Here is a 230,686-nt window from a genome sequence, read left to right as displayed (position 1 = left end):
GCATATTATCTCTGTCGAAAAGGAAAGCCTGCCCCGTCAGGAACGACGGCTCGCAGAGTTTATTTTGACAGCTCCATCCGAGATTGTGCATATGGGCATTAAAGATCTTGCAGATCAGTGCGAGGTCAGCGCTGCCACAGTCACCCGCTTTTGCAAGAACTTTCAGTGCAAGGGATATCCTGATTTCAAGCTCAAGCTTGCCGCAGAGATCGCCCATGCCGAGTTGGCTTCACGCACAGGAAGCACCCGTTATCAGGACATCGTTGCAGGCAATCCGCTTGCCGGAATCGTAGAGGCGATTGAATCCAATCACCTGACGTCGATTCGGGATACGACAGAGCTTCTGGATTTGGGGCAGCTGGAGCGCGCAGTGGATGCCCTATGCCGGGCAAAACGCATTGACCTGTATGGTGTGGCAACGTCCTCTATTGTGGCACAGGACTTTTACCAGAAGCTGATCCGGATCGGGAAAAACTGCACCGCTTTTGCAGACTCCCACATGCAGATCACCTCAGCCTCCACGCTGACTTCAAGTGATGTTGCCGTGGCCGTTTCATACTCCGGCGAAACGCCGGAAACCATCGATGCGTTGGCGTGTGCCAAAGACACAGGCGCATTTACGATCAGCGTTACTTCCTACCGAAGCAGTGCCATCTCATCCATGGCGGACATTACACTGTATTCGTCCTCGCTGGAGGAAGGAATGCGCCGAGGTGACATGGCCTCTCGCATTGCCCAGCTTCACATTATAGACATTCTGTTCATGGGTATGGCCAGTCGGGACTTCTCCACGTATGTTCCCCGTCTGGAGCAGTCATATCTTAATGTTCAAAACTATCGCAAAAGCCGAGGAGGACAATAACTAATGAATATTTACACATTCCGCGATGAAGAACAATTCGTGCAAACGGGCGCAAACCTGATCACCAGTTTACTGCACACCAATCCGCGCGCTACACTGGGACTGGCTACAGGCAGCACACCCGTTGGGCTCTATGCCAAGTTGATTGAGATGCACCGTCAAGGGCTTGTCAGCTTCGCGCAGACCACAACATATAATCTGGACGAATATGTGGGCCTGCCTGAGAATCATCCGGAGAGCTACCGCACCTTCATGAATGAAAAATTCTTCAACCATGTAGATATCCAGATCGAACGGACTCATGTGCCGAATGGCAATGCGGCCAATCCGGAAGAGGAATGCCTGAATTACGATAAAATGCTTGAAGAATTCGGACCTGTTGATCTCCAACTCCTCGGCATTGGACATAACGGACATATCGGTTTTAACGAGCCGGGTGAAAGCCTCAGCGGCGGGACTCATCTGGTAGAGCTTCAAGAGAAAACTCGAAACGCCAATGCTAGATTCTTCCCAACGCTTGCGGATGTTCCGACCCACGCCATCACGATGGGGGTTGCTACCATCCTCAAAGCCCGCCAAATCCTCCTTCTCGTCCGGGGAGAAGATAAAGCCGAGATTGTACATCGTGCGTTGAAAGGGCCTATCACGACCGAGTGTCCGGCATCACTTCTTCAGTGCCATCCGAACGTTGTTGTGCTGTTGGATCAAGGCGCAGGGAGATTGCTGGTATGAGCAGCGAAGCCAAGAATGCTGTCCAATTGTTGTATGGTCAAGTACTGACGCCCAGGGGCATCCGTACAGACGGTGTGCTGGCCATTCAAGGCGAGAACATCGCATACGCTGGTGATGTTTCCGAGCTCCCTGCAAGCCTTAAACAGGCAGCCGCAGAGGTTATCCATCAGTCCGATGGCTATATCGTGCCTGGCTTTATTGACATCCATGTTCACGGCGGTAACGGTGAGGATTTTATGGACGCAACGAAGGATGTTTTGGATCAAATTACATCCTTCCACAGCTCTCAGGGCACCACGGCGATGCTTGCTACCACGATGACTGCGCCTAAAGAAGCAATCGATCGGGTACTGAAGGAAGTAAGCGACTACCGTAATCAGGGCATGTCTTATACCAGACTGGAAGGCGTCCATCTCGAAGGCCCGTTTATCAGCCCAAAATGGCCAGGTGCGCAAAATCCGGAGCATATCGTCCACGCGAATATTAGCTGGCTGGAAGAATGGGTATCTCAATATCCGGGGCTGGTTCGTCAGGTCACCCTTGCACCCGAGCGTGAAGGGGCACTAGAGGCAATCTCGTGGCTGGATCAACACGAAATCGTGGCTGCCCTGGGTCATACGGATGCAACCTATGAGGAAGTAGAAGCCGCTGTCGAGGCCGGCCTTAGTCATGGCGTGCACACGTTTAATGCGATGACAGGGCTTCACCACCGCAAGCCAGGCGTGGTTGGTGCGATGCTTAGCGATGATCGGTTAAGCTGCGAAATCATTGCAGACGGCATCCACGTCCACCCCGCGGCAATTCGGATACTGGCCCGCATGAAGCAGGATGGGAATCTGATTCTCATCACGGATGCCATGTCGGCTACCGGCATGCCTGACGGCGAATATACGCTGGGTGATTTGCCCGTTGTTGTTGAGAAGGGCATTGCCACGCTCAAGCATAACAGAGACAGTCTCGCGGGCAGCACATTAACGATGATTAAAGGGTTCCAGCTGCTGGTTCGGGAGGTTGGACTCAGCATTGAGCAGGCCTCCACCATCGGAAGTATGAATCCAGCCAGAAAAATTGGCATCGCCGATCGCACGGGATCGCTTGAAGCCGGCAAACTCGCCGACATCCTCGTTCTTTCCAGCGATCTTGAGCTGCAAGGAGTATGGATTCAAGGACAACGCAAACATTAAGGTATAGCATTCATTATAAATAGCAAAGGAGCCGCCTAGGATAGGATGATTTCAATCCTACAGGGCAGCTCCTTTTTGTATAGAAATTTTACCGGCTGTTTCGATTGCCGCCAAACCAACCGTCGTCCGTATCATTTTTAGTCATGTTGCCGCGTGTATCATTCATACCATCACGAGTTCCTACATTAAGCGGGAACACACGGTTAATCCATGACCCAAAATCACGGGAAAGTGTTCCAACCGTATTCTTGGCGTTACCCCCCGTTACAAAACCTTTGGCATGCTGATAAAATCCCTCATCTGTGGAAACATATACTTGACTGATATGTGGAGCGGTTTTACGAATCTTGTTCGTAATTTCATGACGCACATGCTGAGGAACCTCTTCACGAGCGCTCATCATGCCCATGTTGTTTCCGTAAGTTCCATAAGGCACTCCATTGATGCCAGTTCCCATATGAGTATTGTTTACCGTCCCGTCGGTACCGGTAAGACTGTTGGTACGCGTGCCGTACCCCATATAATCATTGGTACGAGTTCCGTTAGTACCCATAAGTCCGTTATTGCGCGTTCCGTTTAACGTATTATAGTTGCTGCCGCCAAAACCGCCATTCGTCGTCGTTCCGTTAACGCCAAAGCCGCGGTTATCGGCGGTTCGGCCAAGACCTGTTGTGTTTTCTACAGCACGAGTGGTATTCTCCACGACACGCTCTGTGCCTCTAGCCATATTGCTCAGAAGCCCCACACTGCCTGTACCCGAAGTGTTGAACGTACGGTTCCTCACATTCGTTTTGTTCATGCCTGTCATTGAACGGCCGTCAGAACGGTTTGCCGTGCTCATACCCGTAACATGTCCATCAATGCTGTTGGTGTTCGCGCCCTCTTTGGGCAGCGAAACATACGCGCTGTGATTGGTTACGAATACATGTGCAGGACCCATGCCACTAATATCCGACACTTTTTGGGACAGCGTCTTGCTGTACTTCAGGTTTGTCAGGTCATGCTGCTGGGTGCTGCGAACGTGCTGGTTGTTGTTCCGCACGGAGTTCACACCAACACGACCCTTGTCCACGTTGTTTGTACGTGTCGTGTTGCCGTCTGTGGTGTTGCCGCATCCTGCTACCGCAGCCATACTGAGGAGCAATGCTGTGGAGACGGTCAGGTTGAGGGCTTTGGATTTAATCATGATTCATCCTCCATCTCTATAATAGGTGTATTAACATCGTTTAGGATGACCTTGCGCCGGAATCGGTATGCTGAAAGGTTTTAACATGGAAGATTACTGCTTATCATGCCTAATTTTATGTACAAAAAAACACCGATCAGATCATGATCGATCCATCGGCGTTTGATTGTTCTATTATGAAGAGGACTGCTGTGCCTGTATTCTGGCATAATCCATAATATCGGCTAGCGACCGCTCCAGAGGGTACTGTGAATTCCAGCCCAGCGCTTTAAGAAGCTCGGTACCCTGCTGCCCCCCGGTTCCTTTATTTAATGAATCTAATGAGAGGGGAGCGGATTCGGGACCCCAATCCATCGGCACGGCTGCCTGTGTATGCAGGAGCAGTGCCTCAGCGAGCTCTCCAAGGGTATGTTCCGTACCGGAACTGATCGGATAGGTCATCCCGGGAGTGCCCTCTTGAAGCAATATGCTGTAAGCTGCTACCGCATCCCGAACGTCCAGGAAATCCCTTGATTCGTAGCGAGAGCTTATACGGAACAACGGAAAATTTCGACCTGTTTCATAACCCGCAATATAGCGGGCAAGCAGCGTACAGAAGCCTGTTGATTCGCCGGGGCCAATCAGATTGGACGGCTCAGCCAGAACGATATGCTGGTTGTACATACCATGCCAGGCAGCTGCGGACCAGCTGGCAAAGGTTTTACTGAGGCTGTAAGGATGAGGAACGGCAGCCGCGCCTTTTGCAGGGTCCACACTTAACCTGGAGCCTACCATAACCAAACGGCTATCGGGGCAGTGCTGCCGCAGCGCTTCAAGAAGGTATATGGTGGCCATCACGTTGCTCTCCATGTAAGAAGCCGGTTGTTTCCAGGACTCTGAAGCTGAATTTTTTCCGGCTAAATGCAAAATATAATCAGGAAGGCTCTCTTGAATCAGAATATCCACCTGTTCACGGTTCTCGAGATGGCACACGGCCGGAATGACGCCTTGTATGGACTCCAGCGCCTGCTTGTTCCGCCCGGCAGCAATAACGGTACATCCCTGCCGGACGAAATAGTCGCAAGCATGCAAGCCGGTAAAACCTGCTGCCCCTGTTATGAGAATTTTTTGATCCTTTAATGATCCTGCTGCCATGCGTACATCTCCTTTAACATTTGAACATAATCCGGGAATGGATATAACGCATCCAGCCGCGTGCTTCGCAGAGTCCGATCCTGAACCATATCGTCGGTTGGCACTACAACAACATCATGTTTTCCCCATATGTCCTTGAACAGCAGCAGCAGATCGTATTTGCTTACCGGATTCGGATGTCCGAGATGTATCAGACCCCCGACGTCCTTATTCATGAAGAACTCGATCGCTTTAGCAAGCTCAAGCGTGGTTACCCCGTTCCACTGCACGGCGCGATAACCGGAAACTTGACCTCGCTGCTTCATAAACCAGTTGAACAAACCGATTCCACTCTGCCGGATTTCGGGTCCTATAATGGAGGTGCGAATCGTTAGGTGATCCGGGTCCTGCACTTCGCCCAGTGCTTTCGTTAACGCATAGGAAGTCACGCCATCGGGAAGATCGTCTTCCCGATAACCCCCTTTGTCTCCGAGAAACACGCAATCCGTGCTGATATGAATAAGTCGGGCCGATATGGCGTCCGCTAAATACCGCAGACGATGAGGCAAAAATCCGTTGATATGATATGCATTAATTTTGTCATCACTCTGCCCGTTGATTCAAAACACCTACAGCGTTGATGATCATATGCGGCCGAACCGCTTTGATTATATGCTCCACGGCACTCATATCGGTTACATCCAGCACAAGGCCTTGTGAATCATGTCTGTCCCGGGTCGTGTAAAAGACATGATGCTTGCCGAACGACTGAAAGTACTGAACAAGCATATGTCCCGCCATACCGTTGCCCCCGAGAATGAGCATCTTCATGGCAAGAATCCTCCGCGTTGAAGGATTTCGCGTATCTCGGTCTTGGTCATTAATTGATGCTCCGAGCTGAAGCTGTTGAAGGATACTTTGGATAAGCCCTGATACCGCTCCTTCAGATCGGGAATTTCGAGTGTCGGCAATATGACCAGGTATTCATCATCATAAACCACCGTAGTCAAGCTTTCAAAATCACTCATAAGAATTTCATGAATCTTCTCACCCGGCCGAATACCCGTTTCGACCAGTGTAACGTCGCTTCTGCCAGAAGCATCTATCAGTACTTCTGCCAAATCCACAATGCGGCAGGTCGGCATCATCATAACAAAAATTTCGCCGCCTACACTTTCAATCGATGCCTTGAACAGCAGGGATATCGCATCCTTCAAGGTCAGGAAAAATCGGGTCATGTTATGGTCCGTGATGCTGATCTGACCCTTCTGCCGGATCTGATTCTTGAATACATGAACGACGCTTCCGTTCGTTCCAAGAACATTTCCACCCCGCACACAGACAAATTTGGTGTGCCTACTCAACAGATTAGCATACACGATTAGTTTCTCGCCAATCGCTTTGGTCATGCCGTAAAAGTTGGATGGATTCGCTGCCTTATCCGTTGAAATATAGATCACTTTTTTCACTTGATTTTCAATAGCAGCCTCAATGACATGCTGTGTGCCGACCACATTGGTTTTCAGAGCTTCATAGGGATGCTCTTCGCACACAGGAACGTGCTTCAGTGCCGCCAGATGGAATACATAATCCACATCCTGACAGGCTGCTGTTAGAGCTTCCTTGTCGCGAATATCTCCGATTCGGAAAGTGAGTCTTGGATCTTCAAACTCACGGTCCATAGCCACCTGCGTAGCCTCGCTTCTGGAATAAACGATGACCTGCTTAGGATTTAGCGGCAGAAGCTGCGTGATCAGTTCATGTCCCCAAGAGCCTGTGCCGCCAGTCACCAAAATCCGTTGATTAGTGAACATTCACTTTCCCTCCAAGCACATATTTTACGACGGTACGCGACACATTGTCCGCTAAATACCCCTCAGGGCACACCCAGTCACGACCCAGCTGCGTCATCAGTTTGACCGCTCCATGGATACGCTCAGCATTCAAACCGGAGACGATGTTGCTTCCGCAGTCCACAGTTTCCGGCCGCTCCGTCGTCCGGCGAACCGTTACCGTAGGAACGTGCATGATGCAGCACTCCTCCTGCACCGTACCGCTGTCCGTGATCGCGCAGAGTGCCTCTTTCTCGAGTCGTACAAAATCAAAAAAGCCGAATGGCTCATGAAATTCAATAAGCGGATGAAGTTGAACATCCTTGGCCCCTTCAAGACGCGAGGCCGTCCGGGGATGCAAACTGCATATGAGTCGCTTTCCGAACGTTTCAGCGACCGCATTTAACCCATTTAATATTTCCGTCAAATTCTCAGGTCGATCCACATTCTCTGAACGGTGTATCGTAATCAGAAAATATTGCTGGGGGGAGAGCGACAGCTTCTCCATAATCCGGCTCTGATTGACCTGAGCTTCGTAATGCTTCATCACTTCATAGATCGGGTTCCCTGTCAGGACAATTCGTTGACTAGGCACTCCCTCTCGAAGCAGATGATTCTTGCTGTAGTTTGTATAGGGCATATTGATGGAGGACACCGCATCTATGACTTTGCGGTTCTTCTCTTCAGGCACATCCAGATCAAAGCAGCGGTTGCCGGCTTCCATATGCACCACCGGGTATCCCAGACGCTCTGCCAGCACAGCACATAACGCACTGTTTGTATCACCCAGCAGCAGAACCGTGTCCGGCTGCTCCTGTTCCAATATTTCCTCCATTCGGCTGAACATAACGGACAACTGGCCTCCCAGCGTGGCCTGGCGGTCCTGAAGCACATAGTCCGGACTGCGGAGCCCCATCTCCGAGAAGAAGACCCCGCTTAAGGTATTGGTGAAATTTTGTCCCGTATGCACAAGCACATGCCGCGTTGCATACTGGTCTAGAAGAGGAATGATCAAGCTTAATCGGATAATTTCGGGCCTCGTACCCAAGATCGTCATGACTTTCATATCGGATTCTCCCTTGCCAACTTAATCACAGATCCGAAGGCGATAACTCCGTAGCACGACCATTCTTCTCGCTTTCGTGAGACAGCAGAACGGAAGCGGACTTTTTGAAGTAAGCCTAGACCGTTCACCGCTCTGCTGTTGACCTCGTCTCATGCCTTTCGTCGCCTTGCGGACGTTCTGCGTAGTCTAAGCCTTGATGCCCGTCGCCTGGTCGCCCTGCCTTCCGGTCTCTTGGTTCGTCTACGAACGAATAACCGACGCGCAACAGCAGCACTTCGTTTCTTCCTGCGGCTATTCTGCTTACGTCGTCTCGCCGGAACAACCCGGCGCTTCACCCGTCTTGCCGTCACCTGAAACCATGCAGGATATTCATTCATCCAGCGTGAAACCATGCCGTTCAATCGCATTCCGTACACCTCTGGACCAAATACAGCCTGGATCTGAAGGCGGTTCTGCATACCCAGAGCCTCGCCCCGATCCGGCTGATCCAGGATGAACCTCACCTTCTCTGCCAGTGAGGCCGGGCTCCCGGGAATCGCGAGCAGATGCGGGCATCCGGCAGCCGTCAGGACCTCCTGAAGTCCTCCTGATGCGTAGGCTACAACCGGCTTCCCGTGCAGCAGCCCCTCCAGAGCCGTTAATCCGAATCCCTCCGGTATCAGACTCGGTACCACCACGACATCAAGGGCACAATATACTTGAGTGATATACGTCTTGAGATCCGGCAAATACTGAAACGATGTCTGAGCTCCCGCCGAAGCAATGCGATCGCGGCACAATATGTCATAATCCGGATTCAGCGCACTCCCAACGATGAGAAAGGCTGCGTCGGGGTAAGCATCCTTGAGCGAGAGCGCCATGTCTATGAAGTGATGCACCCCTTTGCTCTCGATCAGAAATGAAGAAATCATACCAATTAACGGTTGATTTGCAGTGATGCCGAGACTGCCGCGAAAGGAAGCTCTCGTTGTCGCCCATGCGGCTGGCTGAATATCAGACTCAATCCAGGATGGAGGGAGTACCGTCATTTTGGACTGCCTGACTTCCACCGGGAAACTCTCGGCTACGGATTCGGAAATGCTGACCAGCCAGTTGCTGTACTGATGGATTAACGAAGTGGCCAAATGGGCGTTCCCGTTTTCCGTAATTTTTTCGGTCAATTGCCATACTACGGGAATTCCAAGTCTCTTGCCCGCTGCTGCCGGCATAAAGTGCACACACGTATTTGTCAGAATTACCTGCGGGGCCTCACCTGCAATCCATTTCATCAATCCACGGAAAACCGATGTTGCCATCAGCTTATTGGCTTCGGCCAAAAGATTGGAACCCGGTGTATACACGCTGTGAAACAATGGAATTCTGTGGATTTTGACCGTAATCCCGGATTGTCTCGCCAATATAGTCAGCCGGCCTTCGTTCGGTGCAACCAGAACGCAATCAAAATAAGGAGTCATCTGTCCGCAGAAGAACAGAAGCAGCTTCTCCGCTCCCGTAATGCTGGATGGATTGGATACGTGTGAAAAAATCAACATTTTCGGTTTAAAGGCCATCGGTATTATCCGCATCTACAGTAACCGTGATTGTGGCAGTACCGGATGCGATCCACCTCCTTTTCACCCAGTTGGTACAATATATTAGAAAAACAAAGACACCGTAACGACGCTTGTTCCCCCATCATTGAACTATTTCTGAGCCAGGATCAAGGAAAGATAACCGAGAAGAGCGTATTCAGGCGGTGTGCATAGGTATGCTCCTGATAGGTTCTCTCCAGGGCACGATGTGCGATCTCTTTTCTCAGGTGGTCGTTAGCAAGATAGTACTCTACCTTCTCCAGCAGCTCACCCTGAGACCGGTAGGTGTCAATCTCCACACCTGGTGTATAGAACCGCGCCAGATCTGACCGCTCATCGCAGAGCTGAAGCGTGCCGCAAGCACTAATCTCAAACGTACGCGGATTCGGGGAAGCCGCCGGTATATGTCCGCTGTTCTGATTGATTTCATCGTCATCCACCGCACGGTGCAAATTGATAACAATCTTGGCGCTGTTATATACGTCCGCAGTCTCCGCCGGACCCATCCACTTGTTGATCTCAATCTGGTTGTTAAATCGGCCGTAACCCGGGAATTTCTCCCACCAGTTACCGTTAATAAAGGTCCGGTGTGCCATCAATTGGTCCATAATGGGCTCAAAAAACTGAATTCGCTTCGGATACGCTGTACCAACAAAACCGATATCCCGCTTAGCTGCTCCCGGCATGGCAATCGGACGATAGTGTACGGGAAACGCGGCAAACGGCAAATAGTGAACCTGGGAGCAGCCTAAGTTCTGATAATGGGCCACGCAGTTCAGTTCCAGTGTAAATACATAATCGTAGTGGTGGATCCAGTCTACGGTCATATCCGTATAATACGGATCGTCCGTCATCCAGACGGCCGTCCGAATATCCATGGCCCGAACCGCATCCATCTGTTCCACAGGCAAATACATGCCGTCAAGCACCAGTACAAGATCCGGCCGCGTACGGCTTGCTTCTGCAGCTACGTCCTGCTTGGCATCCGTCAATGAAACCTGGCGTACCATGCCGTGCAGTGTACCAATAATCGCCTCGTCAATCGGCGAGTAAGGAAATCCTTTTCCCGAGCTGACAAACAACACATGGATATCCCTCACAGGCGGCGTATAGACAACCCGGTTAACGATACCCTGTGATTTCCCTCGAAAATACCCCTCATCATATCCGGCGTGCATACCTGCATTCCTGCCTCGTCCATATGCATCGGATACGGCGGACCGACGGGGTCCGGCAGCTAAACTTTTAGGCATCCGCTTCGCTCCTCCCTGATATTTGCTCGGACAACTTGCTAATTCAAACGTTGGGCCTCGATCAATGTCAGAAGTTCAGGCAGTCGGTGAACATACGTATGTCTCGTCATGGTCGTCTGCAGCGCTCGCTGCGCTATACTTCTGCGCTGATCCTCCTGAGAAAGATAATAGGAAATCTTATGTTTCAATTCTTGGACAGAACCAAAGGTCTCGATGTCGATCCCAGGCGTGTAATAATGGCTCAGATCCTCCCGGATATCCGTAATTTGCAGTGTTCCGCAAGCATTGATCTCAAATGTCCGCGGATTGATCGAACGGCCCGGTAAATTCAGGCTGTTGCGGTTGTCATCACCGCTCTGGGTTGGCCTGTGCAGGTTGATTACAATTTTGGCGCCGTTGTAGAATTTCACGGTTTCCGCAGGCGGTATGAAACCGCTGTGTATGAAGGGGGAGAGCTCTTTATAGCGGGCAAGCCGCTCCCAGTAGCCTCCGATGATGCGAACCTGCTTTCCCTTCAAGAACGGTGCCAATTCATCAAACAAGGCCGCACGGTTTCGAAACGCATTCCCGATGAAGCAAATGTCCGAACGATAAGCCGGCCCTGCCATCAACGGGGTAAACAGCTCCGGATGAACCCCCAAAGGAAGATAATAAACCTCCCTCACCCCGACACTTTGATATAATGGAACACAGCTCAGCTCATGCGTGAACACAACATCAAAGTGTTGTGCCAGCCCCGGTGTTTCCTCTGTGAAATACGGATCATCCACAAACCAGATGGCCGTTCGGAAGCCTGCTTCGCGGAGCTGAGTCATCGAATGCTGAAAATCATCCGGAAAAACATGCAGACCGTTCATGACCAGAATGATATCCGGTCTCTGCTGCAAGGCTGCTTCCAGCACCTGTTCCGGACGTACGACGATGCATTCCCTGACGATTTTGCCAAGTCCGCTGGATACTCCTTCATCAATGGATTCAAAGCCTTGGGGGACATACATGACCTTCACATTGAAATATGGCGGGGGCTCGGTTGGAATACGATCGATCAGCGCACGGCACCCACCCAAACGGTAACCTTCACTGTAACCTGCCCGGTAGCCCTCCTTCTGACCTGTACGCTTCGATAAACTCACCATTTCCACCCTGTCTCTTATGGGATTTACAAAGGTTCATATAACTATATGCCAAGAGGACGAATGCATCATGGACGACTGTCCCTGAGACGGGGAATTTGGCGGATGCCCTTACGTCTAGCCTGGTCATGACAGGATTGGCAAAAAAATAAAAAAGAGCGGTCTCCCACGGATTCAAGCCTTCCGTGAGAGCCGCCCTGCCTGCCGTCATACCGGCGCAGGTGGGATTTGACCGTCTTCATATCCTTGTGCAAAACCCGATTTAAACCCTTCATCATAGGCCTGATTGTAGCCCTGATTATACGCTTGGGAAGAGGCCGGAAAGAACACGCGTCCGCTTCTTCTTAAACGGTAGCGCCCCCGGATTCCGCGACGTTTACGTAAGCTGGAGCTGACGCCACGACGCCGTCTCACGCCCTTTACGACCTTCAAACGTCTTACAGCTGAGGATATTTTTCTGCTGCCGATAGGACGTGTACGTCTTCGCGTTCGTAAAACCGTTGATTTCACTTTCATCCTTTAACCTCCTGAGTCCTTTGATTCTTCCTGTGCTGCTGTACTAGAGTTGGCTATGCGTCCAACCGCAAGCCATGGGGATGAAGGAGATCCCCATTGGGTCCGGTTCAAGGGAATTCCTGTCAGCATTTCAGTCATGACCGACTGGTAGCCGGTCAATAATCGAATATTCTCTGCAAGCTTTCGCGCGGTCACATCAGAATGAGCAGAAACCTCTGCAATGTTCTGAAGTATGTCTGCCAGCGCCTCCTGACTTCTGGCAATGGATGAGATCATGGCCACTCTTGCTGTATGTTCCCGGTGGGTACGTGTAATCATCAGTCCGATTCTCCAAAATCAAACTCGTCAAAACCTCCGCTGGCAGCCTGATCCTCGGTACCTAAAGCCACTCGCAGATTTCGGCATAGACCTGATCCGATACGCGTCAGTCCCTCGATCTGCTCCACAATCTGCTCATGAATGACCAGCGAATCCTTCAATCCGCCCATTGAGGGCTCTTGGGACAACACCCATTGACGAACCTTCTCCGCTTCGACGGCCTTGCCCTCCAGGATCAGAGAGGTCTCGCGCTGAATGGCGACGGCCGCTTCCAGCATACGCATCAAAGACTCTTCTTTGCTCAACTGCACTCCCGCCTCTGTCATCCGGTAATGATACCGGGTTATTCTTCATCCTGCTCTCTCAGTTCCTTTAATACAATCTCCAAGCTGTCCGCCGCCGTTTGCTGCAGGTCCGCCATCGCATTCAGATAAGACACGATACTGCGATTAACTTGTACCGTATGCCCTCCAGATGATCTTGATCCTTCAGCAAGCTGAAGTTCATAATCAGGAAGAGAATGTATAATTTGAGCCATGCGAACAGCAGCATGGCGCTGAGCTTCCAATATCCGGGCCAGCTGCTGCTGAGAATGTGAAAGATGCGCAATCATATCATCAATTTTGCTTTCCACGTCGGTACTCCCCTTCACTCTTCTATCTGTTCAGCATATGCGGAGAACGGATTCTCCGTGCAAAACACCCGCCTATAACTTTCCTCCTGCAAATACGGTGGATGCCTCAATTCTGGACCTCTGCTCCACCGGTATCCGTTCCAGCCATTTGAGCATGCTATCCTCTGCAGAACCGATATCCTCCATCCACAATCCGATCTCTTCCGGAAGTTTACGCCTGAACAGCAAGCAGCTTAATTTCTGTCCGGAAAGCGGGACTTGCTGTGCCGCCTCTTGTGTCGTCGTTAAGCCCCCGGAACTGGCATAGACCATTCGGATAGCAGGCTCGCGCTCAAGCTCCCTTATCAGTACCCCCAGCCAGTTGTCCAGATTCGGAGCATCATAAGCCAATACGGCGATATATTCACCAAGCGATGTGGAGATGGCCCTGTTTATGACAACAGCAAGATTGTCGCCGCTCTTCCCCTTAATATGCCGTATGGCTCCGCTCCGTCCATGAATATACCGTCTTGTGGCCGGTGTGGCCCCAGCATCTGCAACAAGCACTTCATACAGGTGGGGGGTCATGGTCTCCACATGCTGAATGACTTGAACGGCTGAATCATGATGCGGATGGGCAGGAATTATAATGCTCGTTCCATCAAATACACTGCCTCGATCCTCCTGTCCAAGCCTCAGTCCCAGTGCATAGCCTGCCTGGTAACCGGCTCGATAACTCTCCCCGGATCCCCCTTCCCGTTTCTCTGTGGTATTGAGCGTGGCTCTCGCTGCACGTCGTCTTTTCATGGCAATGCATCCTTCATGTGTACAGCCGCCTCCTGCAGCGATTCAAAAGTACCGGCATCACACCACCATTGCTGCAGAATGTCATACACCAGTGTCCCAGCAGCTGCGTACAGATTATTGACATCGGTAATCTCCAATTCCCCTCGGTCCGACGGACTGATTCGGCTGATGATTTCAAACACACTATGGTCATACATATATATTCCGGTCACCGCATGACGGCTCCGGGGATTTACGGGTTTCTCCTCAATGAAGAGCAGTTTCCCGCTGCCATCCTCCGCAAAAACAGGCACACCGTACCGATGAGGATTATCCGTAGGGCTGAGCAGCACCATTGCAGTACCAGGCGGCTGCTGTGTATAACACTGGATGAAGGGCTTTAAATCATCCTGAAACAAGTTATCCCCCAGGAGAACAACAAATTTCTCGTCTGGCGGGATGAATCCCTTGGCAAGCTCCAGCGCTTCCGCGATACCCCCCGCTTGTTCCTGCACCCTGTAGGTTAGATTGACACCGAAATTCCGTCCGTTCTCCAAATACTCCGCATACAGACCAACCGATTTGGAGCCGGTAATTAACAAAATGTCATCAATGCCAGCCTGCTGGAGCTTGTGTATTCCATATGCAATCATCGGATACTTTCCTACCGGAAGCAGGTGCTTATTCATATATTTCGTTAGCGGAAGGAGCCGGGTGCCGTTTCCTCCCGCCAATAATACGCCCTTCATGATGCGTCACCTCTCTCCTCGATGAATTGTAATGGGTCCACGTTCCATTTTTCCACAAACCGTTTCCGATTTCGTTCAATCAGGTCCTGGAACCCGCCCGGAAACCGATTCCGGAAGCTCGCGCTGCCCTCATGATGTACCAGAACGTTGCCTGCGACCAATAGCTTGAACCCGCCAAGACGGGCACGATAACAGTAATCATCATCCTCGTAATGACCGGGCGAGAACATTTCATCCAGCAGTCCAACCCGGTTCATGACCGTGCGCTTAAACAGATAACATAGTCCGACAATGCGGTTCACTTCCTGCCAGCGCCCCGGATTCGTCACATTCCAGCGCTCCGCTTCATGGATGTAACCCGTGATGTCCGTATACCCTGCCTCCACCTGCTGAATTCCGCTTGCGTAATTCGTTACAGGTCCAACGATCCCGATCTCCTCCCGGCTGTACAGCGCCTCCAGCAATAACGTCAGCCAGCGAGGCGAGACAAAGACATCGTTGTTCAGCAGCAGTAATTGGTCACCCGAAGCCATCCGAAGACCGCGGTTGCACGCAACGGGAAATCCGGTGTTCTCCGGCAGGGAAATCAGCAGCAGCTTCTCACGAAGACAATATTCGCCGGTGCCGTCCCGGGATCCGTTATCTACCACGATAATCTCGTAGGGTACATCAGTATAAGCACGAATATGATCCACGCAAGTTCGCAGCAGATGCAGTCCATTAAACGTGGGGATAATAATGCTTGTAAGTCCGCTCATAGGCTGTTCCTCCGTAAGGCTAGTTCCGTTCGTGACACCTGTCCCCATTGAAGACGTGCGCCAAGGTCTTTCATCGTTTCTCCAAGCGCTTCAACATGATCGCCAATGATCAGCCTTGCTACCGGATTGTCCTTGCCCCGGTTCGTTTTTCTTCTCCGGTTCATACTGAGAACATCCACCGTCTGCACCGCTTCAATCCGAAGTCCCTGTCTTATAGCCAGGGACTGGGCCATGGGCGGAACCGCAAGGTTCCCATACCCAATGCGCTCCATGGCATGCCTTGTCATGGCGTGCGGCACAGCCGTTAGAGAATTAGCCTCGAGATCATCGCGCCCCATCATTCGATTGAGAAAGGTTTTACAGCGGGTAACCTCATCTTGTCGTTCAAAAGCCGGCAGAAGCGGCATAATATCGTTTAAAGCTACATCCACTCCCCGATCTGCCGCCACCAGATACGAGCTCAGTTTCTCGGCAGATACCGGCATATCCCCGTCCATGAACAGGATGATGTCGCCAGTGCTCATCTTGGCCCCCATGGCACGGGCCACGTCATGCCCCAGACGATCCGGAATATGCGCAACAATGACCCCTTCAAATGAACGTGCTGCAGCGTACGTGTGGTCCTGACTTCCATTCTCGACCACAATGATCTCATGGAATGGAAGTCGCTTCAGCTCCCGCAGCACCATCGGGATCGAGCTTGCCTCATTGCAGGCAGACACGATAACGGAAACGCGCCCGTTCAGAGGCGGCAGCAGTGGCGCGGGGACAGGCTCCCTGGAGCTTCTGGCGTACCCGCGCCGGAAAGCTTCAGCTGCACTCGGCATTACATGGTAGAATTGGTGCCGGGGAATTCCACTGGAATACAACCACAGTCCAAAGGCAGCCGAGGCCGCACTGCTGGAAACAGTCCTGTTCCTTTTGCCAGCCATGCCTCCCGCACTCCATGCCAGCCGTTGCCACCGACTGCTCAGCGAGGATCGGAAGGCTGTGGAGGCTCGGGGGGAGCCCTTTGCTTTTCTTGAACGCCTTTGGCTGTAACGGCCTAATCGGAATGATTTTTTATAAATTACCTTCTGCACGTGCTCACCTCACCAAGCTCCGTCTTCGTCCTCCATCGTGATATCCGCCGCGGACGCCCCTCTCCGCAATCACGGCTTCCAGTGCTTCCAGATGATCGCCCAGCACCAGCATTTCGAGCGGATCCCCGCCCGTTGTCCGTCCCGGGTTCAAGCGTCCGACCTCAACGCGATAAACCGCCTCCACCCGCAGCCCCCGGCTCATCGCAGCTGCCTGCGCTTTGGGAGGAATCGACAGTTCCCTTGCACCCATGACATCGAGCGCCCGGCGGCTTAATGCATGCGGCACGGCTGTCATGGACGCTCCCCGCAAATCAGACCTGCCCAGAATCGAATTTAATGTATATTTCGCAAGAATAACCCGGTGAACCGGCGACCGATCGACAGGGCCGGTGTAATCGTTCAGGGCCACATCCACACCAGACAGCACCGCCTGTACGAATGGCCTTAATTCACCAGAAGGAATAACCATATCGCTGTCTGTAAAAAGAAGAATTCGTCCTTTAGCTGCTTGTGCGCCTACACTTCGTCCAACATCGTTACCGAGCGGCTCCGCAAAAGATAATACCTTAGCTCCCATTCGCTCTGCGACCGATGCCGTTTGATCCTTGCATCCATTCGCAACCACAATAACCTCCGTTTCGGGGTGAACCGCCCGGGCCTCTGCTATCACCGCACCGATTTTGCCTGCTTCATTCATAGCCGGAATAATGACGGATACCAACGGATTGGGATGATTATCTCTTGGGATCTGTGGTTCCGAAGGACGGTAGGTTATACGGTTAGCCGGATCTGCCGGCTGCACTCCTCTTCTGGAGGCTCGCCGTGCAACCGATCTTCGTGGTCTTAACCGCTGCACATTACGCATATTCGTACTCCTCCTCCCATGTAACGTCACTTGCTCCTTGGCAATCTATGCTATTGTATGTTTGCTCTCACTCACCGTAACGGCATATGTACGGTTATGCGCCATGCTCATCCCCCATCTGCTACCTGTACACACAAAAAGGGCGGGGAGTTTCCTCCCCGCCTTTTTTTCACTCCTAATGTCCGCCTACCGCTATCCACGACACCCACCCGGCAGCTAGCTGACTGCCTTCGTTTCTTGTAATGCCAACTACCGCCTGAAGTTCGTTCCGTGACCTAACCCCCGCCTGAAATGCCGGATCGCTGCACGAACTACCACCATCGCATAGTTTGCGTCGGCATACGGGAGACGTGAAGCGATACGGCAACATCGATGTCGTCCACGTCTTCCGGAAACACGAACGGTATATTGCCGAACTGCTGCATTAACGGTCTGTCAGTTGTCCCTTGCACCGGATTAAAGTTCAAATGATCCACATCCACCGAATGGATTGCAATTTTAGAAGAAGTAATCGATTCAGGGGACAGATGAATGCTGTACACGGAATAGTCTTCAATCGCCTCACTCCTTACGCTGCGATGCCGAAGATGAGCGGCGCCGATCGTATCATCGGCCAGGGCATATTCGCTTCCACCATGATCCGCGCTCGTTCTGAACGTGGATGTTTTGAGACGGCCAGGATATCGCCGGTACGATCTCTTCCCTCTTCCCCTGGTGATCCTTCTGGCTTTGTTCACTGTCGGCTCTCTCCTCTGCTTCTAATCGTTACTTCATCCTATTCGGCAAGGGGGGCTCCTGCCACAGTCCCCTCGGTTTCCATCAGATGGTCTGCATCAGATGGACCCAGCGCTCTGCTGTGTGGTTCCATCTGAACCGCTGCCGCACCGTTTCACGGCCAGCCATTCCGATCTGTCTGCGAAGATTTTCGTCCTGAAGCAGATTGTTGATCTGCTCTGCAAGCCCGGTAGGAAAATCATCGCTTTGAACCAAGTAACCCGTCACCCCATTCTCTACAATTTCCGGAATGCCTCCTGCGCTTGATGCGATAACCGGTACGCCTGCCGCCATTGCCTCAACGTTGACCAGTCCAAAGGCCTCTCTGGGCGCAGATGGAACAGCCACGATATCCGCCAGCGTGTACCAGTCGGCTATAGCCGGATAAGGCACAAAGGGGCGGAAGCACACCCACTGCTGATACGGCCTGGCAGCCCTTTTTAATTCCCTTACATAAGCGGTTTCCCGGTCCGAGCCGTAAGCTGCGCTCCCGATAATGAGCAGCAGCACGTCCGGATGCTTGTCAATGATCTGTGGCAGTGTTTCAATTAAGTGGTGGACGCCTTTATCGGGTATGAGCCGTCCGGCAAACAGGAGAATGCGCCGCCCGCTCCATCCGTGCTGAGCAAGCCTTGCTTCCTTCAATGCCTTGGCAGCCGGGCTGAAGGGCGGGGTAAAATGCTCAAGGCTAACCCCGAGGTGATTAATCGTGATTTTATCCGACAGCCACGGATGCCTGGTCGTAATATCCTCCAGTAGAAAACGGCTGTTGACTACAATCCCGTCCATCCAGCGAGCAATGTTCCCAAACCGCTGTTCACTCATGTACGGAGGCGTGACGAAGGTATTGGAATGGAGATTGAGTACTGTCTTCACATCAGGAAGATGCATCTTCAGGCGCTGGGCTAGCAGCGGCCGATTGTGCACTTCGATAATATCCGGTCTCCATTTTTGAAGCCTGCGCAGCAAGGAAGGATAGTAGTTCGCTCCAGATGGAAGTCGATAACACGGTACACCGTTGATCGCGTCCTTGGACGGAAGCCCTTTTCCCAACACTCCGAATATGCGCACATCCATGACTTCCTGTGCCAAGGGAATGGTCTGCTCCACCACACGCTCCACGGAGCTGCTCCTCCCCGATGGAATAACAAACGACCCCGGCGTCACAACCGCCACCTTCCGCAAACTCATAACTCCACACCCTTCTCACAACTTAGCTATATGAAAAAACCTCTGCTGATTGATTTCAAAGGAGACCCTGGCTCTATAGCCGTCGTGTTTGCATGCTGTCTCCAAAAAGGCGCACTCCCGTCATTTGTATGGCCTAATACCTTAACATATACCGGATAAGGGGCTGTTGGTGACTAATATTAATAATAAAGAATAGGCCAACCACGGGCGACACCCGTCCATCCGGGACAATCTTCCTTATGCATACGATGTGGTACAAAGACTACATGATCTATGGTAACAAGGAGGATGACCATGCATCCGGAATTTGTCGGCATTCTGCTCAACAACAACACGTATCGCAGAATTTCCAGCGGGAGAATCGGCACTGAATCACTGGCTAACTATGAAGAAGCCGCTGCCATGTACGGGCTGGTTCCTTGTTTTTTTACCATTCATCATATTTCACGGGATACCGGAAAGGTGACAGGATACATCCCGATTTCATCCGGATACACCAAAGTGCATATTCCCATTCCCCGTGTGATCCATATGCGAGCCATATACAACAGACGTGAACTCAAGCTGATCGATCACCTGATTCAACAAGGAATCTATGTGTTTAACGGGCGCACCCGCTATGGTAAAGACAAGATTCACCATATGCTGGAGCAGGACCCTGAATTGGCCCACGCCTTGCCCCATACGGTAAAAGCTACTCCTCTCTCGATTCGGTCCATGCTGAGTCAGCACGGTGACCTCGTCTTAAAGCCGTGCAGCGGAAGTGTCGGAGTTGGGATTATGCGGTTAAAAAGGAGCCCTGGACGCACCCATCTGACCTATTCCCGTTCCTTGCCTTCTGCAAGAGGCTGGAGAACGGTAGCGTTGGCTGAAGGGAGACTTCATCCTCTGATATACCAGAGGATCAGGCGCGCGCCCTTTCTAGCGCAGCAGCGAATCCCCCTGGCAGAATACACGGGGACGTCCTTTTGACATCAGGGTCACTGTGCAGCGGGGAGGCAGCGGCGGCTGGGAGATTGCTGGCATGTTCGCCAAAACCTCACCGCCCCAAACCTTTGTCTCCAACATTGCTCAAGGAGGCTCTGCCTATCAGGTGCCTGATATACTGACCCGCTGTATGCCTCATGCACCTGTAGGAGCTACCCTTGAGCGTATCTCCGAATTTTCTCTGCATATCGCCCGCATCCTGTCCTTGTTTATTCCGTATGCAGCCGATTTTGGACTGGACATTGGCATCACGGAAGATGAAAGACTCTATTTCATTGAATGCAACGGCTGCGATCAACGGTATGGCTTCCTGGAGGCAGGTATGGGAGAGGCGTGGAAAAACTCATACCGCAATCCGATGGCTTTTGTCCGCTATCTGTATGACAATGCGGGATGGCCCCCGTATTGAAAAAGGGACTGAATGCGATGCCTGTTATGGTCCATTCGCTTCCTATAGGAGGGGGAAATCCTGCAAATTGGAAGAGAGCATACAGCCATGCTTCACAGGTCGTTCACCTCAATGCAGCGGTAACCTGTGAAGGGAATGAATTTTCATCAGTGGAACAGCATAAAAAACCAGCCGCTGCCCAGAGAAATCGGGCAATGGCTGGTTTTTAGATGTTATTGAAGTGTGGGTTGGATCAGTGAGGAACCTGAGATTTGAAATCTCCTTTACTGGACTGATCCGCATGATAGAATACAACATCCCCGTCTGTCAGGTTGAATCTCTTCCCGTAGGGATCCGTATGTGTATTGCTATACCCTTCGAGCTGCCACTGATTCATGAGTGGGCCATGAATGTATTGCAAATGCGGCTTGGCCGTATTGCCGTTTCGGATCGTCTCCAGGTTGAAATTCACCACAATATACCCTTTTTTCAGGAATATCGCCGATTTCTCATCCAGACGATTCGCCCGTCCGTACGCCGCCAAATCGGTTCCCTTCTTCACGACATATACGTCGGCAGGCAGACTGTATTCACCGTACCAGCGCTGAATGGCAGCGTTGGCACGCTCGGTGTCAACGGAGGCAGGTAAACCTGCCTTGGGCCCGATCAGTGTTCGTATGCCGGAAGGAAGCAGCATCCAATCCAGCCTTCCCACCCAGGTTTTGCTCTTGCTGATTTTCTCCATATACTGCTTCGCATAGGTCGCTGCACTCATCCCCGCCGGGGCACCGCCATGGTTATACAGATAAGCGGCGGTATCCTGCAGTTCGTCTTGCGGAACATGGCGCAGCCTTTCATTCAAAACAACGTACCGTTTCTCCGTATCCTGCGGCGAACCGATGCGTATGAACTTCCGGTTCCCGCTGTGATAATACAAGTCAACCTCCTGGCGTCCGCTGCCATCTTTATTTACATAATAAAAACTCGGTGTGATCGAAATGCCATCTTGGGTGCCAAACATATTGCCCTTGGTCTTCAAATCGAATTATTGGAATAGGTAAGGGTTTGATATTATCTCCACCTTTTCCCCTCCTCCACACCGTGCATGCAATTTTCACCGCACACGGCGTTCCACCTTATATGCTAAAGTTATATGCTCACAAGTTTACATGCTTTGCGATAGAGATTGATTTTATCAATCATAGCGTCGGTAAGTTGTAGGATACTTTTGTAATGTTCAATCGTTTTATCTTCTGTGGCATGTACTAACCTGTGTACATCGCTGTGAATAATGCATAGGTTATTGTACTTATCTGTGCCACCCAGGGATAGAGGTTCGTAGTGATGACAATGAACCTCTTCTGCCTGTAAGAATAAACCCGTGACTTCGCATAATCCCTGAACTCCTGAGTACCTTGAAAGCCGATTGTCGGAATATTCAAGAGTCCTATCCCAGACGTCCGATCGAATTAGTTTCGATAACTCTACTTGGACGTGAAACTTGAGATTTACGTGAATGCTTTCTCTGGCTTCAGCATTATACGGGGTTGATTCCTGGCTGAAGTTTAGTGGTTTACTTTTAGAAATGTCCTGTAAAGGGAAGAGTAGCGTTCCTGCAACCTCCCAAGTTTTATTATTATTTTTATAAAACTTAGAGTATGTTGGAGGCGGCCGTTTTGGTCTTCCGTATCTACTGATGGATTTGAGACGATTGAACATAAATCGACTTTTGCGAAAGGCAATTTCCTGAAAGTCCATGCTTACATGTGATGCGAATTTGAAATAGTTATGTAGGCCAAGGACAAAGCTATTCCATTGTGAGATCGTTTTTGGAGTAGGAGATAGCTTAATTTCAGTGATCAATTTATTTATTCGTTTCTTGATCTGATCCTTCTTCTTATCAGAGATGAAACTATGAGCAACATGCTTTTTGCCTTTAGGAACGGCCTTAAACTTAAAGCCCAAGAAATTGGATGATTTCTTGCGCAGATTTATGACCATTGATTTCTCTGGAGAGACATCTAGTTTAAGTCGTTCTTTAAGGTATTGTTTTACTGCATGGTACCATTTATAGGCGTCTTGTGAGGTTCTGGCAAAGATCTTAAAGTCATCAGCATACCTTACGATAAAGCCCTCTTTGAGTTTTGTCCTCTTCAGGGCGGCATATTTATTTCTTTGTGTGTAAGGATGTTTGGTTTTAAAATTTTCCCATTGCCCTGCAACCCAGTGATCCAAGTCATTAAGTACTATGTTGGATAATAAGGGAGAGAGAATTCCACCTTGCGGTGTACCTTTACGAGGTATTCCTTCCTTTTCAATGGGTGCCTTCAACATTTTTCCTATAATGGCCAGTACTCTCCGGTCTTTAATCCCTATATTCCAAAGTTGTTTAAGAAGCAGTGTATGGTTTACGTTATCAAAGAAGCCTTTTATATCGATATCAACAACAAAGTGGAGTTGGGCGTTGTTAATTAATGTATCGCATCTTGACTTTGCATGATGCGTGCTTCTTAGAGGCCTGAATCCATAACTATGCTTATAAAACTTTGCTTCACAGATAGGTTCTAAAACTTGCTTGACCATTTGCTGTATTAATCTGTCCAGCATACTAGGAATACCTAATGGTCGTTTATCGCCATTGGGTTTCGGGATGAAGACACGTCTGACTAGTTTCGGTTTATAGTGATCAAGTGTTTTACGAATCGTATTGATGAATTCATCCTGACTGTAGCTATTGAAATCATCAATGCTAAATTGATCAGTGCCTTGAGTCTTTGATCCTTTGTTGCTTTTAATCATTCGATAGGCTAGAAGTATATTATTATCAGAAGTAATCAGTTCATATAGCCTGTTAAACGAGCAACCTTCTTTACTTTTAAGGTAAAGAGTATCAAAGATCGATTGCATCCCGTAGTATTCAGCGTATCGCAAATATGTGATGATTGTGGACAACTCCTTGAAAAGTTGTTTCCCACTTTCTTACCTGACCGATCATCTGCAACTTGAGTAATTTAACTTAAATTTATAAGGCTTGGGGCTATCCCTCCGGAATGTTTCCATTCTTTCATAGGTACTGTGCCCCTACTCTCACAAGAGTAAATCATGTTGCCATGAACCATTCCCTTGATAGAGGTTTAACAACGGAGTTGTATAAATGTCTCTTGCTTTCCACGTTCCGATTATTCTAGCTATCCATGCGCGTTTTAGGTGGCGACTATAAGCCTGTAAACCTTATACCCTCTTTGTTAGGTATCCCGAATTTCATAACTTCAAATCTTACTTTTCGGTAGTTTACGCTGCTAGTGCAGCACAATTCTTTCGAATTGTTATACCTCTAGACCCGTACATTCATCGCTTGGTCAGTTACTTGTGTAACATTCTCACCATGACGCGCTTTTCAGCACCCCGACCTATTTCAGACCATATTTCTCAAAGAGAAACTTAGGCCCGATTCAGCCGACTTCACCTAGCTTCAAACAGAGACAAGCTATCTCTTGTTTCTGCTTGTAGGAGTATTAGGTAGGAAGTTTAAGCTCAACATGAAGGCTTTCATTCCTTCCTTCGAATAATCAGTTGTTATTCTTTTTATTTGATAAGAACCCACTCTTTTCATACCATTAGGCACTTATAGAGTAACGTGTCGCACTGAAATGGTAGCCTGTCTTCACTGCTGCATTCTTATATCCCTGCACTGGATGCTTACCCGGTGCGATGGGAAGTGTGTAGGGCAACACATTCCCGCGTACTCCGCCGTCAATGTCGCGCAGTCCTGTCCAGTAGGATACGCCGCTTGGTGCGGCATTCCCCTTTTGCTTGCGGAAGACAGTCTCCCAGTTATAGTCGGCAACATCTGTGATGTGAAAATCATATACGCGCCCGATCACATCAACCGGCTCCATATCGGTAGCCACATGGTGGGCCAGATCAAGGTTTGCACCGGGCTGTGTCGTAAAATCGGTCGGGGCGTTCTCCGCAATCGTACGGAAGTATACCTCATAATTCCCTTCATCCACCCAGACCGGCAGGAAAAATTCCGTATCCAACTGCGGTGTCGGGATTGTGATCCAGGTGCCCTTTGGATAAAAGATGCTCTTGTCACTGCTGTAAACATCGAACGGAAAATATACCTGCTTCGATCTTACATACTTGGCATAGTCACGGTCTCCGTATCCGTGAATGTTCCGGTGCTGGCCCGAAGTCGGAATGCGGACCGTAAATGGCCGATCCAGGATGAAGGCCGAGCGGTTCGGATTCGGCGTTGTCTTCTGGTTATGCGCCTGATCATCCGTCACGGAGGCGTAGTTGACGACAGGGGTATGCACGGTGACCGTATTGATGGCGTTGACAGGATATGTTTTATTGGAGCCGCCATTGATATTTCCAGGTATGAGTTCATAATCAATCGTGCCTGTACTCGTGGTATTTGCCTTGTTCAACAGCGTACTGCTGATGAGATAATTTTTGCCGTACAGGACATCCCTTTGGATCGTTGTTGCCGGAGGTATTATTCCTGGTGTCGGTGCGGTTCCCTGAGCCCAGCTGTCACTCATGACAGTAGACCCGTTAAACAGGACACGGTCGTTCTTGACCTGATTTTGGCCAACTGCCGATTCGGCTGCCGAAGTAAAATCCGGGGTTGGTACAGAAGGTCTGCTCGAGCCGCCGGAAACGGTCTCCGTACCCAAGTCAACTTCTTCACAGGAAGCAGGCTCCACATGATCGTCCACACTCGCGTTGTGTTCAGATGTAAGAACAGGGGGTGTGTAGCCGGCAGGAGTCAGATTAACCGTACCTCCAGGTAATGCGTAATTGCTGACGGATGATCTGGCTAGCCTGTAGACTTCCAGATTATCGATTTGCCAATATGAATACGGCCGGGTTATCGTGACTTGTTCTTCTACCGGGACTTCTTCTTCCATCGGTTCGTCCGGCGTACCGGGGTCATTCGGACCTGTGCTGGGCGTTCCCGGTATGGTCCAGGTTAGAATATAGGTCTTCTTCACGGGAACCGTATAGGTGATTTCCCCGGTCATGTTGGCCCATTGATTCTGGTATAAATAATTGAGTCCAAATACGTTCACGTACAAGGATTCAGAAGTAGGTATCCCGTCCAGCACATCAAACTTCTCGGAGTCCCGATCGTCAGCTTTCACTACCCCGGTTGCCACAGGGTCCATAACCGTATGTGATGATACGGTCCCTTTACTCGCCGTACCAATTTGAATCCCGCAAGTATTAGGTGGACCACCTGGATCTACCCCTCCGTTATTCCCGCAAGAGGAGCCTGTCCCAACCTGAATCGTGGCATCGTCCGATTCATCCAAAGCCTGAGCCGCATCCTTAAAGTGCGCTGTAATCGTAGCTTGTCCTGTTGCTGCCACGGCTGTAACTGCACCTGAAGCACTGACGGACATGACGCTGCTATCCGAACTTCGCCATGTCAGCTTGTCGTGCCTTTGCAGATTGTATGTACTGCCATCTATCTTCGTTAATTTCGCGGTAAGCTGGATCGTACCGGCTGGTGCTACACATGTCGGTCCAGTGATCTCTAAGCTTGATGTTCCATCAGCGAAGGTAGCTCGAAGGAGTTTGTCTTTGTACATATAAGTGTAGGAATCAAAGTCTACGAAAAATTTCGAGAAATACCAAACTTGTTTGGCTCCAGGATTAGCCCAATATCGATTATAGGTGTCGTTGTTGAAAGTCTGAGTGAATTTAATTGTTATAGAATTAAGTTCGTTGTCATTGACACTTATTACTTCTCCACCAACTGTACTTGGATCCGATGTTCCAAATGTACCATGTACATCCGGAATCCTAGTTGTATCATCAATTTGAATATTTTTAGCAGTAACCTCATCAGAAATCGCGCCACTTCGTATCCAAGTTCCAAACAATGTATGCCCTATCTCCGAAATAAGGAAAGCTTCTTGGCGATTAATAGGCGCCTTCATTTCTTTATCAGTACATCCGGGGTACTTCGGCAATTGATGCCCTTGAATATTTTCTCTTTCAACATTTCTACAATTTCTGTTATCCATAATTGTTCCAAAGGTACTCGATGCCTTCCACAATTGTCCGTACTCATTTCCAGCATCTGAGACCGACCATCTATCCCAATAATACACCCCGCCATAATTTGTGTTATTGGTAGATGATACTTTTATTTTTGTACCACTTATTGTGTCTTTACCGCTCCATGATGTTACCCCTGGACTAAATCCATTTATTGATCTTATTGGTGAGTTTGTTTTCTTATTTATCCATTCAATCTTTTTAATCACTTTCCCGGGTGGAGCATTCACAGTAATTCTTTTTGTTTCTAAATCCTTCTTAGAAGAAAATAAATAGCCGCTATATTCGTAGTCTCTTGAATCTATAACAAAATCGAAATCAACGTCTTGTGTAGTATCATTAGCTGCTTCAACTGATTGAACGAAGGGAAGTACGATTAATGTCAACAAAATAAAAATTAATGTTATTGAACCTATGATAGGAGTCCTTTGTCTGTTCATAATACTAATCCCTTACTTAATCAAGATAGATCTTGATAACTTATTAAGGTATACAGGAGCCCCAGCACTAATAGTTTCAACCATGACTTCAATTATACCTCCAGTACTAAATCCTTGTTTGGGAATAACCAAACCGTTAAATTGCTTTTTAGGATCGGTAGATTCAATGATGCGTGGCATATTTAACACTGTACCGTTTGCTTTCCCGTTAAAGCCTCGGATATTGAGTGCTAGTTCTTTCGCGGGATATAACTTTGGTTTTTCATTAACTACGTAGTGTGATTTCAAGAGAATTACATAAGCCTGTAAATCATTTGTAAAAACATTCCTATTAGAACCCTGTATCCACACTAGTTTCTCTTTACTAGGAAGAAGCTTGCGGTTCGGATCTTTAGGATCATTCCAGTCAATTGCAATAAGCTCATCTACTTGAGCAACAACGGAACCATCCGTTGCACCGAACTGCAACTTAGACATCTTCCATGAATCAATACCAACATTTTTATTGTTATTATCCGGCCCATTAAAAATCTCCGGTGCCACCGAGAAAATATTTGTCTTATGCCAATAAACTTCTGCTGCGGCTACGGCATATTTATCAACGGGAAGTTCCTTGCCGTTCTTGACTTGAAGCAATCTCTCAATGACCGCAATGGCCTGAGCTCTTGTTGTAGTCCCCTGTGGCGAGATTACCCCTGGAGCAGTGCCCGATATGATGCCATCTTTGGATGCAAGGTACATCCACTGCTTGTCTTCCACATCCTTGTATCCCAAAGCCTTTACCGCAAGCTTGGACATCTCTTCGCGCGTCATACGCTGCGTGAGCTGATTGTTGGCAAAATCCCCAGCCTTATATATACCTGCCGACTCGGCCGCTTTAACATACGGAGTATACCAAGAGCCTGAACTTGAGGAACCCAGCTCGATGTCCATGGCTGACACAGCCATTTTTATAAATTCTGCTCTGGAGACCTGATGATTCGGCAGAAACCTTCCGTCCGGATAACCATCAACATAACCGCGTTGGATCGCATCATTAATCGCTGCTTGAGCCCAGTGTCCTTGAATATCCCTGAAATTTTTATTAACAGTCTCTCGGGTTTCCGCTTTCTCTTCAACACTGGCATCTGCTTGCGCAGCCTCCACCGGGTTCAAGGCCAAACTTGCTAGTAAGACAGAAATTGCCGTTAATACACTAATCGAGATTTTCTTCATAACGATCCTCCTAAATACAAGTAGTAGAATAAAACCTATGAAATTGCTTCATATCTCCTTCCTACGCCCTTGCTTAGGGACATCAGCCGTCATCTCTCACAATTACACAATAATTACATTTTTGTATTGAGAAGAGAAATTGTAGTTAGTTTATCATAAATCCTGATGTATTGGTATAATATTCCTATCCTGATTCTGTTCTACTAGATACATTCGCATCTTCGCACGTGACGGCTGATTCGTGTCTCTGGTCATGCCTAGATATGATAAAACCTCGAACGACAGCCACATAAAAAATATGTGCTCTCGATCGAGGTTTAATGGTTACACCTAGCGGTGTCGTTACAGATTCGGGGAGGACTCATCCCGGTCCCCTGCCTGAAATTCGGCTTTTTCTGCAGTTTGCTTATATACAGCCGCCAACACTTTCTCATAAGCGCTTTCAAATTCCTCAGGCAGCATTGGCTTGATATCCTCCAATACGGACAGCAGTTTAAATAATGCTTGCACCTCGTCTTCCGTCAATCCAAGCGGGTACATGGCAAAGTGTCCAATAAATGTGTAGCCGCGTCCTCGGCCTTGATGAGTAATGGGAATATGCATGGCACTAAGGGCATCCATATCCCGATAAATGGTTCTCTCACTCGTTCCACAACGTTCGGCAAGCTCTCTAGCCAGGATCCCAGGTCTTGCTTGTACAAGGGTAATGATTCTCATTAGTCGGATCAGTCGGTCTGTCATATGGCATTCTCCCTATCTTTCTAGTAAATTAGACATATATTTCTTGACTGCTAAGTAGTACATTCGACCCTGAAATCATTTTTCCTTTTTTATATAAAGATTCTCAATTACCGGTTAATTTTTAAGTCTAAAGTCCCTTTTGCTGTTCGCATTTCCAGACTAGGATTGCCGATATGTATCCATATACAAACTACTTAGTTTATAAAGGGCCTCTGCCTCCTTCAAATAATCCGCATCCCGAAATCGGGTTGCATATACAAGCATCTCATCTGCCTGTCTACGAATCAGATCTTCCCCTTCAGCCAAATTGCCCTGTTCCAGCTCGCCTCTTGCTTGCTCCAGTATCGATGCATTCTGGTATAACTTCAGGACCTTCTCAACACGATAATCTGGATTTCGATATTTCAATGCCGTATGATTGCTGAATTGAAGCGGGATCGTGCGGGAAGGCTGCAATACGACCTTCTGCTTCAGAACATCTACATAAGTCCATAAAGCGGTAATAATGGGATACACACCGGATGACCGGGAGCCCACGCTTAGTTCTAGAAGCAATTGTTTGGATTTTCCTTCGAATAAAGAGCCTAAAGACAACGAAATATTACGATCATTTAATACCTCACCTTGACACCCATACATATGTACCAATTGGACGCGCTCACCCAACTGAAGATGCAGCTGGACTTCTTCAGCAATATGCTGATTAAAGCCTTTGGACTGCGTTTTTGGCCTTAGGACACCAGCCCTCCACTCGATCAGCAGAAAGACTTGACTAGTGCCGCCAGCTGATACATGGCTGTGGCTCCATGTAAAATCCGAATACAAGCCTGACTGCAACACATCCACCTCTTTCCTCTTCTTCTAATAATGTACCAATACAGATGGACATCTTACTGTCACGGAACATATGTTCTGATTGTGTTTACGACAAAAAAAGACCACAGCCCTATTCGCTGCGGTCTTTTGGATATTTTTTTATTTGTCACTTTTTTGACAAGGAAATCTTTTACTCTTCGTGAAATGGAGATTCTATCACCCTATTGCTGCTGCTCTGGAGAGGGAAACCGACTTGATGTCCCCCATATCGCCTCCCGCACGTTGAATCGGGGCATAGGTTACTTTATCGATTAACAAACCGTTGCCTACCGGCTTTCCGTTCACTGTAATCATAATTTTTTTCACGTTATTGTCATTCATCATGATCGTCTTCTCCTTTTTATCTGTTCATTCATTTATGAAAAATCTCGTATGGGATCACTTCATTGCGCTTGCCTGAATTCATTACCCTCCATAAGAACAAGTTAAACAGCTCAGCCGGCGGATAGATTCACATCTGCCACGAAAGTGGGTAATATATTAATAGAAACCTGTCGGAATCTGATTCGTATTTACTATAATTAATCGAATGGTGGTGATCCCTCATGCGCAAGCCGACAAAATCCAAGCTGATCCGACTTTCACTCTTGCTGCTGGTGGCAGGGATCTCGTTGCCAGCCGGAGGCAAAACAGTCAGCGCCAATTATTTCAACAATCTGTATGATAATATCCAGCAATTCTCCGGACTGCCTGAAGAAATCAATCAGCTCAAGAACAACTATAACCAGGCTTTGCAAGAACTTGATAAAGCAAGAATCGCGTCCGAGCAGCTGCAGCAGCAAAATGTAAATCTGGCAGAACAGAACTCCAATCTTTCGGAGCAGAATCAGCAATTGACCCAAATGGTAGGTCAGCTGCAAGAGGCGGAAGCCGCGCGCAAAAGGGGAGCCGAACGCTTGAAGACGGTAGCCATAACCGCCGTGGCCTTAGCTGCCGGATACTTTGTTATCATACGTGTCCTTCGATTCGGTATGCGCCGGACAAACCGCTTGAAATAGGACAAGCTCCATATCTCTTACACCATCCATATCCTATAGACCATACAGAACAAAGGAGGCGCGGCCTTGATTATCCGAATGGAAGATGCAGCGGGCAGCGGAGCCGGACAAGCGGTGACCTTCTCCCTGACTGACGGAGACACAGTCCATGTTCTGCATCCTGAGCAGATCGTTGCCTATCGTGGTCCCTCCTCCGGGCGCAGCGATCGTCTGATGAATGTGAAGGGTATCTATCGCAAGAAAAAATGGATTCGTGCCGACATTGCCGGTCCAAGCCAATTCACGGCAGCACTTCCCCCTGGCTTTAACATGCATGAGATTCAGCTGGAAGGTGAACAGGACATGCTCTATGATTTTCGGCATGTTTTCTTTTATACCAAACAGGTTACGATGCAGACACGGATACTAAAGATCAAGAACATGCTGGTAACGCGGGATGCCATTAAGATGAAGTTTTCCGGAAATGGCAGCATCGGCATCTTGACCCAGGGTCCTGTCTGCAAAGTCAAGCTGCATCCCACCGAGCCGTTGTACGTTGACGCCGGGAGCATCATCGCATATCCCGAAGCAGCTAAGCTGGACCTGACCGTTTACGGCAATCATCTGGCAAGCCAGCATATGAACTACCATTGGAAGCTGACCGGTGACGGGTATGTCTTGTTTCAGGCGGGACGCCAAAATCAGCGGCTCGTTAACGAACTTAACGACGAAGGAATAATTAAGCGGTTTTTACGGGAAGCAATTCCCTTCGGCGGAGTGTTTATCAAATAATCAGGCCGTGCTATAATGGAAGGCGTAGTTAGAGCCGCAGGATATTCAACCAGAAGCGGTCGCAAGAACAACAGAAGACAATCCATGCCCCGTTAACGGTGTATGGGAGAGGTTCGTGAACTCCCTCTATAAAAAACTATCGTGTCTTATTCGGTGTAAACCCTAAGAATAAGGCTTGTTTTTTTACGGATTCAGTTCAATGAACTTCTCTTTCTTCTACGGGATCAGCCTTCGGCTGCTCTTAATTTATGAAGGATGAGAGGTTTTTTTATGCTTAAAAATGAAAAAGCGGTTGTTGTTTTCAGCGGTGGCCAAGACAGCACCACCTGCCTGTTCTGGACGAAGGAACGCTTTGCCGAAGTCGAGACTGTAACCTTTGATTATGGCCAACGCCATAAACTCGAAATAGAATGTGCTGCACAGATTGCCAAGGAGCAAGGCGTGAAGCAGACGGTGCTCGATATGAGCCTGCTTAATCAGCTGGCACCCAACGCGCTGACACGGAGCGATATTGAAATCGCAGAAGGTGATGGCTTGCCGACCACTTTTGTGGATGGACGGAACCTGTTGTTCCTCAGCTTTGCCGCTGTGCTTGCCAAGGGCGCCGGAGCCAAACATCTGATCACAGGCGTGTGTGAGACGGATTTCAGCGGTTATCCCGATTGCCGGGACAGCTTTATTAAATCACTCAACGTTACACTGAACTTAGCCATGGACTACCCGTTTGTCATTCATACGCCGCTGATGTGGCTCGACAAATCGGAAACCTGGGAGCTTGCCGACCAGATGAACGCACTGGAATACGTTCGTGACCACACGTTAACCTGCTACAACGGCATCAAAGGAGACGGCTGCGGGGAATGCCCTGCATGCAAATTAAGAAAAGCCGGTCTCGACAACTATATGTTGCGCCGTAACCGTGTATCTGAAGGGGGGCGCCTGGTATGAGCCGCGAGCCCGGGACTTTCCGCATTGTAGAGCACCTGCAGAAGCTTGGAGAAGACATCGATGCCGGAAGCCTGCGTTACCACCGGAAGCGGGTGCTTGTCTCGAAAGAGTTTACATTTGATGCTGCCCATCATCTGCATTGTTATGAAGGAAAGTGCAAGAACCTGCACGGCCACACGTACAAAGTGGTCTTTGGTATCAGCGGTATTCCCAATGAAGTCGGTATTACCGTGGACTTTGGCGACATTAAAGATTGCTGGAAAACGGATATCGAACCTTATCTGGATCACCGTTACTTAAACGAGACCCTACCGCCAATGAACACAACAGCGGAAAACATGGTGGTCTGGCTGTTTGAAAAAATGGAGGACGCCCTCCGCAGCAAAGAGTCGCACGAGCAACAAGGGCACACGAACCGAATTCGTTCGCCTGTTCGAGACGCCGACCAGCTACGCCGAGGTCAGACGGGAGTGGATGATCCAGTGAATGATCAGCATGTTACAACCGCGAACGATACCGGGCCGACGGCCTCCTCCGCCGCCGCAAACGGTGGACCCGGCCGATTCCCGTCATGGAAATCTTCGGTCCCACCGTTCAAGGTGAAGGCATGGTCGTAGGCCGCAAGACGATGTTCGTACGTACGGCAGGCTGCGACTATCGCTGCTCCTGGTGCGATTCCGCCTTTACGTGGGACGGGTCCGCCAAGGATTCCATTTCGCACATGAGTGCGGACGACATCTGGCAGGAGCTCTACCGCTTGGGCGGAGAACGCTTTGATCACGTCACGCTCTCCGGCGGGAATCCCGCTCTTCTCTCCCAGCTTGGCTCCCTTGTGAATGAATTGCATCGGCATGGAATTACCGTTGCCGTGGAGACACAGGGTTCACGCTGGCAGGATTGGCTGAACGAGGTTGACGAAGTCACCATTTCGCCGAAGCCGCCAAGCTCCGGAATGGCTACGGACTGGGGCAAGCTGGATGATATCATCTCCCGCTTGTCCGGACGTCCGCCCGGCAGATCCTTCAGCCTGAAGGTTGTGGTGTTTGACGATCACGATCTGGCTTACGCGGAGACGGTGCACGAACGTTATCCGAATGTGCCATTCTACCTGCAGACCGGCAACCCCGATGTAGGCACTGGCGATACAACCACGCTTGTCTCTCATCTGCTGGATCGGTATGAGCAGCTTGTTGAGGCAGTCATGTTATCCGACCGCTTGAACGATGTGCGTGTATTGCCGCAATTGCACACGCTCGTATGGGGGAATAAGCGCGGAGTATAACCGTCTGTAAGTATCCGCTTGATTAAGATGAAGAATACAAATAGTGATAAGGAGTTTTCGTTCATGGCTGGAAGACAAAAAGAAGAGATGCAAGACGTTACCCTGCTCGGCAACCAAGGCACTAAATATACATTTGAATATGATCCCAGCATTCTGGAGAGCTTTGACAACAAACATGCCTACCGGGATTACTTCGTCAAATTCAACTGCCCCGAATTTACCAGCCTGTGCCCGATTACAGGCCAGCCGGACTTTGCGACCATCTACATCAGCTATATTCCGGATATCAAAATGGTCGAGAGCAAGTCTCTGAAGCTGTATCTGTTCAGCTTCCGCAACCATGGCGATTTCCATGAGGACTGCATGAACATCATCATGAATGACCTCATCAAACTGATGGATCCGCGATACATCGAAGTGTGGGGCAAATTTACCCCGCGCGGCGGCATTTCCATCGATCCGTATTGCAATTACGGTCGTCCGGGAACCAAATACGAAGACATCGCTGCAAACCGCCTGATGAACCACGACTTATATCCGGAGACAGTGGATAATCGTTAGAATGCTGCTTGTGAAAATTCAATATGTACCAAAAAAAGGGCTGCCCAAGCACGATAAGCGGGCAACCCTTTTTGTCACAAGAATAATCGAATATATACCTACAAGGAAGATTCCATATTCCGCAGGCGGCAGCTAAGACGGCGCTTCTTGTAGAGCATTTTTCCGGCTTCGGCCACATCGCTGATGGTCCCCTTATTGCTGATCGATCCAAATACGATTCCGGCAATCGGAATCAGCTGAAACAGCTTTTTCATTCCGAAGTTGTCGGTATAGGACAGGACCACTTCACGCCAGCCCTGCAGTTGGGAGAATACCTGCTCCGTCGCCTGCTCCTCATCAAAACGGGCAAGCTCTTCAAGCACGGCCTTCTTCCCCACGATGTCTGCGGATGAGAATTGCAAGCATTTTACGATGAACACCCGCTCCCGCGGATCGTTCGGATCATAACCGTAGCAGAGTGCCATCTCCTGCAGCACCTTGAGCGACTGACCCAGCACCATCGGCAGATCTGCAGCGATCGTAAACACGCCGCCGATTCCCGTTGCTGCCCCTTGCGCTGCGGCGAATTTGACACGCTTGACTGTTAGCGTATCCGCAGCGGTATCCATCACGTGGAGTGGCAATGCTGCGGCAGATGCCAGAGTCAGCTCCTCTGTCCCCGTCCTTTTCTCATCCCCGTCCTCAAACTCGCTAGCCGATTTCCTGTGATCGGATTTCACGGATGAGCTGGAAGCTGCCTCCGAAACATCCAATCCCGCGGTTTGAGCCAGTACGTTCAACACCGTCTTCTCGCGAACAAGATGCTTTCCACCGTTCTGAATAAATCCGCCAACCTCATTCAGGGCACTGCCGATTTTCTCTTGAACTGCCTTGGGGGTGAGGCGATCCAGCAGCATAAAGGGAATTCTTCCGAGCTTCTCCCAGAACATAACATCCTTCTGCTCTTTCTCCCATTTCAATATCTCTTGAAGCTGCGACTCCAGCTGTTGCCGTGATTCCATCTCCGTCATTCTCACTATCTCCTCTACCCACTATTAAAAATAACTATAGGGTGTATACGCAGCAAAACGCCAAAAAGACGCAACAAATTGAAAATTCTCTTATCAGTCTTTTCCTCCATTCGCAAAAAAAGAGGCCAACCCCTTATTCAGGTTAACCTCTCTCCTCTATTCTTCAGTCTATGCCATGTTACACCTGGATCATTTTATTTCCCTAAGTATGCGTTCAGCATCCAGGTATGCTTCTGAACATCGCTCACCATACCAGTCAACAGATCAGCAGTAGCATCGTCACCCTCTTGATTGGCTGCTTCGATTCCGGCTTTCAGTTCCACGGCAAGCTGCTCGAAATCTGCAACCAGCTGACCCACCATCTGCTCGGCACTCTTCTCATTCGAAGCTTCCTGAAGCGTGGCGAGTTTCAAGTACTGTGACATCGTTGCTGCCGGTTTGGCGCCAATGGCCAGCATCCGTTCTGCCAGCTCATCTACATAACCTGCCGCTGCGTTGTACAACTCCTCAAACTTCTCATGCAGCACATAGAATTGGGGGCCTTTGACAAACCAGTGATGATGGTGCAGCTTAACGCCAAGCAGGCTCCAGTTGGCTACCTGTGTATTCAAAATCTGCTGAAGTTCATCCGTTGTAGTTCCTTGCGTATTATGGGTTAAGTTACTCATCTATATCGTCTCCTTTTATTGTATTTAGACTTATTCTAAATCCTTGTATTAATCATACCAGATTACTCTCTCATTTGCAAAGGATATCGAAACTTATCAGATGAAGATAGGATGAAGAAATCCCCAGCTATTTATACTCTATCCTAATTTATTTTTCCATCCGCCTGCAGTGACAGGCATCATATGGCCTAAGCTCACAACGCTTACGATAATCCCAGTATGGCCTTCATTTCCTTTCGCTTTTGTTTTGAATTCATCACATATAAAGTGTCCCCGGCCTCAATTACAGTATTGCCTTTGGGCGTAATAATACGCTTCTGCCGAATAATGGCCGTAAACAGGATGTCATCTGGCAGACCCAGCTCCTGAATCTCCTTACCGATAATGGGCATCTCCCCGTCCACAACGATGTGGTTAATCTCGGAATCTGCTTTGCCCAGCGCCATTAACTCCAATAAAGACGGAGCTTTGGCCTTGTCTCTCTCCACCAATGAAAGCTTCTGGGTTAGAGGGGAAATTGTCGTGCCCTGAATTACCGCGGAGGTCAGCACAACAAAGAAAACCACATTAAAAAACAGCTCCCCCTGCTGGACTCCCGCCAGAACAGGATATGTAGCCAGCACGATCGGCACAGCTCCGCGGAGTCCGGCCCATGATATCAATATCTTCTCACGCACGGCAAACTTGGTGAACAGCAAGCTGGCGAACACGCCAATCGGCCGGGCAATGAATATTAGAATCAGAGACAACAGCAGCCCTTCCCATACAATCCCCGACAGCTCATTCGGGAACACAAGAAGTCCCAGTAGCACAAACATCACGATCTGCATCATCCAGGCAAATCCCTGATTAAATGCTTGAATCGTCTTGCGGTAAGTCAACTCGGCATTGCCAAGCAGCAGCGCCATGACGTATACAGCCAGCAATCCGCTGGCTCCGAGCCAGGCGGCGGATGCATAAGTCATCACGGCAAACCCCAATGCCGTAACGGGGTACAAGCCGGAGGAATCAAAATTGATGCGGTTAATTACATATACAGCCAGCATTCCCAAGAGCACACCCACGACCAAACCGAGCCCCATCTCCATGACAAAAGAAAAAATCAGACCGAGCAAATTCATCTCCGGACGTTCTATCCATTCGATTAACGACACGGTTAAAAAAACCGCCATCGGATCATTGCTTCCGGATTCCGCTTCCAGTGTCATCCGAATCCGCCTCTTCAGATTCGTTCCGCCTAGAACCGAGAATACGGCAGCTGCATCCGTCGAGCCTACAATCGCTCCGATTAATAGTCCCTCTTTTAAGGATATATCCAGAATAAAGGCTGCGCATACTCCAACGACAACGGTGGTTAGTAAAACACCAATCGTTGCAAGGGAAACAGCGGGTCCAAGCACCGGTTTGATCTCTTTGAAATCGGTCTGCATCCCTCCTTGAAACAAAATAACGATCAGAGCAAATATTCCGACCAGCTGCGTAAGCTCCGCATTATCGTAATAGATGAATCGGCTGAGAATCATGCCAATTGCGATAAACAGCACCAGAGCAGGCATACCGAAACGGGAAGAGAACTTTGTGGTCAGGACGCTTGTCAGAAGCAAAGCGCCGCATAGCAGAATCATGGAATCAACAAAACTTGGCAAGCTCATCCCTCCGGTGTCAGCAGATCAAGTTAAACTATATTACCCTAATAACATGTTCTTTCCGCATCAAGGCAGTTGGAATGTGCCTTGGAAACCCATTTCTGACGGGAAGCAAACGTTTACTGGAAATTTCGCACCCAATGACTTTATACTGGTAATTAGCGACATGCATAGGGAGGTCTCAATCGAGTGAACATTTCTATTATGAAAGGCGATCAGTTACATCATGCAGTTGAACTGTCCGACCGTATTTTTCTTAAGCAGCCCGAACAGCCTTCTATGGGAGTATCTTTCCCTCCGATATTCTCGCCGGGCATCAGCCATTCTTACGGAGCCTGGGATCAAGACAAACTGGTTTCCTTTATGGGATTTGTACCTTTTTCCATACAAATTCGTGGTGCGAAGCTAAACATTTATTCCATCGGCTCCGTTTAGTACAGATCCCAACTATCGGGGTCAGCGACTTGCCGGCACACTTCTGGAACAATGCATCCACCATGCCGAAGCTTCAGCAGCATCCTTAATTCTGATCTCTGGCGGCCGATCCCTATATACCCGGGCAGGCAGCCGTTTGTTCGGCCGGGCATACCGGTTCCGTCTATCCCCGGCCGTCATAGAGCCATTACGCACGGCAACCGGTAAACAGGTGAACATCCGGGCTATGCAGCCACAGGATCTGTTCGATGTGCACCGACTAATGGAGCAGCGAGATGCTGGATATGTTACCACTGCCTCAGAGCTTAACAAACTGCTTGATGCAAGTGCATACTCCAACGTGATCCGCCTGGAACAGCAGGTGCTTGTGGCTGAAGAAGACGGCGTATTGACTGCATTTGCGATTATTGCCGTACCAGGAACCGTCATGACTCCTTCCAGAGAATCCACCCTTGTGGAATGGGGCGGAAGCCCTGAAGCAGCTGCACTGTTGATAGCAGGCGCTATCCAGTCCTTCAATCTCACAGAGCTGACCGTTCCTCTGCCATGGCAGGATAACGAGCTCGCTGCACTCATCCAATCTGCTGGTGTCACACCTGAAAATATACGAAATGACGGAACCGTGTATCTGGTCAGCGGCCCCCGATTGCTTCGCCAATTGGCGCCTCTGCTGCCCGATGGTTTAATTCAAGCAGAGGGCGAACATGGTCCGTACCGCCTGACGCTGAACAATGAAGCATTGGTGCTCGATGATGAGGGACTGCTCTCGCTCTTGTTTGATCCGGAGTCATCATATCGGACGAACGGCAGCGTAACCTTTGACCCTATACCTCTTCCGTATACAGCAGGTCTTCAATATATTTAGCGTTTTATATGAAGGTGCATATGTTCCTTCCTCTTATGGGGGGAAGAGCATATGTGCCTTTTTTTTCAATTAAGAGTCTTAGGTGCGCTACACACCTGTTATTAACAGGCCTCCACGTATAATGATTCACATGTGTACACCCCACCTGACGAATGGCCGTCCGCCTATTTTTGACTAGATAAGTGCCCTTCTTCTCCGCTTCTACATAGGATGAGGTAACCTACCTGATAGAAAGAGGTGCATGGCTTGAGTCACCATCATAAAAGAGGACTTCAAACCCAAACAAGCCTTGGTATCCCGGGTCTGATCCCCGGATATCCGTACTATCCTTATCCATACTATCCACCGTATTATCCAATCTATCCTTATCCACCATTCCCTCCAGGTTATCCGGGCGGCGGACCTGGATATCCTGGGCCGGGGCCGTGGCATCCGGGCGGACCTGGGCATGGACCTGGGCCGGGGCCTTGGCATCCGGGCGGACCTGGACATGGACCTGGACCCGGCCCGTGGCATCCGGGCGGACCTGGACATGGACCTGGTCCCGGTGGACCCGGACATGGACCTGGTCCCGGCGGACCGGGACATGGGCCGAGGGAAACGCGAGCACAACGCAGCAAGCGATAATCAATAACACGGAAGAAATATAACATGAATGCAGATTATCGCGCACAAGCAAACCGCCCGGGGAACCGGGCGGTTTTTGTTATCCTGTATCACATATACATAGAGATAGTACTTATCGTCTCTTTCTTGTTTCTTCCCGATCCGGACTTACAATATCAGGACTCACCGCACCGCCGTTGCCATCACCATAGCCTTGATACAGGTTAGGATCCGGAACGGCATCCTCGGTAGCAGCCGCTGCTTCGGAACGGGAATCCACCGGAGCGCCTGTTCCGCTGTATGTGCCTTCTTCACGGTAATGATGCTCATTCAGCGCGCTGTGACTCCGAAATATATCATATACCCGGCCGCCATTGGATTCATCCGCATCCACCATCACCAGAATATGGCCTTCGTTCACGTATCCTCCATACTCCTCTGCTTGCTCTTCCGGAATACCCAGACCAATCAAGCCGCCAACCAATCCACCCGCGCCGGCTCCTACGGCAGCTCCTGTAAGGGTTGCTGCGATAGGACCCGCGGCGATAATTGGCCCAATGCCCGGAATGGCCAATGCACCTAATCCAGCAAGCAATCCGGTTACACCGCCCAGCACACCACCCGTTGCTGCTCCGGAAGCCAGCCCTTCAGGTGCCTTGGTGCCTGTCTCCTCCTGAATATGGGAAGATTCACCTCGATCTTTAGCAATGACAGAGATTTCATCGGCTCCGAATCCTTGCCGCTTTAGCTCCTCAATAGCCCGGGTTGCTTCTTGTTCCGTCCTAAAGGCTCCAACAATTTTCTGAGTCATATGAATTACCTCCTGGTTTGTCATTTTCGGTTATCGCTGTACATTCCTAACTTAAACGCCAGCCGCCATAATCAAACATTGTAACCAAAATACATATTTGACCAAAACCCTATACTGGCGGGAAAGTTCCACATTTGTCCAAATTCCAGACTGGTAATATTTAACTAATGTTTCATTCATGCTAATATAGCAAGTAAGCACTTTGTACTTTAAAAATTGAATAGGTTGGTGATCCCATGAATTGGTTCAAACCATTCGAGGACGATCTTGCTGCAGCATTCTCAGCGTGCGAAGCAAGGCTAGGGGAGTTACCTGCTCCCCTGAACGAGATCGGACTATCGTATTTGAAGAAATTTGATGTATTCGAGCAGGATAGTTCCAAAAATTACATTTGTTATCTTCTTCCCTTCTGGATGAAAGAACTGACCGCACTCCCCGGCGATGTATATCGTCGTCTCTCAACCGCTAACATCATCGGCATGTTATACTACTTCATTCAAGATGACATAATGGATTCACCCCATGACAGTCAGTCTCCGATAGATCCAAAACACCATCTCGCCCTTGCCAACCTGTTGTATTATGAATTTCTAACATCCTATCAGCCATACTTCCCACCTGAATCCAGCTTTTGGTCCTATCTCAAAACATACACGCGAGAATGGTCGGAAGGTGTCATGCATGAGACTGGAGATGATTACTTTAAGGACAATCCGATCCTGGTTGCCAAAAAAGCGGCACCGGTCAAACTCGGCAGTACCGCCGCATTGCTGCTCTCTGATCAGGCCGATCTGATCCCCCGTACAAATGACGCCATGAATCATGTCTTGCTGACCTTGCAAATGATGGACGACTGGACCGATTGGAAGCAGGATCTTGCCGATGGCAGCTACAATTGCCTGTTGTCGCTCATTAAATCTGAACAAGGGATGCCAAGTGATGCGCCTCTGACGCTATCGGAAGTACAAGAAGCACTCTATATCCACAATATACTGAAGCCCTATGCAGAGATTGCTGCAGCAACTCACGCTCATCTCTTAACGATAGAGATCGACGCCCCTCATCTCATGTCGTTCCACCAAACGATTGTAGATGAACTTCATGTCGAGGCGGAAAATATCGAAAACAGTAAAAAAACACTTTCGTTTGGCGGGTTAAACTATTATTTGTCTATACTGAACAAAAAATAATAGATTTTATATTTATTCCATGGTATTCTTTAAGAGTAAAAAATAACCAATTTATTTGAAAGGGTGATTCTAATGACGACAGAAGCCATCTTTCAAACACAATTGATTCAAAAAGCTTGGGAGGATCCTAGCTTTAAGGCAAAATTGCTCAGCGATCCTAAATCCGCCATCAAGGAAGTCCTTGGCGTACGGATTCCAGACCACATCGAGATTCGAACTCTTGAAGAAAATCCCGGCGAGCTGTATCTGGTCATTCCTCCGAATCCAACGGGCGTGATCAAATCTGAAGCCAAAGAAAGAGCCATCTGGTAAAGACTACATAACAGCAGGGGAATTTCATAAATAGATTCACAAGAAAAACATCAATCAACGTGCTTCCTTAGAAGGACAAACCACGTTGAGAAGATGTTTTTCTTGCGATTATCGGTAAAAAGAGTGGGAACGACAGCCGTCCATCGCTACCGCAGCTCTGGCGAATCATTCGCAAGCTGCGGGAAGCGTAATGATGGCATCCGTCCCCACTCCTTTTCTGCTTGTAAAAAAGATATCTCCGTCCATCGCCTCGATAATTCGGAAGGTTACCATCAAACCAAGACCGGTTCCTTTGGTTTTGTTGGAGAAATAAGGTTCTCCAAGCCGAGCTATTACATCCGCCCCCATCCCCTCTCCATTATCAACAACATGGATAAACACTTGATTCTGCTGCCGGTAACAACGGATATGAACCACCCCTTCTTCTCCCAGTGCCTCAATGCTGTTCTTGATAATATTAATGAAAGCCTGCTTGAATTTGGAGGAGTTTCCCCGAATGGTAATATCCTCTGGAATATCCACAGTGATCCTGCCTCCCTGCAGATGGGCGAGAGGGGCAAGTATGCCTTCGATATGCTTGAATTCTTCGGAAATCTGAAGCAGCGTGTCTTTGCCGAATTCCGGTTTGGCAAAGGTTAAGAAATCCGTAATAATACCGGAAGCACGGTCCAGCTCCACCAGAGCCAAATCCAAATATTCGCGTTCGGCAGCCTCCGCCTTTCCAGTAAGCAGCTGCAGGAACCCCCGCGTAACCTGAAGCGGATTGCGAACCTCGTGTGCGACCGATGCTGCCAGCTCACTGATGATCTCCATCTTCTCCGAACGCTGCAGCTCATTGTTGAACATCTCAAGCTCTTTGGAGTATTGAAGAATCTGCTCATGATTTTTGGCAAAATGTCGCCCAAGGATAACAATCAATGCAATAATGAAGCTGACAATCCCCCACTTCCAGAGGAACAGATTGTAGCTGCCCCGGGTCATGAAAAATTGCAGCAGCTCTCCCAAACCTATAACGGCAAACACGGCAAAACCTGCATTGAAAATGACGGCATCCCTATTGCCCCTGAAGGCATAAAACATCGAGCTTCCAATCAGCAATATGAACTGAATGATCATCACAAACCCCATGACTTGCACGGAAAAGAAATAATACAAATCAAACCATTGATTGGAAGCCAATTGATTGACCACCAGAAACAGCCCGCAAAACAGCGAATAAACCACCTGAAATTTACGGAGTTTATGCAGCATATTTTTCCAACCGAGCCCGAATATTTTTTCAAAAAAGAGACTGAACGAAGGGAGTAGAATAAACAAAGAAATGTCGTATAAGTGAGTGTAGATATGTCCATATTCATCAAAAATCGTATAAAGAAACGGGGAGTATGTAAAAACAAGTATGCCTACAGATAAAACAATAAAGGACAGCGATAATACGGCAATCAAATATTTTCTGTTAAGGAAAATAGCGCAGATCAGCATAACAAAAGCAATAAAAACAAAGGCGCTTCCTAGAATGATATCCACCAAATTCGACTTAACAAACTGATTTAGCAGATCATGATATTCGCCGACAAGGATCTTGCCTTCAATCGTCACATGATCCCTCGCGGTTTCCAGCCAAATGTGAAGGTCCTTGCCAAGCAGCTCCTTATCCAAAGGAAGCAGGATGTGGTTCAACTCATAATTGTACGCTCTTGTAGATTCGTAAACCTTCACATGATCGGCATAAACTGCAACCTGCTGTCCATGCAGCTTTTCGATCAAAATCCCCGGAGACGCAGCTGTAATTTCAGGAATTTTCATATGAATCCATGCGGATGTCTTGGCATGCGGCTTCGATGGCTCTGAAGCACCAGCTGAAGTCTCCGTCCAGTCTTCCCTATGTGCGGGTACACTCTCCGGTATTCCTCCGGACTCGGACCAGAGGATTCTCCACTCTTTAATCGCTGCCCGTGCTGCCGTTTCTTCGGTGGCAAAGACAAGCCTGGGGTAGCCCTGGCTTAAAGCAATAACGATGATCAGGAACACAGCGATTCTCCATCCAGACCTCATTGACGCACCTCAAACATTATAATGAGTGAATACCTTTACTGAGTTATTCGATGCAGCAAAACCTTCCACCTTCTAAATTTCGGAAAAATGATAAAATTTCCTATTCATTATGTAAAAAAGCGGAAACAAACCGTAAAATAAGAATGGCGGTGCCAGGATATTATCCCTTTAGCACCGCCATGTCTCTGTAATTCATTTTAGATGGGTGAGGTAAGGCTGTTCGTCCAGTGAGCAAATCTGCTTTTGGGACATCTCCTCATGGTGCAGCTACTCTGGTTGCGATACATTCGCAGCCGGAAACCGGATAACAGCCTCGGTTCCACTCCCCTTTTCGCTCATAAAATGGATGGTCCCACGCATCGCTTCAATAATCCGGAAGGTAACCATCAATCCAAGCCCCGTCCCTTTGGACTTATTCGAGAAATAAGCCTCACCGAGTCTTTCCAGATCACGGGCGTCCATGCCAATGCCATTATCCTTAATGTGAATCACGACTTCTTCCGACTCGGCATACGCCCAGATGCGAATAATCCCCTCTTCATCCAATGCCTCTATGCTGTTCTTGACGATGTTAATCATCGCCTGCTTCAATTTGGAAGAGTTGCCGTTAATATATAAATCCTTGGTATCATCAAGCTTGATTGTCCCCCCGCTAAGATTCGCAAGCGGAAGCAGGATTCCTTTCACGTGCTTAAGCTCCTCATACACATTCAGCTTGACCTCATGCTCCAATTCAGGCTTGGCAAAGGTGAGGAAATCCGTGATGATGGCGGACGCCCGGTCCAGCTCCTTCAGCGCCAAGCCAAAGTACTCCTTCTCGGTCTCCTTGGAGTTTTGTGACAAAAGCTGCATGAAGCCGCGCGTCACTTGCAGCGGATTGCGAACCTCGTGTGCAACCGAGGCGGCCAGTTCACTGATGATCTCCATTTTCTCCGAACGCTGGAGCTCGTTATTAAACATCTCGAGCTTCCGGGAATATTGGACCACTTGCTCATGACTGCGGACAAATTTGCGGCCAAGCATAACGATCAGGGAAACAATCAGCGCGATAACGCCCCATTTCCATAGAAAAAAATCATATTTCTGGTCTTTATAATAGAAGGCCAGCAAATCTCCCAGCGTTGTTAACGCCATGATACCAAAGCCAAATGAAAAGATATAAGCATCCTTATTCCGCTTGGAAGCATAGAGAATCGTGGTTCCAACCAGCAGCAGGAGCTGCAGAATAATCAGGACGCCCAGAATTTGCACCGAGACGAGATAATAAATGTCATAGAACTGATTGCCGCTAAGCAAGTTCACGACAAGGAATATAACACAAGCCAGGGAATAGATCATCTGGAACCTTCGGCAATATCGAATCAAACGATAAGGACCGGAACCATATATTTTTTCGAAATAATAATACATCGCCGGCAGCACCGTTAAAAGCGCAACATCAAATGCCGTAACCCACACATTTCCGAGATCACCGTAGAAGGTATACAAGAAAGGGGAGTACGTAATAAGCAAGGCCCCGCTTGCCAGTATCACCACACTAAGTGCAAGCCAGCTGGATACCGTATGCTTCGGAAGAAACAGGCAGCAGCAGAACATCACCACGGCAATAAACAGAAATGAGCTCCCTAATATGAAATCTTCCAGGTCGTTCTTGATGAACGCTCCCCGCAGTTGGTCATATTCGCCAAGTCTGACGTTGCTGTCAATGCCCAGCGTTATATCACTGACGCCGCTCATCCATAGGTAAATGGTCTTTCCGGCGTCCTCCGGATGAATGGGGAGCAGCAGCGAATGGTTTGTATACATATAGTCTCGCTTGGCTTCGTATAACAGCTCATTCTCCAGAAAAACCATAACATTCTGTCCCTTAATGCGATCAATCATGATAGCGGACTGACTCCACGGAAACTTGGGCAAGGTAAAACGATTCCATGCCGAATATACCCCATCTGACTTTGGGGGCCCCGTTTCATCTGGTCTTCCCTCTACCCATCTCCCTGGATCCTGGATATTGGCTGGCGAAACGACGTCCTGTGGTTCCAGATCCCGCATATACTGCCAGTCGGGGATCAAGATTTGAGCATCGTATGCGTCCGCTTGTTCCGGTGACATCATGGATATAAACAGCAGCAGCGGCAGCACCAGCAGGAATATGTATTTGGGCATATCCTTCATCTAGTCAGCACCTCTAACCGTTATCATAGTCAATAAAAATGCGTTGCCTTCCTCGCTATGTCTAATTCGACAAACTTCGTGTCCATTTACAATCAATATAACATGAAACGGGTGTTGCGTTCGTAAAATTTTATTACCATATGGCAAAATAAAAAGGGACTGCCCGTAACCTAAAGGTTTAAGAGCAGTCCCTTGCATCATTAGTGCGCAGAGCTCGAGGCAAGACCAACTTTATCAACCATCCGCTGGCTTTCCTCATTAAGACCAACCAGGGTGGTTTCTTTTCCAGCTTCCTTGTATTTGTTCACTACCTTGGAAATGGCGTTCGTGGCTGACTGATCCCAGACATGGGACTTGGAGAAATCAATCACAACACATTCCGGATCCTCATTCACATCAAACAGGTCTACGAAATACATCATCGTTCCAAAAAATAGCTGCCCTCGGATCTCATATACCTTCGTTCCATTCGGCTGCGTGTGCGGAACCGCATGAATACGGGCCATCTTCCAGCCGAAATTCAGTGCGCTTAAAATAATGCCAATCATGACCCCGATTGCCAGGTTATGTGTTGCAACGACAATGATCACTGTTGCCAGCATGACAATGGCATCCCCTAAGGGCACCCGATGAAGCGTGCGGAGAGATCCCCATTCAAACGTACCGATCGAAACCATGAACATCACGCCCACAAGAGCGGCCATAGGAATCTGCTTCACAACATCCCCCAGTACAATGATGAGGAATAGCAGGAACACACCGGATACCAAAGTAGATAATCGGGTGCGCCCTCCCGATTTTACATTAATGACGGTCTGCCCAATCATGGCGCATCCTGCCATACCGCCGAAAAATCCAGTAATCACATTAGAGAGACCTTGACCACGAATTTCACGATTCTTATCACTGCCCGTCTCCGTCATCTCATCCACGAGTGAAGCCGTCAGAAGCGATTCCGTTATCCCGACTACCGCAAGTGCAAGAGAGATAGGCAGTATCGTCAGGATCATATCCAAACTGATGCTTACATTCGGTAAATGAAAGAACGGAAGGGTCTGCGTAATGTTGCCCATGTCCCCCACCGTTTGGACAGGCGCTCCGGACCAAACGGCGATGATCGTCATCACGATAATGGCAACAAGTGCGGATGGAACGGCTTTGGTCACCAGCGGCAGCAGATAAATAATGAGCAGCGTTCCGACCACCATCAAGTACATGGGCCACGATTCCCCTTTGAAATTCGGAAGCTGGGCCAGAAAAATAATGATTGCCAGCGAGTTCACAAATCCGGTAATGACCGGCTGGGGAACAAATGTGATAAAACGTCCGAATTTGAGCGCTCCCATCACCATCTGCAAGAGCCCAGTGAGAATGGTTGCCGCGTATAAATACTCAATCCCGTGTTGAACCACAAGCGGTCCCATCAACGATGCCATGGCCCCTGTCGCCGCAGAAATCATGCCTGGACGCCCGCCAAAAAACGAAATGCTGACAGCAATCACGAAGGAGGCATAGAGCCCCACCATAGGATCCACGCCCGCCATGATCGAGAACGCAATCGCTTCGGGTATGAGCGCAAATGCTACCGTCAATCCGGATAAAATATCTTTGCGCGAGTTGCCAAAGAAGCCTTGTTTAATCCATTGAAACAAAGTCATAATCACTTCCATTCTATTGTAATGGTTGACAATCCACTCTCAGAATTGTCGGGGCCGTTAATCACTTTTTTGATTATAGCGGGATCATTTATAAAATTCATTATGCAATTAAGCGCATATACCCCATAAAATCCTTTATTTCCTCCTGCTTAGCTACTCTTTCGTCCATTTTCCTATTCTGAGGATTTTCATAATACGCGGAATGACAGGGCATGCTAACACTTACTTGGTTCACCATAACCTGGACGTTTCGGGATTCATTCTTGTTTCAGCGGGTAAAGTCGAAGTATAGAAAAATTATTTCATATGGATTGAAGGAAGGAGCTGTGCAACATGCGAGATGAAAACAATCGTAATACGCTAGCGGATTTGACATATTTGGAATTTGAGGCCAGTCGAAGAGTAGAGGATGCGGACATGATTCCGAAGGATGATCTGAGGGATGTGAACACCTACACGGAGCAAAGTCTTAGCAGTGAGCATGCGGATCATATCGCATACGATCTGAATGAAGCAGCTCCTGCGGACGCGAAACCCGAGGAACGTTTGAATCCCGATCGCAGCGCCATCGATGCGTGGGAGGCTACCGGTGCTGAGCCCGATCAGCGGACGATTGCCGGCGAGAGGATCTCTTCGTCTGCGGGAATCAAAGAAACGGACCGACTGCAGGCGGATCGATCAGTCCACGAAACCGTCAACCGGGATGTCGCGGATGATGTGGCTGATCGGGAATGGCGGGCCATTGAGGCAGAGCCCCCTACTCGCCCCGGTGATGAAGTCATCGCGGAGTACGCTGGGGACAGGGAGCAGCGGGTTGCGGCCGACGCTGCATTAACCGGCAGCGGGACTGCATTTCTTAATCAGGACATATTTAAGGATTACCCCTCTGAAACGGATCAATATATGCCGCTCGAAGATATACCGGATGCGGACGCCATCTCGGCCAATAGCCCGGTGGACCCTGCAGCACCGCCAGATGAAGGCATGCACGGAATTGATCTTCTGAACGGCAGTCATGGCGAGGAGGATTAAGTAATAGCAGAAGACCCGCCTCTCCCATATGAGAAGGCGGGTCTTCTGCTATCCATCTATTTTCCGAATATGATATCCAGCCAGCCGAGAAAGGACATCCACAGCAAAATGCCGATCAGCGTGCCCCATATGAGTGCTGTTAATATATTTCCCTTTCTTTCCATGCCTATGCCTCCCATACATCCATCTTTATAGTAAACCAGTATGGGTCAAACTATCAGTTCTTATACCAGCCGCTACCTTTTTCAAAGACTTGATTTAATAGGAGGAACAGCCGATGAAGAAGCAACCTGACGAGAACAAACGTTTAGTGACCGAACGCGACATTGATGAGGAATTTGGTCTGTTTAAGGAAGATTCATACCCGGACAGCATTCCCATTCCTGACAGCATCAAACACGAGAAACCCGATGGCAGTGAAACCAGTAACCGCGGAAACGACTCCTCATCCTAAAACTTTATGATCAACATGATGGAAACGTGAATCTCTTCTTTCACCCCTGCCATACCTTCCAACATACACTACACCATACGACCCTGGAAGGATGATGATTAAGATGAAAGGATTGCCGCTCCATCACGGAGGACATAAAATCACGCTGCAGCAGCGACTGTCTTCCTTAACCGGACATCTGGTAGAGATCAACGCTCCCCATACCGGGTTAGAGCCCGGGCGATTGCAGCGGGTATTCCCGAAAAATTTTGTTAAGGTACAAGGTGAGCTCTTCGTGCCCTCCAGTCTCAATTCGATCCGGGTATTTGACGTCAAACCGCCAATGAGAACGGTACTTGTGGGGGTACGGACCACCTTCCCTACCCGCGGCGCCTTTAATCGGATCCGGCTTGTTAGAATCGGAGCCGATTTTATTGAGCTGCTCGCCAAGGACAAGAACCGTTCGCGAATTCTGCTTCCCTTAAACAAAGTGGAGGGCATATTCCCGGCAAAATAAGCGCTTAGCCCTTCCAGCTTCTCTTGCTAGAGCCTCCGGACTGATGCCAAGTCCCGAGGCTCTTATTTTAAGTTGCAGAAAACAAAGGGTCTGTGTTCCGTGAAGATTTGCCGATAAATGCTTCTCTAATGTATACTCTATGTTTTCGATTTTCAGTACTTGTCCAACCTGTGTTAAGATATGATTCAGATGAAATATTTAAGGCTTGATTAGGAATAGCACAGGAGGAGTCAAAGATGTTGAAACGTAGAACACGCTGGATGCCCGCTCTATTTGTAGTACTTGCATTACTGCTCATAATGACGGCATGCGGCCAGAATGACAAGGGTACCGAAGGTGGCGCTGCGGGCGGCACCGGCACCTCGAACGGGGCTGCTCCCGAAACGGAGCCGCCGAAGGAGACGGAAGTTAAGCAGAACGTTCCTGACCCGAACGCCAGTCATCCCATCGTCACAATTGAGATGGAGAACGGCAAAACGATAAAGCTGGAGCTTTATCCTGAAGTTGCACCGAATACGGTAAACAATTTCATCTCGCTGGTGGAACAAGGCTTCTATGACGGGACAGGCTTCCACCGCGTCATCCCCGGCTTTATGATTCAGGGGGGCGACCCGGATGGAAATGGAACAGGCGGACCCGATTACGAGATTGCAGGAGAATTCACATCCAACGGATTTCAGAATGACCTGAAGCATACAACAGGCGTCCTGTCCATGGCACGAGCACAGGATCCCAACTCCGCCGGCTCGCAATTCTTCATCATGGTGGCGGATGCGCCATCCCTGGATGCGGAGTACGCTTCCTTCGGAAAGGTTATTGAAGGAATGGAGGTTGCAGAGGAAATCGTGGGCTTGGAGCGGGATCAGATGGACAAACCGCTGGAGGTTCCCGTCATGAAAAAAGTGACGGTAGATACACTCGGCAAGGACTATCCGGAACCTAAGAAGCAGGAATAGAGATCTCCCTGCCAGTCCTGCCATAAACAAACGGAATAGGACCCGACGCATTCATTATGCGTACGGGTCCTGTTTTTTTAGGTCGCCACCCGTAATCAGCTGTTACGAATGGGCTGGTTTCTCTATGACATACAGGCAGGTGCTGTCGGGCAACTTCACCGGCTGACCTTCCTCGTCCATGAACACAATGCGATCGGCCAATGCTTCCGCATACCCTTCCTGCAGGTAATGCTGCTGGACCCGGATAATCGCTTCTTCTCCTAATGTCTTACGTATACATTCTTCGTACTGTGAAGGCGTGAAATAGCCAAACTGCTCCTGCACCTCATGAACATAAGCTTCGGCTCCCCAAGTATAGGTGTACAAAAATTCCATCGCATCGTTCACAGGCAAACGCACTTCATCCTGAGCCAGCTGCTCGTAAACAATCTCTCGTCCCTTGAAGTCGGACGCATACCGAAGCAGCCATTCCAGACCATCCGCTTCCCGGAAACGGATCCTTCTCATCGTATCCACCGGCTCGGTCATAATCCCGTCCCGAATAATGATGCGGCCGCCAGGTCTAAGCACCTCGTAGGCACTGAATAATGCCGCCTCTACCGTAGCCCTATTGAAACGGAAGCCGTCCATCTCAATGTAGGAGTACAGCTCATGAATGATCGAGGAGAAGATTACAGTGTCGACACTGCCCGGCTCCACATATTCCCTAAGACGAAGCGCATCTCCCTTCAGTACCTCCCATGGCTTATGCTCCAGACGTTTGCGTTTCTCCAAAGCTTCAATCACATTCGAGGATATGTCGATCCCGACCGGACGCACATGCGGCAGCTGTTCCTCCATCAGATCCAGCAGCACGCCGCCGCCAGGACCAATATCAAGCACAACCTCTCCCGTGATATAATCCAGAATCACTTTCTTGTAATCGCCTGTACTGTTCATATCGTTCAAGTAACTCTCTTCATTATGAAACCGGTCATACGCATCCCGGCGCAGCCCGAACAGGTCGAACAGCAGCAGCACCGCCTTCTCATAGAGTGGAGACTTCTCCGCTTCGATGCAGAACTCGATTAATTTCTCGGCCGCACGAGAGAATTCAAAGGTAAAGAATACCGTGTCCGGCAGCTCCGGCTTCCGTTCAATCCGGTGACTCAGATGAGGATTGACGGTAGCTGGCCCATGAAGGCAAGTATTCCAATCCATTTGGCGCAAATATTGCTCGATCATTCTTTTTTTGTATACGTTCAGCTTCTTAACGCCTTGATAATCGTAATACATATCGTTCATCAACGGTTCGAAGCTTAAGTGGCTCACAGAACCCGGATTCACCTCCTCCTGCTGCCTCTCCCTGTACAACTTCTTCGGGTGAAGGGCAAGCAGAAGAACCTTCATAAACTCTTCCAGTGAGTAATCCTGCAATGCGGCTTCGACATACCAGAGCGTCATATTCTGAAATCCGTGAAGCGCATGCGTCAAATCCGTCTGCTGACGGATCTGACTCAGCTGCCGGTCGAAGTCCTCGCCCCGGGCAATGGAGGCGGTTCGAAGACGGCGCAGACGGTCCTCATACGTCCACATATTCGGCTGCGTCCCAGTTGCGAGACGGCGAATGAGCGCCGTGACTTCTTCCTGAACGGAATGCCAAAGCTCTTCCGATACGGCACCGACGATGCAGTGGTTTAGGGGGATCAGCAGCCGGATCAGCTCATCTGCTGTCAGTTGTCCCTGTTCCACCAACTGAAGCAGGGGCAGGTTTTCCTCAAAAGGCACCTCTCCCCGAATGTGTTGACCCACCAGTCCGTGGGTAAGAATGAGTGTGTGGACCATCTCTTCATGCGGGGTCATGACGCCTCCGGTATCCCGGATATGTCTCTCATACAGCTGGGCAGACCCGATATTATGCAGGAACAAATTGACCCCTGACTGCTGCCAGCGAAGGCGATCCCGCATGGTTCCGCCCTTGGCGGTTTCAGCCCACATCAGCACTTCCTCCAGCAGTTCCTTGATCCAATAGGACACAGGCAGTGAATCCAGTATCTTTAACGTGCGTTCTACGTAATCCAGCACAGGGTTTGCCGCTGCCAATTGTCCGATGGATGTAATTCGTTCCAGGTTCACGATTCTTTCTTCAGCCGATACCAGCTTCATCAGCCACGAATGAGGCTTTGCAGCCGTCTCATCCCCCTGACGAATAGCGGTAATGGCATCCAGTGCGTGCAGCATAGTTGATCCTCCACTTCCTGTATTCCTGTAATCAAATGAACGGTTATGTATTTCATGCTGCTACGATTATAACAAATTCCCAGTCGATGGATCGCCACATTTGGTAGTTGGTATAGGATCAGGGTATACTGGTCAACGAAACCATATTTTTTATTTATGTGAAGGAGTGAAGGTCATGAGCCTAAAAAATAAAACAGCCCTGATAACGGGTGCAGGTAAAGGGATCGGACGCGCCCTAGCCATCGCTCTTGCCAAGGAAGGCGTGCATGTTGGGCTCGTTGCCCGCACTGCCTCGGACCTGGAGCCGCTTAGCGCCCTGATTGTAGAACAATATGGCGTCAGAGCGGTAGCTGCTGTTGCCGATGTTTCTGTGCAAAGTGAGGCAGAGGCAGCTTTTGCCGCGGTGAACATGGAGCTGGGCTCGGTGGACATTCTGATTAACAATGCGGGGATTGCCCAGTTTGGGAATCTGCTGGATATGGAGCCGGAAGCATGGAAACGCATCGTTGATGTCAATCTGATGGGCACTTATTATATGCTGCGCGCAGCGCTGCCTGGCATGATTGAGCATAACAAGGGAGATATCGTCAACATCTCCTCCACGGCCGGAGAGCGTGGTTTTGCCACGGGGTCTGCTTACAACGCTTCTAAATTTGCCGTTATGGGACTGACTGAAGCCGTACTGCAGGAGGTACGCAAACATAACATCCGTGTAACCGCCCTGACCCCAAGCACTGTCAACACGGATCTTGCCGTTAACGCCGGTCTTAAGATTGGGGACGAGGACCGGATGATGCAGCCGGAAGATGTGGCCGAGCTTGTGCTGGCGGCACTCAAGCTGCCGCAGCGGGTATTTGTCAAATCCGCCGGGATTTGGACAACAAACCCGCAATAAAGACGCGCTGAGGCTGGCGTTATATTGCTATATTGATTCAAGGGTGTTTCCTGGCCACTGGCCACGGGAGCACCCTTTTTGCGTAATGCGAACATAACTAGCGGTAATCATAGGTTGGTGGAATCCCGATTCTGTTTTCCATACGGAATCAAGTGTCAACACTGCAAGGTCATGATATAATGACATGGTCTAACACGAACAGCCGGATATTCACCTTAAGGTAACACTCATGGAAAGAAGATGACTACAGCATGATCGCCGACATTTTACTCGAAGTGGTTCTCCCCATCTTTGTCCTGATAGGCTTTGGCATCATTATGCAATATGCCTTTAAGCTCGATTTGTACACACTCGCGAAGATCAACTTTTATTACATTACGCCTGCAGCCGTATTTATGAGTATGTATAAATCCAAGATGTCGCCGCAGCTGCTGGGCATGGTGGCCTTGTTCTATGCGCTCTATATCGGTGTCCTCTACCTGATCAGCACGCTGGTTGCCAAACAGCGCAGGTTCAATCGGGGTATGAAGGCTGCGTTTACCAATAGCCTGCTGCTGGACAACTCGGGCAATTACGGCCTTCCGATCAATGATCTGGCCTTCAAGGGCGATCCGATGGCCGGCTCGGTTCAAGCGCTCATCATGTCCTTTCAGAGCCTCCTTACGTTCACGTACGGAGTTATTTCCATTCAAGGCGCCAAGACGGAAGGGTTATACAAACAAGCCATTATCGGCTTCTTGAAAATGCCCGTCCCCTATGCCCTTGTCATCGGAATTCTGCTGCATGCCCTGGCTCTGCCGCTCCCGGTCTTTATATCACAGCCGCTTACGTATGCGGACCAATCCATGGTGGCAATCGCTCTGCTGACGCTGGGCGCACAGATTATCAAATATCCGCTTCGCCTGCGCCGCCTTGATGTGTATCTGAGCGTTCTGCTGCGTCTTCTGGTTGCGCCTGCGATCGGCATTCTGATTGTACTGCTCCTTGGGCTCAAAGGCATCCCGGCTCAAGCGCTCATTATCGCCTCCGGCATGCCGGTCGGGGTAAATTCATCCATTCTGGCGGAAGAATATCAAAATGAACCTGATTTTGCTGCACAAACCGTCCTGATATCGACCATACTAAACGTAATTACGATTACCGGCTTAATCACATTAGCCAAATTTATAGCTTAACCGCTAACTCAGCTCTGACTAGGAGGAAATTACATATGAACTTTGATCTTGCTATTGACCGTAACCGAACCGCCTGTGAGAAATGGGATAACGTTCCCACCGTCTTCGGCGCGCCCGACTGTGCTCCCGATGTGGGTGGCGGACATGGATTTTTCAGCACCGCCGGCTGTCATTGAGGCACTCCATAAACGGGTGGAACACGGTGTGTTCGGATACACCTTCCCGACCGAGTCGTACCGGGGGGCCATTGCTGATTGGATGAAGAACCGCCACAGCTGGACGATCCAGCAGGAATGGATTCAATTCTGTCCGGGTGTGGTTCCGGCACTCAGCCTCATCGTGGATGCATTCACCGAGCCAGGTGACCAAGTCGTCATCCAGACACCGGTTTATCCGCCGTTCTACCGCGTCGTACAGGAGCATGGGCGTGAGCTTATACATAATCCGCTTCGCCTGAGCGAAGATGGGGATTACTCGATGGATTTTGAGGATCTGGAGAACAGCTTCTCTACCGGCAATGTCAAAATGATCATTCTGTGCAGTCCGCACAACCCGGTGGGCCGGGTGTGGAGCAAAGAGGAATTGGAGCGTCTGGCCTCCCTGTGCCAGCAATATGATGTACTCGTTGTATCCGATGAGATCCATGCGGACCTTGTATTCGAGCAAGGCTGTCATACACCATTCGCAGCTCTATCGGAGGATGCCGAGGGGCGTTCCATCATCTGCACCGCACCGAGCAAGACGTTTAATATCGCTGGCCTGAATACGGCGAACATGATCATTCCGAATGCACAGCTGCGCAGCAAGTTCCGTAAAATACTGAATCGATACTCCATCGGCTCTATCACACCAATGGGTGCTGCTGCCACCGAGGCCGCTTATCGTGAGGGCGAGCCATGGCTGGATGAGCTCCTGGTATACATTCGCGGGAACATGGAGCTTGTTCGGAATTACGCACAAGAGCACCTGCCTGAGCTGAAGGTATTTATGCCGGAAGCTACTTACCTGCTATGGATCGATTTCCGGCAGATGGGCTTGTCCCACGAAGAGCTGACCCGCTTCCTGGTTCATGAGGCCAAGCTTGGATTAAACAGCGGCGCTTCCTTCGGCAAGGATGGCGAGGGCTTTATGCGCATGAACTTGGCTTGTACGCGCGCCACCGTTCAAGAGGCGCTGTCTCGCCTGCATCAAGCCATCGAGGTTTGGCGGAAAGCGTAAAATCAATTAGCGATCTAACGATAAACAGGGGCCGTCCCAGTCACTTGACCTGAGGCGACCCCTTTGTCTGTTATAAGGACGCTGCGAGACAAAGATTCTTCCGATCGCTGTTGACCCCGAAATCCTGATTTATCTTAAAGGAGCCCACGGCCATTAACCCTGAATACCTTGGGCTCCCTTCACATTATTCCCGGCTAAAAGCGGAAATTTCTGCCGCTTTCCCCATGCATGCCCGCTTGGCAGCAAACATATTTTCCGTCAAAGGCTACTGCAAATGCTTTGCCAAATACTCGCCGTTTGCCTTTAGCAAGGGATAGGCTCTGGCCGATACCGCCCCACTCTGCTTATGGCTATCCAGCAATTTCATAAAGCCGTCCAAATGGTGGGCTGCCTGCTTCTTGTTCCCTTTCTCTTCGAAGCGGATGACCGAATCCAACTTTGCAACCAGCGAACGGGCAGCCCCTTGGTTCGCAAATTCACCTGCCTGCTCCAGTTGATCCACCAGCCCTTTCAGGTGCAGAGAACCGGTATTTTCCAGCTGGTACGTCCCTTTAACAAACTGATACAGCCAGTCATACATCATTCGGATATCCGGATCCTGGCTTGTCGCCGCATCTCTCAACACCGGACCGGAGCCCATGTAATACGCTTTGAACGCATCCTTCATATACCCGTACTTTACGCCTCCGTCCAGATATTCCTTATACCGATTACGGAATACTTGATCGCTCAACATCCGTCCGTCAAATTCGATCTCAACGCCCATTCCGAACCGTTTGGCTGTGTAGGCCGCATCGTCCAGACGCTCATTACCCATGTCTTCGAAGAAATAGTTCGGCTGGAATGCCACCGCATCAAATCCGACCTCATCCCACATATAACTCTTATAAGCCAAGAAATGAGGGATCCAGAAAGACTTCAGTCCTTCGTCATGAATTTGGCCATTCACATATTTCAGCATATCCGGTCCGGAAGCGCTTGTGCTTACCTGTTCGGACAACCAGTATAAACCGACCAGCTCCAGGTTCGAGTATTGGTTAGTGTCCCAACGCTGCAGCACTTCGTCCATCCACCAGCGGATCGCCTTTTGCCTGTTCGCCATGGCCGACTCCTCGCCAATAGCCCCACCATTAAAGTTTTCGGAGATTCCATCTCCGTCCACGTCACCAAAGTCGGTTTGATACTCACCTGTATCCGGGATCATTACAACGACTTTGGTTTTGTGGTCAGGCTGTCCCAGCTTGACTCCTATCTCCTTGGTGGCTTCATTGAGCTGGTACATCTCACCATCCGCGTCAAACGTCTTGTCAAGGTACCAATTCCAGTCCTTCAGGTTCGCGCCGCCGCCATAGTCACGCCCATCCGGCGATATCAATCCGAGCGTAAGAACCCCGTCAAAGAGCCAATCCACCGGTTCTCCATCCTGGTTCACGTAACTGATCTGGGGAATGATCTCCTCCTTGCTCCAGTCACCTTCCCCATTCGCATACTGTCCATTGTACAAGAGGGACAGATTATGAATGCCCGCAGTTGCCTCTCCCGGCTGCAAATAGTTGAAGTCTTGCGCCGGAAGCTGGACCGCGCCGGAAGCTTTGCCATCCGTACCGGTGATCTCGATTTCATCGATGAAGGTCCAGGCTCTTGTATGCATAGAGAAGGTCACCTTCACATAACGCGCATAAGCGAACTCCGCCTCATCAAAACCGGGTACACCATCTGCTTGACTATCCCAAGCGTAAGTTTCATCTACAGGCGGACCATCCACCCATAATGTCTGTGTTGCTTTATTCGTCAAGTTCGCCCAGTGAACATTATCGTCCGAGACGTACATCGATACCGTTAAGGGAAACAGAATCGCTGAACCCGGCCAATCCTGCAAAAAACGCGCGTTAATGCCCGAGATGGATTTGGGTTCGCCCAGATCAAACACGACCTCCCGCGTTTTTTTGCGAAGATGCCCGACCCATGCAGGATCAAGCACGTTGCGAGTTCCGTGTATTCCGTCATTCAGCTTGTTTCCCGGATCGGGATAAGCACTTTCGGGAGCTTCCGACCAAGTGTAGGTTGCATCTCTTGCCAGATTTCGAACTCCCGGTTGAGTCTCGTCTGCATACGTTAAGGGAACAATCGAGAACATCATGACCAACATCATGGCTAAGGATATCCGCTGTTTTATAGAACGCATATTGAATTACCCTCCTCATATCAATCTTCCTGATCGCTCACCACTCTTCATCGTGCCGAACTATCCATTCTCCCTATATCCTTGCCGGCACAGCAGGCTCACTCCGTTACGTCATCTCACCCCCTTACATGCCTTCAAGTATCTTTATCTTTGCTCTGTTACTCCCCTGCGCTTTCCCTAGTTCAAATCCACTGCCGCTTCAATCGACTTCCGATAACGCTCGGTAATGTCCTGCGGGCGTGTAATCGCACTGCCGACCACCACAAACCTGGCACCGGCATTGAGAGCCTGAATCATCTCATCTGCGCTGGTAAACCTGCCCTCCGCTATAACGGGGAGCCGCGTTTCCTGCACCAGCCGGGCAACCAATCCAATATCCGGTTTATGGGTGTCGAGACTGTACGAGGTGTACCCCGACAACGTCGTGGAAATATAGTGAACGCCTAAATCGGCAGCATATAACCCCTCTTCCAAAGTGGATACATCTGCCATCACATGGATCCCCTGACCCATCAGTTCCTCCACAACCTCTTTCAGTGTTCTTCCATCCGGTCTCGGCCTCCGCGTCCCGTCCATGGCCACGATATCGGCGCCTGCCTCATGGACAGCAAGGGCATCCTCCAGAGTCGGCGTGATGTAAACAGGATAATCTTCGACCTGCCGTTTCAGCAGGCCGATAACCGGAACGTTAACAGCCGCTTTAATCGCGGAAATATCGGCCGTCCCATTGGCCCGAATGCCAATTGCGCCGCCGAGCACGGCTGCTTTCGCCATTTCGGCCATATGCAGAGGCCCAAACAGCGGCTCACCCTCATATGCCTGACAAGACACCACTAATCCTCTATCTGTAATCATTCGCCTCATAATTAGCTCCTACATCTGTTTTAGAATGAAATGTGTGATCGATCGCTTACTTCAGCCCCGTAATGGTAATACCTTCGATAAACTTCTTCTGAACGAAGAAATACAGGATGATGATCGGAATCGTAAACAGCGTAGCGGCTGCCATTAATGGCCCCCATGCCACCCCATTCTCCCGAATAAACTGCTTAAGCCCGATAGACAGTGTCCATGTCTCCTGGTCGTTAAGATAGATCAACGCTCCTTGGAAATCGCCCCATGCGGCCAGAAACGTAAACAGTCCGATTGTCAGAAGGGCCGGCTTGGCAAGGGGCATCACAATTTGGGCATAGATGCGAAACTCCGACGCACCGTCGATTTTGGCAGATTCGGTAAGCTCCATCGGAATGCCGTTAAAAAACTGCCGGATCAAAAACACATTGTATGCCATTCCCGTACCGAACCACGCAGACAGCACCAGGGGCCAGTTGGAATTCAGCAGATTCACTTTGTTGAATACAACATACAGCGGTATCATGGTTACCTGCATGGGAAGCATCAGCGTGCTGAGCATCAGGATAAACAGCAGGTTTCGGCCTTTAAATTGGATTCGCGAAAAGCCGTACGCCACCAGCGGTGACAACAGGACCACGCCGGCAACACTCATCAAGGCAATCACGACGGTGTTCCAGGTGTATTTAATGAACGGGATCATGCTGACCGCATTCACGTAGTTATCCCATATCCATTCCTTGGGGATCCATTGTATCGGAATAACAAAGATTTCATCCTCCGTCTTGAAGGTCGTCAGCAGCAGCCACGCAAAGGGTGCCAGAAACAGCAGACCAACGATGATCAATAGCAGATGCGGGAGGATCTTTCTGCCGATGGATGCCGTGTTCATTATTTTTCACCTCCATAGAAAACCCACCTGCTGGATGTCTTGAAGATTAACAGGGTCAGGAGCAGGACAATCACAAACAATATCCATGCCATGGCTGAAGCGTACCCCATCTTCAGGAACATGAAGGCATTTTGGAACAAATAAATTGCATAGAACAAAATCGAGTTCCCCGGTCCGCCAATGGCCTGGTTGCTTGATTCCGCAAACACATAGCCTTGGGAGAAATATTGGAAGGAGCCGATGAGCCCCATAATGAGCTGAAAGAAGGTCATGGGCGAGATGGCGGGCAATGTGATATGCCAGAACTTGTGCCATTTGTTCGCTCCATCAATGGAAGCGGCCTCATAATACATCCTGGGCACTTCCTGCAGTGCCGCCAAATACATGATCGTAATGGTTCCAGTCCCCCAAAAACCCATCAAAATCAGCGAAGGCTTGGTCCAGTTCTCGTCCATCAGCCAGTTCGGCTCCGGCAGGCCGATCGCACCCAGCATCTGATTGACCAGACCGTACTGCGCGTTCAGCAGCCAAATCCACAGCAATGACCCCGCTACAGCCGGGACAAGTGTGGGCAGGAAATAAATCGTCCGATACAGGGACAGTCCTTTTACGCTTTGATTCAACAGCAGAGCAATGCCCAGTGCGTACGCAAGCTGCGGAAAGAATCCGAACAAAGCCATGAATGCGGTATTGTACAGAGAGGAGAGCATCTTGCCGTCTTGGGCCATATCCGCATAATTATCCAGTCCGACCCACTGAGGCGAGGTAAACAGGTTATACTCCGTGAAGCTGTAATACAATGACGTGATGATCGGATAGAGCTGGAAGACCAGGAAGCCGAATATCCAAGGACTTAAAAATAAAAGTCCGATGAACAGCCGTTTCCTTTCCCTGCTTCTCATACCGCTCCGGGGTTCCAAACGTTCCATGTGACATTCACCTCCAAGTGAAAAAACAACAGCATGCAAAAGGAGCGGCTTGCTTGCTAAACCATCGTGCTCACCGCTCCTTGCATCATCAGGATTATTTCTTGTCTGCGATCGGCTGCATTTTGTTCACGACATTATCCATTGCTTCCTGGGCCGTTATCTGCCCTTTGAGTGCCTTCTCCGTCTCTTCGTTCAAGGTCTGCAAGTATTCGTTAATGTAGATGCTGTTCGGGAAGCCCTTCAAATTCGGGTTTTTAGCGCTTTCATAATAATCCCACAGTTCCTTCACCTCTTGATTCTCCGTAAGCTTCGGATTATCGAGTGCTTTCGTTAGAACCGGGATGGAACCGAACTCAATGCTGTATTCAATCTGAACGTCCTCACCGAGCAGGTACTGCATCACCTTCCATGCCTCATCCTGATGCTTCGCCTTGGACGGAATGAACATGGCAATCGGACTGACCATGCCGGAGCCTTTGAGCTCAGGGTTCGCCGCCGGATACGGGAATGGTGCTACTCCCACTTCCTTATCCTCGCCGCGATGCTCCACATACCAGTTCTCCCAGCCGATAATCATGGACAGCTTGCCGGTCAGGATCGGATCCTGCGGAGTCTCGAGGCCGCCCATGCCCGATTTGAATTTATCGATGCTCTCCTGCCCGAATTCCCGATAATAATTCATTTGATAATCGATGGCCTTCACATTCGCTTCCTGGTTCGCCGTCAGCTTCCCGCTGCCGTCATCCCATGAACCGTTGAAGATGATCGGCCAGAAGACATTATCGATCCAAGGGTAATCCGGTATAAAGCCCATTTGCGTGATGTTTCCTTTAGCATCCTTCTTGGTCAGTTTCTTCGCATATGCGAACAGCTCTTCAAGCGTCTCCGGCGGAGCTGTCAGCCCTGCTTCCTCAAACGCTTGTTTGTTGTAGAACAATTTGTTGGCCATGCTCATAGAGATCGGTAGACCGAATATCTCATGGTTGACCTTCATGCGATCCAGCGCCGCAGGAATGATCTGACTGGTGTCATAACCGTCGCGCTTGATGAATTCTTCTAGGGACTGTACCGCACCGGCAGCGGACCACGGCCCGATATTATTCCACTGCGTTACGATGATATCCGGAGCACTGCCCCCTGAAATCGCGGTTAATTGTTTCTGATGATCCTGGTTGCTGAGTGTCTTGACTACGATGTCGTCCTGGCTTTCATTAAATTTCGCTATAGCATTCTCAATCGGCTTCGCGTTTTCTGCTGTAGCAGAGCTCCATAACTGAATTTCCACCTTACCGCCCTCGCCGGGTTTTCCGGCAGTGCCGCCAGCTCCGGAACATGCGCTCAATACGGTCGTGAAAGCTAACAATAACAGGAGCATAACGTGAAACGTCTTCTTTCTATAGTGCCTCTTCAAATGACTCACCCTCCAACATGTCATGGATTTTACAATTCGTTATGAAGAAAAAATCCTTCTAAACAGAAATTAATGGATATTTTCTCTTTAGTCAATCCTTAATTTTCTAATTTTTATTTTAATAAAAACGCAAAAAAGGCAAGAATTTTCAACACAATCCTTGCCCCACATATGATTTCACGTTTCAATGACATACCCATAATCATAAAAATAAATATTTATTTAATAATAAAATTATGGAGTAATAATTCTTTTATATCATATACTGCGAACAAGATGACTCTCCGTAATGCCATACTTGAGCGGCTGCTCCGATCACACCTGCGTCACTTCCAAAGTTAGCGGGAATCAGACGACAGCAACCCCTCATATATGAAGAAGTTCTTGCGTTGACTTCCTGATCGAGTGCCTGCAAGAAACGGGGACCGGACTGCGCCACGCCACCGCCGACAACAACAGCCTCCGGATTAAATGTATGTATATACCCTGCAATAGCGGAACCGAGTGCCCGAATGACGATTCTCATCACTTGCGTTGCAGACGGATCATGCTGATGCCAAGCCTGAATAATGTCCCGGGCATTAGGCCTCCACGCATATGAAGCGCTTCCATTACGCTGCATCTCAAGACCCAGTCTGGCAATCCCGCTGCCTGATGCATACAACTCAACGCATCCATTGTTCCCGCAGCTGCAGCGGGGACCATTAATATCAATACTGACATGACCCAGCTCGGCCGCTCCACCAAAGACACCTCGAATAAGACGGCCCGCTTCCATGACTGCACCGCCAATTCCCGTGCCCAGCGCAAGACATACAAAATGGTCGCAATCCTTGCCAACACCGTACATCTTCTCGGCAATCGCAATGACATTAACATCATTGTCAACATAAACCGAAGTGTTGTAGCGACGGGCGATCATTTCTTTAATGGCTGTCCCCGTCCAGTCCGGCAGCGTATCTCCCGCATATCGAACGGTCCCTTCCCGGTAATCGATTTGACCGGCGCTGCCGATGCCGATGCCCTGGATCTCTTCTTCTTGATCAATGGATTCCATCATCATGTCGATGCCAAGCAGCACTTTGTTCATAAGCTGCTCCGGTCCTTTATTCGCCTCGGTTGGCACCCGATGTCGGTTCGTTATATTCCCTTCTCTATCGATGACGGCAAACTGGACCTTCGTCCCCCCAATGTCAACGCCGATCGCGTAACTCATCGCCAGGAAACACTCCCTTCACTCCCTTTTATGATCAAAAATCCAATAGCTCCTTCTGTCCGGCACCTCTAAGCGCGTATGTGAATCGATTCCGGGGATCGATTCACTAGTACAGCTTATCTACAACCGACCTCGCGGTTTTCTCCAGCGACTCTGAGGCATCCACCTTTTTCATCGTTAAGAGCGTGGTCAGAATGTTCAGCATATACGTCTGCATGAATTTTGTCGCCAGCGCCCCGCCCTCCGTCGGCATTTCGCGTGAAGACACCAGAAGAACCGTGTCGGCGTAAGTGGCAATCGGAGAACGGAGATGACCGGTCAAGCAGATGACATCCGCGCCATTCTTCTTCGCTTCCTTCACTGGATCGACCAGATCGCGCGTACTGCCTGAAGTCGAAATCGCAAAAACCAGATCCCCTTTCTTCAGCAAAGAAGCCGACATCGCAATAATGTGCGAGTCCCGGTGCGCTTCCACATTCAGCCCCAGTCTCATCAGCTGATAGTGCAAATCCAGGGCCGTTATACCGGATGAACCCACGCCATAGACATACACTTTGTTTGCGGCTAACAGCTTATCCACCGCCATTTTCAGATTATCCGTATTGACCAGATCCAGCGTGTTCTTCAGCAGGATCTCATGCTGCAACGTCAACTTACGGGCAACGGTCATCATGTCATCCTGCTCATCGATGGAGGTATCGATCACAGACGGAGGGCGATCCACCAGATCCTGCGCCACCGAGAGCTTAAACTCATGAAAGCCCCTGAATCCTAATTTGCGGCAAAATCGGATGACGGAGGTCTCGCCAACTCCCGCTTTCTCGGACAAATCCGTTACAGTTGCCAGTACCGTTTCTTCCGGATAAGCTTTTACATAATCAGCTACTTTCTTCTCCGTCTTGGTCAGAGAAGAATAGATGCTGGATATCATCAGCAGTGTATTGGATTGATTCAGTCTCGGGCCTACTCTTGCCATTCCACGTCCCTCATTTCTCTCTAAACTAACACAAAAAGAATATTTTCTCCTTAATTATATATTAAAAAAGAGTTTTCTTTCAATCCTAAAAAAAAGAAGCTGCCAGTATCCTGTGGCAGGATCTGCAGCTTTACTGGAGAACACTTTTTCCAGAACGTAGCGGTTAACGCACTCGCTCTTATGGCAATTCGGGTCCTAAACTCTCCGCAGGACATGACATGCGGATACCTTCCAAATCTGCAGCACGGGGACACACTCTTTCGCGTGCAGTCCGCTCTCTCTTACATCATGGTTCCACCCTCGTCTGTACCAAGGGTCAAATCCTCACTCTGGACGGCTCCGTTCAGAGTGTCACCAGCCATCGCTCCCCGCTCGAGCTGATATCCCGTATCCAGCATCGATCCATCCAGCTGATGGAGATGCTGGCTGACTTCATCCATCTAGCTTAAACGCCAGACGATATTGATAGGCTTAGCGAATATTCGTCTTTGTTGAGCGGCCTCATCCAGCTGCTCAAACACCGTTTTGTTCTCGCCCAGCACCTGCCGATACTGCTCCGCCGTAGCAGTTCGGATATCCTGCACAGCATCCATCATGCCGTGCAGCACGATACGACAATTCACCAGCTCCTGCCGGGCGGAGGAAGAGGTTTCAGATGTAACCGCAGCCTGCAAGTTCTGAAGCTCGGTGTAGAGCTGGCTGAGCTCGCTGACAATCAACCCAACTTCATCCAAACGGCCGTTCTGCCCTGCAGCGGTCAATTGACTGGATAGCTGGTTAAGTCTCATGGACATGTTTTGAATATGACTCATCACGATTCCCCTTTTTTCGGATAGCGTCCGTTTTACGAATAGAATGTGTTCAACCATGAATTTCTATTCATGTTGATATATGGTCATCAGGCAGGTCTGCTGGATCACAAGGCGGGATGCCGATATAATAGAGGATGACTGAAGTTACAATTGACCTTACTCCAAGCACGAAAGTAGGTAGATTAAAGAATCCGCATGATTAAACGCAAAAAAACGACACTATTCCTTATTGTTGCCCTATTACTTGCCATATTTTATATGCAGCTGCAAACCTCGATACCGGGAATTTTCAACGATCTCGATTTTGATTTTAATCATAAAGAAACCCCTAAAGTTACCCAGCTCCACCCCTACGTGTTACAGCAAAAGAACGAACTCGTCCGTCTCACCAAGGAAAAAGGAATTACGATCGTCATTACCGATGGGTACCGAAGCCATGAGGAACAGACCCGAATTTACAATCAGGGCCGCAGTACAGCGGGCAATATAGTGACCAACGCCAAGGCAGGCGAATCACTGCATAATTATGGCTTAGCCATTGATTTTGTCACTGAAGCAAAAGGACGGCAGCATCATCTGGGACATGGAATATGACGGGAACGGAAACGGCAAGGCTGACTGGATGGAGGTTGTGGAGATTGCAAAACATTTAGGCTTCCAGTGGGGCGGCGATTGGGCCAACTTTCCCGATTATCCGCATCTGCAAATCGATTTCGGACTGACGATACGGGATTTGAAACGGGGCAAGCTCCCTCCTATGGAATCCCATGAATATTTGGAAGCAATAAAATGAGAAATACAAAAATAAGAGGGTATCGATAGAAGGCTCATGTATTGTACATGGGTCTTCTTTTTTTTGTTCAACGATATTTCGCAGGCGTGCTTGACATCCCATTCACATTCTGGTTATATAGTCATATATATGAGCATATAACCTTAACAGGCCATGAAAGCAAGGCGGTGATTCTTATTGAGCGGTACCGTACATCCGGATAACAAGCCCCTGTTCATCCAAATCAAGGAGAAGATCGAGGACCAGATCGTAAACGATCAATTGCTTGAAGGTGAGCAGGTTCCCTCCACAACGCAGCTGTCCCAATTTTACAAAATCAATCACATCACAGTGCTGAAAGGGATCAACCTCCTCGTTGATTCCGGACTTATTTACAAAAAGCGAGGTGTCGGCATGTTTGTTGCAGAAGGAGCGAAAGAGAAGCTGCTCCAAACGAGGATGAGCGCATTTGCAGATGATTTTGTATTGCCCATGGTGCAGGAAGCAGACAAACTCGGTTTGTCCACGGATGAGCTTTTTCAAATCATAACCCAGTTAAAAGGAAGTGACCCCCATGAATCTTGATGTACAGTTTGACCGCGTATCGGTGGAATACGGAGGCGTCGAAGCCGTCCGGGATGTTTCCTTCTCTCTCCCGGCAGGCAAAATTTACGGTCTCCTCGGGCGCAATGGCGCAGGTAAAACCTCGCTTCTGTCCGTCCTGGCTTCCTATCGCACGCCCTCCTCGGGATCGGTTACAATTGGCGGCGAGGTGCCCTTCGAAAATGCAAACATGATGAAGGAAATCTCCTTCATCTACGATGTTGACTATAAAGACGAGTCGGACAAAATAAAATCAACATTTGAATCGATAGCCAGATACCGGCCTCACTTTGATATCGATTACGGCCTTGAGCTTGCCCGTAAATTCAATTTGCCCCTGAATAAACAGCTGAAGCAGCTCTCCAAAGGGATGCAATCCGCCTTTAACGTATGCATCGGTCTCGCCAGCCGATCACCCGTTACCATTCTGGACGAAGTTTATCTCGGAATGGATGCGCCGACTCGTGAAATTTTCTACCGGGAGCTGTTGGAGGATCAAGCGCGTCACCCTCGGACGTTCATCCTCTCCACCCACCTGGTCTCTGAAATGGACTATTTGTTTGAAGAAGTCATTATCATTCATAAAGGCCGATTGGTGCTGCATGAGGACTACGAAAGCCTCACATCCAGGGGCGTATCCATTACAGGTATGGCGGCAAAAGTGGATGAATTCATCCGGGGCATGAACGTGCTCAACGTACAGCAGCTCGGCTCTACGAAATCCGTCATGATCTACGGGGAGTTAAGCGAGGAATCTCTAATCACCGCACGCCGTGCTGGACTTGAGCTCGGTCCGATCTCGCTCCAGGACTTGTTTATCCATCTTACGGGGGAGGAATACACCGCATGAATAAGACGTCTTCGGCCGTAACCAAAGTAGCGAGAGATATGTTTGTGCAGCAAGGCAGCTGGGCGTTGGGATTTCTATCTATTGTGCTGCTAATCTATTTTGGAGTCGGCATCGGCACCAGCATCGGTGTCAATGTTCGCGAAGGATTCGCGGAGGAGGACTTCTTCTCCATCGCTTACCGCTCAACCAAAGGATTTATGCTCGTTATCGGCATTATTTCGGCCTACAGCTTTCTTAGCTATTACGTAAGACACGGGATTACGCGCAAGGAATTCTTTAATGGAGCTGCCTTGGCGGCCGTCTATCTATCCCTGGCATTTCCGGTTGTCACAGCTCTGATTCAGCAGATTGCCTTGATGTTTGCATCGCAAGATGCGGGAAGTACTTCGCTGCTGCAGACGTTTGATAACAGCTGGCTGCTGACACTTGTCTCCTTCGGCGTGCAAATCTTGATCTATTATCTGATGGGATGGATGATCGGATCCGGATTTTACCGGTTTGGCTGGATTCGCGGCTTGGGGATGATCGCCGTAGCCCTCGTGTTGATCAGCTTCATGGATGCATTGTGGCAATTCGAGCTCTCTTCCATATGGGAACAGTGGCTGCCGGTCACAACAGACCTTTCCGTCACGCTGCCAGTTTCTCTTATTGGCTCCCTCGTTGTCATTCTGATAACGCTTATTCTGATCCGACTGATAACCCGAAGAGTGACAATTAAGATGTAACCTGTACGCAAAAAAATGGCTGATCCATGGGCAGCGACACTCGTCTGCCCAAGATCAGCCATTTTACGATCTGATGCCATCATTTAAATTAAGCGGCACTGCTCTTCTTTTTGTTATAGATATCGAAGGCTACTGCCGCGAGGAGAACCAAACCCTTGATGCCTTGCTGCCAGTCGATACCGAGGCCTACGAGCGACATCCCGTTATTAAGTACGCCCATAACGAGTCCTCCGATGATCGCGCCGAAGACCGTCCCGATCCCGCCGGTAGCGGAGGCTCCGCCGATGAAACTCGCTGCGATAGCATCCAGCTCAAAGTTCGTGCCCGCTCTCGGTGTCGCAGCATTCAAGCGAGCAGCAAAAATCAAACCGGAAATCGCTGCCATCACGCCCATGTTGACGAATACCCAGAACGTGACCTTCTTGGTCTTCACCCCGGACAGGGCCGCTGCCTTCTCATTGCCACCAAGCGCATAAATGTGACGGCCCATCACGGTTTTGTTCATCACGAAGGAATAGATGATAATGAGCACCAGCAGCAGAATCAGAATATTGGGCAAACCGGCGTAACTTGCCAGCATATACGTAAAGGCATTAATTACCGCTGCGATGAGCACCAGCTTCAGGAGGAACAAGCCGCTTGGCAGTACCTCGAAGTTGTATTTTTTATGCGATTTTCGCTCCCGCAGCTCATTAATCAGGAAAATAACCGTAAAGATGATGCCCGCCAGAATTGCGACTAGATTGGTACCTGTGTTGCTGAAATCCGGAATAAAGCCGGAGCTCAGCTTCTGGAAGCCTCCCGGAAACGGCGCAATGGATTGGCCCTCCAGTACTAATCATCGTCAGTCCGCGGAACAAAAGCATGCCCGCCAGGGTTACGATAAACGCCGGTATCCTCACATAAGCCACCCAGAATCCCTGCCAAGCCCCGATCAGGCCGCCGACAATCAAGGATACGAGCACGGCAATGACCGGATGCAGCTGCATATCGACCATCATGATCGCTGCAACAGCTCCGACGAAGGCGGCTACCGAACCGACCGACAAATCAATATGACCCGTAATGATGACAAGCACCATACCTATGGCCAGTACGAGGATGTAGCTGTTCTGGAGAATCAGATTCGTGATGTTAATCGGCTCCAGCAGTAGCCCTCCCGTTATCATCTGAAAAAATATCATAATGACAACAAGGGCGATGATCATCCCGTATTGACGGATGTTGTTTTTAAACATTTTCTTGAGTGTCTCCATGCTTATGCCCCTCCATTCTTGGTCATGTATCTCATCAAGGTTTCCTGTGAAGCCTGCTCTCTGCTGACTTCTCCGGTCATCCGTCCCGCGCTCATGACATAGATCCGGTCGCAGATCCCCAAAATTTCGGGCAGCTCCGAGGAAATGACAAGCACGCCCTTGCCTTCATTCGCAAGCTGGTTGATGATTGCATAAATCTCGTATTTCGCCCCGACGTCAATCCCGCGGGTTGGCTCATCCAGAATCAGAATATCCGGCTCGGAATAGATCCATTTGCTCAAGACCACCTTCTGCTGGTTACCCCCGCTGAGGTTCCCCGTCTTCTGAAGAATGTTCGGCGTTTTAATCTTGAGTTTCTTCCGCATGTCCTCCGCCACAAGTATTTCTTCCCGATCATCTATGACCATGTTCCTGGCCAGCTTGGGCAATCCGGTAAGCGAGATGTTGCGCTTGATATCGTCCATCAGGATCAGGCCGTATTCTTTACGGTCCTCCGTCACGTAAGCAAAGCCGTTCTCTATCGCCTCGGTAATGGAGTGATTTCGGATATCCTTGCCGTCTTTCTGAAGTGTCCCGGTAATATTCCTGCCGTAAGCTCTGCCGAAAATACTCATCGCAAGCTCGGTCCGGCCGGAGCCCATCAGCCCGGCAATGCCCACGACTTCCCCCCGGCGGATATTCAAACTTACGTTGTCAATTACTTTTCGGCCTGGTTGCAGCTCGTGATACACCGTCCAGTCCTTAATCTCCAGGATAATTTCCCCGATCTTCGGAATCCGCTCCGGATAACGGTTCGTCAAATCCCGGCCGACCATCCCGCGGATAATCCGGTCCTCGTCCACCTCGCCACCCTTCATATTCAGCGTTTCGATGGTTTGACCATCGCGCAGAATGGTGACAGAGTCCGAGACCTTCGATACTTCGTTCAATTTATGGGAGATGAGGATGCAGGAAATCCCCTGCCTCTTGAACTCCAGCATCAGCTCCAGCAGATTCTCGCTATCGTCCTCATTGAGCGCCGCTGTCGGCTCGTCAAGAATAAGCAGCTTCACCTTCTTGGATAAGGCCTTCGCAATTTCGACCAGCTGCTGCTTGCCAACGCCGATGCTGCCAACCTGCGTATTCGGATTCTCACTGAGCCCCACCATATCCAGCAGTTCCCTGGCTCCCGTCATGGTCTCGTTCCAGTTCATGATCCCCTTCTCGGCCCGTTCGTTGCCCAGATATATATTCTCGGCAATCGACAAATAAGGAATCAATGCAAGCTCCTGATGGATGATGACAATGCCCAGTTCCTCGCTTTGCTTGATGTCCTTGAATTCACACACCGTGCCTTGGAACAGAATGTCGCCCTCATACGTGCCGTGCGGGTATACGCCGCTCAGCACCTTCATCAGGGTCGATTTGCCTGCTCCATTCTCCCCGCACAAGGAGTGGATCTCGCCCTCGCGCACCTTCAAGTTCACATTGTCCAGCGCCTTCACTCCGGGAAACGCTTTCGTAATGTTTCGCATTTCAAGAATGTACTCTGACATAAGGCTTCACCTTCCCATCGTTTTGTTTCTTCATAGCGACCCCGATACTATTTCAATCCGATTTCTTCCTTCGAGTAATATCCCGTCTCCACAACCTCTTTCTCCACATTGGAAGCATCCACGGATACAGGCGGCAGGAGATAAGCCGGAACGACCTTAATACCGTTGTCGTACGATTCGGTATCGTTGACCTCAGCCTCTTGTCCCTTCAGCACACTCTCCGCCATCTTGACCGCCTGCTCAGCAAGCTGCCGGGTATCCTTGAACACAGTCTGCGTCTGTTCACCGGCTACAATCGACTTGATGGAGGCCAGCTCCGCATCCTGGCCCGTAATGACCGGCAGCGGCTTGCCCGTTGTTCCATAACCTACGCCTTTGAGTGAAGAGATAATACCGATGCTGATCCCGTCATAGGGTGACAGCACCGCATCCAGATTTTCGCTGGAATAGTTGGCACTGATCAGGTTATCCATCCGCGATTGGGCCAGCGCACCGTCCCAGCGCAGCGTAGCAATCTGGGCCATTGTTGTCTGTTTGCTCCGCACCACAAGCTTACCTGAGTCCATGTAGGGCTTCAGGACGGACATCGCCCCGTCATAGAAGAAGTAAGCATTGTTATCGTCCGGCGATCCGCCGAACAGCTCAATATTGAACGGCCCCTTCCCTTCCTTCAAGCCAAGCTTTTTCTCAATGTAGGAAGCTTGCTGAACCCCGACCTGAAAATTGTCAAAGGTGGCATAATAACTCAAATGCTCGGTGTTGCGGATCAGCCGGTCATATGCAATGACCTTGATTCCCTGATCATGGGCCTTCTTAATGACGTCGGTGAGCGTATTGCCATCAATGGAAGCAATCACAATAACGTCGACCCCTTTAGTAATCATGTTCTCGATTTGCGAAATCTGATTTTCAATGACGTCTTCGGCAAATTGAAGATCGGTTTTATATCCTTTTTCCTGAAAAATCCGCTCCATATTCTTCCCGTCAGCCACCCAGCGCTCGGAGGATTTGGTTGGCATGGCAAGACCGACATATCCCTTCTGAGCGTCCCCGGTTTGACTTTCGGCGAGGTTGCAGGCCGTCAGGGCCAGCAGCAGCGCCACGATAAGCCCCCCTAACATTCCTCTCTTCATCGGTGTGTTCCCCTTTCCGAAAAGTTGAATCGAGAGCGCTTACAAATCCGACTTTCCAAAGCCTCTCTGTACTAAAAAGGATACACTTCCTCAATGAAGCGGTCTTTCCACGAAAACAACCTTTTTTATAAATTTCATACTTTTGTTGCTGATAACATGAAATCGTCCCGGCCGCTTGTCTGTGAAGCTGTGCAAATCCACCCTGCCTACGTTGTCAGTCGATAAGACGGATCATGGGCCGAGGACAAACAAAAAAAAAAAGACGACCCTGATTGGTCGTCCTTCGTGAACCCTGATCCTGCCGGAGTCGGCCTCTACACATACTGCTTCAGGACTGCAGCGTCAGCTCACTGCTCCTGAAACGCCGCTCCCTTGCGGTAGCCGTTAGGCGAAACGCCCATCACCTTCTTAAATGCCGTACTGAAATAGTGCTGGCTGTCATACCCGACCTGCTCGGCAATGTCGTGAATGCTCAGATCGGTGGAATTCAGCAGCTGGATGGCTTTTCGAATGCGTGTCTGGGTAATAAAAGCCACAAACGACATTCCCAGCTCTTTTTTTAGAGTACGGCTTAAATAAACCGGGGAAACCTGCAGAGAATGCGCAAAAGACTCCAGGGTCAGCTCCCGCACGGCGTATTGTTCCTGGATCAGCTGCCTTGCTCGCCGCACCAGCGGAGAGAGCTGAGCCTCCCGGAATACCCCTTCCCGGCACGCCTCATAGGCAGCCGCAATCGATTCAGCTCCTTCCTGCACGGGTTCCATGTGAACATTTACCGTCAGCTTCAAGTACTTCTGAATCGTTTGCTCTGCATCGGCAGCCAGTTCAAGCGCGGGTTCTCCCCATATACAGATTCCGATCCATCCGGCATGATCGCGGAACAGAATGTGAGGGGCAGGGTGAAGCAGCTCGGATATAATATTCTCCATCGCAAACAAGTAGAGCTGCCGGTCGCTTTCCTTCATCAAGGGCTGCGGCGTATTCAGCTCCGGCCATCGTGCGATGCCGACCTGGGAGGGGCGGCAGGGCGGCAAACCGAGAAAATCAAGCTGCCCCGACGCCTCCTCCTCATCCAGCAGGCCGTGAATCCACTCGAGGAGAAAACGCTCCCGCAGCAGCGGTATGTTCTTCTCGATCTGCTCGGACGCCTTCTTCAGATAATCCTCCTGAATCTGCCGATCGTCCAGCTCGTCCCGCACGCTTCCCAACACCTGGACCAGATGCTGTGCATTCACGGGCTTCAATATGTAGTCCTTCACCCCGAGCCGGATCGCTTCCTGTGCATACGCGAATTCATCATGACCGGTAATAATGACGAACCGGCATTCGGGACGCTCCTCCTTCATTCGCCTCATGAGGGCAATGCCGTCCATAAACGGCATATTCATGTCAACCAGCATGATATCAATAGGCCGGCCAAGCGCCAGCTCCAGCGCTTCCTCGCCGTCCTCCGCCTCGGCTGCCACCTCCATGCCCAGTGACGCCCAATCCACAGCATCCCGGATTCCCTCTCGGATAATCGGTTCATCGTCAGCAATCAGTACCTGGTATGCCTTATTCATAAACTGTCGCTCCCATCATGCCCAGATGAAGAGGGAAGGGTATGCAGCAGCGGATGCGCAATGATCACCCTCGTCCCCTTGCCTTCTGTGCTCTCCAATGTGATTCCATACTTGTGGCCAAACGTCAGCCTGAGGCGAGCCTGAACATTCAGCATGCCGTAACTGCGACTTCGGCCAGTCCCTTGCTCTGAATGTCCCTCCATGGCCGCTACGGGATCAGCAAGCTGTTTGCGGAGCTCCGCAAGCCGCTCCGGCGCCATGCCTGCCCCGTCATCCTGAATGGATAGGAATAGAACATCTTCGCTCACCTCCGCTTTGATGCCGATGCGTCCCGGTCCTCGGCGGGCTTTTATCCCGTGGTATATCGCATTTTCCACCATCGGCTGCAGCAGCAGCTTCAGGACGTACAGCTTCTCGGCCTCAGGAGACACATACATCTCCACCTGCAGCCTGTCCCGGTAACGCGTTTTCTGGATTTGCAGGTAACTGCTGATATGCATCCATTCGTCGGGCATGGGAATGATGTCATCCCCTTTGCTGAGACCGATCCGAAACAGCCTTGACAAGGATTCCACCAGATCGGATACATCGTCCGCCCCTTTCTTGCGGGCCATCCAATGAATGGTATCCAGCGTGTTGTACAGAAAATGCGGCCTAATGTGGGCCTGAAGGCTGCGAAGTTCAGCTTCCCGCTTCTGCTGTTCGCGCAGCTCGCTCAGCTTCATCAGTTTGCGGATTTGCTGCAGCATCCGGTTAAAACTTCGCCCCAGCATACCTACCTCATCCTGTCGATTTCCCCAGTAACGGATCGTCAGGTCCCCGGATTCCGCTTTTTGCATGAACGACATCAGCTGCCAGATCGGTCTTGATATCGACTGGGAGAGTGTATAGGATGCGGCGACGCCAAAGAGACACACCACAAACAAGAAACAAATCATGTAAAATCGGATCTCCCGGACCTCATACACCGATTCGCTGGTCGGAAATACGCCGATTGTCCGCCAACCGGTAAAAGAAGACGTGCCGTAAATCAATTGCAGCCGTTCTCCATTTACCTCACGAATCACCGCGCCGCCTTCCTTATCCGGGAGCCATGAAGGCGGAATGGCCGGAATTAATGAATCCTCCGGTGTGTAGATGCTTGAGCCGCCCGCTTCCGTGACCATCAAATATCCGCTTTTGCCAAGCGTGACATCCCGCACCGCTCTCGCCACGGCCCGCAGCTTCAAGTCGATCAATACCGCTCCGGTCACTTCCCTTGTGTCCGGGTCCACAAACGAACGCACAACCGACACCAGCTCTTCGTCGCCATAATGAACATGGGTGGTCACCTTGCGGTCGACCGGATGTCCGAGCACCGTAAAAATCCCCTCGTTCAAAACGGCCTCCCGATACCAAGCTTCCCCGGTTAAACTCCCCGGGCTGCGGGCGTACATCTCGTTGCTGATATACTCTCCTTCGCGATTAACCAGAAGGATGGACGCGATTTCCGGATACAGCGTTGTGTAGCCTTGGAGATAGCGCTTGATTTCGTAGTTCTCCTCGTTGTCCTGCTTCACCTGAGAGGGCTGAGAAAGGGCTCTGCTTCCGCCTCCGGCTTCAGCTGCCGGTCGGTCCCCTTGAATATCACCATTCAGGAACCGCTCGATCCGCTGGTCAAACCCGATCAAATAAGTGATATTCTGAAGATTTTCCATATCATTGTCCAGAGTTTGATTGACTTTCCCGATCAATTGAATGGTATTGGAGGTGACTTGTTGGTCCACGATACGGTTGACTGTCCAATTGACCAGCACGCCCAGTGCAATCGATGGCAGAATACCAATCATGAGAAACAGGATGACCAGCTTGTATCTCAGCGGCAGGTCTCCAAATCGCAGCCAGCGCAGCAAGCCTTCTCGCCAGGACTCCATTTCATTTCTATTTCGCATAATAATCATTCACATTCTCTCGGGTCACAATCGAAATCCCGGTATCCACCCGGGTGGGAAGCGGAGAGACATCATTGCCGAGGGTCGGAGCCGGCACGGTTAGTCCGTGGTGCAGATGAAACAAATACTGCAGGGACCAATACCCCATATTCCACGTTCCCTGTGCAATCGTTGCCGCAATGGTACCATCGGAGATCCGGTCGAGTGTCCCTTTATTTGTATCGAATCCGATGATGGCGACCTCTCCGGTTTTATCCGCGCCAATCACGGCATCCGCTACCCCCATCCCGCCGCTGGCCTCCGTCACGAAAATTCCCTTGAGATTAGGGTGCTTGTCCAGCATGTCGGCGGCGGCTCCTTTGGCTACGAGCGTATCGCCCTTCCCTTCCTTGACCTCCGCTACCGTCATGGCCGGATATCTCTGGGTCAAAGTTTCCCGGAAACCCTCCGAGCGGTCATCATGATTCTGCTGTCCGGGCTGAGTGATGATCCCGACCTCTCCTTCACGGCCTAACAACTGAGCCATTTTATCCGCAGCTGCAACACCAGCCTCGTAATTGTTAGTCGCCAAAAAAGAATATGCGTTGCTGTCAGGCGCGTCCGCGTCAAACAGCACGACCGGAATACCGGCATCCACTGCCTTATTGATTGTAGACGTAAGCGCCTTGGAATCAATGGCTGACAAGGCAATGCCGGCAGGCCGCTTGGCGATGACCTGTTCCAGTACAGTGATCTGCTCCTCCACGTCATATTGCGTAGAGCCGCGGTAATCCACGGACACGCCGAGAGCGTCCCCTCCGTCCTCGAAGCCCTTCAGAATGTTTTTCCAATACTCCATGCCCGATTGAAAGGTCACCATGACATAATTCTCGCCTATGCTGCCGTGCAGCCCTCCCTCCTCCCATGCCGAAGTGCGCCGATCCTCCAATCGGTACATAAACACGTATGTCAGAAAAGCCAAAATAAGAGCAGCGTACACCAGCATCATTTTCTTCATAAAAAACGCCCCCGATTCCCCATCCCAGGTAATGTCAATTTCAACTGCAATCGGTTACATAATGTATTAAGAATATACTGCAATTGTTTGAACAAGATCAAACCCCCCATCAGAAAAACAAGTAGCACGCCACAAAAAAACAGACTGTCCACAGGTATCCCTACCTTTGACAGCCTATTTTTTATCATTGCAAGCATCTCTTATCAGCCTGGAAATGCTTCAATATCCTTATGAAAACCCCTTAACCGGATCCTTTCGAATTCCGTGCATGAATAGATTCACCACGTGACACGCAAGATCCTCTGAAGTCCGTTTCTCTGTCAGAAGCTGCTGAGCGGTTAGCCTCTCGATGACACCCACCAAGCTTTCCGCGACGATGCGCATATCGCATTCACGGTCCAAGAGACCATCCCGCTGCTCATCCTTCAAATATTGCTCCAGCATCTCTGCCATCTCAGCTTTGACGATAGCCGAGTCATCCCCGATAAAAAAACCGATCTGCGTCAGATCCGGGTCTTTGGCAAGAAACGCAAATAACTCCCTTAGCACGCCCAGCAGACGGCTGGACACGTCATCCTCATCAATCCCACCTTCCACTCTGCTGCCCTCGATCAGCGTCTTAAGATTCGTTCGAAATTTCTCAACCAGCTCCTTAAAAATGGCCTCTTTGCTCTCAAAATACAAATAGAATGACGGCTGCGTCAATCCTGCCCGGGAAACGATGCTGCTAATTTTCGTCTGATGGTATCCTGACCTCGCAAATTCACTGGCAGCAACAATCAATAGTCTTGCCCGGCTTTCTTGTCCATTCGCACCCTTCTTCCGCAAAGCTATCCAACCTCCGAATTTAGTCATGATGTATGTAAGTTAACGCTGATTACACTTCATATTGTAAAAGCTGTCCTTGCATAAAGTCCAGACTCAACCTGGACGGAAGACTTTACACAGCCGCAAGAACGTTATAACGTAAGGGATAAGAAGTTTAGCGTTACTGCCAAGAAGGAGATTATAAACCATGCAGGATCATTCCCAATCAAACTCGGCGGCTCTTAGGACAGCCGAAACGTATAACTCGCCACATTCGCCTGCGCAGCGTGTCTTGATTGTCACGGCGGTGGATGCCGAGAAAGATGCCGTGCTGCGCGGTCTGGGCCATGCAAGCGGATTTGATGTTATTGCAGGAGGAGTCGGTCCCGCTGCCACTGCTGCGGCGACTGCCCGCCAGCTCATACAGGTCTCTTATGATGTTGTCATCAGCGCAGGTATTGCCGGCGGATTTGCCGGCCAGGCTGAAGTCAGCTCCATTGTCATTGCGGATGCCATCATTGCAGCAGATCTCGGATCCGAAACCGAGGACGGCTTCAGCAGTGTCCAGGAGCTCGGCTTCGGTACGGACCGCATTCAAGTGGATACAGCGTCCGCCCGCAAGCTTGCGGGTGCCCTGAATCGGGCCGGTGCCGCCGTAACCCTCGGTCCTGTGCTCACGGTTTCCACGACCACAGGAACAGCGGCTTCGGCCGAACGACTGGTCAACCGGGTGCCAAACGCCGCCGCTGAGGCTATGGAAGGATTCGGCGTCGCCACGGCCGCCGCTGCCGCCGGCGTCCCCGTGCTCGAAATCCGTTCCATCTCCAACATGGTCGGTCCGCGGGACCGCAGCGCATGGAAGATCAAAGAAGCGCTGCAGGCGCTTGAAACCGCAAGCTCATTACTACCGGAGGTGTTACGATGAAAATCGCCTTTTCCCCATGTCCCAACGACACATTTGTATTCCACGCCCTGGCACACGGCTTGATCCCCGGTGCGCCCGAGCTTGACATATCCTATGCGGATATCGATATGACCAACCACTGGGCTGCTGAAGATCGAGAGCAAGATATTCTGAAAATATCCTATGCCGCGCTGCCCTGGGTGTTGGACGAGTATGCCCTGCTGCCGTGCGGCGGAGCACTCGGGCGCGGCTGCGGCCCGCTCGTTCTGACTGCGGACAAGCTGTCAGATGGAGGAACCCCCGCCAGTCCTGCTGCGCTCTCGGGCCGCCGGGTAGCCGTTCCAAGCGAACGCTCCACAGCGTATCTGTTGTTCCGTCTGTGGGCGGCACAGCAAATTCCGGGTGGCCTAGGCGAAATCGTGGTCATGCCGTTTGATCAGATTATGCCTGCCGTGCGGGATGGGGCTGTCGATGCCGGGCTTGTTATCCACGAGGCACGCTTTACCTATCCATCTTACGGATTGAAGCTGATGACGGATCTGGGCAGCTGGTGGGAGTCCGATACGAATCTGCCGATTCCGCTGGGAGCCATTGTAGCGCGCAGATCCCTGGACCTGGCAAGCATCTCGAACTGGATTCGCTCCTCGGTGGAATACGCCTGGGAACATCCTGAGGAATCCAGAGCCTATGTCCTTCAGCATGCACAGGAAATGGACCCCGACGTAGCCGATGCCCACATTGATCTGTACGTAAATCCATTTACGGCAGAGCTTGGCGAAGACGGTTATGCAGCGATTTCGGCCCTGTTGAATCGCGCGGCGGATGAAGGGCTTGTACCGCGAATCGATCCAGCCCTGCTGAAGCGTCCATAACAACAAACATTAGGAAAGAGGAAGGCCAAGGCCCGGTTCCACCGGAGCTTCCAGGCCTTCCTCTTTTTTTCCCAATACATGACCTCACGGACAAATTGTGCTAGAACTCCTCCTTGGATATGTAATCATTCAATTGCCGGTAAATCCCGATAATCTCATCCATGGGCATTCTCACAAGTCCGCTGGAGGAAGGGGCCACGAACTCATGAATGCCGTCGACAACCGAGTTTGGCTGGAGTCCCCAATCCACCCGTGAGCTGCCGCTGAATTCAGTATATACCCCTTTGCCGACAAAGCAGGCCACCTCCGGTCTGTATTCCGCCAGCTTCTCCCGCAGCGTCTCTCTTCCGAGCCTGTACTCGTCTCGGGTAATATCCTCAGCGCCTCGTGTGGGTCTGGCCACAATATTCGTAAACCCGTATCCTAATTTCAGCAGTTCCCCATCCTCTGACGCTTCATATAAACGCGGAGTCAAGCCGGACTTATGCAGAATCCTCCAAAAATTGTTGCGCGGGTTTGCATAGTGATGCCCAACTTCACCTGATCGCAGGCTGGGGTTAAAACCGATAAACACCAAGGTTAATCCATAGTCCAGATGGTCGCTGACTTCGTTCATTATGACTCCTCCTATCGTTACCTCTAGCCGATACGCTGCGGACGATGACGACCTTTAATGGGAGCTTGAGGCGGCATGGTTGTTGCGCTTGCGTATTTGGTGAATGCCCATGACCAGGGCAGCAAGTTCCCAGTCCCCCAGAGTTTCGCTGTCATTCTGCAGCTCGAACGCACCAGGCTGAAGCCATCCGCTAATACGGGAAAACCGGGCTATTCCTCTCCCAGCGGTATCCGCAATTTCATATTCGTTCGAGTAGGCCGGTGACGTGATCTCATAGACACCGCGCGGTCCCGCGTCATATTCAAATTTCTTCGTAAAAAAACTCATCCGCATACGCAGCATGCCCAGCTCTTCCCCGTGCCCGTCAGCAATGTTCCATTTGTTAGAGAAGAAACGAAATGACCCGCTGCATACATGATCTCCTGAAGCATTATACACATCCAGGGAGGAGCCGAAAGCACTCTTCAAATCCAGACTCCCGATGATGCTGCCGTCCCTGTCCATCATATCTGTTCTACCTGCGTTAAAAAAGTTATCCTTAAAATATATACTCATACGCCTGTCTCCTTCCTTAATTCCTGCACGCCATGCACATCTGTTACCCATTTAAACGATTCATCTGTTAAATTGTTTCAATTTCCCCAATGAAATTCGGGAACCGAGAGGTTTTTTCATTGTCTAATAAAATGAGGTGATGCTATTGGAGTACCTGAAACAAATGGTAGCCGTGAACGATCCGGGCTCTGTGCTAAACGGCTTGATGGAGTCCTTCGGTCAGGACGTGTGGAACTATGCATTCTTCCTGACGAAACAGAGAGAAGCGGCAGATGATATCAGTCAGGACGTGTTCCTGAAGGCCTTTCAGCATTGGAATGATTTTCAGGGCAGAAGCTCTGTGAAGACCTGGCTCCTGACCATCACCCGCAACCTATCCTTGAATTATCTCAAGTCTTCTTATATGACCAGGGTGTCCTTAACCGGCTGGATAACCTCCAAGCAAACCGGACCTTCCGCGGAAAAAGAATTCATGGACGCTGCCGCAGTCTCGCAGATATGGAAATTCGTCATGGAGCTGCCTCCGAAATACCGGGAGGTGCTCATTCTCGAATCCCACTACCGGCTGCCGCGAAAAGAGATGGCCGAACTGCTCGGAATTTCCGAAGGCACGATCAAATCCAGACTACACCGGGCTCGCACCCGAATGGAAAAGATGTTGAAAGGGGAGGATGTCCAATGAAAACTGAACAAGAACAGCAGCCGGACTGGATGCAGGAACTCGGTTCCTCTCCCTTTAACGAGCCGATGTTCACCAGCAGCATGAAATCCCGTGTGTTAAACAGCGCTGGCAGCAGCTCATTAATGAAAGACCGAACCATGCGGAGGTCCCCTGCCCGTTCGCGTTTCATGGCAGCAAGTATTCTTACCCTGCTTCTGATCGTTGCGGTTTGGGGGTGGCGCGAATCTCCTGCCCTTCAACAGCTTGTCCCGATCAAAGGTTTAGGGGGTTCGCCTGAATGGACTCCACACAACGTATATGCCGAGAACGGGGTAGATAAACTTCAGGCGATTCCGGGCGGAGATTTTGCCGCAGGCGCTCCAGCCGGTGCCTGGTGGAATTTGTTGGCCCCAATACAAGAGCTTGAGGGTAAACATATCCGCATATCGGCCGTTCACCGGGATACAGGGACAACGCTCGAAGAGCTTGCCGAAACGGAGATTACTTCCGATATGGCTTACAATGACTTTACCCGGGTGTCTTCCCGCTTTGGCATGCCGCTCTCCGGTTTATGGAAATTCAATGTAATGGTGGATGATGAACCATACGGCGATATCGTGATTCATGTGCCTGACAGCAGCTGGGAACCAAGTCCAAGCTTCAAATCCGGCGTGTACGACATGACCGGCGTGGAAGGGCGCCTGGGCTTTATCAATCCGGGGTTTATCGCAGGTCAGCCGAATAAATACATGTGGCACTTCTGGGGACGCAGCGAAGAATTGACGGGGGACCTGTTCATTACGGCAGTAAAAAGAAACACAAGCAAGATCATCGATGTTTTTGAGACGACCTTGAGACCCGGAAAACATAATGGTGCCGATGCTGCCATACCCACCACCATGTCGCTGCCTTCGGCAGGGCAGTGGAGAATTATGGCCTCCATTAACGGTCAATTGTTCGGCAGTGTCATCGTTGAGGTCGATTCGCCATAACCCCCTCCATCCATTCATACGGGGGGCTCCTCATGAAAAAAGGCTGCCACGGTTCTGCAGAACATCTGCAATACCGGAGCAGCTTTTTTCATGAAGAAGAAATGATCATCTCATATTCCGCTTGTTCAATAGCCGTTAGCGACATTATGTGGCGTTCAAGGCTTCCTTGGGAACCTCGATTTTGCTGATCTCATCATGCTTGGAGTATGCGCTCTTCATTTTCATGTCAAGCGTTACCTTATCACCCTCTGCTGCCATCTCCATGACCATGTCCATATCGGTCGTCGCCGGCAGATACGTCTCCTTCTGTACGCCATATACAATGCTGATGCTCTTGATATCCATCTGATCCATCATCGCTTCCATCTGCGGATCGTTGCCTGCTTGATTCATCATCGTCTTGGCAAGTTCCTTCAGGTTATCCCCGGATACATCAGCCGTCAGGACATATACGTCCCCTTCTTCCGTCACTGTAAAATCCTTGGCTATCGCCTTAAACTGCTCCAACTGCTGCTCCGGACTTGCATTCGCCATGTCCAGGCTGTCCCGGATTTCCTTCTCGGACTCCGCCGGAACCTGCATCCATTGTCCGTCCATATGCATGTATATGCCGTCTTCCGTAATATACTGCTTCATCTCGACCTTGCCATCCGGGGAATCCATCGCGATGTTCTGCATCATCTCCATCGGCTCCAGCGTAATTTCCGAATCGAGTGACACTATCGACATTCTGACCTCCTGCTTCTCGGCACCCTCAATAACAATGTGCTGTTTTATATCGGCCTTCATGGCAAAACTCTTCAAGTTCTGAGAAGCTTCCGCTGATTTCTGAAGAAGCTCTTCTGCCGTCGGGGCGGCTTCCTCCTGCGGTTCTTCTGCAACCGGCGGCGTTTCGGCCGGGGTCGTAGTCTCTTGTCCGGTAGTTGGCGGTGCTGCGGCATCATCCCCGGCTTTGCTGTCATTGCCGCATGCGGCAATGCTCATCATCAAAATTGCTCCAAGTAATACGGCTGTCCATTTTTTCAATCGAATATCCTCCTAAAATATGTATTCCCGTGTACTTACCCAAATTTATACAATATGTAACATGTGTTGATCAAAATATTCGAAAAAGTTACACTAAACCTATTCTCATCAAGGAGCGTGCTCGATGGAAAACATTTTGGTTACCGGCTATCGGGCTCATGAGCTCGGTATTTACAATAACAAACACCAGGGCATCCCCTATATCCGCAAAGCGATTGCCAGCCGCTTGATTCCACTGCTCGAGGAGGGATTACAGTGGGTCATCACCCCTGGTCAATATGGCGTAGACCTGTGGGCCATTGAGGCTGCCATTGAACTAAAAGCCGAATATCCTCAGCTTAGATGCTCCATTCTGACGGCCTATCAGAATCCCGAGGAACAGTGGAACGACAACAAGAAGGCCTACTTCCAGGAAGTGATGAAGGGGGTGGACTTCTATGCGCCTGTCAGCAAGAACAGCTATCAGGGACCTTGGCAATTTACGGCCAGAGACGATCTCCTCCTCCGTAAAACCGATGGCATTCTGCTCGTCTACGACGAAGATAACGGTGAAGCCAGCCCCAAGTTCATTAAAGAGCGCGCATTAAAGAAACAGGCCGCAGACGGCTACCGCTTCATCAGCATCGGGTCAGAGGAAATACAAGCCGTTGCCGACGAAGAGAATTCGTCGCAGGATTATTACTAAATGTCGTCAGCCCGAAGACACAACCACTGCATGCCTCGAACGGCTTCCTCATTTTATTTCAATCTACGCCAAGCTCCTTACCAGCCAGCCATGGCTAACTTGCAGCATATCGGAGTGGCACTAAATACATATGAGAAGTGGTGGAGCATGAGGATTAACAAATATATCAGTCAAACGGGATTTTGCTCGCGCAGGGAGACCAACCGCTTGATTGCATCCGGGCGCATTACGATCAACGGCAAGGTATGCGAAAAAGGGGCGGAGGTTGAGCCCGAGGATATCGTGCTCATCGATGGGCAGGAAATTCCTCATAACGATAGCGAGCCTGTGTACCTGGCCCTGAATAAACCGATGGGCATCGTCTGCACGGCAGCAGAAGAGGTGGAAGGAAACATCATTCGCTATGTGAATTACCCGTCGCGTATATTTGCCATCGGCAGGCTGGATAAAGCATCTGAAGGCTTGATTCTGCTCACGAACGATGGAGACATCGTGAACAAAATGATGCGCTCGGAGCATGATCATGAGAAAGAATATGTGGTAACCGTCGACAGACCCGTTACGGATGAATTTATGCGGAGGATGTCTCAAGGCGTTGAAATCCTGGACGTAGTAACCAAGCCATGCGAGGTTTTCAGGCAAAGCGAAGCGGTATTCCGCATTATTTTGACCCAGGGCCTTAATCTGCAAATCCGCAGAATGTGTAAGGCCCTGGGGTATAGAGTGCTGAAGCTGGAGCGCATCCGAATTATGAATATTACGCTGGATCAATTGGAACGGGGGAAGTGGCGGCATTTGGAGGAAAGAGAGCTCCATAAACTGCTGTTCATGCTGAACTAGAATGTTATACTGGCTGATTTCTTGGTGCTTCTGAACGTCAAACCAAAAAGCCATCTTTCAAAGAGGCTCACGCCGGAAGCTGATTCCGTCACCAGGTTTACGCCGTAAACCTGGTCTCGTGTCCGATTGAAAGATGGCTCTTTTCTATTTAAGCTCAGATGCTGCCTCTACGCCAGCAAATAATCATCAATGCTTGTATATGCGTATCCATGCGCTGCCGCAACCGCCTCATACGTCACTTTGCCGCCGATGGCATTAATGCCCTTCGCCAGTGCTTTATCATACCGGGCTGCGGAGCGGAGTCCTTTGCTAGCTATTCTCAAACCATAAGGTGCCGTTACATTAGTCAATGCCATGGTGGAGGTTCTGGCTACTGCGCCCGGCATGTTGGCTACGGCATAGTGAATGACGCCATGTTTCTCATAGGTAGGGTTGTCATGGGTTGTAATCCGGTCGATCGTCTCGATCGAGCCCCCTTGATCAATCGCCACATCCACGATGACCGATCCCGGGCTCATCTCCTTCACCATTTCTTCCGTTACGAGGCGCGGAGCCCGGGCACCGGGGATCAACACCGCTCCCACAACAAGATCCGCCGCCTTCACCGTCTCCGCAATGTGATACGGATCAGACATGATCGTTTTGACCCGCCCCTGAAACAGATCATCCAGCTGACGCAGCCGCCCCGGATTAATATCGAGAATGCTGACGTCCGCGCCGAGACCCAGAGCAATTCTTGCCGCATTGGTGCCAACGATTCCACCACCAATCACCGCAACTTTGCCCGGCGCTACACCAGGAACGCCGCTTAGAAGAACGCCCTTGCCGCCATGCGCCTTCTCCAGGAAATGAGCACCGATTTGAATGGACATTCTTCCCGCCACTTCACTCATCGGTGTAAGCAATGGCAGGCTGCCATCCGTCAGCTGTATCGTTTCGTAAGCAACAGCACTCACCTTCCGGTCAACCAGCGCTTTGGTCAGCTCGGGCTCGGGAGCCAGGTGCAGATAGGTGTACAGGATCATTTCCTCCTGAAAATAATCATACTCCTCCTGCAGGGGTTCCTTTACCTTCACAACCATTTCGGCTTTCCACGCATCTGCAGCCGTTGCAACCACCTTGGCACCAGCCGCTCTATAATCTTCATCTGTAAAGCCAATGCCAAGACCAGCCCCAGATTGTACAAGCACTTCATGCCCCGCATTTTTAAAACTGATGACGGTACCCGGCGTCATGCCGACACGGCTTTCGTTATTTTTGATTTCTTTGGGAACCCCAATGATCATCCCCATGGCCTCCTTAGTGGTCAACTTTGCCTATCTAATTGCATTGTACCTATTTTTGCCCAAACTGTGTACCTGTCTAAGGTCAGGGATTGTCCATCCGATTTCATAACTATGTATCTGCAGTATATGCAAATCCATAACTGGCTGCATACAAAAGATCACCTCTCTTTATGCGACTGAAGCGAATGTGCGTTATCCTTCTTGGCTTCAGCCCTTATGAGAGGTGATCATTCAGCTTGACTTCACGTCGATTTCAAGATGCTCACATACTACATGCATTCAATTCATGGCTTTCGTTAAAGTAACATGTTCACCGATGCGGTCTGCTGTTCATTTACCAGATTAAGCTGGATGCGGCAGTTGCGGTCACACTTTCTCCCGATCCTTCCCTTTATCGGATTCGCCTGCATTTTTGTTGGCCGTATCCCGGTCGAGCTGCATCTCCTCCACGGTCTTGACCTTAAGTCTGGCGGCACCTTCATACTGAAGAGTCGGAATCAGGTTCCCGGCTTCAAGTCGCTTCTTCGCTGCGGCAATCGAATCCGCATACTGTGGAAGCCACGTTTCACCAGCAACCAGCATTTCATCAACCAGCTGCCAAATTTCCTTCGGATTGTTTACCGCTCCAATCAACGGATCCATCATAAACGCCTGACGAAGCAGCAGGTCGTCACCGTGAACCGCGGCTTCAACCGCCAATCGCTGAACCGATATACTCACGCTGCACACAGCCGCCGGTCCAAGCGGCAGCTCGCCTACCAGCGGCATGGAAACTCCGTTGCGGTCTACGTAACCCGGCGCTTCGATAATCGCATCATCCGGCAGATTGGAGATAATGCCTTCGTTCACGACATTAAAGTGTCCACGGTATACCCGGCCGGTTTCCAAGCCTTCAATGATGTAAGAGCCATGCTCCTCTCCCCGATGTTCGGGCCTAAATACCATGGCCGGATCCTTCATCCAGTTCGGAAAATCGGTCTCGAACCAGCTGCGACCCTCGGTGCAAACGCGTAAATATCCACCCGTCTCTCCATTAATCCAGCTGCCAAGATCAATCCACTCCGTAATTTCCTCCGGCCGCTTTCGGTACCATGGGACATATTCGCTGAGATGGCCATTGGATTCCGTACTGTAGTAGCCGAAGCGCCGCAGCATATCGATGCGTACCTTCTCTGTTTGGCTGTACTCCGGATGCCGTTCGAACGCCTCCAGCAGCCCGCTCGTCAAATCCTTGCCTTGATGAGAGGCTTGGATATACCAGGTTTGATGATTAATACCCGCGCAGACAATATCAACGTCTTGTTTCTTCAAGCCATACACCTCTGCGATTTGGTGGTGCCCATGCTGAACACCATGACATAAACCAATCGTCCGCACGCCGCCATACTGATGGCAGGCCCACGTCAGCATCGCCATCGGATTCGAATAATTCAGCAGCAGCGCATCGGGTGCACACATCTCCCGAATATCCTTGCATATGCTCAGCATCTCGGGAATTCCCCGCTGGCCGTACATAATGCCGCCTGCACACAGCGTGTCACCTACACACTGATCGATGCCATATTTCAGTGGAATCTCGATGTCCGTACGGAATGCTTCCAAGCCGCCAACGCGAATCGTACAAATGACATATTTGGCATCCTGCAGGGCTTGTCTTCGATCTGTGGAGGACTGAATCCTGATGGACAACCCGTTCTCGTCTATGTCTCTCTGGCACAATTCAGTAACCATATCGAGATTATGCCGACTGATGTCGGTGAAAGCCACTTCGATATTCCGAAATTCCGGCACAGTCAGCAGGTCACGCAGAATTCCCCGCGTAAAGCCGATGCTCCCCGCTCCGATAAATGCAACCTTAAATGACATTGTATCCTCTCCCAGCTACAAATGAGTTTGTAATCATTGTAGCAACCGGTCGAAGGAAAGCGTTATCAATATCATGACCTCTTGAGCTAAACACCGTCATCAATCCTCACTTCTTCATAGTCCCCTCACTTCGGTTCGCCGTATTTCCATGCATTCCGGTCTTGCTGGAGACGATATTCCACCGGCGTACTGCCTGTAAACTTCTTGAATAACAGATGGAAATACTGCCTGCTGCCAACACCCACATAATCCGATATTTCATGGATGGGGATATCGGTCCGCTCCAGCAGCATCTTGGCCTTCTCCATTCGAATTCTTGTCAAATACTCGGTAATCGTCCTGCCTGTCCCTCTGCGGAATACCCGATGCAAATACCCCGGATGCAAATTCACTTCCGCTGCAACGTCCTTCACCTGAATCGGCCGATCATAATTCTGATGTAAAAAATCGACACATCGTTTGATGTACAGTTCGCTCAACTGCACATCGTTGCGCTCCCTTTCTTCATACAGGCGAGCGATGCATACGAGCAGCTGGATGAACAGCGCATGCGTCATCGTTCTACCATCTGTTCCTCTCCGATCGAGCTCAAGCACCAGACTTCTCAGAACCGGGTACACCTCCTCCTGATCGACTAGCACCAGGGAAGTGAACGGCCTGTTCAAGAGAAACATCACCTCTTCCTCCTCGCGCATAATCTGTCTTAAGGAAGGCGCTTTGCCAGAGCTCTCCATAAACCCGAATTCCACGTTCAGCATGCGGCAGGAGGTCGTCTTCTCGACGATTAACCGGTGCGGAACCTCAGCATCCAGTAGGATAAACTCCCCTTTTTTCAGCGTGACACTCTTTTCCATATCGTTAGCCTTGACATCAATTCGGCATTCCCCTGAGATCATGTACATAATCTCGGTTGAATCATGCTGATGATACGGCATTTGATAGTCCTTCCACTGCTTATAATAATAGGCGTAGAATCGCGGGACGTAATCGCCCTTCTCAAGCATCTGCTGAAACAGGCTTCCATTACACGATTGACCTTCCTCCCCTCACACTGTGTAAGGATATATTCAAGAGCATCGGCCCACGGAATGGGATGGCTCCTCTTCTGCACTATAATGGATTCGATTTATATATAAAAAAAAGCCTGGCCCTTAGGCCAAGCTTATCATCATTATGCTATCCGTGCTACGAGATTTTGAAGGCCGATACCGTATGATTCAGCTCTTCCGCGAGCTCGGCAAGCGACTGCGCGGTTGCAGCCGATTCCTCACTCGTAGCCGCCGTTTCCTCTGTGGACGAGGATATCGTTTCGATGGCAGTTGCCACTTCGGCGGCCTGTGCGGCCTGCTCTTCGCTGGCAGCTGCAATGTCCATCACTTTGCCGGCCGACTCATTCACCATACTTGTAATGTGGGCAAAGGCCTCCCCGGCTTTTTCCGTGTAGACGACGCCATGCTGAACCGCCTCCACGCTATCGGCCGTATTCTTCTGCATGCCCTTGATAATGTCGGCAATCTGCTTCGTGGCTCCTCCGCTTCGTTCCGCTAATTTGCGTACTTCATCCGCCACCACAGCGAAACCTCTCCCTTGATCCCCGGCACGTGCAGCCTCAATCGTGGCGTTGAGGGCCAGCAGGTTGGTCTGCTTGGCTATATCGTCGATCACTTCGATAATCTCGCCAATGCGCTGGGAGTCTGCTTCAAGCCTGGTGACATGCTCCCGCACCCGATTCATGCCTTCAACGGATTGCTGAACGATCCCGCTGCCTTCCGACGCAATTCCGGAAGTCTGGTTGACAAGCTCTGATGCAGCCGAAGCATCGCTTGCAACCGAGTTGATTGCATTCGACCATTCCTGGAACAATTCGCTGACCGTTTGCACGGATTCCGCCTGATTGCTGCTCCCGACCGCCAGCTCCTCCGCTCCGGCAGACAGCTGCTGGGAAGCAGCAGCTACGGACGCCGCATTCATATTCACTTTGCCGATCATTTCCTTCATACTCTCCAGCAGCTGGGCGAACACTCGGGACAATGTACCAATCTCATCCGATCTCCGAAGATACGCTGCAGGAACCTTCTGCGTAAAATCTCCCTTGGACATGAACTCGCCAATCGCAACGGATGCACCTAAAGGCTTCACGATGGAACTCGTTAACAGAATCACTACAGCCCCCATAGCCAACAAGGTGACCACGCCTGCCACTATAACAGACCGGGTCATGGCCTCTGAGTTCGCCGTAATCTCCTTCATCGGAATAATAATGGCGGCTGACCATGGCGTTTCTGTCAATCCGGTCTTAATTGGCGTGTACAGCTTGTACAGATCAGGATCCTCCTCCACGTATACCTTGCCTTCCCGGATCGCATCCAGTATGAGCGGCACCGTCTCGCCAGGATAGGCTTTCCCCATCGTTTGTCCCATCAGACCGTCTTCAGGTGATGTCACGATAACGCCGGTGTTTGAATAAATATGTGCATACCCCGTATCAAACAGTTTGAACTGCTCCATAACACTCTGCAGATGTGCCAAGGAGATATCGACTCCGACCACACCAACCGTCTTTCCGTTATCGATAATGGGAACAACAAGCGATGTCATCATGACGTCTTCGTTGCCTACCTTAAAGACATACGGATCCATGATGATTTCTTTTCCGCTATTTTTGGCAAGAAGATAGAAGTCCCCCTCCCCTTCCTGCTCGTAATCTTCGATAGGTGTGTGCTCGAGCCCCGAATCCGTTCTTGCCCAGTATGACATCAACCGTCCGGAGTAATCACTGCCGAGCTTGTTTATATAATCAGCGTCCTGTCCATCAAAGGCATCCGGCTCCCATAAAGTCCAGAGCCCTTTCCAGGAAGGATTGGCTTCCAGGTTTCTTCTTAATATTTCGTTAACGGCTGCCCGATTCGTGGTATCCGTCTCTTTCATGCCAACTAAGCTTACAGCCAAGGTACGTGCCGAATTCATAACGTCATCCAGTTCCGCTTGAACGAGGGTGCCGATCTTCTCACTTGTTGTCATTGCCAGCGTCCTCGCTGAATCCAGAGCCTCTTCCTTCGTTGTGATACTGATGTAGGTCATCATGCTTGCCAAAAAAATGGTGATTGACCCCAAAATAACAACTAACATGCGAGTCCGGAGTTTCATCGCAAACAGAGATTTAAGAAATTTCCATGATTTCATGTTGAGTCACCCTCGCTTCTTCCTGCTGTTAAATTCATTCCACTCTTCTTCAAGCTGCGACTAGAATCTCCTCCAATCTCTTCCGGTAGACAAGAGGTCGTCAACATCATAATCAAATAGGTCCTTTGTCATGCCGCAAGCATCCACCTCTCCTACTTATAGACTACGTTCATCCAGTACAATAAGCATATACACTTGCATACCGTTCGTAACCGAAATTCTATTGCGTGATCGCGCAAGAATTTTGCGGGCCAACTTGCGGTTCTTGTCGAAAAACAAAGAATTGACGTCCCTTCATTCGGAGGACGCTTGCGAAATATGGCTTGCCTAAGAAAATCTCTATCCCATTTGGACAAAATCGGAATCTGACAGAATTCCCATTTGCTTGGCCTTGAGAGCAGCCTCAATGCGCGACTTCACATTCAACTTCTGAAACAGATTGGTTAAACAATACTCCAGCGAGCGCTGGCTCATGATCACCGTTCCCGCAATCTCTTTGTTGCTCTTCCCCCTGGCAATCTCCTTCAGAATGCTATATTCTTTATCCGTTATAGACTGAGCTTCTGTCCCCCCCGATGTCCGTTCAGAACCATTGGCAGTAACCCGCCGAAGCTGCTTCACGAGTGTCAGCGGCAGCACCACCTCTCCACGCAGTGCACACCGAACGGCCGTGACCAGCTGCTCTTTCCCCGAAGTCTTCGAGACGAAACCAGCCATACCGGCCTCCATGATCAAGTTATAATGATTGCTGACTTCAAAGCCTGTATAGATCAGCATCACCGCATCCGGAACGATCTGGAGAATCTGCTTGGCTAGATCGATTCCGTTCATGCCCGGCATATGCATATCAATCAGCATCACATCAAAATGCACCATTCTCACCAGCTCCAGCGCCCGCTCCGGCGTATTAGCCAGCTTCACAAACATATCCTTCTCCTGCTCAAGCAGCACCTTGGTCCCCTCCATCACCGAGGGATGGTCATCCACTAATAAAATTTCAATCATCGTTTTCCATGACTCCTTCAATCTGGTATTCTTGCTTAACATGGATGAACCGCCGGGATGTTTAACCGCTGTGCTTCGGTTTCTCGCCGTTTGCTGCGGTCTCTTGCGATTTCATTTGGCGGACCCTCATTTTGCCGTTATCTGGATGTAAACAGCCAACCCCCCGCTGTCCGACGATTCGAATTGGATTTTACCGTTCATGCTCCTCACCCGTTCCTTCATGCCGCCGATCCCCATATTGTTGAATTGATTGGGCTTCTGGGTCCGGTCGATTCCAATTCCGTTATCTTCATAACTAAGGCTGACCTCATCCGACTGGGTGGACAAAGTGAGTTTCACCTCGGTTGCATTGGAATGCTTGGTGGCATTCGCAAGCAGCTCCTGTACGATTCTGTACAGTCCGATTAAATGGTCATCGCTAATATCATCATCGAAGTTCGAACAGTCGAACTGTATGGAATAATTCGTACGAAGCTGCGTGAACTCAAATAAAGCTTCCAAGGAGCGCTCAAGTCCCTCTTCCTTAAGCAGCGGAGGGCGAAGCTCATTGCACGTGATTCGAATCTGATAAATCACGTCCAGAAGTCCCTCCTCGATCTCCTCCAGCTGCCGCCGCAGCCCTTCCGGCAGTTCATGATCCGATACAATCTGATTTAATTTCCTGTACCATATAATCTGCTCCTGGAGCGCCGCATCATGAAGATCCTGGGACAGTCGCTTGCGCTCATTCTCGGACAAATGCAGCATGAGCCTCAGCAGCCAAAGGGGCATAATCTGCTGCGAGGAACCCAGCTTGTCCAGCTCCCTTGTCAAATCCTCGATGACGCGGAAGTTATCATACAGGACGCTGGCATACCGGGAAATGGTCTCCAGCCATATTTTCTTGGCCTGAATCATTAACAGCGGGACTTCTCCCCCGATGCAGACCATGCTGGTATCTCCGTTCATTTCACCAATCTTGACAAAATATCCGTCACACATCTCAAACAGTTTGCAGAGAGGAATATGCTCAGGACCACAATTATGGATTGCTGTAAGAACCCCTGGAGGCAGCACTTTACAGCCGCCTTGTATCTTGATGTGCAGGCTGTGGTGATTGATCTGAATGAGGCTCACCCGATCAGTCTCCAGCACTTCCTGGATTTCCTGTACGATACGGGCATTCAATTCGCTGATTTTAACCATGCCGAAGAGGTCGGAGGAGAATCGGTCCAGGCTCATCTGCAGCCGGAAATACCGGTCCTCGCTCTCTCGGACAAGCCGCTCTGCCGCGATCCGCTCCCGCTCGGCCTTCTTCTTTTCTGTAATATCCCGAATAATGGTGAGTGCTGTATTATGGCCTATATAAGGAATTCGAGTTGTGACTGCCTCAATATCAATAATCGTCCCATCCAGCCGGACCAGCTTATTCTCAGTGAGCTGGGAGGTCATCCCGCTTTCGTACACATGTTCAACCTCGGAAATAACGAACTCAATCTGGTCAGTAGGAATAACATCCAGAAAAGAGGTCCCGTCCAATTGCGCGACATCGGTTATCCCTAATAAGTCGAAGCCTGCAGGATTCGCATAAATATAAGCAAAATCCGAGTGCAGGAACATCGCAACCGGTGCAATATCCAGGATATGGCGGTTGATACGATCACTCTCCATCAAGGCTCGCTCCGCTGACTTGCGGGCCGTAATATCCTCGAAGAAAATCTCGATCGTGGTCGATTCCGCATCATACAGTGCCGTTGTCACCACATCGACCCTTTCCCCGTCAACCCGTCTTAAAGACAATTCCTCCGGGAAAACATGGCCTTTGCGGATCAGCTCCGCATGCCGTTTACGTGCCCATTCCTCATAAGAATTCAGCACCCATTCCCAGGGATCGGTACCCAGGATATCCTCAGGACCTGCCGCACCCAGGATTCGGAGTCCCGCCGGATTTACGTACATGAGCTTGCGTTCCTTGCACACCGCGATGGCTATAGGCGACATCTCCACGAGCCTGCGATACCGGTTCATGCTTTCTTTGAGTGCTATCTCCATCTTCTTGCATTCGGTAATATCATACAGCGCCTCTTCCATGCGAAAGCGTGAAGTAATATCAATCGCAATGCCATCCACCCGTGCTGTCTGCCTGCTTTCGTTCATCGTTGGAATCATTTTCACCTGGACCCAGCGAATATCCCCTTCCGCATGAATAATCCGGTATTCCGTATGAACAGCCTCGCCATGCCGAAGCTTGTGTACTAAAGATTGAAACAGCGGCATATCCTCCGGATGGATCATCGTTTCCCAGGTTAGCCCATCCGCGAAATCACTCCGTGAATAGCCTGTGATCTTTTGAAAGGCCAATGAAGTATTCATGATACTCCTTGTGCCGATATCGTATGACCAAATACCTACATCCAGCGTAAGCAGCATTTCGTCAAGCATATGAAATCTGCCTTCGGCAAGGTCCAATGACTGACGGCTTAACCTGCGCGGATAACGGTATCTATATAAGAACATCGTGAAGGTGGTCGTTAAGATGACCAGGATTAGCGTTGCAGTTCCAAGGAAGTAGTTACACATGCTGCTCTATTGTCCCCTTATGAAGTAAACTCACCGGTCGTTAGACGAGCGGTGCACCCCGAGTTGCCGCTGCCGCTGAACCTAAGGTTCAATTGCAGCCTTATCCTTTATCGGCAAATCCTTTGCGAAACCAAAGATCCAGCAGACAGAAATTAAATATAAAAAAAACCGGTGTCGCATTCGCGAAAATAAGCGAAGCGCCCAGGCTGTCAAGGGGTATCCTGGGCACAAATAAATGCCCCAAGCGGCTATCCGCTCAGGGCATTTCAGCAGGATATCCATCCTGTTGCTCCTCATGCCAGATCCCATTCGGAATGGATCTTGGGCACATCTGAAATAAGCTGCTGGGTATAAGGATGCTGCGGATTTAAGATGACCTCTTCCGCCGGTCCCCGCTCCACCACTTTCCCATGTTCCATGATGTACAGCGTATCGCTCACATAATAAGCCAGCCCTACGTCATGGGTAATGAAAATAATCGTCATATTGTTCTCATCCCGCAGTTTCAGGAGCATATCGAGAATCGTGGAGCGCGAGCATGCATCCACCATGGAGGTCGGCTCATCCGCAATCAGCAGCTTCGGATGAAGCATGAAGATGCGGGCGATCATCAGACGCTGCATCTGTCCGCCGGACAATTCGAACGGATACTTGTTATGCAGTTCCTCGAACTTCAGATTCACGAAGGAGCAGGCTTCCTTCATCTTGCGAAGCTGCTCCTCTTTTGTCAGATTGACACCCTGCAGCTTGATGCAATCGAGCAGCAGCTTTTCAACTTTGTAGAACAGATTAAACGAGGAGAACGGATCCTGAAAAATCGCCTGGATATTTTTCCAATATCGCTTGCGGTCTCCATGCCGCTTCAACTGCCTCGGCTTGCCCATATACTCAATTGAGCCGCTGCTCTCCTTCAGCAAGCCCATGATCATTTTGGCCAGCGTCGTTTTACCGCTTCCGCTCTCGCCGACAATGGATATGATTTCACCTTCGTGAAAGGCAAAGCTGACATCCTCCACGGCGGTTGTCTTCTGTTTCCCATAACCGAACACCTTCGTCAGATGCTCTCCCCGAATCAGTACATCATTCTGCTTCATTTGCATACCACTCCTTAAGCACTTCAGGCTCCACGATGCATCGATAGATGCGATCCCCCGCGGTTTGGCTCTCGATTTTCCCTTTCCGGCACGTTTCCTGGACATAGGAACAGCGGTCTGCAAACCGGCAGCCTTCCGGCACGTTCTTCAGATTGGGCGGCGTTCCCGGGATCGCGGCAAGCTTATGGCCCTTCATGCCTTCCTCCGGCACGATGATGGAGCCCATCAGCTTCTTGGTATAGGGATGGATCGGATCGAAGATCATCTGCTCTGCGGTTCCGCGCTCCACAATCTCTCCTGCGTACATAACAATGATGTCATCCGTGACATGATAGAGCAGCGGCAGCTCGTGTGTAATAAAGACAAGCGACTGAATAAAGCCTCGGTCCAGCAGGCTTTTCAGCAGCTTGATGACCGCTTTCTGCGAGGTTACATCCAGAGCCGAGGTCGGCTCATCCGCAATCAGCACTTTCGGATTCAGAATGGTGGAGATAGCAATGACCGTCCGCTGTTTCATACCGCCTGACAGTTCGTTCGGGTAGGAGTGGAGCACCTTGGGGGACAAGTTCAAGGTTTCGAACCGTTCTGCCGCCATGTCCCACACCTGTTTCTTGTTCAGCTCGGGTCGGTGCTCCTTCATAATATCCTCGATAAAATGTATGATTTTGAGTGTAGGATTCAAGGCATTCATAGCTGCCTGCGGAATGTACGATATCTCTCTTCCCGATACCTGGGCACGAAGCTGCTCTTTGCCAAGCTTCATGATATCCGTGCCGTTAATAACGATCGAGCCGCTGCCGAAATGCAGTGGTGGAAAATAAAATCCCATCAGGCTAAGCGCAAGCGTCGATTTGCCGCAGCCGGATTCCCCGGCGATGCCGAGTCGTTTTCCCCTTCTCAAGCGAAAAACTCACGCCGTCTACAGCATATACATGTTCCTTCAGCCGGGTTCGGTAATATGTCTTCAGTCCATGAACTTCCAGTATATTTGTGCTCAAAACACCCATCAGCTCCTAATCTTCGGATTGAAAATTTCATCCATGCCGGTGTTCATCATGTACAAGGAGAAGGTAATGATTGCAATGGAGATCGCTGCCGGGATGAATGCCCACCAAGCACCGGCAACCGGTGCTTCAAACACGAGCGCCCAGTTCATGATGATGCCGAGGGAGATCGTGTTGTACGGCCCCAGCCCGAGCATCGAGATGGAGGCTTCGGAGAGAATGCCCGATGCCGTCTGCAGCACGAAGGCCATAACCACATAGGAAGCGATGTACGGCAAAATTTCCGAGAGAATAATTCGCGGCGTGCTGTATCCGGAGATTTTGGCAATATTGACATGATCCCGGTTTCGCAATGAGGAGGTTTGTGCCCGCACGGCTCTGGCCGTCCATGGCCAGCTGGTAATTCCAATGATGACCGCCGTGACAAACGAGCTGCGCGAATCGATGCTGACCGAAATCAGAATCAGAATGACAAAGGAAGGAATGACGATAAAGATGTTTGTGATCGCAGTTAGCAGGTTGTCAATCATCCCCCCGATATAACCTGAAGCAAGACCGATGACAAGTCCGATCACGGTAGCGAATACACCGGCAATCAGTCCAACCTGCAAGGAGGTTCGGATGCCATAGATCAGTTCGAGAAATAAATCCCTGCCGAAATTATCCGAGCCCAGCAGCAGCTTTGAATCCGGAGGCTGATAGGCAAGCGCGATCATCTCCAGCGGGTCATTGCGGTTAAACAACGGATAGATCAGAACCAGACCGATCATGGCCAGCAGCATGCAGGCTCCGAACATAAACTTTGGCGATTTGATCAATATGCGAAATGAACTGTTCATATTATTGATCCTCCATCTGAGCGGCCTTAATTCTTGGATCAATCCAGCCGTAGATTAAGTCAATCGTAAAGTTAGCGAGCAGCACTGCCAGGGCAATCAGTAAGGTGCAGCCCGAGATTAACGGATAATCCAGCTGCCGGATCGCGGTGAACATCCAGGTTCCGATTCCCGGATAACTGAATACGATCTCGCAGATCAGCGAGCCGCCAACCATCGTACCGATGGATAATGCCAATCCCGTAATTTGGGGCAGCATGGCATTCCGGAATACATACTTTGCAATCTTGGAATCCCGGATGCCAAGCAGCTTGCTGTACAGCACATAATCGGAATTCAGCTCATAGATGGACATTTCCCGCATGCCGATGGCTTGACCGCCAATGGTAACCAGCACAATCGACAGGAACGGCAGGGTATGATGCCTCAGCACCGAAGCAAAGAACTCAAAGCTGAGTGTTGGCACCATCTGATAATCATAGCCCCCGTGAAGAGGAAACCAGTTCAAAGACAAGGCAAACACATACAGCATAATGATTGCCAGCGTAAAGAACGGAATGGAATTCACAAACAAGGCAACCGGAAATATGACTTTATCGAATACCCCTTTGCGGTATGCCGCCACGGCACCGAGCACGTTGCCGATCAGCCAGCCGACCAGGATCGCCGGAAGCTGGAGTCCGATCGTCCATGGAACCGCCGAGGCCAGAATTTCCGTTACCGGCTTCGGATAAAGTCCGAATGAAGTGCCGAGATTACCCGTCACCAGGTTCTTCAAATAGATCAGGAACTGCTCGCCAAGAGGCTTGTCGATTCCGAACTCGACGAGAAACGTCTCGTACACCCGTTTGATGGTATCGCTGTCGGTCATACCCTGCGTCATCTCGGAGACAATCATGCTGACCGGGTTGCCCTCAATCATCCGGGGCAGCAGAAAATTCAAAGTGACCGCGATCACCAGCGTTAGAAAATACCAGAAAAACTTCTTGACGATATATTTTCCGTAAACACTCAAGCAGCTCACCCCCAGGAATCACACACCTGAATTTGGAAAAGAGACCTATATCAGGGGTCGTAAATCCGCTAATATAGGTCTTTGATCATTAATTTATAAAATCAATTATGGATTTGGTACAGTGACCTGATGCCGGCTCCATCCATTGAGATTTGAGGCGGGATGTTGCTGCCGTCCCCTTCGGTAGGGAAGCCCTTCCAGACCGACTCGTTGACCGTATCAAACACCCACGGACGATACATGAGGGGGATTGAAGGAATATCCTTCAGCCAGATTTGAGTCAGCTCGGTGTAGAGCGCTTTCAATTCAGTTTCATCGGAAATCGTTGGAATCTTCTCAATGATGGCATCTGCTTGATCGTTCTTATAGCGGCCCCAGTTAGTAGAACGCCATCTCGCCCATAGGGGCAACGCCCTTGGAATACATGATGGTCATGGCACGGTTCCATGGCTGGCTCGGGCTGACTCCGCCGGCAGGCGTGTTCATGATAATATCGAATTTGCCTGTCTGTAAATCATTGGTCCACACCGGTGCCTCTGGGAATTTGGTTCGAATTTCGATGCCGATGGCCTTGGCGTTCTGTGCAACGATCTCAAGCGACGCATTCCAATCGGACCAGCCGTACGGGCATTCGATTTCATAAGGACCCAGACGCGTTCCGTTCAGCACCCGGATACCGTCCTTGCCCTTCGCAGCGCCGATGGAATCGAGCAGTGCATTAGCTGCATCCACATCCGTTGTCCACTGCAGCGGTTTAATGGCTGCTTGATCCACGTACTTCGCTTCCGCATCGGTATTGAGTGTCAATGAAGGTTCCATCGGTGCCGAGTAGCCGCTGATAGCAAGCTCCGAGATTTTACTGTAATCAATCGCCATCGCAATGGCTCTTCTGACATCCGCATTGTTGAGTCCTTCCTTCGACATGTTGAAGAAAATGGACGGCATGGAGCCAGGCACGTAATATGGAGCGTCCTTGATATAGGTTTTAACAGGGGCTCCGCCTTCCCACATTTTCCATACCTGCGGAATGAACTGCTGTGATACATCGACCTGACCGCTCTTGAACGCCAGATCACCCGCTGCATTATCTTTATAAATGACATGTGAGATATATTTGGGGGCCGGCAGTTTGCCAAAGAGCGCTTGACCCCAGTAGTTATCGTCCCGTACTATCGTGATCTTCTGATCGTTGTAAAAGTACATTTTATAAGGTCCTGTTCCGACCGGGTCCTCATTTACTTCCTTGCGGATAGCAGCCAGATCATTATTGGCTTTCTTCTCAATCTCTTCCCAGATGTGTTTAGGCAGCATGGGCATAACCTCAATACTGTCGAGTACCGTCAGTTTGTTCGGATTGTCTTTATTCAGCTTGATGTTGACCGTTTGAGGTCCGTCCGCTGTTACGTCCTCAATGTAGGACCAGAAGCTGCTCCAGTTGATGTCGTACTTTTTGCCAAGCTGGTAGGTGTAGACGACATCATCTGAACTGAAGGGTTTGCCATCGCTCCATTTGGCATCCTTATTCAGATCGATCTTCAGCGTCAGGTCGTCGGTCCATTCGTACTTGGTGCCAAGCAGCGGCTCCAGCTCGCCTGTCAGCTGATTGACCATGAACAATGTCTCATAGATTAATTCCCTGGAATTCCCATAGTTGATTGGAAATGCCGGGTTTCCGCTGAGCAGGTTGAAATTCGTTGGCGCCCCCCATTGCAAACCGTTCACGTACAGCGTTTCGTTTCTTGGCGTTGCTTTTGCATCACCCTGCGGTGCTGGCTCTTCACTGCCTCCGGGGGCCTTTACTTCTTCCTTAGGCGGCGGATCTGATGCTGTCGGTGGCGTTACGCTCTGGCATCCGGCAGCAAAAAAAGACGCGACCAGCAAAAGAATGAACATGGGTCTCAAAACTGTTTTCAGCTTCACTTGTGAACCCTCCATTCATGAAAATGTGTTCGTCTCTTTAATGCTGAGTGTGTCGATTAAGGCATGGTTGTATGCAAGCGCTTTCTTGATGGATTTATATGTTCCTCATTTCAATCTGAGTACTATTAAATTTGTTGTTTTCGTTTCAATCCTCAAGGATTTTTCCAATTTGCGTCGAACATGAATGGAAATGGATAATCTAGCGGACGATTCGATTTCCAACAAAGGGGTGGGCCTGCTGCCTGTGATTAAAGACGTTTTATTGCAGCTATTGTTTGCGTTGATGCCTTTTGTCGCGTACAACATCTATTACAGAAAACTGACAGTCAACTATTCCCGCAATTTCATCATCCTCATCTGTTCGTTGTGCATGCTGCTGTCGATGACCTTTGCTTCGTCTGTTCAAAGCGGGCTGATCTTTGACGTCCGATATGTCATTATGTTCTTTGGCATATTATTCGGAGGTTTCATGACCGGGGCTATCCTGCTAATCGAATTTCTGATCTATCGGCTGCATATTGGCGGTTCCGGCATGATCGACGCCATCATTATATTGATCATTACCTTCCCGCTATCCGTTCTGCTGGCCACCCTCTACCATAAAAGCAAACATAAGTTTTGGATTGTTTTTATTGCCGGCATCAGCTTTTCACTCATCCCGCTCCTGGTGCTCTATATAACAAAACCTGATTATATCCTGAGTCATTTTATATTTAACGTCCTGGTTATGCCTGTCCATAATTCTCTGGGCATATGGCTGCTCGTTACCCTGTTTAACAAATCGGTATCCGACAAGGAACTATACCTGCAATATATCCAGAATGAGAAAGCCGAGGCCGTGAACCATGTGGCCGCATCCCTTGCCCATGAGGTTCGCAATCCGCTGACTACCGTGCTCGGGTTCCTGCAATTAATCAAGAGTGGTACGTTTCCTCAGGAAAAAACGGACCGCTTTCTCGAGATCAGCATGGAAGAAATAAGGCGCACCGAGCAAATCTTGTCTGAATATCTGTCGATCAGCAAACCTCTCGTTCCATTTCAGCAAAAACTTGAGCTCACCGCTCAGATCAGATCCGTTGTCGAACTGATGTCCTCGTATGCCAATATGAGTAATATCACACTCAGCGCCGACTACCCTGAGCTCCCCGTCTACATTTCAGGCAGTCCCGCCGAGCTCAAGCAGCTGTTGGTCAACTTTATCAAGAATGCAATTGAGGCCAGCAGAGATGTCGATAAAGGCTGCGTCAACATCCGAATCTATGAAGAAGCAGAGCAGGTCGCCATCGAAATTCAGGACAACGGGATCGGCATGAATCCTGAGCAATTGAGCCGTCTCGGTTCTATTTATTATTCCACCAAAATGAGCGGCACCGGCCTTGGGCTCACCTTCTCATACCAGGCCATCCGCGCTATGGATGGCAGTGTTTCAGTACGAAGCTCGCCAAGATCCGGAACCGTGTTCCTCATCACCCTCCCGCTTGCTGCCACAGATCCATGAGCTCGCGAAGCCGGTATAAGGGCAAAGAGAGAGGCTCCTGAACCGGAGCCTCTCTCTTTTTGCTACTCTAGCAAGCGAATTTCTTTTGCCTCAAAACTTCTATTGTTTTTGCTAATATTCAACGGCTTTTTTAGTGTAATCCGAATAAGGTCGTTCGTCTTTAGACTATCCAGCTGGATGGTCTCTCCCTGGCTGTCCTTCAATGAAGTATCTTCTGTGACACGGACTTCACAGGGATAACCCTCATCCGTGTGATTCTTCCTGTTTCGGTTTACTTCGTCAGAGCAGTCAACGGTAATCTTGTCGTCTCCCACTGAATAAATCGCAGACTCAAAAACCGATACATCCCGGGCACATCCAACAGAAAGGAGCAGCACGATCAGAGTGAATAATAGCCTCAGCTTCACGTTCCAACCTCCCTTATAATGAACCTTTATTAGAGGAAGCCTAGGAAGCACTGCACTCGATTTCCGCTAGATTATGCAAGAAGGTAACCGCAGCTTATTCTGCGCAGAGGGCATACGTGGACAGCGGCTTAATGCCATGTGTCTGCTTCGCTTCCTGGAGCAGATAGATTTCGGATTGAATCAGGGTAACCAGCTTGGACGGAGCCTTCTCTATGTCGCTCAGTTCGGACTGGTAGGATTGCAGGGTCATATCCACTTCCCAGAGCCCATCCTGGAGCTGAGGTGAATAGAAGGTTTTCTCCCGGCGCACGCTCCAGCCGGACTGCTCGGCAATCCCCTTTATCTGCCCTGGCGTAAACAGTGTTCGAACATTGGAGCTGCTGTTCTTCTTAAACACTTCATATTGGGCTTGGACCAGAACCGCCAGCAAATGCGGATATTGCTCTGGATGCGTGATTCTGGGATCCCATTCCGCAAAGCAGATCCTGCGTCCCCACGCTCTGGCTTTTTGCAATACGGCCTCCAACTGCTCTGCCGATTCGAAATACCATGAACAATGAGACAGCACAACGATATCGAAGGAATTCTCTTCGTAGTCAAGAAGCGGCGACAGTATGTCCGTTTCCAAATCAATCTGTATCCGTGAGCCCAGCGGCGATTGCGTTAACCGTTCGGAGGCGGCGCCCAGCGTCACCGGAGCTCCATAATGGGGAGGTGCTGTGTCCACACCATGCACAAAGCCGGATTCGCCCGCAAAATAAGCAAGCACCGCGGTTGTATCCCCTTGCCCGCATCCAATCTCCAGAATGCGGTCTCCTTCCCGGATTCCCCAAAACTCGGCAAGCTTCAGACGATGCTCTGTTTGGATCCGCTGGATTTCGACTCCGGCCTGATCCACAGCCATGCATTCAATAATATAATCGATTGGGTTATGAATTATAGCTCCCCCCTTGAAGATTGATCTTAGATCTCATGTAAATGTCGATAAAGCTCGGGGTATCGACTCTTCAAATTTATTATATCACCGCCTTAACGCATATTGCCCAAAATTACTAAACCTTTTTATATCTGCATTGCTTGCACACAACACCCTCCTACTCCTGCTTGCTCCTCTAGCTCACCTATAGTGTCAAAAAAACCCAAGCAGCGGGAAACCCTCCCCGCTGCTTGAGTTACGATTGCTGCATCTCATGTTATTGGAATTTCGGGAGCCAGTCTCCGTGTGCTTCAATGAGATCGTCGCACAGGCTCTTGATGTCATCAATGGACAACTCGGCAGCCGTATGCGGATCCAGCATCGCTGCATGGTAAATATGCTCCTTCTTGCCTGTTGCCGCCGCTTCCAATGTCAGCAGCTGGGTATTGATATTCGTCCGGTTCAGTGCGGCACACTGTGGAGGCAGATCTCCCACGTAGGTTGGTGTTACACCGCTGGCATCGACCAGACAAGGAACCTCTACGCAAGCTTCCTTCGGAAGATTCGTGATCAGTCCCGTGTTCATCACGTTACCTCCGATTTTGAACGGAACATTCGTTTCAATGGCTTCGAGAATATAGGATGCATATTCATGGGAACGGTGATGCGTTAGGTCCTGGTTGCTTACCAGATCCTCGCGCATCGCCTTCCAGCCCTCAATCTGATTCACGCAGCGCCGCGGATATTCATCCAGCGGAATGTTGAATCGCTCGATCAGCTCCGGATAATTGCGCTTGATGAAGTAAGGATGGTACTCCGCGTTATGCTCAGAGGATTCCGTAATGTAATAACCGAAGTTCAGCATCATTTCCAGACGAACCATATCATGATGTTTCTCTTTCTGCTTCTCGGCTGCGCGTCTTTTAATTTCAGGATACAGGTCCACGCCATCCTTCGTTACCTCAAGCAGCCATGCCATATGGTTGATACCGGCGATTTTGGCCTGTACACCTTCCGTTTCCATGCCCAGATTTCTGAACAGGTCCGGAATGCAGGCCTGCACGCTGTGGCATAGACCTACCGTTTGCACGCCGCCCAGCGTATTCATCGCATTGGTCAGCACCGCCATCGGATTCGTGTAGTTCAGGAAGAGCGCGTCCGGACAGACCTCCCGGATATCGGCTGCAAAATCCAGCATCACCGGAATGGTACGAAGATTGCGGAATATTCCGCCAATGCCCACCGTATCCGCGATGGTTTGTCTCAGACCGTACTTTTTCGGAATCTCGAAATCCGTAATCGTACAGGGATCGTACCCTCCAACCTGGATCGCGTTTACCACATATTTAGCCCCGCGCAGAGCTTCCTTGCGGTCACTGTATGATTTGACGACACAGGTGCTGCCGCTGGTTTTCTTTATGTTGTTGAGCATGTTCTCAGAGTCTTTCAAACGGACCGGATCAATGTCAAACAAAGCGAGTTCGAATCCCTGCAATGCCGGTGTTTGCATACAATCACCCAGGACGTTCTTGGCAAACACCGTACTACCTGCTCCGATAAATGTAATCTTAGACATAAATAAATGCCCTCCTTAAACTCCATAAATTGATACGCTTTCACAAGACTAACTATAAGATAATCAGTCTTTTTTGAATATGGAGCAAAACAAGGGCGATATGGACATTTGTTGTTTCATTATGTAAGCTAGCCCTAACAGATTATCCTGCTTCAACAAATTGATTACGGTGCACGTTAAAGGAGGCGACAGCTGTATGTCCATTCTGCCAGACCATACGCTCTACACGATAGGCATGAATCCTTCACCGGGTGGCCACGATCTCAACCTCCTGTTCAGCGGTGAAGGAACGCCCGTTCCACGTCATAAAATCGGTCCCATCATTCATGATTACTGCCTCATTCATACAGTCTTAACCGGAGAAGGCGTGTTTGAATGCGCCGGGACGGTTCATCACTGCACAGCAGGCGATACCTTCGTGATCCTCCCAGGCGTTCTCTTCAGCTATGAAGCCCATGAGCGGAATCCGTGGCACTACAACTGGGTCGCTTTGCAGGAAAAAGGAACCCACATGCTGCTGGCCGACATGGGTATCACCCCGGCTAAACCGATCATCCCTTGCACGGACGAGGCCGAACTGGACGCTCTGGCATCCATGTACCGCCATATCCGTCTGGGCTTTAACCAATCAGACCAGCCCTGGCTTGAAGATCTCCAGGCATCTGGCTGGCTCAGACTGCTGCTCCATAAGCTGGCGATGTTAAATCGCGAGCACCTTCCTTCGAACTCCCGTGACGTGCCTGATATTGAACGGGGTGTAAGGCAGACCGAGCGATGGATTTCAACCCAATATCACCAGCAGCTATCCATTGATCAGATGGCCAAGACGCTTGGGTATCATCGGGCTCATCTCTCCAAAATATTTAAGCAGCAGACCGGCCTGTCCCCCATGCAATACCTCATGAAGGTACGCATGGAGAAAGCCAAATCCCTGATGAAATCCTCCTTCTCCATTCACGAGATTGCCTCTTCTGTCGGTTTCAATGATGCGCTCTATTTCTCCAAGCAGTTCCGCAGATGGACAGGCATGACCCCGAGCGAGTATAAATTCAGTCTGGAAAAGGGGGAGCGAACGAGTCAACATCAGAATCCGTAAACATCCGATGTAATCCCTGGTGATTGAACATCATCTAAATCCATGCATTTGCGAATCGGGATGGGGAAAACATCTCGCGCACCTCGGACGGCACGCAACGATTCTCGATGAAATCCGCAATAAGCTTGGCCGTCACCGGACTAAGCAGAATTCCGTTGCGGTAATGCCCCGCGGCCATTAATACCCGCTCTGCACCTTCCACGGGGCCTATGAGCGGATAACCATCCTGGGTGGCAGGCCGAAGCCCCGCCCAGCTGTGAAACGGGAGTTGGCCTTCCAGAAACGGAAGCACCTTGTTGTTCCAGTTTCGGAGCCGTTCGATTCCCCTTTCCGTGACCGATGTATCGTATCCGGCAACATCTTCGGAGGCACCACACACCATCGTGCCATTCGCCTTGGCAACCAAATAACCTTGGTTAAAAAAGACCATATGCTTTACAGGCGGCTGCGTTTCCGTTCTGTAGGCGCAAATCTGCCCCCGAATGGGATAAACCGGAATCGGGAGGCCCAACTGCTCCGACAGCTCCTGCGCCCAGGCACCCGTGCTTGCGACCAGCCGATCTCCATAAAAGACAGTGCTGTCCGCCGCCGACACGGCGATATGGCGGTCCCACTCCACAAGTCGTATGCTTCCGAGTTCTTCCTTAATGAGCACTCCCGATATCCGGCAGGCCTGCTCCAATGCTCTGATGAAATCGGGAGCGTATATGTGGCTTTCCTCCGGCGTATATAATGCGGCAAGCACGTCACGCGACAATGCCGGCTCCATCCGGAACAGCTCGGCTCCGCTTACGATCTCGCCGGATGATCCATATTGGCGCTGCCATAACCGGCGCCCTTCAAGGGACAGCAGGTCTGCGGCATGATAGGCAATGTGCAAGCTGCCCGTATTCGCATATTCGAAATGCACGCCGGATATGGATCTGATCTGCTCTTGCCACTCCGGATATAACAGCAAACTAAACTGACATAATCTAAAAAATGCGTCGGGGCCTTCTGTATTTTCCGAGAAGGGGGCAAGCATGCCTGCCGCCGCTCCCGAGGCTTGTCCGCCGCAGCGCCTCGCCTCCAAAACGGTAACATTAAAGCCCCTCATTCGAAGCTCGTATGCGCAGGATAAACCAATGATTCCGCCGCCTATAATGATAATGTTCTGACTCATCTCTACCTCAGTTCTGTTTGAATCAACCTTTACTTTAGTATGAATTCGTCAAAGCCGCTGCTCGCTGAAGCATACTGCTTCCTGGCGATTCTGCCAGCCAGGTAAGATTGTCTTCCCGCTTGAATAGCCAGCTTCATTGCTGTTGCCATCATGACGGGATCCCTCGCTTTTGCCACAGGTGTATTCATTAACACGCCGCTGACACCCAGTTCCATCGCTTGGGCCACATCACTTGCTGAACCGAGGCCGGCATCAACGATGATCGGCACATGGGCCTCTTCAACGATAAGCCCCAGGTTATAGGCATTCAGGATGCCAAGACCGGTACCGATCGGAGCAGCGCCGGGCATGACCGCAGCCGCTCCTGCTTCCTCAAGCCGCTTGCATATCACCGGGTCATCCGAAGTGTAGGGAAGGACGGTGAAACCTTCTTTGACCAAAATTTCCGTTGCTTTGAGCGTTTCGATCGGGTCCGGCATGAGTGTACGTTCATTGGCGCTGATTTCTACCTTGATCCAGTCGCTCAGACCGGATGCGCGTGCCAAACGCGCAATTCGAACGGCTTCGTCGGCCGTGCTTGCCCCGGAGGTATTAGGCAAAAATATATTTTTGCCCTCTTCTACATGCTGCAGAATGGAATCGTCCGCCGAAGACTCCAGATTGATTCGCCGAATCGCAAACGTCAGCACTTCGGCTTCCGAAGCCTTGATAGCCTCCATCTGCACATAAGGATTCGGAAACAGACCCGTACCAATCAAGAATCGGGATCGCAGTTCATAATCGCCAATACGCAGTAAATCCGGCTTCATCATGCCTCAACCTCCTCCAACGAAATGAACAAGCTCAATTGACATATTCGCGGTTACCGGGGTATCCGGCCACTGCTCGGCCGTCAGCACCTTACCATCAGCTTCGGCAACAACCGGTTTGCCCAATAAACCAAAAAACTCAATAACGTCCAGAATGGTTCTTACATCGCGAAGCTCATGCTCCACGCCATTGATCCTAAGCAGCATCGCCTTACTCACCCCTCTTCGCGCTATTTTGCCTCCAGCTTGGAAATGAACGCCTCGCAGGTACCCTTTACGTTGCTGCTGCCCACAATTTCACTCACCGCGCAAATGCGCGTCGCGCCTGCCATCAGTACTTGATCCACATTGTGCAGCTTAATGCCCCCAATCGCCACAAAAGGAATTTGGATCGCATGCGCCACTTCTCTCACATACGCTTCCGTAACCGGATCCACCACATCCTCCTTGGTGGCCGTGCGGTACACCGGACCGACCCCAATGTAATCTGCGCCCTGCGACTCTGCCAGCAGCGCTTCCTCTATCGCGTGTGTGGAAATCCCGATGATTTTGGAACCGACTAGTCTTCGAGCTTCCGTGAGCGGCATATCCCCCTGCCCCAGATGAATTCCGTCGGCATCCGCTTCCAGTGCAATATCCACGTAATCATTGACGATAAAGGTTACATCATACCGAGAAGTCAGCTTGCGAAGCGCTTTGGCTTTGGCAAGCACTTCCGCTTTCGGGCTTTTTTTGTCGCGAAGCTGAATGATATCCACACCGCCGAGAATGGCTTGCTCCATCACGTCCAGCATATCCCGGCCGGGATGAAACTGTTCTCCGGTAATGGCATACAGTCGAAAATCTTTCAAAGCTTCCCCTCCTTCCTATACAACATCAACTTGGACGAAAAATGTCGGATCCTTTATTGATTCAGGATACTCATTCATTTCATGCTCCAACATACCGGTCATAGAGCGTTCTGGCCCTGGCGAAATCATCCAAGCCCTGCACCAACACACGTCCGTCAGCGAATAAGACAAGCCGTTCCCCGCCGGGCAGCACCGTACGCAGTAAATATGGATTAGCCTTCACTTCCAGTGAAGCTCCCTCCAGTCTGCCTTGCCATACATCCAGATCAAGCGGGCCGCTCCCGGCAAATTGCACGGAATCTCTTCCGCACATCGTGAGTATATCTTCTTCATGCCCTTGAAGCGCCGGATACACCTTAAGCTGGCAGCAGGGGCAATTTCGATCAGGCTCGCCGAACTTCATCTCATAGTAGCGGTTCTGCCACAAGTCGAACGTCACCAGACCGTTTCTGCAGCTCGTGCCGTCATCCGCTAACAGCTTGAGGGCCTCAACCGCCTCATAGGAAGCCGCTATATCGACAACCGGTGCGATAACGCCGATCATATCACAGGTCTCTCCGGCCGTATCTGCAGATTGGATAAAACAGCGAAGGCATGGGGTGACGCCGGGCACAAACACCGCGCTCATCCCCCGAGAGCCCACCGCGCCTCCATATATGAAGGGAATTCCGCTTCGAAAACAGGCGTCATTCAGCAAATAACGGGTCCGAAAATTGTCCGTACCGTCCAGTACAAGATCCATTCCATTGATCAGTTCCTCGATATTTGCCCCCGTAACGTCGGACACAACCGCCTCGATCACAATGGAGGAGTTGACTTTGCGCAGCTTTTTCTCGGCTGCCACCACTTTGGGATAGGCGTTGCTTGCATCCTCCTCGTCATACAGCAGCTGCCGCTGCAAATTACTCATTTCCACAAAATCACGGTCAACGATTCTGACCCGCCCAACACCAGCGCGCACCATATGATTGGCAAGCACCGTGCCCAATGCCCCCATCCCGACAATTAGTACGGAGCTGTTCATGATTTTCCGCTGCCCGATTTCTCCTATCGGCTGAAACAGCATTTGCCTGGAGTAACGTTCCTGCATCGTGCCTCACCTCCTCTATGGCCCTGCTCAATTGCATTGCTCATGTTTTGAGTTTTGATTGATGCTTGTTATCCGCAGTATATGGCGAGAGATTGAGAATCCAATCTCTCGCCATATACCAAGTCGCTAAACCTAAACAAATCTAGTAATCGAAGAGGGTAAACTCCCCCGGTTTCACCTTAAGCCTGAGCCTCGTACAGCTGCACAATCTCAATAATCGTCTGGACCGCCAATACCATATTGTCGGCCGATACATATTCATAGCGGCCGTGGTAGTTCTCCCCGCCAGTGAAAATATTCGGTGTAGGCAGGCCCATGTAAGACAATTGTGATCCGTCGGTACCACCGCGCACAGGCTCGATGATCGGCTTGATCCCAAGCTTCTCCATCGCTGTCTGAGCGATATCCACCACCTCTTTGACCGGCTCGATTTTCTCTCGCATATTGTAATACTGGTCTTTCATCTGCAGTACGATCCGTTCGGCACCATATTTGTGCTGAAGCTCTTCCACGACAGAGGCGAGTTTGGCCTTTCTTCCTTCAAAAAGCTCCCGGTCATGATCACGGATAATATAACGAAGCTCGGTCAGTTCCACATCGCCTTCAATGGAGGAGAGGTGGTAGAAGCCTTCATAACCTTCGGTATGTTCAGGCGCTTCTTCGACAGGCAGCATGCGGTTCAGCTCCATGGCGATTTTTGCGGCGTTGACCATTTTGCCTTTGGCTGTACCGGGATGAACGTTCTTGCCTTTGCAAGTAACAAGCGCTGCTGCTGCGTTAAAGCTTTCATATTGAAGCTCCCCGAGCGGTCCGCCATCCATGGTGTAAGCGTATTTTGCACCGAACGCCTCCACGTCGAACTTATGAGGTCCTCTGCCGATCTCTTCATCCGGCGTGAAGGCAACCCGGATTGTTCCATGCTTAAGCTCAGGGTGTTGAATGAGGTACGCCATGGCTGTCATAATCTCTGCAATGCCCGCTTTATCGTCAGCCCCCAGCAAGGTCGTGCCATCCGTTGTTACGAGTGTGTGGCCTTTGTATCCGCTCAACTCCGGAAAATCCCGCGGGGAAAGGACTATATTCTGTGCTCTATTCAGAATGATGTCATGTCCATCATATTGTTCTATAATCTGCGGCTTGACACCGGTACCCGTAAAATCAGTCGCCGTATCGATATGTGCCAAAAAGCCAATGGTCGGGATCGCTTTATCCGAGTTAGCCGGAAGCGTGGCCATGACATAGCCGTTCTCATCCATGGTGACTTCCTGCATGCCAATCTCTTTCAGTTCGTCCACGAGCAAGCCGGCAAGCGTTAGCTGTCCGGGTGTCGAAGGACAAGTATTGCTGTTCTCGTCTGATTGCGTATCCACTTGTGCATAGGTAATGAGTCTGTCGATAACTTCCTTCTTCATCATTCTCAGCTCCAATACGAGTTATTGATCACCAACACATGCTGCGATATGTAATGCCTAGCCTTGAAGTACCTTCCCAGCTTGAATACAGACTATCTAAAGGTCGAAAATTACCTCTTCAATTATATCCAGTTGTCATGTTCTGGGTCAATTCATGACAAAGATCGCAGCAGAAAGAATCATAGCGCCCTGCGATGCCCTTGTTTCTCTTGAGAGACGCTTCGAGTCCGGAATCGTTTCGTCCTCTTCCGCAGGATCCAAACACAAAGAAACGGCGGTGCACGGATAAGCATCCTGAGCACCGCCATTTCTTAAAGCTAACAAGCCTATTGATTAGGTGACATCTGTCAATTAAGCAACCCTCATGATGAAAATGACCCATTCCATGTGATGAGGCCTTTAACTGTTCGACGGCCCAATATGAAGCGTAAGCCCATCATTATTCAAATGCAGGCAGTGCAATCTCGGAATAGTTGTCCTCGAAGAACTTCTTCACTTCCGGACTGGTCATGGCTTCAGCCAGCTTCTGGATCGGCTCGGAGTCTACATTATCCTTGCGAGCTACCAGTGTAATGGTGAACTCGGAGTCATTGCCTTCTGTGACCAGGGCATCTTTCTTCGGCGTGAGTCCCAGCGGTTTGGCATATGCCGGTGTCATCGCCACCATATCTACATCGTCCAGGGTACGGGCCAGCATGAGCAGGTCGACCTCGGTAAATTTGTAGTTGTGCGGGTTCTCCACAATATCCCCTTGCGTGGCCTGGATTCCGACGCCTTCCTTCAGCTTGATCAGACCATTCTTCTCGAACATGACCAGGGAACGGCCGATGTTGGAAGGATCGTTCGGGATCGCAATCGTTGCACCGTCCGGAAGCTCCTCAATGGTCTTATACTTCTTGGAATACGCCCCAAAAACGGCATTATAGATCGGTGTTACCGGTACAAGCTCCGAGCCGTTGTTTGCATTGTATTCTTCCATGTACGGCACATGCTGGAAGAAGTTCGCATCCACCTCGTTATTCGCCAATGCATTGTTAGGCTGGACATTATCAGACAGAATCAGAACTTCAAGATGAATGCCCTCTTCCTTCAACATAGGCTTGACGAGATCAAGCACCTCAGTCATCGGCGGGATGAGCGCAGCCACTTTTAATGTAACTTCTTCTTTAGTCTCAGGCGTTGCATTTTCAGGAGCTTCCTCCTCGGCTGCCTTCTCTCCGCAGCCGGCAAGCACAAGCATGATCGTCAGTACGAGCAGTAGTAATCTCTTATTCATAGTTGGTTACCCCCAGGTAAAATTGTAGGTTGGTCTGGTACAGGTGTTACTAACAAAAAGGGTCGTAAAACTTAGCTTCTTCTCTTGTCGAGGAGTCTTGAAGCCAAGCTCCCGCTAAACTGGATCGACTGTACGAGAATGATCATGATGATGATCGTGAACACCATGAGTTCGGTCTCAAACCGCTGGTATCCGTAACGAATGGCAAAATCCCCGACACCGCCGCCGCCAACGATGCCCATAACCGTAGAATACGAGATGAAGCTGATCGTTGATGTTGTCAATCCAAGCACGAGACCGGACCTTGCCTCAACGTAGAGGAACTTGAAAATCATCTGCAGCTTGGAAGCGCCCATCGACGAGGCGGCCTCCAGCACTTCCTTCGGCACCTCGAGCAGAGACTGCTCAACTAATCTTGAATACGTAGCGACGGCTATGACAGACAACGGCACAGCGGCTGCCAGCGTCCCAAGCGATGTGCCCTACAATCAGGCGGGTCAGTGGAATCTATGCTGACAACCAGCAGCAAGAACGGGAACGAGCGGATGACATTAACCAGACTGTTCAATAAGGTGAACAACCATCGATTCGCGTACAACTGGCCTTTTCTGCACAGAAACAATAGTGTTCCTACCGGAAGACCCAGTAATATCGCCGCAGCGATTGAAATGCCAACCATCACGAACGTCTGACCAATAGCCTGCCATATTTCGTCCTGGTACTGCATGACATAGGCGAAGTAATCGTTCAAGTATTGAATCACGCTATTCACGTAGTCCATCAATCCGATTCCTCGCTTCCACGGCGACTCCGGTACTCTTGCCCTCTCTCTTGTTCAGGAGCCTCCGCTCTACCCGCGTTATTCTGATAGGTTCTTATCAAACGGCCGTCCTCCATGACCGACACCGCATCACAAATGCCGTTGACAACCTCCATCTCGTGAGAAACAATCACAATCGTGACCCCAAGCGTTCGGTTGATATGTCTCAACACATCCAGTATGCCCGCCGTCGTCTGCGGATCCAGTGAAGAAGTCGGCTCATCGCATAACAATACAGAAGGCGAATTGGCTAAAGCCCTGGCAATCGCTACCCGCTGCTTCTGCCCACCGCTAAGCTGAGCCGGATATAACTTTGCTTTATCCTCAAGTCCGACAAAACGCAGAACCTCCTGCACGCGCTTCATCCGATCTGCCTTCGGTACCTTCGCCAGCTCAAGCGGAATGGATACATTCCCGTAAGCCGTACGATTGCTGACCAGCTGGAACAGCTGGAAGATCATGCCGATCGATCTTCTTGCTTCCCGCAGCTGCCTCCCGCCAAGGGAAGTCAGCTCCTGACCATTCAACACGACTCGGCCCGAGTCCGGTCTCTCCAGTACGTTCATGATGCGCAGCAGCGTCGATTTCCCGGCTCCGCTCGCGCCGATGATCCCGTGTATGCTGCCCTCGGCAATATCGAGAGAGACAGCGTCGATCGCCTGATAACGGTCACTGCCATTGCCAAAGCTTTTACTAACCTCTTGCAGCGAGATCAATCTAATCCCCTCCTTGCCACATGAAGAAAGCCCGCGTGGCTATACAGCCTGCGAGCAAAATATGCTGCAACAACAATAGAATCATACCACAATTTTAGACAAAATGTGACACGACTTATTGACTGTCACATTGGAATGTTTACCAAAACGGCTCAGGATAAATACAGCTGATGTCCGTACATCCCCGTCAAGCGTTCAACCGCCTTCTCCAGCACGCCTTCCTCGAAGCCTTCCAAGCCTTCAATGGCCTGAATTTTATCCGCCGGTGACATCTCCTTGTGCAGATGCAAACTCCAGTTGACAATGGACTGTATCGCATCCTCATGCTCGAACTGACCGTAATAGATATGGGCTTTGTACAGATAGCTGTCGGCATGCTCTGGCACCATCTTCAGCACCTCGTCAAAAGCAGCCAGTGCCGCATCCTCGTCCTGATCCTTGTAATAGATCTGTCCCAATCTGAAATAGGCCCCCGGATGGCCCGGCGACAATTCCAGCACATTCAGCGTATCTTCCTTCGCGCGGGCATAGTCCGCCATCGTATAATAGATTCCGCTTCGCAAGCTGTATAAACTTCCCTGCTCCGGGTTCAGGCTGAGTCCTTGTGCGCAATCGGTCAGCCCCCGCTCCAGCTGGCCGGTTTCCACAAAACAAACGGCACGGAACTCGTAAAATCTCGAATTCGATGGCTGGGCTTGAATCGCCTGGGAATAGGCGTCAATGGCCAGGTCCCACATGCCCATCTCTTTATAGATATGGCCGCTGGCGGCAAGGTAGGTCGGATGCTCGGAGAAAGCCTCCTCCTGCTTCACCGCTTCCTGCAGCTCAAGCAGCGCCTCCTCATTGCGGCCTTGAAGATATAGCACATAACTCAGTTTGTTGCGGATTTCGGATCCATCCTGAAGGGCGGCAGCCTCCTTCAAAGACTGCTCCGCAGACGGCAGATCATTCATTTCCATATAAATGTCGGCCCGCTGCACATAATTGGGTGCATCATCATTCTCAAGCTCCAGCAGTTTGTCATTCAGCGCCAATGCCTCTTCATTGCGACCAACCCGGTAATAGCAGTCAACCATCCAGTAGCAGGCCAGCGGTGAATCCGGCTGCCTTCCATACAGCTTCGAGATCAGCTCATATGCCAGCTCTTCCCGGGCATCCTCGCGATAGATCCGGGCCAAATCGAAATACGCGCGGTAATCGTCCGGCTCCGCTTCGATGGCCCACTCCAAATCCGCTTTGGCAGCGTTCTTGTTGCCTGACCGGTTGAAGACTTCCGCCCTCTTCAAGTAAAGCTCGTATGAGTCCGGATACCGCTCAATGGCCTCCGACAGATAGAACTCGGCCTGTCCCAGATCCCCCAGCTGCACATACAGGTCCGCCATGGGCTTCCGAAAAGAATAGGCTTCCCGCACCTGCCGCTGAAACGTCAGAAATGCGCCGTAGCTGTAGTTGGTGCTCCCGGCAAACATGGCATATCCGCCATCTGCCTCCGCTTCATACCGATCCGCCAACTGAATCCCCTCTTGCAGAACCCCAACCGCTTCCTGCACATGATCCATCAGATCCAGGGATACGGACAGCATATAATAATACATCGGGATGGCGCGTTCCGGCTGCTGGATGCTCAGGCGGAAACAGTTCGCTGCCTCTGCCGGATTGCCGCTCTCGTAATAGGTCATTCCCAGCTCATAATAAGTCGAGATGACCGTGCTGTCGTCCTCTCTCTTGATGCTTTCTTTCAAATCCCGGATCGCCTCTTCGTATTGGTTCAGGTCTTTATGAGCAATTCCCCGGGTATACCAGTTCAGATAATTGTCGGCATTTAACCGGATAGCTTCATCTAAATCCTCTATCGCTTCCGTCTCCCGGTTCAGCTCACGTAAAATATGCGCACGCCGCTCATAAGCACGATGGCTCCCGCTCGAATCGATGAGACGCCCCAGATAGGTTACAGCCTCCTCCGAGTGACCGCTGTTATGCAGCAGCTCCGCATAATGGAGCTTGTCATCAAAACTTGTGATGGCACTCTCGCCTTTTTTCATATATTTAAGCGCTTGTTCAAACTCCCGCTTCTTCCTGTAATGGTTACCCATGCGGAACCAGATTCGTTTCATCCATTTCATGGTGGCTCACCCTTTATATGTAGTTATTATTCCTGGGTCGTGTGAATAAGAGCAGAGGGTTTCCCTCTCATCTCTATATTATACTTCCTCTATGTCCATTTGCACCCAAATTAAAGAGGAACCCATTCCGGTTCCTCTTTACGGTGTATATCCTATTATACTGTACGATTCTCGTCATCATGTCCAATCCCAATAACTAAATCTAATACACCTTATGAATAACGTCTTCAAAATCGGGATCTTCCATATCGATATCATCCAGTTCGCCCCAGCGGCCCAGCTCCTTAAAAATATCCAGTGTATTCATCTCGCGGCGGTTCACCTCAATGGTGACGGTGTTATCCACCGCGCTCGTTACCCGAAGCGGAACTGCACGGCTTCCTTCTCCTGCTCCCTGGAATTGCTCCGGGATTGCAAAAGGGCCGCGAAATGTCACGGTAATCAGCGTAGGCAGACCGATTGTATCTCGCAGGGACCGGACCGTTCCATCATAGGAAAGCTCCCCGTTGTTAATGACCATCACCCGATTGCAGAGCTGTTCGATGTCATCCATATCATGCGTCGTGAGCAGAATGGTCTTGCCGAATTGCTCATTGATCAGCTTGAGAAAATGGCGGATGTTCCGCTTAGCGTTCACGTCCAGCCCGATTGTCGGTTCATCCAGAAACAGCACGCCCGGGTCATGCAGCATCGCAGCCGCGAGGTCGGCGCGCATGCGCTGTCCGAGCGACAGCTTGCGTACAGGCGTTTCCCAGAACGCCTGTAAATCGAGCAGTTCGGCGAACTGTCCGAGCCTCCGCTCCTTGTCGGCCTGATCCACGCTGTACATTTTGGCCAGAATATCATAGGAGTCCTTCACCGGGAGATCCCACCACAGCTGGCTGCGCTGACCGAACACGACGCCCAGATTGTTTACAACGCTGCGCCGTTCCTTGTGCGGATTCATGCCGCCAATCGAGACGCGACCTGAGGTTGGATGGAGAATGCCCGTCAGCATTTTGATGGTGGTGGACTTCCCGGCCCCGTTCGGCCCGATATAACCGACAAACTCTCCCTGCTCCACTTGAAAACTGATGCCTCTAACGGCTTCCTTCGTCCGGTATTCTCTCGTAAACAGGGTTCGCAAACCGGAGAAGCGCCCCTCCTTCACAACCGGCGTTTTGAACTCCTTGCGTATGTTATGAGCTTCAATCATGTGACGCGCTCCTCCCTTAACTCCCCGTACTTTGATATTTGGTCAAACCGAACTGCCAGAACTTCAAACTTATGCCGAGACATAACAGGGCCGCTCCTGCCAAGGCAGGCAGCACCCATACCCCCAGCTCGCCGCGCAGTATGTATAGTGACGGAATATAATTGACTAAACCAACCGGGACAATGATCAGCAGGATCGATGACATCCATTTCGGATACAGAGTCAACGGATATTGAGCAGCCGTCCGGGCCGCGTCCTCCGTCAGATTCTGAAGCTCGGTGATCCGGGTCGTCCAAAACCCGAAGGTTGCGGTCGCAAGGCCGATCGAGAACAGGATAACAGCCCCCGTGACGATAATATACAGCGATTGCGGCACCGCGCTCCATCCCACCTGACCTGCCGCCATCATGCCATGCAGCGACCACCAGAGCAGAAAACCGCCCTGCAGCACTTCGCCCAGCATAATCCGGAACTTCTGGGGCATAAGCGCCAGCAGCACGGGCATGGGACGGGTCAGCAGCTGGTCAAGCTCACCGTTCACCAGATATTTCTCAAGATGATGCACTTCATCCCCAAACGTCCGGTAAAGCGTCTTCGACAGGGTCATGATAGCAAACAAATACGCGATTTCGTGCATGGACCAGCCCTGGATGGCCCCGAACTTATAGAGGACAATGGCAACCATGAGGAATTCGGATATTTGGATCAATGCAGCAAGAAACGAAGCCAGAATAAAATTGAATTTGTACTGCATGCGGCTTTTGATGCTGGTTCGGATCAGCAGCGCATACAGGGACAGCCAGGATCTCGTGGTCATCCTCCCTGCACCTCCACTTTCCGCCTGAGGAAGCCGGTAGCCAGCAGACCTGCCAGCGTGAGCAGCACACACCACATGAGCGTGCCCCACAGATAGGAAACGTCATCGAAGCCCAGATAGATTCGGGTAGGTACATAGAGCAGATACGGATACGGCGACCACCAGGCAATCGTCTGCAGCCAGCCGGGCAGCCATTCGATAGGAATGAAGAAACCTGCAAGGAGATTGATCATCGCGTGGTTGCCCCAATACAACCAAGATGATTCCGTTGTCCATAAGGCGGATGCGCCGATAAGATAGTTGATGCAGATCGATAAGTAGGCGGCGCCTGCCAGGGCTATGGCAACATAGAGGAACGTGGAGGCTTTCCCGGGTAACTGCAAGGAGAAGGCAAAGTAATAAACCAGGTAGATCGGGATCGATTTGTAAACGAATTGGTAGGCGATTTGCCCCCATTCCTTGGCCATTAAATGGCTGAACAAATGAACGGGACGCATCAAATCCAGTGAAATATGGCCGGTTCGGACAGCTTGGGGAATGCCGAGGCCGTTCGTGACGAAACTGGAAACCCAGAGCGCAGCTTGAGTAAAGGCGATATAACCGACCATTCCCTGCGTTCCATAATCTCCAAGCGCGTAGTCTGCACCGAGACCGATCCAGATACAGGCATACATGAAGCCGAACATCGCGCTGGCGATATTGTGCACCATGTGAGCGCCGCGGTACTGCAAATTACGGGCATAGGCTTTGGAAGCCAATGTGAAATAAAGCATGAAGCACCTCCGATAAGCATTTTAGATGGCGGACCCATCCACTTCAGACAAGGCGAAAATGAGAGAAGGACAATAGCATACCAGAACGTTCCATATCAGGCAAGGATTTTTTTAGGAGCAAAATCAGAGCCGTGGCGACGCCAAACAAAAAAAGAAGCCTTCTCATCCCTGCGCCGATTCCAGAACAATCTGGCGTAGAGTTTGAAGACTTCGAATTCGCTTTCGCTTTCGTGAGATGAGTGTTTACAAAGCACCTGATCTGATACAGCTTGCAGCAGCTGAGAGTCTGTGTTGTTACTCTGTCTCAGGGACGGTGCCCGTATCAGGTTCAGGACCGCGACTTGCGGCTGTATCTGAATCCGGCTGCGTATTATACAGATATTGAAGATGCTGGAACGGCTGCGGCTGTTGGAAAGACTGCTGTTGAAAGAGCTGCTGCTGGAAGGATGGGGGCTGCTGATAGGATGACGTGTAAGGGGTCTGAAATGGATAGGACGGCTGCTGAGGGTATGGTGCATAGGACGGATAAGCGGTGTACTGCGGCGGTCTGGCCTGTTGATAAAACGGATAGGAAGGCGGAGGCGGGTACCCGTAGTAGTTAGGTGTCGAAGGCGCCTGTTGGGCACCATACGCTGGCTGCTGACCAAACGGCTGCTGGACCGACTCAAAATAGGAGGCATTGTCGGATGTATTGTCGTCCCGCTTGCCACAGCCCGGCGGCGGTCCCAGAATGACCGTTTCCTTCAGTGGAGCAACGGCTTTGGCGTAATCCTCCTCATTGATGCAATAGGCAATGTGCAGAATCTCCTTCGGAATATGCCGCAGAAAGTCTGCTCCATACACAATATCCGGCGTCGGCTGATCAAATATGGTCAGAATGTGGGCCTTGTCGCTAAGCGTCAAAATCCAGTGAAACCATCCCTTGGGGAACATCGAGACCTGGCCCGGCTTTAGCTTGTAGGTCATCAGCTTCTGGGTAAACGGATTGAATACCGAAGTAATCACTTCGCCGCTGATGACAAATACCAGCTCATTCACATTGGTATGCCAGTGAGGCTGAACAATGATCCCTTGAGTCATATGAACATTGAAGAAGCCTGTCGCAATTGCAGGCATTTGGGCTCCGAACACCTGAGTTATGTAGTTTCCCGCATCGCGTTTATAGTTCAAGGTGTCGTTCGAGTCTGCATACAGCTTCAAATTCGGAGATGTCAGTACTGGATCGAGCATCGTATTCCTCCCCTTGAAAGTTCTCTGATCTATAAATCTGTATGCATGGGAGGCTCGGCATATGTAGAAGTAGGGAACCCGTTATCTATTCTACTCGGCTTCCACCCTGCTGTTGACCTGCTTCGTCCTGCTGTCTACCTTCGCGGGAGTATCCCCGCTCCTCATTGTGATGTTTCTGATCTTCGGCAACCTTGGAATCCGCTGAACATGTTTCAGGGAGCCTCCGCCTAACAGCAACACCTATTTAGTCCTGGTTGCCATACAGGCCGGCATTCTTCTTCAGTTTATGCTGCAATTCGGCAGGGAAGCGCAGCGCAAACTGCAAGTTCAAACAACCAGCTCCAAGTAAACAAGGCAGCTAAGTCATCCGCGTATGGCTGAAGGGTTATAACTCGGCTTATGGCTTGGCTGCTAATGAAACATCGATACGGTGTCCGCCCAGGGCTACGCGGCACACAGCATATGAATTCAACCATGACCCATAACAAAAAACCACCGGAGCAGCAGCTTGATTAAGCCTCTCCGGTGGTTTTCATTATGTTCTAATGCAATCAATCATCGGCACGGGCACGGTGTTACATGGCCGCCCGTTTTAATTGACCATGATACAGGTCGCTGTAGAATCCTCCCTGCTTCAGCAGCTCATCGTGGGAGCCCTGCTCCAGCAGGCGTCCGTCCTTCAGCACCAGGATGCGGTCCGCCGAGCGGATGGTGTTTAGACGGTGGGCAATCACAAAGCTCGTCCGTCCCTTCATCAGCCGCTGCAGCCCTTCCTGGATTTTGATCTCCGTTACGGTATCGATGCTGCTTGTTGCTTCATCCAGCACCAGCATGGAGGGATTGGCGAGTATCGCTCTGGCAATCGCAAGCAGCTGCTTCTGGCCTTGGCTGATGCCGCTGCCGTCCGGTTTGAGCATCTTGTCATAACCGTCCTTCATCCGCACGATAAACGAATGGGCATTGGCCAGTTTCGCAGCTGCCTCGACCTCTTCATCGGTCGCATCAAGCCGTCCGAAGCGGATATTCTCACGGATGGTGCCTTGGAACAGGAAGGAATCCTGCAGCACAAAAGCCATCTGTGCTCGCAGGCTTTCCCTGCGGATGGAGGAAATGTCCCGTCCATCCAAGGTAATGGTCCCGCTGTTCGGGTCGTAGAACCGGGAGAGCAGCTGAATTAACGTTGTCTTCCCTGCACCCGTCGGACCGACCAGCGCAATCATCTCGCCGGGCTTCGCCTCAAAGCTGATTCCATCCAGCGTATCCCCGTCTTTTTCATAGGAAAAAGATACATTGTTGAATGTCACCGCTCCCTCTACACTCTTCACTGCGACGGCGGCCCCTTCATCCTTCGCTTCAACCTCTTCATCCAGCACCTCGAATACGCGTTCCGCCCCCGCGATGGCAGACAACAGCGTGTTCCACTGGTTCGCCAGATCGTTCAGCGGTCTGGTAAACTGCCGCGCGTAACTCTCAAATATGATGATGACACCGATCGTGATATGCCCCTGAATCGCCATAATGCCGCCAATCCCCGCTACGATCGCAAAACTCAGGTTGTTCAGCCCGTTCATCAGCTTCGGAATAAAACCCGAGATGCTCTGTGCCCAGAAGCCCGATAGACGAATCCGTTGATTGCGCTCATCGAATTCACGGATAACCCGCTCCTCCTGGGAGAAAGCCTTAATAATCCGCTGTCCCGACAGCGTTTCTTCAATATAGCCGTTCAAATCCCCCAGATTGCGTTGACGCTCTTTGAATAAGGGACCGGTTCGCCGAGTGATCCAGCGCATCCCCAGCATCATCAGGGGAACCACCAGAAATGTCAGCAGTGTAAGGAGCGGACTGAGCCACAGCATAACGGTTAACGTACCGATTAAGGTCAGCACACTCGAGAATATTTGAATGGCCGAGCTGTTCAGTGTTGAACTGACGTTCTCGATATCATTGGTCAGACGACTCATAATCTCGCCCTGTTGGCGCTTTCCGTAGAACGGAATCGGCAGCCGGTGCAGATGCGTAAACAGATCCATTCGCATCCGGTATACCGTCTCTTGGGCTATGCCGATCATCCAGATGTTGTGCAGCCAGGTGGTTAAAGCCTGAAGGACGTACACAACAGCCAATCCGATAAGAAAATACATCCAGCCCGAGTCCACCAAGCCGCCCGGGTCTTTGATATCATTCAGGAACCGATCTACCCCGACCCCGAGCAGATAAGGGCCGAGCAACGCAAGCCCGGAGCTGAACATCACCATCAGCAGCACAAGTGCAAGCTTTCCTTTGCGGCGGGCGAGATAAGCCCATATTCTGGAGAGGGTGCCCGACCAATTCTTGGCTTTTGCCTTGGGCTTGCGGCCCGAACCGCTATCCTTGCTTTTGCCAAGATCGATCTTCGGCCTTGGATGACGAAATGGTTCAGTGAATGCTTTAAGCATGCTGCTGCACCCCCTCTCCGTATTGGGATTCATAGATGCGTCGATACAGGGAGGAGCTCTCCATCAAGGAGTCATGGTTCCCTTTTCCGATCAATCGCCCGTCATCCAGCAGCAGAATCAAATCTGCCGAGGTGGTTGAGCTGATCTTCTGTGTGATCAAAAATGTCGTGCAGGACAAATCCTTCAGAGCATCCAGCAAAGCACCTTCCGTGCGAACGTCAAGTGCGCTTGTGCTGTCATCCAGGATGAGGATGGAAGGCTTCCGTACGAGCGCGCGCGCAATCGACAAGCGCTGCTTCTGCCCTCCGGATAAGTTAACGCCGCGCTGTCCAAGCATCGTGTCGTAACCGTTAGGCAGATGTTCTATCGTATCGTGGATCTGCGCTCTGCGTGCCGCTTCCTTGATCTCGTCCATGGAAGCATCCTCCCGTCCCCAGGCAATGTTCTCCCGAACCGTGCCGGAGAAGAGCAGCACCTCCTGCGGAACATAGCCAATGCTGCTGCGCAGATGCATCGGGTCGATCTCCCCTGCATCCTTTCCGTCTATCCGCACATTCCCCTTATCCTCCTCGTACAGCCGCGGAATGAGCTGAACCAGCGAGGATTTGCCTGAACCGGTAGCCCCCATAATAGCGATTCGCTCACCGGGTCTGGCCACAAAAGAGATATCCGTCAGCACATCAATATCACTGCCCGGATAGCTGAAACTGACTTGCTCGAATTTCACTCCGCCTTCAATTTCAACCTTATTATCATGGTTCTTATAGACTCCGGTTGCTGCATCGTCCTCGGTCTTCAGCACCTCCTGTGCACGCTGGGCGGAAGCCCGTCCACGGGAGAACGCAACAACAACCCAGGAGAGGGCTGACATGGCACCGATACAGCGCAGCGAATAGTTGACGACGGCTACAACCTCGCCAACGCTGGCACTGCCAGTCGCGATGTCTTTACGGCCGAACCACAGAACCGCCATAATCCCGGCATTCATGATCAGGAGAATAAAGGGCATCGTGGTCTCCGTCAATCGCAAGGTCGATATGGTAGAACTCATCAGCTTGCCAGAAGTACGACCAAACCGTTCAATCTCATGGCCCATGCGTACGAAAACACGAATCAACCGAATCCCGGTCAGGTTCTCCTGTATAACGCCGTTCACCGCATCCAGCCGCTGCTGGACACGCCGGAATGCATCGGCTGCCCGCTTCATAATCCAGGCGATAAATATAAACAGTACAGGCACGGTAAGCACCAGCAATAAGCCCAGCTTCACGTTCACCACCAGCGCCATAACGATGCTGCCAAGCACAACTAACGGAACGCGCGTCATGAAACGCAGGCCCATGAACACCGTATCCTGAATCTGGGTGACATCGCCCGTCAGCCTTGTAATCAGCGACGATGTGGCAAACCGGTTAAATATCGAATAGGAGAAGGACTGCACCTTCTCATACAGTTGATCGCGAAGATCATAGCCGAGCCCCTGACTCGTATGCGCCGCAAAGAAGGAGCTCGAAATTCCGGCTATAAAGGCGATAACAGCGCTTCCAGTTAAAACGGCTCCCCACATCCATACAACCGACATGTCCTGCTTCTGAATGCCGTCGTCAATGATTTTGGAGATAAGCAGCGGCTGAATCAGCTCAACGGTGAGCTCTATCAGCATCATGACCAGTGCCGCAATCGCGGCTACGCGGTACTTTTTCAAGGTCGAGAAGACAATTCCCATATGCATTCCTCCGAGGCAGAAGACCTAGATTATGTTCTGAAATTGGTCTTCATGTAGTAGCAATATTAGTTCGTTCAATAGCATGGATATGTCTATTATAATATATTTTCTGCTAGAACTTATCGGCAGATTAAAAAATATAACGAGATATACTGGCCAAAAATACTGCTGCTGTACGGACAAGACCCTTTATCCCTGCATCAAAAAAGAGAACCTGTCCTTCAGGATCATCACCTGTCGAATCAGCTCTCTTGCAAAGCGTATAGCTATTCCACGGACTTCAGCGCTTCAATCATATCAATCCGTTTCAATTTGTAATGCATGGAGACCATGACAATTCCCGAGAACAGCAGCGTCAGCAGCGCCGCATAGCCATAACTGATACCATGGATGCTCGGACTGAACATCATGGCATCCACTTCCGCCGTTTGAAGCACGAACCGGTGCAGGGGCACTCCGGCCAGATTGCCTGCTATAACAAATCCGCCAAAGAAAACACAGAGGGCGGCCTGAGTGTGGCAGCGTCACAGAATGTTCTAACATTCAGAGGAAACTAGCAGCACAAAAAGCAATCTCCTTCACTTGGAAGGGAATTGCTTCCTCACAAATTATCTATAAAAAACATACGGTTTACTTATGAGCTCCAAAATCCAGCCCGGTCTTCCGCCCTCAGCTTGGAAACAAAACCCGACGGATCCTGATCCATGTACTGGATCGAATCCATGATCCATCTGCCATCCGCGTGCCTATATTTAATCGTAACTAACCCGGAATCCCGGAGTCGATGCTCGCTTGTTCCTGTTTCATCGGTTTGATCAGCTATCAGCTGAAAATAAGGATCGATCTGCTTAACATCCTGAGCAAGCGTTACCTCGGGGATCAAGGCCTCAAACTCGCTTCGTTCCGGGAGGCGGCTAAGACGCCACTGATCCATGAGATGACCGCTGTTGGAAGTATAAAAAGTGATCAGCTCGCTGCCATCTGGCATTTTGCGAATCTCGTAGGTGTAATCCTGCTCTTTTCTTACGATATCAGGCTTGCCGTATTGCCTTTCCACCGTTTGTTGGTCCGGGGCATAAGACAAGAGCATCCGATAATAATAGGGAGTGTTTATCTCGTTATGGAGCGTAATTTCCTCATCCGCTTGATCAGCGCCAGACAAGAAAATACATAACATTAACGCTAACACCCCCATCGATATTCCCGCTGCCCGAGCTTTAATCACCACACACACCTCCTCATTGAATCAATCGATGAACCCTGTCATCATCACTTCCGGAATATCCTTGCCCTCAGCCCATTCCCTGAATGAAAAATCGAGCACTTCCCCTTGTGCAAGCGAGGTCATCACTCTTTCTTCTTGAAAGGAATAAGAGAAGGTATGCAGCGTCCCGAACAAATTATCGTAATCCGTATAAAACAACGGGGATTGACGGTCCTTAAACAGACCAAATGCTTCCGCATGGGTCAGGCGCTGGGCGCCCAAGCTTTCGATGTAAGATTTACGACGAAGGGAATGCTCAATGGAAGGCCTGTTTTTGCCCGCCAATGCTTCATAATGGTTGACACAGGCAAGAACTTCATCGCCCGCTCGGGTAACGACTTCATCCGGACTTGCCTCAACCACCGCCGAATTTCCTCGCGCATCGCCCAGAGAAAAGTTATAACAGGCCGCATGGGGAATATGGCGCAGCATGTAAGCTGCTTCTTCTACTGTAGCGCATGACTCCAATATCATTCGAACACTGATCCACGAAGACAATCCCGTCCGGTATCCTTCAAAGCTGACAAAATGAAGCCCGGCCGCAAGTCCTTTTTCATTTATACCGTCATGCCGCCCTATCGCCTGCAGATTATAGCCTGCGGTCGCCAGTCCTTGCCCCGATTGGGCCATAGTAAAATAACCATCGTAAAACGCAGGCGTGAAGTCGTAGTTTCTTATGTAATATGCTGGAGCGATCATGGCCGAACAGCCCATGGCATCGATCTTCGGAACATCATATCCGCCGAGAAGAGCTGCAGTCTTTTTGAACGATAATCTGAGCCCTTCTGCCAATCCCTCCAACTCGGCTACAAGCTGCGGGGCAAACTCGTTATAAATGGCCTTCATCTGTTCCGCATCAATCTCCGGCTTGGTCGCCGCTCCAAAGGCTTGTAATATCGATTGATTCTGCAGGCTGCGACCCAGCTTAAGTCCGTTATGGTAGTTGTCGCCTCGAAGCTGCATGATATGAACGGTATAATCCGTCATCTTGAACCCCCTCCATCCAGGTTTACTATCGGCATAGGAAATATATCCCTTACCCGATTATAGATGTAATTCACCCTCCTTCCAATAAAAAAACCTCTGTGCGACACCAATCCCAGGATGAGCGACCACGATTCGTAGGCAGGTTTTCTTGCCATATATCGAATTTCATCAGCACCGCTGATATCTTATCAAGCCGATATCTATAGAAAAAGCTCCTGCCTAAGCATGTCAACATACTTGGGAGGAGCAGTTTCATCTTATTGACGGGGCAATGCTTCAAACTGCTGAACGTATTGTTCATATTTCGCGGACCACACGTCCTTGCGGGATTCCATCGTTCTTCCCTCAAGCAGTGCTTCAATGACGTCAAGGCATACATCCCAGCCGGCAATATCCTTCGGTGTATGATCTGTGATCTTGGTTATTTTCTCAATGAGCACCAAGCGACAGCCTTCGGCTTCAGGATACAGTTCAAAGCGTACCCGGTCCTCTCCCCAAGTGTATTCCAGCACCGACAGCTCCCGATAGTCCGTTATTTCCATTTCTTCGAAATTCCCGTCCTGCATATCAAAGGTCATTCTTCCGCCCAGGCGCAAATCCTCCACCTTCAGTTCGGAGAACCATTGGGTCAGCTTCTCGTTATCAGTCAGATATGACCACACCTTCTCCACTGAGTGCTTCAATCGGCGCTCAAACCGGACACTCGTTCCAAACTCGTCTTGCTGTACAACGGCTAACATTGTTTACCCTCCTCAAAAATGCCCATTTTGAACAAAATCGCTTTATCAAACTTAAGATTCGTTGGGACTGTTAAGAAGATTCATCCTGATCAAGGATTCTCTCCAAGTCATCCAGCTTGTTCGACCAAAACTTCCGGTAAGGCTCCAGCCAGTCATGAATTTCCTCCAGCGGCCTGGCATTCAGACTGTATACATGGGTTTGGGCTTCTTTGCGAAGAGACACAAGTCCCGCTTCACGCAAAATCCGCAGATGTTTCGACACGCCCGGTTGACTGAGCGGCATTAGATCTACAATCTCTCCCACTGTACACTCTTTTACACGCAAATAATCAAGAATGGTCCTGCGATTGGGTTCCGCTAATATTTCAAAAAGATTATCGTTCATCATATTCAATATATTACTTTATAGTTATATTTCTGTAAAGCTATATAATGTGAATTTACATTGTTGAACGGATTCAGCAGCTTCTCATTGGCAACGAAATGTATCGAACTAGGGCTATTAAGCCTGAAATGCTGAATGGTATTCGTCTCGGTTCTGTCTAAACAATGGAAAGACCCCGGGCTTCCTTGCGGAAACAAGGTCAATCTGATGCGAGGCAGACCCTGCTGCACCCTATGGATCGCCTATGGGTGCGAGAGTAGCGGTTTCCTTTATTTGTGATCTGCTCCTAAAAAATAATTTTTAATTGCCGATGTAATAGTTGAAACTTTATTCTGAGCGAATGCGTCATATTGTAGAGGAAAATAATAACAAGCAAAATTCAGGAGGTTGAGTGTGTGAAAAGAATATGGACTGCCTTGCTAGCAGCTATACTGTTAATCCCCATGACATTCCAAACACAGGCACAGGCGGCAGTGAACATTAGCGTCTTGATTGACGGCGTCAAGCTGTATACGCCTCAAGCGCCTGTTATGATTCAAGGACGGGTTATGCTTCCGATGAGATCCATCTTCGAAGCACTGGACGCAACGGTCAAATGGAATCAAAAAACGCAAACCGTCACAGCAGTCAAGGATGGCACTACCGTCATTCTTAAGATTAATTCCAAGACGGCTACTATCAACAACCAAACTGTAGCGCTGGATGTTCCGGCGAAAAACCTGAAAGGCAACACGATGGTGCCTGTACGTTTCGTAAGTGAATCCCTCGGTCAGAAAATCGGTTGGAATTCCAAAACGAAAACGGTCACCGTCACGACAACAAATGATTCAGGCGGAGGTAACAATACCTACATTGTACCGGTGAGCTATGTAACTCTAAAAGACATCGGCAATGCCGGAGATGGACGTGATTTGCAGGTCAGCTTCTCCAAATCATCCACCGAATCCCTGATTTCGCATTATCGCGTGATGATTGTTAAGCAGTCCAAAACGTTCAGCCAAGCGGATGCAACGCGCATATCTTCAGCAAATTACACTACGGTATACCCTGCAGGGTCGGATCGCTCACAGGTCCTCACATCAAGTTCAAGAGACATTGATGGCGACCTGATCCGGGATAACCAGGCTTATAAAGCTTACGTATTGGCAGTAGGCAAATCAGGCGGCACGTATGCCCTTTCCTCGGCATCGCCTTCATTGACGCTGACCAATACCAATTCGGTTAATGGAGCAACCAATGTTAAAGCAAGCGATATAAGCGACAACGGCGATGGCCGTGATTTGCAGGTCAGCTTCACTCGCGCTCAGAACGAAAGCAATGTAACCAACTATCGCGTATTCACCGTAAAAACGAAGGATGCAGCTAACTTCAATGTAGCAGCAGCCAAATCCGTATCGAGTCAAAACTACACAACGGTGAACAAAACCAGCTCAACGAATACCACGCTGTCAACGACATTGAGTTCTTCCGCTCGTGATACTTCAGGAGAGCTCATCCGCAGCGGAGTGTCTTATACCGTGTTTGTACTGTCAGTCAGCAGCAATGAAAGCGCACTTGCAAGCAATCTGTCTTCAGGTTCTGCTTCCATCACGCTCAGCACAGGTAATGCAACAGTTCCTTACATTACACAGGTGTCGGATATCGCTGATTTCGGTGACGGCCGTGATCTTCGTGTAAGCTTTAACAAGGTGTCCAACGAGTCCAGCATTAACTCTTACCGGGTTTTTGTTGTCAAGGACAGCAATTACAGCAGCTTCAACTTAAGCAAAGCCAATTCCATCTCCAGCTACAACTATACCCACGTCAACAAAACAGGCAATAACATCAACAACTTGACGCTGGCATCGGGTGCCAGAGACGTGGATGGAGCAACCATTCGCAGCGGCGTGTATTATCGTGTATTCGTTATGGCTGTGGACAACAACAACTACAATAACAACATTCTGTCTGCTCCATCGAATTCCATCATTTTAAGTTCCAGTTATAATGTTGGCGCGGTTACCAGCCTGTCCGTTACCGACGTGAACAACTACAATGATGGGCGTGACCTGCAGGTCTCATTCTACCGCCCGTCTGATCAATCGAATATTAGTCACTACCAAGTATTCGTTGTAAAATCATCGAATAGTTATTTTGATCTGTACAGAGCAAACAGCTTAAACAGCTATTATTATACGCAAATTAGCAAGAACAGCAGCAGCAACAGCTACATGACGCAAGTCCTGAATTCCAGCAGCCGTGATATCGACGGAGATCTGATTCGCAGTGGCGTCAGTTACCGGGTGTATGTTCTGTCCGTAGGATATTCGAGCAATAACAATGCCCTATCCGATTATGCATCCATCACGCTTGGGAACAACAATCAGAATGTAAATCCTGTTTCTACGCCGTCCTTGACGGTCATCGGCAATAACGGAAACGGAAGCGACCTGAGGGTTTCCTTCAGCCCTGCTTATGGTGAAAGCTACATCGAACATTACCGGATTTTTGTCGTGAAGTCCTCCAAGAACCTGACATTGTCGCAAGCCTACGCCAACAGATATTACACCATAGCTAACAAAACCGGCAGCACTATCACTCGGGATTTGGCCAGCACGACTCTGGATTCCGACGGGGAACCTATTCAAAGAGGCTCCAGCTATCGCGTGTACGTCTTATCACTAGGCAACAGCTACTCCAACTATACCAACGCTCTCTCCTCTGCCTCTGCAGCGGTTACGATTCAAGGCGTGACGGAAGTAGGAGCGGTAGCGGACGTTACAGTCAAGCTGATGCTGGAGACAACAATAATGCAAGCGATCTGAAAGTATCCTTTAAGAAGGCTGCAAATGAAACCAACATCAGAGAGTACCGGATCATGGTTGTGAAGCAAGCTAACGCTGCTAACTTTAAAGTAGCTCAAGCTAACAACGTAGGAATAAACAACTACGACAGTGTGCCGATTGGCTTCGATTTCAGTAAAGCTCTAAGACCTGATACAAGAGATGTTGACGATCAGCCGATTAAAAATATGGTGGATTATCAAGTATTCGTCTTGTCCGTAAGCAACAATGGAAACAACGCGCTATCAACGCTATCCGCACCATCCGCACCGATTAAACTTACGGGCACCACGGTAACGGTTCCTTCGGATGTGTATGCCGGGATTGAAAGCACCAACGGGAATGGCAGTGATGTTGTCGTTAGATTCTCTCCTGCTACAGGTAGCATTAATGAATACCGAATCATGGTGGTACCATCAGATCAAGGATTTGGATTGGATGATGCCAATAGAATAACCGATAGAAATTGGTACACTTCAGTTGCAGCAACAAACAGCAAGGTAGAGACAACTCTGTCTGCTAGTGTAAAAGATGTAAATGGTGAGGATGTTAAATCCGGATATAAATACAAAGTATTCGTTCTTGTGGTAGCAGATGGTACAGTTTCCACTACAAACGCTATGTCTAAATCGTCCAAAGAGTTTGAAATCCCGAACCCGATCCAAACCACAGCCCTTACAGCCAAATTGGATGCAAGCGGGAAACTTCAAGTTGATTTCAAAAAAGCTGTCAATGAAACGAGTATCGATGCCTATCGTGTATTGTTTGTTGAGAAATCACAGATGAAGGACTTCAACCTGCAAATAGCAGCAGAAGCAGCTGGCAAAGAAGATACGAAAGCCACCATCAAGCCAACAAATAAAGATATCTCGACTCTCATTGATATCCCAACCAAGGATGTTTCAGGCAAGGATATTACAGCATATACGGAGTACGCCGTATATGTTTACTCCGTGCCAAACAAAAGATGTGAAGAAAGCTTCAAGTGCGCAGTCCGCTACACCGCTCTCTTTACCATCTAAAACTTTGATATTAAAGACAGGAACTCCTGCTCCAACAACTCCTTAAGCAAGCGATTTGTGTAATCGAAGCGGCTGGCTTCCAGCCAAACATCGCGCTTAAATCCCAAGAAGCTGTCCTCCCGGTCAACCTTGACCTTGAGGGACAGCTTCTTTTTTCTTCCTCGCACCGTACCTCCCTCTTTTCTAGAACTTCTCATCACTATAACTAATTTCTGCATGATTTTCGGATAAATTAGTCGGGTACTTCCGAATGGTAAAATATGATAATTTATTAATTAGAAAGCGTTTTCAATCTATTTATTGACAGTATGTCCAGATTCGATTTAAGGAGGTGAAGTCTAACCCCTGAAAGCCCCTAGCGGGACGGGAGCTGAAAATTCCACCGTCTGATGAGCGCATCATGAAGTTTTATCAGCAAACAGCTCTTGACCACTTCATTACAAAGGAGATGCTAATGATAAACTTAACAAAGAAATCTTTACTGTCCTTCACGCTGATCGCCGCTATGCTGTTCTCACTAATTCCATCCTTAACATCAGCAGCAGAGGCAGACCAAATCAGCCCGCTGAGCAGCGGTCCCCAAGCTTACGTCAATGCTATGCAGCCGGGCTGGAATCTGGGTAATTCGCTTGATTCCGTCGGGTCCGATGAGACCGCTTGGGGAAATCCGCGCATCACCAAGGCTCTGATCGATCAAATCGCGGCTCAAGGCTATAAGAGCATCCGAATTCCCGTAACCTGGAATAACCAAATCGGCAGCGCACCGAATTACACCATCAATGCCTCCTACATGAATCGTGTACAGGAGGTTGTGGATTGGGCGCTTGACGCCAATTTGTATGTCATGATCAATGTTCATCACGATTCATGGTTATGGATCAGCCATATGGAGAACAACCGCAATGAGGTTGTAGCCAAGTACAACGCCGTCTGGACCCAAATCGCCAATCGTTTCAAGAACCATTCCAGCAAACTGATGTTTGAAAGCGTCAATGAACCCCGCTTCTCGGATGGCGGTACCACCAGCGAAACCAAGGCCTTTCAGATGCTGGATGAGCTCAATGTCTCATTCCACCGGATTGTACGCAGCTCTGGAGCGCAGAACGCTGTACGCCCGCTTGTGCTGTCTACCCTGGAAGCTTCGCCGACCCAGACCAGAATGAACGAGCTCTACAACACCATGACCAAACTGAATGATTCCAATCTCATTGCCACCGTTCATTATTATGGATTCTGGCCGTTTAGCGTTAATATTGCGGGATACACTCGCTTTGAAACCGATACCCGAAACGACATCGACCAGACATTCAACAACGTGTACAACACCTTTATTGCCAGAGGTATTCCTGTCATCCTGGGTGAATATGGACTGCTTGGCTTCGATCAGAACACCGGGGTCATTGAGCAGGGGGAAAAACTGAAGTTTTTTGAATACCTGACCTATTATCTCAAGCAGAAAAACATCACACATATGTTATGGGATAACGGCCAGCACTTCAATCGAACGGCCTTCACCTGGTCCGATCCCGAGCTTTATAACATGATGAAGGCGGGTTGGAGCGGACGCTCCTCTACGGCTGACACGGATCTTGTATTCGTGAAAAAAGGGGCGGCTGTCCAGGACAAAAGCATTCCGTTGAACCTTAACGGCAACACGTTATCCGAGATCCGCACGAACGGACAGCTCTTAACAGCCGGACAGGACTACGTCTTAAGCGGAAATTCCATCACTTTTAAATCCGGACTGCTAACCAGATTGACCTCTTCGGGCCAGCTCGGCGTAAATGCCGTACTGACGGCCAAGTTCAACCGTGGAGCGGATTGGAACTTCAGGGTCATTCAGAACGATAAACCTGTGCTGCGCAGCACGCAGGGCTCCACTGCTTCCTTCAGCATTCCAACCACCTTCAATGGGGATCAGCTTGCTACGATGGAGGCCGTATATGCCACGGGTGGGAATGCAGGGCCACAGGACTGGACCTCCTTCAAGGAGTTTGAGTATACCTTCTCTCCATCCTATGCCAGCGGTGAAATCAAACTGAAGCCGGCCTTCTTCAATGAAGTCCGAGACGGCGAGATCATTCTCAAATTCCATTTCTGGAGCGGGGAGATCATCACCTACAAAATCACAAAAAACGGCAGCAGCGTCACCGGAAACGTATCATAAACGACATATCACCAATAACAACGGCCTGCCGGAAATTCTTCCAGCAGGCCGTTGTCCTCATTCTATCCAGCGAAATTTCTAGCCGAGGGGCGACAGCAGCATGCTGTATGGTTCCTGTATTTTATCCAACAGTAGAATGAACAAAAGCTCAAGTGATATCACTTGAGCTCTCATCTTATCATGCTTCAACTATACTTTTTTTTCAGCCAGAAATTTATCGATAATCCCCGATATCATATGCATGCTCACGGGTTTACTTACATACTCATCCATGCCCATTTCTAAATACCTCTCGCGATCACCTTTAATCGCATGGGCTGTCACCGCCACGATATATGGATCTCTTTCGGATGATATGGATTCTTTAATAGCCTTGACCGCATCCATTCCATCCATGAACGGCATTTGGATATCCATGAACACAATATCATACGGATGACGTTTAAATGCCTCAACGGCCTCAAGTCCATTCTGGACCGTGGTGGAATTGTATCCCAGCTTCTCAAGCATTTTCTTAAGGACCAGCTGATTAACCTCATTATCCTCTGCGATCAAAATTCTAAGTTCATTGCCGGAAACATGATTCTCTTGGATGGTCCCGTTGTTCTGTATACCGCCAGCATTTGTTTTAAATGAGAAATCAACCGTAAACGCAAACACAGATCCTGACCCGTTAAGATTCCGTTCGTACCATATATCCCCGCCCATCAGTTTAACGAGCTTTTTACAGATAGCCAGACCCAATCCGGTTCCCTCCACCTTCCGGGTCATATAATGATCCACTTGATAGAAGGGTTCAAATAAATGGGCAACCTTCTCTTCTGGCACGCCAATGCCCGTATCCACAACGGAGAATTGGATAAGGGGCGGATTACCTTCATGGTTGAGGCACTGAACCGAGATGGAGACTGCGCCATTGGGTGTAAACTTGATTGCATTGCTAAGCAGGTTCATCAATACCTGTCGAAGCTTGGTCACATCCCCATGGACCTGATCCGGTACTTCGGAGGCTACGGAAGTGGTCACCTCGATATTTTTCTCTAGCGCCTTCGGCAGAATCATGTTCATGGTTTCGGACAGAGCGATCCTTAGACTAAATGTTTCTTCCACCAGTTCGGTTCTGCCTGATTCGATTTTTGAAAAATCTAAAATATCATTGATTATGTTCAGAAGGGTTGTCCCGCTTTTCTTGATGATCTGAACATAATCCCGCTGCTCCTCGTCAAGCTCTGTCTCCAGTATCAAGTCCGTCATCCCGATGACGCCGTTCATCGGTGTGCGTATCTCATGGCTCATCATGGCGAGGAACTCGCTCTTCGCCTTGTTGGTCTTCTCGGCCGCTTCCTTCTCGATGATCAGCCGCTTCTGCTCCGTCATGTCCTTGGCAATGATGTAGAAGCCCACGTTTTGGTTATGAATGACGATCGGCGCCAATGTGGCCAGCACTTCAACCGTATGCCCATCCCTGTGATGGATACCGTTAATCCCTTTCTCGACAGCAACATAATCAGCCGCGGAAGAGAGTATCCGGGAAAGGTTGCGTTCACCGATTAAACGCGAGATCTTCGTTCCGATTAATTCCGGAATTTTAAAACCGGTCAGCTGTTCTGCCATCTGGTTCCCGTTAATGATCTTTCCTTCCAGGTTGAAGGAGATAATCGCATCGTGGTTATATTTTTTCAGCGAGGTATAGCGCTCTATGCTTTCCTGCAGCCTTTGCTCGGCGACTTTACTATCAGTAATATCAACGATTTGCGAAATGAAAAATAAAGGGGTATTCTCCTTGTCATCCCGAACCAGGGATACGTGCATCGATGCCCAGATCTGATTGCCGTCTTTATGTGAGAATTGTTTCTCAACCGCTATGGTTGAGGACGTATCATCCAGGGAATGGAGCAGCTTCTCTTTATTATTAATGCAATTAGAATAAACATAATCGGATGCCGGCTGTGCCATTAATTCTTCCTCTGTGTAGCCGAACATTTTGCAAGCCGCAGGATTTACGCTGATCCAATGCCCTTCTACCGTAACCAGGGCAATGCCAATTGGGGCACTTTTGTAAACATGTTCAAACAAAGCTTGATGGCCAAAAATATTGACATCACTCATACTCTGCACCTCCTGATATCGATTATTATACATCAGCATGTTCAAAATGGGGACTTTTCAGGGATTTATCGTTGGAATTAATCTTCGAGTAGGATCAGTCGGCTATCGGTATACCATACAATAGACGCCGTGTTCTGCGTGTTCGTCAATTTAACAATCGTTTCTTGATAGTCATAGGATCTATTCAGTCGGAGAGCCTCATCCGTCAGCCCCATATCTGCCATGCCCTTCACTACACATTCCCTTAATAGCGGACGATCCAGCAAATGCCTGGATTGAGCGTCCCTGATAAAGGCAAGTCTGGATTCAACCGTAGCAGTCTTGAAAAAAAGTTCCACGTCCTCCGGATCTGGTCCATCTTTCATCGCATCAATCATCAGCCGCTCGTGCTTGTGCTCTGATGAGGTCTGAACAATTCCGATCGGGTATCTTGTCGGATAGACTACTTCTGCTTGACGTCTCTGCTCCAACCCTTCTATGTATTCCGACATATCCGCAATGGGCTCAAGGGCAAATCGCTGCTGTAATTTGTGCTTGGCCCGAACAACGCTCTCTTGAACATCCTCTACTTCCCGGTTGATTATATAAGAGGCATAGTGGCTAGTTTCGGGAAAGTAGTGGTATAGTATACTGTTCTCTGTATATACCACGCGCAAGAATTCGTGAATATTAGCTGCTACAATCCAAACCTCCTGATCCATATTCATAGGAGACACACATACGATGTACGCTTGCTCTAAATCAGCAGCCAATCCGAAATCTGTTAAGAATCCATAATGTATTCCATCTACTCCGCAAGATGCAAACGGAATTACATCAGGCGGGGTCGACATATAGCGGATATCCTCTTGTGTCATGATCAAGCCCAAATTGAAATCAAGTGATAAGTCCTCCGCACGCAGTTCCTGTTCAAATTCAAACAGCTCCCTGACCGTTTCAGGAACAGCGTATTTGCCATAGTAATTCAAGTTCAGTTGATTCATATTCGTATCCACTCCATCCCTTTTTTGCGCGACAACTCGCTAATATGCATATAAAGCAGTCCCCTTTATTCAGTTACCCGTATTTTAATCCGTCACATCATGTGAAGGTCAATCCTGATGAAACTTTTATTTTAAATAATCCCAAACAGCATAAATCCGATGATGTTGATCGCCAGATTGGCAAACATATGGACCATCCAGGACGCATAAATGTTGCCGTTTCGCTCATTCAGCCAGTTGAACAGGAGTCCCGCCACAAACAAACTGACAATGAGCAGCAGGAACAGCTCTACGGAGAACCAGCTGGTCATCATGGCAATATGATACACGGCAAATGCCCCTGCACTGAACAGATAAGCAAACCTGCGTCCAACCTGTTCCTTCAGCGTGAAAAAAGCAAACCCCCGGAAAAAGAACTCCTCCAGCAGCGAATTGACAATCGATATATAAATAGCTACGAAGATGAAGTTGCCTGCATCTACCCCGAGGTTATTCTGCAGAGCTTCCGTTACCTTGGAAAAATCAAAGAACGGCCCGATTAAGAAGTATCCGCCCAGGATCAAGGCAAATACGCCGAGTCCCAGCAGCAGAGACCTCGAAAGCCCTTTTCTCTCGAAGGTAAACAGCCTGCGAAACGGTATCCCGCCCGTGATTAAGGCATAACCGATCGGCAGCGTCAGAAACAACATGACCTTGATAATGGATTTGACCGCGTAATCCGGACGGATTACCGCATCGACAAAACTCATGGCCAGGCAGCTCAGCACCATAATCGCTATGACGGAAATGATCTTTTTTCTGGATCTCATATCGTATCTCCTTCGGCTGCTTATCGCAGTTTTCGCTATATAAGAGTTCTATGTACGGAGCATAATGCCCTCTACCAAAAAAAAGAAAGCCTCTGATACAATGATCAGAGGCTTTCCACTGTTCTCTTATGATACATAGCGGCCAAGCGCCGCTTGATATACACTCTTAGGCCGGAGTCCGATTAGTTTGTCCGTCGGTTCTCCGTTATGAAACACAATCACCGTCGGCATGGACATGATGCCGAATTGGGCAGCAAGCTCCGGGGATTCGTCGCAATCCACCTGATAGATATCGAGGCGACCCGCTTCCTCATGACTCAGTTCTTCGAGAATGGGGAGCAGCACTTTGCAGGGCGGGCACCATGTGGCCCCGAATTCAACAAGAGTGACTCCGTTGGGTTTGATCGCGCTTTGAAAGCTTGATGACTCTAATCGTGGTAAACTCATTTGTTTTCCTCCGCTTCTTCCGATTTTCGTTCGTCCAGAATCGATTGCATGCGTTCCTCCAGATTTGTCTTGATATGATTCAACTGGTGGATTTGCGCCTCGATCTCTGCGATTTTTTGCCGAAAAATCGGAAACACCTCCGTACAAAACGCCTCTTTGTTCTTCAAGACGCAGTGCAGGAACCCGGCGATCTGCTCGGTAGACAATCCAAGATTCAGATACAACTGGATGGTTCGCACCTGATCCTCGGCAAGTACCGAATATTCCCGATATCCGTTTTCGTTTCGAGCCGGCGTAAGCAGCCCTTGCTGTTCGTAGTAACGAAGCGAACGAATGCTGACGCCGGTACGGGCGGCAAGTTCTCCGATTTTCATGCTTTCACGCCTCCTGGATGAACGATTGAATTCCATTGTAAACCCTGACACTAGTGTGAGGGTCAAGCGTATTTCGCCCATTCGAATCGTCCATTATTTAGAATCGATGATTGCATCGTCTATTTTTCATTTTCTTTTCTTGGATTTGCTTCTAGAGTCCTTGCGAAGCTGGGGCCGGCGATACGGCGGCACATGCTGGAGCATCGTGTGGAACACGGTTCCCCACTGCTCCTCGTTCAGCTGACCCATGGGAAGCTCACGATCCACTCTCAGCAACTTGACCAGCCTGGCTATCTGGGGAGGGGTGAATATCTCCGATAGCGCTGCGTATAACGGCAGCTTCGGGTCCCGTAATCCATAGGTTGCCAGCGCCGAGAACATCTGGTGATGCTGCGGGGAAACAAGCGGCTGTTCCCTCCGGCGGATGGAGAGGATGGCTGAATCCACCTTGGGCGGCGGTGCAAAATGATCGGGCGATACCGTCCGAACGAGCCGGATCTCATACTGCATCCTCCAGTTTAAAATTCGCGGATTTCGAATGGAGTGCGATGTGAATCCTTTTGCCGCTCCCTTTTCCACCAAGATTACGGCTCTCTGCATCGGAACTGCCGGATGGAGCAGCTTCCCGAAGATCGGCGTTGTGATCGAATAAGGGATATTGGCGACTACAACAAAGGGTTTCGAGGGCAACGATGTTTCAAGGAAATCGCACTGCTTGACCTCAATATTGCCCCTTTCCCCCATTTTGTCCAACAATTTATGGATAAGTACTGAATCGATCTCAATAGCAAGCACCTTGGCCGCTTTCTCTGCCAGCGGAAAAGTCAGCGCCCCGGCACCTGCTCCGATATCAAGAACGGTTTCATGAGGATGAATCCGAGCCAAATCGATCATATCATGAATCAAACGTTTGCTGATGATCATATTTTGCGACGGGAAGTTTGAAGATGTCTTCAACGGATCCCGATGATTTTTATTTTTTTTAAACACAAAAAAGCACCTCATTCATTTGTATAGTAATGAAAAAGGTACAGCACAAATAATCCTTCACATTTTCACGAGAAAATGCCTGGAATTAGCTGGTCTGTACCGTCATTAGCGAATACGCATGAATGAAATGCCACACATGTAAATGGAATCCTCCTTGCTGCTGCCAGATAAAATGTAACAACCACAGTGTAGCACAGGCAGTCATTGAGCTCACGGGGACGTTCTATTAAAAAGATTCTTTACCACCCAAGGCAGGTCATAAATATGGTAAGTTGAAGAAGACGTAATCTGAATACCGATATCGACACAGATTGGTGTTCTGGCAGAACTTGAAGGGGAGACGGATATGGGACTCTATTTCACGAACGAAACCATCGAAGCGGATAGCGGGGACAACAACTATGTAAGAAACCAAATGATTGAATTTAATCTGAACCATTTTCCGGACGACTTAAAAGGCAGGTACCAGGAAATAAACTTGTTGTTAAGGAATGCGGACGGTGAGATCTTGGGCGGGATTGTTGGGGAAATATGCTGGAACTGGCTGGAGATCCACTATCTGTTTGTGGATGAGCGATTCCGTAAATCGGGGGTACGGACGCCAAGCTGTTAAGCGAGGTGGAAAACATGGCGAGAGAGAAACAATGCGAATTCGTGAAATTGGACACGCTGAGCTTTCAAGCCTTGGATTTTTACATCAAGCAGGGTTATGAAATATACGGCAAGATCGAGAATGCCGGCCGGCATACGCATTACTACATGAAAAAGGATCTTTAAAAATAAAAAGAAGAAACAGCTAAGCGCTGCCTTCCCTCTCAGCTCTCAGCCGATTTCTTCTTTTTCGATTTGCTTGCTGCCTTTTTAACTCGTCTTGAAATGCTTCAATCCCGCTGAACGCGGGGTAAAAGCCGATATGTTTCTTAAACGCCGCAAAATGCACCAGATTCCCGTGAAAGTCGAAGGTAGGCATCTGGTAGCTGATTTTTTCTCTGGCTTCTGGAGCCGACTCCCTGATTACATTCCTTAATGTCTGAAGGATGCTTTGCACCTCCGGCGTACAGCTCGTGATGTACTCGTCGGGGATGCTTTCACAATATCCGGGACTTTTCAATTACAAACAGGGGTTAACACCTTACATACTTGCGTTTGAAACCAAGCTTCCCTCTCTCAACTTCTTTTCTAATATTCTCGGAAGCATGGAGGAATTTGCTCTTCCCCTTGTCCCGATTGATTTCGACCGGGCCTATTGCCTCTGCGATCTTCACCGCCTTATCATGGAGCGGCAAATAAGATATGGCCACGGTGTAAATGAAAGTATTCATTGCAGACTTCGTTCGGTCCGGTGAATCGTGAATGGTTTTTTGCACCAGTTCGAGCATGTCCGAGATTTTGCCTTCCGGGAACTCGCGATCCGGTCTGCTGCCGAGCAGCCAGCAGTAACAGCTCCATCCTGCTGACATTCTCAGCTCTTCGCCGCTTGCGATCCATTGATCCGCGACTTCTTGAGCAATATTTGTCTCTGCCAACGTAACGGCAACCACATAATCGGACAGCATATAAAAATAAGCTGCATCCATCCAACGATCAAAATCCGCTGCAGTCATCGCTTGAGGGTCTGCAATGATGCCGGCAAAGTACATGGCGTCGTAGTTACCGGTGGCGTAAAGCTGCTCAGCCAAAGGCTGATTGATTTTGATTGTCTTGGCCATCGGCTTCATGGCGCCTGTCGCCACGCCAAAGAGCGGTTCATACGCCCCATTGGACAGGTACATTTTCTTGAGTCGTTCCTTGCCGAGTCCTTCAAGCTCCAGCATAACGGATTCTACATTCATGGTTCGACACTCACTTCCTTCATTGGCTTAATATACGGCTGCCGGATAAGCGACCCAGCATTTCACATGACTTGAGTGTACATGAACAATGACGGGTAAGCCTAGTCCCCCCTTGGTGGAAAATAGTTCTGGATTAAAAAACGGCAATCGCTCCCGATTGGAATATCGGGAAACGATCGCCGGCTGTAGAAGTTATATAGCCTCCGGTTGCTCCGTTTGAACTTTCGGTGTCACCACCGACACAAGAAGTTCGTTGGCCGAAGAGATCGGCACCACGCCTCCTGGCAGCTTGAGCTCCCCGACATGTAAAGAATCCCCGATCTCCAGTTCACTGATATCAATTGGAATGGCGGCAGGAATATGGTCCGGGAAGGATTCAATCTCGATGAACGTGCTTTGGATTTGGACAACTCCTCCAGCCTTGGCTCCCTTCGCGGTGCCAATGTAATCGAGATTAACTCTCGTGCGCACAACTTCGTTTATATGGATACGTAAAAAGTCGACATGAATGTATTCACGAGTTACGGGATCACGCTGAACGGACTCCAGCAATACGAGAATTGGCTCCTGATTGTCCAAACAAAGCTCAAGGATCCCTCCCTTGCCGTTCCTTGCCCATTTGCCGAACTCACTGGCTGACAGCTGAATCATCATATTATCTTCCCCTGCGCCAAATACAATCGCCGGGATTAGTCCCGATAGGCGAAGCTGCTTCAGTCCGGTTTTGTTCATAACAGCGCGCGTTTCTGCTCGTAAATTTACTCTCATCTCAACAACACTCCTCAGATTATTATGATTTGGGTCCACTCATCCATCAATCGTCCATCATGAACTACGGATTTCTCCCCCCGTAGCAGGGAAAGCGGGAGCACCATTGCATCACCTCCAAATAGACATTTAATGTTAAACGCCTTAAATACGCGAGAAGGCACCTCGTCCCAAGGGAACGAAATGCCTAATTACTTGGTACCATATCATAGAAAAGGGCAATTGTCGAACGCATCAGACTATAGAACAATCGAAATGTTCAAATTCCTACTTATCGGCAAGAAACAGCCTGTTATGTTTATTGAAAAAATCAAAGTACACTTTGGTGTTTTCCAATTCCCACCATTGCTTGATGTCGACTGGATTCGTGTCTAAATCATATATTTTGGTAAACTCCATCGCCAGTAAAAACGGGGAGTGCGTTGCAATGATAAATTGACATCCGCAATAGTGAGCCATTTGCTCTAACATCTTGACAAGTTCAAGCTGCATTTTAGGAGACAGACTGTTCTCCGGTTCATCCAAGCAATACAATGTGTCATTTTTTAATTTGGAATTGAAATAACTCAGGGCTGTCTCGCCGTTGCTGTTCAGCTTAACCTCAGTGCCGGCGACTCTGCGAATAAACTCCCTGCGTGAGACTGATTTTTTTCTTGAAAGCACCTGTAACCTCAGTGCTTCATAATCGTCCATGCTATTCATTTTCACTGTTTTGCCATATTTCAGATTTCCGTTACGATCTCCCCATTCCAATCTGATATCTTCGGTGCTATCTGCGATTTCCTCGTTGTTTGTGCGGACTGTAAGCATATAATCAAAAACATCATCACTTGTGATGATTCTGCTTCCATTTGGAATTCGATATTTAAATCCCTCATCGTCAAATCCAAGTTCAAATTTACAATGTTCAACGTATAAATCAAACATTTCACTTGAATTGAATGGTGCAATACGGTTGAGTTCCAATCGATTTGCTATAAGGTTTAGGAGCGTACTTTTTCCCGAGCCGTTTCCTCCATATAAAATAGTTATTTTTGAAAAACTCAATTCGGAGAACTGACTTTTCGAGAAAATGCCGCATGGGTAAGTATTATCGATATATCCAAATTTACCGCCATTTTCTACCATTCGTTGCTGTATCAACGAGGATTCTTCATCAATGGGTAATATGAATTTATCTAGATACATGTCACTCCTCCTTCATACATCGAATCTGCTCTGTGTTGATTATACAGTGTGAACATGCTCCGAGTGATATCTACAGATTTCTATTCACGTAAAAAGACTGTCGACAAGTACTTTTAGTTTAATATTACTTAACCCGATATTGCTTAGCAATACGTTGACCTTGTTTAATTTTCGCCCACTGTTCGTCTTCCGTTAATTCATTCCCGCCAACCCAGGAAGCTTCTTATAGACAACGATTCAATGAGAAGCTCTCAGGCGCTGCGTAGCATATTGAGTATGCGTGTTAGTTCGGTAGGCCTTCAAACTATGGGCGCACGTCTTCACTGGAGCATGAAAAACTCCGGAATATTTCCGTCTTGGCCGCTTCTTACTGTCCCGGAAACTCTTATTTTTCACCTAATGTTCCACTAGCTTACTTTACTGCTAATTTAGAAGCGGCTTTAGTTGAAGGTGCGAACAGATACCCGAGATTACTTTATAAGGAACAACACTAACTAAGTTAATTTCTGCAATAGAGTCTTTTATAAAAAGTGCATATCATCTTTTCAAGCAACAAAAAAGAGGGGCCTTGGCCCCTCTTTATCTTTTTCAAGTCCAAGATGTTCTAAATAAATTGGACGAAATTCGCAGCATCCGGGAGTTCGCCTCATCTTCCGCTCCGTTGCTGTATGCGTCAATACTACTCAACTATTATTATTTCCCGACCAACAGTTGAGTAGTATTCACATGTGTCGATCCATCAAGATGGCTATTCCGAATGCTTGTTATCGATAAGTCCAGCCTTCTCCAGCATCCGCTGAACGATGACCGCCGTTTCCGCTCTGGTGATGTCGCTTTTCGGCTGTAGCCCTGCGTCGGATCCGCTCACAAGTCCCATTTTCACCGTAGCTGCGACCGCTTGTTGGGCCCAAATAGCTACCGAAGCGCGGTCCGCGAACTTTGAGAGTGCAGCATCCGCTTCCGCTACGCTGAGGCTCGTGTCTAATCCTGCAAGCTTCATGGCCCGTGCAATCATGACCATCGCCTCTTCGCGGGTGATCGTCTCCGCCGGGTGGAATGTTCCGTCCTCGTCCCCCGCGGTGATGCCATATTCCTGCGCCGTCGCTACCGCTCCGGCATACCAGTCACCGGATTTCACATCCTCGAACACAGATTTTACTCCATTGTTTGTCAGTCCCAGCGCCCGCACGATAATCGCCGCGAATTCCGCGCGCGTGATAGCTGCGTTGGGCAGATAATGAGTTGCATCAACCCCGTTCACTACCATTCGTGACGCCATGTCATTGACTGCTGCTTGAGACCAATGTCCCTCCACATCCGCAAACCTCATCGGATGCCAAATCAGTGAGTACGTGCTGTTCGTCATACTACTCGCAACTGAGTAATACTTCCCATCTCGTAAAGTTAAATTAGTAGGTACATGTCGGACTCTCCCATTTGCTTCTAACACAATGGCCGTTGTGACCTTGTTCGGATCGACTCCTTCCGGCAACGGAATTTCACGCTCTACATAGGACGTAAACTTGTCTAAGTTCACTGTCTTCCCCTTGTACGAGGCCGTTATCGTAAAATCAACGGGCGGAAACATTACGGTAAATCGTCCTTTTTTTGACGTGTTTTCCAAAAGTCTTATTTTATCTATCCCGCTCTTCGCAATATCCACATGCACCATGACGTCCTTCAGCACCACCGGGTCTCCAAGCTGTGCCGAAAAACGATCCATCCCGAGTTCCGTCGCAGGCAACTTGTAGTTTCCGTTAGATGTGTGAACCTCTATTATAGCTTGCTTGTTCTTTAGGGATTCCACCGCTTCCCCGGTCAGCGCCACGGTGACTTTATCGGCGCTCGAATTCACGGCAATCACGATTACTGGCTTATCTACTTCTTTCGCCAGTGCCTCAGACAGTTTTGCTGCATCGATGGTAACCGACTGCACGGTCAGTCCATTGTCGGTCGTGATGGCATCTGTCGTGATTCCCTCTTGCATCTGGCCATTGATGGTCACATGAATGTTATTTTGCGTCTTCGGAACATTTATTGGGTTGTGGTTGAACGGCGGGTTCGTAGTTGAAGGAGTGCCACCGGATGAATTTGGAGGAGTGCTGCCCGTTCTGGGTGTCGCACTCGCTTCGTTGGAGTAGCCGCTATCTCCTGACTCGTTGCTTGCCATCACCGCAAAATAATATGTTGTCTCGTTCGTCAGACCTGTCGCTGTATAGCTGGTCCGTACGTACCGTACGTACGGTCGATAGTCGTTGTAGTACGTATACACCACGAAGCCGTCCCTCCGTAGACACTGTAGGTAACTGTTCCGGGCACGCCGCTCCAGCTTAATTCAACTTGTTCGTTCCCGGCTGTTGCAGTCAATCCCGTTGGAGTCCCTGGCGGGGTCGAATCACTTACGGTTATCGATAGAGTCTGTGCCGCTCCCCTGCTGAATGTAAACGTCAGGTTCACTGTACCCACTGACTGCGCAGCAAGGTACTCCTTCTTGATCGTCACTGTGTTCCCGCCTGAAACGGTATAGTCCGTTCCCGGCACCAAAGTCTCCGTTCCAAACGTAATGCTGCTCAGCGTATTGCCATATAGCGTCCATGTTGTCGTCACATCCGTATAGGATGCGGCTTCGGCATATTTGTCAAAGCTCGCGATCGCCGGACTGATCATATTCTCTGGCAACACGTTAAAAGCGTAGGCATCGGCTATTCCAGCCGAAACGCCATTTCCCTGAGCCTCAAAGGCTAAAACATAAAGTACATGCTGTCCGTATGGCAGCGAGGTCAACGTTCCAGTCCAGTTACCTCCGGACGGACTCGCCTTCACCCAAGCACCTTCCGTATGATCGAGCTGGAAGTAAACGCCTTGTACCTCCGGGGAATAGGGGCTGTAGGTATTAGACACTTCGAAAGTAAACGTCGTATCCGGACCGTAAGCAATGTTGCCGGACAATGGTGAAATCGCAACAGTCAATGGATTCGTTGTACGCCCGGCAAAATCAAACGTACTCACATTGTTACTGTCAATATTGGCGACATAGACTTTGTTCGTCACTGGATTCACCGCCACCCCCACAGGTCCTTTTCCCGCCAGTACGGCCGTAGACGTGTTGCTCTCACCGTCAATGATGCTCATGGTATCGTTGACAATATTGGCGACATAAATTTTGTTCGTCACCGGATTCACCGCGACGGCCCTTGGCCCATATCCCACTGCTACTGTCGTCGTCCCGTTGTTCTCACCGTCAATGACAGTCACATTGCCGATGAAATTATTGGTGACATAGATTTTGTTCGTTACCGGATTCACCGCGACGGCATTAGTAACGTTTCCCGTTGCTACCGTTGTCGTCTCGTTGCTCGCGCCATCTATGACAGTTACGTAGTAGATCTTATCACTGGTCACATAGATTTTGTTCGTCACCGGATTCACCGCGATTGCCCCTGGCCCATATCCTGTTGCTACTGTCGTCGTCTCGTTGTTTGTACCGTCAATAACCGTCACATTGTGGCTTTCCGTATTACTGACATAGATTTTGTTCGTTACTGGATTCACATCGATTGCAGAAGGACCGGCTCCTGCATCTACCGTTGTCGTCTCGTTGCTCGCACCATCAATGACCGTCACGCTGTTGCTACCACTATTGGCAACATAGATTTTGTTTGTTACTGGGTTCACCACGACTTTCGCTGGATAAATTCCTGTTGCTATCGTTGTCGTCTCGTTGCTCACCCCATCAATGACAGTTATAGTGTTGCTGTCAGAATTGGTGACATAGATTTTGTTCGTTACTGTATTCACCGCGACGGCAGTAGGATTAACTCCCACTGCTAAAGTCGTCGTCTCGTTGCTCGCACCGTCAATGACCGTCACGCTGTGGCTGCGAATATTGGCGACATAAATTTTGTTCGTCACCGGATTCACCGCGACGGAAATAGGACCGTCTTCCGCCTCTACCGTCGTCGGTGTGTAGCTCGCACCGTCAATGACCGTCACGGTGTCGCTCATTTGATTAGCGACATAGATTTTATTCGTAACCGGGTTCACCGCGACCGCAACAGGAAAATCTCCCGCTGCTATCGTCGTCATTGCCGTGTCGCTCTCCCCGTCAATGACCGTCACTTTATCGTCTTCATTGGCGACATAGATCTTGTTCGTCACCGGGTTCACCGCCACGGCCTCAGGACGGTATCCTGCCCCTACCGTAGTCATTGCCTTGTCGGTCGCTCCGTCAATGATCGTCACGTTATTGCTGCTCGTATTGGCGACATAGATTTTGTTCGTCACCGGGTTCACCGCGACCCCCCAAGGAGCACTTCCTACCTTTTCCGATGACATGATCGTGTCGCTCGCGCCGTCAATGACCGACACAGTACTGCTGTAAATATTGTTGACGTAGATTTTGTTCGTCACCGGGTTCACCGCGACTCTAGAAGGACGGACGTCCGTCACTAATGTCTTCTTGTAGGTCGAGCCTTCAATGACAGTCACGGTGTCGTCTACTTGATTGGCGACATAGGCTTTGTTCGTCACTGAGTTTACCGCGACTGCAACAGGTTTATTTCCTACCTTTACCTCTGTCGTTTCGTTGCTCATGCCGTCAATGATCGTCACGGTGTTGCTATTAACATTAACGACATAAATTTTGTTCGTCACCGTGTTCACTTCGACTGAAGTAGGAGAGGACCCTACTGCTACCTTTGTCGTCACCGTGTCGCTCTCCCCGTCAATGACAGCTACTTTCTGTTCGCCAAGGGTGACATAGATTTTGTTCGTCACCGGGTTCACCGAGACTTTTTCAGGATTTTTGCCTACCTCTATAGTCTTCGACTTATTGGTCGCTCCGTCAATGATCGTCATGTTGTGGCTGAGTTTATTGACTACATAAATTTTGTTCGTTACCGGATTCACCGCGACTGAATAAGGCAAACGACCTGTTTCCACGTTTTTCAAACTCGTATCTGCCGAAGTCGACTCGGGTGCCGCAAAAAATGCTGCAATCAGAAGAATGATTAAGACAATCTTCAGAATCCGACTCCGTCTAATCGATAACACGACATATATCACTCCCATCTTTTCAATTATTCAGCAGTGTGACGGCTTGTTATAGAGAATTCCTCCCTTGCAATTAACACTTCATGTATCACTATAAGAGATTATTTGGGTTATAGGGTCTCAAGTTCATATCAATTTTGTCTCAAATGACTCACGGATATTGCAAATTAAAAGAGGATTTCCGCCAAATACTCTCGAAGTTTTAAACTTTATAAATTAGGACTTTTTGCGTACTTGCATTTACTTTATGTCACTTTAGAATTGGAGAAACATTATGGGGAAACTTGGGGAAGCACTTTCTGTGGAGCGGACTCGTCTGTTCGTAGGAAGGGATAAAGAACTCCGCTTCATGAAAAATTGGTTAGTTCAGCAGGATGCCCCCGCCGAGGTGTTATTTATTTCTGGCATGGGCGGAATTGGTAAGTCTGCGCTTATGCTTCAATTTCTGAACATGGCGCAACGAGAAGGAGTAAACTCGATATGGCTGGATGGTAGGGTTTGCATGGACACGCCAGCTGGATTCCTAGAATCGTTAAAAGCCTTTCTCGTTCATCATCCGCTTGTGACAGCTTCACACCACAAATCCATTCAGGATATCATCGCCGAGATGGCTCGCGGGAAATTGCTTCTGTGTATCGATAACTATGAGTACATTCACAAAATAGAGGGCTGGTTCAGGGAAGCGTTCCTTCCAGGGCTGTCCGCGAGCGGGCTGCTTGTCGTTCTGGCATCCAGACAAGACCTGTCATTCTATTGGCAGATGGACCTGGCATGGCAGAATAGAATTAGGCATATCAAGCTTGGTCCCCTCACGGGAGGAGAGGCGCGGAACTACTTTTCTCAAAGAGGATTGGCAATAGAAAGTGAGGTGGAGCAACTCATCGGCGATTCACAAGGATTACCTCTCGCTATGGCGCTATTTGCTGAGCATCTGTTATTCCCAAGGCCGGAATCAGCCGCTTCAGTTATGCCCATTTCCATGCGGGTCAGCGCCGAAATGCTGCGTGAAGTCACCTCCTCCGAATTGAAAGAGGTACTGGAATTGCTATGTATTTTACCGTATGCGGATCCGAAGTGGCTGGGCTGGCTACTCGGAACTCCCTTATCCATGATGGATCTTGAGCGGCTCACTGGGTACTCCTTTATCCGTCCGACGGCGGGGGGTCTTGCACTGCACGATGTAGCGCGAACCTTTTTAATCGAGGACCTTTTGCAACGTGAACCTCTGCGTTTTCAGGAACTAAGAATAAAGATTATGGAGGGATTGACGAAAGAACTCAAACAAGCGGGTGGACAAGAAAAAAAGCGGATTGCTTCCGTTATGCTATCGACTTGCCGGGATATTTTTCATCTGAATTCCATCTCGATCATTTCTGCCAATATGGAGCTCATGGAAATGCAGCCATTTCGCACCCCGGATCTGCCCCAGTTGCATCAAATCATAACGGAGGATATCGCGTACTCCATCTCTTCAGAGATCGATCATGCCCTTCTAAACGCCCTGGCTGAGCAATTTCCGGAGAGCATTCATGTGTTCCGCTCCGCAGAAGAGGTTCCGTTGACATTTACTGCAGGCGTCCTGCTTTATAAAGAAACCATTTCATTGCTGGATCACTTTATACCGGGCGTGTTAGACGACGTTTTTCCAAAAGAAATCAAATATATGCGGCATTTGCCCATTGAGCAGGCGGATACCTATTATCAGTTACTCACAGGCGTTTCCACTCGCAAAAGCGATTATACTTTTCATGAATTGGTCGGTACGATCGTTTCAGACTCGATTATTCACTATACGGCGGGTCTTCGTCACGTCATCCTCACCACTTATGAGCAGACCAACGAAATGCTTGGAAATCTCGGTTTCCAATCGAGGCCCCTTCCAGGCAGAACGAGGGAACACCCCCTCTATGGCGCACTCATTCATACACGTGATTTGCGCGGGTCCGAGGTTGGCGATCATATCCTGGACCTGGTTAAAATTCCTTTAGGTGGGGAAAAAGCGGGTACGTCTTATGAGTTTACGGAAAAAGAGATGATAGCGGCACTGACATTGATGGACAATCCTACTGCTCTCGAACAATCGGATCTGGCACGCAAGTTATCGTGCAGCGGACCCGAATTGCAGCATAAACTTCAAAGTGTTTTTTCTAATCATCCCCCTTTTCCACTGACCAAGAGAGATCAGGCCTTACTGAAGATTCTCGCAGAAGCTCCGCTGATCACTGCGGAAATGGCGGCTGAGCAGTTGTTCATAAGTCGTGCCACCTACTACCGGGCGCGAAGAACGGCGATTCAAAACCTTATAGACATGATAAAGGGTGCGACGTAACCGCAAAAAAAAGGAAAGCCCTTGTTGATTCGGGCTTTCCTTCTTTGGGGATTACCTTACCTTATCTTCCTCGGACAACTTCTTCAGTTCCCGTCGCTGTCCGATGGATTACTTGCTCATTTGTGCCATCATTTTTAACAGAACGGTCACTGCTTCTGCTCTGGATGTTTGATTTTGAGGATCAAATTTGTTTCCGCCTTTACCATCGATGACGCCCATGTTCTTCAATGCTGTCACGGCACCTGTTGCCCATGCCGGTATGTCCTTGTCATCCGCGAAGCTGGTTGCGGCATTCGTTGTTTCGACTGCCAGGTTGAGCGCTCTTGCGATCATCGCTGCCATCTCAGAGCGTGTAATTGCAGCATTGGGACGGAAAGCACCGTCCTCTTTCCCTATTATAATCCACGCTTCTACCGCTTGTGCGACTGCTTTCCGTGCCCATGAACCGATCTGCGCCGAATCTGTAAACGTCAGATTAGCTCCATTTCCCTGCAGCTTCAATGCGTTCATCAGCATGACCGCAAATTCAGCACGCGTCACCATGCGATTCGGCTTGAATGTTCCGTCCGGATAGCCAGTGACGATACCATCGTTTATCGCTTGTTTAATGTTTGTCTCTGCCCAGTGTCCGGCAATATCAGTCGGTTTTATGGTTGGTTGTTCTTGTTCTTTAGGTTTTTGGGTTGCGAGTACGGCAAATTTCGCAAAGTGGCTGGTACTGCCGCTAACTTTGCCCGTATTCCAGTCAGCCTTGATATGGTCTAACGGAATCCATTCTCCTGTTGCTTCATTTAACCAATAGACGGCGACCGTGTAGTCATCCTGATCCATCTGTCCTACATCAAAAGGCAAGGTAAGGGTCACAGGTTTGTCAAAGTTTCCAGCTAAGTTCTTTGTGATCTCATAAGTCCTGCTGATGATTTTATTGTCTTTTGGTCGCCATTCTTCTTTTAAATTTGAGACGTCCTCTATGTTTACTGTAAAAACACTCCTAAATACACCGACAGGAAATGTTAATTCAACACCTCGAATGGTAATCGTCCCTCCTTTGCTTGGATCGATTTCATTTTGAGGCCGTGGTATGGGTATGGTTGTCGGTGTAGAGGATGTTGAGGGCGTTGATGGTGTTATCGGTGATGTGGGTATGGACGGTGTTGGCGGAGTTGATCCTGCCACAGAGACCGAAACCGAGCTTTCTCGCACCTCCTCACCGTTTAAATACACGGTTAAGCTATAGTTCTTCGTTTGGTAAGTCGTGTTTTTCGGTAATGCAATAGCGGCTTCGGCACTGCTGTCACTGCCGACAATCGCTGTTGCAGCTTCTACCCCGTCAACGTACATTTTTAAAATCTGACCCGTAAGATGTGAACCTGTAATGGAGACGGTCGTACTTCCCCCGGTGTGGGTAAGGCTGGTTGGATTGGCAGAAATACCGGTCACAACAGGTACAGCAACCGTAAAGCTTGCACTTGCTGCATCCAGTGTGTTGCGGCTCGCATTTTGCAATACATCTCCTTCCACCATCACATGGTATAGACCATTCTCAAGTGAATGGTTAAACGTTAGCGCAAATGTATGAGACGCTTTGTCGTAGCTGCCTGCGAAGTCTGTGAACGGTTGCCCATCCTTTTCAAGGTGCACAAGCGTTTGTATATCCGTGTCCTCTACTTCTCCCCCGTCTTTCATCCGGTAGACTGCTTCGCTGACTGACAATTCGATGGTAAGCGGTGGGGTACGGAAAATTTGGTTATCCGTAAATCCGAAGGTAATGACAGGCTTGGTCGTATCGTACATGAAGCTCAAGACTTCGGACGCTTCATTCTTATGTCCGGTTGCATCCATGGCCTCGTCCGCCGCCACTTGCACGGTCACCATCTGGCCGTTCGCCATCGGCGTAACCGCAGCCGTGTATGTCTTCGAATCAACGGTGGCCAAGTTGGTAATTGCAGCATTGCTTACATGGATGCCCTCTGCGGTAAAACCGGTTACAGGTTCGCTGAAGGTCATCGTAATGGGAAAGGAAGCATTAACCGTACCGCTTGCCGTGCTTGACAGGGTAACCGTCGGCGGTGTGTTATCGAGAACAAAAGCATTCGAGACCACTTCGGCAACGTTTCCTAGCCGATCTGCCGCATGAATGTGTAAATACCAATTGTCGTCACCGCTTGTTTGCTCCAGCGTATCCCCACTCACGAAATTCTTCCAGCCTTCACTAGGAACCGCACTGCTTTGTGTCCAGGCATATTGCAGCGAAGTATCATCGACATTGCTCACCGTGTCTGTCACGGTTACTTTACTTTCCGCTGTTAAAGCCGGTAACGTATTGCCGTTGGGTTCGAATTGAATGTCGGGAGGTATGGAATCCTTCAAGACGGTAATTGTGTAAGTTTTGCCGGGTTTCAAGTAGGGCTCAACCCGAATCGGGATGACTGTTGAATCTCCCGAGATATCAACCGTCGCTGTGCTTCCGCTTGGTACCAGCTGATTGTTTACATATAACGCTCCATTAGCAACGTCTTCTAATGTCGCCGTTACATGAATGCTTGATAGCTCTGGGTCAATATAGGACGTATAAGATAGAGTGGATGGTGAGAACGGAGTGTCGAATGAACCTTCCTGCAGAGATAGCCCCTTCAGGTTGTCATTACCGGGCACATTCGATTGTCCATAATAATTATAGCCCCACGCGACGACCGTGCCATCTGACTTCAGCGCCAACGAATGATCGATTCCTGCTGTGATGGCCACGACATCGCTCAAATCCTTTGGCACATTCCTTTGTCCATCATTATTAGAGCCCCACGCGACGACCGTGCCATCTGATTTCAGCGCCAGCGAATGCCTGTATCCTGCTGCGATGGCCACGACATCACTCAACCCGTTTGGTACAATCGTTTGCCCACCATTATCTGTGCCCCACGCGACGACCGTACCATCTGACTTCAGCGCCAACGAATGATCGATTCCTGCGGCGATTGCCTTGATATCAGTCAATTCCCCTGGTACAATCGATTGTCCATAATAATCCCAGCCCCATCCGACGACCGTACCATCTGATTTTAGCGCCAGCGAATGGTGGTATCCTGCTGCGATGGCTTTGACACCCCCACTCAATTTTTCGATTGGCACATCCACTTGTCCATAACCATTATAGCCCCATCCGACGACTGTACCATCCGATTTCAGTCCCAATGAATGGCCCCATCCTGCTGCGATGGCCTCTAAACCACTCAATCCCGTTGGCACATTCGTTTGTCCAAAATAATTATAGCCCCATCCGACGACCGTGCCATCTGATTTCAGTGCCAACGAAAAGTTATCTCCTGCTGCGATGGCCTTGACACCATTCAATTCCGTGGGCACATTCGTTTGTCCAAAACCATTATCGCCCCATCCGACGACCGTTCCATCTGATTTCACCGCCAGTGAATGGTCGTCTCCTCCTGCGATCTGAGTTGCTTTGATTGGTGAGGCAGGATCTGATGGCATAGACGATTGACCATTGTTCCCCATTTCTGCCGCTGCCGACGGATTCCCATATGGAACGCTGAACATCATGATGGAAAAGACCAAGATCAGAACCATAACTTTATTTCCTGATTTACGCATTCTTCTTTCTCCTTTCAATTGCTGAACATAAAGCACGGCATGACAAATAAAAGCAACGTGTCATTATGATTCTAATGGACCTTTCTGGTGAATGCCGTCTCACTTTCATCGCAATTTTGTCTCATGAAACCCACTAACTTGGCACAAAAGAAGTTGATTTTTACACGAGCCTGTTGAAAAAAGTAGAAATGGAAGAATGATCGAATATCAGCAGATTTGCAACGTGGATTTTTGAACACATTAAGTAGCTTAAAGATCTCGACTCCAAAAAATCCTGTCCGCTTATCGCGGACAGGATTTTATTTACTGCTAGCTTTGAAACTTTACATTCTATTTTTTCTCTTTGCCCGGCATACTCTCTGTTCGTCGCTTCAAGCATTGCTTCCCAATTCGCATAATCCGTCTCTCTATCGATATACCGATCGAAAAGTGATTGCAACCGCATTTGGACTCTCATGAGAGAGGCCAAATGCGGTTAGCAGACGGAATGTTATAAGATTTGACTGTAAACACAGGGAGGTAGCAGGACTGCGCCTCCTTTTTGCGTTTAATAGTTTCGATTGCAAGATATACTATGTTAAGACGGATGAAATAGTTGATTTTGTTAAGTGTCTAATCTTACTTTTAACGTTACGGGAGCGCTGATTTATTAGAAACATTGCAGAATCTCTATCATAATCCTAATCCTCCCTCTTCAGCAACACAACGCACTCCACATGTGTTGAGTAGACAGTGAAAACAAGTTACAGGAATAGCATTTGCTCACTGAAGGGGCGGCTGACAACAGTCGCTCTTTTATTATCGCCCCCCAGTGCCTTATGAACTATTCATAACACCTGAGCTGACGTTAAGGCTTATCATACCCGCCTGAAATTTTGGCGAATATCTTCTGTACGTACAAAGAAAGCCCAACCTCTCGGTGGGGCGCAAGGTATCGAAATTAGTGCTCAACGCTCTATTCTATTATGAGATAAATAAACTAGAAATTCCCCTACTAACAGCAAAGGACTTGAGAAAATCGAAAAAGATACCTACAGAGACAAACTTTATGAATGCTCAGAAACCGAGCCATACGGGTTATTTGATAAAGTGATCAATGTATTACAATAAAACAGTGTTGTGGCGAGTGTGTGAAGAGCAAATCCGTCAAAAGTTTCCATATATTTCTATTCGAGAAGTTACCGTTGCTCCACACGATATGGAATGAACGAATTTCCTTTTTCATGCATTTTAATTAAATTCAATGTCCAATTCAACATAATCTATAAACTCTTGATTATCTAACAAATACGTAATATTACCCTGTATCAATATACTTGTACTGCTCCCCTCTGAAATCATACCATCACCAGGTTCTCCTCTGTCATATGAAGGATCAACTGTCTCAATATTAAAACTCACCTCTATTTCAATATAAAAAGATATTAGAATTGCATTCTCTTCAATATCTAGAGTGGTTTCATTCAAAGTTATTATGTAGTCATCAATGAAAGCATCAGTACCCCAGCCAGTAAAATAATCCCCCTCAAATTCAGAATTCATTAGCAGATCATCAACAGTATTTTGAAGGTAATCATTTCTCTCAAAATATAGTTTTAGTTCATCTTCTAACAATTCTTTGTCGCACTCATAATTGTCAGTAAAATAATCTTTTAAATTGTCTTCTTCACTTTCTAAGAATACTGATAATGAATTATAGTAATTTAAATCTTGTATATCAGCAGCTAAATCCTCATGAATACTTTTTAGATCTTTATTAGCAAAATCTTTATGATTGCTTGATATAAACGCTACATTATCTGGTTCATTAATATTGCAATACTCAACAATACTTTCCCATATAATAGCATCTTGAAAAGAAATTTTATTCTCATCAAAAGGCTTTATATTATTAAAGTATTTATTAGAAATAGTTTCTGTAATATTTTTAGAAATAGGGTAATCAATTACCTTTATTGAATTTTCTTTAATTGTTCTATCTAAGAATTCTTTGTATTTTAAAGTTATTTTATCAGCTTTTAAACTCTCAAAATCAATAATCTCTGATGCCTCAAGTTTTAATAGTTCACTTTTTGTACTCTTCACCTTTTTAACAAGCGGTCGAATTTCATCTTTGTATTTTTTTATTATTTCATTATAATTGAACTTTGTAATACAAAGATCTACTGGTTCATGTCGAGTATATTTAAGTAACTTCTTCATATCCGAGGATTTGAAAAAGAAATCATTGAAAATTATATTTGTGTCTAAAAATATTAAATATGACATGAATAATCTCCTTTTTGAGTATGAATCTTTCTCTACGAATCACATAGAAAAATGAAATTTAATTAGTTTATTAAAACACATTTTTCGACAAGCTTAAGAGACTAATATTAGTTCATAGCTTTGAACATCCTACCCAAATCGTTTTTTATGATGTCTTTTTTAATTTATCAGACACATAAGCAAAACCTAAGCGGAACTAATACGCTTAGGTTTTTAATATGAATAAAATTCATTAGAACTACTTGTGTACAAGCAATATAATTTTTTTCTACATGTGTTGGGTAACAAGTGAAAACAAAAGCTTGTTTCAGATGGAACAGTATCTTCTCATGTAATTCTTATTCGAGAGATACATTGCAACGAGAAGGAAAGCACTTAAGACAGTGTTCTCCTAAAATCATTAATTGAAGAATATATACTAACTAATTCTGTTCAATCTTAAATAATTTACTTTCCTGTGATAACTTAACTATTACATGTGCTTTTTCAAGAAGGCTTTCAGGGAGTTTATCTTTTAAAATTGAAACGACCAATTGAATGTTTTTATCTTTAACAAAGTCTGCCACATTAATTAATTGGTTGTCGTGCATCAGTTCCTTTTTATCGTTAAGCAAAAAGTGCAAACAAGGTAGTCCTTCTTCATCAGCAAAAAGTATATATGCTAAATCAAAACATAATATTTCACCTTGTTTTTTTCCAGAACTCATATTAGCATTGAACGCACTAAATTTATAGAATTGTTGTTTATTTTTATTTATGGATTTATCATATTTAAGTGCATATTTTTCTCCATAGAGTTCGAATGAAATAGCTGAAAAGTGTTTGTTGAACTTTTTAAGCTGATGTTTGAGTACATTCTCAAAGTCATCTGAAAACAAAAAATCATCAATAGTTTTTATTTCACTCTTTAATGCATCGATGTTAGTATCGACTTCATTTAGCTGCGAAATAATACTTTCGTACTCTCCTTTAGTACGATACTTCTCATTTAATGCAATAATAATCTTTTCAAGTTCTTCAAATGAATCGCCTTTGGAAATCTTTAAGGACAAATCCTTTTCTTTTTTTAAAAGCGAGTTAATTTGAAGTTCCTCTGCATGAATCTTTTCTGTTAATGTGGGTAACTCTGCTGTAATAAATTTAACCTTCTCTACAAGCATTTTGTTATGATAAGACACCAAATCTTTAAATGTCTTTTGGATTCCTGTGACATTAATTTTTGCTTCCGCATACAGTATTTCAAGTTGCTTTAAGTCAATCGAAGCAACACTATTCTCCATTTCCTTCTTAGCTTCCTCAATGAGATTCTTACGGATTCTCATTTTGCTAATCGTTGAACTTGTTTTGTTAAGGTTATATCTAATTAAATTGAGCTGTTCCATGTTCTGCTCAAAATCTTCATTTAGATTGAAATTGGATTTCTTTTTATTTAGTTCATCAATTTCATCGTTAATCATAGACAATGCAATTTCGTATGCTGACTTAGTCTGTTTCTTTTCTAATCTTTCACGAAACAGTTCTTCTTGTTTTATCTTTGCTACCAGTACTTGTTTCTTTGCACCTTCATCAAAGGTGCAGCCTAATAAAAACAAATATAATGTCTCATATTCTACATCAGATGTAAATTTATCTAGAGTCTTTATTGTATTGTTGATGCTTTCGTCTTTGTATCTTATATTGTGAGATATTATTTGTCTAAGAGTTGGTTTATCTGCTGTATGATTAGGAAAAAGGAGCTCCTGTAACTTACCCTCGAATTCTTTATCAAGTACAGGAATACCATTTATTTTTCGAATATTCCGCTTTCGAGAGAGAAAATTCCTTTCGATCACTACTTCTTTTGAAGTTTCATCATTTAAATCTTCGACTAAAACCAATTTGATAAGAACCTCTTGTTCTACTAGATAATCTTTAACCAGTCCATATACTTCCTTTTTATTCTCAGTATCTGTATAGATAATTGCTGGACTAGCTCCCAAACAAAAGTCAATCAGTTTCAATACAGTCGTCTTACCAACATTATTACCCGTTTGCTTACCATCAGAGGTAGGGGTTTCATCTATGATTAGATTCATTCCAGAGTGAAAATTGAGTTCTCTGATAACACCCTCTTGATTCAATATTATTAATTTTTTTATGAACATAATTCCACCCATCCATCTTCATTCACTGTAGCCACATCTATTAAGTATAGCCAATCTAAAGTAAGCATAAAGGTCGAAAAAGACATGTCATTTCTATCTTTTACTTCTTGATAAAGCTCGAATACTTGCTGTTTTGCCTTTAGCTTTAATACCTTTATAACTACTGAACCATTGTAATAAATACTAAGGGTAGGATGTATATTATCCGGCAGCAACATAACTATATCCCTCCGGATTCTTAAAAATTTTACATCTAATAAATGCATCTACCACTAAAATGTATACGCACATTTCAAGCTCTTCATACGGAATCTCATTATAATTTTTGCTTTCTAATATAATTTTTATAACGTTATCTATTATACCAAAGAACAGGTCACAGGGATTAGTTTCTCCATTTTGCAATAGAATATATTGCTTCTTGATAATCTGAAAAACCGATAAACTTTTATTCGCACCCTCTCTATCAAACTCCGCATACTTCTCATCCAACTTCTGATAGTAGATTTTATAATCATCAATTGTTTCTTTTATATCTAAGAGATCATTAAACTCAATTTTCTTATCTATCTCAAAAGAATTGATTTCAGGCGACTCTATATTACTAGATAAATTTTCACTAGCTAATATGTTGATAATAGTTGCAAGATTAGTATCAACCTTTACTACATCAACTTCCTTTCCTAGTTCTTTTTTTATAAATTCGTAGACTTCTCTTTGTTTCTCAATTCGCATATTTAAAACAACATTTAATATAATTCCAATATCAATGATATCGTCAGCAGGCGAGAAAAGGGCTTTATGTGGATTAGTAAAACTTCCTTCTCGTAGCTTTCCCGCGTCCTTTGCAATAGAAACAAACTTAAATGTGAAGCCCTGATATTTCAGAAATATTTTCTTTTTTAATGAACCTTCAATTTTCTGCTTCGTGCACGTGGAAGAAACTTGTGCAATAATCTTCCCATTAATATCTACTAAATCAATACCTTCGACATTTTGCTTAAGTACATTTAGGTTTACTAATTTAAAATTAAAAAGCAAATTAAGTAAATCAGCAAAAAAGGATTCGGAATAAATGTTTAAATCTAGAATATTTAATCGTCCTCTTTTTTCAATGCGATATGCCAGGACTTGTAATTTTTCTTCTATGTAATTGAAATATTCACTTCGATTCATAAAGTTTGCCTCTTCTCATCAATATATAGAAACTTAATCAGTTAGGTTCTAAATCCAATTCAATTCGAAAATTCTAGGATTCTACAACCAATATGAAATTTCGATAATTACTTGGTAATATCCTTTTCTCATGAAATATCGAAAACATTCTTCGGTATGACCCTATCCAGTAGTTAGTATAAGACTATTATAGCTTTTTAATCAAAGTTTTGGGTGAGTATTTTAGATACCAAAAAGACACGGAAGAACAACTCCATGCCTCTAAGAGGCAAGTCTACCGCTTCGCTAAATGATGAGTAAGTATTGAAGCAAGTTCTTCAACACGTCTTATCAAAATTGAAATAACGGATGAAACAATCCAAGAAAACCTACCACACTACTCGCCCCGAATTTCTTGAGGTATTAGAAAGAGATGAACGTATTCTACTTCTTCTACCTCTGACAATCGTGGCATATAAGCTCCTCATTTATTTAAGATATTAGCTCTATATTTTTCCATACATACCCAGTACCTGACGAAGGCTTATCGTATCCGCCTGAAAGTTTAGCGAATATCTTCTGTACACACAAAGAAAGCCCCAACCATATCGGCGGGGCGAAAACAAGGAGCGTGTGAGTTTATTATTAACATGAATCTAGCTAATATACCTGTCTTTCTATCAAAAATATGCTTTAGAAAGTCCCCCTATAATTCATAAGTGCTACCGCCCCTCATTACTAATTTTTCCTAGATACCTTCGTTTAAGCCTTCGATTTCCTTATCTTTGCTTTGTCCGTGTTATGTAAAGAATGGCTCTTTGCACATAGTTCGTCTTTATCATTGGTACATACTTGATGTTAATCTTAACCAGATTTAACCTATATTGATATCAAATGAACAAAGGTAGGTGAAGAGTTGGAAAAGATGTTTTCTATTAAAGAAGCCAAAGATATATTGGGTCTCTCTTACAACACCGTGTACCGATTGGTTAATAATGGAACTATTGATGCTATCAAAATCGGCGGTTCTATTCGTATCTCTCAAGCGGTACTTAGGAAGTTTATCTTTGATGACAAGTCAGGAGGTAACTGAAATGATAATTAACAGCAAAGCAGTATCACTCACTGAAGCCAGCACAATGCTAGGCATGACAGAAACGGAGGTTTTACGGCTATGTCAGTATAGCTATTTAGAACAAAGCAAACTTGAAAACGGTAAGACACGAATAATCTTGAACAGTCTTGAGAAGTACGCTAGTCGAAGCGGAATTATTCTTCAGGATATCCCTAAGCTTTCTCAAAAGCGTTTAGGAAGCCTTACGGTTAAGGAGACGATGACCAAGCTAGGACTTCGCACTGAAGCCGCCGTACATCGGCTCATTCAGGCGGGCAAATTGGAAGCACAGATGGAAAAGGGTATTTACAAGGTTAATGCCGGAAGCGTTAAAAATCATAATATAGGGGGTGAGGTCAATGATTGACAAAAGACACTACACAGTTAATGAAGTTTCAGAGATGTTCAACATTGACGAAAAAACAGTTAGAAAATGGATAAATGAAGGTAAGCTATTGGCAGTGCACTTGGCGGGGACAACCGTAAGAGTTCCTGAGACAGAGCTTCACCAGTTTTATATGCGTTCGCATGGACGGAGTTGGTGGGTATGAAGACATGGACTTGCGAGCGTGTGGCTCGTTCCATTGGATGTAGCCCACAGCAAATTAAACGATACTGTGACTTTAAAAAGATACCTTGCTACAGGTCTTCTAGTGACGGTATACAGTCGATGTACACCTACCGCATACATGAGGACGATTTACTAATATTTTTCGATTGTGAAACGTTGGATGACTTTAGTAAGGTGAAATATCGGTAGAGTTGACCCGCCATTTTGTTGGTGGGCTACATAATAGTAGGTATATAGATAAAAATATTGGTCATAATGAACCTGAAACTTCATATCGGCTACACACGTGGTTACAGGAGAACACGTAAAAATACTGGCTCGACATTAAATCAGTCGATGGTTCGCTCTTTAGATGAGCATTACCCTGTACTATTGGTACGAGTGCCACACGGTACAGGGAAAAACTTGCAACTGATTATTGCACCTCTCAGATTCTACTTTTGTAGCCCGTCACGGTCGCCGCAAGGCGAGGGAGTCATGACAGACTTATATTTAATATAAACGTGGTAAAGCCGTACCTGAGCACGTCTGATGTCATGTAGGAAACCTCAATCCATCTGTTTCCTTTGCTCTTCCCCCAAAGGGGGGAGTAAAGTTTCCTTATCCATCTGTTCTACTTTGAATTTGAATCAAAGAGATAGGGCGAGCACAGCGAAGCCCGTGGGAGTAGACCGAAGCGGAGCGGAGGGCTACCCCACCAATAATAAAATACTGTAATGATGTGGAATCCCTCGCTACGCTCGGTCTTCCCCATAGGCATCGCTACGCTCGCCTTCTATAAAGTTGCTGACAATAAAGTTGATGGGGTACATCAAAATTTGACCCACCTTCTTATCAAAGTACTTTTTAACCCTTTTATACTCCATTTGTAACCCTTTTTAATTCTTCTTTAGTTTAAATCTTACTTTTTCACCAATTAGTACTCCTTTCTTACTCCTTTTGTACTCCTTTTGTCATCCCTTATTATGTAGAAAAGCCGCCTCTGCTGACACAGAAGACGGCTCATTGCCCCTGATGGCACAGGGAGCGACCACTAACCAAAAGTGATGGATAGAAGCCTACGGGCTTCTGAACCTCTCACAACTTTATTATAGAGAATATTCTGCATTTCGTAAGAGTATTGTAACTCCCTCATGACACAATGATTTAGTTGGGGTATATCAAATATTGATCCACCCCCATCAATATTTCACTTCCTCATAGCAGGTCTCCACTTGAAACCACAGTTCATACAACCGTTAACAATCTCACTTCTTCCTCCGATCCAACTAAAATACTTACTGGTAGTGAAAGAAAAAAAGAGATAGCTCCTAATGCAATGAATATTTGCATAAAAGCTCTTGAACCATCGCTCACACTGTACATAGAGAAAAGGTAGCTCGATACAATAATCAATATGCCAAAAAGAATCATAATACCCAGAGTCTTGAACAAGTTTGCGAAGCTGTACCCTCTTTTATTAGCTACCACTTGTTGTGACTTGCACCTCCGGCAAGTAACGGCATTTACAGTATTTGTACTGTTCGATTGACTCCCCGTTCCTTCTGCTTGACCGACAGTTCTGTTTACTTGGAGACTAGCCGCCCTAGATTGACCGCTAACAGCCCCTGTTAACTTGAGCAGACGTTGATCTATTGGGCTGATTGAACGTAGTTCTATTATCACGTTGCACTTCGTTTGAATCCTCCTGATGAATGTTTGTAGGTATGTAGAATTATTCGGAAAAACCTTCCAATCCCCTCCTTACTGCCTTCCTATTTTGTTCGCACCTTTTCCCTTTCATGGAGCGACCACAAATAGTAGGGAGTTGATGACGATGAACATTCAAAGAGAATTTATAGGTACGTCCAATCTTGAGGACATTCTACTATCAGTGATGCGTGCTCAAATTGACAAAATACTAGTATTTCCATACGATGAGACTAGAGCAGATGCTATTCCTTCTGAAACGGAAACAGAAGGGATGGTACTCAAATGAGAGTTGCAATATATGCCCGAGTGAGCACGAAAAAAGATGCTCAAAAGAACAGCTTAGAGAACCAAGTTTCATACGCTACAAGCTTAGCCGCCCAAAATGGTTGGACTATCTCAAATCAATATATTGATGATGGTATCAGCGGGGCGACTAGAGACAATCGGGAAGCAATTCAGCGACTGTTAGAAGATTCAAAAAAGAAGAAGTTTGACGTTGTGATTGCAAAATCAGTATCTCGGCTAGGCAGAAACACTGTAGAAAATTTACAGACCGCCCATGCAATTGAGTCTATGGACATACGTCTAATTTTGCCTGAAGACAATTACGACACTGCAACCAGCACTAGCAAACTCATGTTCAACTTGAAGGCGGTACTAGCTGAAGAAGAGAGTGCAAAGTTATCCGAGCGCATTAAGATCGGATTGCGGGCGAGTGCAAGAGAAGGAGTCTACAAGGCTTCTTTACCTGCATTTGGCTACAAGCGTGATGGAAAGAAGCTTGTACTTGATGAGGTCTATGCCCCTATTGTTCGGGAAATGTTTGACCTCTATCTGTATCAGGATTGGGGTATGTACAAAATCAGTAATTACTTCATAAGCAGAGGTATTCCAACCCCTAGAACTGTATCAGGCGGTGGCAACAAAGGAACACTATGGAATCAAAGCTCCGTAAGTGTCATCCTCAAAAACATTGTCTACACAGGCACTCTTGTACATCATCGTGAAGAGACAAGAGACTTCATCTCCAAGAAGCGTAGACGTGTAGCCCCTAGCGAGCAAATAGTTCATGAAAATGCACATCCTTCCATTATCACAATGAACGAGCACTTAGCCGTATTGGAGAAGATGAAGAAAAAAGGCAGGAACAATAGTAACGGTAGTGAAAGTTTATTTGCTCACATTGCCGTCTGTGCTGATTGCGGTAAGGGTATGACCTTTCGTAAAGACAGAAGAAAAAAGAGCGGCGGAGCTTATGTATGCGTTGGCTATGTGAAGCACTCAACATCTTACTGTTCCTCTCATATCATTGGATACGACAATTTACTGCAAGTGGTTAAAGACGACCTTAAGGAACTGATTACTGACAACATCAAGCTAGAAAGGCTCTATGGGGCGGCAAACACAAAGGCTAATGAACAGCATGCAAAACACTTGAAAGAACTTTCCAGCGTCACAAAAAGGCTGAAGAAGCTTAACAATGAATTTAAAAACCTTTTGGAACTCTACTCAGAAAAAGTTATCGGTATAGTACAGTTCAAAGCACAGAATGAACATATCCAAGCGGAACAAGGTAGGCTTTCCCAAAGAAAGGCAGAGATTGAAAGTCTACTTGAAACAAAAAAAGACACGGAAGAACAACTCCGTGCCTTTAGGAAGCAAATATCCCGCTTCACCGAACTTGACATTGACGATGAACAAGTCTTGAAGCAGGTACTTCAAAAACTAATACAAAAAATCGAAGTCAATGAAGACGAATCGATCAAAGCCATACATTACAATATTTCACGTCCTCAATCCGTAAGGACGTTGGAACAACAAGGGGCGTAGGACTAATCCTGCCCCTTCCATTTTAGTAACACTGTACACTCCACATGGCTTGTCTGCGGGAACATATCAACCGGCTGCACCCATTCGAGCTCATATCCGCCGTCCAGAAGGACCTTGCAATCTTTCGCCAAGGTTGAAGGGTTGCAGGATACATACACAAACCGCTTCGGCTTGGTGCGAAGCACCGTCTCCAGGAAACGCGAGTCCAGGCCGGTACGCGGCGGGTCGGCTATAATAACGTCCGGCTTCATGCCTTCCTTGACCCAGCGGGGCAGCAGCTCCTCGGCCTGACCGACGTGGAAGCTGGCGTTAGCCCGTCCGTTTCGCTGCGCATTCGCCTTGGCATCCTCCACCGCTTCGGGGATCGTCTCGATCCCGCGTACTTCCTTGGCATAGGGCGCCAGCCAGAGCCCGATCGTGCCGGTTCCGCAGTATGCGTCAATAACTGTCTCTTTCCCCGTCAGTCCCGCTGCCGCCCGGACCGACTCGTACAGCTTGACCGTCTGCTGCGGATTCAGCTGGAAGAACGCTCTCGGCGATAGCGAGAATTGCAGATCGCTCAGCGATTCCTGCATGCTCTCTGCGCCCCATAGCGAAATCGTCCGGTCACCGAAGATAAGCGAGGTTTTCTTCGGATTGATGTTGAGTGAAATTCCGCTAACCTCCGGAATGGATAGGCGCAGCATGCGGACAAGATCATCCTGCCTTGGCAGCTTGCCGCCGGCCGTGACCAGTGTCACCTGCAATTCCCCGGACTGGAATCCATGACGAACCACAATGGTCCGTACACCGTCCTTGTTTCCATTCTCCTTGTGAAGCGGAATCCGCAATTCTTCCAGTACGGATTTAACCTTCTCCACCGCTTCGTTTACCTTCGGATGCTGAATCGGGCAGCCGCTGATGTCCACAATCGTATGGCTGTCCGCTTCATAGAGTCCCGCGATCACCTCATGACCCTTCCGTTTCAGCTGCAGCTGCGCTTTGTTCCGGTAATCCCATGGGTGCTCCATGCCGAGAATCGGCTTAAACTTAACAGCCTCCCGTCCCGCATACCGGCTGAACGCCTCGCGCACGATATCCGTCTTGGCCTGCAGTTGGCCCTCATAGGAGATATGCTGAATCTGGCATCCGCCGCAGATGCCGAATACCGGGCAGGGAGGTTCGATCCGGAAACGCGAACGCTTCTCCACTTCCACCAGCTGGGCCTTGATAAATTTAGGCTGTACCTCTTTCACCTCGGCTTTGACCACTTCGTTAGTGATCGCGCCGTCGATAAACACCGCCTTGCGGCGGTAATAACCGACACCTTCGCCGTTAATCCCAAGCCGCTTGATGGTAACAACAATGACATCGCCAGCCTGCAGCTCATCCGCGTGCTCCCGCCCGGCTGAAGGCCGTGGTCCCCGGACCTCTTGCTTATATTTATGAGAGGGTTTCGCCTTCGAATACGATGACTGATCCCGATTCTTCCCATGTCCCTGCTTAAAAGCCGGCTTGGCCCCAGCTTGATTCGCTGCAGCCCTCTCACCCAGCTTCTTCCCGTATGCTGTTGATTTATGGTTGTTTTGGGTTCCTTGTCCGGAACGTTTCTGCTCACTCATGCCTTGATTTCTCCATCCTTAATGGTATCGTGTCCAATATACCATGCCGAACCTGTGAATGCTAACAAGCAATCATCCATATTCCCGGATTACAGCTGTGCTCTTCGTCATTGGCGGGGTCACCTCGCCCCTCGGTGTAGCGCAAAAAATATTTTTTTCCAATTTGGAAACCATGAGCGAAACTTCAACGTATAATCCCATTATCATACATTCTATTATGGGGGTATCTTTTATGTCGTTTTTTAACAAAATGCTAGCGAGTGTAGGTATTGGAGCAGCCCAGATCGATACGCACCTTGAGAAATCCTCCTATTATCCCGGTGAGGAAGTACGCGGGGTCATTCACATTAAGGGAGGCAGTGTCGAGCAGACGGTGGACCGCATTTACTTGAAACTGATGACGGAATATACCAAGGAAAGCGACGACAAGAAATACATAGAGTCCTATACCATTGCAAAAGTTAACGTCTCAAGCCGTATCACATTGAAGCCCGGAGATCATCAGGAAATCCCGTTCTCCTTCCCTCTCCCGCCGGAAACGCCGCTCACCATCTCCAGACAGCCGGTATGGATCCATACCGGACTCGATATCGATAATGCCATCGATCCCAAGGACCGTGATTTTATCGAGGTTGAACCGAACCCGGCTGCTTCCATCGTGTTTGATGCCGTAGAGGATCTTGGCTTCAGCTTCAAAATGGCGACATGCGAATATCACCCTCGCCTTGGCCGGGGCGTTCCTTTCGTGCAAGAAATTGAATTTTATCCAGGCTCCCGGTATGCCGGTCATATCAAAGAGCTTGAATTGATCCTGTACCCGGAGCAGGACGGCATCTCGGTCCTGGTCGAGGTTGACCGCAGAGGCCGAGGGGTATCCGGCTGGCTCCAGCGCTCTCTTGATATGGATGAGCAGCATTCCTGGCTGACGCTGGATGAGCAGGAGCTTGGGCAAGGTCCTTCCCATGTAGCAGAGCTTATCGACCGGATCATTCGCCGATCGATTTAATTAGAAATGACCCGCAAGCTGGATCACTTCAAGCCAAGTGTCCATCCTGCGGGTCAATTTTTTTCATTGTACTCGCTTCATATTAATAAATCATCCGTTTCAGCTCATCGCCAATGCCGGATTTCCGGTAAAAATACGTATTGATGATATCCCGCCACTCTTTCGAATGTTCCGCCTGATGGCGAAGCCGCCCCATCACAGCCTCATGACGCTTCGGATCAACAAGCCCTTCCAGCAGACGCCAACGCTCTATCAGTGCCTCCACCCCATCCGCTCCTTCAAAATGCGAATCATAGATGTGCTGTATCACGGTTTTGCCGGAATGAAGCCGGTGCGTGTAAGGAACATGGTGGAAAAAGAGCAGCAGCTCATCCGGGCACGAATCAAGTGATTCGTAGCGCTCGGCATTTTCCGCGAAATATTGCCCCGTGTAGCCTGTTCCGTCCTTCACCGTCCGGTTTACTCCCATGCCATGACAATCGGCAAAATGGTACGTACCCCACACCGAATACTCATAACCGTCCACGTTCGGCCCATAATGATGCCCCGGATTGACCATCCAGCCTACACCCAGCGGAGATGTATAATTCTCATAAATGCGCCAGGACTCCGCAAGCATGGTTGTCAGTTGTTCCACTACGGCAGCATGGGTGCCGAAGGTCTGCTTGATCCATTCCTCCGTAATCTCGGCCTCGGACAAATCCGGATTCCAGGCCAGCCGCCCGTAACCATACAGATTGGCCTGTGCAAGTGTATGTCCAGTCCAGTTCTCATCATCGCCTACATTGATGACTGCGGTGATTCCGCAGTGCTTGTAATCATACAGCTCACCCGATGCCACCCTCTGGATCGTGGAGCCTTCTCCCCGGGCATACGTGTCGAAATCCAGCACGTCCTTCCACTGGGGAACGAGGTAGCACAGATGTTTTTGCTGTCCCGTATATTCTTGCGTGATCTGGAATTCCAGCATCTGATTGGTTTGCGGCATGGCGCCCAGCAGAGGAGATACCGCTTCTCTCACCTGAAAATCCATCGGGCCGTTCTTGATCTGCAAAATGACGTTGTCCCTGAACTGTCCATCCAGCGGCTTAAAATGATCGTACGCTGCGCGTGCCCGGTCCGTCGTCCGGTCCCTCCAGTCCTGCATGCAGTTATATACGAAACATCGCCAGATGACAACGCCCCCGTATGGAGCCAATGCCTCTGCCAGCATGTTCGAACCATCCGCATGCGTCCGGTTATATGTAAACGGACCGGGACGGTGCTCGGAATCAGCTTTAACAACAAAGCCGCCGAAATCCGGGATATAGCGATAGATTTCCACCGCTTTTTCCTTCCACCATTGACGGACGCCAGAGTCCAGCGGATCGGCCGTCGCAAGTCCTCCGAGCTGCATCGGGCTTGCATAATTGATACTCAGGAACAACCGTATTCCATACGCGCTGAAGATCCCGGCGACTCTGGCGACTTGAGGCAAATACTCGGCAGTAATCAGCCGTGCCTCCGCTTCATGTACGTTGACGTTATTGATGGAAATGCCATTGATTCCGATAGAAGCCATAAGCCGGGCATAATCCCGAATTCGCCCATCATCCTCTATCAAGCGCTGATCCTTGAAGAAGATCGACCTGCCTGCATATCCCCGTTCAATCGAGCCATCCATGTTGTCCCAATGGTTCATCATCCGAAGCGGATTCCGTGGATTCTCCACGAGATCGATCCGCTCCGCAGGCACCTCCATTTGCAGCAGTCTTAACAAATGGAAAGCCCCGTACAGGATCCCCTTGTCCGTCCTGCCGACAATGTAAAGGCAGCCACCGTTCTCCTTATCAGCGACATGCTTGAGAAGATAGCCATCCTCGTTCAAATCCTGTAGAAGCAAGTCCGAATGAAGTTCATTCGGCAAAGATTCCCTAACCGTAGCGCATCTGATAAATGCGCCTTGAGCCAAGCTTTCTCCTCCAACAACGATCTCAGGTGATTGTCCGCTCATCTCGCGAATGCCGTATCGCAATTCGCGAACCGCAGCTTCTAACGTATCCGACCATTCAGAGACGAAAATTCTGGACCATACAGGCAGTCCCTGTAGAGAATCCCTTGGCTCGTATCGCAGCCAGCCGCGGTCAGCAGCCGAATATGGAAGCTGTAACTCCGTGATCTCCATGACTTAAGCCATCTCCCTCCATATGTAAGCGGCAGGTGGACACGGTCATCATGCTCTTTTAGAGCAACCCGTCGTTTACGTTCGGATCGGATATCATATAAAATAATGCGGATATTTCTCGCGCAAGATATCCTGCTCCACAACGACAAGGCGCAGATGACTCTCCATCACTTTCATGGCCTGCTCCGCTTTTTTATTGACAATCAACTGATACATTTCTTTATGCTGGGAGATGATATTCTCCCAGTTGGAATCCTTGGACAGCCGAAGGAGTCGCAGACGGTTGAAATGAATGTTCAACTGCTGCAGCATCTTCCAGGTCCGTTCTTTTTGCACACCCTCAAACAGAATTTGGTGAAACTCTTCATCCAGCTCAAACAGCTTATAGAAATTATGGTTGCCCGCGCATACATCCTGGAGCGCAATATTTGTCTCCAGCCGGAAACGGAACTGTTCGGGAAAAAAATCGCAGGCAAGCGCCACGATCTCCTTCTCGATCTTCTCCCTGATGAATCGGCCTTCCTCAACATGCCTGAGATTAATACGGGATACGATCGTCCCGCTTTGCGGAATGATGTCCAGCAGTTCCTCTTCAGCAAGCTTCATAAACGCTTCCCGGACCGGCGTTCTGCTGACATTCAATTCGTCCGCAATTTCTTTTTCCGAGATTTTCGTACCCGGCTCCAGCTCCAGATGCAGTATCCGATCCTTCAATAGATGATAAGAATACTCACGGGTAGAGCCTTTAATCTTTTGCTCTGTTGACATATATCGTTACCTCTTTCTCCTATGCTCTATGTTCTCTATACTTCGTTATTACATCGGCAGTTAGCAACGCAAATCATGCGGATCATTTCTTCCGATCACTGTTGCTGTTAGGATATTCCCCCTCTATATTACCTGAATTAACGGCTCGGACGGTATAAAATGTATGGGAATATCCGGAAAAAGGTCGCGCAGCAGGCCTGCCACGCATTCCATACCCGGCTCCTCGCTGGCAGCATGGCCCAGCAGAAGCAGGGACAGAGACCGGCCCTGGGCCGCTGCATCGCCGATGTATTCAGGTGTTTCCCATTCCGGCCCTTCACCCGTGATGAGCAGATCCAGCTGCTCATTCAGGCAGAGCGGGATCGCATGCGATCCGCCTCCCCTATAACCCACGGCTATGCCGATTCTGCTGCATACACTGCTCTCATTTCCGATATATCGCAGGTAAGGAATACCCAGCTTTTTTTTTACGTTCTCCGCTATATCCTGGACACTCATCACTTCCGGCAAAGTGACGATGGCAGCCGTCGGAAGAAACTTGACGACATCGTCTTCATAGCCCAGCGCTCTGACAAGCCCTTGCGTAATCATATCAGGAACGTACCGGTGAGGCGCATCGTGAAAGCGATAGATCGTCAGCTTCCCAAATTGGATCAAGCGGAGTTTATCCTGATAAACGGGGCTTTCCGTCATTCCTTCATACTCGGCCTCATGATGGCTGTAGAACACCCCCTCATGCGAAATCAGCAGATTCGCTCCCGCCTGAAGCGTTCTCTGGATAACTGAATGCGATGCGGCAAAGGTAACGGCAATTCCGTGGACAACGGCGGCCTCGCTTCCTGCAACGACCCTGTCCACCGTGGATGCATGGGGTTCCGTCGAACCAGTTAACCGATTGATAACATCCTGAACGGTAATGCTCAATCTACAACAACCTCCTTGGATCATCGCAGCCCGCCGAATGAAAACAGGCCGCCCTTTCCATGACGAAACGGCAGCCTGTGATCCGTTGGTTATTTCTGCTCTTTATAGGTTTTATACGTTTTATTCGCAATTTCCAGGTATTGACCCACACCCTGGCTATCCAGCTCTGCCACGAACTTGTCGTAATCCGCGAGATCACGGTCGCCCAGAATGAACTTCAGCGTGTTTTGATCCGTGTAATCCTTGAGCGGCGTGCTGAGCAGCGTCACTCGCTCGCGTTCTTCAACCGAGTAAGGGATTGGCGGCTCCGGCTTCACCACGGTTTTGGTCTCGCTCATGCTCTTCTGGAATTGCTGCTCTTCCTCGCTGAACATGGATTGCAGCAGCTCGGTTGTACCGCCATAAGCGAACACCCCTCCGGAGAAGCCGTTCTCAATCCGCAGATCCTTTGTGCCTTTCGGATTCAGTCCGTTGTAGTTAATGTCGTCCATCAGCTTGCGAACGCCGCCTTCTTTGGTATACGTTACGCCTTCAACGCCCCACTTCGCGAATTCCTGTCCTTGGTCGCTGTAATAGAGCCAATCGATAAACTGCAGGATCGCTTTAAAATGCTCGCTCTCTTTCACTTTAGAAGAGATCATGACCCCGTTCTCAAGACGGCTGCCGGACATCAGCTGGCCTGCGGGACCGCCGGGAACCGTGATTTTGCTAATCGCATACTTGCCTTCACCCAGCGTTTTGTCCATGTCGTTACGGTGCTGAACGACGGTCTGGGAATTGCCGTTAATGATGAAGGACTTGCCGGAGACAAATTTCTGCACGGCCTGATCGTCATCCTGGGTAAAACTCTCTTTGTCCAGCAAGCCTTCAGCCACCAGCTTATGGAAGTAGGTCAGCATTTCCTTATACTCTTCCGTGGTTGCCGTATAAACAAACTCATCCTTGTCTTCCAGATAAGTCAGTCCGCTGCCGAAGCCCCATCCGGCTTTCGTGCCAAAGCCCGTTGCCGCGATGTTCAGCGTGCTGTTGAATTTAAAGCGGTCGGAGAACGGCGTTACATCCGGATATTCCTGCTTGAGCTGTTTCATGGCCGTATACAGCTCATCCCAGGTCGTCGGGATGGCAATGCCATGCTTCTCGAAAATATCCTTGCGGACAATCAGTGTATAGTCCGGCCATACCGCTTCATGCAAGCCCGGGAGCACGTAATATTTTTTGTCCTCCTGACGGAGTCCCTCCAGTTCGCTATCCATATCCCATTTCTCGACCTTGTCCTTGAAGTTTGGCATCAGGTCAATATAGTCGCTGATCGGAAGAATCGCCCCGGAAGCCACGAACGCCGATTCTTCCCCCGGGTAAGTCTTTGGAATGACCAGCGGCGCGTCGCCGGAGCTGATCAACAGGCTGCGCTTCTGGCTGTAATCGCTCATTGGCACAATGGTCGGCTTCAGCGTCACGTTTGTCATTTCTTTTAGTTTAGCAAAAAGCATCCAGTCCTGCTTGTACGGGTAGGCAGGCTGATCGCTGTAGAGAATCGACAGGTCAAACGGCTCCGTTGCCTTGAATGCATCGCCTACCGCATAGGTTTCCATAGCGCCCTTATCCTGCACTTCGGCCTCTTTGCCGCCGGTTTTGTCATTACATGCAGCCAATACCACAACGATCAGCGATAACAGGAACGCTTTGCCCCAAAACGAACGAGGATTCTTTTTCATCTTTCCATTCCCCCTAAGGTATCCATAATGGCCGTTCAGATATCCTATTGCTTAACAGATCCCAGCATGATGCCCGTTACAAAATAACGCTGCACAAACGGGTAAATCGTCAAGATCGGCAGGATGGTCAGCACCATGGTCACCGACTTGATGTTAGCGGATATCTGCGTCAGGTTATCGGCAGAGGTAGCACCAGCTGAAGTGACACCCGTTGCACCGGCAATCATGTTGCGTAAATAAATCGTGACCGGGAAGAGCTCCTTCTGATCCAGATACAGAAAGGCTGGAAACCAGGAGTTCCAGTGCCCGACTGCATAGAAGAGCACCATCGTAGCGATAACCGCTTTACTTAAAGGCAGCACAATTCGGAACAACATGCCATACGTATTCAGGCCGTCAATGGCCGCGGCTTCCTCCAGCTCTTCCGGCATATTTTCAAAAAACGATTTCATAATGAGCATGTTGTAGATGCTGATGGCTCCCGGAATCACAATCGCCCAGATGGAGTTGCCGAACCCGAGGCTGTTGATGAGCACATAGTTCGGGATCAGGCCTCCGTTGAAGAACATCGTGAACACCGCAAACATCGTCAGAAACTTGCGGCCCAGCAGTCTTTTCTTCGATAAGGCGTAAGCAAAGATTGTGGTCAGGAACATGGATATCGCGGTACCTACCACACTGTACACAACGGTGTTTTTGTAATTCGTCCAGAACATGGCGTCTTTAGTTACGGTTTTGTAGGTATCGATATTGAAGCCCCTGGGAATCAGGTTGACCTTCCCGGAGTTGATGTACGACTCGCTGCTGAAGGACTGAGCGACCACGTTCAGGAAGGGATACAGCGTGATAAAGACGATGAACAGCAGAATGATGGCATTGCACACTTTGAACACCTTATAGGATCTTGACTCCTTCATGTATGCTCCCTCCTTACCATAAGCTTCGATCCGTGAGTCTTCGAGAGATCGCATTCACAGAGAATACGAGTATCAGCCCGATCACGGATTCGAACAGCCCGATCGCCGTGGCGTAACTGAAGTTGCTCGATACGAGACCGACCCGGTACAGATAAGTCGAGATCACGTCAGCCGTCTCATAGATGACCGGATTGTACAGCAGCAATATTTTCTCAAAACCTACTGCCAGGAATGCCCCCATATTGAGGATCAGCAGCGTAACAATCGTTGGCAGAATGCCTGGAATCGTGACAAACATCGTTTGTTTCCAGCGGTTGGCGCCGTCGATTCTCGCCGCTTCGTACAGGGATTCATCAATCGTTGTTAATGCCGCCAGGTACAGAATCGCGCCCCAGCCCATGCCCTGCCAAATTTCCGAAGAGATATAGATCGTTCGGAACCACTCGGCCCGCTGCATGAAATTGATTCTGTCTCCATTGAAGAATTCCACCAGAGAGTTAATGGAGCCATTGACTGAGGTCAATTGCAGGATCATTCCGGCAACGATGACGATGGACAGGAAATGCGGAAGATAAGATGCCGTCTGGACAAACTTCTTGAATCGCTTGCTCTTTACCTCATTCAGCAGCAGCGCGAAGATAATCGGAACGGGAAACGTAAAGAGCAGAGACAATGCACCAAGCAGCAAGGTGTTTGTGAACACATTCCAGAACGCGGGATCATGGATGAACATTTTGAAATAATGCAGTCCTACCCATTTCTCTCCATAAATGTTGCCTCCAGGCATAAATCGTCGGAAGGCGATTATGTTGCCGATCATCGGCCCGTATTTGAAAATGAGCAGGTATACAATCGGCAGAACCAACAGGGAGTATAGCTGCCAATCCTTTCGGATCAGCGCCGCGAGGATCTTAAGCTTGGGTTTCTTGGCCGCTTTCACGGCTGGCAAGGGATGATTTGCGACTTTTGGCTCCATTGACGTCATTCACTCCAATCCGTAAGGCCTTTCCTTATGCTTGTTCAATCCGAACAAGACCATCATTCTTCATCCATTTCAATGCAACAGCAAAATAAGTAATCGCTTTCAAAACTGTCGTTATCATCGTTCAACTTCGGCAAGCCTGGGTATGATTCACCCGGTGCATTGTATCCCCCCTTTTTATATTAAGCGCTTACATTGTTGATTTAAAAAATAGACTCCAATTCATGGATGTCCTTCCGGAAAAGAAAACCAGCCTGTTCTTCCTCCTATGTAGAGAGTCAATGTTTGTATACTAGTATAACTAGTATGGTAGTTGGTTTCATTGTAATGGACGTTTTCTACAATTTCAATACCTTTTTTTTATCATTTATAAATTTCCGATTCTAAACCTCAAAAAAAACCGTGAGAAGATTCAGGATACGGCCTGTTGCGTCACGGTTTATCGGATTTCATTCCTACCGAGGTATTCATCATGTATAAAGGGCAGAAGTTCTCGCTTCTGCCCCTTGAGGTTTCCCTGCCACCATTTGATTTACTTCAGCTCCGTCACATTGCCGTCAATGCTGTATTGCTTTTAATATCCAGATCCCCCAGAAAAACGAGGTTATTCTTGCTGTCCAGATTATACAGCCACTGAAACCCGCTCTCTGTAGTACTTGTGGAACTAGCATGAAGTCTTGTTACGGAGCCGTCCACGGCAGTCACCTTAACCTCCGGCGTATATTCCGGTAGTTTATCCAGCTTACCATCCGTACGCTTGCCTTCAATGGCCACACCGATGGAAGAAACATGAATTGTGCTGAGAGACAGTGCCTCCTCACCTTCATGGATCGCCTGATTCAGATTCAACTCTCTTTCCTTGCCGGCAGAAATAGTAAATTGAACATCCCATGGCCCATCAACAGCTTGAGTAGCGTCCGCGGCCGTGATTCGATCAGCTGTGATCCGTGCCTTTAACCCTTCGAGGTCATTCATCGCATCCATCTCAAATACGCCGACCAGCTTTTTGTTATCGTCCACAAGCTGCTGTGCCACCATATAACTCACATCATGTTCCGCTTTCAGTTCAAGTCCGGGTATCGATGCACCCACGGGGAATGGCTTACCATCCTCCTTCGTGAAGCTGACTACCAAATAACCGCTGTTGCCGACATAAACGCCTTCTTCAACAATCATGCTTACCCCCGACACGGTATCCTTCCCTTGTATAGGTGATCGTTCATCTTCCGCAATGGACGCGGATGGACCGAAGAACTGCTTCAAGCTATCCATGTATTGGCTCGCAAAAGCGGTCGTGCTAAGTATCATGATCATCGCGGCAGCGATAACGATACTGGCTTTATATTTTTTCACTTTCCTGTTTTTCAACACTATCGTTTCCTCCTCTTGAATATGATTCATCGCTCGGTTCTTGATCCGTTCCATACTGATCTGCTCCGTCAACTCGCGTTCCTCATCCTCCGTAAGGAGGAGATTATCCAGATTCTGATTGTCGATATTGGCCATAATATCTACAATTCGCCGCTTCACTTGCATCCATCCCCTTTCGTTATCGATTTAAAGCTTCACTTCTATAGACACCATCCTGCATAGAAATCCTACGGATTCTCGGTTTCATAATGAATGCGCAGTTTGTCCCTTGCCCGGCGAATCCGCGCGGTGACGGCTTTCTCCTGCATATTCAGCCTGCTTGCAATGTCGCGGATTTTCTCCAAATAGAAATACCTGCGGATGAATATTTCGCGATCAGGTTCGCCCATCCCCTGCACCATGCCGCTTATCGTTTCTTTCTCCTGCCGCAGAATAGCCAATGCCTCGGCAGAGGGACATGAAACTGCATCATCTTCCAATTCAGATTCAATGATACGCTGTCTTTTTCGCAATGCATTCAGGGTATGATTACGTGCGGCTATGGCCAGATAAGGCCTGAGACTATCCCCGCGCAGAATGATTTTGGGCCCGTCTGTCCACAGCCTGATGAGTACATCACCGGCTATTTCCTCCACATCGTAGGAATTAAACCGCCCACCTGCCACCTTAGCGACCACCGCGGCTATGTAGCGTGAATAGCGCTCAACCAAAGTTTCAAAACATTGCAGATCTTTCCTTGCAAGCCCATCCAACAATGTCCGATCCTCCATGGATCCTCCCCCCTTAATCATCTCTTTTGGTGAACCCAGCCCCATAGATCAGGTGCTACTATATAAGACACCTATAATTCTAAAAACCCTACACACCTTTCGAAAAAATGATCCTTTCACAGGACGACCAACCCAATGGAATAACTTTGTCACGACAAAAAAAGCCGATCCATTTCGGATCAGCTTTTCTGCAAGCACATATGAAATTACTCCATTACTGTAATGAAGGAGAAGCCTCGGATTGTTGTCTCGATATAATAAACAGCACGATCCAGATCAACAGGAAGCCCAGGAGCTGCGGACCTGTTACAACCTGCTGGAATACGATCCAGTTGATGAGCACGCCTACCATAGGGAAACTCAATTCAGCGAGTGTCGCTACAGAGGCTTTGGTCGTAGTCAGCCCTTTATAATACACAAGCAAGCTTAGAAGACCTGGCAGCAGTGCCTGACCGATAAGATTCAAGGATACCAGGGCAAAGTCGCCTGTACCCCATGCCGGCATATTCCATGCAGCGCCCTCGCTCCACGTAATGACGGTCAGAAGGGGCAGTGCCAGCACAAAGCGCAGCGAGGTTACCGTCTCGTACTTCAGCTTGCCTACCATCAGGCGTCCCATCACCGTTGAACCGCCCCACAAGGCTGCTGCGCCTAATGACAAGAGGCTGCCTACCTGAATAAATTCATTCCAATGTCCAATGGGCAGGGTTAAACCGAAGGTCAGCAAATACGTACCTGCCAGAGCAATCACGAGTAAAATCCCGAAATGACGGGGGAGCTTCTCCTTAAGCAGCAAGCTGGCCAGTATAATGGCAAATAGCGGCTGCAGCTTCTGAAGAAGCAGGACGGCATTCAGATTGCCGCTCGACAGTCCCATCGTAAACAAGACGGTAGCCAATGCCGAGCCACCCCAAGAGATGAACAGCAGTGCACCAACATGATTCCATCCAAGCCCCTTTAACTCCATGCGGTTCTTCCATAATACAGGAATAGCTATCAACGAAATAAATAGACGTGTTCTAAGCAACACAATCTGAGCAGAAGTCAGATTCTTCAGCAGAATGACCCGGAATAAAGGATCAACGCCCCACAGGGCGGCTCCCAAAACGACGAGCCAAAACCCTCCCTTAAAACGTCGGCTTGCCTGTGTGTCGGAATCGTAGGGTTTAACCTCGACTCCGGTATTAACATTACTCATCTTGCCCTCTCCTGTCTTGAATACGGAGGTCTTGCTAGCAGAAAGCCCCCGTAGACGACATGTGTCGACATATACGGGGGCTGATCAAACAAGCCTACTGTGAAACGGATGTATTCCTATCCCGTTCCACAGCAAACTCATCTTTGATCTTCTCCCATCCGGACTTTACCGTCGGCCTTGGATTTGCACCAAGTCAGTCGCTGCATTCATATTAATACCAGAACGTAGCGAGTCGCGGGCTGAGGTTCGTTCATGTTAAGGAACGAACCATCACCGCCGGTTAGGAATTTCACCTTACCCCGAAGATCCATATTCATGTTTTATTTGGTAACGCATTAATTAACCAATAATTCCTATGAGCTTAGTCGATATATTGAAATTATAACATGAATGGTTTCATGTAAATACATCTATTTTCAAAATAAATGATTTTCGCTCCGGATTCAATGAGAAATCTCACATTCAACTAATCTTACTGAGAATTATACAGCAAGTATCAATTAGTTACCACTATGATTTTTTGCCATTTTCCCGTGATGTCTCGAATACGGCTCCAGCTATAATCCCTGCAGCACCCGCCTGAAGGTTCAACAGATGGAGTGCCTCCTTCGTATTCAGACTCATTCCGCCCGTTTGAGGCAAAGGCGCCAAGAGATGAGATGAATCGGCGGCAGCCTCATCCTTGTACTGCTTCGTTTCGCTTAACAATATCTTGCTCCCATTCGATTGAACGATGTATTGGCGCAAATAGCCGCCTTCCCTTACCGTCACAAGCCTGCCTTTGTTCTCTTCTTCTTTCTTGTTCTTCTGAAAGATCTCTTCAAACCCTTCCTGCCCCGGCTTTGCGATCTTCAGCCGGGCAGAATTCCAGCTCGTATAGTCGGATTCGATACGCATATGGCCACATCCTTATCAGCTTATTCATTCACTGATATTATCGGTGACTTGGCGCTTCTGTTTAATTCATGGCAGCGCTGACCTTCACCGCAGGACAAGATCGCGCTTCAATACACGGACAACGTCAATAATTTCACAGCAGTAATAGACTGCTCCTGTGTTTGATGCTGTACGAAAAGACCGTCCTTAAGGCTCATAGAGAGCCTTAAGGACGGTCTTGTGGTTGCATGACTTCAGTTTGATTCTAGTCCATCCATTGGAGCTGGACCAGAGCACGGTTCAAAACCAGCGCCGCTTGAGCGCGGGTAACCGAGTCGAGGGCCCCATAGTTGCCACGGTGGTCACCCTGCACAATGCCTTGATCTGCCAAGCGACCGATATTTGCCGCCGCCCAGGCCGGTATGGAAGCTTGATCCTTGAATCTGTTAACAGCGTCCGTACCCTTGCCAGCTGGAGCAGATGGACTCACCGCCTCCATCGCACGGGTCAGCATCACGGCCATCTCGGCACGCGTCATGCTGGCGTTTGGCGAGAAGGCTCCTCCATTACCGCCTTCAATAATACCGTAGAGCGAGGCCGCACCAATCTCGCCAGCATAAGCGGCGTCATCACGGACATCCTTGAACTTCCCGCTCTCGATTACAGGACTGAGGCCCATGGCGCGTACCAGCATAGCTGTAAATTCGGCACGCGTGATCTCTCTGCCAGGCGCATATGCATTCGCATTCACTCCGTTCACGAGCAGTTTGGAGGCCATGGATTCAATCTGTTCCTTCGCCCAGTGACCATCAAGATCCGTAAACGTCTTCTTGAACTGCAGCAGCGTATAGATGCCGTTCCCGGCATGCTTCACTTCCATGGCAGGTTTACCGTTCCATGTGGTCTTTACAGCCGGAACAAATCGGAAGATCCCTGCTGCATCATCATAGATCACGGCTGTAACGGAATCTGAATTCGCTCCTGCCGGAAGCGGTAAAATCCGGCTGACCATCTTCTTCCCGAAATCTTTCACTTCTTGCTCTTGCCCCTGTGCTCCAACGGCAACACCGAACTTGACGGCTGTACCGTTCACCGGAGCTGCACCCATGGAAGCTGCCTTGCGTGACATATCGTTTGCCATCTCGGCGCCAATCGGACTCACAGATACTTTCACCTGAAGGCTGCTTGAACCCTGTGTCTGCTTCAATGCTCCATCCAGATTCAGCGCTGCCAGTGGAAGACGGTAAGCGCCAAGAGCGGTTTCCACAACCACGACTGCTTGCTCATTCTGTTCCACCGCTTGAATCAGCCATGCAGCCGGTATGGCCGCTTCTGCAGCGCCGGTCAGGTCGGAAGCCCGAATCACAAGCTCCTGCTGACCACTGGCTGACAATCCGGCAACGGCTTTCTTCCAGGCTGCTTCATTAACGGTAATCTGAGCCGTTGACCCACCGGAGACGTCGATCTTGAGATCATCGCCTGTCATCACGTTCGCTGCTGAATTGCCACCGGTCGAAGGAGACGTTGGCCCGGTTGTTGGCGGTGTGACAGAACCGCCGCCTCCCGATCCGCCTGATCCTGTGCCAGGCTCTGGCGACGACCCGCCATCACCAGGGTTTGCCGGTTTCTTCTGCTCGATAATCCGTCCCTCTACCTTAGGCGATACGGTTCCGCCCAACTTCGTTACATACTCCATAAAAATTTCGTAATCCGGATAGCCCAGATCCTCGTTGTATTTCCCTTCGGCAATCGCGTCGGCAAAGGATTTGTATCCATCCCCGCCCTTGGCCACAAAGCTGTTCGTAGCCATGCGGTACGTCTCCGACAGTACCAGAGGTTTGTAACTTCCGTCCTTCATAATCTGAACATCAAACACTTTGTTTCCAGCCGGTGCCGTTGAATCCCACTTGAATTTCATGCCGGCGATTTGCGGGAATTTACCCGGCAAATCCGTCAGCTTGGCACCGCTGATTCCATTCTCAAGTCCGTCCTTCAACTGCTGGCCTGTAACATCCAGTACAAACAGGGTATTTCCGAAAGGCATCACCGTACGCAGTTCGCCCATCGTGATTTCACCTTCGTCGATGGCGGCGCGGATACCACCACCGTTCATTAGAGCCACATCGGCATTTTTAAGCTCTTTGGCTTTTGCCAGCATGCCGTCAGCGATGAGATTGCCCAGATTTGTCTCCTTGGAACGGACATTCTCGCGATTCCCGTCAAGCACGACTGCTGCAATACCGACAACCTGCTTCATCAGCTCTTCCAATTCCGCTTTATAAGGATCCAGCATGTCCTTGGCCTGCGTATCTTCTGCTACCGTATTGTCAACAGGGATCAACTTGCCGCCAAGCTCGCCTTCCCCAACGAGGACAACGCCGTTGTTGTCAAATTGCAGATCTACCCGGCCCAAGAATTTGCCCCATTCATTGGCTTGCACGATAACCGTTGGTGTCTGGTGATCGTTGTCGATAACCACTTCCGGTGCATTCAGCGTTGTATGGGTATGACCGCCAACGATGAGGTCAATGCCTTCAACAGCCTTCGCAAGCTCCTGGTCCCTTGCGTAACCAAGGTGGGAAAGGGCGATGATTTTGTTAAGTCCATCCTTCTCCATAGCTTCCACCGTAGCCTGAGCGGAAGTCACCGCATCCTTGAATATAACGTCTTTACCCGGGCTGGAGGTTTCAGCCGTATCTTCGGTCGTTAATCCGAACACCCCTACCTCCTGACCGTCAACCAGCAGGGTCACATAAGGATACACCCCACTGTTGGCCGTCGTTTTCGGTTGCCGGGTGTCGATCAACGCCGGATTTTTAAGCAAGTTCGAAATGTTGATATCCCGGCTCAGGTCCACGTTAGCGCTAACCAGCGGGAATTGTGCCTTGCTCACGAAATCTGCAAGCGCCTGGGTCCCTTGGTCGAACTCATGGTTTCCGAACGTCATGGCATCATAGCCCATGTAGTTCATGAAGGCCAGATCGGCCAATCCGAACCATTTGGTGAAATACAGATCGCCCGAGAATACATCCCCTGCATCCAGCAGCAGGTTGTTTCCGCCCTCGCTGCGCACTTGCTCGACCAGCGTTGCCCGTCTGGCCACTTCACTCAGATGTGCATGGGTATCGTTAGTATGCATGACCGTCAGCTTCCATGGCTCGTCTACGGCCGAACCATCCGTAACCCGGACGGGTACTTCCGCTGCACCGTAACCGTCCTTGCTTAGGACGGTGATCACGGCTTCACCCACGGACAGTGGCGTTACCAGTCCGTTCTGATCCACGGTGGCTACCGCTTCATCGGTAGAGCTCCAGACGAGCTCTGTTGAACCGCCTTGAGTCGGTTCAACCGTCGCTTGCAGCTGCGCCTTGGCACCGCCTGCAGCCAGTGTCAGCGAAGACTTATCCAGCGAGATTCTACTAACTTTGAGCTCCAACAGAGCTACAGTTCCGCTAACCTCGTTGGCAACCAGCAGCAAGGGACGTCCTGTCGGACTGTCGAAAGCCGATATAAAGTCCAATCCCTCCGGACCGGAGTCCGAGGTAATGCCGGCTGTAAAATCGCGTGTGTTGATATAGTTCAGGAATGTCGGAGCCGACGGATCACTTACGTCATATGTCATAACTCCGCCAATACGCTCCAGTCCGACAAAGGCCAGTGTTTTCTGCCCTACCTTGCCCACCGTTACATATTCCGGCTCTGGTCCTTTCTTGGAGCTGCGGCTGTCCAGATCGATTTTGTCATTACTTGCATTAAAGTATGTCGGCAGACGCTCAGCCGTAATCTTCTCGAAATCGCTGCCGCTGTCGTAGACGGGGGACATATGGTCTGCATTCCATATGGAGAATGAACGGGCACCATACATGTACAATCCGTCATTGCCCATATCGCTGGCAACCTCAACCTTATCGTAGGTACTCCCTTTGTCCGCCAGGAATTGGGCAGCCGCCGAGGATGGATTCAGGCCGGATTTCAACTTGCCAACGTCACTTTCATTGCTTCGATCGTCCCAGCCGGTTGCGTCCCCTTCATTCGCAGACAGAATGTATTGCTGTCCGTTTACGCTGTAGGTCGCGATTCCGTCCGGCATATACATCCCGTAAAAAGGGACGTTCTCAAACTTGATTTGGCTGTCCTTCAGGAGATCCAGCTCGTTCCCCGTTTAGATTGAAATCCTTGTATCCCAGTCCCCGAACCGATGTAATCGACTTGGAGGCGATATCGACTACTGCCATCGCATTGTTCTCCTGCAAAGCGACATACGCAGTCTGCTCATCCTCGGACAAGGCAATGTATTCGGGCTCCAGATCGTGGATGGCAGACGTTTTCGGTCCGCTTGTTATAATCTTGCCATCCGTTTCTACGGCTCCGCGAATGTGGACATTGTCATCGATGATCGACGGATCATCAAATTTCAGTTGGCTCACTTCGCTTGATGTTGTATCGATGATCGTGATGCTGCCTTCCGGATCTGGAGCTGTCTCTGTGCGAGGCTCACCTTCATCCGCCGTCAGGATATGGCGGCCATCCGACGTGTATTTAACCATATCCGGTTGGATGCCCGTATCGTATGACGTGATCAGGCTGCCCTCATAATCGAGGACGAGAACCTTTCCAGGCTTGGTATGATCCAGCTCCTGGACAGCAACCACAACCTTCTTGGTCTTGTTATTGATGTCTACACTGGTCAGATCGCCGTACTGGAAGTTGCCCGTTTCCGCCAGGGCCTCTACGTTAATCTGTTTATCTTTGACAAGGCTGCCATCGGCATGAAGAGATACAATCTCCAAACTTGCCGGCTGGGTAGAGCCGTTCACCAAATACAGCTTCCCATTGTCCTTGTTGTACTTCACAATCTCCGCGACACCGCCATCTTTGTTGGAGGTGCCTACAGCGTAATGTCCAATCATCTCGACAGCCAGCTTGTCTGCAACCGGCTCCGAACGTTTACCGTATACTTGCAGCGTGACCTGCGACTGCGTCGTTGCCGGTACAGATGCGCTGTCTTGCGCTGTTACATCAATTGTATATTCGCCCTTTTGTCCAGTTGCAGGTGTTCCCGTAACGATCCCTGTGTCTGCTGCCATCGACAAACCTGCCGGCAAACCTGCCGCGGTGAAGGTATACGGTGTTTGTCCGCCATACACATCAACCGTAACCGTGTAAGGCTCCTCTTCATACGCATCCGGAAAAGCTGCAGTAGAAATGCCAAAATTGGCAGCCAGTGCAGTTCCACCCTGCGCTGCTTCCACGTTGACTGGCTGAGATGCTGCCTGATTGGTATCCGCCAGCACGGTTCCCGCCGAGAATAGAGAGGCCATCGTTATTTCTGCTGCCATCCATAGCGAGACGACTTTCATGACATTACGTTTCAAGTTCATTTCCCCTCTTCTTAGACCTTATTATATTTTCAAGTGTACGTCCGAAGTGTTAACTCTCCCTCAATATTAGTCGCGGATTATGTAAAATGGCGCCTGGACGACAAGAAAACCGCCAATCAAATGACGGCGGCTTCCTTCAAAGCAGCCATTAATTAAGCCAAGCTGCCAACGCCAATTACGGTAAACACGATTCTCACGCGGCTATCCCGCCCTCCTCCAGACCCCATGTATATGCCTCTTCATTCTGCTACTGTAATACAAATCATATCATCACATTTGGAATATATAACCAATTATTCGAAGGCAAAAACGCGATGCGAAAAACCTCTCCGCACCGCGTCTATGAATCTCTCTGCTTACTCTGCCTGGTAGCGGTCATACGCCGCCTGATACACTTCCATATAGCGGTCCAGCCCCATTTTGTTGAGTGTGTTCACATACTCTTCCCACTGGCTGAACGAGGCAGATCCGTTTACGAATTTGGCTTCCATCTCCGTTACGTAGTCCTGAATGTCCTTGCCGATCGAGGACATGACATCCGTCTCCTCGATCGTGAAATTGAAGTTGTACAGAATCTCCTTCACCGCATACGGCTTTGCTTTTTCCGCAGCGGCCATGGCGCTTGGCAGTGTCTCCGAGCCCTTGAACCAGCTCTCCTTAACCAGCCCAGGGTAGCTGCCGCCGAGCCAAGTGAAATACTTGGCAAGCGCCTGATCCTGCGTCAGCCCATTGGAATTCTCCGTAATCTCCTTCACGTATTCCAGTTGACCGTCTCCACTCTTCGTATAGGTCTCGCCTTCCTTGCCCATGAAATAGAACTGGGCTCCTTCATCCCCGTAGAAATAATCCATCCAGCGAATCGTCGCTTCCGGGTTCGGATTCTTATCCGTAATGGCAAATGCGCCCACATGCACCATCGGGACTTTTACGTGAGAGTAGAGCTGATCTCCGTGCGGTCCCTTCAGCGCTCCAAGCCCGATGTATTCCTTGCGTCCCATAACGGTCTCCGGGTTCGGCACGATGGTGGAACCGAGCAGTCCCTCCTGCCCCTTGGCATTCAGTGCGCCGCCTTCAATCGTGAAAATCTCTTTGTCGAGCAATCCTTCCATGTAAAGCTTATTCACAAACTCCAGCATCTCCTTGTATTCCGGCAGCGCTTTGGTAAAGCGAAGTTTGCCTGTGTCCGGGTCCACATCCACGAATTTATGGCCGAGCCCGCTCGTTCCAAGCCCCCATGAACCCTTCAGATGGTCAATGATTCCCGTAATGCCTGTTGAAGAGAACGGAATTTCGTCATGCAACCCGTTGCCGTTCAGATCCGTTTCTTTGACCGCCTTCAAATATGCATAGAACTCTTCCGTTGTCTGCGGCTCTTTCATGCCGAGCTGGTCCAACCACTCCTGATTTATCCACAGCGGAGTGCCGATCAGCATAGACAACAGGGCAGGATCATAGAAGGAAGGCAGGGAATAAATCTTGCCATCCGGCATCGTCAGTCCTTTGCGAATATCGGGATATTCTTCCATGAGTTTTTTGAAGTTCGGCGCATACTTGTCGATCAGATCGTTCAGCGGTATGAATACCCCCTGCTCGCCATAACGCGTCAATTCCGCAGAGCCCACCCTGGCCGAGTAGAACACGTCCGGGTAATCCCCCCCGGCCAGAGCCAGGTTCCTCTTCTCGGTCAATGTCTCAAACGGAATGAGATTCCATGTCACATTCACGTTCGACATCTCCTGATAGGTTTTCCATACCAGCGTTTCCTCGAATTTGCTTCCGTTTGTCGGCGATTTACCCGTGAAAAAGGTCAGATTTAGAGGCTCGTTCACAATCGGCATTCCGGTCTCGTTGAGATTAGCCTGCGGCGTTTCTCCCTTATCCGCTGCGTCTTCCCCGCTCTTGCTCCCACAACCGGCCAGCAGCCCGGCAGCCAGCACAGCTGCCAATGCAAGTGAAGTCCATCTTTTCATAACCATAAATTTCATATCCCCCTCATCAATTGTCCGTACTCAACCTTTAATCGCACCAATCATAACACCCTTCACAAAATACTTTTGCAGGAACGGGTACAGCAGCAGCATCGGCAGATTCGTAACAATGACCGCCGCATATTTGATCGCTTCCGCATCCATCAGGCTTCGCGCCAGCGAATCATCGCTGATATCAACCATCTCCTGCATCTGCCCCTGAACCAGAATCTCGCGCAGGAACAGCTGCAGCGGATAATTCGCCCGATCCGACAAATAGATCAGGGCGCTGAAATACGAATTCCAGTGGCCAACTGCATAGAATAGCACCATAACGGCCAGAATCGGGCCGGATAACGGGAGGACAATCCTCAGAAGCACTCGCATATTGGAAGCCCCGTCGATAAACGCCGCCTCCTGCATCTCCTTCGGAATCGAGCTTTGGAAGAAGGTTCGCATAATGATGATGTTCCACACCGATACCGCTGAAGGGATGATCATCGCCCAGATCGTATCCAGCATCCCAAGCTCCTTGACCAGCAAGTAATTCGGAATCATCCCCCCGCTGAAGAACATCGTGAACACAATTATCGCCGTAAAAAGCCCGCGGCCGTTAAAATCAGCCCTCGAAAGGGGATAAGCTGCCGCAATCGTCATCATCACATTCAGCGCCGTTCCCGTCGCGGTATAGAGCAGCGTGTTCAGGAATCCTCGCATGAGCTCCGAGTTGGCAAACAACCGCTCGTAACCGACAAACGACAACTCCTTGGGCCATAGCCACACTTCTCCCCGCATCACCGTTTCCGGAGCACTGATGGAAGCAATGAGAACAAAAAATAAAGGATACAGTACAAGGAGCGTAATAAAAGAGAGTATAATGTAAATACATATTCCGGCTATTCGTTCACTCCGGCTCTGCGGCATATGCCATCATTCCTCCTTACCATAGGCTGTTCTCGCTGACTCTGCGCGCAATCCGGTTTACGGCAATCAGCATGATGAAGTTGACGATGGAGTTGAACAGGCCAACCGCAGCCGAGAAGCTGTACTGGGCCCCAAGAATACCGCTCCGGTATACATTGGTCGCAATGACGTCGGACGCTTCCATGTTGAGCGAGTTTTGCATCAGGAAGATCTTCTCGAAGCCGACACCCAGAACGGAACCGATGTTCAGGATGAGCAGAATCGTCATCGTGGGCGCTATGCCCGGCAAATTAATGTGCCAGATGCGCCGGAGCCAGCCTGCGCCGTCCACCTTGGCCGCCTCATGCAGCTGCGGATCAATCCCGGCGAGCGCTGCGAGATAGATAATGGAGCTCCAGCCCATGCCCTGCCATACGCCCGACCATACGTAGATGCTCTTGAACCAGGAAGGTTCCGTCATGAAGGAAACAGGCTCTCCGCCAAAGGAGGTAATGATGAAATTGACGAGGCCGCTGACCGGCGACAGGAACATCATAATCATGCCAACGACAACCACCGTGGATAAGAAATGGGGTGCATAAGTTACGGTCTGTACAAATCGGCGGAACCGGCCCGATCTGGCTTCATTGATCATTAAGGCCAGAATAATCGGAATCGGAAATCCGACCGCCAGCTCATATAACCCGATACCCATCGTGTTTTTGATAATCCGCCAGAAATAAAAGCTGTCAAAAAAACGTTCAAAATGCTTGAACCCGACCCATGGACTGTCCATGATGCCTTTGTTGGCCATAAAATCCTTAAATGCAATCTGGACGCCATACATGGGTACATAGTGAAACAGAATGAAGTAAAGCAGAACCGGTGCAAATAGAGCATACAGCTGCCAGTTTCTGCGTACCTGCATCATCCAGCTTCGCCAAACGCTTTTTTTGCGAATTTTTGAATGCGCTTCCACGCTGTTGAGCTGACGTTGTAAAATCGGTTATCCCCTCGCTTTCGTCTATACTGCGTCTACGTGTGTATTCAGGTTCACGCTTGCATCATAACCGACCCGAACGCAGCAGGGGTATTGACCATTTTATTGATGTCTCGCCTTTCATTGGATGGAGGGGCAGAATCACCGTTTTCCTAAAGCAATGCCTAGAATCTAAAATATTGACTATCCATTTTTTACGGAATATTAACATGAATCGGGCACCATCCTTAACACTCGTCCTATATCATGATGGGAAACCCTGGACGTCGGATAAATATAAGGGGGGAATGCTGTGAATTGGATCAAACATAAAAGCCGCAGTTTATTTTTCAAGATTTTTTTGAGCTTCCTGGCCATCATTGTGTTATTCGGATTGTTCTATATGATGATCTTCCAGCTCTTTAAGACCAGCCTGCAAAAAGAAATCATTGATACAAGCCAGCGTGCGGTTCACGATACGGCGGAACGGTTCTCCAATCAGTTCAGCAGGCTGCAGGTGCTCATGTTTGATATATATAATCAATCCGATTTGATCGGTTTCCATAACCAGCTTCGCCACCAGACCGGAAATGAAGTGAATTATCTGAAGGCACGTGAGGTGATGCTGCAGATGCGAAGCGATATCTATAACCCGCTATTCTTTCTGGAGGATACGCTGATTTACTTGCAGGAGCATGATTTTGTGCTCAGCAAATCCGGCAGCGGCGATGCCTCCTATATGTTTAATCGCTCCTACGCCAGCCCGACGTACTCCTATTCATTCTGGAGCAGCTATGAGGATCGCCTTGAATCCTTCACACTCCTCCCTGCGGAAACCTATCGGATCAACAACGATTTATCCGAGAAAAAGCTGATGCCTTTTGTGTACAAACAACCGGATAATCGTTATGAGGTCATTGCCCTCATCGACATTGACAAGGCTGCTCAATCCTTTTTTGGCGATTCGAATGATCGGGCACTGGCGATTCTGGACGCTGATGGCAGCGTGTTATACAACTGGGGTTCCATCCGCCATGAACAGCTGCCTTTATTTCAGGCAGGGCAGGAAGCCGTGCTTCAAGATGGAACCTACTATTTTACCGAAACCGGATCTGACGGACTCACCTACGTCTCGGCTGTGCCTTACAGCCATGTGTCTTCTCAGTTAAGCAGGTTAACCGGTGGCTTGCTGCTCATATTCTGTCTGTCTCTCGGAGTAGCTGTTGCCGCGTCCTATCTGTTCAGCCGCAGATTGCACAAGCCGGTGAAACAGATTTTAACGACAGTACTGAATAGAGCCCCCTTCTCTTCGATGCCGGAACCTGGAAGCATCACGGAATACGATCTGATCCAGAACCGCATTCAGGAGCTGTTCCGGGAGAAGGAAGAAATTCGGGACCGCATGAACAAACACAAGTCCGTTCTAACCAGTTATTCCTATATCAGCCAGCTGAAGAGCATCAACACCGATATCAGCGAGTGGGAGGATTTCCTGTCAGATGACGGGAGTTTTATCGTGGTTCTGTACCATATCCGTTTCCGCATGAATCCGGCTTATGAGCTTCCGCTGCAAACCGATCAGGCTGTTCGTCATATGCTGGAGCATATTCATCTGATCACGGCCGAGCGCTATCCCGGCTCCCACACGTTCCAAATCGAGAAGAATGAGATCATCTCTATCTTCAAACGCGAAGAAGCTGCCCGGCTGGAGGAGCTACTGGCCGACATCAGGGGAATGCTAAACGAGGAGCGGGAACTGTTCCTTGTCACGATCGCGGTCAGTTCTCAGGTGAGCCATTCTTCCGAATTCAATCAGGCCTACCATCAGGTCAAGGGCCTGACGGCGCAGGCGCCGCTTCGCGACGAATCCCAGCTGGTAACCAAGCAGCGGGCGCTCCCGAACACCGTCAACCTGAGCCCGTCCCAGGAAAAGGGACTGCTCGACGCACTCCAATCCGGCAGCGACAGCCGCTCCTTGCAGATCATCGATCAAGCGCTGGAGACGCTGCAGCGGAAGGAAGCGGGCATCGCGCAGTTTCGCTTCTTCGCTGATTCCGTCGCTTCCAAGATTCTCAGTTATGCCGAGATGGCACAGATTGATAAAACCTCTGTCCAATCCTTGAAGCAGTGGAGCGGCAGGCTGGCTGAATGCCATTGTCTTGCCGAGTACTCGGGTGTATTCCGTCAGCTCATCGAAGCAGCATGCGCCCTCATCCGCAAGAAAAAGGATACCGGCGAAGAGCCGCTGATCGCCATGTTCATGAACATTATTCATAACCAATATGCCGACGATCTGTCTCTCGACTATTTGTCCGCCAAGCTGAACCTGTCGAGCGCTTACCTCTCCGTTTATATCAAGGAGAAGACCGGTCTCAACTTCAGCGATCATCTGCTCGGCATCCGCATGAACAAAGCGAAGGAACTGCTGGCATGCACAGACTTGACCGTGAACGAGATCAGCCAGCGCGTCGGCTATCTCAACATCACTTCCTTCAACCGGACGTTCAAGAAGGCCGTCGGCATGACGCCGGGAGCCTACCGCAGGCAGCATGTGGTACAGACCCATGCAAGCGGTTAACAACCTGCAACAGGAATAAAAAAAGAGGATGGTCCGCTTCCTTCGCGGCTCATCCTCTTTTGGCTTGCCAGTTTTATCAAAGACTGTGATAGCTTCCATAATGTAATAGATTATATTACAATAATCGATATCCAATAATAACCAGAAGGGATCCATTGTATGCTTGTTAACAACGTTCTTGAATTAAGAACGTACTTCTACTTCACGGATTTCGAAATATAGCCGTATCTGATTCCATTACAGTACTGAAGGGAGATCAAATTCCGATGAATATAGCCGCCAAGTTCATGCAAAAATTCAAAGATTACGATACCCGGCAAAAGCTGAAAGGTTATCGGGAGAAAGCGGAGCTCATCAGGAAACGGAATTTAGAACCATGGGACGAGATGCAGCTGCAAGCGGAATCTCTCCGGCTCAAAAAGGAAGCCTCATCGGGTACGCCTCTGGACGAGCTGCTTGTCGATGCTTATGCGTTAGTCTGCGAGGCGGCGAAGAGACAGCTCGGATTACAGCCTTACGATGTCCAGATCATGGCTGCCATCGCTCTGCACGAGAGATTTTTGATCGAGCAGCATACCGGCGAAGGAAAAACGCTCTCTGCTGTTATGCCTGCTTATCTGAATGCGCTGACCGGCGAGGGCGTTCATGTGCTGACATTTAACGATTATTTGGCCAATCGGGATGCGCATTGGATGGGCCCGATCTATCGTTTCCTCGGGTTAACGGTAAAATCGGTTCAACCGGGCATGAGCTTGTCCGAGAAACAGGAAGCGTACGCCGCGGATATAACCTATGTTACGGCCAAAGAGGCGGGATTCGATTATTTGCGCGACACGATTGCACTAAACGAAGCCGATACTGTGCATCGTCCTTTCCACTACGTCATCGTCGACGAAGCGGATTCGCTGCTTCTCGACGAAGCGCGGGTGCCGCTAGTCATCGCCGGCGAGCCGGGCTTTTCCGAGAGCGACGGCACTCGTTTTGCCGAAGTGGCCAGGCAGCTCGAGCAGGATGCGCATTACGAGTTCGACGAGTTCAAGCGGAATGTTTATTTGAATGAAGCTGGCTCTGCGAAAGCGGAAGAGCTGCTGGCATGCGGGAATTTGTACGAAAGCCATAATACTTATTTGTTATCGTCGTTGAACTGCGCGCTGCATGCGGAATCGTTATTAAAAAGAGACGTCGATTACATCGTCCGTGACGGTAAAATCGAGCTGATTGACGAATATACCGGCCGCGTGGCGGAGAACAGACATTTGCCGGACCGGCTGCAAGCCGCGCTTACGGCCAAAGAAGGGCTGCAGCCCTCAGCCGGCGGAAAAATTCTCGGTACGATCACCCTCCAACACTTCCTTAGCCTGTATCCGAAGATTTGTGGAATGACGGCTACCGCTCACGTTTCCGCAATGGAATTCGAAGATATTTATGCGCTGCAGGTCGTGCAAATTCCACCCAACCGGCCAAACATACGAGTGGACCATCCGCACCGGATTTATACCCATAAAGAAGCCAAATTCAAGGCGCTTGTACACGAAATCTCGTCTGTCCACAGGGTGGGACGTCCCATTCTCATTGGTACGTCAAGCGTCGAGGAGTCTGACAGGCTGGCCGAAGCGCTGGCGGTTGCCGGCGTACCTTGCCATGTTCTGAATGCGAGTAACGACGAAGAAGAAGCCGATATCATTGCCAAAGCGGGAGAAATCGGCGCCGTGACGGTGTCTACGAATATGGCAGGACGCGGCGTCGACATTCGGCTCGGCGGCGGCAACCTCGCGCAAGCAGAAATTGTGGCCAAGCTGGGCGGGTTGTACGTGATTGGTACGCATATGAACGAAAGCGTGCGGATCGACAACCAACTGCGCGGGCGTTCTGGCCGCCAAGGGGACCCTGGAGCTTCCGTATTTTTCATAAGCCTGGAGGACGAGTTGCTGCTCCGGTTCGGCATCAATCAAGCGATTCGTGCTCCCAGGCAGGATGAGGCTCTCGAGGAGCCGGTGCTCCGCAGTAAAATCGTACATATTCAGCGTGTTGTTATGGGCCAAAACTTCCATATCCGCAAGGAATTAAACGGTTATTCGGATATGGTGGAGGATCAGAGGCGCATTCTATACGAGGAGCGGCTCGGAATATTGACAGGCGAGAAGCCGATGAGCCCTTCGGAGCAGCGGGTACGGCTCTTTTATATCGACGAGTTCTGGGCTGACCATCTGGCATACGTTTCTTACCTTCGCGAAAGCATCCACTTGGAGAGCCTTGCCAGCCGCAATCCGATCGACGAATTTCATGTGCAAATCACCCAAGCATACGAGCAAATTCCGGCTAAAATAAATAGCGAATCGGCGAAAATGCTTGTAAGGCTCGGAGGTTCGAATGATCCGGCGAAGTGGGAAGAGTTCGGTTTGAAGAGTCCCACTTCTACTCGGACTTATATAATTAGCGATCAATACATTCAGAATACGCGCAGCTCATGGACCGCAACGACCGTATTGGCTTATTACATTCGCAAAGTGTTTAGGCCGATATTCGGGTGGGAAAAAGCTTGATGCAGCGCAGCTTCTTCGACGGTGAGGGCAAGTGTCAGCGTGTTATCGTTTGCCGCATAATTGGCTGCAAGAAATTTACCCGCCAAGCACTTGCCGCAGACAGCATGTGGTGCAGACCCACGCCAAGTGTTTAAACTTCATTCCAACTTGACAACAGGGCCCTCCGACGCGCTGTCGGTGGCAGCTCACATGAGCCATAGGTATCCGGCATTGAACGAGCTAGGGCTCGACCTCGCCGTGGACCAAGACCTCACCCCCTGGATCCTCGAAGTGAACACACTCCCCGACCCATGTCCATTCACCAAACTGAGGGAACAGGATACGATCCAGCGAATCGTGGCTTACGGCAGAGCATACGGAAGACGGTATCCGCTCAACTGTACCAAATCGAAGCAGGGTGAATAGAGTCCTCGAATGGAATAAGGCGATCTGAAACGAGCCATGCACTAGGAGAGACACGATAATGAAGCAGTCAGCAAAGGGACTGCCTGCTATCCAAATAACACCTATTCTCGTACAATGGATGGTGACTATAATCTTATTTAGAGAAAAAGGTGATACGCATGCCCTATGTAACCTGCCTGATGACCATAGACCTCGCCAAGCAAATTCTGCAGTGGAAATACGAGCCGCCATATGACCTGTACAATCAGGATGATGATGAAGAGTCGCTGCAAGAGCTGTTGGAACAGCCTTACACCGCTGTCTTGAATGAAGCCGGTCAACTGATCGGATTCTTCTGCACCGGTGTCTCCGCCCAGGTACCTGCAGGTGTCAGACTTGGTGTATACGATAAGGATCTGCTCGATCTTGGAATCGGAATGCTCCCCGAGTGGACGGGACAGGGCCGGGGGCGTGAATTCTTCACCTTCGTGCTGAAGTCCATCTCGAACCAGCATAATACCCAATCATTTCGCTTAACCGTTGCCGAGTTCAATGCGCGTGCCATCGCCCTGTACACCGCCACAGGTTTCGTTAAAAATGCGGCGTTCTCTAATGGAAGCCATACGTTCATTACGATGGAGAAGGTGTAACGCCCAATTATCTCTGGCTCTAGTGAAGAGCAGGTGGGATTCCGCTCTTGTCTGCTCACGAAAACGAACCCAACAAAGCCCGGAAGCAGCATGAACACTGCTTCCGGGCTTTTTAGCTTAGAGTCTATGCTTGTCGAATTCTAATAAGGCGTATTCCCGGACTGGGTCGTATTGCCTGACGCAAAACCCTTGAACAAGGTCGGCACACCGGAATACCTCGTATTCACGATCCGCCCTGTCGTCGTGCTGCTGTCCGTTCTCAGAATCGCATCCTTCACTTGGGAGATGTCGCTATTCTCCACATTCATGACCACTTTGAATGAGGTGCCTCCATTTTGCCGAACCAGCTTGCCGATATCGTTTGCTTTGAAGTTCTTAATGTTAATTGTTCCCGCTGCATTGATCTGGAACACCTTATCGTAGGCTTTATACGCCCCGCCGCCCGTGATATTCACGGTTCCCGACGATTTCAGTGTCAGCGCATCCTCGCCTACATCTGCCCATGTCACATCGAGGATTGTGCAGTTGCCATAACAATGAACTCCGTCCGCGGCTGGTGCTCCAATTGTGAGATTCTTCAGGGTAGCTCCTGCCTCCAGCCGGAAGACCGGCTTCTGATTCTCGGCTTGACTTCCATCCCCCAGCGTGTCCGGATTGGCTACATACGTCTGGCCTTTTCCGTCAAAGGTTTGCCCGGCCTCAACGCGAATCGTCTCATTGACAACGGTGGAAGCCGCCTCCGCCGTTGATGGCGCTAAACCATACCATGACACGGCCAAACCAGCAGATAAAATCAAACTCCATATTTTTTTCATCCATCTCATCCTTTCGAATTTGAATTGGGCGGAGCCCTTTATTCCAAAGCTCTTGTCTCCTTTGCATTGTCATTGAATACACGCATCATATGAATACACAATCGATGTGCACCTCGTTATGTATTCGCCACAACGATATCAAATTATTTCCATAACAGGAATAATCTTTATATTAGATTTCATCGCTTACATATGGAGTCATATCTGAAGATTGCTCATGAACTGCCCGTCGCTGCCTTATAATGAAAAAAACTCACGCCCTACGCCTGTTGCACAGACATAGGAACGAGAGCTGTAACTTCCCATAATAGACGGCTCCTTACATGCTGGAGCCGCTTGGTGCTTGATTACGATTCAATGGCGATATACACATCCACCACAGTATTGGCGGGATCAAACTGCAGCGTATCGTATCGTTCATAGTCTCCTGTGAACGTCCTTTTCTCCTCTGCTTGCTCGAAGTAGCTCCAAATTTCATACCATACCTGCGGTACGATCTCCATTAAAGGGCCTCGCCTTGTCCGAAACACCAAATACTTGGATGCCGGGACGTGCGCTTGAAGCAGTTCATCGGACGGTTCGGCAGCTGCGCCTTCATCCATCCGGTTACCGATGACCAGGGTGTACGCCCGGGACGCATCGCTCTCGTAATCGGTATATAGAGCATAAATAGCCTGATCCTTATCGGACAATGATGCCTGCAGCCCGCTTTGGAAATATCGATCCCATAATGAGGGTATCTTGGCTAACGGTCCTGCCTCCGCTTCATTTGTCGTTCGTACACCGACACCCTGAATCGACATGGCGGGTCTGACCTCTACGAATCGCTCGATTTGCTTCTCATTGCTATTACTCATGCTGTATCCTCCTTGAAATGAATATAACTCCATTCTACAGAGGTAACGTGGACATCTATCTGTCCTGGTTATCGTAGCGCCGCATGATTAATTGCGCCCTTCGCTTCACTTCCTCGGCTGCCTCGGCGGGACGCTCGACCATCACCTGATCCCCGAAGCTTAGCACCATGCCGTAAAACCATTCATCCAATCGGTATAACACGTGCACGCGTAAAGACCCGTCCGGGTTAACGGATATCTGCTCCGGCGAAAACATATCCGCCATCCTCTGCCGCGCGTTGGAATGGAATAACAGCACTGTCTCCTCCTCCCGGGCGTTTGTACCAGGAGGACTCCCATTCCAATCGCTCCAGACTCGGCAATGGTCTTGGCTTGTAAGTCTCACTCAGGATCTGAATATCCTGCATTCGTGACAACCGGAATACGCGATGATCTTCCCGCTCCAAACAAAAGGCATGCACATACCAGATATTCCCCTTCAGAATCAGTGACGCAGGTTCTATGTTTCTTTGCTCCGCAGCTCCTTTGGCATCTATATATGCCATGCTGACTCGGCGCTTTTGAAGGATTGCCTTCTTGAGCAAGCTCACGGCAGGTTTCAAACCTTGACGCTGTCCCCATGGCTGGAAATCCATAATAACCGGATCCCGGTTCCTCCGGTATTCATCTCCATGTCCCTGCTCTACCCGGTGCAGCAGCGCTTTTACCTTCTCAAGCAGCATGTCCATCTGCTGATCATCCAGCGCACTGCTGAGCCCTTTGACCGCTGTGACAAGCGTACTCATCTCCTCAGCCGATAACCAGTACTTGTCTATCATATAATGTTCCATAATCTCGAATCCGCCGGATATCCCTTGGTGGGCTGCAATCGGAATTCCAGCCCGGCATAGCGTATCCATATCGCGGTAAATGGTTTTGCTCGATACTTCAAACCGCTCGGCAAGCTCTTTGGCGCTGAGTCTCCCCCGATTAAGAAGCAGCACGGTAATGGCTAACAGTCGATCTATTTTCATGACACGCTACCCTTTCATTCTACAATCACTTCATTATATAGGAAACTTCACGCTCAAGCCTTATGAGAGTATTTCAGAACATCTGTTTATACTGCCTTCTCGAAGGCAACACTCCTATCGGGAATGCCTGACGATTTCCTTAATTCCAGCTTAACCGATCCGGGATGTGTTCAAGTAACCGTTAGGTCAGGTTCAGAGCGTCGTTAAACTGTTATGCTACAATGAGGGCACGGCCATTCAAAGGGGAGGATGAAACGCTCCTTTCCCATGCAACGTAGACATACATAGAATACGCAATGACTGTTCGATCTTGTTACATCAAGGAGGAACCTACATGAACAATCGACTCGACACCATGCACAGGTGTCACCCGGACTCGGTAACCATCTCTCGTATATCAGGCTTCATTACAGATGGGGTTATTCTACTTGCGGCAACCGCTTATCTCATTGTGGCTGGCATGCTGGGATGGACCTTGATTCCGGGATGGATCACGCTCGGACTGCTGGCTATCGGGGCCTGGTTTACTTGGGCTGTGCCTTCTTTCACCTACAAGCAATTCGGCTATAAGGTAAGTGAGGAAGAATTGGAGCTGCGCTCCGGCTGGATCTGGCTCAGCGATACCCTCGTCCCAATGACGCGCGTTCAGCATGTCGAGCTGGAGCGGGGACCACTCCTACGCAAATATGGCTTGGCCAAGGTAAAAGTCGTTACCGCTGCAACAACACATGTCATTCAAGCGCTTAAGCTGGAGGAAGCAGAGGAACTGAAAAAACAGATTGGCGAGCTGGCAAAAGTGGTGGATCACGATGAATGAACCGACAAGGCTTCACCGGCTGTTCATCCTGTTTCCGCTCGTTAACAGCGTAAAATCGCTCATTCCGATTGCGGCCCTGGTATCCATTAAATTCCTGAACGGAAAATCGCTGCGTGATATCCCCTGGTACTGGCTATCCGCTGTCATCGTGATCATCGCCGGGCTGCTTCTGTTATACGGATACCTGAAGTGGAAACGCTTCGTCTATACGTTAGAGGAAGACAAAATCCTCATCCGCCGAGGCGTTCTGTTCCGTGAGGAGTTATCCATCTACACCGGCCGCATTCACTCCATGAATATGGAGCAGCCTCTACTGCAGCGAATACTGGGGCTTACGCAGGTTCGCATCGAAACTCCAGGCAAAACGGAAGGCGGCGGCTTATTGCCTGCCATCACCAATAGCGAAGGTGAACGGCTCCAGCGCTGGTTGCGAGAACGAACCCGAACCAGACAGACGGAACGTGAGGTTCAGCAGCAAACTTATGAGGGCCGCGAGCAATCTGAACACAACTTGCCCGACGAGTCGGAAGGGCTATCTGTCCAGCTGCCGGAGCCACAGACGATCCATGAATCCATTGACCCGTCAGACCTTAACATGAGTCGGCAAAACACTCCGGCCATAAACGCCGATCCTAACGCTGCAGATAGAAGAAACGCGGGCGATCCATTCACGGTGGAGGAGGAACGCAGCACGCTGCTGCAGCTATCCACGGGACGACTGCTCATCGCGGCGCTGTCCTCACCCAATTTGTCACTGGCTTTAGCCTTTGTGGGCGGTATTCTGTCTTTTGCCGATGACCTGCTACCCGATCAGATGTACCAGTCGGCGTTTCAATCGGCAGGCAAGCTCTTGCCCGGCAGCTGGATCAGCATCGCCGTATTGGCGCTTGTTGTGTCCTGGCTGCTCTCTGCCGTGCTCTACACGATTAAATATGCGGGATTTACGGTCGAGCGTATCGGCAAACAAATCTCGGTCAGCTGCGGACTGCTGGAGAAAAAAAGATTGCTCTTCTCTCCTGAGCGAGTACTCGCTATTACAGTGAAGGAGGGCGTGTTCCGGCGCTGGTTCGGTTACGCCGAGGTGAAGGTTCATGTGCTTACTTCAGAATCCGATAAGCATTTCATGCTACACCCTCTGCTGAAGACCACGGATATTCCGGAGCTCCTGGAGCGGGTTACACCCCAATTTACAGCTCAAGCCATTTCGGCTTCTCCTCCTTCCCGTGCAAAGTGGATGTACCTTCGGTGGAAGCTCGGCTTTGCCGCAGCGGCAAGCGCCGCGTGTATTTGGTATTTTGAAATGCCGGGTATGTTATCGCTTCTGCTGCTTCCGCTGGCTGTAAGCTGGGGGCTCCGCTCACACAGGGATTCCGGTTTAAATGTAACCGATAAGCAGCTTACGATCCGCAGCCGTTTCGTTGCGCTGTCCACAAGGTATATTCGCCGTCCACAGATTATTGCCTTGGAAATTTCGGGTACCCGCAGGCAGCGCAGAAGAGGTCTTCTGTCTCTTCAGGTGAAGATGATATTCAGCGAGATCAACGAAAGTTTAAGCGGGATGGATCAGCAAGAGATCGAGGCCGTACGGGCGTGGTTCCAAAAGAAAAAGGGTGAGGCCACCGTCCCGACAGAACGGAATAACCCACCCATTGAGTTGCTATAGCCGTTCGGCCTCCGTTCTACCTGAACGGCCAAAGCCCGACCATCGGTATACGAGAAGCGTTACGGCCAGAAAGACTCCATACACACCTATAGTTATGATGATATGGGAAGGGTCGGTCATCAGATTATCTCCTACCATCGAGAACAGCAGCATCGCAGGGATTTTACCTACGGCGGACGCCATGGTGTACGATGTAAACGTCACCTTGCTGAGAGCGGCATACACATTGATAATGATGGAAGGAATAAACGGAATCAACCGGGTAAAGAGGATGGTCAAAAAGGCATTCCGTTCGAACATCGTTGTCACTTTTCCTAAACGGTCATAACGATGAAGCATCCGGGTGCCCCATTCCTGATAACCGTATCGAATGAACATAAACATAAGGATGGAAGCGGCGGTTGACCCGACCCAAGTGATCAGTCCGCCGATAACCGGACCCAAGGCAGCACCGATAACACCTCCGACAATCGGATACGGAATCACGGGGAACAAGGCCATGATGACCGCCATGAACATAATGAGCATCATGCTGTCCGTCGTCTGAATCCATGCAAGAATAGCATCGCCGTAAACGTAAATAAGACCGCCTATGGCAATGTACACTAATGCCATTGCTAATTTCTTGACCATGCACCACACTCCAGCTCGTAATACTTCTATTGTACCATGGAGCATGTCTACCTGAACAAAGCGGCAAAAGGGACATCCCGAGGCTTATAGCCCGGGATGTCCCTTTGTCACTCTTATCACCCTAAAGATTCAACAGATTATAGATGATCACCGCTGCCTGAGCTCGATTGGCGATTCCTTTCGGCGTGAACTGATCATTTCCGGTTCCTTGGATCACGCCTTTCTCGGCCAAGAGTGCCACTGCGTTTCTTGCATAACCTGCAATGCTGCTGCCGTCTTTAAACTTCGCCAAGGTACCATCCTCATCCTGTGCCTTCATATCGGTGAATAATGTCAATGCATTGGCGCTCATGATCGCCATTTCCTGACGGGTTATCGGCCGGTTCGGCTCGAATTTGCCGCCGCCGATGCCTTGGGCCAGCCCGGCCTCTACCGCAGATGCGATGATCGCATAGTGCCAATCGGATGGCCTTACATCGGTAAATTCAAGCTCTGCCTCCCCTGTTAGCTGGAAGGCTCGGACCAGCATGGCCAGAAATTCGGCTCGTGTCACCGATTTCAGCGGCTGAAACGAATCCTGCCCCACTCCCTTTACGATACCAAGCGCAGCGAGTTCCTCAATCGCCGCTTTCGCCCAGCCTATGCTGTCCACATCGTTGAACACCGGAGGTTTCGGCGGAGTCGGCGGCGTTACAGGAGGTGTCACCGGCGGAGTGACCGGTGGAGTTACAGGCGGGGTCACTGGAGGCGTCACCGGTGGACTCGGATTCCCCGGCGGGTCAACCGGCGGGTCAACCGGCGGCTCGCCGCTGTCTCCCGCTGTTATCGTTACGGATGGACTCTGACTGCTCTCGTTATGCAAACGATCGACAGCCGTCACAACATACGTGTAGGTTTGTCCCTTTGCGACAGTATGATCGATATAGGACTGCGTTATACCGGCTGTTTTCCTGAAGGTCCCTAACAAATGCGCCGGGTCCTGCATATTGCCGGCGGCTCGTCCATCAAAACGATAAACCGCGTAATATGTCTCGTCGTCAATCGAAGACCAGCTGAGCTTCACACCTTCCTGTGCTCGATTGGCCCTCGGCTGCTTGGGCGCAGAGGGTGCCGCCGAATCAATCCAAGGCATAGCCGGGATGAGTGCCGGATATCGGTACAGATCGTTCTTCAGTCTGTCCGTGAATCCGAGCTGATTCAGCGCGAACCATTTGGAGCTGAAATACATGCTGCCCCGGACTTCCTCAAAATTGCGGTTGTACTTCACCTGGTTCGGCATTTCCTCGGGATTGGACCATTCAGGTGTTGTCCCGATTCTATACACCGCCTGTCCGCTGTACAGATGTACATTCTTACCGGCAGCGACACCGTTCCACCAATCGATCAGCTTATCGTAGGCCGCTGCGGAGTACCCGATATTCCAATAAATCTGCGGCGTAATATAGTCGACCCACTCTTCTTCGACCCATTTCTTCGAATCCGCGTAAATCGCATGATAGCTCTCAAGGCCCGTCGTTTCGGAGCCGGCCTGGTCGCTGGATTTGTTTTTCCAAATACCGAACGGGCTGATGCCGAATTTCATGTAACTCTTCTCTGCCTTGATGGCTTCGTTCACGTTCTGAATAAATTCATTAACGTTATTTCTTCTCCAATCACTCTTATTTGTAAAGGAGCCCTTGTATTGATTAAAGGTATCCGTATCCGGGAAATCCACGCCGGTTACGGGATACGGGTAGAAATAATCGTCAAAATGCACGGCATCGATATCGTAATTCCGAACGACTTCCAGGACTCCATCAATGATGAACTGCTGTGCCTCCGGTACCCCTGGATTGAAATACAGCTTTCCGCCATATTCCTCAACCCATTCCGGGTGCTGTCTGGCCGGGTGATCCTCTACAAGCTGGTTGACGTCCCCTTGAAGACTGATGCGGTATGGATTGAACCAGGCGTGAAACTCCATGTTTCGCTTATGCACTTCCTCGAGCAGGAATGCCAGCGGATCATAACCCGGATTCTTGCCTTGTTCACCTGTCAGCCATTCCGACCAAGGCCCATACTCTGACGGATAAAATGCATCCGCGGTTGGTTTGATCTGCATAATGACCGCATTCATCCCCGCATTCTCCAGCTGATCAAGCAGGCTGATAAACTGCTCCTTCTGCTGGGCCGGATCGGTGACCCCTTTGGCTGGCCAGTCAATGTTGTCAACGGTAGCGATCCAAGCTGCCCTCATCTCCGTTTTCGGATGCTCCGGGGTTTCATTTACCGTAATGTAGAGCGAGCTGCTCTTTCCCTGGAATGTGGCTGTTATTCTAGCGGAGCCTACCTTCAAACCGCTTACAACCCCTTGATCCGTAACAGAAGCGACGGTTGAATTGCTGCTGGTAAACGTAACGTCTTCTTCTATAGTTACCGGCTCATTCATCCAGGAGTACGTAGCCGATACAACCGTTTCAAAAGAATCTCCTACCGTCACGGACGTAAGTCCTTGAAGTTCAATGCTCTGCAGAACAGGAACAGGATCTGTCACCGTAATGGTGTGCTGTGTTGCAGCTCCCCGATACGAGGCGGTAATGGCTGCCGTTCCTTCGGAAACCGCGGTCAATTGACCCGCTTGGTCGACCGACACAACGCCTGGCTGATCGCTTGTATAACTGATCCCTTCGGTCATCCACACAGGATCGGTCTGGTTTCCGTAGACGGAGTAAACCACGCTGGTTCTCATGTCGCCGGTAACGCTAGTCTCCATATGAAGCGGTCCGGATAACAGCAATTCATAGGGAACCGGAGTATCCTGCGTAATATGAAGCTCATATTGAGCCCTAGGCGCATCGCCGTACTCAGCCGTGATGGTCACCATTCCCGGCTTCAAGGCCTCAATGGTGTCGTATGTAGCGCCCGTAACGGTAGCGATGGTTTCGTCACTGCTGGTCAGTTTCACGCCGGATGTCAGTAAGGCTGGTTCCGTCTGACCTTCATAAGTTGCATAGACTTGCGGCATGACCGATTCTCCAGCACCCATGGGCGTCAGCCCGCCGATGTCGAGCCCGTATACCGGGGAACCCGTATAGAATGCGGTTAGTCTGTCGAAGTATACAGTACCTTTGTTTTTATTCGTGTCTTTTAATTCGGTGACGTAGATTTGATTCACTTTGAGAGGAGTCTTGATGGCCGAGGGAACGTTAAATTTGACGTATTTCCAGCCCTTCCAGCTAAAACCGGAGGTGGTGGCTGTTAAATCAACGGCATGCTTACCGCCTGCAGAATCCTGAAGCTGCGCACGGAGCCAGTGGTTGCCGCCGTCGCCGTAAACCCATAAGCCGAGTGCCTTCGGTGATCCGGGAATGCTTCTGCCTGTTGATCCATCCGGGTCTTTGAAGTTGAGATAAGCCGCCGAGGTGCCGGATTCGCTGCCTACAAAATCATAAGTTAAAGCTGCAGCGTGACGCCCGTAATAGATTCGCTCCGGCCTCTCCGCTAAATCCAGTTCGGCCTTCCCCCTTACGGAAGACGCAAACAGATTCGTTACTGATTCGAAATCCTCCAGCACCACCGCTCCCGGCTCTCCGCCGCTTGCATTCGTTTCAATGGAATTGCCCCACGCGGAAACGGCCGAACTGAACATCACGGCTAACGCCAGTGTCATGGACAGGACAGACTTGCTGCTTCGATAGACACGCCTTTTGGTTATCATTCATCAATTCACTCCCTATAGTATGAGTGCTTACAATCCTAAACCTTGATCCCAATCTGTAAGTAAATCGGGCTGACACTCACCTCCGATTCCTCGCTAGAGTAGATGATCGCGATGGACCTGATCTCTCGTTCATCTCTAGCTCTATCATATTGAAATTTTATTTCAAATTTCAATAGTTTTAATAAAATAAAATTTTATATTTTAAGCAGGAATTTTCATAGTCCTTGACGTAGACGGCATAAAAAAGCCAACACGGGACAAAACTCCCGCATTGGCTTCTTCCAACTCTTCCTTTATTTCGTATATTCAAGAAGTCCGATAATAAGTGTTACGGCTTCCGCCCGGGTGGCGACCTGCTGTGGAGCAAAGCGGTTATTGCCCACTCCACCTACAAGCCCTGCTTCAACTGCAGCGGCTACATAAGGCCGCGCCCAAGCCGGGATATCCTTCGTATCGTTAAAGCTCAGCTTCGTTGCAGAATCGGTACCGATCCCGCTGGCGCGAACAACCATAGCAACCAGCTCTGCTCGGGATAACCCTTGATGAGGGCCGAAGGATCCATCCTTGTAGCCGCTTATAATGCCGGCTTCTGACGCCTGGGCTACAGCATCCTTCGCCCAGGAAGGGATCTTCGCTGTATCTGTGAACGTCAGGGCAGTACCACCTGCATTCAGACCCAATGCACGTCCCAGCATAGTGATGAATTCTGCACGCGTTACATGTTGATTCGGACGGAAGGTTCCGTCGCCATAACCGTTCACGAAGCCTGCTGCCACGGCCTTATCGATGGCTGATTTGGCCCAGTGTCCCGCCGTATCCTTCAGGATGACTGGCGGATTCCCGTTGCCGGAACCCGAGCCTGGATTGGTGCCAGGCTGAGAGCCTGTGCCCGATCCATTGCCAGGATGGGTCTCATTACCGGAACCGGAGCCTGGATTGCTGCCCGAGCCCGAGTTGGTTCCTGATCCTGGATTGGATGTGCCAGGACCCGGATCCGGTGTGCCAGGATTAGGAGTCCCTGGATCCGGATTCGGCGTCTGAACATCCTTCTTCACAATTCCGAATTGATCGATAATAAATGGCTGTGCTCCATTCAGGTTCTGATCGATTTCGTACGTAACAGCCGTCAGCTTGCCGCCGTCAATCGTAATGCCGACGAAATTTTGCACCTGGCTGCGTTTTGGTCTCCGGTTATCGCTCGGGTCCGGACCGTATTTGGCAGCGTGATTTTCGTCTGCAATTTCGAAGAGGTTGTAGTACGCTTCCCCCAGACTTGAGCTAGGGTTCTTATAATAGACCTTCGGACCTGCGGTTGCCGGAATCAAATAGATTGTACCGTCAGGATTTACCGAGTATTCCAGCTTCTCACCGTTTAACATCTCCGTAATTTTCACCGGTTCTGCCGCCTTGCCATCCGACTTGATCGGCTTGGTCCGTGCATAGATGTGATCATGACCCTGCAACACAAAATCAATGCCAAGCTCTGCCATTATCGGAGCTATCTTGGTACGAACACCGTTAGCCCCCATAATATCGGAGTCTGTTGCATGGTTCGACGTGGTGTACGGGCCTTTATGGATGTTAACGATCACCCACTGCGCACCGTCCTTCTTGGCTTTTTGGACATCCTGTTTAAGCCACTCTACTTGCTCTACCGAGAAGTTATCGTATTCCGCCGAGCCTTCATTCGAATTCAACACAACGAAATGTGCGTTGCTGTAATCGTACGAATAATAAGCTCCGGTCTCCGTTGCTGAATGCTCCGGCTGCTGCAGATTAAAATGCTCAATGAAAGCATAGTTCTCATCCTCATGATTTCCCGCGGAAGGGGCCAGTGTTGTATGAAGCAGGCTTTCCTGCGAGTGTCCTAACAGCCAATCCCACTGCTCTTCTTTGACGCCATTGTCCACGATATCTCCATTGTGAACGACAAATTCTGCCTCCGGAACCGTAGCAAGCGCCTTGGCAAGCGTCTCGGATGAAAGCACCGCTTCATCTTCTTCCTTCGCCTGCGTATCCGCCAGATCAATGAATGTAAACGCTCCGCTCTTCGGTGCAGTCTGGAAGGTTCCCATGTCACTCCAAACGCCGAGTGTCTCATCGCCTACGCGGAAATAGTAGGTCGTATTCGGCTTGAGTTTGGCTGCTTCTGCTTTGTGTACAAGTTCTGCTGCCGAATTCGTAGAAGGAGCCGAACGTCCGCTAAACGAATTGGCGTTTGTGAAATCCGGTGCGGCAGACGTCTTCTCCACAACTTGAAGGTCACTGCCTGTCACCTGCTGGGAAGTATACCAGGTGAAACCCTTGGATGTTGTGGCATCGCCGTGGAATGTAACGGTCACCTTGCTCACTTTCTCCTGAACAGGATCCGGCTTCGTTTCCTTCATGATTCCGAATTGATCCACGATGAAAGGCTGCGCGTTTTTCTGGTTCTGATCGATCTCATACGTAACAGCCGTCAGCTTGCTGCCGTCGATTGTAATCCCGACGAAATTTTGTACATGGCCTCTGGCTAAGCTGGTTGTGTCCCCGTACAGACGGGCATGATTCTCTTCCGCGCGCTCAAACAAATTGAAATACGCGTCCCCGAGCTCCGGCTTCTGGTTCTTAAAATAAACCTTGGCCCCGGCGGTCGCTGGGATCATGTAGATCGTTCCATCCGGCTTGACCGCATATTCAATGCTCTCACCGTTCAGCGTCTCGGTAATTTTGGTGACATCTTCAGCCGTTCCGTCACGCTTGATCGGCTTCGTACGCGCATAGATGTGATCATGACCCTGGAGCACCATATCGATTCCAAGTTCATTCATTAGAGGCGCGATTTTACTACGCACGCCATTCACGCCAATGATATCGCTGTCGGTTGCATGATTCGAAGTCGTGTAAGGACCCTTGTGGATGTTTACGATAATCCATTCTGCCCCTGCAGCCTTCGCTTGCTCCACATCCTGCTTCATCCAAGCTACTTGCTCCGCGGAGAAGTTCGCATATTCGGCCGAATTCTCATTGGAGTTGAGCACGATGAAATGGGCATTGCTATAGTCGTAAGAGTAATATGCGCCGGTCTCTGTTGCAGCGTTATCCGGCTCCTTCACATTGAAGTGCTCATAGAAAGCGTAATTCTTGTCCTCATGATTGCCCGCGGACGGAGCGATTGTGGTATTCAAAAGGCTGGACTGTGAATGGCCCAAGAGCCAGTTCCACTCCTGCTCCGAAGTCCCGTTCTCCACCACATCCCCATTATGGACAACGAATTTGGCATCAGGGATGGTCGCAAGCGCCTTGGACAAGGTAGCTGCGGACAGCATCGCCTCGTCTTCCTCCTTCGCCTGCGTATCCGTCAGGTCGATGAACGAGAAGGCTCCGCTTACAGGTGCCGTCTCGAAGGTACCCGCCTCGCTCCACAGATTCAGACTTTCGTCCCCAACTCTGAAATAGTAGGACGTATCCGCCGCCAGACCGGTCGCTTCCGCTTTATGAACATGTTCGCCCGGAGAGTTCGCAGAGATGGAAGTCCGTCCGTGAAACACTTGCGCTTGAGCGAAATCAGGCGTACTGCCGCGATTCTCCACAACCTGAACATCGCTCCGGGATGATCCCAGCGGAGTATACCAGGTGAATCCTTTCTCGCTTGTTGTGTCTCCATGGAAAGTTACCGTAATCTTGGAGATATCCAGCACCGGAGCCTGTTCTAACGCGATAAGCTCCATATCGAAGTACAGATCCGAGCTGCTGTCGCTCTGCTGGTGAACCTCGACCGCAATTTCGTTGCTGCCGTCCTGCAGGTATGTTTTCAGCGGCTCTGTCAGGTCCACATCCGCATATACAACCGGAAGGTCCTTATTGGAAGTGGCCTTGGTGGAATACGTGATTTCACCGCCAGGCATCCCCATACGTCTGATTTCATGTCCATTGACATAGAGCACGGCGCCGTCATCAACGCCAAACGTTCCGAGAATCTGGCCGTAACCGTCGATTTGATCCTTGTTAACCTGAAGATTTGTACGGAAGTAAGTCGTGCGGTGTTTGAGTTCTTTGTCCGTTCCATAGTCCATTACGGTCTGAAGCGGTCCAAATTCCGCAGTGGTTACACCACTTCCGTTATCCTTATAGCCGAATGGAGCCAGTCCATTTGCCCAAGAGGAGTCGTCATAGGTAGCGCGCCAAACGGTCGTTAAATCTTGTCCCTGATCAAAATATTTCCAATCGGCATTACGCTGCAGCAAAATATCCGGCTGACCCGGTGTTGCGGCTTCCGCCACTGCCGGGAATCCGAGACCTGCAAAAAATCCAAACACGAGTGCCGTGGATAACAGCATGGATAATAGCTTTTTGTACACGTGATTAATCATTAATTCTCTCCTTTTATTATGTAGGATGGGTCTGCAACACCGCTCTCAAACAGCTCCAGCATAACAAAGGGGAGTTAATGGCTTGTTATCTCTCCGTAAAACTTATGTAAATAATGACATCTGCGCTTAAAGAAGCTGCGCTGCTCCTGGGCTATCCGTATTTAATCACAAAAAAAAAAGCAGTGCGGGAAGTTCCTCCCACACTGCTTCGCTGCACACGAACCAACTTATCATCCTTCCGAAGGGTACTTAAGTCCCCATTGGCCCCGGATCTGATCCAGCAGCCTCATGATCGCAAGGGACTCATCCAATGACATCACGTCGCTCTCAAGCCGCCCTTCCAGCAGACACCGTCCCACTTCGTAAGCTTCGAAGTTATAACCCTTCGCCTGACGATCATCTAGGGCCCGTACCGGTTCCGCTCCATCTACATGAAGAGAAGCGGTTGTTGCGTTCAGGAAAGACGGAATATGAATATACCCGCCTGTCCCATATATATAAGCTTCATTCGTCAATCCGAGACGGATTGCCCCGTTTAACGAAGCCGTCTTGCCCGATTCATAGGATAGCACAACCGAGAACTGCTCATCCACGCCCGTTACTCCAATATGCGCAGTACTCCATATCTTCTCAGGCTGGGCGCCAAAAATCATCGATGCAAACGACACCGGATAAATCCCTGCATCCAGCAGCGCGCCTCCGCCGAGTTCAGGATTGAGCAAACGGCCTTGCGGATTCCAACCGCTCCGAAAACCAAAATCGGCCTTCACTAACCGAACGTCGCCGATAAGTCCGTCCTTCAACCATGCTCGCACCTGCCGAATGGGTGGAAGAAAACGCGTCCACATGGCCTCCATCAGGAACAGCTTCCGCTCCCGCGCAGCCGATACCAGCTCCTCCAGCTCATCCTCGTTGATCGTGAAGGGCTTCTCGCACAGCACGGATTTCCCTGCTTGAAGACACAACATGACATTGTCCCGGTGCAAGGGATGCGGAGTTGCGATATACACAACGTCGACTTCGGAATCTGACACAAGTTCCTCATAACTCCCATATGCCCGCGGAATATCATATTTAGACGCAAACTCACCTGCACTGCTGGTCGTACGGGAACCGACAGCCAGAAACTGGGCGTTCTCCACATAGGCCAGATCGGCGGCAAACTGCTCCGCAATCCAGCCTGTCCCCATGATTCCCCATCTGATCTTACCCGAATTCTGCATCATCATCCTCCTCTTCCTCTTCATGATCAGGTCTTGCCTAGAGCTTATAGAAGCTGTCCCGCTCCACCTTGCAAATTCGCAAGCCAAAGCTTTCATACCACTCGTTCTTGCCCCGTTCCTGGGCTACCTGATGAGCCGCGTTCTCCTTCCATAAACGTATGGCCTCCAAGGAGTCCCAGTACGAAACCGTGATCCCTAGACCCTCATCCCGAGCGGATTCCACCCCCAGATAGCCGGGCTGCTGCGCAGCGAGTTCCGCCATTTTATCGGACATCGCTCCGTAACCCCGGTCGCCCTCCGTTCGTTTGGACACAAAAATGCAGGCATAATAAGGCGGCTTCGGCGTATTCGCGTATTCCGTCATCCTCTTCCCCCTTTCCAGTTGCTGAATAGGTGTAACTTCGGCTTACGTTTCGTTCATTGACCCTGTATATCATTATATCGGAACTTCCGCCATACTTTAACCTGAAAAATAAACACCTCTCTCCTCTGCGATGTTCTACAGGTGGAGAGAGGCGTAATCGCCTAAGCCTTACTTTAGCTTATTCAACAGATTATAGATAACCTGCGCGCTTTCCGCACGCGTGGTTAGTCCTTCCGGTGCAAAGCGGCTCGGCGTGCGGCCCTGGATAAAACCGAGGGCATACGCAGTTTCTACCGCTTCCTGAACCCAGTCAGGAGATTCGGCGATATCCGTAAATCCGCTGCTCGCGCCCAGGTTCTCCTGCTGCTGCTTCATTGCATAGGCATAAGCGCGCACCAGCATGGCCGCCATTTCCTGACGTTTAATCGGGGCTTCCGGTGCAAAACGGTCTTGGCCGAGTCCGTTCACGATTCCGGACTCGCTCGCCGCTGCAACAGCCTCCGCGTACCATTTGCCTGAAGCTACATCCGCAAACGGTGCAGAACGTTCTGCTTGAAGGTCAAGCAGACGAACCAGCATCGCAGCAAATTCGGCTCGGGTCACTTGCTAGAGCCGGTGCGAAGCGCTCCGTGCTGATGCCTTGGATAAGCTGCTTCGCGGCCAAATCACCGATGACCTTCGCAGCCCAGAACGATGAAGGCACATCCGCAAAGGTTTTCTCATAATCAAGCAAACCGTATGCACTGAAATGACGTATTCCCGCTGACATGCGACCGTCTTTGCTCACACCGCCAATGTACTCCAGCTCTCCATGGCCGGACAAATAGTACATGGAGATTCTTGAACCCTTGGCATCTGAGAATAACGGCAGTTCCAGCGTCATCGGATGATCGAACTCGGTTAGGCGGTGGACCTGACCATCCGCTGTCGTCAGTGCAAGCTGGAACTCCAGCATAGCTCCGGCTGCTGTCAGCTTCGCTCCGGAGACACGGACGGCTTGCGCGATGCGCTCCTTCATCTCCGCATCCGACAATGTGACGGCACTCAGCTTGATGGTGCCCTTCTCAAGCTGGCCAGCATCTGCAAGACCACCCAGCTGGCGGAGCACCTTGGATGGAATCGTTATAGCCAAGTTGTTCGCCTCGATTCGTATGGAGCCGTCCTTAAGAATGTCAGCCGCATTGCCCGGCAATGTGAGGTCCGTAAAGCTTCCATCCACTGACAAGGTCACTTGCCCGTTCGACAGCTTAGCTGCAAGATCACTGGCCGACAAGGTGATACTGCCAGACGGCGGTGTCACGGGCGGCTGTACTGGTGGATTTATCGGTGGGTTCACCGGTGGGTTTACTGGCGGCTCCGTTCCCGGATCGGGATTGCCTCCGCCACGGGTGATCACCTTCAAGGCGTACTCCGACTTGAACCCTTCGTAGGTTGCCGAAATGACAGTTGCCCCTTCTGCTAAAGCCCGTACCAAGCCCTGTTCATCAATCGAGGCTATCTCCGGCTTACTGCTCCCATAAGTTACGCCTTCGATCAAGCGGATACGGCTGCCGTCGGTATAAACCGCCTCCGTAACCGTCTTATCGGTATCCCCAACCTTCAGCTCGGATTTGCCGCTTAAGGCGATCGATTCCATGCTGCCATTCGGGATTCGATCTACCGAAATATTCACGTCTGTATACACATCCGGTGCCGCCGTGCTGGTTGCTCTTACGACCGCATTCCCCAGCCCTTGAGCCGTCACAATGCCGTCTGCTGATACGCTGACGATGTCATCCGACGGTTCGGAGCTGTATACGGACCATACTACGGTTCGTTCGGCCCCGCTTGGCTTCACCTCAGCCTGCAATTCACGGCTTTCGCCGACGGCAAGCTTAAGCTGGTCCGGGCTCACTATAATCTGCTCCGGAGCTGGCTTCGTTCCCGATTTCGTCAGCGTAAACTCGTCCACGACACGTCCGCCAACCGTTTTGGTTACAAAATGAAGCTCGTCTCCCTTCACTTCCACGGAGGCGTACATCTGAGTCTGTTCGTCGTCGACCACCTCATGCCATCCCCGCTCCGTATGGGAGTAGAATTTGGGACCTGACGATCCCGCTACAACGTAAGTCGTGCCCTGACCGTCCGCAGCGATTTGATTGTCCATCATCGGGTAGGAACGAATATAAATATGATCATGACCGTTTAATACAAGATCCACGCCAAATTCCTCCAGCACGGGCGCCCACAAGCTGCGCACCTCGGCGGTATCGTAAATGCTGCCGTAAGGCCCGCGGTGGAACATCGCGACGGTCCATTTCTTGTCATTGTCAGCGAGATCCTGCTGGAGCCATTGCTTCTGCTTCTCCAGCTGATACTCGCTGTTCAGCATGATGAAATGAACGTCTTTGTAATCAAATGAGAAGTTCGTTCCCTTCAGGCTGTCCAAACCATTGCCCGGCTGGTTAAAGTGAGCCAGGAAATCCCCGTTCTCCTTGGTCCCCATCACTTCATGGTTCGCCGTATGGTCGACACTAACGTTAGTATTCAGAAAATGCTTTCTGGGCCTCAGCGAACCAATAGTTCCACTGTTCTTCCAGGAATCCCTTGTCCACCATATCCCCGGCATGGACCATGAATTCGGCATCCGGATGCTCGGCTGCGGCTTTGTCGATTGTGTTCCCCCACAGCTCGAATTCTTTGGCAGTAGAGGCCTGAGAATCCGCAAAATACAGGAATTTCGTGGTGTCTCCCGCAAGCTCGGTCGTTTTAAACGAGCCTTGAGCACTGTAATGGCCTTGGCCGTCACCGACACGGTACACATACTCTGTGCCTGGCTCAAGGCCGGACGCTGTCGCTTTATGGACGCGGACCGTCCCAAGATCCAAGGTATGGTACAGCTCGCTGGTTCCATCGATTTTCTGGACATTCGGGACATCGAAATCCGTAAATTCGGATTTCTTGGCCAGTTCCACGATGGTCCCGTCCGTTGCCGGGTCTGTATGCCAGTTGAACATCCGCGACGTAGTCGGATCTTCGCCCATGCCTACGCTGATGTTGAACGGCGTCGGGCTTCCGGCCAGCGGCGAAACCTTGAATTCCAGTGCCGGACTGTATTGATTGCCTTTCACCGCCTGCACCGTATACGTCTTGACCTGGGAGGTCAGAGTCCCCGTCTTCAGGATACCCGCTGCATCCGTTGTTCCCACCGCTGCTGCATCAGCCATGATCTGTACACCTTCCACAGGCTGACCCTGGGCATCGCTCACTTTAAATTCGGTCTCGTATCCCTGCACCGTTCCTTCCTGATTCCAGCTCAGCGTATAATGCGTTGCGATCCTGGATTCCATCGGAAGACCGAAGAATGAAAATTCGGTATTCCCCGTATCGGTGAAAGATACAGCCCCGGACGTAAGCGATATGATGCTGCTGTCGGTTGCGTTCTTCTTCACATCATACCGGATTTGGCCGATCCAATCCGTATCCAACAGGGATGCGGTATGGATGTCCTTCCAGGTCACTTTGACCTTTCCTGTTGTAGCGTCAATGTCTGCGCTAACCTGGGCTGGACTCAGCTTGTCCCCCGGTATGAGCTCCAGATTCTCCACTTTGGTGGGATCGAATTGGAAATCGATATGACCACTGCGGATTTGGGACGTCTTCACCCCGCCGATATCCAGCGTGTAGCCGCCTCCCGCATAGACCGTGTCCGGTGTATCGTACACTACCCTGGCCGCACCTGTATTTACGGTGAAGTTCCATTCCTCAGTCGTTTGGTTACCCGAGAGATCACGGACGGTGACCTTCGCCTGATGGACACCATCGGCAAGCGGAACGTTCGGCGTGTAATGAATTCTTCCTTCCGGCGGATACAAGGTATGCTGTACCAGACTGCCGTCCAGATAAAACCGGATTTTGTCCGGATCAATCAGGGTGGTTCCCGGATGTGCAACAGGATCATAACCTGCATCCTCGGCATACACGGTAATGGTCGGTGTATTCACTTTGATCTCCGCACCGTTAACGGGCGAGAAATTCTTCAGAACCGGCGGCTCGATATCATCATGGGCCGGACCGTATAATGCACGAATTTCGTCCACGTAGATAGCTCCGGCGTCTTTTTTCGTTGCCTGCGTTTCCATGTAACGAACCGGCATGTCCATCACCAGTGGAAGAGTTCTTCCTTTGGGAACGGACGCTTCGAGATACTTCCATCCCTTGAAATTAACGCCGACCGTCTGATCGGTAAAATCGAGCGGGATCGCGCCTTTGCTGTCACGAATCTGGGCACGGAGCCAGTGCGCGTTGCCGTCTCCATACACCCACATGCTGATCTTCTCCGGATAGCCCGGAATTTCGATATTGTCTGCTGTACCATTTGTCTGGAGATAAGCGCCGGAGGTGCCGGTCATCCCTGTAAAATCATACTCCAGCTTCAATGCACCATTACCGGAACGAATATAGGTCTCATCGGTTTCAATGGATACCTTGGTTGATTTGATCTGCGCGCCGGAGCTTGGTTTATAACGGCTTAAGCCGTTCTCGAAATCCTCAAGCATCACCGGTGGAAGTCCTACGTTTACTTCGATTGAGGTCTCAATTTGACCGTACTTCACGAAGATTTTGCCACTGACGTCCTGCTTGTCCGTGGCGGTAAACGTTCCGTTTCCGTCAATCGTCCCGATATCGCCTTCGGTACGCCACTCCAAACGGCTATTGTCGGCCTGTACCACTTGACCATTACGAAGCGCCGAGACCTTGAGCGTCTCGGTCGAGCCGGAAGAGAAGGTCTTCACCGCGTCAGAGAATTTGAGCTCGGTCAGCTCATCCACGATTTCCAATCCGGCTGTTCCGGTCAGATTGCCGGATTGTACAGATACCTCGGTCACTCCCGATTGGTTGCCTGCCGTAAATTTACCACTGGCGTCGATGGACCCGTAGGCAGGGTCAACACTCCATATCGCGGTCTCCGTCATCTGGGACGGATGCAGATTCTGATCCACGGCTGCCGTCTTAAAGGCAGCAGAGGAACCTGTCAGCACTCGCTCCAGCGTCGGAGCCACAACAAGTTTGTTCGCAGCTCCCTCGGGTGCTGTGTTCACCAGCAGAATCCCGTTGGCTGTCTTGCGCTCCCCGCCGTCCGATGGCGAGTTGAGCACTTTGCACGCCGTTTCCCCCGGCAGGCGGGCAACGAAGGTAGCCGAACCGCCTCCGTCCAGGTTCAATGCGTTAACCACGCCGAGCTCCTGCAGCATTTCACCGAGCTCGATGTAGTTAAGCCCTTCGCTAAAGCCCGGCTGGCGGCCATCAACCTCGAACAGCACAACAGAGCCATCGGCTTTAGTGCCAACCACCGTTCTCGGATGTACGGCCGGATCGGTATGCTGCTGGACTACGCCATCCTGCACCAGCATCACCGTTCCGCCGATTGCCATCGTGACGTCCTGCCACTCGTTATCCAGCTGAAAACTTGCGCTTAATTCATCCCCCACCTTCAGCCCGGCGAGTTTGTTCCGCTGCGAGCCCGAAGCGGACAGAACCACTTGATCCGGACCTATCGGCGAATTTCCCTGATCCTTAAGAATAGAAGCCACCTTCATAGTCAAGGTCTCGCCGCTGGCAACTCTGCCGCTCACGATATCCAGAATAACCTCGTCTCCAAGGTTATTGGTCATTGTTGTGGCATTAAATTTTTCGGTATAGAGAACAAGTGCATCCGCGCCTCTTAAACGGTTGATGGAGGATAAGCTGCTTACGGTTCCGCCAATCGTCACGTTTTTCGTTAATTTCGGACTGCCATACAGGCTGGTCCCGTCCTTCTTGATCCCAAAGGCGTTCCTCCCGCCAGGCGGGTCTGTCAGAAGCTCCCCGTCACCCATGAACAATCCGAGCGGAATGCCCGTGGACATATCGTAGAAATCTCCGTTCACCGCCGCGATGACGCGGTTGTCCTTCTGGTCTGCATCGGATGCCATTTTGCTGACACCCTGCATGCCATAAACCTTGCCGTCCGTCAGGCCAGGCTGAAGCTCCAGATTCCCTTGCGATGGATTAAACTCCACCATGTGAACCTTCTGCTCGCCGCTGCCCTTTTGCATATTCGCCCATGTATATGTAGCGCCTGGCCCGATCTCCATCTGCCGCATATCTATAACCGATGGGGCGGTGGCTGCCGGATCAGCTGCAGCAGCTTGTCCTGCGGGAAACAGCAAAGACAGAAACATCACTCCGCTCAGCAGTGACGATATTTTCTTTTTACTCCTTAACATGTACATCAATTCCTCCTTCTCTATGCTTGGACTCCTGTTCTTCCCCGGTGTATATCTGTCCGCGAACGAAAGACCTACTCGGGAGTATAACGCTGGCTTGTTAATTCCACCTCCATTCTGTATTAAGACGAAGTTAACTCTGCCGCAGGGGGCTTTACATTCAGTCATTAGCTGGAAGGGCTGCAAAAAAGTATGCTGCCAATCCGTATCCACCGCCTCCTGTGCCCAAAACAACTTGTCTTTTCTCCCTTCATCATATTGAAATTTTATTTCAAATTACAATACATTAAGTAAAACTTTATTTTATTTTTTGGAGCAGGAATTTCCGGTCGGGTGGCGTAAAAGCAGTTTTTGTCGAATACGAGGAATGAAAAAAAGCCTTGTCGCCAGTTTCCGACATTTTTTCGCGGAGGCTTTTTTGAGTGCGCATAAAAAAACAACCGCAGCTAATAGCCGCAGTTGTTTTTGAGAATCCCTATTATTTTTTGCTGACGTTGCCGTTGGCATCAATCTTCGCGTTGTAGGACAATTTATTCAGCTTCGCAATGATGTTCTTATTGTAGGTCTTGTCCATCAGGTTCGGTTGACCATTGATAATCTTCACTGGCGTGATCCGGCTCGTGATCTTGGAGCCCTGAATCTCGAAATGCACCATCATCGACAGCAGTGTCTTATCCCCGCCCCGGGTCGAGCGGTTAAACACAAAGTTTCCGAGCGAATAATAAATCGGTTTGTTCTTGTAATACTCTATGCCCATCAATGTGTGGCTGTGCGATCCAACGATGATGTCAGCACCCGCGTCGATCATCTGCTTCGCCATCGTGCGAGCGTATTCTTCCGGATAGTCGGCAAACTCCTGATTCCAGTGGATATACACAATCGTAAAATCGTTGTTTTTCGCGGACTTCTTGATGTGCGTCAGCATCGGCTCCATTGTGTAGGCGGAAGCGGCACCCGGGTGGTTCTTGCCTGCGATCCAAGAATTGCCCGAGAGTACCCGGCTCACCCCGAGCACCGCGACTTTTTTCCCGTCAATGTTCTGCACGTAAGGCTTGAAGGCCTCATCCAGATTGTACCCGGCTCCCGTGTAGCCGATCTTCTGGCGTTTCAGATGTGTGATGGTATCAAGCATTGCCTGCTGTCCATAGTCGAGAATGTGGTTGTTGGCGAGTGTTACGCCGTCGATGCCCGCATAGGCCAGGCCTTGGAGTGTTTCCGGCTTCGAACGGAAGGCAAAGGTTTTATCCGCTGCCTTGCCCCGAATGGAGACCGGTGTCTCCAGATTGGCGAATGCCATGTCAGCCTTTTTCAATATGGGAGCTACCTTCTTGAACGGATATAAATTACCGAACCGCTCAATCTGGTTACCTACATAACCGTCTAATAGAATGTCACCTGCAAACACAAGACTGATCGGTTTGTCCTTTGATTTATTCGCTTGCGTGGTATTTCCCGATTTATTCTTGGCTTCCTGTGCCTTGCTCTGACTCTCCTTCCCGTTTGCATCCGCTGCTGAAACCATGCTGACCGGGAGAATCATAACGAGAACCAGAATGAGGCAAAATAATCTTTTCATACCGTGCCGCCTTTCAATAAAAGATTCTAAGAAGCTAGCAATTCACCTTCATTATCCTATCATATATTGATATAAAAGGGTAATTTTATAAAACCACCCATTTAATAGAATGTAATTGACTCCTGAATGCAGATTCATATTTTTAGTAATACTACCCAATGAATGAAAATCTATCATTTTCTATTCATAGACTTAGACTTGAAAAGCACGCAAAAAGTTTCAAACTTTGCAAATCATATTGAAAACATTATGAATACCTTATATATTTAGACTTATCGTAATGGATTGGAATGATTTGATTGCGTTTTGTAATAAAATACTGAGAAATCCCTTACATATAAGTAAAGCTAAAGGAGCTGCATTCGATGGATATTCATTCTAACGGGGAGAATTCTCCTCCCGTGATTGACGATACAGACCGCAGGATCATGGCGATTCTTGGCAAGAACGGTCGAATCTCGTACACAGATCTGGCCAAGGAAATCGGATTATCCCGTGTCGCCGTTCAGGCCAGGGTCAGTGCCCTGATGGACGACGGCATTATTGAACGGTTCGCGGCGGTCATTAATCCGGAGAAGGTGGGGATTTCGGTGTCTGCTTTTTTCAATGTGGAGGTCGAGCCCAAATATCTGCAGCAAGTGGCGGACACGTTGGAGAACGAGCCGTATGTAACGAGCCTCTATCATATGACCGGGCCCAGCAAACTGCATATGCACGGACTGTTTACCAATCATAAGGAAATGGAAATGTTTTTAAATGAGAAACTCTACCCGCTTCCCGGCATTACGAGTGTAGACACCCAAATCTTGATCAAGCGGTATAAAAGCCGCATGGGCATCAGGCTCTAACTCCCACAACAGAAAGGACTCATACCTTTGAGCAGTAAACATAGCAACCCCTACATGGAATTAACGTTCGGCATGGTCCGAACCGGAATACTCGGCTACGGCGGTGGTCCTTCCGTTATTCCGCTGATACGGCACGAAGCCGTTGTACGCTATCACTGGCTGAGCGACGATGAATTCGGGGAGGTGCTCGCGCTCGCCAACGCGCTTCCGGGCCCGATCGCCACGAAGATGGCAGCCTATCTCGGCTACCGGGAAAAAGGAGCCCTCGGCGCGGTTGTCGCCGTTCTTGCGCACATCCTCCCAACCTGTATCGCGATGATTGCCCTGCTGTCTGCCGTCACCTTCCTCAGCAGCTCCACAGTGGTCGCCGGCATGATTGCAGGCGTGACGCCGGTCATTGCCGTCATGCTGGGAACGATGGCTTACGAGTTTGGCGAGAAGGCCGTGAAGGGCCTCGGCTTTTATGCCGGAATCGGATTTTTTGCCGTATCGTTTCTCCTGCTGGAGAGTTTCCAGATTCATCCGGCCATTGTCATTATATTGTTCCTCGCTTACGGCACGGTGCATTTCAAAACCGTATCCAAATTGAAAAAACAAAAACGGGACAAGGAGGGATCCGCTTAATGGAAGAATGGCTGCAGCTGCTGATCAGTTTTTTCATTGCTAACGTGCTCGGTTATGGCGGCGGTCCCGCTTCCATCCCGCTCATGTACAAGGAGATCGTCACCAACCACGGCTGGCTGACCGATCCGGAGTTCTCCAACATGCTTGCGCTTGGCAATGCACTCCCCGGTCCGATCGCCACCAAAATCGCCGCTTTTGTCGGGTATGACGTATACGGCTGGATGGGCATGTCCCTTGCCCTCGCGGCTACGGTTATTCCTTCCGCCGTCGCCCTCATCTGGCTGCTGAATCTGCTGCAAAAATACCGCACGTCACCGGTCGTCAAAGGCATGACCCTCCTGGTCCAGCCAGTCATCGCCATCATGATGCTAACCCTGACCTGGCAGATGGGCAAAAGCTCCCTCATCTCCATCGGCCTCCTGCAGTCGCTCGGCATCGCCGCCGTCGCCTTCTGGGCCATGAACATCCGCAAAATCCACCCGGCCTTGGTGATCCTGGCCGCGTTTGCCTACGGGGGGTTAGTGTTGTCGCGGGTGGTGTGAGGGGCTTGATTCATTGCAAACCATATACTGCAAACAAATATACTTCATAGAACGCAACCAATATAATTCTTAGGGTGCTTAACAAAAAAGACTACGATATAACGTAGTCTTTAATGCAAGCCAGCAGCTTTTTCGAAGGGATAAATTGGGTTAACCGGGAAAAACTATCCTAAACAAATAGTGCTGGAGTGATGAGTGATTGTATAACATAAAGAAAGTAATGTCGGCACTATTATGTGCCATATTTTTGTTTGGATTACCGCACGGGGCATCGGCAGATGATCATGGAACTGCTGCCATGCAGGCGGCTGTAACTGAACAGCCAGTCGAACACCAGGCATTGCAAACTCAAGCTTTGCAACAGCTCAGCAAGGACACGGATTTTGTAGTTTATGCTCCGCAACTGCCGCACACCGATTGGAAACTGGAGATTCCAGTTCCTTATCCGCACCTTCCCGGGAACAAAATAATCACTTTCACCCGGTTTAGCTACTTTGACATGTCCGGAGACATTTATTTAATGGGAGTTGAACAGCATAAAGCCCGCGGTTACAAGACTACTCGGTCCATTACAAGCATCGATATTAAAAACAAGACCACTAAAACCAAACAGGTAGAATATGAATTTAAATTCGATCTGAGCGGCGAACCGGTTACATGGAACGATATCGAAGGGAGATTTAAGCCGTGGGCAACCAGTCAACAGAATGGCGGCTTTCTGACATGGATTCAAGGCGATACTTACATTGAAATGAGTAGCGTTGTGTTTACTAGGGAGCAAATGATTGAAGTAGCAAAATCAATGAAACCAGTTCAACAATAGGTCAGTCGTACTTTAAAAATGCACTTCCACAGAGTTATTGCTGTTTTTAAAGTTCCTAGTTCCCAGACCACGACGTGGTCCGCAGCTATTTAAAAGAGCGAGTTGAAGGTAAATAACCCTCGACACTCGCTCTTTTCGTTCTTGTTGGGCTAATCCAATTGTGATGATTATGGAAGTTGCCTCCCGTACCGGACACAGGATACCTTATTTCTCGAAAAACAGTACTTTTGAGAGGGTGAACGGACCCACAGGACCTTATTTACTGTCTTACTTAGTATTTGTACCCGTAATCCGTGCATTAGCGGATCTGGTGTCCGGAACATTGTAAAAAAACGACTTATAATACGAAATAACGGATCTACAGTCCGATGCAAGCCGGCGGGTGACTTGAGTGACCTATTCCTCTACTACATCCCTACCTACTTCTCCACTACTTTCTTTACTACTTTCTCCACTTCGTTACCCACCAACTACTTCCTCCCCATCACCACACCAACCTTGCCCTCATGAACCTCCACCTTGTATTTCTTCACCCGAATGCGGTCGCTGAACAGCGACTTGCCTGTCTGCAGGTCGAACTCCCAGCCGTGCCAGGGGCAGCGGACAATTTCGCCTGCCCGACCGTATTCGTAGTCGTACACCTCCGAGGGAAGCGTCGTCCCGGAGACGAGCCCCGCACAGATCGGCGCCCCTTGATGCGGGCAGTAATTGAGAATCGCGTGGTATTCGCCATTGATCCGGTAAATGCCGATTTCGCGTCCTTCAATATTTACGACCGCATGCCCATCATCCGGAATATCCCCCTCCGCCAGCACGTAATGTATTCCCATTCTGCACCTCCTTGCCATTAACCGCTATTCATTGAATTTCTTGCTCAATTAATTTGATATCTCATCACAATAATTGGCTCTAATGCTCAATTAGTTGGATATCTCATCGCAATCATTGGATCTCGTCGCTATTCGTCGGGTAAGTTCGTTATTCTCCTCGTGCGCTAGTTGAATGAGTCTGTCTTCCACCTCATGCACAATTAGTTGAATGAGTCTGTCCTCTACCTCGTACATAGTTACCTGGATGCGTAGTGTTCTCCACCTCATGCTCTATTGGTTGGATGCCGTAGTCTTCAACCTCGTGCCTTCTTCATCCATCCCCTCAATCCAGCCGGTACAGCTGCTTCGCATTCTCGTAAAAGATCTTCCGCCGCGCCTCGGGCTTCAGGCCCCGTAAAATATGCCCCGGCGAGTCGAAGTCCCAGTGCGGGTAATCGCTGGAATACAGCAGCATGTTCTCGGCATCGATCATATTGAAGAGATCGATGAGATGCTGCGGATTATCCGGCTCCTCAATCGGCTGCGTGGATAAGAAGCAGTGATCCCGGATGTACTCGCTTGGCATTCTCGTAAGCCAGGGCACAGTTGCGCGCAGCGCTTTATAATTTTTATCCAGCCGCCACATCAGGCCCGGCAGCCAGGCCACGCCGCCTTCAACCAGAACCACCTTAAGGTTCGGGTACTTCACGAACACGCCCTCACAGACCATGCTCACCAGATGGGCCATAAACATCTGGGAAAGGCAGGTGTGCCACTCAATGTAGCGTGCCGGGTAGCCGGCCGCGGTGGGAGCCGTCGAGCTCCCGCCGCCTTCCGCTCCCGGATGGAGCGCGACCGGAAGACCATGGCGCTCCGCCGCTTCGTAAATCGGATGATAGTTGGTCGCTGCCCGAGCGGCGAACGCGCCGCGCTGGAGATCATGACCTCCACGATATCCGGATGGCCGCCGATCCGGTCAATCTCGCGTGCCGCCAGCAGCGGATCCTGGGTGGCTACCGCCATCGCTCCCTTGAAGGCTTTATGCTTGCCGAGCCACTCGGCTATCAAATAATCGTTATAGGCCGAGCATATGGCCGCTGCGAAATCCGGGTCATGTGTCGACGAGATGTTGTAGACGACCCCCGTCAGTACAGCGTAATCCAGGTTGTAGCCTTCGATTAGCTGTTTAATCATATAGTCAGGGTCGGAGCCGGCTTTGCCTCCCCCCGGAGGGATCGAATCTTTTTTCATCACGCCGATCGGCGAATAGTAACCGGACCCGGCATAACCGATGCCGGATGCCGCTACCCGCGAACGCCAGGGCTCCTGCAAATACGGAAGCAGCGCCCGATCGTCCTGTTCGTTATGAACGTCGACATCGATAATTTGGTAGTCGTCCATTGCCTGATTCCTCCACTCTATCGCAGATTACTTGTCGCCGTATGTGCGTGTATACGCCGTGTTATACATAGCAAGGAGTTCGTCGGAACCAAGTTTCTTGGCCTGATCGATAAATTGCTGGTACGTCGTATCGTTAATTGGTGTTTTGCCGGTTACGAACTCCGTCACCTTCTGTTCCAGGAATTTGTTCAGATTGTTGAGTTTTGATTTTTCCAGTTCCAGCTCCTCTTCCGTCTTGACAATCTGCTTCGGTGCCGGGACGATATACTGCTCATACCTTGCGTTGATATCCTTGCTCTTCTCGCTCAAACCGCGCTCCCACACTTCACGGGATTTGGCGTTATTCAAGGTGATAAGGTCATACCATACGCCCCAATCCTTACGCAGGGCATTAAACGGAGATTCGCCGAACTCCTTGTTGTATACCGCCTTGCCGTCCTCCATCGTGTACGATTTGCCTTCAATGCCTAAGGACAGGTAGTTCGTTCCCTCTTCGCTGACCAAATAATCAAGGAATTGAACCGCGCGCTCCTTATCCTTGACTTTCGCCGAAATAGCTCTGCCGACAGTACCTACGACCGGACGGGAGAACTGGTAGTTCTTGATCCCTTCAGCGGCAAAGGAAGGAATGGCATCCAGCTCATATTCGGCAGTACCAGCGCCGCGCGCCTTCGCTACAAGCGACTCCAGATCCGCCTTCCAGAAAAACGTAACCAGCGATTTGCCGGTTAATATTCGCTCCTCCCACTGCGCTTGCGTCAGCAGCGAGAATTCCGGATCCAGCAATTTTTCCGCGTACAGCTTGTTCAGAAATACCAGCATATCCTGATAATTCTCATGGTATGGAGCGAACGCATATTGATCCGTTGTCGGATCGAGATTATAAAAGCCGCTGATGCCGGTAAATATGCGCCCGAATGTCGTATACAGTCCCGTATCCCCAACAATAGCGTTTGAGATGAGCGGATAGGAATCCGGAACCTTTTCCTTCAATGTTTTCAGATACTGATAAAATTCATCCACCGTGGTGGGCGCCTGAATCCCGTACTGATCCATAATGTCCTTGCGGGCATACCAGATGAAGTTAAATCCCTTGCCTTCCGCATCCCCTTCCAGGACGGGTACCGTGTACAGCCCTCCATCCGTGCCCGTTGCCAGCGCTTTGGCTTCAGGATATTTCTCGTAAAATGCTTTGAGATTAGGTGCCCGATCCAAATAATCATTCAGGTTTAAGAATACCTTCTCCGGTCCATGCTCCCTGCCATCCTGCGTCGGTACCTGGATAAAATCCGTAGCGGTGTTCGTCGCAATCATGATCTGCCTTTTCTCCTCAAGTCCTTCCTGGCTTACGATTTGAAACTTCACTTTCACGCCCGTCTTGGCTTCAATCTCTTTGAAAATCTCCCAGTCATCCCGAACCTTCCCCTCCACCCGGTCGTATACCAGCCATGAGAAGGTAACCGGTTTGTCAGGACTTAACGTCCCCGAGTCATCTTTGCTGCCACTGGTGCACCCCGTAACAAGCATCACACCAAGCAGCAGGATGGCAATCGCCGTTCTGAACCCCTTTCGCTGCATTTCCTAACCTCCTTTTATAATGACAACGTATAGAGATGGATTTTCATAAAATCCACAGCTACCCCTTAATGCCTCCAATCATCGTGCCCTGTACAAAATATTTCTGGATAAACGGATAGACACACAGAATCGGCAGTGTGCCAATCATGATCATGGCGTATTTCAGCGTTTCCAGATGAGTCAGATCCCCTTCGCCCTGCACATTCGTACCGGCGATCAGGATATTGCGCATCATGATTTGCAGCGGGTACATATCCCGGTCATTCAGATAGATCAAAGCGCTGAAGAAGGAGTTCCATTGATTCACGGCCGTGAACAGACCGATCGTGACCATCACCGGTACGGATAACGGCAGTACGATCCGCACAAGAATCTGCAGGGACCCGCATCCGTCGATGGCAGCCGCGTCCTCCAGCTCCTCCGGCAAGGCCTCGAAGAATGTCCGCATAATAAACAGGTACCAGGTGCTGATCAGCGACGGAAGCACAATGGCCCATATCGTATCCAGCATTCCCAGCTTCTGAACGATCAGGAACGTCGGAATCATGCCCCCGCTGAACAGAAGCGTGAAGGCGGCCAGCAGCAAAATTACCCTTCGGCCGGGCAGCCACCGCTTCGCAAGCGGATATGCCATCGCGGAGGTAGCAATCAGCGTCAGTACCGTCTGCACGAAGGTGTAACGAATGGTATTCCAATAACTCACCCAAAGATCGGGGTTATAGACAAGCTGCTCGTACGCGACCAGCGTAATCTTCTTCGGCCAGAGCAGCACGGCTCCACTCGCAACCAGGGCATTATTGCTGATGGAAGCCGAGAATACGTACACCATGGGGTAGGCCATTACAATAATCAGCACAATCATGAACAATACGTTGAGTACATCAAACAGCTTCGAGGCTAAGCTTTCCTGCTTTTTCATCACGCACCTCCCTTACCACAGGCTGGTCTCCGAATATTTGCGTACCATCCGATTGGCCGCTACGACCAGAATGAAGCCAATCGCCGATTGGAACAGGCCCACCGCGGTTGCGAAGCTAAAATCGGCGTCGAGAATGCCCCGCCGGTACACAAAGGTGTTAATGACATCCGCCGTTTCGTAATTCATCGTGTTGTAGAGCAGCAATATTTTCTCAAAACTCGCCTCCATGAAATTGCCGAGCGACAGCACGAACAAAATAATCATGACCGGCACCATGCCGATGAATGTAATATGCCGGGCCTGCTGCCACCGGTTCGCTCCATCCATCCTGGCCGCTTCGTACAGTGTCGGATCAATCCCCGCAATGGCAGCCAAATAGAGAATCGTGCCCCATCCCACCTTCTGCCATATCTCGGAGCCCACATAAACTGTCCGGAACCACTCCGGCATGCCCAGAAACATGATCGGCTCGATGCCAAACGTCTTGACGAGCAGATGGTTAACCACGCCAGTTGTCGGGGACAGGAAGGTGACCAGAATGCCCGCAATCACAACGGTGGACAGGAAATGCGGCATATAGCTGATGTTCTGCACAAACCGTTTGAACCATTTCCCCTTCAGCTCATGAAACAGAACCGCCAGTATAATCGGCGCCGGAAAGTGAAAGAGAAGATCGTACACATTCAGCATGATGGTATTGCGAATCAGCTTCCATGCATCGGGGGTAACATAGAAAAATTCAATCAAATGCTTGAATCCAACAAACTTGCTTCCCAATATGCCCCTGCCGATCGAATAGTCCTGGAAGGCGATGATGATGCCGTACATCGGCGCGTACTTGAATATCAAGTAATACAAAATGCCAGGCAGCATCAGCAAGTAGAGCGCTTTATGTTTTTTCAGAACATATCCGATTCGTGTTAGCTGCGCCAATAATCCCCACCTCCGATTGAAAGCATTTACATTCGTGTGTTGTTGTCCCCACTATACGAGCCGTGTTTCTCCCGCGTCTAGCATGCATCTTTTCCTCGAGACACTCGTTTTGCAGCGCCCATGGCGCAAGGCTTCCCGCTTGGTTCCATGCAAAAAAAGAGACTTCAGAAAATAATGCAGTCTCTTCTCTCCTATTGGTGGGAGCTCCGATATTTGGCCGGTGTGATGCCTTCGTATCGGCGGAAAGCCCGAATGAATGAATTCCTGCCCCAATATCCCACCTTCTCGGCAATTTCGTCGATTTTCAAATCGGTTTCGAGCAAAAACTGCTTGGCCTTCATCAGCCGGTATTTGGCAATATACTCCACGTATTTCTCGCCGATTTCATCCTTGAAGGTACGACTGAAATGTCCGCTGGACATATTCATCAGCCCGGCAAAATACTCGATCGACAGCTCTTGATCATAATGCTCATGGATGTATTCCACGACCTCCATGAACTGTTGACTTCGACTGCTTGATACCGGCTTCCGGAACAAAAACCCGTGAATATCCTGAAAGCAGTGCGTCAGCTCATCCCATGTCATGCACCGATTCAATCGTTCGAATAGACCGGCATAATAAGGGACGTTCAATTCGCTCCGCTCCGATTCTACCGCCCGGATCCAGGTATTCAGCACATCTGCCAGCAAATATTTCATCTGCACAGCTGCCGCGTCCTTGCGCTTTCCCTCCTCCAGCAGAGTATTCACGGATTGGAGCAGCTTATCGTACTCCTTGGTTTTATACTGATTGTGAATCCGCTGGACCTCCTGCACGGACAGAAAAGGGTCCCATTGCTGCGTCTCCCGACAAGGCTGGCTGCTGCAAATTTCAACGGCAGAGTGCAGTCCCCGATACTTCAGCATGGCCAAGGCATGCTCATAGGACTGGTGCAGCTCTTCCATGGCGTGAACGGTTCTGCCGATTCCGATCGTCGCTCTGTAATAAGTGCTGTACTCCAGGAATATGCGGCGAATCTGCTCCGCCATCCTTACCGGATGGTCCTCCAACTGCGGATCAAACTGAACGATGCAGGCCAGTAAATCCGGCCTTGTCTGGCAAATCCATACCATACCGGGTGCAAGTCGGTGAATCTTCTCCTTGAGTTCTGTCAGCAGAAAAGTCTTGGTCGATTCCGACGTGGACTCGTAAATCGACGGGTCCATGTGGAATGAGATGCACAGGACGGCTCTTGCCGCAGCTTCGCTATACGAGAATTCAATCTCCTTCGCATAATACTCAATGGATAACGCGTCACGATACTGACCCAGCAGTATTTTCGTGAAGAACTGCTCCTGCACGATGGGAAGCATCCCGCTCACCATCTGAAACAGCTCTTTATTCTCCGTCATGATGAACTGGGAATAGCGTTTAATGACATCGAACTCATTCCCTTCGTGGCGGATGGCCTTCCCCGAGAAGTGATGCGATCTCAGCCCTTCCTTGATTTCCCGAATCGGCTGATATAAGCGGCGGCTTAAATAATACGAAATCAGAGCGCCGACAATCAGGAAAAAGACAAGGAACAACCAGCTGATAAAGCGGGTAATATGCACCGGCTTCATTAAGGTACCTAAATCGATCATGCTGATATAATGCCAGGACTCATCGAAGCTTGAGGTCATGAAAGACATCCCGAGCTTGTCCGATATCGTAAATTGCGGGGCTATGCCCTCTGTGTGTATTCGCTGCTGCAGTGCATCCTGATCCTGCCCGGTCAAGCCGGTTTGGGATAACACTCTTCCCGTATCATCCACAATGGCCGTGCCCGTGACCCAGCTCTCCGGAACATGAATCTGCTCCTGAAGCTTGTCTCGTTTCACTTCGACCAGGAGATATACTTCAGGAGCGGCGGTGTTGAACGGGTAGCTCATGGAAGCCGTTAGTGAGGCAGGGGAATCCAAGAAATCCATCATTTTCTTGCCGGATAATTCGGCTTCAAGCTGAGGACGACGGTTCAGGTCCGAGGGATAGCGGGAATGGAAGTAATACGCTTTATTCGTGTAGGTCTCGGCATCAATCATAAGGTCCTGGTGTACAAAATAATAATAAGCCTTATCGACCAAATCATCCGATTCCAGCTGCTGCAGCTGCTCCCGCAGCGAATGAAGCAGTTCCGGAAGCTGCTGACCATCCGGCGACGAAGACATCGGTGCAAGCAGCACGCTCCGCAATCTCGATGTGCTGAGGATATTGATCATGCTGGTCTTCAAGGACTGAAGCTCGGTATCCGTCTGCTCGGAGAATCGGCTCATCATGATGCTGTTGAAGCGCTCGGCATCCTTCTCAATAATTCGAACGACAAGCACCTGCGCGAGAACCGATGCCGCAATAACGGGAATGAGAATGAGGAGAAAATAGTTGGCGAACAGCCTCCAATAAAGGGTCTGTCTTCTGGGAGGTGAAGAATAGGTGTCCCCAGGCCCAGCCGTTTGGACAGGCGGTGTCCTTCGTTTCATGATTGTCCCCCCCTTTGCATTTCTAAATCGCAAGTCCAGCGGGCTTGCAGTTACGTTTACTATATTTTGATGTAAGTTATAATATTCGCCGCAGGAATCTAGGGAGGGAGGCTAACAGTAGATGGATACGTTGGATTGATCGATAAAATCTGAGAATAAAAAATATCATCATTATGCTAAGCAGGGGCAGACCGCTTTCCTCCCAATCCATCTTGGAATTATTTCACAGCAAATTCTAATTTGCCTCTAACCCTCCTCTCGTTTTTCTGTTCTACAGTTAGAACATCAACAGACAACAGGAGGATATGATATGAAAATCGTTATGATTCCGTCAGGGTTTAAGGAATGCCTGGATGCGGAAGAAGTCGGTGAAGCGATGCGAATGGGCGTTCATCGTCTGAATTTGGATGCCAGCATCACCGTCATTCCGATGATTGATGGCGGCGAGGGCTTTGCCAAGAGCATCGTAAATATAAAGCATGGACGTCTGTATCACAAGGAAGTTACGGGTCCCGTTGGTCAACCCATTACGAGTTATTTTGGTGTTTACACGGAAAACAACAAGAAAACAGCGGTCATCGAGATGGCCGCAGTCGCTGGCTTAAAACTGGTTCCAAGGGAGCAGCGGAACCCGCTGTGGACAACGACATATGGTGTAGGAGAGCTGATCCTGGGGGCACTCGACTTTGGAGTGGATCATATTCTGATTGGATGCGGCGATTCCGGCACTTCCGACGGCGGTGCAGGGATGGCGCAGGCGCTAGGAGCTGTTTTTACAGATGAAGCCGGGCAGCCGGTCTATATTCGAGGCGGCGGCGATTTGGCTAAAGTACGATCCATCGATCTGGCTGACTTGGACCCCAGACTCACGGATGTACACTATTAGACGTAGCCTGTAATTGGCGACAATGTTCGCTGTGCGGACGGGACGGCGTTGCCCATGTTTTTGGTCCGTCAGAAGGGAGCCACTGACTGAAGAAGTGGAGCACTTGGCAAGTGCATTCCAGCACTATGCCCATCTGATACACAACCAGCTTGGCGTGGATATCGCCTTGGCTCCCGGAAGCGGAGCATCCGGAGGTTTA

At 49.5% G+C, this 230,686-nt stretch carries 190 protein-coding genes, 13 pseudogenes and 2 riboswitches (2 of these 205 only partly in view); of the genes and pseudogenes, 58 read left to right on the top strand and 145 right to left on the bottom strand.

The features are described from left to right. The 3 genes in view from PVOR_RS08440 to nagA are tightly spaced (at most 3 nt apart) and all read left to right on the top strand, a layout consistent with a single transcriptional unit that may run on beyond the window. On the top strand, positions 1-862 hold the 3' portion of the coding sequence (locus tag PVOR_RS08440; RefSeq protein WP_006208731.1) for a MurR/RpiR family transcriptional regulator. Its footprint begins 14 nt before the window's first position; only the last 862 of its 876 coding nucleotides appear in the window; its start codon lies beyond the left edge, outside the window; it ends in the stop codon at positions 860-862. 3 nt (positions 863-865) lie between these two features. Then, on the top strand, positions 866-1,594 hold the full coding sequence (nagB, locus tag PVOR_RS08435) for a glucosamine-6-phosphate deaminase (RefSeq protein ID WP_006208730.1): 729 nt from the start codon (positions 866-868) through the stop codon (positions 1,592-1,594). Then, complete coding sequence (gene nagA, locus PVOR_RS08430; protein ID WP_006208729.1) at positions 1,591-2,778, top strand: N-acetylglucosamine-6-phosphate deacetylase; 1,188 nt, start codon at positions 1,591-1,593, stop codon at positions 2,776-2,778. The genes nagB and nagA overlap by 4 nt, the downstream gene beginning before the upstream one ends. An 88-nt stretch (positions 2,779-2,866) precedes the next feature. Here nagA and PVOR_RS08425 read toward each other — a convergent pair whose 3' ends face one another. The 20 genes and pseudogenes from PVOR_RS08425 to PVOR_RS08335 all read right to left on the bottom strand — a co-directional run bounded on the left by PVOR_RS08425 (position 2,867) and on the right by PVOR_RS08335 (position 19,584). Then, a complete protein-coding gene (locus PVOR_RS08425) occupies positions 2,867-3,964 on the bottom strand; it encodes a YhcN/YlaJ family sporulation lipoprotein (RefSeq protein WP_006208728.1) in 1,098 nt (365 codons plus the stop codon). A gap of 174 nt (positions 3,965-4,138) precedes the next feature. Beyond that, on the bottom strand, positions 4,139-5,098 hold the full coding sequence (locus tag PVOR_RS08420; RefSeq protein WP_006208727.1) for an NAD-dependent epimerase/dehydratase family protein: 960 nt from the start codon (positions 5,096-5,098) through the stop codon (positions 4,139-4,141). Beyond that, positions 5,080-5,908 (bottom strand): annotated as a pseudogene (locus PVOR_RS08415) (dTDP-4-dehydrorhamnose reductase family protein). Before PVOR_RS08415 ends, PVOR_RS08420 begins: the two are co-directional and overlap by 19 nt. After that, the gene (locus PVOR_RS08410) at positions 5,905-6,891 is read right to left on the bottom strand and encodes a polysaccharide biosynthesis protein (RefSeq protein WP_006208726.1); all 987 of its coding nucleotides are present in this window, start codon (positions 6,889-6,891) and stop codon (positions 5,905-5,907) included. Before PVOR_RS08410 ends, PVOR_RS08415 begins: the two are co-directional and overlap by 4 nt. Then, positions 6,881-7,975: a non-hydrolyzing UDP-N-acetylglucosamine 2-epimerase gene (wecB, locus tag PVOR_RS08405; RefSeq protein ID WP_006208725.1), complete on the bottom strand. Its 1,095-nt coding sequence runs from the start codon at positions 7,973-7,975 to the stop codon at positions 6,881-6,883. Before wecB ends, PVOR_RS08410 begins: the two co-directional genes overlap by 11 nt. A 149-nt stretch (positions 7,976-8,124) precedes the next feature. Next, positions 8,125-9,507 (bottom strand): glycosyltransferase family 4 protein, encoded by a 1,383-nt coding sequence (locus tag PVOR_RS08400; protein ID WP_040680382.1) that lies wholly within the window; start codon positions 9,505-9,507, stop codon positions 8,125-8,127. Positions 9,508-9,674: 167 nt separating this feature from the next. Further along, positions 9,675-10,799 carry a CgeB family protein gene (locus PVOR_RS08395; RefSeq protein WP_006208723.1) on the bottom strand — a complete coding sequence of 375 codons (1,125 nt, stop codon included), beginning with the start codon at positions 10,797-10,799 and terminating at the stop codon, positions 9,675-9,677. A gap of 38 nt (positions 10,800-10,837) precedes the next feature. After that, positions 10,838-11,935: a CgeB family protein gene (locus tag PVOR_RS08390; protein WP_006208722.1), complete on the bottom strand. Its 1,098-nt coding sequence runs from the start codon at positions 11,933-11,935 to the stop codon at positions 10,838-10,840. Positions 11,936-12,139: 204 nt separating this feature from the next. Then, positions 12,140-12,448: a hypothetical protein gene (locus PVOR_RS08385; RefSeq protein ID WP_006208721.1), complete on the bottom strand. Its 309-nt coding sequence runs from the start codon at positions 12,446-12,448 to the stop codon at positions 12,140-12,142. Positions 12,449-12,451: 3 nt separating this feature from the next. Beyond that, entirely contained in the window at positions 12,452-12,766 is a 315-nt protein-coding gene (locus PVOR_RS08380; protein WP_006208720.1) for a hypothetical protein, read from the bottom strand. Further along, complete coding sequence (locus PVOR_RS08375; RefSeq protein WP_234972816.1) at positions 12,766-13,077, bottom strand: hypothetical protein; 312 nt, start codon at positions 13,075-13,077, stop codon at positions 12,766-12,768. The genes PVOR_RS08380 and PVOR_RS08375 overlap by 1 nt, the downstream gene beginning before the upstream one ends. Before the next feature lie 32 nt (positions 13,078-13,109). After that, positions 13,110-13,400 (bottom strand): hypothetical protein, encoded by a 291-nt coding sequence (locus tag PVOR_RS08370; protein WP_036641331.1) that lies wholly within the window; start codon positions 13,398-13,400, stop codon positions 13,110-13,112. A 72-nt stretch (positions 13,401-13,472) separates the two neighbouring features. Beyond that, complete coding sequence (locus PVOR_RS08365) at positions 13,473-14,186, bottom strand: glycosyltransferase (protein WP_006208717.1); 714 nt, start codon at positions 14,184-14,186, stop codon at positions 13,473-13,475. After that, the gene (locus PVOR_RS08360) at positions 14,183-14,914 is read right to left on the bottom strand and encodes a sugar phosphate nucleotidyltransferase (protein WP_006208716.1); all 732 of its coding nucleotides are present in this window, start codon (positions 14,912-14,914) and stop codon (positions 14,183-14,185) included. Before PVOR_RS08360 ends, PVOR_RS08365 begins: the two co-directional genes overlap by 4 nt. After that, the gene (locus PVOR_RS08355; protein ID WP_006208715.1) at positions 14,911-15,672 is read right to left on the bottom strand and encodes a glycosyltransferase family 2 protein; all 762 of its coding nucleotides are present in this window, start codon (positions 15,670-15,672) and stop codon (positions 14,911-14,913) included. Before PVOR_RS08355 ends, PVOR_RS08360 begins: the two co-directional genes overlap by 4 nt. Next, positions 15,669-16,604 (bottom strand): glycosyltransferase family 2 protein, encoded by a 936-nt coding sequence (locus PVOR_RS08350; protein WP_006208714.1) that lies wholly within the window; start codon positions 16,602-16,604, stop codon positions 15,669-15,671. The genes PVOR_RS08355 and PVOR_RS08350 overlap by 4 nt, the downstream gene beginning before the upstream one ends. 154 nt (positions 16,605-16,758) lie before the next feature. Further along, entirely contained in the window at positions 16,759-17,619 is an 861-nt protein-coding gene (locus PVOR_RS08345; RefSeq protein ID WP_006208713.1) for a glycosyltransferase family 2 protein, read from the bottom strand. Between the two features lie 175 nt (positions 17,620-17,794). Next, the gene (locus PVOR_RS31545; protein WP_234972812.1) at positions 17,795-17,989 is read right to left on the bottom strand and encodes a WIAG-tail domain; all 195 of its coding nucleotides are present in this window, start codon (positions 17,987-17,989) and stop codon (positions 17,795-17,797) included. Next, complete coding sequence (locus PVOR_RS08340) at positions 17,931-18,356, bottom strand: hypothetical protein (RefSeq protein WP_006208712.1); 426 nt, start codon at positions 18,354-18,356, stop codon at positions 17,931-17,933. Before PVOR_RS08340 ends, PVOR_RS31545 begins: the two co-directional genes overlap by 59 nt. Positions 18,357-18,438: 82 nt before the next feature. Continuing rightward, on the bottom strand, positions 18,439-19,584 hold the full coding sequence (locus PVOR_RS08335; protein WP_006208711.1) for a glycosyltransferase family 4 protein: 1,146 nt from the start codon (positions 19,582-19,584) through the stop codon (positions 18,439-18,441). Between the two features lie 294 nt (positions 19,585-19,878). On the opposite strand from PVOR_RS08335, the gene PVOR_RS31540 reads away from it, so the two are divergent. Together PVOR_RS31540 and PVOR_RS31535 are read left to right on the top strand one after the other, a co-directional pair. Continuing rightward, positions 19,879-20,556, top strand: a complete 678-nt coding sequence (locus PVOR_RS31540; protein WP_234972811.1) for a YheC/YheD family protein — start codon at positions 19,879-19,881, stop codon at positions 20,554-20,556. A 52-nt stretch (positions 20,557-20,608) separates the two neighbouring features. Then, positions 20,609-20,980, top strand: a complete 372-nt coding sequence (locus PVOR_RS31535; protein ID WP_419144498.1) for a YheC/YheD family protein — start codon at positions 20,609-20,611, stop codon at positions 20,978-20,980. 232 nt (positions 20,981-21,212) lie between these two features. Here PVOR_RS31535 and PVOR_RS08320 read toward each other — a convergent pair. From PVOR_RS08320 to PVOR_RS30985, 7 genes and pseudogenes are all read right to left on the bottom strand, one after another. Then, a pseudogene (locus PVOR_RS08320) lies at positions 21,213-22,004 on the bottom strand (DUF5704 domain-containing protein); the annotation flags it as partial. A 104-nt stretch (positions 22,005-22,108) separates the two neighbouring features. Then, positions 22,109-23,866 carry a group II intron reverse transcriptase/maturase gene (gene ltrA / locus PVOR_RS08315; protein ID WP_152828223.1) on the bottom strand — a complete coding sequence of 586 codons (1,758 nt, stop codon included), beginning with the start codon at positions 23,864-23,866 and terminating at the stop codon, positions 22,109-22,111. A gap of 710 nt (positions 23,867-24,576) precedes the next feature. Continuing rightward, positions 24,577-26,562 (bottom strand): DUF5704 domain-containing protein, encoded by a 1,986-nt coding sequence (locus PVOR_RS08310; protein WP_234972809.1) that lies wholly within the window; start codon positions 26,560-26,562, stop codon positions 24,577-24,579. A 924-nt stretch (positions 26,563-27,486) separates the two neighbouring features. Continuing rightward, positions 27,487-28,689, bottom strand: coding sequence for an S-layer homology domain-containing protein (locus PVOR_RS08305; RefSeq protein WP_006208705.1), 1,203 nt, complete (start codon positions 28,687-28,689; stop codon positions 27,487-27,489). Between the two features lie 342 nt (positions 28,690-29,031). Further along, positions 29,032-29,430 (bottom strand): helix-turn-helix transcriptional regulator, encoded by a 399-nt coding sequence (locus tag PVOR_RS08300; protein WP_006208704.1) that lies wholly within the window; start codon positions 29,428-29,430, stop codon positions 29,032-29,034. A 159-nt stretch (positions 29,431-29,589) separates the two neighbouring features. Beyond that, complete coding sequence (locus PVOR_RS08295; RefSeq protein WP_006208703.1) at positions 29,590-30,276, bottom strand: hypothetical protein; 687 nt, start codon at positions 30,274-30,276, stop codon at positions 29,590-29,592. Between the two features lie 186 nt (positions 30,277-30,462). Next, complete coding sequence (locus PVOR_RS30985; RefSeq protein ID WP_006208702.1) at positions 30,463-30,630, bottom strand: hypothetical protein; 168 nt, start codon at positions 30,628-30,630, stop codon at positions 30,463-30,465. Positions 30,631-30,851: 221 nt separating this feature from the next. Between PVOR_RS30985 and PVOR_RS08290 the strand changes: the two genes are divergently transcribed. The 7 genes and pseudogenes from PVOR_RS08290 (at position 30,852) to queF (ending at position 34,866) form a co-directional block, all read left to right on the top strand. Further along, positions 30,852-31,304 (top strand): hypothetical protein, encoded by a 453-nt coding sequence (locus PVOR_RS08290; RefSeq protein ID WP_006208701.1) that lies wholly within the window; start codon positions 30,852-30,854, stop codon positions 31,302-31,304. 66 nt (positions 31,305-31,370) lie between these two features. Beyond that, positions 31,371-32,075, top strand: coding sequence for an AIM24 family protein (locus PVOR_RS08285; RefSeq protein ID WP_006208700.1), 705 nt, complete (start codon positions 31,371-31,373; stop codon positions 32,073-32,075). A gap of 102 nt (positions 32,076-32,177) precedes the next feature. Further along, positions 32,178-32,215, top strand: a riboswitch (PreQ1 riboswitch). 130 nt (positions 32,216-32,345) lie between these two features. Beyond that, positions 32,346-33,023 (top strand): 7-cyano-7-deazaguanine synthase QueC, encoded by a 678-nt coding sequence (gene queC, locus PVOR_RS08280; protein WP_006208699.1) that lies wholly within the window; start codon positions 32,346-32,348, stop codon positions 33,021-33,023. After that, a pseudogene (gene queD / locus PVOR_RS08275) lies at positions 33,020-33,509 on the top strand (6-carboxytetrahydropterin synthase QueD). Before queC ends, queD begins: the two are co-directional and overlap by 4 nt. Continuing rightward, positions 33,506-33,640 carry a hypothetical protein gene (locus PVOR_RS32475; protein WP_268741781.1) on the top strand — a complete coding sequence of 45 codons (135 nt, stop codon included), beginning with the start codon at positions 33,506-33,508 and terminating at the stop codon, positions 33,638-33,640. Before queD ends, PVOR_RS32475 begins: the two are co-directional and overlap by 4 nt. Then, a complete protein-coding gene (gene queE / locus PVOR_RS08270; RefSeq protein ID WP_052649264.1) occupies positions 33,595-34,305 on the top strand; it encodes a 7-carboxy-7-deazaguanine synthase QueE in 711 nt (236 codons plus the stop codon). The genes PVOR_RS32475 and queE overlap by 46 nt, the downstream gene beginning before the upstream one ends. 63 nt (positions 34,306-34,368) lie before the next feature. Beyond that, positions 34,369-34,866, top strand: a complete 498-nt coding sequence (gene queF / locus PVOR_RS08265) for a preQ(1) synthase (RefSeq protein ID WP_006208696.1) — start codon at positions 34,369-34,371, stop codon at positions 34,864-34,866. Positions 34,867-34,964: 98 nt separating this feature from the next. Here queF and PVOR_RS08260 read toward each other — a convergent pair whose 3' ends face one another. From PVOR_RS08260 to PVOR_RS08250, 3 genes are all read right to left on the bottom strand, one after another. After that, positions 34,965-35,876, bottom strand: coding sequence for an EcsC family protein (locus PVOR_RS08260; RefSeq protein ID WP_006208695.1), 912 nt, complete (start codon positions 35,874-35,876; stop codon positions 34,965-34,967). A gap of 194 nt (positions 35,877-36,070) precedes the next feature. Continuing rightward, the gene (locus tag PVOR_RS08255; RefSeq protein ID WP_006208694.1) at positions 36,071-36,544 is read right to left on the bottom strand and encodes a Dps family protein; all 474 of its coding nucleotides are present in this window, start codon (positions 36,542-36,544) and stop codon (positions 36,071-36,073) included. 203 nt (positions 36,545-36,747) lie between these two features. Next, positions 36,748-38,196 carry a potassium/proton antiporter gene (locus PVOR_RS08250; RefSeq protein WP_040680340.1) on the bottom strand — a complete coding sequence of 483 codons (1,449 nt, stop codon included), beginning with the start codon at positions 38,194-38,196 and terminating at the stop codon, positions 36,748-36,750. Positions 38,197-38,379: 183 nt separating this feature from the next. Here PVOR_RS08250 and PVOR_RS31530 point away from each other — a divergent pair, with 183 nt between their 5' ends. After that, entirely contained in the window at positions 38,380-38,625 is a 246-nt protein-coding gene (locus tag PVOR_RS31530; RefSeq protein WP_234972808.1) for a GNAT family N-acetyltransferase, read from the top strand. 136 nt (positions 38,626-38,761) lie between these two features. Continuing rightward, on the top strand, positions 38,762-39,490 hold the full coding sequence (locus PVOR_RS08245; RefSeq protein WP_234972807.1) for a hypothetical protein: 729 nt from the start codon (positions 38,762-38,764) through the stop codon (positions 39,488-39,490). A 220-nt stretch (positions 39,491-39,710) separates the two neighbouring features. Here the strand turns inward: PVOR_RS08245 and PVOR_RS30580 are convergent, their stop codons facing one another. Beyond that, on the bottom strand, positions 39,711-40,127 hold the full coding sequence (locus PVOR_RS30580; RefSeq protein WP_160163979.1) for a hypothetical protein: 417 nt from the start codon (positions 40,125-40,127) through the stop codon (positions 39,711-39,713). 102 nt (positions 40,128-40,229) lie between these two features. Then, complete coding sequence (locus PVOR_RS08235; RefSeq protein WP_006208690.1) at positions 40,230-40,907, bottom strand: general stress protein; 678 nt, start codon at positions 40,905-40,907, stop codon at positions 40,230-40,232. A 236-nt stretch (positions 40,908-41,143) separates the two neighbouring features. Between PVOR_RS08235 and PVOR_RS08230 the strand changes: the two genes are divergently transcribed. Both PVOR_RS08230 and PVOR_RS08225 read left to right on the top strand, forming a co-directional pair. Further along, positions 41,144-42,097 carry a class 1 isoprenoid biosynthesis enzyme gene (locus PVOR_RS08230; RefSeq protein ID WP_006208689.1) on the top strand — a complete coding sequence of 318 codons (954 nt, stop codon included), beginning with the start codon at positions 41,144-41,146 and terminating at the stop codon, positions 42,095-42,097. A gap of 72 nt (positions 42,098-42,169) precedes the next feature. Further along, on the top strand, positions 42,170-42,409 hold the full coding sequence (locus PVOR_RS08225) for an NHLP leader peptide family RiPP precursor (protein ID WP_006208688.1): 240 nt from the start codon (positions 42,170-42,172) through the stop codon (positions 42,407-42,409). A 165-nt stretch (positions 42,410-42,574) separates the two neighbouring features. Here the strand turns inward: PVOR_RS08225 and PVOR_RS08220 are convergent, their stop codons facing one another. The 3 genes from PVOR_RS08220 to PVOR_RS08210 form a co-directional block, all read right to left on the bottom strand. Continuing rightward, positions 42,575-44,464 (bottom strand): sensor histidine kinase, encoded by a 1,890-nt coding sequence (locus PVOR_RS08220; RefSeq protein WP_152827557.1) that lies wholly within the window; start codon positions 44,462-44,464, stop codon positions 42,575-42,577. Positions 44,465-44,731: 267 nt separating this feature from the next. Further along, a complete protein-coding gene (locus tag PVOR_RS08215; protein WP_234972806.1) occupies positions 44,732-46,630 on the bottom strand; it encodes a sensor histidine kinase in 1,899 nt (632 codons plus the stop codon). A 209-nt stretch (positions 46,631-46,839) separates the two neighbouring features. Further along, positions 46,840-48,297 carry a SulP family inorganic anion transporter gene (locus PVOR_RS08210; RefSeq protein ID WP_006208685.1) on the bottom strand — a complete coding sequence of 486 codons (1,458 nt, stop codon included), beginning with the start codon at positions 48,295-48,297 and terminating at the stop codon, positions 46,840-46,842. A gap of 333 nt (positions 48,298-48,630) precedes the next feature. Here PVOR_RS08210 and PVOR_RS08205 point away from each other — a divergent pair, with 333 nt between their 5' ends. From PVOR_RS08205 to PVOR_RS08195, 4 genes are all read left to right on the top strand, one after another. After that, positions 48,631-49,329 carry a hypothetical protein gene (locus tag PVOR_RS08205; protein ID WP_006208684.1) on the top strand — a complete coding sequence of 233 codons (699 nt, stop codon included), beginning with the start codon at positions 48,631-48,633 and terminating at the stop codon, positions 49,327-49,329. 277 nt (positions 49,330-49,606) lie between these two features. Next, on the top strand, positions 49,607-49,783 hold the full coding sequence (locus tag PVOR_RS30980; RefSeq protein ID WP_006208682.1) for a hypothetical protein: 177 nt from the start codon (positions 49,607-49,609) through the stop codon (positions 49,781-49,783). Between the two features lie 103 nt (positions 49,784-49,886). Further along, positions 49,887-50,279: a hypothetical protein gene (locus PVOR_RS08200; RefSeq protein ID WP_006208681.1), complete on the top strand. Its 393-nt coding sequence runs from the start codon at positions 49,887-49,889 to the stop codon at positions 50,277-50,279. A gap of 236 nt (positions 50,280-50,515) precedes the next feature. Further along, positions 50,516-51,235: a peptidylprolyl isomerase gene (locus PVOR_RS08195; protein ID WP_006208680.1), complete on the top strand. Its 720-nt coding sequence runs from the start codon at positions 50,516-50,518 to the stop codon at positions 51,233-51,235. Between the two features lie 102 nt (positions 51,236-51,337). Here the strand turns inward: PVOR_RS08195 and PVOR_RS08190 are convergent, their stop codons facing one another. Beyond that, positions 51,338-53,455, bottom strand: a complete 2,118-nt coding sequence (locus tag PVOR_RS08190) for a class I SAM-dependent methyltransferase (protein ID WP_006208679.1) — start codon at positions 53,453-53,455, stop codon at positions 51,338-51,340. 175 nt (positions 53,456-53,630) lie between these two features. Between PVOR_RS08190 and PVOR_RS08185 the strand changes: the two genes are divergently transcribed. The 3 genes and pseudogenes from PVOR_RS08185 to PVOR_RS08175 all read left to right on the top strand — a co-directional run bounded on the left by PVOR_RS08185 (position 53,631) and on the right by PVOR_RS08175 (position 56,743). After that, positions 53,631-54,350: a 3-ketoacyl-ACP reductase gene (locus PVOR_RS08185; RefSeq protein WP_006208678.1), complete on the top strand. Its 720-nt coding sequence runs from the start codon at positions 53,631-53,633 to the stop codon at positions 54,348-54,350. A 251-nt stretch (positions 54,351-54,601) separates the two neighbouring features. Beyond that, positions 54,602-55,525, top strand: coding sequence for an AEC family transporter (locus PVOR_RS08180; protein WP_006208677.1), 924 nt, complete (start codon positions 54,602-54,604; stop codon positions 55,523-55,525). A 35-nt stretch (positions 55,526-55,560) separates the two neighbouring features. Next, positions 55,561-56,743 (top strand): annotated as a pseudogene (locus tag PVOR_RS08175) (MalY/PatB family protein). Between the two features lie 265 nt (positions 56,744-57,008). Here PVOR_RS08175 and PVOR_RS08170 read toward each other — a convergent pair. The 9 genes from PVOR_RS08170 to PVOR_RS08135 form a co-directional block, all read right to left on the bottom strand. After that, entirely contained in the window at positions 57,009-58,928 is a 1,920-nt protein-coding gene (locus PVOR_RS08170; RefSeq protein ID WP_006208675.1) for a DUF4855 domain-containing protein, read from the bottom strand. A 177-nt stretch (positions 58,929-59,105) separates the two neighbouring features. Next, the gene (locus PVOR_RS08165) at positions 59,106-59,792 is read right to left on the bottom strand and encodes an N-acetylmannosamine-6-phosphate 2-epimerase (RefSeq protein ID WP_040680339.1); all 687 of its coding nucleotides are present in this window, start codon (positions 59,790-59,792) and stop codon (positions 59,106-59,108) included. Between the two features lie 46 nt (positions 59,793-59,838). Further along, the gene (locus PVOR_RS08160) at positions 59,839-60,672 is read right to left on the bottom strand and encodes a carbohydrate ABC transporter permease (RefSeq protein ID WP_006208673.1); all 834 of its coding nucleotides are present in this window, start codon (positions 60,670-60,672) and stop codon (positions 59,839-59,841) included. Then, positions 60,672-61,601, bottom strand: coding sequence for a carbohydrate ABC transporter permease (locus PVOR_RS08155; protein WP_006208672.1), 930 nt, complete (start codon positions 61,599-61,601; stop codon positions 60,672-60,674). The genes PVOR_RS08160 and PVOR_RS08155 overlap by 1 nt, the downstream gene beginning before the upstream one ends. Positions 61,602-61,695: 94 nt before the next feature. Continuing rightward, complete coding sequence (locus PVOR_RS08150) at positions 61,696-63,012, bottom strand: ABC transporter substrate-binding protein (protein WP_036641285.1); 1,317 nt, start codon at positions 63,010-63,012, stop codon at positions 61,696-61,698. Between the two features lie 253 nt (positions 63,013-63,265). After that, positions 63,266-64,228, bottom strand: coding sequence for an ROK family protein (locus PVOR_RS08145; RefSeq protein WP_006208670.1), 963 nt, complete (start codon positions 64,226-64,228; stop codon positions 63,266-63,268). Between the two features lie 106 nt (positions 64,229-64,334). Then, positions 64,335-65,204 (bottom strand): MurR/RpiR family transcriptional regulator, encoded by an 870-nt coding sequence (locus PVOR_RS08140; protein ID WP_006208669.1) that lies wholly within the window; start codon positions 65,202-65,204, stop codon positions 64,335-64,337. A gap of 281 nt (positions 65,205-65,485) precedes the next feature. Then, a complete protein-coding gene (locus PVOR_RS31525; RefSeq protein ID WP_006208668.1) occupies positions 65,486-65,644 on the bottom strand; it encodes a hypothetical protein in 159 nt (52 codons plus the stop codon). After that, positions 65,645-66,016: a hypothetical protein gene (locus tag PVOR_RS08135; protein ID WP_006208667.1), complete on the bottom strand. Its 372-nt coding sequence runs from the start codon at positions 66,014-66,016 to the stop codon at positions 65,645-65,647. It lies immediately after the preceding gene. A 195-nt stretch (positions 66,017-66,211) separates the two neighbouring features. On the opposite strand from PVOR_RS08135, the pseudogene PVOR_RS08130 reads away from it, so the two are divergent. The 4 genes and pseudogenes from PVOR_RS08130 to PVOR_RS08115 all read left to right on the top strand — a co-directional run bounded on the left by PVOR_RS08130 (position 66,212) and on the right by PVOR_RS08115 (position 68,966). After that, a pseudogene (locus PVOR_RS08130) lies at positions 66,212-66,809 on the top strand (M15 family metallopeptidase). 177 nt (positions 66,810-66,986) lie between these two features. After that, positions 66,987-67,373, top strand: coding sequence for a GntR family transcriptional regulator (locus PVOR_RS08125; RefSeq protein WP_006208666.1), 387 nt, complete (start codon positions 66,987-66,989; stop codon positions 67,371-67,373). After that, complete coding sequence (locus PVOR_RS08120) at positions 67,363-68,241, top strand: ATP-binding cassette domain-containing protein (RefSeq protein ID WP_006208665.1); 879 nt, start codon at positions 67,363-67,365, stop codon at positions 68,239-68,241. Before PVOR_RS08125 ends, PVOR_RS08120 begins: the two co-directional genes overlap by 11 nt. Beyond that, positions 68,238-68,966 (top strand): hypothetical protein, encoded by a 729-nt coding sequence (locus tag PVOR_RS08115; RefSeq protein WP_006208664.1) that lies wholly within the window; start codon positions 68,238-68,240, stop codon positions 68,964-68,966. Before PVOR_RS08120 ends, PVOR_RS08115 begins: the two co-directional genes overlap by 4 nt. Positions 68,967-69,054: 88 nt before the next feature. Here PVOR_RS08115 and mmsB read toward each other — a convergent pair. The 7 genes and pseudogenes from mmsB to PVOR_RS08075 all read right to left on the bottom strand — a co-directional run bounded on the left by mmsB (position 69,055) and on the right by PVOR_RS08075 (position 78,208). Next, positions 69,055-70,222, bottom strand: a pseudogene (gene mmsB, locus PVOR_RS08110) (multiple monosaccharide ABC transporter permease). 2 nt (positions 70,223-70,224) lie between these two features. After that, positions 70,225-71,757 carry a multiple monosaccharide ABC transporter ATP-binding protein gene (gene mmsA / locus PVOR_RS08105; protein ID WP_006208663.1) on the bottom strand — a complete coding sequence of 511 codons (1,533 nt, stop codon included), beginning with the start codon at positions 71,755-71,757 and terminating at the stop codon, positions 70,225-70,227. A 47-nt stretch (positions 71,758-71,804) separates the two neighbouring features. Next, the gene (gene chvE / locus PVOR_RS08100; protein ID WP_006208662.1) at positions 71,805-72,890 is read right to left on the bottom strand and encodes a multiple monosaccharide ABC transporter substrate-binding protein; all 1,086 of its coding nucleotides are present in this window, start codon (positions 72,888-72,890) and stop codon (positions 71,805-71,807) included. Between the two features lie 347 nt (positions 72,891-73,237). Then, positions 73,238-74,452: a response regulator transcription factor gene (locus PVOR_RS08095; protein ID WP_006208661.1), complete on the bottom strand. Its 1,215-nt coding sequence runs from the start codon at positions 74,450-74,452 to the stop codon at positions 73,238-73,240. Next, positions 74,449-76,392 (bottom strand): histidine kinase, encoded by a 1,944-nt coding sequence (locus tag PVOR_RS08090; RefSeq protein WP_197477100.1) that lies wholly within the window; start codon positions 76,390-76,392, stop codon positions 74,449-74,451. Before PVOR_RS08090 ends, PVOR_RS08095 begins: the two co-directional genes overlap by 4 nt. Then, complete coding sequence (locus PVOR_RS08085; protein ID WP_006208659.1) at positions 76,373-77,380, bottom strand: substrate-binding domain-containing protein; 1,008 nt, start codon at positions 77,378-77,380, stop codon at positions 76,373-76,375. Before PVOR_RS08085 ends, PVOR_RS08090 begins: the two co-directional genes overlap by 20 nt. Before the next feature lie 228 nt (positions 77,381-77,608). Continuing rightward, positions 77,609-78,208, bottom strand: coding sequence for a TetR/AcrR family transcriptional regulator (locus PVOR_RS08075; RefSeq protein ID WP_006208657.1), 600 nt, complete (start codon positions 78,206-78,208; stop codon positions 77,609-77,611). A gap of 187 nt (positions 78,209-78,395) precedes the next feature. Here PVOR_RS08075 and PVOR_RS08070 point away from each other — a divergent pair, with 187 nt between their 5' ends. Then, positions 78,396-79,112: a futalosine hydrolase gene (locus PVOR_RS08070; protein WP_006208656.1), complete on the top strand. Its 717-nt coding sequence runs from the start codon at positions 78,396-78,398 to the stop codon at positions 79,110-79,112. After that, positions 79,109-79,963, top strand: a complete 855-nt coding sequence (locus PVOR_RS08065) for a 1,4-dihydroxy-6-naphthoate synthase (RefSeq protein ID WP_006208655.1) — start codon at positions 79,109-79,111, stop codon at positions 79,961-79,963. The genes PVOR_RS08070 and PVOR_RS08065 overlap by 4 nt, the downstream gene beginning before the upstream one ends. 100 nt (positions 79,964-80,063) lie before the next feature. Here the strand turns inward: PVOR_RS08065 and PVOR_RS08060 are convergent, their stop codons facing one another. Together PVOR_RS08060 and PVOR_RS08055 are read right to left on the bottom strand one after the other, a co-directional pair. After that, positions 80,064-80,579, bottom strand: coding sequence for a mismatch-specific DNA-glycosylase (locus PVOR_RS08060; RefSeq protein ID WP_006208654.1), 516 nt, complete (start codon positions 80,577-80,579; stop codon positions 80,064-80,066). A 54-nt stretch (positions 80,580-80,633) separates the two neighbouring features. Beyond that, positions 80,634-81,134 (bottom strand): hypothetical protein, encoded by a 501-nt coding sequence (locus PVOR_RS08055; protein ID WP_006208653.1) that lies wholly within the window; start codon positions 81,132-81,134, stop codon positions 80,634-80,636. Between the two features lie 163 nt (positions 81,135-81,297). Between PVOR_RS08055 and PVOR_RS08050 the strand changes: the two genes are divergently transcribed. Together PVOR_RS08050 and PVOR_RS08045 are read left to right on the top strand one after the other, a co-directional pair. Beyond that, positions 81,298-81,816: an RNA polymerase sigma factor gene (locus PVOR_RS08050; protein WP_040680375.1), complete on the top strand. Its 519-nt coding sequence runs from the start codon at positions 81,298-81,300 to the stop codon at positions 81,814-81,816. Then, positions 81,813-82,787 carry a DUF4871 domain-containing protein gene (locus tag PVOR_RS08045; RefSeq protein WP_006208651.1) on the top strand — a complete coding sequence of 325 codons (975 nt, stop codon included), beginning with the start codon at positions 81,813-81,815 and terminating at the stop codon, positions 82,785-82,787. Before PVOR_RS08050 ends, PVOR_RS08045 begins: the two co-directional genes overlap by 4 nt. 144 nt (positions 82,788-82,931) lie before the next feature. Here PVOR_RS08045 and PVOR_RS08040 read toward each other — a convergent pair whose 3' ends face one another. Beyond that, entirely contained in the window at positions 82,932-83,813 is an 882-nt protein-coding gene (locus PVOR_RS08040) for a DUF6612 family protein (RefSeq protein WP_006208650.1), read from the bottom strand. Between the two features lie 124 nt (positions 83,814-83,937). On the opposite strand from PVOR_RS08040, the gene PVOR_RS08035 reads away from it, so the two are divergent. Beyond that, positions 83,938-84,498, top strand: a complete 561-nt coding sequence (locus tag PVOR_RS08035; protein ID WP_006208649.1) for a DUF1273 domain-containing protein — start codon at positions 83,938-83,940, stop codon at positions 84,496-84,498. A gap of 147 nt (positions 84,499-84,645) precedes the next feature. After that, positions 84,646-85,338 (top strand): pseudouridine synthase, encoded by a 693-nt coding sequence (locus tag PVOR_RS08030; RefSeq protein ID WP_006208648.1) that lies wholly within the window; start codon positions 84,646-84,648, stop codon positions 85,336-85,338. Between the two features lie 167 nt (positions 85,339-85,505). Here the strand turns inward: PVOR_RS08030 and ald are convergent, their stop codons facing one another. From ald to PVOR_RS07970, 12 genes are all read right to left on the bottom strand, one after another. Beyond that, entirely contained in the window at positions 85,506-86,624 is a 1,119-nt protein-coding gene (gene ald, locus PVOR_RS08025) for an alanine dehydrogenase (protein ID WP_006208647.1), read from the bottom strand. A gap of 366 nt (positions 86,625-86,990) precedes the next feature. After that, positions 86,991-88,490 carry an alpha-glucosidase/alpha-galactosidase gene (locus PVOR_RS08020; RefSeq protein ID WP_006208646.1) on the bottom strand — a complete coding sequence of 500 codons (1,500 nt, stop codon included), beginning with the start codon at positions 88,488-88,490 and terminating at the stop codon, positions 86,991-86,993. Between the two features lie 125 nt (positions 88,491-88,615). Continuing rightward, positions 88,616-89,494: an AraC family transcriptional regulator gene (locus PVOR_RS08015; RefSeq protein ID WP_006208645.1), complete on the bottom strand. Its 879-nt coding sequence runs from the start codon at positions 89,492-89,494 to the stop codon at positions 88,616-88,618. A 181-nt stretch (positions 89,495-89,675) separates the two neighbouring features. After that, positions 89,676-91,673: a methyl-accepting chemotaxis protein gene (locus PVOR_RS08010; protein ID WP_006208644.1), complete on the bottom strand. Its 1,998-nt coding sequence runs from the start codon at positions 91,671-91,673 to the stop codon at positions 89,676-89,678. 339 nt (positions 91,674-92,012) lie between these two features. Continuing rightward, on the bottom strand, positions 92,013-92,678 hold the full coding sequence (locus tag PVOR_RS08005; protein WP_006208643.1) for a response regulator: 666 nt from the start codon (positions 92,676-92,678) through the stop codon (positions 92,013-92,015). A gap of 126 nt (positions 92,679-92,804) precedes the next feature. Next, a complete protein-coding gene (locus tag PVOR_RS08000; protein ID WP_006208642.1) occupies positions 92,805-95,237 on the bottom strand; it encodes a sensor histidine kinase in 2,433 nt (810 codons plus the stop codon). A 293-nt stretch (positions 95,238-95,530) separates the two neighbouring features. Continuing rightward, on the bottom strand, positions 95,531-96,331 hold the full coding sequence (locus PVOR_RS07990; protein ID WP_006208640.1) for an ABC transporter ATP-binding protein: 801 nt from the start codon (positions 96,329-96,331) through the stop codon (positions 95,531-95,533). Next, positions 96,318-97,232 (bottom strand): ABC transporter ATP-binding protein, encoded by a 915-nt coding sequence (locus PVOR_RS07985; RefSeq protein ID WP_006208639.1) that lies wholly within the window; start codon positions 97,230-97,232, stop codon positions 96,318-96,320. Before PVOR_RS07985 ends, PVOR_RS07990 begins: the two co-directional genes overlap by 14 nt. Positions 97,233-97,337: 105 nt before the next feature. After that, positions 97,338-98,174 carry an ABC transporter permease gene (locus PVOR_RS07980; RefSeq protein ID WP_006208638.1) on the bottom strand — a complete coding sequence of 279 codons (837 nt, stop codon included), beginning with the start codon at positions 98,172-98,174 and terminating at the stop codon, positions 97,338-97,340. A 1-nt stretch (position 98,175) separates the two neighbouring features. Beyond that, positions 98,176-99,186 carry an ABC transporter permease gene (locus tag PVOR_RS07975; RefSeq protein WP_006208637.1) on the bottom strand — a complete coding sequence of 337 codons (1,011 nt, stop codon included), beginning with the start codon at positions 99,184-99,186 and terminating at the stop codon, positions 98,176-98,178. Between the two features lie 101 nt (positions 99,187-99,287). Next, entirely contained in the window at positions 99,288-99,596 is a 309-nt protein-coding gene (locus PVOR_RS31520) for a hypothetical protein (protein WP_234972805.1), read from the bottom strand. Beyond that, positions 99,565-101,106 carry an ABC transporter substrate-binding protein gene (locus PVOR_RS07970; protein ID WP_234972804.1) on the bottom strand — a complete coding sequence of 514 codons (1,542 nt, stop codon included), beginning with the start codon at positions 101,104-101,106 and terminating at the stop codon, positions 99,565-99,567. The genes PVOR_RS31520 and PVOR_RS07970 overlap by 32 nt, the downstream gene beginning before the upstream one ends. Before the next feature lie 190 nt (positions 101,107-101,296). Between PVOR_RS07970 and PVOR_RS07965 the strand changes: the two genes are divergently transcribed. Beyond that, positions 101,297-102,604, top strand: a complete 1,308-nt coding sequence (locus tag PVOR_RS07965; protein ID WP_006208636.1) for an ATP-binding protein — start codon at positions 101,297-101,299, stop codon at positions 102,602-102,604. Between the two features lie 62 nt (positions 102,605-102,666). On the opposite strand, the gene PVOR_RS07960 is transcribed toward PVOR_RS07965, so the two are convergent. The 3 genes from PVOR_RS07960 to PVOR_RS07950 form a co-directional block, all read right to left on the bottom strand. Then, on the bottom strand, positions 102,667-103,011 hold the full coding sequence (locus tag PVOR_RS07960; protein ID WP_006208635.1) for a hypothetical protein: 345 nt from the start codon (positions 103,009-103,011) through the stop codon (positions 102,667-102,669). A gap of 94 nt (positions 103,012-103,105) precedes the next feature. After that, positions 103,106-103,915, bottom strand: a complete 810-nt coding sequence (locus PVOR_RS07955) for a class I SAM-dependent methyltransferase (RefSeq protein WP_006208634.1) — start codon at positions 103,913-103,915, stop codon at positions 103,106-103,108. A gap of 289 nt (positions 103,916-104,204) precedes the next feature. Continuing rightward, complete coding sequence (locus PVOR_RS07950; RefSeq protein WP_006208633.1) at positions 104,205-105,503, bottom strand: alpha-glucosidase/alpha-galactosidase; 1,299 nt, start codon at positions 105,501-105,503, stop codon at positions 104,205-104,207. 196 nt (positions 105,504-105,699) lie between these two features. Here PVOR_RS07950 and PVOR_RS07945 point away from each other — a divergent pair, with 196 nt between their 5' ends. Then, on the top strand, positions 105,700-106,599 hold the full coding sequence (locus tag PVOR_RS07945) for a helix-turn-helix transcriptional regulator (protein ID WP_006208632.1): 900 nt from the start codon (positions 105,700-105,702) through the stop codon (positions 106,597-106,599). 34 nt (positions 106,600-106,633) lie between these two features. Here PVOR_RS07945 and thiO read toward each other — a convergent pair whose 3' ends face one another. The 22 genes and pseudogenes from thiO to PVOR_RS07840 form a co-directional block, all read right to left on the bottom strand. Further along, positions 106,634-107,761, bottom strand: coding sequence for a glycine oxidase ThiO (thiO, locus tag PVOR_RS07940; protein ID WP_006208631.1), 1,128 nt, complete (start codon positions 107,759-107,761; stop codon positions 106,634-106,636). A gap of 29 nt (positions 107,762-107,790) precedes the next feature. Beyond that, complete coding sequence (locus tag PVOR_RS07935; protein WP_040680371.1) at positions 107,791-108,570, bottom strand: thiazole synthase; 780 nt, start codon at positions 108,568-108,570, stop codon at positions 107,791-107,793. 6 nt (positions 108,571-108,576) lie between these two features. Continuing rightward, positions 108,577-108,777: a sulfur carrier protein ThiS gene (thiS, locus tag PVOR_RS07930; protein WP_006208629.1), complete on the bottom strand. Its 201-nt coding sequence runs from the start codon at positions 108,775-108,777 to the stop codon at positions 108,577-108,579. 23 nt (positions 108,778-108,800) lie between these two features. Beyond that, positions 108,801-109,421, bottom strand: coding sequence for a thiamine phosphate synthase (gene thiE / locus PVOR_RS07925; protein WP_006208628.1), 621 nt, complete (start codon positions 109,419-109,421; stop codon positions 108,801-108,803). 79 nt (positions 109,422-109,500) lie between these two features. Continuing rightward, positions 109,501-110,511, bottom strand: a complete 1,011-nt coding sequence (locus tag PVOR_RS07920) for a ThiF family adenylyltransferase (protein ID WP_006208627.1) — start codon at positions 110,509-110,511, stop codon at positions 109,501-109,503. 179 nt (positions 110,512-110,690) lie between these two features. Further along, a complete protein-coding gene (gene pepT, locus PVOR_RS07915) occupies positions 110,691-111,923 on the bottom strand; it encodes a peptidase T (protein WP_006208626.1) in 1,233 nt (410 codons plus the stop codon). Between the two features lie 147 nt (positions 111,924-112,070). Continuing rightward, positions 112,071-112,247 carry a hypothetical protein gene (locus PVOR_RS31515; RefSeq protein WP_234972803.1) on the bottom strand — a complete coding sequence of 59 codons (177 nt, stop codon included), beginning with the start codon at positions 112,245-112,247 and terminating at the stop codon, positions 112,071-112,073. A 115-nt stretch (positions 112,248-112,362) separates the two neighbouring features. Next, the gene (locus PVOR_RS07910) at positions 112,363-113,199 is read right to left on the bottom strand and encodes a MetQ/NlpA family ABC transporter substrate-binding protein (RefSeq protein ID WP_006208625.1); all 837 of its coding nucleotides are present in this window, start codon (positions 113,197-113,199) and stop codon (positions 112,363-112,365) included. Positions 113,200-113,270: 71 nt separating this feature from the next. Then, positions 113,271-113,926: pseudogene (locus PVOR_RS07905) on the bottom strand (methionine ABC transporter permease). 53 nt (positions 113,927-113,979) lie between these two features. Further along, a complete protein-coding gene (locus PVOR_RS07900) occupies positions 113,980-114,735 on the bottom strand; it encodes a methionine ABC transporter ATP-binding protein (protein WP_006208624.1) in 756 nt (251 codons plus the stop codon). A 152-nt stretch (positions 114,736-114,887) separates the two neighbouring features. Beyond that, entirely contained in the window at positions 114,888-116,858 is a 1,971-nt protein-coding gene (locus PVOR_RS07895) for a tetratricopeptide repeat protein (protein WP_006208623.1), read from the bottom strand. A 202-nt stretch (positions 116,859-117,060) separates the two neighbouring features. Next, positions 117,061-118,053: an ABC transporter ATP-binding protein gene (locus PVOR_RS07890; protein ID WP_006208622.1), complete on the bottom strand. Its 993-nt coding sequence runs from the start codon at positions 118,051-118,053 to the stop codon at positions 117,061-117,063. A 16-nt stretch (positions 118,054-118,069) separates the two neighbouring features. Continuing rightward, entirely contained in the window at positions 118,070-118,870 is an 801-nt protein-coding gene (locus tag PVOR_RS07885; protein WP_006208621.1) for an ABC transporter permease, read from the bottom strand. Beyond that, positions 118,867-119,643, bottom strand: coding sequence for an ABC transporter permease (locus PVOR_RS07880; protein ID WP_006208620.1), 777 nt, complete (start codon positions 119,641-119,643; stop codon positions 118,867-118,869). Before PVOR_RS07880 ends, PVOR_RS07885 begins: the two co-directional genes overlap by 4 nt. A gap of 294 nt (positions 119,644-119,937) precedes the next feature. Next, positions 119,938-120,873: a cupin domain-containing protein gene (locus tag PVOR_RS32775; RefSeq protein ID WP_006208619.1), complete on the bottom strand. Its 936-nt coding sequence runs from the start codon at positions 120,871-120,873 to the stop codon at positions 119,938-119,940. 575 nt (positions 120,874-121,448) lie between these two features. Next, the gene (locus tag PVOR_RS07870; protein ID WP_006208618.1) at positions 121,449-123,308 is read right to left on the bottom strand and encodes an ABC transporter ATP-binding protein; all 1,860 of its coding nucleotides are present in this window, start codon (positions 123,306-123,308) and stop codon (positions 121,449-121,451) included. Next, on the bottom strand, positions 123,301-125,034 hold the full coding sequence (locus PVOR_RS07865; protein ID WP_006208617.1) for an ABC transporter ATP-binding protein: 1,734 nt from the start codon (positions 125,032-125,034) through the stop codon (positions 123,301-123,303). The genes PVOR_RS07870 and PVOR_RS07865 overlap by 8 nt, the downstream gene beginning before the upstream one ends. 266 nt (positions 125,035-125,300) lie before the next feature. Further along, positions 125,301-125,513: pseudogene (locus PVOR_RS07860) on the bottom strand (hypothetical protein); the annotation flags it as partial. Between the two features lie 155 nt (positions 125,514-125,668). Then, complete coding sequence (locus PVOR_RS07855) at positions 125,669-126,259, bottom strand: hypothetical protein (protein WP_006208615.1); 591 nt, start codon at positions 126,257-126,259, stop codon at positions 125,669-125,671. A 21-nt stretch (positions 126,260-126,280) separates the two neighbouring features. Further along, a complete protein-coding gene (locus PVOR_RS07850; protein ID WP_006208614.1) occupies positions 126,281-127,285 on the bottom strand; it encodes a C45 family autoproteolytic acyltransferase/hydolase in 1,005 nt (334 codons plus the stop codon). A gap of 257 nt (positions 127,286-127,542) precedes the next feature. Further along, entirely contained in the window at positions 127,543-128,025 is a 483-nt protein-coding gene (locus PVOR_RS07845; protein WP_006208613.1) for an SRPBCC family protein, read from the bottom strand. A 70-nt stretch (positions 128,026-128,095) separates the two neighbouring features. Then, positions 128,096-128,410, bottom strand: a complete 315-nt coding sequence (locus tag PVOR_RS07840) for an ArsR/SmtB family transcription factor (RefSeq protein ID WP_228030130.1) — start codon at positions 128,408-128,410, stop codon at positions 128,096-128,098. Between the two features lie 395 nt (positions 128,411-128,805). Here PVOR_RS07840 and PVOR_RS07830 point away from each other — a divergent pair, with 395 nt between their 5' ends. Together PVOR_RS07830 and PVOR_RS31505 are read left to right on the top strand one after the other, a co-directional pair. Continuing rightward, complete coding sequence (locus PVOR_RS07830; protein WP_006208611.1) at positions 128,806-131,214, top strand: copper amine oxidase N-terminal domain-containing protein; 2,409 nt, start codon at positions 128,806-128,808, stop codon at positions 131,212-131,214. A 53-nt stretch (positions 131,215-131,267) separates the two neighbouring features. Continuing rightward, positions 131,268-132,254: a hypothetical protein gene (locus PVOR_RS31505; protein ID WP_006208610.1), complete on the top strand. Its 987-nt coding sequence runs from the start codon at positions 131,268-131,270 to the stop codon at positions 132,252-132,254. Here the strand turns inward: PVOR_RS31505 and PVOR_RS30975 are convergent. Next, a complete protein-coding gene (locus tag PVOR_RS30975) occupies positions 132,251-132,421 on the bottom strand; it encodes a hypothetical protein (RefSeq protein WP_006208609.1) in 171 nt (56 codons plus the stop codon). The two genes, PVOR_RS31505 and PVOR_RS30975, sit on opposite strands and share 4 nt — an antisense overlap. A 287-nt stretch (positions 132,422-132,708) precedes the next feature. On the opposite strand from PVOR_RS30975, the gene PVOR_RS07825 reads away from it, so the two are divergent. Next, entirely contained in the window at positions 132,709-134,421 is a 1,713-nt protein-coding gene (locus tag PVOR_RS07825; protein WP_006208608.1) for a cellulase family glycosylhydrolase, read from the top strand. Between the two features lie 189 nt (positions 134,422-134,610). On the opposite strand, the gene PVOR_RS07820 is transcribed toward PVOR_RS07825, so the two are convergent. The 6 genes from PVOR_RS07820 to erm all read right to left on the bottom strand — a co-directional run bounded on the left by PVOR_RS07820 (position 134,611) and on the right by erm (position 140,133). Continuing rightward, positions 134,611-136,530 carry a PAS domain S-box protein gene (locus tag PVOR_RS07820; protein WP_006208607.1) on the bottom strand — a complete coding sequence of 640 codons (1,920 nt, stop codon included), beginning with the start codon at positions 136,528-136,530 and terminating at the stop codon, positions 134,611-134,613. 77 nt (positions 136,531-136,607) lie between these two features. After that, positions 136,608-137,513, bottom strand: coding sequence for a hypothetical protein (locus PVOR_RS07815; protein WP_006208606.1), 906 nt, complete (start codon positions 137,511-137,513; stop codon positions 136,608-136,610). A 131-nt stretch (positions 137,514-137,644) separates the two neighbouring features. Further along, positions 137,645-138,322, bottom strand: a complete 678-nt coding sequence (locus PVOR_RS07810; RefSeq protein WP_006208605.1) for a CPBP family intramembrane glutamic endopeptidase — start codon at positions 138,320-138,322, stop codon at positions 137,645-137,647. Positions 138,323-138,448: 126 nt separating this feature from the next. After that, positions 138,449-138,769, bottom strand: a complete 321-nt coding sequence (locus tag PVOR_RS07805; RefSeq protein WP_006208604.1) for a thioredoxin family protein — start codon at positions 138,767-138,769, stop codon at positions 138,449-138,451. Next, the gene (locus PVOR_RS07800) at positions 138,766-139,143 is read right to left on the bottom strand and encodes a MerR family DNA-binding transcriptional regulator (RefSeq protein ID WP_006208603.1); all 378 of its coding nucleotides are present in this window, start codon (positions 139,141-139,143) and stop codon (positions 138,766-138,768) included. Before PVOR_RS07800 ends, PVOR_RS07805 begins: the two co-directional genes overlap by 4 nt. Before the next feature lie 126 nt (positions 139,144-139,269). Further along, positions 139,270-140,133 carry a 23S ribosomal RNA methyltransferase Erm gene (gene erm / locus PVOR_RS07795; RefSeq protein WP_006208602.1) on the bottom strand — a complete coding sequence of 288 codons (864 nt, stop codon included), beginning with the start codon at positions 140,131-140,133 and terminating at the stop codon, positions 139,270-139,272. A 346-nt stretch (positions 140,134-140,479) separates the two neighbouring features. Between erm and PVOR_RS07790 the strand changes: the two are divergent. Next, positions 140,480-140,910: pseudogene (locus PVOR_RS07790) on the top strand (GNAT family N-acetyltransferase). A 64-nt stretch (positions 140,911-140,974) separates the two neighbouring features. Here PVOR_RS07790 and PVOR_RS07785 read toward each other — a convergent pair. From PVOR_RS07785 to PVOR_RS29125, 6 genes and pseudogenes are all read right to left on the bottom strand, one after another. After that, positions 140,975-141,244 (bottom strand): annotated as a pseudogene (locus PVOR_RS07785) (iron chaperone); the annotation flags it as partial. 13 nt (positions 141,245-141,257) lie between these two features. Then, on the bottom strand, positions 141,258-141,965 hold the full coding sequence (locus PVOR_RS07780) for a DNA alkylation repair protein (protein ID WP_006208600.1): 708 nt from the start codon (positions 141,963-141,965) through the stop codon (positions 141,258-141,260). Positions 141,966-142,157: 192 nt separating this feature from the next. After that, complete coding sequence (locus PVOR_RS07775) at positions 142,158-142,733, bottom strand: 50S ribosomal protein L25 (RefSeq protein WP_006208599.1); 576 nt, start codon at positions 142,731-142,733, stop codon at positions 142,158-142,160. Positions 142,734-143,000: 267 nt separating this feature from the next. Continuing rightward, positions 143,001-143,921: an AAA family ATPase gene (locus PVOR_RS07770; protein WP_006208597.1), complete on the bottom strand. Its 921-nt coding sequence runs from the start codon at positions 143,919-143,921 to the stop codon at positions 143,001-143,003. 748 nt (positions 143,922-144,669) lie between these two features. Continuing rightward, positions 144,670-146,196 carry an S-layer homology domain-containing protein gene (locus PVOR_RS07765; protein WP_006208596.1) on the bottom strand — a complete coding sequence of 509 codons (1,527 nt, stop codon included), beginning with the start codon at positions 146,194-146,196 and terminating at the stop codon, positions 144,670-144,672. Further along, positions 146,121-148,973, bottom strand: coding sequence for a X2-like carbohydrate binding domain-containing protein (locus tag PVOR_RS29125; RefSeq protein WP_006208595.1), 2,853 nt, complete (start codon positions 148,971-148,973; stop codon positions 146,121-146,123). Before PVOR_RS29125 ends, PVOR_RS07765 begins: the two co-directional genes overlap by 76 nt. A gap of 274 nt (positions 148,974-149,247) precedes the next feature. Between PVOR_RS29125 and PVOR_RS07755 the strand changes: the two genes are divergently transcribed. Then, positions 149,248-151,302 carry a hypothetical protein gene (locus tag PVOR_RS07755; protein ID WP_006208594.1) on the top strand — a complete coding sequence of 685 codons (2,055 nt, stop codon included), beginning with the start codon at positions 149,248-149,250 and terminating at the stop codon, positions 151,300-151,302. Positions 151,303-151,410: 108 nt separating this feature from the next. Here PVOR_RS07755 and PVOR_RS29120 read toward each other — a convergent pair whose 3' ends face one another. Further along, positions 151,411-154,791 (bottom strand): S-layer homology domain-containing protein, encoded by a 3,381-nt coding sequence (locus tag PVOR_RS29120; protein WP_268741782.1) that lies wholly within the window; start codon positions 154,789-154,791, stop codon positions 151,411-151,413. A 1,134-nt stretch (positions 154,792-155,925) separates the two neighbouring features. On the opposite strand from PVOR_RS29120, the pseudogene PVOR_RS32980 reads away from it, so the two are divergent. Continuing rightward, positions 155,926-156,021: pseudogene (locus PVOR_RS32980) on the top strand (ATP-dependent Clp protease proteolytic subunit); the annotation flags it as partial. A 120-nt stretch (positions 156,022-156,141) separates the two neighbouring features. On the opposite strand, the gene PVOR_RS07735 reads toward PVOR_RS32980, so the two are convergent. From PVOR_RS07735 to PVOR_RS07720, 4 genes are all read right to left on the bottom strand, one after another. After that, complete coding sequence (locus tag PVOR_RS07735; protein WP_006208591.1) at positions 156,142-157,179, bottom strand: PIN domain-containing protein; 1,038 nt, start codon at positions 157,177-157,179, stop codon at positions 156,142-156,144. Between the two features lie 422 nt (positions 157,180-157,601). Continuing rightward, positions 157,602-159,335, bottom strand: a complete 1,734-nt coding sequence (locus tag PVOR_RS07730) for a DUF2326 domain-containing protein (RefSeq protein WP_234972802.1) — start codon at positions 159,333-159,335, stop codon at positions 157,602-157,604. Next, positions 159,314-159,541, bottom strand: coding sequence for an ABC-three component system middle component 6 (locus PVOR_RS07725; protein ID WP_006208589.1), 228 nt, complete (start codon positions 159,539-159,541; stop codon positions 159,314-159,316). Before PVOR_RS07725 ends, PVOR_RS07730 begins: the two co-directional genes overlap by 22 nt. Further along, the gene (locus PVOR_RS07720) at positions 159,525-160,499 is read right to left on the bottom strand and encodes an ABC-three component system protein (protein WP_006208588.1); all 975 of its coding nucleotides are present in this window, start codon (positions 160,497-160,499) and stop codon (positions 159,525-159,527) included. Before PVOR_RS07720 ends, PVOR_RS07725 begins: the two co-directional genes overlap by 17 nt. Before the next feature lie 904 nt (positions 160,500-161,403). On the opposite strand from PVOR_RS07720, the gene PVOR_RS29525 reads away from it, so the two are divergent. The 5 genes from PVOR_RS29525 (at position 161,404) to PVOR_RS07700 (ending at position 165,685) form a co-directional block, all read left to right on the top strand. Next, entirely contained in the window at positions 161,404-161,571 is a 168-nt protein-coding gene (locus PVOR_RS29525) for a helix-turn-helix domain-containing protein (RefSeq protein WP_006208587.1), read from the top strand. A 1-nt stretch (position 161,572) separates the two neighbouring features. Further along, the gene (locus PVOR_RS07715; protein ID WP_006208586.1) at positions 161,573-161,959 is read left to right on the top strand and encodes a hypothetical protein; all 387 of its coding nucleotides are present in this window, start codon (positions 161,573-161,575) and stop codon (positions 161,957-161,959) included. Next, positions 161,952-162,143, top strand: coding sequence for a helix-turn-helix domain-containing protein (locus PVOR_RS07710; RefSeq protein WP_006208585.1), 192 nt, complete (start codon positions 161,952-161,954; stop codon positions 162,141-162,143). The genes PVOR_RS07715 and PVOR_RS07710 overlap by 8 nt, the downstream gene beginning before the upstream one ends. A gap of 1,836 nt (positions 162,144-163,979) precedes the next feature. Continuing rightward, a complete protein-coding gene (locus tag PVOR_RS30575) occupies positions 163,980-164,141 on the top strand; it encodes a hypothetical protein (protein WP_006208582.1) in 162 nt (53 codons plus the stop codon). After that, positions 164,138-165,685, top strand: a complete 1,548-nt coding sequence (locus PVOR_RS07700) for a recombinase family protein (protein WP_006208581.1) — start codon at positions 164,138-164,140, stop codon at positions 165,683-165,685. The genes PVOR_RS30575 and PVOR_RS07700 overlap by 4 nt, the downstream gene beginning before the upstream one ends. A gap of 2 nt (positions 165,686-165,687) precedes the next feature. Here the strand turns inward: PVOR_RS07700 and rlmD are convergent, their stop codons facing one another. Then, a complete protein-coding gene (gene rlmD, locus PVOR_RS07695; RefSeq protein WP_006208580.1) occupies positions 165,688-167,286 on the bottom strand; it encodes a 23S rRNA (uracil(1939)-C(5))-methyltransferase RlmD in 1,599 nt (532 codons plus the stop codon). A gap of 232 nt (positions 167,287-167,518) precedes the next feature. Here rlmD and PVOR_RS07690 point away from each other — a divergent pair, with 232 nt between their 5' ends. After that, positions 167,519-168,292 (top strand): sporulation protein, encoded by a 774-nt coding sequence (locus PVOR_RS07690; RefSeq protein WP_006208579.1) that lies wholly within the window; start codon positions 167,519-167,521, stop codon positions 168,290-168,292. 82 nt (positions 168,293-168,374) lie between these two features. On the opposite strand, the gene PVOR_RS07685 is transcribed toward PVOR_RS07690, so the two are convergent. The 15 genes from PVOR_RS07685 to PVOR_RS07620 form a co-directional block, all read right to left on the bottom strand. After that, positions 168,375-170,456, bottom strand: a complete 2,082-nt coding sequence (locus tag PVOR_RS07685; protein ID WP_006208578.1) for an alpha-glucuronidase family glycosyl hydrolase — start codon at positions 170,454-170,456, stop codon at positions 168,375-168,377. Positions 170,457-170,549: 93 nt separating this feature from the next. After that, complete coding sequence (locus PVOR_RS07680; protein ID WP_006208577.1) at positions 170,550-171,224, bottom strand: GntR family transcriptional regulator; 675 nt, start codon at positions 171,222-171,224, stop codon at positions 170,550-170,552. A gap of 123 nt (positions 171,225-171,347) precedes the next feature. Continuing rightward, on the bottom strand, positions 171,348-172,148 hold the full coding sequence (locus PVOR_RS07675) for a Nif3-like dinuclear metal center hexameric protein (protein ID WP_006208576.1): 801 nt from the start codon (positions 172,146-172,148) through the stop codon (positions 171,348-171,350). Between the two features lie 89 nt (positions 172,149-172,237). Then, positions 172,238-173,863, bottom strand: a complete 1,626-nt coding sequence (locus tag PVOR_RS07670) for an ABC transporter substrate-binding protein (protein WP_006208575.1) — start codon at positions 173,861-173,863, stop codon at positions 172,238-172,240. Between the two features lie 44 nt (positions 173,864-173,907). After that, positions 173,908-174,780, bottom strand: coding sequence for a carbohydrate ABC transporter permease (locus PVOR_RS07665; protein WP_006208574.1), 873 nt, complete (start codon positions 174,778-174,780; stop codon positions 173,908-173,910). Between the two features lie 13 nt (positions 174,781-174,793). Then, on the bottom strand, positions 174,794-175,756 hold the full coding sequence (locus tag PVOR_RS07660; RefSeq protein WP_006208573.1) for an ABC transporter permease: 963 nt from the start codon (positions 175,754-175,756) through the stop codon (positions 174,794-174,796). Positions 175,757-176,308: 552 nt separating this feature from the next. Beyond that, positions 176,309-177,298, bottom strand: coding sequence for a hypothetical protein (locus PVOR_RS07655; RefSeq protein WP_419144497.1), 990 nt, complete (start codon positions 177,296-177,298; stop codon positions 176,309-176,311). 62 nt (positions 177,299-177,360) lie between these two features. Further along, a complete protein-coding gene (locus PVOR_RS07650; protein ID WP_006208571.1) occupies positions 177,361-177,903 on the bottom strand; it encodes an RNA polymerase sigma factor in 543 nt (180 codons plus the stop codon). Between the two features lie 214 nt (positions 177,904-178,117). Continuing rightward, positions 178,118-179,101, bottom strand: a complete 984-nt coding sequence (locus tag PVOR_RS07645; protein ID WP_006208570.1) for a DMT family transporter — start codon at positions 179,099-179,101, stop codon at positions 178,118-178,120. A 142-nt stretch (positions 179,102-179,243) separates the two neighbouring features. Beyond that, positions 179,244-179,412, bottom strand: a riboswitch (FMN riboswitch). Positions 179,413-179,611: 199 nt separating this feature from the next. After that, complete coding sequence (locus PVOR_RS07640) at positions 179,612-179,998, bottom strand: hypothetical protein (RefSeq protein ID WP_006208569.1); 387 nt, start codon at positions 179,996-179,998, stop codon at positions 179,612-179,614. 244 nt (positions 179,999-180,242) lie between these two features. Further along, a complete protein-coding gene (locus PVOR_RS07635; protein ID WP_419144499.1) occupies positions 180,243-184,103 on the bottom strand; it encodes a choice-of-anchor I domain-containing protein in 3,861 nt (1,286 codons plus the stop codon). Beyond that, complete coding sequence (locus PVOR_RS31495) at positions 184,093-185,352, bottom strand: choice-of-anchor I domain-containing protein (RefSeq protein ID WP_006208567.1); 1,260 nt, start codon at positions 185,350-185,352, stop codon at positions 184,093-184,095. Before PVOR_RS31495 ends, PVOR_RS07635 begins: the two co-directional genes overlap by 11 nt. A 362-nt stretch (positions 185,353-185,714) precedes the next feature. Next, on the bottom strand, positions 185,715-187,334 hold the full coding sequence (locus PVOR_RS07630) for an extracellular solute-binding protein (protein WP_006208566.1): 1,620 nt from the start codon (positions 187,332-187,334) through the stop codon (positions 185,715-185,717). 33 nt (positions 187,335-187,367) lie between these two features. Continuing rightward, positions 187,368-188,249 (bottom strand): carbohydrate ABC transporter permease, encoded by an 882-nt coding sequence (locus PVOR_RS07625; RefSeq protein ID WP_006208565.1) that lies wholly within the window; start codon positions 188,247-188,249, stop codon positions 187,368-187,370. Between the two features lie 16 nt (positions 188,250-188,265). Beyond that, positions 188,266-189,156 carry an ABC transporter permease gene (locus PVOR_RS07620; protein ID WP_006208564.1) on the bottom strand — a complete coding sequence of 297 codons (891 nt, stop codon included), beginning with the start codon at positions 189,154-189,156 and terminating at the stop codon, positions 188,266-188,268. Positions 189,157-189,520: 364 nt separating this feature from the next. Here PVOR_RS07620 and PVOR_RS07615 point away from each other — a divergent pair, with 364 nt between their 5' ends. The 4 genes from PVOR_RS07615 to PVOR_RS07600 all read left to right on the top strand — a co-directional run bounded on the left by PVOR_RS07615 (position 189,521) and on the right by PVOR_RS07600 (position 195,362). After that, positions 189,521-191,785, top strand: coding sequence for a helix-turn-helix domain-containing protein (locus tag PVOR_RS07615; protein WP_006208563.1), 2,265 nt, complete (start codon positions 189,521-189,523; stop codon positions 191,783-191,785). A 266-nt stretch (positions 191,786-192,051) separates the two neighbouring features. After that, positions 192,052-194,328: a preprotein translocase subunit SecA gene (locus PVOR_RS07610; RefSeq protein ID WP_006208562.1), complete on the top strand. Its 2,277-nt coding sequence runs from the start codon at positions 192,052-192,054 to the stop codon at positions 194,326-194,328. A 126-nt stretch (positions 194,329-194,454) separates the two neighbouring features. Further along, on the top strand, positions 194,455-194,733 hold the full coding sequence (locus PVOR_RS07605) for a YheC/YheD family protein (protein WP_327196524.1): 279 nt from the start codon (positions 194,455-194,457) through the stop codon (positions 194,731-194,733). Positions 194,734-194,891: 158 nt separating this feature from the next. Further along, a complete protein-coding gene (locus PVOR_RS07600; RefSeq protein ID WP_006208560.1) occupies positions 194,892-195,362 on the top strand; it encodes a GNAT family N-acetyltransferase in 471 nt (156 codons plus the stop codon). A gap of 140 nt (positions 195,363-195,502) precedes the next feature. Here PVOR_RS07600 and PVOR_RS07595 read toward each other — a convergent pair whose 3' ends face one another. The 4 genes from PVOR_RS07595 to PVOR_RS07585 form a co-directional block, all read right to left on the bottom strand. Continuing rightward, a complete protein-coding gene (locus tag PVOR_RS07595; RefSeq protein WP_006208559.1) occupies positions 195,503-196,177 on the bottom strand; it encodes a pectate lyase in 675 nt (224 codons plus the stop codon). Between the two features lie 347 nt (positions 196,178-196,524). After that, on the bottom strand, positions 196,525-197,034 hold the full coding sequence (locus tag PVOR_RS07590; protein ID WP_006208558.1) for a GyrI-like domain-containing protein: 510 nt from the start codon (positions 197,032-197,034) through the stop codon (positions 196,525-196,527). 55 nt (positions 197,035-197,089) lie between these two features. Further along, positions 197,090-197,299: a hypothetical protein gene (locus PVOR_RS33160; protein ID WP_442952216.1), complete on the bottom strand. Its 210-nt coding sequence runs from the start codon at positions 197,297-197,299 to the stop codon at positions 197,090-197,092. Then, the gene (locus PVOR_RS07585) at positions 197,262-198,047 is read right to left on the bottom strand and encodes a helix-turn-helix transcriptional regulator (protein WP_006208556.1); all 786 of its coding nucleotides are present in this window, start codon (positions 198,045-198,047) and stop codon (positions 197,262-197,264) included. The genes PVOR_RS33160 and PVOR_RS07585 overlap by 38 nt, the downstream gene beginning before the upstream one ends. 334 nt (positions 198,048-198,381) lie before the next feature. On the opposite strand from PVOR_RS07585, the gene PVOR_RS07580 reads away from it, so the two are divergent. Further along, the gene (locus PVOR_RS07580) at positions 198,382-198,864 is read left to right on the top strand and encodes a PH domain-containing protein (protein ID WP_006208555.1); all 483 of its coding nucleotides are present in this window, start codon (positions 198,382-198,384) and stop codon (positions 198,862-198,864) included. Further along, the gene (locus tag PVOR_RS07575; protein WP_006208554.1) at positions 198,857-200,527 is read left to right on the top strand and encodes a PH domain-containing protein; all 1,671 of its coding nucleotides are present in this window, start codon (positions 198,857-198,859) and stop codon (positions 200,525-200,527) included. The genes PVOR_RS07580 and PVOR_RS07575 overlap by 8 nt, the downstream gene beginning before the upstream one ends. On the opposite strand, the gene PVOR_RS07570 is transcribed toward PVOR_RS07575, so the two are convergent. The 9 genes from PVOR_RS07570 to PVOR_RS07540 form a co-directional block, all read right to left on the bottom strand. Next, on the bottom strand, positions 200,522-201,160 hold the full coding sequence (locus PVOR_RS07570) for a TVP38/TMEM64 family protein (protein ID WP_006208553.1): 639 nt from the start codon (positions 201,158-201,160) through the stop codon (positions 200,522-200,524). The genes PVOR_RS07575 and PVOR_RS07570 overlap by 6 nt on opposite strands. A 121-nt stretch (positions 201,161-201,281) precedes the next feature. Continuing rightward, positions 201,282-204,857 (bottom strand): family 10 glycosylhydrolase, encoded by a 3,576-nt coding sequence (locus PVOR_RS07565; RefSeq protein WP_006208552.1) that lies wholly within the window; start codon positions 204,855-204,857, stop codon positions 201,282-201,284. A 296-nt stretch (positions 204,858-205,153) separates the two neighbouring features. After that, the gene (locus tag PVOR_RS07560; RefSeq protein WP_006208551.1) at positions 205,154-209,212 is read right to left on the bottom strand and encodes an S-layer homology domain-containing protein; all 4,059 of its coding nucleotides are present in this window, start codon (positions 209,210-209,212) and stop codon (positions 205,154-205,156) included. Between the two features lie 230 nt (positions 209,213-209,442). Beyond that, a complete protein-coding gene (locus tag PVOR_RS07555) occupies positions 209,443-210,438 on the bottom strand; it encodes a Gfo/Idh/MocA family protein (protein WP_036641239.1) in 996 nt (331 codons plus the stop codon). Between the two features lie 34 nt (positions 210,439-210,472). Continuing rightward, positions 210,473-210,799 carry an antibiotic biosynthesis monooxygenase family protein gene (locus PVOR_RS07550; RefSeq protein WP_006208549.1) on the bottom strand — a complete coding sequence of 109 codons (327 nt, stop codon included), beginning with the start codon at positions 210,797-210,799 and terminating at the stop codon, positions 210,473-210,475. 168 nt (positions 210,800-210,967) lie between these two features. Then, positions 210,968-211,402, bottom strand: coding sequence for an S-layer homology domain-containing protein (locus PVOR_RS32770; RefSeq protein WP_327196523.1), 435 nt, complete (start codon positions 211,400-211,402; stop codon positions 210,968-210,970). After that, positions 211,359-213,407 (bottom strand): Ig-like domain-containing protein, encoded by a 2,049-nt coding sequence (locus PVOR_RS32765; protein WP_327196522.1) that lies wholly within the window; start codon positions 213,405-213,407, stop codon positions 211,359-211,361. The genes PVOR_RS32770 and PVOR_RS32765 overlap by 44 nt, the downstream gene beginning before the upstream one ends. Next, positions 213,319-217,047 (bottom strand): phosphodiester glycosidase family protein, encoded by a 3,729-nt coding sequence (locus PVOR_RS32760; protein ID WP_006208548.1) that lies wholly within the window; start codon positions 217,045-217,047, stop codon positions 213,319-213,321. Before PVOR_RS32760 ends, PVOR_RS32765 begins: the two co-directional genes overlap by 89 nt. 478 nt (positions 217,048-217,525) lie before the next feature. Next, on the bottom strand, positions 217,526-218,623 hold the full coding sequence (locus tag PVOR_RS07540; RefSeq protein WP_006208547.1) for a CapA family protein: 1,098 nt from the start codon (positions 218,621-218,623) through the stop codon (positions 217,526-217,528). Between the two features lie 365 nt (positions 218,624-218,988). Here PVOR_RS07540 and PVOR_RS07535 point away from each other — a divergent pair, with 365 nt between their 5' ends. The 4 genes from PVOR_RS07535 to PVOR_RS07520 all read left to right on the top strand — a co-directional run bounded on the left by PVOR_RS07535 (position 218,989) and on the right by PVOR_RS07520 (position 221,460). Then, positions 218,989-219,471, top strand: a complete 483-nt coding sequence (locus PVOR_RS07535) for an Lrp/AsnC family transcriptional regulator (RefSeq protein ID WP_006208546.1) — start codon at positions 218,989-218,991, stop codon at positions 219,469-219,471. 54 nt (positions 219,472-219,525) lie between these two features. Further along, complete coding sequence (locus PVOR_RS07530) at positions 219,526-220,095, top strand: chromate transporter (RefSeq protein WP_006208545.1); 570 nt, start codon at positions 219,526-219,528, stop codon at positions 220,093-220,095. Continuing rightward, positions 220,095-220,637 carry a chromate transporter gene (locus tag PVOR_RS07525; RefSeq protein WP_006208544.1) on the top strand — a complete coding sequence of 181 codons (543 nt, stop codon included), beginning with the start codon at positions 220,095-220,097 and terminating at the stop codon, positions 220,635-220,637. The genes PVOR_RS07530 and PVOR_RS07525 overlap by 1 nt, the downstream gene beginning before the upstream one ends. Before the next feature lie 199 nt (positions 220,638-220,836). Further along, complete coding sequence (locus PVOR_RS07520) at positions 220,837-221,460, top strand: hypothetical protein (RefSeq protein WP_006208543.1); 624 nt, start codon at positions 220,837-220,839, stop codon at positions 221,458-221,460. Positions 221,461-221,930: 470 nt separating this feature from the next. Here PVOR_RS07520 and PVOR_RS07515 read toward each other — a convergent pair whose 3' ends face one another. The 6 genes and pseudogenes from PVOR_RS07515 to PVOR_RS07490 form a co-directional block, all read right to left on the bottom strand. Beyond that, a complete protein-coding gene (locus tag PVOR_RS07515) occupies positions 221,931-222,290 on the bottom strand; it encodes a Rieske (2Fe-2S) protein (protein WP_006208542.1) in 360 nt (119 codons plus the stop codon). 322 nt (positions 222,291-222,612) lie between these two features. Beyond that, positions 222,613-223,670: pseudogene (locus PVOR_RS07510) on the bottom strand (amidohydrolase family protein). Positions 223,671-223,697: 27 nt separating this feature from the next. After that, positions 223,698-225,248, bottom strand: a complete 1,551-nt coding sequence (locus tag PVOR_RS07505) for an ABC transporter substrate-binding protein (RefSeq protein WP_006208541.1) — start codon at positions 225,246-225,248, stop codon at positions 223,698-223,700. A gap of 58 nt (positions 225,249-225,306) precedes the next feature. Then, entirely contained in the window at positions 225,307-226,167 is an 861-nt protein-coding gene (locus tag PVOR_RS07500) for a carbohydrate ABC transporter permease (protein WP_006208540.1), read from the bottom strand. A gap of 12 nt (positions 226,168-226,179) precedes the next feature. Next, a complete protein-coding gene (locus PVOR_RS07495; protein WP_006208539.1) occupies positions 226,180-227,100 on the bottom strand; it encodes an ABC transporter permease in 921 nt (306 codons plus the stop codon). Positions 227,101-227,291: 191 nt separating this feature from the next. Next, complete coding sequence (locus PVOR_RS07490; protein WP_006208538.1) at positions 227,292-229,601, bottom strand: helix-turn-helix domain-containing protein; 2,310 nt, start codon at positions 229,599-229,601, stop codon at positions 227,292-227,294. 310 nt (positions 229,602-229,911) lie between these two features. Here PVOR_RS07490 and PVOR_RS30140 point away from each other — a divergent pair. Further along, positions 229,912-230,686 (top strand): annotated as a pseudogene (locus PVOR_RS30140) (glycerate kinase family protein); it runs 417 nt beyond the window's last position.

It is taken from the genome of Paenibacillus vortex V453, assembly GCF_000193415.1.
Lineage (GTDB): Bacteria > Bacillota > Bacilli > Paenibacillales > Paenibacillaceae > Paenibacillus_AQ > Paenibacillus_AQ glucanolyticus.
This window is presented reverse-complemented; position numbering and strand designations above follow the sequence as displayed.

What these genes read in the sequence shown, in the direction of transcription:
- PVOR_RS07690 (WP_006208579.1), top strand. Translation starts at nt 167,519, where the DNA reads ATGTCGTTTTTTAACAAAATGCTAGCGAGTGTAGGTATTGGAGCAGCC.
- PVOR_RS07770 (WP_006208597.1), bottom strand. Translation starts at nt 143,921, where the DNA reads ATGTATCTAGATAAATTCATATTACCCATTGATGAAGAATCCTCGTTG.
- PVOR_RS08355 (WP_006208715.1), bottom strand. Translation starts at nt 15,672, where the DNA reads ATGAGCGGACTTACAAGCATTATTATCCCCACGTTTAATGGACTGCAT.
- queE (WP_052649264.1), top strand. Translation starts at nt 33,595, where the DNA reads ATGGAAATCTTCGGTCCCACCGTTCAAGGTGAAGGCATGGTCGTAGGC.
- PVOR_RS07500 (WP_006208540.1), bottom strand. Translation starts at nt 226,167, where the DNA reads ATGAAAAAGCAGGAAAGCTTAGCCTCGAAGCTGTTTGATGTACTCAAC.
- PVOR_RS08300 (WP_006208704.1), bottom strand. Translation starts at nt 29,430, where the DNA reads ATGACAGACCGACTGATCCGACTAATGAGAATCATTACCCTTGTACAA.
- PVOR_RS07665 (WP_006208574.1), bottom strand. Translation starts at nt 174,780, where the DNA reads ATGAAGGAGTCAAGATCCTATAAGGTGTTCAAAGTGTGCAATGCCATC.
- PVOR_RS07935 (WP_040680371.1), bottom strand. Translation starts at nt 108,570, where the DNA reads ATGAAGCCGGATTTACTGCGTATTGGCGATTATGAACTGCGATCCCGA.
- PVOR_RS08140 (WP_006208669.1), bottom strand. Translation starts at nt 65,204, where the DNA reads ATGGCAAGAGTAGGCCCGAGACTGAATCAATCCAATACACTGCTGATG.
- chvE (WP_006208662.1), bottom strand. Translation starts at nt 72,890, where the DNA reads ATGAAGAGAGGAATGTTAGGGGGGCTTATCGTGGCGCTGCTGCTGGCC.
- PVOR_RS08135 (WP_006208667.1), bottom strand. Translation starts at nt 66,016, where the DNA reads ATGAGTCATATTCAAAACATGTCCATGAGACTTAACCAGCTATCCAGT.
- PVOR_RS32760 (WP_006208548.1), bottom strand. Translation starts at nt 217,047, where the DNA reads ATGTTAAGGAGTAAAAAGAAAATATCGTCACTGCTGAGCGGAGTGATG.
- PVOR_RS08205 (WP_006208684.1), top strand. Translation starts at nt 48,631, where the DNA reads ATGCGAGATGAAAACAATCGTAATACGCTAGCGGATTTGACATATTTG.
- PVOR_RS07550 (WP_006208549.1), bottom strand. Translation starts at nt 210,799, where the DNA reads ATGACGGAATACGCGAATACGCCGAAGCCGCCTTATTATGCCTGCATT.
- PVOR_RS08170 (WP_006208675.1), bottom strand. Translation starts at nt 58,928, where the DNA reads ATGCGTTCTATAAAACAGCGGATATCCTTAGCCATGATGTTGGTCATG.
- PVOR_RS08225 (WP_006208688.1), top strand. Translation starts at nt 42,170, where the DNA reads ATGACGACAGAAGCCATCTTTCAAACACAATTGATTCAAAAAGCTTGG.
- PVOR_RS07950 (WP_006208633.1), bottom strand. Translation starts at nt 105,503, where the DNA reads ATGTCTAAGATTACATTTATCGGAGCAGGTAGTACGGTGTTTGCCAAG.
- ald (WP_006208647.1), bottom strand. Translation starts at nt 86,624, where the DNA reads ATGATCATTGGGGTTCCCAAAGAAATCAAAAATAACGAAAGCCGTGTC.
- PVOR_RS08210 (WP_006208685.1), bottom strand. Translation starts at nt 48,297, where the DNA reads ATGACTTTGTTTCAATGGATTAAACAAGGCTTCTTTGGCAACTCGCGC.
- PVOR_RS08155 (WP_006208672.1), bottom strand. Translation starts at nt 61,601, where the DNA reads ATGGAACGTTTGGAACCCCGGAGCGGTATGAGAAGCAGGGAAAGGAAA.
- PVOR_RS08395 (WP_006208723.1), bottom strand. Translation starts at nt 10,799, where the DNA reads ATGCCTAAAAGTTTAGCTGCCGGACCCCGTCGGTCCGCCGTATCCGAT.
- PVOR_RS07620 (WP_006208564.1), bottom strand. Translation starts at nt 189,156, where the DNA reads ATGCAGGTACGCAGAAACTGGCAGCTGTATGCTCTATTTGCACCGGTT.
- nagA (WP_006208729.1), top strand. Translation starts at nt 1,591, where the DNA reads ATGAGCAGCGAAGCCAAGAATGCTGTCCAATTGTTGTATGGTCAAGTA.
- PVOR_RS08045 (WP_006208651.1), top strand. Translation starts at nt 81,813, where the DNA reads ATGAAAACTGAACAAGAACAGCAGCCGGACTGGATGCAGGAACTCGGT.
- PVOR_RS07895 (WP_006208623.1), bottom strand. Translation starts at nt 116,858, where the DNA reads ATGAAATGGATGAAACGAATCTGGTTCCGCATGGGTAACCATTACAGG.
- PVOR_RS07645 (WP_006208570.1), bottom strand. Translation starts at nt 179,101, where the DNA reads ATGAGTAATGTTAATACCGGAGTCGAGGTTAAACCCTACGATTCCGAC.
- PVOR_RS08345 (WP_006208713.1), bottom strand. Translation starts at nt 17,619, where the DNA reads ATGCGTAATGTGCAGCGGTTAAGACCACGAAGATCGGTTGCACGGCGA.
- PVOR_RS08005 (WP_006208643.1), bottom strand. Translation starts at nt 92,678, where the DNA reads ATGATTGAAATTTTATTAGTGGATGACCATCCCTCGGTGATGGAGGGG.
- PVOR_RS07805 (WP_006208604.1), bottom strand. Translation starts at nt 138,769, where the DNA reads ATGAGTTTACCACGATTAGAGTCATCAAGCTTTCAAAGCGCGATCAAA.
- PVOR_RS08160 (WP_006208673.1), bottom strand. Translation starts at nt 60,672, where the DNA reads ATGAACACGGCATCCATCGGCAGAAAGATCCTCCCGCATCTGCTATTG.
- PVOR_RS07865 (WP_006208617.1), bottom strand. Translation starts at nt 125,034, where the DNA reads ATGGGAATTGTCTTCTCGACCTTGAAAAAGTACCGCGTAGCCGCGATT.
- wecB (WP_006208725.1), bottom strand. Translation starts at nt 7,975, where the DNA reads ATGAAAGTCATGACGATCTTGGGTACGAGGCCCGAAATTATCCGATTA.
- PVOR_RS08305 (WP_006208705.1), bottom strand. Translation starts at nt 28,689, where the DNA reads ATGAAGAAAATCTCGATTAGTGTATTAACGGCAATTTCTGTCTTACTA.
- ltrA (WP_152828223.1), bottom strand. Translation starts at nt 23,866, where the DNA reads ATGCAATCGATCTTTGATACTCTTTACCTTAAAAGTAAAGAAGGTTGC.
- PVOR_RS07775 (WP_006208599.1), bottom strand. Translation starts at nt 142,733, where the DNA reads ATGAGAGTAAATTTACGAGCAGAAACGCGCGCTGTTATGAACAAAACC.
- PVOR_RS07815 (WP_006208606.1), bottom strand. Translation starts at nt 137,513, where the DNA reads ATGAATCAACTGAACTTGAATTACTATGGCAAATACGCTGTTCCTGAA.
- PVOR_RS08055 (WP_006208653.1), bottom strand. Translation starts at nt 81,134, where the DNA reads ATGAGTATATATTTTAAGGATAACTTTTTTAACGCAGGTAGAACAGAT.
- PVOR_RS07825 (WP_006208608.1), top strand. Translation starts at nt 132,709, where the DNA reads ATGATAAACTTAACAAAGAAATCTTTACTGTCCTTCACGCTGATCGCC.
- PVOR_RS07755 (WP_006208594.1), top strand. Translation starts at nt 149,248, where the DNA reads ATGGGGAAACTTGGGGAAGCACTTTCTGTGGAGCGGACTCGTCTGTTC.
- PVOR_RS08400 (WP_040680382.1), bottom strand. Translation starts at nt 9,507, where the DNA reads ATGTTGATTTTTTCACACGTATCCAATCCATCCAGCATTACGGGAGCG.
- PVOR_RS08145 (WP_006208670.1), bottom strand. Translation starts at nt 64,228, where the DNA reads ATGAGTTACGCGATCGGCGTTGACATTGGGGGGACGAAGGTCCAGTTT.
- PVOR_RS07660 (WP_006208573.1), bottom strand. Translation starts at nt 175,756, where the DNA reads ATGGAGCCAAAAGTCGCAAATCATCCCTTGCCAGCCGTGAAAGCGGCC.
- PVOR_RS31540 (WP_234972811.1), top strand. Translation starts at nt 19,879, where the DNA reads ATGCATCCGGAATTTGTCGGCATTCTGCTCAACAACAACACGTATCGC.
- PVOR_RS08085 (WP_006208659.1), bottom strand. Translation starts at nt 77,380, where the DNA reads ATGAAGAAAATGATGCTGGTGTACGCTGCTCTTATTTTGGCTTTTCTG.
- pepT (WP_006208626.1), bottom strand. Translation starts at nt 111,923, where the DNA reads ATGAAGAAGGAAGTTATCGACAGACTCATTACCTATGCACAAGTGGAT.
- PVOR_RS07870 (WP_006208618.1), bottom strand. Translation starts at nt 123,308, where the DNA reads ATGCTTAAAGCATTCACTGAACCATTTCGTCATCCAAGGCCGAAGATC.
- PVOR_RS07910 (WP_006208625.1), bottom strand. Translation starts at nt 113,199, where the DNA reads ATGAATAAGAGATTACTACTGCTCGTACTGACGATCATGCTTGTGCTT.
- PVOR_RS07580 (WP_006208555.1), top strand. Translation starts at nt 198,382, where the DNA reads ATGAACAATCGACTCGACACCATGCACAGGTGTCACCCGGACTCGGTA.
- PVOR_RS07595 (WP_006208559.1), bottom strand. Translation starts at nt 196,177, where the DNA reads ATGAAAAAAATATGGAGTTTGATTTTATCTGCTGGTTTGGCCGTGTCA.
- PVOR_RS30985 (WP_006208702.1), bottom strand. Translation starts at nt 30,630, where the DNA reads ATGATGAATGACAATAACGTGAAAAAAATTATGATTACAGTGAACGGA.
- PVOR_RS07515 (WP_006208542.1), bottom strand. Translation starts at nt 222,290, where the DNA reads ATGGGAATACATTACGTGCTGGCGGAGGGGGATATTCCGGATGATGGG.
- PVOR_RS07585 (WP_006208556.1), bottom strand. Translation starts at nt 198,047, where the DNA reads ATGAAAATAGATCGACTGTTAGCCATTACCGTGCTGCTTCTTAATCGG.
- PVOR_RS08000 (WP_006208642.1), bottom strand. Translation starts at nt 95,237, where the DNA reads ATGTGTAACTACTTCCTTGGAACTGCAACGCTAATCCTGGTCATCTTA.
- PVOR_RS08090 (WP_197477100.1), bottom strand. Translation starts at nt 76,392, where the DNA reads ATGATTATTATGCGAAATAGAAATGAAATGGAGTCCTGGCGAGAAGGC.
- PVOR_RS07890 (WP_006208622.1), bottom strand. Translation starts at nt 118,053, where the DNA reads ATGATTGAAGCTCATAACATACGCAAGGAGTTCAAAACGCCGGTTGTG.
- PVOR_RS07640 (WP_006208569.1), bottom strand. Translation starts at nt 179,998, where the DNA reads ATGCGTATCGAATCCGACTATACGAGCTGGAATTCTGCCCGGCTGAAG.
- PVOR_RS08250 (WP_040680340.1), bottom strand. Translation starts at nt 38,196, where the DNA reads ATGAGCTTGCCAAGTTTTGTTGATTCCATGATTCTGCTATGCGGCGCT.
- PVOR_RS08185 (WP_006208678.1), top strand. Translation starts at nt 53,631, where the DNA reads ATGAGCCTAAAAAATAAAACAGCCCTGATAACGGGTGCAGGTAAAGGG.
- PVOR_RS29525 (WP_006208587.1), top strand. Translation starts at nt 161,404, where the DNA reads ATGTTTTCTATTAAAGAAGCCAAAGATATATTGGGTCTCTCTTACAAC.
- PVOR_RS07735 (WP_006208591.1), bottom strand. Translation starts at nt 157,179, where the DNA reads ATGTCATATTTAATATTTTTAGACACAAATATAATTTTCAATGATTTC.
- PVOR_RS08410 (WP_006208726.1), bottom strand. Translation starts at nt 6,891, where the DNA reads ATGTTCACTAATCAACGGATTTTGGTGACTGGCGGCACAGGCTCTTGG.
- PVOR_RS08095 (WP_006208661.1), bottom strand. Translation starts at nt 74,452, where the DNA reads ATGAATAAGGCATACCAGGTACTGATTGCTGACGATGAACCGATTATC.
- PVOR_RS08195 (WP_006208680.1), top strand. Translation starts at nt 50,516, where the DNA reads ATGTTGAAACGTAGAACACGCTGGATGCCCGCTCTATTTGTAGTACTT.
- PVOR_RS30980 (WP_006208682.1), top strand. Translation starts at nt 49,607, where the DNA reads ATGAAGAAGCAACCTGACGAGAACAAACGTTTAGTGACCGAACGCGAC.
- PVOR_RS07490 (WP_006208538.1), bottom strand. Translation starts at nt 229,601, where the DNA reads ATGAAACGAAGGACACCGCCTGTCCAAACGGCTGGGCCTGGGGACACC.
- PVOR_RS07720 (WP_006208588.1), bottom strand. Translation starts at nt 160,499, where the DNA reads ATGAATCGAAGTGAATATTTCAATTACATAGAAGAAAAATTACAAGTC.
- PVOR_RS07810 (WP_006208605.1), bottom strand. Translation starts at nt 138,322, where the DNA reads ATGAGATCCAGAAAAAAGATCATTTCCGTCATAGCGATTATGGTGCTG.
- PVOR_RS07680 (WP_006208577.1), bottom strand. Translation starts at nt 171,224, where the DNA reads ATGTCAACAGAGCAAAAGATTAAAGGCTCTACCCGTGAGTATTCTTAT.
- PVOR_RS08290 (WP_006208701.1), top strand. Translation starts at nt 30,852, where the DNA reads ATGCGCAAGCCGACAAAATCCAAGCTGATCCGACTTTCACTCTTGCTG.
- PVOR_RS07955 (WP_006208634.1), bottom strand. Translation starts at nt 103,915, where the DNA reads ATGGCTGTGGATCAGGCCGGAGTCGAAATCCAGCGGATCCAAACAGAG.
- PVOR_RS08385 (WP_006208721.1), bottom strand. Translation starts at nt 12,448, where the DNA reads ATGAAAGTGAAATCAACGGTTTTACGAACGCGAAGACGTACACGTCCT.
- PVOR_RS08365 (WP_006208717.1), bottom strand. Translation starts at nt 14,186, where the DNA reads ATGAAAAGACGACGTGCAGCGAGAGCCACGCTCAATACCACAGAGAAA.
- PVOR_RS08200 (WP_006208681.1), top strand. Translation starts at nt 49,887, where the DNA reads ATGAAAGGATTGCCGCTCCATCACGGAGGACATAAAATCACGCTGCAG.
- PVOR_RS08360 (WP_006208716.1), bottom strand. Translation starts at nt 14,914, where the DNA reads ATGAAGGGCGTATTATTGGCGGGAGGAAACGGCACCCGGCTCCTTCCG.
- PVOR_RS08015 (WP_006208645.1), bottom strand. Translation starts at nt 89,494, where the DNA reads ATGCTTGAGAAGGGCGATTACGTCCCGCGATTCTACGCCTATTATTAT.
- PVOR_RS07600 (WP_006208560.1), top strand. Translation starts at nt 194,892, where the DNA reads ATGCCCTATGTAACCTGCCTGATGACCATAGACCTCGCCAAGCAAATT.
- mmsA (WP_006208663.1), bottom strand. Translation starts at nt 71,757, where the DNA reads ATGTCAGAGTACATTCTTGAAATGCGAAACATTACGAAAGCGTTTCCC.
- PVOR_RS08220 (WP_152827557.1), bottom strand. Translation starts at nt 44,464, where the DNA reads ATGAGGTCTGGATGGAGAATCGCTGTGTTCCTGATCATCGTTATTGCT.
- PVOR_RS08230 (WP_006208689.1), top strand. Translation starts at nt 41,144, where the DNA reads ATGAATTGGTTCAAACCATTCGAGGACGATCTTGCTGCAGCATTCTCA.
- PVOR_RS07725 (WP_006208589.1), bottom strand. Translation starts at nt 159,541, where the DNA reads ATGTTGCTGCCGGATAATATACATCCTACCCTTAGTATTTATTACAAT.
- PVOR_RS08120 (WP_006208665.1), top strand. Translation starts at nt 67,363, where the DNA reads ATGAATCTTGATGTACAGTTTGACCGCGTATCGGTGGAATACGGAGGC.
- PVOR_RS08260 (WP_006208695.1), bottom strand. Translation starts at nt 35,876, where the DNA reads ATGACGGAGATGGAATCACGGCAACAGCTGGAGTCGCAGCTTCAAGAG.
- thiO (WP_006208631.1), bottom strand. Translation starts at nt 107,761, where the DNA reads ATGAGTCAGAACATTATCATTATAGGCGGCGGAATCATTGGTTTATCC.
- PVOR_RS07780 (WP_006208600.1), bottom strand. Translation starts at nt 141,965, where the DNA reads ATGAATGTAGAATCCGTTATGCTGGAGCTTGAAGGACTCGGCAAGGAA.
- PVOR_RS07560 (WP_006208551.1), bottom strand. Translation starts at nt 209,212, where the DNA reads ATGATTAATCACGTGTACAAAAAGCTATTATCCATGCTGTTATCCACG.
- PVOR_RS07535 (WP_006208546.1), top strand. Translation starts at nt 218,989, where the DNA reads ATGGATATTCATTCTAACGGGGAGAATTCTCCTCCCGTGATTGACGAT.
- PVOR_RS08050 (WP_040680375.1), top strand. Translation starts at nt 81,298, where the DNA reads ATGGTAGCCGTGAACGATCCGGGCTCTGTGCTAAACGGCTTGATGGAG.
- PVOR_RS07880 (WP_006208620.1), bottom strand. Translation starts at nt 119,643, where the DNA reads ATGCTTTATTTCACATTGGCTTCCAAAGCCTATGCCCGTAATTTGCAG.
- PVOR_RS07965 (WP_006208636.1), top strand. Translation starts at nt 101,297, where the DNA reads ATGGATAATCTAGCGGACGATTCGATTTCCAACAAAGGGGTGGGCCTG.
- PVOR_RS07625 (WP_006208565.1), bottom strand. Translation starts at nt 188,249, where the DNA reads ATGCCGCAGAGCCGGAGTGAACGAATAGCCGGAATATGTATTTACATT.
- queC (WP_006208699.1), top strand. Translation starts at nt 32,346, where the DNA reads ATGCTTAAAAATGAAAAAGCGGTTGTTGTTTTCAGCGGTGGCCAAGAC.
- nagB (WP_006208730.1), top strand. Translation starts at nt 866, where the DNA reads ATGAATATTTACACATTCCGCGATGAAGAACAATTCGTGCAAACGGGC.
- PVOR_RS08335 (WP_006208711.1), bottom strand. Translation starts at nt 19,584, where the DNA reads ATGAGTTTGCGGAAGGTGGCGGTTGTGACGCCGGGGTCGTTTGTTATT.
- PVOR_RS07555 (WP_036641239.1), bottom strand. Translation starts at nt 210,438, where the DNA reads ATGATGCAGAATTCGGGTAAGATCAGATGGGGAATCATGGGGACAGGC.
- PVOR_RS07945 (WP_006208632.1), top strand. Translation starts at nt 105,700, where the DNA reads ATGTCCATTCTGCCAGACCATACGCTCTACACGATAGGCATGAATCCT.
- PVOR_RS08165 (WP_040680339.1), bottom strand. Translation starts at nt 59,792, where the DNA reads ATGAGGCGAATGATTACAGATAGAGGATTAGTGGTGTCTTGTCAGGCA.
- PVOR_RS33160 (WP_442952216.1), bottom strand. Translation starts at nt 197,299, where the DNA reads ATGGCGGATATGTTTTCGCCGGAGCAGATATCCGTTAACCCGGACGGG.
- PVOR_RS32775 (WP_006208619.1), bottom strand. Translation starts at nt 120,873, where the DNA reads ATGCTCGATCCAGTACTGACATCTCCGAATTTGAAGCTGTATGCAGAC.
- PVOR_RS08030 (WP_006208648.1), top strand. Translation starts at nt 84,646, where the DNA reads ATGAGGATTAACAAATATATCAGTCAAACGGGATTTTGCTCGCGCAGG.
- PVOR_RS07920 (WP_006208627.1), bottom strand. Translation starts at nt 110,511, where the DNA reads ATGCAGGAACGTTACTCCAGGCAAATGCTGTTTCAGCCGATAGGAGAA.
- PVOR_RS07685 (WP_006208578.1), bottom strand. Translation starts at nt 170,456, where the DNA reads ATGGAGATCACGGAGTTACAGCTTCCATATTCGGCTGCTGACCGCGGC.
- PVOR_RS08060 (WP_006208654.1), bottom strand. Translation starts at nt 80,579, where the DNA reads ATGAACGAAGTCAGCGACCATCTGGACTATGGATTAACCTTGGTGTTT.
- PVOR_RS07505 (WP_006208541.1), bottom strand. Translation starts at nt 225,248, where the DNA reads ATGCAGCGAAAGGGGTTCAGAACGGCGATTGCCATCCTGCTGCTTGGT.
- PVOR_RS31505 (WP_006208610.1), top strand. Translation starts at nt 131,268, where the DNA reads ATGGTTGTGAAGCAAGCTAACGCTGCTAACTTTAAAGTAGCTCAAGCT.
- PVOR_RS31525 (WP_006208668.1), bottom strand. Translation starts at nt 65,644, where the DNA reads ATGGATGAAGTCAGCCAGCATCTCCATCAGCTGGATGGATCGATGCTG.
- PVOR_RS07840 (WP_228030130.1), bottom strand. Translation starts at nt 128,410, where the DNA reads ATGAACGATAATCTTTTTGAAATATTAGCGGAACCCAATCGCAGGACC.
- PVOR_RS07670 (WP_006208575.1), bottom strand. Translation starts at nt 173,863, where the DNA reads ATGAAAAAGAATCCTCGTTCGTTTTGGGGCAAAGCGTTCCTGTTATCG.
- PVOR_RS08180 (WP_006208677.1), top strand. Translation starts at nt 54,602, where the DNA reads ATGATCGCCGACATTTTACTCGAAGTGGTTCTCCCCATCTTTGTCCTG.
- PVOR_RS07565 (WP_006208552.1), bottom strand. Translation starts at nt 204,857, where the DNA reads ATGATAACCAAAAGGCGTGTCTATCGAAGCAGCAAGTCTGTCCTGTCC.
- PVOR_RS08215 (WP_234972806.1), bottom strand. Translation starts at nt 46,630, where the DNA reads ATGCCCAAATACATATTCCTGCTGGTGCTGCCGCTGCTGCTGTTTATA.
- PVOR_RS07575 (WP_006208554.1), top strand. Translation starts at nt 198,857, where the DNA reads ATGAATGAACCGACAAGGCTTCACCGGCTGTTCATCCTGTTTCCGCTC.
- PVOR_RS07715 (WP_006208586.1), top strand. Translation starts at nt 161,573, where the DNA reads ATGATAATTAACAGCAAAGCAGTATCACTCACTGAAGCCAGCACAATG.
- PVOR_RS07800 (WP_006208603.1), bottom strand. Translation starts at nt 139,143, where the DNA reads ATGAAAATCGGAGAACTTGCCGCCCGTACCGGCGTCAGCATTCGTTCG.
- PVOR_RS07540 (WP_006208547.1), bottom strand. Translation starts at nt 218,623, where the DNA reads ATGAAAAGATTATTTTGCCTCATTCTGGTTCTCGTTATGATTCTCCCG.
- PVOR_RS07885 (WP_006208621.1), bottom strand. Translation starts at nt 118,870, where the DNA reads ATGACCACGAGATCCTGGCTGTCCCTGTATGCGCTGCTGATCCGAACC.
- PVOR_RS07610 (WP_006208562.1), top strand. Translation starts at nt 192,052, where the DNA reads ATGAATATAGCCGCCAAGTTCATGCAAAAATTCAAAGATTACGATACC.
- PVOR_RS08420 (WP_006208727.1), bottom strand. Translation starts at nt 5,098, where the DNA reads ATGGCAGCAGGATCATTAAAGGATCAAAAAATTCTCATAACAGGGGCA.
- PVOR_RS07530 (WP_006208545.1), top strand. Translation starts at nt 219,526, where the DNA reads ATGGAATTAACGTTCGGCATGGTCCGAACCGGAATACTCGGCTACGGC.
- PVOR_RS08310 (WP_234972809.1), bottom strand. Translation starts at nt 26,562, where the DNA reads ATGTACAAAGACAAACTCCTTCGAGCTACCTTCGCTGATGGAACATCA.
- PVOR_RS07655 (WP_419144497.1), bottom strand. Translation starts at nt 177,298, where the DNA reads ATGCAAGTGAAGCGGCGAATTGTAGATATTATGGCCAATATCGACAAT.
- queF (WP_006208696.1), top strand. Translation starts at nt 34,369, where the DNA reads ATGGCTGGAAGACAAAAAGAAGAGATGCAAGACGTTACCCTGCTCGGC.
- PVOR_RS08115 (WP_006208664.1), top strand. Translation starts at nt 68,238, where the DNA reads ATGAATAAGACGTCTTCGGCCGTAACCAAAGTAGCGAGAGATATGTTT.
- PVOR_RS07990 (WP_006208640.1), bottom strand. Translation starts at nt 96,331, where the DNA reads ATGAAGCAGAATGATGTACTGATTCGGGGAGAGCATCTGACGAAGGTG.
- PVOR_RS07845 (WP_006208613.1), bottom strand. Translation starts at nt 128,025, where the DNA reads ATGTTAGCCGTTGTACAGCAAGACGAGTTTGGAACGAGTGTCCGGTTT.
- PVOR_RS07525 (WP_006208544.1), top strand. Translation starts at nt 220,095, where the DNA reads ATGGAAGAATGGCTGCAGCTGCTGATCAGTTTTTTCATTGCTAACGTG.
- PVOR_RS31545 (WP_234972812.1), bottom strand. Translation starts at nt 17,989, where the DNA reads ATGTTGCCGTATCGCTTCACGTCTCCCGTATGCCGACGCAAACTATGC.
- PVOR_RS08350 (WP_006208714.1), bottom strand. Translation starts at nt 16,604, where the DNA reads ATGGCTGGCAAAAGGAACAGGACTGTTTCCAGCAGTGCGGCCTCGGCT.
- PVOR_RS08190 (WP_006208679.1), bottom strand. Translation starts at nt 53,455, where the DNA reads ATGCTGCACGCACTGGATGCCATTACCGCTATTCGTCAGGGGGATGAG.
- PVOR_RS07850 (WP_006208614.1), bottom strand. Translation starts at nt 127,285, where the DNA reads ATGACGGATTATACCGTTCATATCATGCAGCTTCGAGGCGACAACTAC.
- rlmD (WP_006208580.1), bottom strand. Translation starts at nt 167,286, where the DNA reads ATGAGTGAGCAGAAACGTTCCGGACAAGGAACCCAAAACAACCATAAA.
- PVOR_RS08065 (WP_006208655.1), top strand. Translation starts at nt 79,109, where the DNA reads ATGAAAATCGCCTTTTCCCCATGTCCCAACGACACATTTGTATTCCAC.
- PVOR_RS30575 (WP_006208582.1), top strand. Translation starts at nt 163,980, where the DNA reads ATGAACATTCAAAGAGAATTTATAGGTACGTCCAATCTTGAGGACATT.
- PVOR_RS08235 (WP_006208690.1), bottom strand. Translation starts at nt 40,907, where the DNA reads ATGACTCAGAAAATTGTTGGAGCCTTTAGGACGGAACAAGAAGCAACC.
- PVOR_RS08070 (WP_006208656.1), top strand. Translation starts at nt 78,396, where the DNA reads ATGCAGGATCATTCCCAATCAAACTCGGCGGCTCTTAGGACAGCCGAA.
- PVOR_RS07630 (WP_006208566.1), bottom strand. Translation starts at nt 187,334, where the DNA reads ATGGTTATGAAAAGATGGACTTCACTTGCATTGGCAGCTGTGCTGGCT.
- thiS (WP_006208629.1), bottom strand. Translation starts at nt 108,777, where the DNA reads ATGCTGCTTAGGATCAATGGCGTGGAGCATGAGCTTCGCGATGTAAGA.
- PVOR_RS32765 (WP_327196522.1), bottom strand. Translation starts at nt 213,407, where the DNA reads ATGCCGGGGATATGGTGGACAAGGGATTCCTGGAAGAACAGTGGAACT.
- PVOR_RS31535 (WP_419144498.1), top strand. Translation starts at nt 20,609, where the DNA reads ATGTTCGCCAAAACCTCACCGCCCCAAACCTTTGTCTCCAACATTGCT.
- PVOR_RS07820 (WP_006208607.1), bottom strand. Translation starts at nt 136,530, where the DNA reads ATGAGTGATGTCAATATTTTTGGCCATCAAGCTTTGTTTGAACATGTT.
- PVOR_RS08390 (WP_006208722.1), bottom strand. Translation starts at nt 11,935, where the DNA reads ATGGTGAGTTTATCGAAGCGTACAGGTCAGAAGGAGGGCTACCGGGCA.
- PVOR_RS08020 (WP_006208646.1), bottom strand. Translation starts at nt 88,490, where the DNA reads ATGTCATTTAAGGTTGCATTTATCGGAGCGGGGAGCATCGGCTTTACG.
- PVOR_RS08380 (WP_006208720.1), bottom strand. Translation starts at nt 12,766, where the DNA reads ATGATTACACGTACCCACCGGGAACATACAGCAAGAGTGGCCATGATC.
- PVOR_RS07570 (WP_006208553.1), bottom strand. Translation starts at nt 201,160, where the DNA reads ATGGTCAAGAAATTAGCAATGGCATTAGTGTACATTGCCATAGGCGGT.
- PVOR_RS07650 (WP_006208571.1), bottom strand. Translation starts at nt 177,903, where the DNA reads ATGGAGGATCGGACATTGTTGGATGGGCTTGCAAGGAAAGATCTGCAA.
- PVOR_RS08010 (WP_006208644.1), bottom strand. Translation starts at nt 91,673, where the DNA reads ATGAAATCATGGAAATTTCTTAAATCTCTGTTTGCGATGAAACTCCGG.
- PVOR_RS07730 (WP_234972802.1), bottom strand. Translation starts at nt 159,335, where the DNA reads ATGGGTGGAATTATGTTCATAAAAAAATTAATAATATTGAATCAAGAG.
- PVOR_RS07710 (WP_006208585.1), top strand. Translation starts at nt 161,952, where the DNA reads ATGATTGACAAAAGACACTACACAGTTAATGAAGTTTCAGAGATGTTC.
- PVOR_RS29120 (WP_268741782.1), bottom strand. Translation starts at nt 154,791, where the DNA reads ATGCCATCAGATCCTGCCTCACCAATCAAAGCAACTCAGATCGCAGGA.
- PVOR_RS08255 (WP_006208694.1), bottom strand. Translation starts at nt 36,544, where the DNA reads ATGAGTAACTTAACCCATAATACGCAAGGAACTACAACGGATGAACTT.
- PVOR_RS07700 (WP_006208581.1), top strand. Translation starts at nt 164,138, where the DNA reads ATGAGAGTTGCAATATATGCCCGAGTGAGCACGAAAAAAGATGCTCAA.
- PVOR_RS07590 (WP_006208558.1), bottom strand. Translation starts at nt 197,034, where the DNA reads ATGAGTAATAGCAATGAGAAGCAAATCGAGCGATTCGTAGAGGTCAGA.
- PVOR_RS08035 (WP_006208649.1), top strand. Translation starts at nt 83,938, where the DNA reads ATGGAAAACATTTTGGTTACCGGCTATCGGGCTCATGAGCTCGGTATT.
- PVOR_RS07980 (WP_006208638.1), bottom strand. Translation starts at nt 98,174, where the DNA reads ATGAACAGTTCATTTCGCATATTGATCAAATCGCCAAAGTTTATGTTC.
- PVOR_RS08425 (WP_006208728.1), bottom strand. Translation starts at nt 3,964, where the DNA reads ATGATTAAATCCAAAGCCCTCAACCTGACCGTCTCCACAGCATTGCTC.